Source organism: Sorangium sp. So ce367 (assembly GCF_051520455.1).
In the GTDB taxonomy this organism is placed as follows: Bacteria; Myxococcota_A; Polyangia; order Polyangiales; family Polyangiaceae; genus Sorangium; species Sorangium cellulosum_B.
Window position 1 is genome coordinate 2,302,355 of sequence record NZ_CP150334.1, and the last position, 229,197, is coordinate 2,531,551.

The 229,197-nt window shown below is 71.5% G+C and carries 195 protein-coding genes and 1 tRNA gene (1 of these 196 running past the window's edge); 134 read left to right on the forward strand and 62 right to left on the reverse strand.

Translation table 11 applies throughout. The features are described from left to right. Positions 1–5 precede the first annotated feature (5 nt). From WME97_RS08790 to WME97_RS08800, 3 genes are all read left to right on the forward strand, one after another. Positions 6–506, forward strand: coding sequence for a hypothetical protein (locus WME97_RS08790; RefSeq protein WP_437551106.1), 501 nt, complete (start codon positions 6–8; stop codon positions 504–506). Positions 507–571: 65 nt separating this feature from the next. Then, a complete protein-coding gene (locus WME97_RS08795) occupies positions 572–814 on the forward strand; it encodes a hypothetical protein (RefSeq protein WP_272101334.1) in 243 nt (80 codons plus the stop codon). Positions 815–816: 2 nt separating this feature from the next. Beyond that, positions 817–1,485: a sigma-70 family RNA polymerase sigma factor gene (locus WME97_RS08800; protein WP_437551108.1), complete on the forward strand. Its 669-nt coding sequence runs from the start codon at positions 817–819 to the stop codon at positions 1,483–1,485. A gap of 36 nt (positions 1,486–1,521) precedes the next feature. On the opposite strand, the gene WME97_RS08805 is transcribed toward WME97_RS08800, so the two are convergent. Further along, the gene (locus WME97_RS08805; protein ID WP_437551110.1) at positions 1,522–1,941 is read right to left on the reverse strand and encodes a hypothetical protein; all 420 of its coding nucleotides are present in this window, start codon (positions 1,939–1,941) and stop codon (positions 1,522–1,524) included. A 251-nt stretch (positions 1,942–2,192) separates the two neighbouring features. On the opposite strand from WME97_RS08805, the gene WME97_RS08810 reads away from it, so the two are divergent. The 24 genes from WME97_RS08810 (at position 2,193) to dnaJ (ending at position 31,204) form a co-directional block, all read left to right on the forward strand. Further along, complete coding sequence (locus WME97_RS08810; RefSeq protein WP_012234280.1) at positions 2,193–2,957, forward strand: SDR family oxidoreductase; 765 nt, start codon at positions 2,193–2,195, stop codon at positions 2,955–2,957. A gap of 342 nt (positions 2,958–3,299) precedes the next feature. Then, on the forward strand, positions 3,300–3,512 hold the full coding sequence (locus WME97_RS08815; RefSeq protein ID WP_437328430.1) for a (2Fe-2S)-binding protein: 213 nt from the start codon (positions 3,300–3,302) through the stop codon (positions 3,510–3,512). Between the two features lie 198 nt (positions 3,513–3,710). Beyond that, a complete protein-coding gene (gene bfr, locus WME97_RS08820) occupies positions 3,711–4,181 on the forward strand; it encodes a bacterioferritin (protein WP_437551111.1) in 471 nt (156 codons plus the stop codon). A 210-nt stretch (positions 4,182–4,391) separates the two neighbouring features. Next, positions 4,392–5,747, forward strand: coding sequence for a sigma-54-dependent transcriptional regulator (locus WME97_RS08825; protein ID WP_437551113.1), 1,356 nt, complete (start codon positions 4,392–4,394; stop codon positions 5,745–5,747). Positions 5,748–6,142: 395 nt separating this feature from the next. Further along, complete coding sequence (locus WME97_RS08830; protein WP_437551114.1) at positions 6,143–6,550, forward strand: response regulator; 408 nt, start codon at positions 6,143–6,145, stop codon at positions 6,548–6,550. Between the two features lie 9 nt (positions 6,551–6,559). After that, on the forward strand, positions 6,560–7,684 hold the full coding sequence (queA, locus tag WME97_RS08835; RefSeq protein WP_437551116.1) for a tRNA preQ1(34) S-adenosylmethionine ribosyltransferase-isomerase QueA: 1,125 nt from the start codon (positions 6,560–6,562) through the stop codon (positions 7,682–7,684). Then, on the forward strand, positions 7,681–8,856 hold the full coding sequence (gene tgt / locus WME97_RS08840) for a tRNA guanosine(34) transglycosylase Tgt (protein WP_437551118.1): 1,176 nt from the start codon (positions 7,681–7,683) through the stop codon (positions 8,854–8,856). Before queA ends, tgt begins: the two co-directional genes overlap by 4 nt. A gap of 325 nt (positions 8,857–9,181) precedes the next feature. Continuing rightward, the gene (locus tag WME97_RS08845; RefSeq protein WP_437551120.1) at positions 9,182–10,864 is read left to right on the forward strand and encodes a response regulator; all 1,683 of its coding nucleotides are present in this window, start codon (positions 9,182–9,184) and stop codon (positions 10,862–10,864) included. Positions 10,865–10,934: 70 nt separating this feature from the next. Next, on the forward strand, positions 10,935–13,076 hold the full coding sequence (locus tag WME97_RS08850; RefSeq protein WP_437551122.1) for a GYF domain-containing protein: 2,142 nt from the start codon (positions 10,935–10,937) through the stop codon (positions 13,074–13,076). Positions 13,077–13,174: 98 nt separating this feature from the next. Further along, positions 13,175–13,579: a cobalamin B12-binding domain-containing protein gene (locus WME97_RS08855; RefSeq protein WP_012234290.1), complete on the forward strand. Its 405-nt coding sequence runs from the start codon at positions 13,175–13,177 to the stop codon at positions 13,577–13,579. A 509-nt stretch (positions 13,580–14,088) separates the two neighbouring features. Further along, positions 14,089–14,547: a division/cell wall cluster transcriptional repressor MraZ gene (mraZ, locus tag WME97_RS08860; RefSeq protein ID WP_012234291.1), complete on the forward strand. Its 459-nt coding sequence runs from the start codon at positions 14,089–14,091 to the stop codon at positions 14,545–14,547. 20 nt (positions 14,548–14,567) lie between these two features. Further along, positions 14,568–15,491, forward strand: a complete 924-nt coding sequence (rsmH, locus tag WME97_RS08865; RefSeq protein WP_437555344.1) for a 16S rRNA (cytosine(1402)-N(4))-methyltransferase RsmH — start codon at positions 14,568–14,570, stop codon at positions 15,489–15,491. Next, a complete protein-coding gene (locus WME97_RS08870) occupies positions 15,488–15,841 on the forward strand; it encodes a hypothetical protein (RefSeq protein WP_437551124.1) in 354 nt (117 codons plus the stop codon). The genes rsmH and WME97_RS08870 overlap by 4 nt, the downstream gene beginning before the upstream one ends. After that, positions 15,838–17,925, forward strand: a complete 2,088-nt coding sequence (locus WME97_RS08875; RefSeq protein ID WP_437551126.1) for a penicillin-binding protein — start codon at positions 15,838–15,840, stop codon at positions 17,923–17,925. Before WME97_RS08870 ends, WME97_RS08875 begins: the two co-directional genes overlap by 4 nt. After that, a complete protein-coding gene (locus WME97_RS08880) occupies positions 17,922–19,526 on the forward strand; it encodes a UDP-N-acetylmuramoyl-L-alanyl-D-glutamate--2,6-diaminopimelate ligase (protein WP_437551128.1) in 1,605 nt (534 codons plus the stop codon). Before WME97_RS08875 ends, WME97_RS08880 begins: the two co-directional genes overlap by 4 nt. After that, a complete protein-coding gene (mraY, locus tag WME97_RS08885; protein WP_437551129.1) occupies positions 19,523–20,653 on the forward strand; it encodes a phospho-N-acetylmuramoyl-pentapeptide-transferase in 1,131 nt (376 codons plus the stop codon). The genes WME97_RS08880 and mraY overlap by 4 nt, the downstream gene beginning before the upstream one ends. 4 nt (positions 20,654–20,657) lie before the next feature. Beyond that, the gene (murD, locus tag WME97_RS08890; RefSeq protein ID WP_437551131.1) at positions 20,658–22,028 is read left to right on the forward strand and encodes a UDP-N-acetylmuramoyl-L-alanine--D-glutamate ligase; all 1,371 of its coding nucleotides are present in this window, start codon (positions 20,658–20,660) and stop codon (positions 22,026–22,028) included. Next, positions 22,025–23,350, forward strand: coding sequence for a putative lipid II flippase FtsW (gene ftsW / locus WME97_RS08895; RefSeq protein ID WP_437551133.1), 1,326 nt, complete (start codon positions 22,025–22,027; stop codon positions 23,348–23,350). The genes murD and ftsW overlap by 4 nt, the downstream gene beginning before the upstream one ends. After that, positions 23,344–24,561 carry an undecaprenyldiphospho-muramoylpentapeptide beta-N-acetylglucosaminyltransferase gene (gene murG / locus WME97_RS08900; RefSeq protein ID WP_437551135.1) on the forward strand — a complete coding sequence of 406 codons (1,218 nt, stop codon included), beginning with the start codon at positions 23,344–23,346 and terminating at the stop codon, positions 24,559–24,561. Before ftsW ends, murG begins: the two co-directional genes overlap by 7 nt. Continuing rightward, on the forward strand, positions 24,561–25,970 hold the full coding sequence (murC, locus tag WME97_RS08905) for a UDP-N-acetylmuramate--L-alanine ligase (RefSeq protein WP_437551137.1): 1,410 nt from the start codon (positions 24,561–24,563) through the stop codon (positions 25,968–25,970). The genes murG and murC overlap by 1 nt, the downstream gene beginning before the upstream one ends. Beyond that, on the forward strand, positions 25,967–27,001 hold the full coding sequence (locus tag WME97_RS08910; protein WP_437551139.1) for a cell division protein FtsQ/DivIB: 1,035 nt from the start codon (positions 25,967–25,969) through the stop codon (positions 26,999–27,001). The genes murC and WME97_RS08910 overlap by 4 nt, the downstream gene beginning before the upstream one ends. 129 nt (positions 27,002–27,130) lie before the next feature. Further along, on the forward strand, positions 27,131–28,453 hold the full coding sequence (gene ftsA, locus WME97_RS08915; protein ID WP_437298720.1) for a cell division protein FtsA: 1,323 nt from the start codon (positions 27,131–27,133) through the stop codon (positions 28,451–28,453). Positions 28,454–28,698: 245 nt separating this feature from the next. Further along, positions 28,699–29,967 carry a cell division protein FtsZ gene (gene ftsZ / locus WME97_RS08920; protein ID WP_437298721.1) on the forward strand — a complete coding sequence of 423 codons (1,269 nt, stop codon included), beginning with the start codon at positions 28,699–28,701 and terminating at the stop codon, positions 29,965–29,967. 151 nt (positions 29,968–30,118) lie between these two features. Then, a complete protein-coding gene (dnaJ, locus tag WME97_RS08925; RefSeq protein WP_437551142.1) occupies positions 30,119–31,204 on the forward strand; it encodes a molecular chaperone DnaJ in 1,086 nt (361 codons plus the stop codon). A 148-nt stretch (positions 31,205–31,352) separates the two neighbouring features. Here the strand turns inward: dnaJ and WME97_RS08930 are convergent, their stop codons facing one another. From WME97_RS08930 to WME97_RS08950, 5 genes are all read right to left on the reverse strand, one after another. Then, positions 31,353–32,519: a PrsW family intramembrane metalloprotease gene (locus WME97_RS08930; protein ID WP_437551144.1), complete on the reverse strand. Its 1,167-nt coding sequence runs from the start codon at positions 32,517–32,519 to the stop codon at positions 31,353–31,355. Between the two features lie 40 nt (positions 32,520–32,559). After that, positions 32,560–33,438 carry a hypothetical protein gene (locus WME97_RS08935; RefSeq protein WP_437551146.1) on the reverse strand — a complete coding sequence of 293 codons (879 nt, stop codon included), beginning with the start codon at positions 33,436–33,438 and terminating at the stop codon, positions 32,560–32,562. Continuing rightward, positions 33,435–33,674, reverse strand: coding sequence for a DNA gyrase inhibitor YacG (locus WME97_RS08940; RefSeq protein ID WP_437551148.1), 240 nt, complete (start codon positions 33,672–33,674; stop codon positions 33,435–33,437). Before WME97_RS08940 ends, WME97_RS08935 begins: the two co-directional genes overlap by 4 nt. Before the next feature lie 155 nt (positions 33,675–33,829). Then, positions 33,830–35,251: a trypsin-like peptidase domain-containing protein gene (locus tag WME97_RS08945; RefSeq protein WP_437551150.1), complete on the reverse strand. Its 1,422-nt coding sequence runs from the start codon at positions 35,249–35,251 to the stop codon at positions 33,830–33,832. A gap of 128 nt (positions 35,252–35,379) precedes the next feature. Next, positions 35,380–36,378 carry a hypothetical protein gene (locus WME97_RS08950; protein WP_437551152.1) on the reverse strand — a complete coding sequence of 333 codons (999 nt, stop codon included), beginning with the start codon at positions 36,376–36,378 and terminating at the stop codon, positions 35,380–35,382. Between the two features lie 125 nt (positions 36,379–36,503). On the opposite strand from WME97_RS08950, the gene tsaB reads away from it, so the two are divergent. The 5 genes from tsaB to recO all read left to right on the forward strand — a co-directional run bounded on the left by tsaB (position 36,504) and on the right by recO (position 40,587). After that, complete coding sequence (gene tsaB, locus WME97_RS08955) at positions 36,504–37,325, forward strand: tRNA (adenosine(37)-N6)-threonylcarbamoyltransferase complex dimerization subunit type 1 TsaB (protein ID WP_437551154.1); 822 nt, start codon at positions 36,504–36,506, stop codon at positions 37,323–37,325. Beyond that, on the forward strand, positions 37,322–38,170 hold the full coding sequence (locus WME97_RS08960; RefSeq protein ID WP_437551156.1) for a Crp/Fnr family transcriptional regulator: 849 nt from the start codon (positions 37,322–37,324) through the stop codon (positions 38,168–38,170). Before tsaB ends, WME97_RS08960 begins: the two co-directional genes overlap by 4 nt. A 216-nt stretch (positions 38,171–38,386) precedes the next feature. Continuing rightward, the gene (locus WME97_RS08965) at positions 38,387–39,265 is read left to right on the forward strand and encodes a tetratricopeptide repeat protein (RefSeq protein ID WP_437551158.1); all 879 of its coding nucleotides are present in this window, start codon (positions 38,387–38,389) and stop codon (positions 39,263–39,265) included. Positions 39,266–39,373: 108 nt separating this feature from the next. Beyond that, on the forward strand, positions 39,374–39,808 hold the full coding sequence (locus WME97_RS08970) for a helix-turn-helix domain-containing protein (RefSeq protein ID WP_044964367.1): 435 nt from the start codon (positions 39,374–39,376) through the stop codon (positions 39,806–39,808). A 59-nt stretch (positions 39,809–39,867) separates the two neighbouring features. After that, entirely contained in the window at positions 39,868–40,587 is a 720-nt protein-coding gene (gene recO, locus WME97_RS08975; RefSeq protein ID WP_437551160.1) for a DNA repair protein RecO, read from the forward strand. Positions 40,588–40,735: 148 nt separating this feature from the next. On the opposite strand, the gene WME97_RS08980 is transcribed toward recO, so the two are convergent. Then, complete coding sequence (locus WME97_RS08980) at positions 40,736–41,908, reverse strand: hypothetical protein (protein WP_437551162.1); 1,173 nt, start codon at positions 41,906–41,908, stop codon at positions 40,736–40,738. A 237-nt stretch (positions 41,909–42,145) separates the two neighbouring features. On the opposite strand from WME97_RS08980, the gene WME97_RS08985 reads away from it, so the two are divergent. Then, positions 42,146–42,577, forward strand: coding sequence for a hypothetical protein (locus WME97_RS08985; RefSeq protein ID WP_437551164.1), 432 nt, complete (start codon positions 42,146–42,148; stop codon positions 42,575–42,577). Positions 42,578–42,658: 81 nt separating this feature from the next. After that, positions 42,659–43,561, forward strand: a complete 903-nt coding sequence (gene hemH / locus WME97_RS08990; protein WP_437551165.1) for a ferrochelatase — start codon at positions 42,659–42,661, stop codon at positions 43,559–43,561. Between the two features lie 16 nt (positions 43,562–43,577). Here hemH and WME97_RS08995 read toward each other — a convergent pair whose 3' ends face one another. Next, complete coding sequence (locus tag WME97_RS08995) at positions 43,578–44,393, reverse strand: SDR family oxidoreductase (RefSeq protein ID WP_437551167.1); 816 nt, start codon at positions 44,391–44,393, stop codon at positions 43,578–43,580. A 249-nt stretch (positions 44,394–44,642) separates the two neighbouring features. Here WME97_RS08995 and WME97_RS09000 point away from each other — a divergent pair, with 249 nt between their 5' ends. Next, positions 44,643–47,456 (forward strand): tetratricopeptide repeat protein, encoded by a 2,814-nt coding sequence (locus tag WME97_RS09000; RefSeq protein ID WP_437551169.1) that lies wholly within the window; start codon positions 44,643–44,645, stop codon positions 47,454–47,456. Between the two features lie 612 nt (positions 47,457–48,068). Here WME97_RS09000 and WME97_RS09005 read toward each other — a convergent pair. From WME97_RS09005 to WME97_RS09015, 3 genes are all read right to left on the reverse strand, one after another. After that, positions 48,069–48,659 carry a hypothetical protein gene (locus tag WME97_RS09005; protein ID WP_437551170.1) on the reverse strand — a complete coding sequence of 197 codons (591 nt, stop codon included), beginning with the start codon at positions 48,657–48,659 and terminating at the stop codon, positions 48,069–48,071. Between the two features lie 44 nt (positions 48,660–48,703). After that, complete coding sequence (locus WME97_RS09010; protein WP_437551172.1) at positions 48,704–50,044, reverse strand: AAA family ATPase; 1,341 nt, start codon at positions 50,042–50,044, stop codon at positions 48,704–48,706. A gap of 353 nt (positions 50,045–50,397) precedes the next feature. Further along, positions 50,398–51,780 carry a sigma-54-dependent transcriptional regulator gene (locus WME97_RS09015; protein WP_437551174.1) on the reverse strand — a complete coding sequence of 461 codons (1,383 nt, stop codon included), beginning with the start codon at positions 51,778–51,780 and terminating at the stop codon, positions 50,398–50,400. 346 nt (positions 51,781–52,126) lie between these two features. Between WME97_RS09015 and WME97_RS09020 the strand changes: the two genes are divergently transcribed. The 4 genes from WME97_RS09020 (at position 52,127) to WME97_RS09035 (ending at position 56,437) form a co-directional block, all read left to right on the forward strand. After that, entirely contained in the window at positions 52,127–53,257 is a 1,131-nt protein-coding gene (locus WME97_RS09020) for a hypothetical protein (RefSeq protein ID WP_437551176.1), read from the forward strand. 30 nt (positions 53,258–53,287) lie between these two features. Then, positions 53,288–54,685 (forward strand): metallopeptidase family protein, encoded by a 1,398-nt coding sequence (locus WME97_RS09025; protein ID WP_437551178.1) that lies wholly within the window; start codon positions 53,288–53,290, stop codon positions 54,683–54,685. Between the two features lie 144 nt (positions 54,686–54,829). Continuing rightward, the gene (locus WME97_RS09030) at positions 54,830–55,375 is read left to right on the forward strand and encodes a hypothetical protein (RefSeq protein ID WP_437551180.1); all 546 of its coding nucleotides are present in this window, start codon (positions 54,830–54,832) and stop codon (positions 55,373–55,375) included. A gap of 33 nt (positions 55,376–55,408) precedes the next feature. Then, positions 55,409–56,437, forward strand: coding sequence for a peptidylprolyl isomerase (locus WME97_RS09035; RefSeq protein WP_437551182.1), 1,029 nt, complete (start codon positions 55,409–55,411; stop codon positions 56,435–56,437). Between the two features lie 86 nt (positions 56,438–56,523). Here the strand turns inward: WME97_RS09035 and WME97_RS09040 are convergent, their stop codons facing one another. Continuing rightward, on the reverse strand, positions 56,524–57,330 hold the full coding sequence (locus WME97_RS09040; RefSeq protein WP_437551184.1) for a hypothetical protein: 807 nt from the start codon (positions 57,328–57,330) through the stop codon (positions 56,524–56,526). A gap of 103 nt (positions 57,331–57,433) precedes the next feature. Further along, the gene (locus WME97_RS09045; RefSeq protein WP_437551186.1) at positions 57,434–58,063 is read right to left on the reverse strand and encodes a hypothetical protein; all 630 of its coding nucleotides are present in this window, start codon (positions 58,061–58,063) and stop codon (positions 57,434–57,436) included. Positions 58,064–58,174: 111 nt separating this feature from the next. Between WME97_RS09045 and WME97_RS09050 the strand changes: the two genes are divergently transcribed. From WME97_RS09050 to WME97_RS09060, 3 genes are read left to right on the forward strand one after another with little or no spacing between them, the layout of a single operon-like run. After that, a complete protein-coding gene (locus WME97_RS09050; RefSeq protein ID WP_437298751.1) occupies positions 58,175–58,468 on the forward strand; it encodes a 4a-hydroxytetrahydrobiopterin dehydratase in 294 nt (97 codons plus the stop codon). An 8-nt stretch (positions 58,469–58,476) separates the two neighbouring features. Continuing rightward, on the forward strand, positions 58,477–59,322 hold the full coding sequence (rnc, locus tag WME97_RS09055) for a ribonuclease III (protein WP_437551188.1): 846 nt from the start codon (positions 58,477–58,479) through the stop codon (positions 59,320–59,322). Then, positions 59,319–59,738, forward strand: a complete 420-nt coding sequence (locus tag WME97_RS09060) for a hypothetical protein (RefSeq protein WP_012234335.1) — start codon at positions 59,319–59,321, stop codon at positions 59,736–59,738. Before rnc ends, WME97_RS09060 begins: the two co-directional genes overlap by 4 nt. A gap of 77 nt (positions 59,739–59,815) precedes the next feature. On the opposite strand, the gene WME97_RS09065 is transcribed toward WME97_RS09060, so the two are convergent. Beyond that, positions 59,816–60,913 (reverse strand): hypothetical protein, encoded by a 1,098-nt coding sequence (locus tag WME97_RS09065; protein ID WP_437551189.1) that lies wholly within the window; start codon positions 60,911–60,913, stop codon positions 59,816–59,818. Between the two features lie 250 nt (positions 60,914–61,163). Between WME97_RS09065 and WME97_RS09070 the strand changes: the two genes are divergently transcribed. Together WME97_RS09070 and WME97_RS09075 are read left to right on the forward strand one after the other, a co-directional pair. Beyond that, complete coding sequence (locus WME97_RS09070) at positions 61,164–61,682, forward strand: tRNA (cytidine(34)-2'-O)-methyltransferase (protein WP_044968101.1); 519 nt, start codon at positions 61,164–61,166, stop codon at positions 61,680–61,682. 122 nt (positions 61,683–61,804) lie between these two features. Beyond that, positions 61,805–62,320: a hypothetical protein gene (locus WME97_RS09075; RefSeq protein ID WP_437551191.1), complete on the forward strand. Its 516-nt coding sequence runs from the start codon at positions 61,805–61,807 to the stop codon at positions 62,318–62,320. 111 nt (positions 62,321–62,431) lie between these two features. On the opposite strand, the gene WME97_RS09080 is transcribed toward WME97_RS09075, so the two are convergent. From WME97_RS09080 to WME97_RS09090, 3 genes are all read right to left on the reverse strand, one after another. Continuing rightward, positions 62,432–62,938, reverse strand: coding sequence for a CarD family transcriptional regulator (locus WME97_RS09080; RefSeq protein WP_012234339.1), 507 nt, complete (start codon positions 62,936–62,938; stop codon positions 62,432–62,434). Positions 62,939–63,569: 631 nt separating this feature from the next. After that, the gene (locus WME97_RS09085) at positions 63,570–64,505 is read right to left on the reverse strand and encodes a Ppx/GppA phosphatase family protein (protein ID WP_437551193.1); all 936 of its coding nucleotides are present in this window, start codon (positions 64,503–64,505) and stop codon (positions 63,570–63,572) included. A 10-nt stretch (positions 64,506–64,515) separates the two neighbouring features. Further along, the gene (locus WME97_RS09090; RefSeq protein ID WP_437298758.1) at positions 64,516–65,340 is read right to left on the reverse strand and encodes an OmpA family protein; all 825 of its coding nucleotides are present in this window, start codon (positions 65,338–65,340) and stop codon (positions 64,516–64,518) included. Positions 65,341–65,831: 491 nt separating this feature from the next. Between WME97_RS09090 and WME97_RS09095 the strand changes: the two genes are divergently transcribed. Continuing rightward, the gene (locus WME97_RS09095; RefSeq protein ID WP_012234342.1) at positions 65,832–66,209 is read left to right on the forward strand and encodes a hypothetical protein; all 378 of its coding nucleotides are present in this window, start codon (positions 65,832–65,834) and stop codon (positions 66,207–66,209) included. Positions 66,210–66,580: 371 nt separating this feature from the next. Here the strand turns inward: WME97_RS09095 and WME97_RS09100 are convergent, their stop codons facing one another. Together WME97_RS09100 and WME97_RS09105 are read right to left on the reverse strand one after the other, a co-directional pair. Continuing rightward, positions 66,581–68,191: a hypothetical protein gene (locus WME97_RS09100; RefSeq protein ID WP_437551195.1), complete on the reverse strand. Its 1,611-nt coding sequence runs from the start codon at positions 68,189–68,191 to the stop codon at positions 66,581–66,583. Positions 68,192–68,219: 28 nt separating this feature from the next. Further along, on the reverse strand, positions 68,220–68,885 hold the full coding sequence (locus WME97_RS09105; RefSeq protein ID WP_437551197.1) for an AgmX/PglI C-terminal domain-containing protein: 666 nt from the start codon (positions 68,883–68,885) through the stop codon (positions 68,220–68,222). Between the two features lie 96 nt (positions 68,886–68,981). Between WME97_RS09105 and WME97_RS09110 the strand changes: the two genes are divergently transcribed. Continuing rightward, on the forward strand, positions 68,982–69,452 hold the full coding sequence (locus WME97_RS09110; protein WP_437551199.1) for a hypothetical protein: 471 nt from the start codon (positions 68,982–68,984) through the stop codon (positions 69,450–69,452). A gap of 57 nt (positions 69,453–69,509) precedes the next feature. Here WME97_RS09110 and WME97_RS09115 read toward each other — a convergent pair whose 3' ends face one another. Continuing rightward, entirely contained in the window at positions 69,510–70,211 is a 702-nt protein-coding gene (locus WME97_RS09115) for an HNH endonuclease (protein ID WP_437551201.1), read from the reverse strand. 284 nt (positions 70,212–70,495) lie between these two features. On the opposite strand from WME97_RS09115, the gene WME97_RS09120 reads away from it, so the two are divergent. The 3 genes from WME97_RS09120 to coaD are packed head-to-tail and all read left to right on the forward strand — an operon-like array spanning position 70,496 to position 73,396. Further along, positions 70,496–71,392 carry a 3'-5' exonuclease gene (locus WME97_RS09120; protein WP_437551203.1) on the forward strand — a complete coding sequence of 299 codons (897 nt, stop codon included), beginning with the start codon at positions 70,496–70,498 and terminating at the stop codon, positions 71,390–71,392. A gap of 7 nt (positions 71,393–71,399) precedes the next feature. Continuing rightward, positions 71,400–72,893, forward strand: a complete 1,494-nt coding sequence (locus tag WME97_RS09125) for a tetratricopeptide repeat protein (protein WP_437551204.1) — start codon at positions 71,400–71,402, stop codon at positions 72,891–72,893. Between the two features lie 5 nt (positions 72,894–72,898). Continuing rightward, entirely contained in the window at positions 72,899–73,396 is a 498-nt protein-coding gene (gene coaD / locus WME97_RS09130) for a pantetheine-phosphate adenylyltransferase (RefSeq protein ID WP_012234349.1), read from the forward strand. Between the two features lie 12 nt (positions 73,397–73,408). Here the strand turns inward: coaD and WME97_RS09135 are convergent, their stop codons facing one another. Continuing rightward, complete coding sequence (locus WME97_RS09135; RefSeq protein ID WP_437551206.1) at positions 73,409–74,443, reverse strand: site-2 protease family protein; 1,035 nt, start codon at positions 74,441–74,443, stop codon at positions 73,409–73,411. A gap of 442 nt (positions 74,444–74,885) precedes the next feature. Here WME97_RS09135 and WME97_RS09140 point away from each other — a divergent pair, with 442 nt between their 5' ends. The 6 genes from WME97_RS09140 (at position 74,886) to WME97_RS09165 (ending at position 81,159) form a co-directional block, all read left to right on the forward strand. Continuing rightward, on the forward strand, positions 74,886–75,848 hold the full coding sequence (locus WME97_RS09140) for a serine/threonine-protein kinase (protein WP_437551208.1): 963 nt from the start codon (positions 74,886–74,888) through the stop codon (positions 75,846–75,848). A gap of 405 nt (positions 75,849–76,253) precedes the next feature. Then, the gene (gene pcnB / locus WME97_RS09145; RefSeq protein ID WP_437551210.1) at positions 76,254–77,504 is read left to right on the forward strand and encodes a polynucleotide adenylyltransferase PcnB; all 1,251 of its coding nucleotides are present in this window, start codon (positions 76,254–76,256) and stop codon (positions 77,502–77,504) included. Positions 77,505–77,634: 130 nt separating this feature from the next. Continuing rightward, complete coding sequence (locus WME97_RS09150) at positions 77,635–79,281, forward strand: transglutaminase-like domain-containing protein (RefSeq protein WP_437551212.1); 1,647 nt, start codon at positions 77,635–77,637, stop codon at positions 79,279–79,281. After that, positions 79,278–79,724, forward strand: coding sequence for an NUDIX hydrolase (locus tag WME97_RS09155; RefSeq protein WP_012234354.1), 447 nt, complete (start codon positions 79,278–79,280; stop codon positions 79,722–79,724). Before WME97_RS09150 ends, WME97_RS09155 begins: the two co-directional genes overlap by 4 nt. Before the next feature lie 176 nt (positions 79,725–79,900). Further along, positions 79,901–80,206 (forward strand): hypothetical protein, encoded by a 306-nt coding sequence (locus WME97_RS09160; RefSeq protein ID WP_437551214.1) that lies wholly within the window; start codon positions 79,901–79,903, stop codon positions 80,204–80,206. Positions 80,207–80,361: 155 nt separating this feature from the next. After that, the gene (locus tag WME97_RS09165; protein WP_437551216.1) at positions 80,362–81,159 is read left to right on the forward strand and encodes a TetR/AcrR family transcriptional regulator; all 798 of its coding nucleotides are present in this window, start codon (positions 80,362–80,364) and stop codon (positions 81,157–81,159) included. A gap of 11 nt (positions 81,160–81,170) precedes the next feature. Here the strand turns inward: WME97_RS09165 and WME97_RS09170 are convergent, their stop codons facing one another. Beyond that, on the reverse strand, positions 81,171–83,174 hold the full coding sequence (locus WME97_RS09170; RefSeq protein WP_437551218.1) for a C1 family peptidase: 2,004 nt from the start codon (positions 83,172–83,174) through the stop codon (positions 81,171–81,173). A 133-nt stretch (positions 83,175–83,307) separates the two neighbouring features. Here WME97_RS09170 and WME97_RS09175 point away from each other — a divergent pair, with 133 nt between their 5' ends. The 4 genes from WME97_RS09175 to WME97_RS09190 all read left to right on the forward strand — a co-directional run bounded on the left by WME97_RS09175 (position 83,308) and on the right by WME97_RS09190 (position 88,141). Further along, positions 83,308–84,387 carry a geranylgeranyl pyrophosphate synthase gene (locus WME97_RS09175; protein WP_437551220.1) on the forward strand — a complete coding sequence of 360 codons (1,080 nt, stop codon included), beginning with the start codon at positions 83,308–83,310 and terminating at the stop codon, positions 84,385–84,387. Positions 84,388–84,507: 120 nt separating this feature from the next. Then, positions 84,508–84,729: a Franean1_4349 family RiPP gene (locus WME97_RS09180; protein ID WP_437534351.1), complete on the forward strand. Its 222-nt coding sequence runs from the start codon at positions 84,508–84,510 to the stop codon at positions 84,727–84,729. Then, positions 84,726–86,735, forward strand: coding sequence for a hypothetical protein (locus WME97_RS09185; protein WP_437551222.1), 2,010 nt, complete (start codon positions 84,726–84,728; stop codon positions 86,733–86,735). The genes WME97_RS09180 and WME97_RS09185 overlap by 4 nt, the downstream gene beginning before the upstream one ends. Beyond that, positions 86,732–88,141 (forward strand): adenylate/guanylate cyclase domain-containing protein, encoded by a 1,410-nt coding sequence (locus WME97_RS09190; protein ID WP_437551224.1) that lies wholly within the window; start codon positions 86,732–86,734, stop codon positions 88,139–88,141. The genes WME97_RS09185 and WME97_RS09190 overlap by 4 nt, the downstream gene beginning before the upstream one ends. 42 nt (positions 88,142–88,183) lie before the next feature. On the opposite strand, the gene WME97_RS09195 is transcribed toward WME97_RS09190, so the two are convergent. After that, positions 88,184–89,935, reverse strand: coding sequence for an oxidoreductase (locus WME97_RS09195; RefSeq protein ID WP_437551226.1), 1,752 nt, complete (start codon positions 89,933–89,935; stop codon positions 88,184–88,186). 446 nt (positions 89,936–90,381) lie between these two features. Between WME97_RS09195 and WME97_RS09200 the strand changes: the two genes are divergently transcribed. From WME97_RS09200 to WME97_RS09210, 3 genes are all read left to right on the forward strand, one after another. After that, positions 90,382–90,777 (forward strand): response regulator, encoded by a 396-nt coding sequence (locus WME97_RS09200; protein WP_437551228.1) that lies wholly within the window; start codon positions 90,382–90,384, stop codon positions 90,775–90,777. Between the two features lie 507 nt (positions 90,778–91,284). Further along, positions 91,285–91,641 carry a response regulator gene (locus WME97_RS09205; protein WP_044964390.1) on the forward strand — a complete coding sequence of 119 codons (357 nt, stop codon included), beginning with the start codon at positions 91,285–91,287 and terminating at the stop codon, positions 91,639–91,641. Continuing rightward, positions 91,638–91,997 (forward strand): gamma-glutamylcyclotransferase family protein, encoded by a 360-nt coding sequence (locus WME97_RS09210; RefSeq protein ID WP_437551230.1) that lies wholly within the window; start codon positions 91,638–91,640, stop codon positions 91,995–91,997. The genes WME97_RS09205 and WME97_RS09210 overlap by 4 nt, the downstream gene beginning before the upstream one ends. Before the next feature lie 5 nt (positions 91,998–92,002). On the opposite strand, the gene WME97_RS09215 is transcribed toward WME97_RS09210, so the two are convergent. From WME97_RS09215 to WME97_RS09230, 4 genes are all read right to left on the reverse strand, one after another. Beyond that, the gene (locus WME97_RS09215) at positions 92,003–95,098 is read right to left on the reverse strand and encodes a CheR family methyltransferase (RefSeq protein ID WP_437551232.1); all 3,096 of its coding nucleotides are present in this window, start codon (positions 95,096–95,098) and stop codon (positions 92,003–92,005) included. Between the two features lie 155 nt (positions 95,099–95,253). Beyond that, on the reverse strand, positions 95,254–95,922 hold the full coding sequence (locus tag WME97_RS09220; protein WP_437551234.1) for a hypothetical protein: 669 nt from the start codon (positions 95,920–95,922) through the stop codon (positions 95,254–95,256). 181 nt (positions 95,923–96,103) lie between these two features. After that, the gene (locus WME97_RS09225) at positions 96,104–96,487 is read right to left on the reverse strand and encodes a hypothetical protein (RefSeq protein ID WP_437551236.1); all 384 of its coding nucleotides are present in this window, start codon (positions 96,485–96,487) and stop codon (positions 96,104–96,106) included. Positions 96,488–96,846: 359 nt separating this feature from the next. Beyond that, complete coding sequence (locus WME97_RS09230) at positions 96,847–97,578, reverse strand: TetR/AcrR family transcriptional regulator (RefSeq protein WP_437551238.1); 732 nt, start codon at positions 97,576–97,578, stop codon at positions 96,847–96,849. A 149-nt stretch (positions 97,579–97,727) separates the two neighbouring features. Between WME97_RS09230 and WME97_RS09235 the strand changes: the two genes are divergently transcribed. Both WME97_RS09235 and WME97_RS09240 read left to right on the forward strand, forming a co-directional pair. Further along, entirely contained in the window at positions 97,728–98,390 is a 663-nt protein-coding gene (locus WME97_RS09235; protein WP_437551240.1) for a UdgX family uracil-DNA binding protein, read from the forward strand. Positions 98,391–98,448: 58 nt separating this feature from the next. After that, the gene (locus tag WME97_RS09240; RefSeq protein WP_437551242.1) at positions 98,449–100,395 is read left to right on the forward strand and encodes a potassium transporter Kup; all 1,947 of its coding nucleotides are present in this window, start codon (positions 98,449–98,451) and stop codon (positions 100,393–100,395) included. 15 nt (positions 100,396–100,410) lie between these two features. Here WME97_RS09240 and WME97_RS09245 read toward each other — a convergent pair whose 3' ends face one another. Next, positions 100,411–101,700: a citrate synthase family protein gene (locus WME97_RS09245; RefSeq protein WP_437551244.1), complete on the reverse strand. Its 1,290-nt coding sequence runs from the start codon at positions 101,698–101,700 to the stop codon at positions 100,411–100,413. 142 nt (positions 101,701–101,842) lie between these two features. Here WME97_RS09245 and WME97_RS09250 point away from each other — a divergent pair, with 142 nt between their 5' ends. The 4 genes from WME97_RS09250 to dnaE all read left to right on the forward strand — a co-directional run bounded on the left by WME97_RS09250 (position 101,843) and on the right by dnaE (position 109,330). After that, positions 101,843–103,063 (forward strand): citrate synthase, encoded by a 1,221-nt coding sequence (locus WME97_RS09250; protein WP_437551246.1) that lies wholly within the window; start codon positions 101,843–101,845, stop codon positions 103,061–103,063. A 273-nt stretch (positions 103,064–103,336) separates the two neighbouring features. Further along, positions 103,337–104,137, forward strand: coding sequence for a recombinase A (locus tag WME97_RS09255; protein ID WP_231864756.1), 801 nt, complete (start codon positions 103,337–103,339; stop codon positions 104,135–104,137). Between the two features lie 13 nt (positions 104,138–104,150). Then, positions 104,151–106,016 (forward strand): DinB/UmuC family translesion DNA polymerase, encoded by a 1,866-nt coding sequence (locus tag WME97_RS09260; RefSeq protein ID WP_437551248.1) that lies wholly within the window; start codon positions 104,151–104,153, stop codon positions 106,014–106,016. Beyond that, positions 106,013–109,330: a DNA polymerase III subunit alpha gene (dnaE, locus tag WME97_RS09265; protein WP_437551250.1), complete on the forward strand. Its 3,318-nt coding sequence runs from the start codon at positions 106,013–106,015 to the stop codon at positions 109,328–109,330. Before WME97_RS09260 ends, dnaE begins: the two co-directional genes overlap by 4 nt. A gap of 108 nt (positions 109,331–109,438) precedes the next feature. Here dnaE and WME97_RS09270 read toward each other — a convergent pair whose 3' ends face one another. The 3 genes from WME97_RS09270 to smc all read right to left on the reverse strand — a co-directional run bounded on the left by WME97_RS09270 (position 109,439) and on the right by smc (position 115,446). Beyond that, complete coding sequence (locus WME97_RS09270) at positions 109,439–111,088, reverse strand: ATP-binding protein (protein WP_437551252.1); 1,650 nt, start codon at positions 111,086–111,088, stop codon at positions 109,439–109,441. A gap of 174 nt (positions 111,089–111,262) precedes the next feature. Then, complete coding sequence (locus WME97_RS09275; protein WP_437551254.1) at positions 111,263–111,844, reverse strand: hypothetical protein; 582 nt, start codon at positions 111,842–111,844, stop codon at positions 111,263–111,265. Next, the gene (gene smc, locus WME97_RS09280; protein WP_437551256.1) at positions 111,841–115,446 is read right to left on the reverse strand and encodes a chromosome segregation protein SMC; all 3,606 of its coding nucleotides are present in this window, start codon (positions 115,444–115,446) and stop codon (positions 111,841–111,843) included. The genes WME97_RS09275 and smc overlap by 4 nt, the downstream gene beginning before the upstream one ends. A 263-nt stretch (positions 115,447–115,709) precedes the next feature. Between smc and WME97_RS09285 the strand changes: the two genes are divergently transcribed. The 3 genes from WME97_RS09285 to WME97_RS09295 all read left to right on the forward strand — a co-directional run bounded on the left by WME97_RS09285 (position 115,710) and on the right by WME97_RS09295 (position 118,306). Then, on the forward strand, positions 115,710–116,051 hold the full coding sequence (locus WME97_RS09285) for an FmdB family zinc ribbon protein (RefSeq protein ID WP_437551258.1): 342 nt from the start codon (positions 115,710–115,712) through the stop codon (positions 116,049–116,051). A 123-nt stretch (positions 116,052–116,174) separates the two neighbouring features. Then, positions 116,175–117,269 (forward strand): bifunctional chorismate mutase/prephenate dehydratase, encoded by a 1,095-nt coding sequence (locus tag WME97_RS09290; RefSeq protein ID WP_437551260.1) that lies wholly within the window; start codon positions 116,175–116,177, stop codon positions 117,267–117,269. Next, complete coding sequence (locus tag WME97_RS09295) at positions 117,269–118,306, forward strand: hypothetical protein (protein WP_437551262.1); 1,038 nt, start codon at positions 117,269–117,271, stop codon at positions 118,304–118,306. Before WME97_RS09290 ends, WME97_RS09295 begins: the two co-directional genes overlap by 1 nt. A 1-nt stretch (position 118,307) precedes the next feature. Here the strand turns inward: WME97_RS09295 and WME97_RS09300 are convergent, their stop codons facing one another. Then, a complete protein-coding gene (locus WME97_RS09300; RefSeq protein WP_437551264.1) occupies positions 118,308–121,031 on the reverse strand; it encodes an ATP-dependent RNA helicase in 2,724 nt (907 codons plus the stop codon). 89 nt (positions 121,032–121,120) lie between these two features. On the opposite strand from WME97_RS09300, the gene WME97_RS09305 reads away from it, so the two are divergent. Continuing rightward, positions 121,121–122,725 (forward strand): amidase, encoded by a 1,605-nt coding sequence (locus tag WME97_RS09305; protein WP_437551266.1) that lies wholly within the window; start codon positions 121,121–121,123, stop codon positions 122,723–122,725. 156 nt (positions 122,726–122,881) lie between these two features. Here WME97_RS09305 and WME97_RS09310 read toward each other — a convergent pair. The 3 genes from WME97_RS09310 to rpsU form a co-directional block, all read right to left on the reverse strand. Next, a tRNA-Pro gene (locus tag WME97_RS09310) sits at positions 122,882–122,956 on the reverse strand. Positions 122,957–123,165: 209 nt separating this feature from the next. Then, a complete protein-coding gene (locus WME97_RS09315; protein WP_437551268.1) occupies positions 123,166–124,269 on the reverse strand; it encodes a glycosyltransferase in 1,104 nt (367 codons plus the stop codon). Between the two features lie 201 nt (positions 124,270–124,470). Further along, positions 124,471–124,695 (reverse strand): 30S ribosomal protein S21, encoded by a 225-nt coding sequence (gene rpsU, locus WME97_RS09320; RefSeq protein ID WP_012234386.1) that lies wholly within the window; start codon positions 124,693–124,695, stop codon positions 124,471–124,473. A 171-nt stretch (positions 124,696–124,866) separates the two neighbouring features. Between rpsU and WME97_RS09325 the strand changes: the two genes are divergently transcribed. From WME97_RS09325 to rpiA, 7 genes are all read left to right on the forward strand, one after another. Next, complete coding sequence (locus tag WME97_RS09325; protein ID WP_437551269.1) at positions 124,867–125,655, forward strand: Fur family transcriptional regulator; 789 nt, start codon at positions 124,867–124,869, stop codon at positions 125,653–125,655. Between the two features lie 87 nt (positions 125,656–125,742). Continuing rightward, on the forward strand, positions 125,743–126,171 hold the full coding sequence (locus WME97_RS09330) for a rubrerythrin family protein (RefSeq protein WP_012234388.1): 429 nt from the start codon (positions 125,743–125,745) through the stop codon (positions 126,169–126,171). A 168-nt stretch (positions 126,172–126,339) separates the two neighbouring features. Further along, a complete protein-coding gene (locus tag WME97_RS09335) occupies positions 126,340–127,698 on the forward strand; it encodes a heterodisulfide reductase-related iron-sulfur binding cluster (protein WP_437551271.1) in 1,359 nt (452 codons plus the stop codon). Between the two features lie 34 nt (positions 127,699–127,732). Then, positions 127,733–128,308, forward strand: a complete 576-nt coding sequence (locus tag WME97_RS09340) for a DUF3501 family protein (protein WP_437551273.1) — start codon at positions 127,733–127,735, stop codon at positions 128,306–128,308. A 5-nt stretch (positions 128,309–128,313) separates the two neighbouring features. Continuing rightward, the gene (locus WME97_RS09345; RefSeq protein ID WP_437551275.1) at positions 128,314–128,757 is read left to right on the forward strand and encodes an acyl-CoA thioesterase; all 444 of its coding nucleotides are present in this window, start codon (positions 128,314–128,316) and stop codon (positions 128,755–128,757) included. Beyond that, a complete protein-coding gene (locus WME97_RS09350) occupies positions 128,754–129,401 on the forward strand; it encodes a phospholipase D family protein (protein WP_437551277.1) in 648 nt (215 codons plus the stop codon). Before WME97_RS09345 ends, WME97_RS09350 begins: the two co-directional genes overlap by 4 nt. 26 nt (positions 129,402–129,427) lie before the next feature. Continuing rightward, positions 129,428–130,126 carry a ribose-5-phosphate isomerase RpiA gene (rpiA, locus tag WME97_RS09355; RefSeq protein ID WP_437551279.1) on the forward strand — a complete coding sequence of 233 codons (699 nt, stop codon included), beginning with the start codon at positions 129,428–129,430 and terminating at the stop codon, positions 130,124–130,126. A gap of 121 nt (positions 130,127–130,247) precedes the next feature. Here rpiA and argH read toward each other — a convergent pair whose 3' ends face one another. Continuing rightward, entirely contained in the window at positions 130,248–131,540 is a 1,293-nt protein-coding gene (gene argH, locus WME97_RS09360) for an argininosuccinate lyase (RefSeq protein ID WP_437551281.1), read from the reverse strand. Then, positions 131,541–132,506, reverse strand: coding sequence for a hypothetical protein (locus WME97_RS09365; RefSeq protein WP_437551282.1), 966 nt, complete (start codon positions 132,504–132,506; stop codon positions 131,541–131,543). Between the two features lie 172 nt (positions 132,507–132,678). Between WME97_RS09365 and fni the strand changes: the two genes are divergently transcribed. The 3 genes from fni to WME97_RS09380 all read left to right on the forward strand — a co-directional run bounded on the left by fni (position 132,679) and on the right by WME97_RS09380 (position 135,227). Then, on the forward strand, positions 132,679–133,776 hold the full coding sequence (gene fni / locus WME97_RS09370) for a type 2 isopentenyl-diphosphate Delta-isomerase (RefSeq protein WP_437551283.1): 1,098 nt from the start codon (positions 132,679–132,681) through the stop codon (positions 133,774–133,776). A gap of 225 nt (positions 133,777–134,001) precedes the next feature. Next, positions 134,002–134,847 (forward strand): GAF domain-containing protein, encoded by an 846-nt coding sequence (locus tag WME97_RS09375; RefSeq protein WP_437551285.1) that lies wholly within the window; start codon positions 134,002–134,004, stop codon positions 134,845–134,847. Between the two features lie 2 nt (positions 134,848–134,849). Continuing rightward, positions 134,850–135,227 carry a response regulator gene (locus WME97_RS09380; protein ID WP_012234398.1) on the forward strand — a complete coding sequence of 126 codons (378 nt, stop codon included), beginning with the start codon at positions 134,850–134,852 and terminating at the stop codon, positions 135,225–135,227. Positions 135,228–135,369: 142 nt separating this feature from the next. Here WME97_RS09380 and WME97_RS09385 read toward each other — a convergent pair whose 3' ends face one another. Together WME97_RS09385 and WME97_RS09390 are read right to left on the reverse strand one after the other, a co-directional pair. Continuing rightward, positions 135,370–136,302, reverse strand: coding sequence for a diguanylate cyclase (locus WME97_RS09385; RefSeq protein WP_437551287.1), 933 nt, complete (start codon positions 136,300–136,302; stop codon positions 135,370–135,372). Positions 136,303–136,485: 183 nt separating this feature from the next. Beyond that, complete coding sequence (locus WME97_RS09390; protein WP_437551289.1) at positions 136,486–137,247, reverse strand: metallophosphoesterase family protein; 762 nt, start codon at positions 137,245–137,247, stop codon at positions 136,486–136,488. A 125-nt stretch (positions 137,248–137,372) separates the two neighbouring features. On the opposite strand from WME97_RS09390, the gene glnE reads away from it, so the two are divergent. The 3 genes from glnE to WME97_RS09405 all read left to right on the forward strand — a co-directional run bounded on the left by glnE (position 137,373) and on the right by WME97_RS09405 (position 143,004). Continuing rightward, positions 137,373–140,561, forward strand: coding sequence for a bifunctional [glutamate--ammonia ligase]-adenylyl-L-tyrosine phosphorylase/[glutamate--ammonia-ligase] adenylyltransferase (gene glnE / locus WME97_RS09395; RefSeq protein ID WP_437551291.1), 3,189 nt, complete (start codon positions 137,373–137,375; stop codon positions 140,559–140,561). Positions 140,562–140,609: 48 nt separating this feature from the next. Further along, positions 140,610–141,152 (forward strand): hypothetical protein, encoded by a 543-nt coding sequence (locus tag WME97_RS09400; protein ID WP_437551292.1) that lies wholly within the window; start codon positions 140,610–140,612, stop codon positions 141,150–141,152. A gap of 448 nt (positions 141,153–141,600) precedes the next feature. Next, positions 141,601–143,004 (forward strand): carboxypeptidase-like regulatory domain-containing protein, encoded by a 1,404-nt coding sequence (locus tag WME97_RS09405; protein ID WP_437551294.1) that lies wholly within the window; start codon positions 141,601–141,603, stop codon positions 143,002–143,004. Between the two features lie 762 nt (positions 143,005–143,766). On the opposite strand, the gene WME97_RS09410 is transcribed toward WME97_RS09405, so the two are convergent. The 3 genes from WME97_RS09410 to WME97_RS09420 form a co-directional block, all read right to left on the reverse strand. Next, a complete protein-coding gene (locus WME97_RS09410) occupies positions 143,767–143,925 on the reverse strand; it encodes a hypothetical protein (RefSeq protein ID WP_437551296.1) in 159 nt (52 codons plus the stop codon). Positions 143,926–144,220: 295 nt separating this feature from the next. Continuing rightward, complete coding sequence (locus WME97_RS09415; RefSeq protein ID WP_437551298.1) at positions 144,221–144,721, reverse strand: hypothetical protein; 501 nt, start codon at positions 144,719–144,721, stop codon at positions 144,221–144,223. A 420-nt stretch (positions 144,722–145,141) separates the two neighbouring features. Next, on the reverse strand, positions 145,142–146,422 hold the full coding sequence (locus WME97_RS09420) for a hypothetical protein (RefSeq protein WP_437551300.1): 1,281 nt from the start codon (positions 146,420–146,422) through the stop codon (positions 145,142–145,144). A 188-nt stretch (positions 146,423–146,610) separates the two neighbouring features. Here WME97_RS09420 and WME97_RS09425 point away from each other — a divergent pair, with 188 nt between their 5' ends. The 15 genes from WME97_RS09425 (at position 146,611) to WME97_RS09495 (ending at position 164,232) form a co-directional block, all read left to right on the forward strand. Then, positions 146,611–147,720, forward strand: a complete 1,110-nt coding sequence (locus WME97_RS09425) for a DUF444 family protein (RefSeq protein ID WP_044964401.1) — start codon at positions 146,611–146,613, stop codon at positions 147,718–147,720. A gap of 6 nt (positions 147,721–147,726) precedes the next feature. Then, on the forward strand, positions 147,727–149,289 hold the full coding sequence (locus WME97_RS09430; RefSeq protein WP_437551302.1) for a SpoVR family protein: 1,563 nt from the start codon (positions 147,727–147,729) through the stop codon (positions 149,287–149,289). Next, positions 149,286–150,503, forward strand: a complete 1,218-nt coding sequence (locus WME97_RS09435) for a tetratricopeptide repeat protein (protein WP_437551304.1) — start codon at positions 149,286–149,288, stop codon at positions 150,501–150,503. The genes WME97_RS09430 and WME97_RS09435 overlap by 4 nt, the downstream gene beginning before the upstream one ends. 1,041 nt (positions 150,504–151,544) lie before the next feature. Next, positions 151,545–152,102, forward strand: coding sequence for a hypothetical protein (locus WME97_RS09440; RefSeq protein WP_437534412.1), 558 nt, complete (start codon positions 151,545–151,547; stop codon positions 152,100–152,102). A gap of 71 nt (positions 152,103–152,173) precedes the next feature. After that, positions 152,174–153,337 (forward strand): methyltransferase domain-containing protein, encoded by a 1,164-nt coding sequence (locus WME97_RS09445; protein ID WP_437298817.1) that lies wholly within the window; start codon positions 152,174–152,176, stop codon positions 153,335–153,337. A gap of 82 nt (positions 153,338–153,419) precedes the next feature. Then, complete coding sequence (locus tag WME97_RS09450; protein ID WP_437551306.1) at positions 153,420–155,804, forward strand: PP2C family protein-serine/threonine phosphatase; 2,385 nt, start codon at positions 153,420–153,422, stop codon at positions 155,802–155,804. Positions 155,805–155,828: 24 nt separating this feature from the next. Beyond that, positions 155,829–156,746 carry a slr1658 superfamily regulator gene (locus WME97_RS09455; protein WP_012234413.1) on the forward strand — a complete coding sequence of 306 codons (918 nt, stop codon included), beginning with the start codon at positions 155,829–155,831 and terminating at the stop codon, positions 156,744–156,746. 48 nt (positions 156,747–156,794) lie between these two features. Beyond that, positions 156,795–157,784 carry a PP2C family protein-serine/threonine phosphatase gene (locus WME97_RS09460; protein ID WP_044964406.1) on the forward strand — a complete coding sequence of 330 codons (990 nt, stop codon included), beginning with the start codon at positions 156,795–156,797 and terminating at the stop codon, positions 157,782–157,784. Next, positions 157,784–158,275 (forward strand): ATP-binding protein, encoded by a 492-nt coding sequence (locus WME97_RS09465; RefSeq protein ID WP_231864758.1) that lies wholly within the window; start codon positions 157,784–157,786, stop codon positions 158,273–158,275. Before WME97_RS09460 ends, WME97_RS09465 begins: the two co-directional genes overlap by 1 nt. A gap of 34 nt (positions 158,276–158,309) precedes the next feature. Then, positions 158,310–158,720, forward strand: coding sequence for a hypothetical protein (locus WME97_RS09470; RefSeq protein ID WP_437551308.1), 411 nt, complete (start codon positions 158,310–158,312; stop codon positions 158,718–158,720). 34 nt (positions 158,721–158,754) lie between these two features. Continuing rightward, positions 158,755–160,113: an STAS domain-containing protein gene (locus WME97_RS09475; RefSeq protein ID WP_437551310.1), complete on the forward strand. Its 1,359-nt coding sequence runs from the start codon at positions 158,755–158,757 to the stop codon at positions 160,111–160,113. 285 nt (positions 160,114–160,398) lie between these two features. Next, a complete protein-coding gene (locus WME97_RS09480; RefSeq protein WP_437551312.1) occupies positions 160,399–160,887 on the forward strand; it encodes a MarR family winged helix-turn-helix transcriptional regulator in 489 nt (162 codons plus the stop codon). A 24-nt stretch (positions 160,888–160,911) separates the two neighbouring features. Continuing rightward, a complete protein-coding gene (locus WME97_RS09485; RefSeq protein ID WP_437551313.1) occupies positions 160,912–161,850 on the forward strand; it encodes a 3-keto-5-aminohexanoate cleavage protein in 939 nt (312 codons plus the stop codon). After that, the gene (locus WME97_RS09490) at positions 161,847–162,632 is read left to right on the forward strand and encodes an enoyl-CoA hydratase/isomerase family protein (RefSeq protein ID WP_437551315.1); all 786 of its coding nucleotides are present in this window, start codon (positions 161,847–161,849) and stop codon (positions 162,630–162,632) included. Before WME97_RS09485 ends, WME97_RS09490 begins: the two co-directional genes overlap by 4 nt. 37 nt (positions 162,633–162,669) lie before the next feature. After that, complete coding sequence (locus WME97_RS09495; protein ID WP_437555346.1) at positions 162,670–164,232, forward strand: acyl-CoA carboxylase subunit beta; 1,563 nt, start codon at positions 162,670–162,672, stop codon at positions 164,230–164,232. Between the two features lie 55 nt (positions 164,233–164,287). Here WME97_RS09495 and WME97_RS09500 read toward each other — a convergent pair whose 3' ends face one another. Beyond that, complete coding sequence (locus WME97_RS09500) at positions 164,288–165,802, reverse strand: hypothetical protein (protein ID WP_437551317.1); 1,515 nt, start codon at positions 165,800–165,802, stop codon at positions 164,288–164,290. Positions 165,803–165,924: 122 nt separating this feature from the next. On the opposite strand from WME97_RS09500, the gene WME97_RS09505 reads away from it, so the two are divergent. Together WME97_RS09505 and WME97_RS09510 are read left to right on the forward strand one after the other, a co-directional pair. Further along, positions 165,925–166,677, forward strand: a complete 753-nt coding sequence (locus WME97_RS09505; protein ID WP_437551319.1) for a thiamine phosphate synthase — start codon at positions 165,925–165,927, stop codon at positions 166,675–166,677. Further along, positions 166,674–167,276 carry a hypothetical protein gene (locus WME97_RS09510; RefSeq protein WP_437551321.1) on the forward strand — a complete coding sequence of 201 codons (603 nt, stop codon included), beginning with the start codon at positions 166,674–166,676 and terminating at the stop codon, positions 167,274–167,276. Before WME97_RS09505 ends, WME97_RS09510 begins: the two co-directional genes overlap by 4 nt. Before the next feature lie 37 nt (positions 167,277–167,313). On the opposite strand, the gene WME97_RS09515 is transcribed toward WME97_RS09510, so the two are convergent. Then, positions 167,314–168,309: an ATP-binding protein gene (locus WME97_RS09515; protein WP_437551323.1), complete on the reverse strand. Its 996-nt coding sequence runs from the start codon at positions 168,307–168,309 to the stop codon at positions 167,314–167,316. 182 nt (positions 168,310–168,491) lie between these two features. On the opposite strand from WME97_RS09515, the gene WME97_RS09520 reads away from it, so the two are divergent. Further along, on the forward strand, positions 168,492–169,520 hold the full coding sequence (locus WME97_RS09520; protein ID WP_437551325.1) for an NAD-dependent epimerase/dehydratase family protein: 1,029 nt from the start codon (positions 168,492–168,494) through the stop codon (positions 169,518–169,520). Between the two features lie 104 nt (positions 169,521–169,624). Next, positions 169,625–171,130 (forward strand): phenylacetate--CoA ligase family protein, encoded by a 1,506-nt coding sequence (locus WME97_RS09525; RefSeq protein ID WP_437551326.1) that lies wholly within the window; start codon positions 169,625–169,627, stop codon positions 171,128–171,130. Positions 171,131–171,345: 215 nt separating this feature from the next. Here WME97_RS09525 and WME97_RS09530 read toward each other — a convergent pair whose 3' ends face one another. Together WME97_RS09530 and WME97_RS09535 are read right to left on the reverse strand one after the other, a co-directional pair. Continuing rightward, complete coding sequence (locus WME97_RS09530) at positions 171,346–172,836, reverse strand: protein kinase domain-containing protein (protein WP_437551328.1); 1,491 nt, start codon at positions 172,834–172,836, stop codon at positions 171,346–171,348. Positions 172,837–173,052: 216 nt separating this feature from the next. Continuing rightward, positions 173,053–173,721, reverse strand: a complete 669-nt coding sequence (locus WME97_RS09535) for a hypothetical protein (RefSeq protein ID WP_437551330.1) — start codon at positions 173,719–173,721, stop codon at positions 173,053–173,055. A gap of 232 nt (positions 173,722–173,953) precedes the next feature. On the opposite strand from WME97_RS09535, the gene WME97_RS09540 reads away from it, so the two are divergent. Beyond that, positions 173,954–174,844: an NAD-dependent epimerase/dehydratase family protein gene (locus WME97_RS09540; RefSeq protein WP_437551332.1), complete on the forward strand. Its 891-nt coding sequence runs from the start codon at positions 173,954–173,956 to the stop codon at positions 174,842–174,844. 58 nt (positions 174,845–174,902) lie between these two features. On the opposite strand, the gene WME97_RS09545 is transcribed toward WME97_RS09540, so the two are convergent. Continuing rightward, positions 174,903–175,541, reverse strand: a complete 639-nt coding sequence (locus WME97_RS09545) for a Uma2 family endonuclease (RefSeq protein WP_437551334.1) — start codon at positions 175,539–175,541, stop codon at positions 174,903–174,905. 173 nt (positions 175,542–175,714) lie between these two features. On the opposite strand from WME97_RS09545, the gene WME97_RS09550 reads away from it, so the two are divergent. Continuing rightward, positions 175,715–177,793 (forward strand): CotH kinase family protein, encoded by a 2,079-nt coding sequence (locus tag WME97_RS09550; RefSeq protein WP_437551335.1) that lies wholly within the window; start codon positions 175,715–175,717, stop codon positions 177,791–177,793. Here the strand turns inward: WME97_RS09550 and WME97_RS09555 are convergent. Together WME97_RS09555 and obgE are read right to left on the reverse strand one after the other, a co-directional pair. Next, positions 177,785–179,536 (reverse strand): hypothetical protein, encoded by a 1,752-nt coding sequence (locus WME97_RS09555; RefSeq protein WP_437551337.1) that lies wholly within the window; start codon positions 179,534–179,536, stop codon positions 177,785–177,787. The genes WME97_RS09550 and WME97_RS09555 overlap by 9 nt on opposite strands. 374 nt (positions 179,537–179,910) lie before the next feature. Beyond that, entirely contained in the window at positions 179,911–180,951 is a 1,041-nt protein-coding gene (gene obgE, locus WME97_RS09560; RefSeq protein ID WP_437551339.1) for a GTPase ObgE, read from the reverse strand. A 99-nt stretch (positions 180,952–181,050) separates the two neighbouring features. Here obgE and WME97_RS09565 point away from each other — a divergent pair, with 99 nt between their 5' ends. Next, positions 181,051–182,565, forward strand: coding sequence for an ATP-binding protein (locus WME97_RS09565; RefSeq protein ID WP_437551341.1), 1,515 nt, complete (start codon positions 181,051–181,053; stop codon positions 182,563–182,565). A gap of 28 nt (positions 182,566–182,593) precedes the next feature. Here the strand turns inward: WME97_RS09565 and WME97_RS09570 are convergent, their stop codons facing one another. Beyond that, positions 182,594–183,277 (reverse strand): hypothetical protein, encoded by a 684-nt coding sequence (locus WME97_RS09570; RefSeq protein WP_012234436.1) that lies wholly within the window; start codon positions 183,275–183,277, stop codon positions 182,594–182,596. A gap of 480 nt (positions 183,278–183,757) precedes the next feature. Between WME97_RS09570 and WME97_RS09575 the strand changes: the two genes are divergently transcribed. Together WME97_RS09575 and WME97_RS09580 are read left to right on the forward strand one after the other, a co-directional pair. Beyond that, positions 183,758–184,876, forward strand: a complete 1,119-nt coding sequence (locus WME97_RS09575; protein WP_437551343.1) for a diacylglycerol/lipid kinase family protein — start codon at positions 183,758–183,760, stop codon at positions 184,874–184,876. A gap of 187 nt (positions 184,877–185,063) precedes the next feature. Next, entirely contained in the window at positions 185,064–185,903 is an 840-nt protein-coding gene (locus WME97_RS09580; RefSeq protein WP_437551344.1) for a calcium-binding protein, read from the forward strand. A gap of 33 nt (positions 185,904–185,936) precedes the next feature. Here the strand turns inward: WME97_RS09580 and WME97_RS09585 are convergent, their stop codons facing one another. Then, positions 185,937–187,250, reverse strand: coding sequence for an inositol-3-phosphate synthase (locus tag WME97_RS09585; protein ID WP_437551346.1), 1,314 nt, complete (start codon positions 187,248–187,250; stop codon positions 185,937–185,939). Between the two features lie 300 nt (positions 187,251–187,550). Beyond that, positions 187,551–188,726, reverse strand: a complete 1,176-nt coding sequence (locus WME97_RS09590; protein WP_437551348.1) for a hypothetical protein — start codon at positions 188,724–188,726, stop codon at positions 187,551–187,553. Positions 188,727–188,777: 51 nt separating this feature from the next. Between WME97_RS09590 and WME97_RS09595 the strand changes: the two genes are divergently transcribed. After that, on the forward strand, positions 188,778–190,193 hold the full coding sequence (locus WME97_RS09595) for a PQQ-dependent sugar dehydrogenase (protein ID WP_437551350.1): 1,416 nt from the start codon (positions 188,778–188,780) through the stop codon (positions 190,191–190,193). Here WME97_RS09595 and WME97_RS09600 read toward each other — a convergent pair. After that, the gene (locus WME97_RS09600) at positions 190,172–191,125 is read right to left on the reverse strand and encodes an alpha/beta hydrolase family protein (protein ID WP_437551352.1); all 954 of its coding nucleotides are present in this window, start codon (positions 191,123–191,125) and stop codon (positions 190,172–190,174) included. The two genes, WME97_RS09595 and WME97_RS09600, sit on opposite strands and share 22 nt — an antisense overlap. 69 nt (positions 191,126–191,194) lie before the next feature. Next, on the reverse strand, positions 191,195–192,085 hold the full coding sequence (locus WME97_RS09605; RefSeq protein ID WP_437551354.1) for an AraC family transcriptional regulator: 891 nt from the start codon (positions 192,083–192,085) through the stop codon (positions 191,195–191,197). Between the two features lie 670 nt (positions 192,086–192,755). Between WME97_RS09605 and WME97_RS09610 the strand changes: the two genes are divergently transcribed. Genes WME97_RS09610 through WME97_RS09620 form a run of 3 tightly spaced genes read left to right on the forward strand, consistent with a single transcriptional unit; the run spans position 192,756 to position 195,787 of the window. Next, positions 192,756–192,926, forward strand: a complete 171-nt coding sequence (locus tag WME97_RS09610) for a hypothetical protein (protein WP_437551356.1) — start codon at positions 192,756–192,758, stop codon at positions 192,924–192,926. A gap of 51 nt (positions 192,927–192,977) precedes the next feature. Next, positions 192,978–194,387 (forward strand): LysM peptidoglycan-binding domain-containing protein, encoded by a 1,410-nt coding sequence (locus WME97_RS09615; RefSeq protein ID WP_437551358.1) that lies wholly within the window; start codon positions 192,978–192,980, stop codon positions 194,385–194,387. Then, a complete protein-coding gene (locus WME97_RS09620) occupies positions 194,384–195,787 on the forward strand; it encodes a hypothetical protein (protein WP_437551360.1) in 1,404 nt (467 codons plus the stop codon). The genes WME97_RS09615 and WME97_RS09620 overlap by 4 nt, the downstream gene beginning before the upstream one ends. Before the next feature lie 18 nt (positions 195,788–195,805). Here the strand turns inward: WME97_RS09620 and WME97_RS09625 are convergent, their stop codons facing one another. Together WME97_RS09625 and WME97_RS09630 are read right to left on the reverse strand one after the other, a co-directional pair. Then, positions 195,806–196,381 carry a hypothetical protein gene (locus WME97_RS09625; RefSeq protein WP_437298848.1) on the reverse strand — a complete coding sequence of 192 codons (576 nt, stop codon included), beginning with the start codon at positions 196,379–196,381 and terminating at the stop codon, positions 195,806–195,808. Between the two features lie 587 nt (positions 196,382–196,968). Continuing rightward, entirely contained in the window at positions 196,969–197,970 is a 1,002-nt protein-coding gene (locus tag WME97_RS09630; RefSeq protein ID WP_437551362.1) for an LLM class flavin-dependent oxidoreductase, read from the reverse strand. A gap of 217 nt (positions 197,971–198,187) precedes the next feature. On the opposite strand from WME97_RS09630, the gene WME97_RS09635 reads away from it, so the two are divergent. The 11 genes from WME97_RS09635 to WME97_RS09685 all read left to right on the forward strand — a co-directional run bounded on the left by WME97_RS09635 (position 198,188) and on the right by WME97_RS09685 (position 212,396). Then, complete coding sequence (locus WME97_RS09635; RefSeq protein WP_437551364.1) at positions 198,188–200,806, forward strand: HEAT repeat domain-containing protein; 2,619 nt, start codon at positions 198,188–198,190, stop codon at positions 200,804–200,806. A 30-nt stretch (positions 200,807–200,836) separates the two neighbouring features. Continuing rightward, positions 200,837–202,594 carry a hypothetical protein gene (locus tag WME97_RS09640; protein WP_437551366.1) on the forward strand — a complete coding sequence of 586 codons (1,758 nt, stop codon included), beginning with the start codon at positions 200,837–200,839 and terminating at the stop codon, positions 202,592–202,594. Positions 202,595–202,714: 120 nt separating this feature from the next. After that, positions 202,715–203,041 carry a TerB family tellurite resistance protein gene (locus WME97_RS09645; protein ID WP_437551368.1) on the forward strand — a complete coding sequence of 109 codons (327 nt, stop codon included), beginning with the start codon at positions 202,715–202,717 and terminating at the stop codon, positions 203,039–203,041. Positions 203,042–203,155: 114 nt separating this feature from the next. Beyond that, on the forward strand, positions 203,156–203,659 hold the full coding sequence (gene purE / locus WME97_RS09650; protein WP_173427451.1) for a 5-(carboxyamino)imidazole ribonucleotide mutase: 504 nt from the start codon (positions 203,156–203,158) through the stop codon (positions 203,657–203,659). Positions 203,660–203,713: 54 nt separating this feature from the next. Then, a complete protein-coding gene (purK, locus tag WME97_RS09655; RefSeq protein WP_437551369.1) occupies positions 203,714–204,916 on the forward strand; it encodes a 5-(carboxyamino)imidazole ribonucleotide synthase in 1,203 nt (400 codons plus the stop codon). Between the two features lie 564 nt (positions 204,917–205,480). Continuing rightward, positions 205,481–206,860 carry a DUF5050 domain-containing protein gene (locus tag WME97_RS09660; RefSeq protein WP_437551371.1) on the forward strand — a complete coding sequence of 460 codons (1,380 nt, stop codon included), beginning with the start codon at positions 205,481–205,483 and terminating at the stop codon, positions 206,858–206,860. 537 nt (positions 206,861–207,397) lie between these two features. Beyond that, complete coding sequence (locus WME97_RS09665; RefSeq protein WP_437551373.1) at positions 207,398–208,774, forward strand: DUF5050 domain-containing protein; 1,377 nt, start codon at positions 207,398–207,400, stop codon at positions 208,772–208,774. Positions 208,775–208,996: 222 nt separating this feature from the next. Continuing rightward, complete coding sequence (locus WME97_RS09670) at positions 208,997–209,710, forward strand: hypothetical protein (RefSeq protein ID WP_437551374.1); 714 nt, start codon at positions 208,997–208,999, stop codon at positions 209,708–209,710. Then, positions 209,707–210,771 carry a hypothetical protein gene (locus WME97_RS09675; protein WP_437551376.1) on the forward strand — a complete coding sequence of 355 codons (1,065 nt, stop codon included), beginning with the start codon at positions 209,707–209,709 and terminating at the stop codon, positions 210,769–210,771. The genes WME97_RS09670 and WME97_RS09675 overlap by 4 nt, the downstream gene beginning before the upstream one ends. 38 nt (positions 210,772–210,809) lie before the next feature. Beyond that, positions 210,810–211,796, forward strand: coding sequence for a hypothetical protein (locus WME97_RS09680; protein WP_437551378.1), 987 nt, complete (start codon positions 210,810–210,812; stop codon positions 211,794–211,796). 96 nt (positions 211,797–211,892) lie between these two features. Then, positions 211,893–212,396 (forward strand): hypothetical protein, encoded by a 504-nt coding sequence (locus WME97_RS09685; protein WP_437551380.1) that lies wholly within the window; start codon positions 211,893–211,895, stop codon positions 212,394–212,396. Positions 212,397–212,429: 33 nt separating this feature from the next. On the opposite strand, the gene WME97_RS09690 is transcribed toward WME97_RS09685, so the two are convergent. Further along, on the reverse strand, positions 212,430–212,999 hold the full coding sequence (locus WME97_RS09690) for a hypothetical protein (protein ID WP_437551381.1): 570 nt from the start codon (positions 212,997–212,999) through the stop codon (positions 212,430–212,432). 318 nt (positions 213,000–213,317) lie between these two features. Between WME97_RS09690 and WME97_RS09695 the strand changes: the two genes are divergently transcribed. After that, positions 213,318–213,722, forward strand: a complete 405-nt coding sequence (locus WME97_RS09695) for a GFA family protein (RefSeq protein WP_437551383.1) — start codon at positions 213,318–213,320, stop codon at positions 213,720–213,722. A 90-nt stretch (positions 213,723–213,812) separates the two neighbouring features. Here the strand turns inward: WME97_RS09695 and WME97_RS09700 are convergent, their stop codons facing one another. Together WME97_RS09700 and WME97_RS09705 are read right to left on the reverse strand one after the other, a co-directional pair. Beyond that, positions 213,813–215,435 carry a hypothetical protein gene (locus WME97_RS09700; protein WP_437551385.1) on the reverse strand — a complete coding sequence of 541 codons (1,623 nt, stop codon included), beginning with the start codon at positions 215,433–215,435 and terminating at the stop codon, positions 213,813–213,815. Positions 215,436–215,583: 148 nt separating this feature from the next. After that, a complete protein-coding gene (locus tag WME97_RS09705; protein ID WP_437551387.1) occupies positions 215,584–216,732 on the reverse strand; it encodes a multiheme c-type cytochrome in 1,149 nt (382 codons plus the stop codon). Positions 216,733–216,880: 148 nt separating this feature from the next. Here WME97_RS09705 and WME97_RS09710 point away from each other — a divergent pair, with 148 nt between their 5' ends. Continuing rightward, positions 216,881–217,537, forward strand: coding sequence for a hypothetical protein (locus tag WME97_RS09710; protein ID WP_437551389.1), 657 nt, complete (start codon positions 216,881–216,883; stop codon positions 217,535–217,537). A 12-nt stretch (positions 217,538–217,549) separates the two neighbouring features. On the opposite strand, the gene WME97_RS09715 is transcribed toward WME97_RS09710, so the two are convergent. Next, positions 217,550–218,530: a 2-dehydropantoate 2-reductase gene (locus WME97_RS09715; protein ID WP_437555348.1), complete on the reverse strand. Its 981-nt coding sequence runs from the start codon at positions 218,528–218,530 to the stop codon at positions 217,550–217,552. Between the two features lie 218 nt (positions 218,531–218,748). Here WME97_RS09715 and WME97_RS09720 point away from each other — a divergent pair, with 218 nt between their 5' ends. From WME97_RS09720 to WME97_RS09735, 4 genes are all read left to right on the forward strand, one after another. Next, a complete protein-coding gene (locus WME97_RS09720; RefSeq protein ID WP_437551390.1) occupies positions 218,749–219,945 on the forward strand; it encodes an SMP-30/gluconolactonase/LRE family protein in 1,197 nt (398 codons plus the stop codon). 329 nt (positions 219,946–220,274) lie between these two features. Continuing rightward, the gene (locus tag WME97_RS09725; protein ID WP_437551392.1) at positions 220,275–220,580 is read left to right on the forward strand and encodes a DUF6922 domain-containing protein; all 306 of its coding nucleotides are present in this window, start codon (positions 220,275–220,277) and stop codon (positions 220,578–220,580) included. Then, positions 220,526–221,173 carry a nucleotidyl transferase AbiEii/AbiGii toxin family protein gene (locus tag WME97_RS09730; protein ID WP_437551393.1) on the forward strand — a complete coding sequence of 216 codons (648 nt, stop codon included), beginning with the start codon at positions 220,526–220,528 and terminating at the stop codon, positions 221,171–221,173. Before WME97_RS09725 ends, WME97_RS09730 begins: the two co-directional genes overlap by 55 nt. A 21-nt stretch (positions 221,174–221,194) precedes the next feature. Beyond that, positions 221,195–222,757: a hypothetical protein gene (locus tag WME97_RS09735; protein ID WP_437551395.1), complete on the forward strand. Its 1,563-nt coding sequence runs from the start codon at positions 221,195–221,197 to the stop codon at positions 222,755–222,757. A gap of 76 nt (positions 222,758–222,833) precedes the next feature. On the opposite strand, the gene WME97_RS09740 is transcribed toward WME97_RS09735, so the two are convergent. Beyond that, the gene (locus tag WME97_RS09740; RefSeq protein ID WP_437551397.1) at positions 222,834–223,253 is read right to left on the reverse strand and encodes a putative metal-binding motif-containing protein; all 420 of its coding nucleotides are present in this window, start codon (positions 223,251–223,253) and stop codon (positions 222,834–222,836) included. A 237-nt stretch (positions 223,254–223,490) separates the two neighbouring features. On the opposite strand from WME97_RS09740, the gene WME97_RS09745 reads away from it, so the two are divergent. After that, on the forward strand, positions 223,491–224,732 hold the full coding sequence (locus WME97_RS09745; RefSeq protein WP_437551399.1) for a radical SAM protein: 1,242 nt from the start codon (positions 223,491–223,493) through the stop codon (positions 224,730–224,732). A gap of 18 nt (positions 224,733–224,750) precedes the next feature. Further along, entirely contained in the window at positions 224,751–225,572 is an 822-nt protein-coding gene (locus WME97_RS09750; protein WP_437551401.1) for a metallophosphoesterase, read from the forward strand. Between the two features lie 47 nt (positions 225,573–225,619). On the opposite strand, the gene WME97_RS09755 is transcribed toward WME97_RS09750, so the two are convergent. Beyond that, positions 225,620–226,405, reverse strand: a complete 786-nt coding sequence (locus WME97_RS09755; protein WP_437551403.1) for a hypothetical protein — start codon at positions 226,403–226,405, stop codon at positions 225,620–225,622. 304 nt (positions 226,406–226,709) lie between these two features. On the opposite strand from WME97_RS09755, the gene WME97_RS09760 reads away from it, so the two are divergent. Together WME97_RS09760 and WME97_RS09765 are read left to right on the forward strand one after the other, a co-directional pair. After that, positions 226,710–228,371 (forward strand): glycoside hydrolase family 30 protein, encoded by a 1,662-nt coding sequence (locus WME97_RS09760; RefSeq protein ID WP_437551405.1) that lies wholly within the window; start codon positions 226,710–226,712, stop codon positions 228,369–228,371. 158 nt (positions 228,372–228,529) lie between these two features. Beyond that, positions 228,530–229,197, forward strand: partial view of a HEAT repeat domain-containing protein gene (locus WME97_RS09765; protein WP_437551407.1) — the 5' end (the start) only. The gene runs 2,692 nt beyond the window's last position; only the first 668 of its 3,360 coding nucleotides appear in the window; it begins with the start codon at positions 228,530–228,532; its stop codon lies off the right edge, out of view.

Sequence of the window (229,197 nt, forward strand, 5' to 3'; positions counted from 1 at the left end):
TGATCATGGTCACGGGTCCGTTGTCGACGTTGCTGCTCGGGTGCGGAGGGGCCTCGCCGCCTCCGATCGAGCAGCCCGAGCCCGCGCGGTCGGAGGAGCCGTCGCTGCCGGCCGAGCCCACGAGCGATGCCGCCCAGGGCGCCGAGGCGCGGGAGGCAGACGCCGAGCCCGCCGCGGCGGCGCCGGCGCCGCCGCGTCGCGACGACTCGGTGCCCGACGACTACGCGCTCATGCATGGCGACTGCGTGGACCTGGGCAAGCGGCTCACAGTGCTCACGCGCTCGGAGCAGGTCGCGGCGCTCAGCGCCAAGCTCACGGCGGAGCAGCGGGGCGAGACCGAGAAGAAGATCGACGCCGTCGCGGCCACGCTGGGGGAGCAGTACGCGCAGTCGTGCGAGCAGAACGTCGGCAAGAGCGTGGATCCGAGGTCGCTCAAGTGCGCGTTCGACGCGCGGACCGTCAGGGCGTTCGAGGCCTGCCTCAACGAGCCGCCGCCGTCCAAATGACGCATCGGCGACGCGGCGGGCGGCGGATGACGGCGCGCTCGGTGGAGATATAATGGGCGTCGCCCATGGACGCTTCGCTCCTCGATGACCCCTGGATCGCCGCTCAGGTCGACGCCGCCGTGGCGCCTTACGTTGGGCGCCTGCCCGCGCACGAGATCGCGTGGATGCGCGAGCAGCTCGCGGAGGTCTTGCTGCACGACGAGGAGGCGAGCCGCCTCCTGCGGCGCGCGCATCCGCGCGAGGTCGACGAGAGCGGCGAGCGGGCGTTCGGGGTGCTCGGCGCAGCGGGGCGCGCCAAGGCGGGATAGCGGTGCGCACTCCGGAAGACCGGCTCCTCGCCGAGGGGCTCGACCTGCTTCAGCTGGTCGCGAAGCGCATCGCGCGCCGTCTGGGCCGCCGCATCCCGGTGGAGGACCTCGTCGCGCTGGGGCACCCGGCGCTGCTCGAGATCGTGCGGACGCACGATCCGAGCCGATCCACCTTCGAGGCCTTCGCCAAGCGGAAGCTCCGGTGGGCCATCTTCGACGGCGTCCGGAGGGAGACGCGCTGGCGTTCCGCGGCCGCGCGGGCCAGCGCGCTCGCTGCGTCGGCGCGCTTCGCCGAGGGACGCGGGGCGGACGACGACGCCGACGCGCCTGCCACGCAGGAGGCCTACGCCGCGCGGCTCGGTGATCTGCTCGCCGGGCACGCGGCCGCGATGGCGCTCGGCCTGCTCTCGGGTCACGGGGACGTCGCCGCCGTCCCCGACGCCGCGGACGACCCGGAGGAGCGCGCCTCTCGCGCCGAGCTCGCGCAGGCCGTGCGTCACGCCGTGCGCGAGCTCCCGGAGCGCGAGCGCGCCCTCGTGGAGCGCCACTACTTCGACGACGAGCGCTTCGATCAGATCGCGCAGGATCTCGGGATCAGCAAGAGCTGGGCGAGCCGGCTGCACAGCCAGGCGATCGAGCGGCTGGGCGAGCTGCTCCGCACGGCGCGCTGAGGCGCGGGCGCCTCGCCGTCCGCCGGCGGATGCCGGTCAGCGCTGCCGGCTCTGGAACGAGCGGAGGTACGGGGCCCGCTCGTCGTCGCTGACCGGCTCGTTGCTGATTACCCGGTGGTCGCGCGGCAGGAAGTACACGAGCCGGACCGTCATGTGGTCCTTCGCGACGGTCAGCTTCCCCTTGCGACGGAGCTCCGCGGCCTCCTCGAAGCTCTGCGCCTTCGGATCGTAGGCGATCATGTGCAGATCGGACCCGAACGGCTTGGGCAGCTCTTCCACCTCGACGATCTTGTAGATGCGGATCCCTCCGCTCTGCTCGGCGGCTGCGACCACGGCGCCGATCACCAGATCCTTGCCCGTCGGATCGGAGGTCTCGGGCACCGGGGGGGCGCGGTCACATGCAGGCGCGAGCGTCAGGATGCCGGCGCACACGGCGGCGAGCGCGATCGACCTCATGGGCGCTGAATAACATCGATGCCACCCGGCGCAAGCGGCGACCGCGCTGTTACGCGGGGTACGCGGGGTACGCGGGGTACGCGGGGTACGCGGGTTGCGCGGTTGCGCGGATTGCGCGGGGGCCTGCAGGCCGGGCGCGGGTTGCGGGCGTTGGCGGCGCGCTGCCACGTCGTCCGCCGCCTCGCGGTGGTGTCGTGGTAGACGGCGCGTTCGACACGGAGAGCGGGGGCGATCCCTGGAGGAGTGCGATCATGCGACTCGAGGACACGAAGTTCGTCGTCACAGGTGCTGCCCAGGGGCTGGGTCGCCACTATGCGCTGCGGCTCGCGGAGCTCGGGGGCCAGGTCGCCGCCGGCGACATGAACGAGGAGGGGCTCGCGTCGCTCGTCGAGGCGAGCAAGGGGCTCGCCGGCAAGGTCCACGCGCGGGCGGTCAACGTGGCGGTGGAGGCGGAGGTGGAGGCGTTCGTCCGCTTCGCGCACGAGGCGATGGGCGGCCTGAACGGCCTCGTGAACAACGCGGGCATCCTGCGGGACGGCCTGCTCGTCAAGAAGGACCGCCAGACGGGCGCCGTCGTCAAGCTGAGCGCGGCGCAGTGGCAGGCCGTCATCGACGTCAACCTGACGGGGGCCACGCTCATGGTCCGCGAGGTCGTCGCGAAGATGATCGAGACCGAGCAGAAGGGCGTCATCGTCAATATCAGCTCCATCGCGCGCCACGGCAACCGCGGCCAGTCGAGCTACACCGCTGCGAAGAGCGCGCTCGCGGCGAACACGAAGACCTGGGCGCTCGAGTTCGCGCCGTTCGGCATCCGCGTCGGCGCCGTTGCACCCGGCATGATCGAGACGCCCATGACGCAGGGCATGCACCAGAAGGCGCGCGACGCCTTGGTCGCCATGATCCCTGTGGGCCGCATCGGCGTGCCCGAGGACATCTGGCAGGCCGTGCGCTTCGTGATCGAGTGCGAGTACTTCAACGGTCGCTGCATCGACGTCGACGGCGGCCTCACGATGTGACGCCGTCACGCGGCCGACCGCTCCGCGGTGGGCGTGCGTTCGCGCCTCGCCGCTAGCCCGCGCTCGCGCGGCGTCGTCTTCCGCCGGTCTGACCGGCTGCATCCCTGCCCGATCCTCTTCCTTCGACGCTCCTGTGGCGCTCGACCGACCGAGCGCTGCTCGGCGCGTTCGATCGAGCGCTGCTCGGCGCGTTTGTTTGATCGAGCGCTGCTGGTTCGATCCAAGGGGATCTCGGACCACGAGCCAAGGCGGCGATCCGCCCAGGCGACATTCCCCTTGACGCTCCGATATTGAAAGCTATGTTCAATATCAATCCAACCCGTTACGTAGCCGGGGGTCTGCATGTACGTCTGCCTCTGCATGGGCGTCTGTGATCGAGAGATTCGTGAAGCGATGAGCGAGGGCGCCTGCTCTGTTTCGCAGGTCATGGAGTGCACGGGCGCCGGTACGCGCTGTGGCTCCTGTCGGTCGACGATCGCCGAGCTTGTTGGCGAGCGCGATGGCGCCTCGACGCCGCGTCGCCTGGTGATGGCGCCGGTCTCCAGCGCAGCTTGATCCTCCGGATTGACCGGCAACAGCCTCGATGCCCTGGTTTCCGTCGGAAGCGACGGCGGTGGCACTTATTTCCTTAGAAACTTCTTGCGCACCTCCACGGACCTCGCGCATTTGTGCGGGGCGCTGGCGTCCTAGCCAGCGTCCCCCGCCTGACAGGGGCGGGGTCCGCACGACAGGCATGAGCGCGAGAGGGGTCCGATGAAGGGTGCAAAAGACGTCGTTGATGCGTTGAACGAGGTGCTTGCGGGAGAGCTCGTTGCGATCAACCAGTATTTTCTGCACGCGAAGATGTGTTCGCACTGGGGCTTCGTCACGCTCGCTGCGCACGGGCGCGCCGAGTCGATCGACGAGATGAAGCACGCCGATGCGATCATCGATCGCATCCTCTTCCTCGATGGGCTGCCCAACCTGCAGCGCCTGGACACCCTGCACATCGGGCAGAGCGTGCCGGAGCAGCTCAAGAGCGACCTCGATCTCGAGTACCACGCGGTCAAGCGGCTCAACTCGGCGATCGCCCTCTGCCGCGACAAGGGGGATCGCACCAGCGAGGAGCTCCTGGCCAAGATCCTCGAGTCCGAGGAGGAGCACATCGACTGGCTCGAGACACAAATCGGGCTGATCGAGAAGCTCGGCGAGACCGCCTACCTCGCCCAGCAGATCCGCGAGTAGGGTAGGGTGAGGGCCGTCCCTCGCGCAGGGAGCGTCCCCCGTGCACCTTCTGGCGGCGGAGGTCGTGCTTGACGTACGATGCTCTGGACGCATGTCCAAGGCGCCGCGGACGACCGTGCTCGCGCGCTTACGCGCCAGCGCGGCACGTCGGTCGTGATCGTCGCGCCGCGCTCGTTTCCCGGAGGAGGATGAGCGCGGCGGGGGAAATCCATGTCGAAGATTCTTGTCGTCGATGACCAGCGGAACATGCGGACCACGCTCGCGATGATGCTGCGTGGCGCCGGGTACGAGGTCGATGAAGCCGCGGACGGCAGCCAGGGCGCCGATCTGGGCGCCAAGGGGGCGTACGACGTCGTGCTCACCGACCTCCGGATGGGCGGCTTCGACGGGATCGGCGTCCTGCGCGCGGTGAAGGAGTCGAACGCGAACACGGAGGTCATCGTGATGACCGCGTACGGCACCATCGAGAGCGCGGTGGAGGCCATGCGGCTCGGCGCGTTCGACTACATCCAGAAGCCGTTCTCGGAGCAGGAGCTCCTCGTGAAGGTCGAGCGCGCGATCCAGAACCGGAAGCTCACCGGCGAGGTGCAGCTGCTCGCCAGCGAGTTCAAGGAGCGCTACCGGTTCGAGAACATCGTCGGCCGCTCGCAGGCGGTCCGCGAGGTGCTCGGCCGGATCGTCAAGGTCGCGCCGACCGACGCGACGGTGCTCATCACCGGCGAGAGCGGCACCGGCAAGGAGCTCGTCGCCAAGGCCATCCACGCCAACAGCAAGCGCGCCGACCGCCCGTTCGTGCCGGTGAACTGCGCCGCCATCAGCGAGACGCTCCTCGAGAGCGAGCTGTTCGGCCACGCGCGAGGCTCGTTCACGGGCGCGATCTCGGCGAGGAAAGGGCTCTTCGAGGAGGCCGACGGGGGCACGTTCTTCTTCGACGAGATCGCCGAGACCCCGCTCACCTTCCAGGCGAAGCTGCTCCGCGCGATCCAGGAGAACGAGATCCGCAGGGTAGGCGAGAACAAACCCATCAACGTCGACGTGCGCATCATCGCCGCGACGAACCAGGAGCTCCTGACCGCGGTGTCGGAGAAGCGGTTCCGCCAGGACCTCTACTACCGGCTGAACGTCGCGCGCTTCGTGCTCCCGCCGCTCCGCTCGCGTCGTGAGGACATCCCGATCCTCTGGGAGTTCTTCCTGGAGAAGTACAACCGCAAGATGAGCTGCCGCGCCCGCGCCGCGGACGGCGTCGTCGAGGCGCTGACGCAGTACGACTTCCCCGGCAACATCCGCGAGCTCGAGAACATGGTCGAGCAAGCGGTGGCCCTCTCCGGCGGCGGCCTCATCAGCGTCGACGACGTGCTGCCCGCCGCGGTGCAGCCGAAGCGCGCGCCCGAGGCCGGCGGCAGGCTGCTCGCCGACGTCGTCGACTGCGCCGAGCGCCAGGCGATCGAGGCCGCGCTGCGGGAGTGCGACGGCAGCCGGGAGCGCGCCGCCGAGGTGCTCGGGATCAGCGCGACCACGCTGTGGCGCAAGATGACCCGCCTGGCGATCACGTATCCCCCGGGCTGACGCGGCGCCGGTCTGTCGAGCGCCTCCCATCGCCCACCGGCCGGGCTCAGCAACTCGCTCCCATGGCACACAGCGACCTCAGGCGGACCGCGCTCGACGGGCCATGCTCCCCCTGCACCTCGACCTGCTGCCCATCGAGCTCAGCCTGCATTCCTCCGTTCGGGTCGTATGGATGCGGCCGCTCGATCCAAGCAAACCACCTGACTCAGCCGTAAATCGAGGGAGCTAGCCTACGCGAGATTGCATCTTTGCAATGATGCAGCGTCGGGATTTGCCTTAGTGCAATGAGGCGCCTGATGTAGACTGTGCTCTTCTGTTTCACTTTAGCGTCGGCAACTGCAACGCGTCGATTCGGGAACTTGGCCCGGTGATTGCTAGACAGGTAGGCGTATTGGATGGCGGCGATCGCCGCAGGAGGACGCTTAATGGCCCGCATGCTGATCGTGGACGGTGAGAATTCCCAGCGTCGCGCTCTTTCGGCAGGGCTAAGCGTCGAGGGGTTCGAGGTCGTGTTCGCCGCCTCGTTCCAGGATGCGCTGCTCACCCTCGGCTCGTCCCCGGTCGATGTGGCGATGATCGATCTGATGATGCCGGACCTGAACGGCCTCGAGCTCGCGCGGCACATCCGGCATGCGTTCCCGAGGGTGCGGGTCGTGCTCTCCAGCGCGTATCACCTCTCCGCGCGCCAGGTCGAGCGCGCCGACTGCGGCGCGGTGGCCTTCGTCCCCAAGCCTTACCAGGTGAGCGAGATCTGTCGCTTCCTCCGCGCCAAGACGAACGTGCTCACGCCCGCGTCGTGCTAGTAGCGCGGCGTGCGCTGCGAGCTGCTCGACTACGAACTCCCTGAAGCGCTGATCGCTTCGCGGCCCCCCGAGGAGCGCGACGGAGCGAGGCTCCTCCTGGTCGATCGCGGCCGCAGGGCGGGCGAGGTGGAGCACGCGGCGATCCGCGATCTCGATCGGTACATCGAGCGCGGCGCGCTCGTCATCGTCAACGACACGAAGGTCGTCCCCGCTCGTCTGTTCGGGAGGAAGCGCGGCACAGGCGGGCAGGTCGAGCTCTTCCTGCTGCACCGGGTGGACGGGGCGCCGGCCGGCGTGGAGGACCTCGGCGGTGGGCCCCAGGAGAGCGCGCCGCGATCCGAGCGCTGGCGGGCGATGGGGCGCGCCTCCAAGCCGATACGCCCGGGATCGGTGCTCGATATCGAGCGCGACGGCGCGCTGGTCGCGGAGGTGCTGGAGCGCGCCGAGGACGGCGTGCTCACGGTGCAGCTCTCCTCACCCGCGGGGCTGTCTATCGCCGCTGCGATCGACGCGTACGGGCACGTCCCGCTCCCGCCCTACCTCGGCCGCGGCGACGACGCGTCCGATCGCGAGCGGTACCAGACCATCTTCGCCCGGGTCCCCGGAGCGGTCGCCGCGCCGACGGCGGGCCTCCACCTCTCGCCCGGCCTCGTCGAGCGGCTCCGCGCGAACGGGGTCGAGATCGCGAGCGTCACGCTGCACGTCGGCCTCGGCACCTTCCAGCCGGTCACGGTCGACGATCTCGACCTGCACCCGATGCACGCGGAGGTCTACTCGATCCCGGACGCGACCGCGGGCGCGATCGCGGGGGCGCGCGAGCGCGGCGCGCCGGTGATCGCGATCGGCACCACCGTGGTTCGCGCGCTCGAGTCGGCCGCCGATCCGGCCCGCGCAGGCCTCGTGCGGGCGCAGTCCGGGGAGACGCGCCTCCTCATCCAGCCGGGCTATCGGTTCCGCGTCGTCGACGCCCTGCTGACCAACTTCCACCTGCCGCGCTCGACGCTGCTCGCGCTGGTGTTCGCCTTCGCCGGCCGCGAGCGCACGCTCCTCGCGTACCGCGCGGCGATCGACGCCGGCTACCGCTTCTACTCGTATGGTGACGCCATGTTGATCCGTGGGGTGGACGCGCCATGAGCCGGACGCCTGGCTTCTCCTTCTCTGAGCTCGCGAGGGACGGGCATGCCCGGACGGGCGTGCTCTCCACGCCGCACGGCGACGTGCTGACCCCGACGTTCATGCCGGTCGGCACCCAGGGCAGCGTGAAGACGTTGACCCCAGCCGAGGTGGCCGCGACCGGCGCGAGGATCGTCCTCGGCAACACCTACCACCTGTGGCTCCGCCCTGGCCCCGAGCTCGTCGCGCAGCTCGGCGGCCTGCACGCGTTCACCCGCTGGCCGCACGCGATGCTCACGGACTCCGGGGGCTTCCAGGCCTTCTCGCTCGCCGAGCGGCGCACCCTCGTCGAGGACGGCTTCGTGTTCCGATCGCACCTCGACGGCGCCCGCAAGGCGCTCACGCCCGAGGTCGCGATGGAGGTGCAGGGGTTGCTCGGGGCCGACATCGCGATGCAGCTCGACGTGTGCCCGCCAGGCGGCGCGCCGCGCCCAGAGGTCGAGGAGGCGTGCCGCCTGACGACGCGCTGGGGGAAGCGCTGCCTCGCCGCGAAGCGCCCGAGCCAGGCGCTCTTCGGCATCGTGCAGGGCGGCACCTCGGTCGCGCTGCGTATGGCGCATGCCGATGAGCTCGGCGCCTTGCCGTTCGACGGGCTCGCCCTGGGCGGCTTCTCCGTGGGCGAGCCGATCGCGATGATGCACGAGGTCGTCGCCCAGATCGGGCCGCACCTCGACCCGACGCGCCCCCGCTACCTCATGGGCGTGGGGACGCCGATCGACCTCGTGCACGCCATCGGCGCCGGGGTCGACATGTTCGACTGCGTGCTCCCCACCCGGAACGCGCGGAACGGGCAGGCGCTCACGCAGCACGGCAAGATCGTCATCAAGCAGGCCCGCTACAAAGAAGATCGTTCGCCGCTCGATCCGACCTGCGCTTGCCCGACCTGCGCCGGCGGATACAGCCGCGCGTACCTGAGGCACCTCTTCATGGCCGGCGAGATCCTGGTGCTGCGCCTGCTGACGGAGCACAACCTCCACCTCTATGGCCGCCTGATGCGAGAAGCGCGCGCGGCGATCGCCGAGGGGAGGTACGCGGCGTTCGCTCGCGCGTGGCTCGGCGCGAGCGGCGCCGGTAATGCCAACGAGGCGAACGACGCGAACGAGACGGTGGGCGCGACCGAGTCGACCGAGTGACCCTACATCGTCGCCATGGCCTCTTCGATGCGTTCGCGGAGCGGGTGCAGCGGGCGCCGTCGCGCCGCCGGCGCATCGCCTGCGCTGCCCGGAGGGTTCCGGAGTAACATGGGCGGATGGTGAGCTCTCGCCTCTGGCGTCGGGACGCGCGCTCGGATCCGCGCGCCTCGGGCGGCGTCCTGGCCGCGCTCGACCCGGCCGTATGCCCGAGCCGCCGGCGCACGAGCCCGAGCCGGTCGTGTCGGTCGGATGGCGGCCTTCGCGCGCGGGTCGCGTGCTTGCCCGCGCATTCCTGGTCCATTAGCCTTCGAACTCGGCCCGCGGAATGACGCAAGACGCCAACAAGAAGCCGCTCGGACGCATCCTCCTGCAGCAACGGGCGGTCACCCAGCCCCAGCTCGAACAGGCGCTCCTCGAGGCGCGCGCGAAGGGGGTGCCCCTCGCCACGAACCTCATCGAGAGCGGCACCGTCTCCGAGGTCGCTGCGCTGAAGGCCCTCTCCGAGCAGAGCGGCGTTCCTGGCATCGATCTCAACCAGGTCTGCATCAAGCTGAGCGACCTCTCCATCCTCCCCCGCGAGATCGCCGCCAAACACAAGCTCCTTCCCGTGCTCGTGCGCGAGGATCGCATCCTCGTGGCCATGGCCGCGCCCGCCGACAAGAAGGTGATCGACGAGCTCGAGTTCGTGACCGGCAAGCGCGTCTTCCCGTACATCGCGCTCGCGGGTCCCCTCGTGCGGACCATCGCGGCCGCCTACGACATGAAGGAGCAGGGCGAGCCGTTCTACGTGGGCGCCAAGTGCCCGCCCGAGGTGCTGAAGCGGGCCGGGCTCGGCTCCACGGCGTCGTCCGCCTCCGAGGCGCCGCCCGCGCCCCCGCCAGCCCCTGCGCAGCCCGCGCCGCGCCGGCCCGCGTCCGCCGTGCCCCCGGCGACGGCGGCCCAGGCCCCGGTGGCCCAGGCCCCTGCGGCGCCCGCTCCCAGCGCCGCCCCGCCGCCGCCGCGGCCCGCGCCGGAGCGCCCGCGCGACGACGCGGAGATCTCGTTCGCCGATCTCACCGACGATCCGAGCCCGCCCGCTGCCGCGTCGCCGGCCCGCCTCTCCTCGGCGGGGCCGCCGCTCGTCGTCGACGACGCCATGCGGAGGGCGGCGGCGGCCGACGAGCTCACGGACACGGATTTCGGCACCGCAGACCGCGATCTCTCCGTCGTCGAGTCGCTCCCGGGCGCAGGCAAGGCGCCGCAGGGCGATCAGACGACGATCCTGGTCGTCGACGACGAGCCGGAGATCCGGAAGCTGCTCCGTCGCATCTTCGAGGAGCGCGGGTACCGCGTGGAGGAGGCCGATCGCGGGCTCCTCGCGCTGCGCATGGTCAAGGAGAATCCGCCCGACGTGATGATCCTCGACGCCATGCTGCCGGAGGTGCACGGCTTCGACATCGCCCGCCGCATGAAGGGCACCCAGCGCTACGGCCACATCCCGATCATCATGATCTCGGCCGTCTACCGCGGGTGGCGGTTCGCGGAGGACCTGAAGTCGAGCTACGGCGTGGAGGCCTACATCGAGAAGCCCTTCCGCGTCGCCGACGTCGTCGCCGCCGTGGAGAACGCGCTCCAGGCGCGCTCGATCCGCGGCGATCAGGACCGGATCTCGGCGGAGGCGGAGCGCCTCCTCGCCGCGGGGATCGCGGCGTACCGCGCGGGCGATTTCGACAAGGCCGTGCGGCACCTGCGCGAGGGCACGGCGATCGACCCGCTCGCGTACCGGCTGCACTTCCACCTCGGCCTGCTCTACGGCAAGCAGGGGCAGCTCTACGACGCCATCCAGGAGCTGGAGACGGCGCTGCACATCAACGGCAAGCACTTCCCCGCGCTGAAGAACCTCGCCGTGCTCTATCAGAAGGCCGGGTTTCGCAACAAAGCCATCGAGACCTGGGAGCGCGCGCTGGGCGTCGCCCCCGATGACCCGACGCGGCAATCGATCAAGGAGCACTTGCTCGGGCTGCTCTGACGCCTACCCCATGTCGTCTGGGGCCAAGCTGTCGTAGACTGCGCCATTCCACCGGCAGGCGCGTCCTTGGATGAAATTCATCTGCGATAACTGCAAGGCCAAGTACCAGATCGGTGACGAGAAGGTCGCCGGCAAGATGGTGCGGATGCAGTGCCGGCGATGCGGGCACCTCATCCAGGTCAGCGCGAGCGTCACCGAGAGCTCCGTGGCGCGTGCTCTCCCGGTCGAGCCGCCGCGCGAGGCGGGCGACGATGCTCACGTCGCCCCTCCGAGCGACGAGGCGCCGGCGGCGGACGGCGCGGCGAGCCCCTTGAAGCCGCCGCTGGCTTCGTCCCTGGGCCACGGCGCCGCGCCTGCGCCGCCCCGGCCCGCGTCCCAGGCCCTGCCGCGGCCGGCGGGCGCTCCTCGACCCCCGGTCGCGCCGCGCGCCGTCCCCGGACCGGCGTCGAGCCCGCGCCCGGCGACCGCACCGCAGGCCTCCCCGGCAGCCCGGGCTGTCCAGCCTGCGCCCGCGGCGCCGGCTCGTTCCCCTGCGCCTGCCGCCAGGGCGGCGGAGCCCGCGCCGCCGGCGGGGGCCGCCGGCGCGTTCACGCGCGCGATGTCCAATGACCGCCCGCTCGGGAAGGCGCCGGCCGTGCGCGCCACGGCGAGCGAGGACTGGTACGTCGGGGTCGGCGGCGTCCCGCTCGGCCCGGTGCGCCTCTCGGTCATTCGCGACAAGGCGCTTGCCGGCGCGGTGGACGGCGAGTCGCTCGTCTGGCGCGAGGGCTTCGACGAGTGGCTGCCCCTCAAGAACTTCCCGGAGCTGCTCGAGATCGTCACGCAGGCTCAGTCCACCCGCCTGTCCACGCCCGCGCGCCGCATCAGCACCACGGGCTCCTCTGTCGGTCAGGCGCACGCGTCTCCGTCGGCAAAGGCGCCCTCCTCGTCGAGGGGCCCTGCGCTCGCGGGGGCCTTACCCGCGCGCACGGCGACGCGCGAGCCGGACCCTCCTGGCCTGAACGAGCAGGCCCCGGCGGTCGCCGCCTTCACCGCAGCGGGGATGCCCGCTGTGTCGGCCCCGCTTCCCGTGCCGGTCGCGTCAGCTACGTCCGTTGCGTCCGTTGCGCGCGTCACCCCGGTTGCGCCAGCGGCGAGCGCGCCGGCCGCATGGCCAGGAGCGCCGGCAGGCGCCGGGCGGACCCTCGCCGCGGGCGCTGCGCCGGTGGAGATGCTCGCCGATCCCTTCGCGGCCGATCGGACGGTCCCCGTCGCGTTCGCGCCCGGACCCGAGCTGGCCGCGTCCGCCTCGACCGAGCTCGCCCGTGGGGCCGGCGGCCTGGCCGCGGGCGGGTCGCCCTCTGAGGCGGCGCCCGCGGGTGGCCTGGCCGCTGGGGTAGCCCGCTCTGCGACGGCGCCAGCAGGCGGAAGGCTGACCGCGGGGGGCTCACCCGCCGCGGCAGGGGCCATCTCCGCCGCGGAGCCCGCACCTCTGGTGGGCACGCCAGGCAGCCTGGTGGAGACGGTCGCGCCAAGACGGCGATCGGGCATGAGCCCGCTCGCATACGCCTTCATCGCCATGGCAGCGGCGTTCGGTGGCGTCTCCGCGTTCGTCCTGCTCTCCCCGAAGCCGCAGCAGCCCGTGCAGGTCGTGACGGCCCCCCTGCCGCAGAGCCAGCCGGCCGATCTGCCGACGGCGGCCCCGCCGCCGCCGCCGAGCGTCGAGCCGGACGCACCTGCGCCGGCCGAGACGGCTTCTGCCCGGCCAGAAGTCGCTTCGACGGGCAAGGCGGGCGGCGTCGCGAGCCAGCGCCCTCCGCCGGACAAACCGGTCGCTCCACCGGCCTCTGCTCAGCTCGACCGGTCAGGGTTCGGCGCCGGGGTCCCCGGCCCCTCGTCAGGGCCGGGCAGCCAGGGGGCCGGCGCCGGTTTGACCCCGCTTTCCCAAGGGGAGATCTCCGGCGTCGTCGAGTCGAACCGCCCCAGCGTCCGCCGCCACTGCTGGCAGCCCGCCCTCGACGCGCGCGCCAGCAACGCGGCCAGCACCGCCAGGGTCTCCGCTTCGGTGGTCATCGCCGCGTCGGGCGCCGTCCAGTCGGTCTCGGCCGGCGGGTCGGAGAAGGATTACCCCGGCCTGTCGAGCTGCATCGCCTCCCGGATCAAGTCCTGGCGGTTCCCTCCTTCCTCGGGTTCCACCCCCGTGACGATTCCGTTCGTCTTCGCCGCGCAGTAAGCCCCGCTGCTCAGCAAGGATGCACCCTGCGGAGCGAAGGCCGCTCGATCGGGCGCTTCGCTTTACGTCTGCCCAGGCAGGCGGTAATCGACGCGCTCATGGCAGAGCGCAAAGTCCGAATCCTCGTGGCGAAGCCCGGCCTGGACGGCCACGACCGCGGCGCCAAGGTGGTCGCCAGGGCACTCCGCGATGCGGGCTTCGAGGTGGTCTACACGGGCCTGCACCAGACCCCCGACATGATCGCCTCCGCCGCTGTGCAGGAGGACGTCGATGCCGTGGGGCTGTCGATCATGTCCGGAGCGCACAACACCCTCTTCCCCGCGGTTATCGAAGCGCTCCGGAGCCGCGGGGCCGAGGACATCGTGGTGTTCGGTGGGGGCATCATCCCGGACGAGGACATCGCGCGGCTCCAGAACGCCGGCGTGAAGGGCGTCTTCACCCCCGGGACCACCCTGAAGAGCATCGTGGAGTGGGTCCAGACCAACGTCACCCCCCACAGCTGACCGCCGCCGCGGGGCGCCTCCCCACTCTCCCCCACCGCGGGGCGCCTCCCCACTCTCCTCCACCGCGCGCCTCCCCCGCCCGGCTTCCCCTCGGCCACAGGCTCGCTGAGCCCGCCCGGTAACCCGGCTACGCACCCGTTCGCCCGGCCGCGAATCGATGTGCTCAGGGCGGCGATCCGTCTTGCTTGCTTTCTGTCTTGCCAGCGTCCGCCCGACGCGTTCCAGCCCACCTCCGAGCGGCTCCCCACTTCCTCCCACGGCCCTGCCCGAGGGCCATTTATCGATAAATCGCGCTGTTTTGTTGGGTGTGACCTTGAGGGTTTATGCCCTACATAGGTGGCGGATGAGGTCCAGAAATCTCCCAAACTGTTGACACTCGGCACCTCACTCCGTAGCGTGGCGGAGCTTCGTGGGAAGAAGTGGCAGAGAATGTCACGACGCGGCGTGCGCCCGTTGGAGCAACGCGTCGCCAACCCCTCGGCGGGACGGACCAGCCGGAGCTGGGGTCGATGAGCACGATGTTTCGCGGTCACTTCGAGCACGCGATCGACGCGAAGGGGCGCACGAGCCTTCCTTCGCGCTTTCGCGACGTGCTCGCGGCCGCGAACGACCTGCGGATGGTCATCACCCCGGCCCTCTTCGATCCCTGCCTGCACGCGTATCCGATGAAGGCCTGGGAAGAGCTGGAGGCGAAAATTGCAGCACTTCCGCAATTTGATTCGAACGTGGTCGCCTTCCGGCGCCGTTACCTGTCCGCGGCCGTCGAGTGTGACCTTGACAAACAGGGCCGGATCCTCATCCCGCCGTCCCTCCGCGAGCACGCGGATCTCACGAAGGACGTGCTGTGGGCGGGCATGGGCCAGACGATCGAGCTCTGGTCGCAGGAACGGTGGAAGGCCGCTCAGCAGATGAGCGAGGTCGAGCTTCAGAGCTTCAAGAACGCAATCGCGGAGCAGTTCCGCCTATGAACGTCGTCAATGTAGTCCCCATGCACCTGCCTCCTCCGCCGCCGCGCCCGCGCGGCGAGCAGCACGTCTCCGTCCTCGGCCGCGAGGTGCTCGCCGCGCTCTCGCCGGTCAGCGAGGGCGTCTACGTCGACGCCACGCTCGGCGCCGGCGGCCACACCGCGACGATCCTCGAGACGCCGGGCGCCCGGGTCATCGGGATCGATCGCGACGAGCGCGCCCTCGCCATCGCGCGCGCCCGGCTCGCCCGCGCAGGGGATCGGGTGACCTACGTTCACGGTGAGTTCTCCGAGATCGAGCGGCACCTCGCGGCCCTCGGCGTCCCGCAGGTGGACGGCCTCCTGGCCGACATCGGCGTGAGCTCCATGCAGCTCGACGACCCGGGCCGCGGCATGAGCTTCCGCGCGGAGGGGCCGCTCGACATGCGGATGGACCCGAGCCGCGGCGAGACGGCGCTCGAGCTCATCGAGCGGCTCAGCGACGAGGAGCTCGCGGATCTCATCTACCGCTACGGCGAGGAGCGCCGCAGCCGGAGGGTCGCGCGCTGCATCAAGCAGGCGGCCGACAGCGGCGAGCTCGTGACGACGCTCGACCTGCGGCGCGCCGTGGTGCGCGCCGTCGGGCCGGCGCGCATCGGCGGCGTCGATCCGGCGACGCGCACGTTCCAGGCGCTGCGCATCGCGGTGAACGGAGAGCTCGATCAGCTCGAGGCGCTGCTCGAGGCGGCGCCCAGGATCATCGCGCCGGGCGGCGTGCTCGCCGTGATCTCGTTCCACTCGCTCGAGGACCGCATCGTCAAGCGCGCGCTTCGCGAGCCGGAGGTCTGGGAGCCGCTGACGAAGAAGCCGGTGACCGCGGGCGACGACGAGGTCGAAGGCAACCCGAGGGCCCGCAGCGCAAAGCTCCGCGCCGCGCGGCGCGTGGGCGGTGCGGAGGCGCTCGCGTGACGCAGCAGCGTCCGTTCCTCATGCTGTGGACGCTCGCGGTGGCCGCGACGGTGGCGGCCTTCGTCGTGCACCTCGCGCTGCGCGGGCGCACGGTCGACCTGGGCTACAAGCTCGGGCGGGCGCGCGCCGAGCAGGCGCGGCTGCGTGAGGTCAAGCGGGTGCTCTCGCTCGAGGCGGCCAGCTACGAGACGCCGCAGCGCGTGGAGATGGTCGCCCGCTCGCTGCTCGGCATGACGCCGCCCCCGCCCGAGCGCGTGATCCCGGTGCGGGGCTACTCGGCGCCGCCCGGCGAGCGAGAGCCCGAAGGCGAGGAGTCCGGCAGCGCGCCGCCGAGCGGAGGGCGGCCGTGAAGAACCTCGAACCCCGGCGCGCGCGGTGGATCCGCATCCGCATGGGGCTGCTCTGCGGCCTCATGGCGCTCGGCCTGGGCGGCGTCGTGTCCGGCGCCTACCGCATCGAGGTCGAGGACGGGGACGCGTGGTACGACCTCGCCGAGCGGCAGCGCCAGCGGCGGCTCCACATCACGCCGAAGCGCGGCACCATCTACGACCGGAACGGCGCGCCGCTCGCGGAGAGCGTGGAGGTGCCCAGCGTCTCCGTGGACGCTGTCGAGATGCTCCGCGGCATCGAGGAGAAGTACGTCCCGATGCGGATCCAGCAGTACGCCGAGCGCATCGCGCAGGCGCTCTCGCTGCCGCTCGAGGAGGTCGTGGAGAAGCTCGGCCGTCGGCGCCGCTTCGCCTGGCTCAAGCGCCGTATCTCCGAGCAGGAGGTCGAGAACGTCCGCGCGCTCGGGGACAGGACGCAGCGCTACCCGGTGCGCGGGCTCGTGATCGAGGGCGAGGGACGCCGCTTCTACCCGAACCGCGAGCTCGCCGGCCCGCTGCTCGGCTTCGTCGCCACCGACGGCGAGGGTAAGGAGGGGATCGAGCTCAGCCTGGAGCACGAGCTCCGCGGCAACGCGTCCGAGGTGCGCGGGCTCCGCGATCGCTCGGGCCGGCTCATCTTCTCGGAGGGGATCGAGGACGAGCAGGCGCTCGCCGGGCACAACGTCCACCTGACGATCGACAAGGGCATCCAGTTCACCGCCGAGCGCGAGCTCGAGGCGGCGATGAAGACCTACGAGGCGCTCGGCGGATCGATCGTGGTCGTCGATCCGGAGAGCGGCGAGATCCTCGCCATGGCGAGCGCTCCGGGCTTCAACCCGAACGACTACTCGCAGAGCGATCCGGGGTCGCGGCGCAACCGCTGCGTCGTCGATCGCTTCGAGCCCGGCTCCACGATGAAGGTGTTCGCCATCGCGAGCGCGATCGCGGCGAAGAGCGTCTCCCCCAGCGCGACCATCTACTGCGAGGAGGGGAACATGGCGATCGACAACGTCGTGATCCACGACACGCACATTCACAAGTGGTTGACGGTGCCGCAGATCCTCGCCCAGTCGTCCAATATCGGCACGGCGAAGATCGCGCTCGGGCTCGGCGAGCAGCGGCTCTACGAGGGCTTCCGGCGGTTCGGCTTCGGGGACCTGACCGGCGTGCCGCTGCCGGGCGAGTCCGTGGGCGTGCTGCGGCCGCGCGGCCGCCCGTGGGTCCAGGTCGAGACGGCGGCGGCCTCGTTCGGGCAGGGGATCAGCGTGACCACGCTCCAGCTGGCGATGGCCACGGCGGCGGTCGCCAACCACGGGCGGCTGCTCGAGCCGATCTTGATCAAGCGGGTCACCGACGGCACGGGCGTCACGCTGTCGGAGCCGTCGCCGCGCGTGCGCCGCGACGCGGTGCCGGCGCCGATCGCGCGGATGATGTCGGAGATGCTCGTCGCGGTGACGGAGGGGGACGGGACCGGCGTCGAGGCCGCGATCCCGGGGTTCCGCGTCGCGGGGAAGACGGCCACCGCGCAGAAGATCGATCCCGCGACGGGCAAGTACACCGACACCCATTACGTGGCGTCGTTCGTCGGGTTCGTCCCGGCCGAGCGGCCTCGGATCGCCATCGCGGTGGTGCTCGATGAGCCGATGGGCGGCACGTACGCCGGCGGCTCGGTCGCGGCGCCCGTCTTCCGTCGGATCGGTGAGATGGCGCTGCGCTACCTGGGCGTTACCCCGCGCGGGAGCGTGCCGATGAAGCTGTCGGAGATCAGCGAGCAGGCCGGGGAGGACCTCGCGGCGAGCACCTACCAGGTGCTGAGCGAGGCGCGCGCCGCGGCCGCGCCGATCTCGACGGGGGTGGTCACGCCGTCCGCGCCGCTCAAGGCGGGGGAGCTGCGCGTCCCCGATCTGACGGGGCTGCCGCAGCGCGAGGCCGTGAAGAGCGCCGCCGCGCTCGGGCTCGATCCGAGCGTCGAGGGCACGGGGCGGCTCGCGCGCCAGGAGCCTCCGCCCGGGACCGTGCTGCCCAAGGGAGCGCCGCTGAAGCTCATCTTCGAGCCCCCCACATGACGGAGCACGATCACAAGGAAGCCAGCCTGGCCGAGGTCGAGCTCGCGCTCCGCCTCGGCGACGTGCTGCTCGAGATCCCGGGCGCCGCGCTCTCTCCGGCGGGCGCCGAGGAGATGGTCGTCACGGGCGTGCACCTCGACTCGCGCAAGGTGGGGCAGGGGGACATCTTCGTCGCGCGCGCGGGCGCGCGCGCTCACGGCGAGCGCTTCATCCCCGAGGCCGTGGCGCGCGGCGCGCGGGCGGTGATCGTCGCCCGCGGGAGCGCGGCCGACACGCTCGGCGCCGCGCGCGTCGAGGTCCCCGACGTGCCGCTCGCGCTCGCCCAGGCTGCCGCCGTGGTCTACGGACACCCGACCTTCACGCTCGAGGTCGTCGGCATCACCGGTACGAACGGCAAGACGACGACGGCCCACCTCGTCCAGGCCTGCATCGATCGGTGCGGAGGCCAGGCCGGGATCGTCGGGACGCTCGGCTACCGCTTCGGCGATCTCGACGTCCACGCCTCGCACACGAGCCCCGAGGCGGACGAGTTCGCCCGCGTCGCCGCCGCGATGGTCGCCCGCGGCGCGACGCACCTCGTGATGGAGGTGTCGTCGATCGCGCTCGCGGCGAAGCGCGTCGACGCGGTCCGGTTCCGGATCGCCGTCTTCACGAACCTCACGCAGGATCACCTCGACTACCACGGCACGATGGAGGCGTACGCGGCGGCGAAGGCGCGCCTGTTCGTGGATCTCGGCCCCGGCGCCGCGGTCATCAACGTCGACGATCCCTTCGGGCGGCAGCTCGTCGAGATGCTCGCCCCCGGCGGGCTCTCGCGCCCGACGGCGGCGACGCTCGCGCGCTACTCGGCGGAGGTGGGCGTGGGCCCGGACGCCGCGGAGATCGCCCCCGTCGAGCTCGCGCACAGCGCGAGCGGCACGTTCATCCGCGTCCGCACGCCCGTCGGCGAGGTCACCATCCGCTCCCACCTGCTCGGCGCGCACAACGCGTCGAACCTGCTCGCCGCCCTCGGCGTGGCCTACTTGCTCGGGTTCGACGTCGGCGACGCCGCCGCGGCGCTCTCGTCTCCGATCCAGGTCGCGGGCCGCCTGGAGCGCTGTGACACCCCCGGCGCCGACGATGTGATCGTGCTCGTCGACTACGCGCACACGCCGGACGCGCTGGCCCGCGTGCTCGCGAGCGTGCGTGCCCTCGGCGGCGGGCGCGTCCTCTGCGTCTTCGGGTGCGGCGGCGACCGCGATCCGCTGAAGCGGCCGCAGATGGGCGAGGCGGTCGGCCGCGCCGCCGACGTCGCCATCGTCACCAACGACAACCCGCGGAGCGAGGACCCGCGCGCGATCGCCGACGCCATCCTGCCGGGGCTCGCCGCCGGGCGCGCGCGCGTCGTCGTCGAGCTCGATCGGGCGCGCGCGATCGAGCGCGCGGTGCTCGACGCCGAGCCGGGGGACGTGGTCCTCATCGCCGGCAAGGGCCACGAGCCGTACCAGATCATCGGCGGCGTCACGCTGCCGTTCGACGATCGCGACGAGGCGCGACGCGCGCTCGCGGCGCGCCGCGCGCGCGCCCTCGGCGAGCGGCCGTCGCACGGAGGTGCGGGGTGATTTACGAGCTCTTCTACCCGCTCAAGTTCCACTACGGCTGGCTGAGCTGGCTCAACGTCCTCCGCTACATCCCGTTCCGCACGATCATGGCGACGATCACCGCCATGGTGCTGACGTTCGTGCTCGCGCCGTGGTTCATCCGCGAGCTCCGGCGCAAGCAGATCGGGCAGGTGGTCCGCGCCGAGGGGCCGGAGACGCACAAGATCAAGGCGGGCACGCCGACGATGGGCGGCGCGCTCATCCTGCTCTCCCTGCTGCTCCCCACCGTGCTGTGGGCCGACCTCAGGAACCCCTTCGTCCTCGCGACGACGGCCGTCACCGCGGGCTACGGCGTCATCGGCTACCTGGACGACTTCCTCAAGATCAAGCGGCGGAACAGCGGCGGCCTGCCCGGGCGCTACAAGCTCATCGGGCAGGTGCTGATCGGCGGCGCGGCCGTGGCCTACACGTTCCTGCTCGCGTCCAAGCTCCCGCCGGACTGGGCGGATATCAGGACGCGGCTCGCGATCCCGTTCGTCGCGTTCTCGAAGTACCCGATCGAGCTGCCGCTCTACGTCTACATCCCGTTCGCCGTCTTCGTCGTGGTCGCCACGTCGAACGCCGTGAACCTCACCGACGGCCTCGACGGCCTCGCGATCGGCCCGGTGATCATCAACGCGGGGACCTACCTCATCCTCGCGTACATCGTCGGCGCCTCCATCGCGAGCTTCTCGCTCGCGACCTACCTCGACATCCCGGCGATCGCGTCGGCCGGCGAGCTGTCGGTGTACTGCGGCTCGGTCATCGGCGCGGGGATCGGGTTCCTTTGGTACAACACGTACCCCGCCCAGGTCTTCATGGGGGACGTCGGGTCGCTCGCCCTCGGAGGCGGGCTCGGGATGCTCGCCGTCTTCACCAAGAACGAGCTCCTGTCGATCATCCTCGGGGGGATCTTCTTCATCGAGACGGTCAGCGTGATCACGCAGGTCCTCTCGTTCAAGCTCACCGGCAAGCGCGTCTTCTTGATGGCGCCGATCCACCACCACTACGAGAAGAAGGGGTGGGCGGAGCCCAAGATCATCGTCCGCTTCTGGATCATCTCCATCCTCCTGGCGCTGGTGTCCCTGGCGTCGATGAAGCTGCGGTGAGGGCATGATGGACGTCCGCGGGCGAACAGTGATCGTCGTGGGTCTCGGCCGGAGCGGCGTCGCGGCCGCGCGCCTCCTGAACACGCGCGGCGCGCGCGTGATCGCGAACGACGGCGCGCCGCGCGAGCGGCTCTCCGCCGCGGCCGTGGCCCTCGAGGGCGAGGGCGTCGTCCTCGCGCCGGGAGGGCACGATCCGGCGCTGTTCGACGGCGCCGATCTCGTGGTCGTGTCGCCGGGCGTGCCGTCGTTCGCCGCGCTCGACGCCGTCGCTCGCTCCGGGCGCGAGGTCATCGGCGAGCTCGAGCTCGCGTCGCGCTTCGTGTCGGCGCCCGTCGTGCTCATCGGCGGGACCAACGGCAAGAGCACGACGACGGCGCTCACGGGCGCGATGCTCGAGCGGGCCGGCCTCCGCACGTTCGTCGGCGGTAACTTCGGGACCCCCCTCGCCGAGGTCGTCGACCAGACGTGGGACGTGCTCGTCCTCGAGATCTCGAGCTTCCAGGCGGAGCGCGTGCCGACGCTGCACGCGCGCGCCCACGCGCTGCTGAACATCACGGACGATCACCTCGATCGCTACGCGAGCTTCGCGGCGTACGCCGACGCGAAGGGCAACCCGTTCGAGCGCATGACGCCCGACGACGTCGCGGTCGTCCCCTTCGGCGACGAGCTCGTCGCCCGACAGGCGGCGCGCGGGCGCGCCCGCGTCGTGACGTTCAGCGCGCGCGACGCCGGCGCGGACGTGAGCGCCGCGGGGGGCGCGATCGTCGATCGCGTCGCCGGCGCCCGCTACCCGCTGGATCGCGTGCGGCTCGCGGGCGCGCACAACCTCGCGAACGCCTGCGCCTCCGTCGCGCTCGCCGCCGCGCTCGGCGCCCCCGCGGCGGCGATCGGCGACGCGCTCTCGAGCTTCGAGGGGCTCGCGCACCGGACCGCGCTCGTCGCTGACGTCGACGGGGTCCGCTATTACGACGACTCGAAGGGGACCAACGTCGGCGCCTCCGTCGCCGCGCTCTCCGGCCTGATCGAGGCGAAGGCCGTCCTGATCGCGGGCGGGCGCGACAAGCTCGGCGACTACGCCCCGCTCGTGTCCGCGCTGCGCGAGCGGGGGCGCGCCCTCGTCGTCCTCGGCGAGGCCGCGGACCGCATCGCCGCAGCGGCCGCCGGCGTCCTGCCGATCGCGCGGGCGGGCTCGATGGCGGAGGCGGTCCTCGCCGCGCGCTCCCTCGCCCGGCCGGGCGACGCGGTGCTGCTCAGCCCCGCGTGCTCCAGCTTCGATATGTTCCGCGACTACAAGGACCGCGGCGACGCCTTCGTCCGCGCGGTCCGCGAGCTCCAGGGAGCTTCCGGCGGGGCCGCAGGGGAGGTGGCGTCGTGACGTCGTGGAGCAGCGCGTTCGGCGCGCGCGCCGACGCACCCAAGAACCGGCACGTCGGTCCCCCGGACCAGGAGAAGGCGGCGCCGGGCGGGATCGCGGCGGCCGCCGAGGCCTTCTGGAAGGTGCGATCGAGCCCGTCGGGGCCGGTCGACGCCCTCCTCGCGGCGGTCGTCACGGCGCTCATCGGCTTCGGCGTGGTGATGGTCTACAGCGCGAGCGCCGTCGAGGCGACGGTCCGCTACAAGGACGCGCAGTTCTTCCTCAAGCGTCAGGCGGTCTACGCGGTCCTCTCGATCGCCACGATGTGGATCACGAGCCGCATCGATCACCGCCGGCTCAAGGTCCTCACGTACCCGGTGCTCATCACCGTCACCGGGATGCTCGTCGCCTGCGTGGCGGGGCTCGGCCACAAGGCCGGCAACGCCTACCGCTGGATCTCGCTCGGCCCTGTCCACGTGCAGCCGGCCGAGGTGGCGAAGCTCGGGATCGTGCTCTGGCTCGCCTATTCGCTGTCGAAGAAGGCCGAGCGCATCAAGTCGTTCTCCGTCGGCTTCCTCCCGCACCTCCTCGTCGTCGGGCTCTTGATGCTCCTCTGCCTCAAGCAGCCCGACTTCGGCAGCGCGGTCGTGCTGCTCTTCCTGACCTTCACGCTGCTGTTCGTGGCGGGCGCGCGCGTCCCGTACATCGCCGCGTTCTCCATGCTGCTGGCGTTCGCCGGCGCCGCGCTCGTTCGCTTCAGCGGGTACCGCTACGCGCGCTACCTCGCGTGGATCGACATGGACAACAACCGCGCGGACCTCGCCTACCAGCCGTTCCAGTCGGTCATGAGCTTCGGCTCGGGCGGGCTCTTCGGCCTCGGCCTCGGGCGAGGGCTGCAGGTGCTCTACCTGCCGGAGGCGCACACCGATTTCGTGTCCGCGATCGTCGGCGAAGAGCTCGGCTTCGTCGGCATCCTCGGCCTGTGCGCGGCCTACCTCGTCATCGTCTCGCGGGGCGTGAAGATCGCCCTCGAGGCGGCCGACGACTACGGCAGCTTCATGGCGTTCGGCATCGCGACGCTCTTCGGGGTGCAGGCGATGACGAACCTCGCCGTCGCGATGGCGATCCTCCCCACGAAGGGGCTCACGCTGCCGTTCCTCAGCTATGGCGGCTCCTCGTTGCTCGTGAACGCCGCGGCCGCGGGCATCCTGCTCAGCATCAGCCGATCGCGGACCGTCGTGGCCCCCGAGAAGCGCGGCGAGGCGGGCGCTTCGCCCGTCCCGCACGCGCCGAGCGCGTCGGCCGTGGTCGCCGCGTCGGCCGAGGAGGGCGGCGCATGGTGACCGTGCTCATCGCCGGAGGCGGCACCGGCGGCCACGTCTTCCCGATGATCGCCGTGGGCGACGCCGTCCGCGCCGCGGCGCGCGACGAAGAAGCGCGCGTCGTCTACGTCGGCACCGCGCGCGGCATCGAGGTGCGCGTGATGGGCGAGCGCGGCGACGACCTCGAGCTGCTCAACGTCCTGCCGCTCCGCGGGGGCGGCCTCTCCGGCTTCGTGCGCGGCGCTGCCCGCGCGGGCAGCGTCCTCCCGGAGGCGAGGCGGCTCGTCGAGCGGCTCGACGCCCGCGTGGCGCTCTCGCTCGGCGGGTACGCCGGCGGACCGGTCTCGCTCGCGGCCCGCTCGCTCGGCGTCCCGGTCGCGATCCTGGAGCCGAACAGCGTCCTCGGGCTGTCGAACCGGCTGCTCGCGCCCATCGTCGATCGCGCGTACGTCGCCTTCCCGGAGACGGCGCGCGCGCTGCGCCCGAGCACCGTGCGCCTCTTCGGCGTCCCCCTCCGGCGCGCCTTCGCCCGCGCCCCGTACGCGCCGCGCGAAGGCGCGCTCCGCCTGCTGGTCCTCGGCGGCAGCCAGGGCGCGCTGGCGCTGAACGACGTCGTCCCCCGCGCGATCGCGCGAGGCCGCGAGCGCGGCGTCGACCTCGAGGTGGTGCACCAGACGGGCAGGGATCGCGAGGCCGCGGTCCGGTCGCTCTACGCCGAGCTCGGCCTGGCAGGGCGCGCGCGCGTCGTCCCCTTCATCGACGACGTGGCGGAGGCGCTCGCCGCGGCCGACGTCGTGATCGCCCGCGCGGGCGCGTCGACGCTCGCCGAGCTCTGCGCTGTCGGGCGCCCTTCAATCCTGATTCCGTACCCGTTCGCGGCCGACAACCACCAGCTCAGGAACGCGCAGTCCCTCGAGCGGGCCTCCGCCGCGGTCGCGATCGCCCAGGGCGACGCCACCGAGCTGCGCCTCGCCGACGAGATCGCCCGGCTCGCGGCCGCGCCAGCGCTCCGCGCCCGCATGGCGGACGCGGCGGCGGCCTTCGCCACGCGGGACGCCGCGGCGCGCGTCGCCGCCGATCTGCTCGAGCTCGCGCGGGCTCCGCGCCACCGCGCGCTGCGCTTTCCCACCCTCGGAGGGCGCGCGGCGCGCGCTGGCGAGGTGCAGCGTGGCGCCGTGACGAACCAGGCCACGCCGCTCGGCGCTGGCCTCGGCTGGGAGGAGGCAGGCTGATGTTCCGCGGTCGCGTTCGCCACGTCCATTTCGTCGGCATCGGGGGCGTCGGGATGAGCGGCCTCGCCGAGATCCTGCGCTCGCTCGAGTTCGAGGTCTCCGGCTCGGATCTCAAGGAGAGCTCGACGACGCGGCGGCTCACGTCGCTCGGCGTCCGGATCGACATCGGCCACCGCGCCGAGAACGTCCGCGGCGTCGATGTCGTCGTCTACTCGAGCGCCATCCGCCCCGAGAACCCCGAGCTCACCGAGGCGCGCGCGCTCGGCACCCCGGTGATCGGGCGCGCGGAGATGCTCGCCGAGCTGATGCGCGTGAAGTACGGCGTCGCGATCGCGGGCTCGCACGGCAAGACCACCACGACCTCCCTGGTCGCCACGGTCCTGCGCGCCGCCGGCCTCGATCCCACCGTCGTCGTCGGCGGCAAGATGGCGGCGCTCGGCACGAACGCGCGGCTCGGCGCCGGTGACCTGCTCGTCGCCGAGGCCGACGAGAGCGACGGATCGTTCCTGCGGCTCACCCCGACGATCGCGGTGGTCACCAACATCGATCCCGAGCACCTCGATCACTACGGCACGCACGAGCGCATCAAGGACGCCTTCGTCGAGTTCGCCGCGCGCGTCCCCTTCTACGGGCTCGCCGTGCTCTGCCTCGACCACCCGCACGTCCAGGATCTGCTCCCGCGCATCCCGCGCCGCCACGTCACGTACGGCGTCTCGCCGCAGTCGGACTACTCGGCGCGCGGCATCCAGTTCCGCGGCCTCGAGACGAGCTTCAACGCGTACCGCCGGGGGGAGCCGCTCGGCGGCTTCACGGTGAAGATGCCGGGCGCGCACAACGTCCTCAACTGCCTCGCGACGATCGCGGTCGCGGACGAGCTCGAGGTGCCGCTCGACGTCACCAAGCAGGCGCTGGCCACGTTCGGCGGCGTCGCTCGCCGCTTCACCGTCGTCGGGTCGGTCGGCGGCGTCACGATGATCGACGACTACGGCCACCACCCGGCCGAGATCCGCGCCACCATCGACGCGGCACGCCGGGCGTTCCCCGGCGAGGATCACCGCGTCGTCGTGGCCTTCCAGCCGCACCGGCACACCCGCACGCGCGATCTCTTCGACGAGTTCACGCGCGCCTTCAACCAGGCCGACGTCCTGCTCGTCACGGACATCTACGCCGCGGGCGAGCCGCCGATCCCCGGCGTCACCGCGGAGCGCCTCGTCCAGTCGATCCGGGAGCACGGCCACCACGACGCGCGCTTCATCGCCGACAAGGCCGACCTCCCGGAGGCCCTCGAGATGATCGCCCGGCCCGGCGACGTGGTCATCGCGCTCGGCGCGGGCGACGTGAACGCGTGCGTGCGGGGGCTCAAGGCGCGGCTCGAGGCGAAGTCGCCGCCGCAGGAGGGCAGCTCATGACCGAGCGTCCCAGCGCGCCCCCGCCGAACCGCCGCCGCTCGCTGCCGTCGGTGCCCGCGGCGCCGTCGGTGCCCGCGGCGCCGTCGGTCCGGGCGGCCTCGCGCGGCTCGAAGCCCGAGCCCGTGGCGGCGGTGCCGCCGAAGAACGAGCGCGTACGCGCGTCGACCCCGCCGTCGCACGAGTCGCCGGCCCCCCCCGCGACGAGCGTCTCCGTGCGCCCGCCGCGCCCGCCGGCGAAGGACGGCGCGCCCCCCGCGGCGCGCCCTCGGCGGCCGATCGCGCGCCACCTCCGCGCCCTGCAGCTGCTCGCGGGCGCCGCTGTCGTGCTCGTCGCCTCGACCGCCGTCGCGTGGGGCGCGCGCCGCTACATCGTGTCGAGCCCTCGCTTCGCCGTGCGCACGGTGCTCGTCGACGGCGTCCAGCGCCGGACCGCTGAGCAGGTGGCCAGCTCCGGCGGCATCGAGGTGGGCAAGAACATCTTCACGCTCGATCTCGAGCTCGCCGGCGCCTCGATCGCCACCGACCCCTGGATCGAGAAGGCGACGGTCACGCGCAGGCTCCCCTCGACGATCCACGTCGATGTCGTCGAGCGGGAGGCGCAGGCCCTCGTCGCCATCGGCGGCGATCTCTACCTCGCGACGCGCGACGGCGAGCTCTTCAAGGAGCTCGCCGGGGACGACCCCGTCGACCTCCCGATCGTCACGGGGATCACCGGCGAACAGGTGGCGCGGGATCGCCCCGGCGTCGTCATCGCGGTCCGGCGCCTGCTCGACGTGGTCGAGGACCTGGAGCGCGCCGGCGTCGAGCGCCGCTATCCGACCCAGGAGCTCCACGTCGAGCGGGACGGGTCGATCGTCGTCACCATCGGAAAGGAGGCGATCTCGCTCCACCTCGGGCAGCCGCCCTACCGGGACAAGGTCGCCCAGGCGTCGCGGGTGCTCACCGAGCTCGCCCAGCGAAAGGCGAACGCGTCGGTGATCTTCCTCGACAACGACGCGCACCCCGAGCGCGTCGTGGTGAGGATGAGATGAGCGCCGTCGGGCCCGCTCTCCGCGCCGGCGATCGCCGAGCAAAACTTGGCCGGTGCTGCTGGCTCATGGCAGCGTCGTGCCCGCCTTACACGCGCATGGGGCTCGTCCCCGCATGAGGTGGTGCACGCAATGAAGAGCCGGATGGAGACTACTGAGATCGTCGTCGGACTCGACATCGGGACGACCAAGGTCTCGGCGGTCGTTGGCGAGATCGACGCTGATGGGATCACCATCCTCGGGGTGGGCAACGTCCCGTGCCGCGGCCTGCGGAAGGGCGTGGTGAGCAACATCGACTGGACGGTGCGCTCGATCGCCGAGGCGATCGAGGCCGCCCAGACGATGGCGGGCGTCGAGATCCGCACCGTGTATGCCGGCGTCGCGGGCAGCCACATCCGCTGCCAGCAGTCCGACGGCGTCGCCGCGGTCTCCGGCGGCGAGGTCACGCGGCTGGACGTCGAGCGCGTCCTCGAGGGCGCGCGGGCCATCCCTGTCGACGCCGATCGTCAGATCCTGCACGTCCTGCCGCGCGAGTTCACGGTCGACAACCAGGACGGCATCCGCGACCCGGTCGGGATGAGCGGCGTCCGGCTCGGCGTGAAGGTGAACCTGATCACCGCCGCGACTTCGTGCGTGCAGAACGTCGTCCGCTGCGCGGAGCGCTGCGGCCTCACCGTCGCCGACGTGGTGCTCGAGCCGCTCGCCAGCGCCGAGGCGGTGCTCTCCGAGGACGAGAAGGAGATCGGCGTCGCCATCATCGACATCGGCGGCGGTACGACGGACCTGCTCCTCTACGTGGACGGCGGAATCGCGCATGCCAGCGTGATCCCGGCGGGCGGCAACAACGTGACGGCCGACATCGCCGCCGGGCTGCGCACGCCGATGGGCGAGGCCGAGCGCCTGAAGCGCAACGCCGGCTGCGCCCTGGGCCGGATGGTGGGCGACGAGGAGGAGATCGAGGTCCCCGGCGTCGGCGGGCACCTGCCGCGCAAGGCGGCGCGCCGCGTCCTGTCGGACATCATCGAGCCGCGCGTCGAGGAGATCTTCGCGGTCATCCGCAAGCGGATCGAGGACACCGGGATGCTCGAGCAGCTCTCGGCCGGCGCGGTGGTCACCGGCGGCGGCGTCCTCATGGAAGGGATGACAGAGTTCGCCGAGGAGATCCTCGGGATGCCCGTGCGCCTCGGCGTGCCGGTCGGCGTGCGAGGCATCACGCAGCTCGTGGCCGGCCCGCAGTACGCGACGGGCGTGGGCCTCGTTCAGTACGGCGCCAACGCACTCGCGCAGGCGCGCGCGCTCACGCCGGTGACGCTCGACGCCGGCCACGCCGGGCGCGCGGAGATCCGTCGCGAGAAGCTCCGCGAGCGCGAGTCGCGTCGTGATGTCGTCGAAGAAATGGCGATTGAAAAGAGGTCGAGCGGGAGGTTCTGGAACTGGCTTCGAGCAGCATTCTAGGCATGACGTGGCAAGAGAAAGTTGTTAGAGAATTGGGTTTGAGAGGGTCCGATAACGCACTGGCGATCCCTCTTGAATTTGAAGTCAAGAGGGTTTGAAGCGCGGTGTTCGAAGGGGAAGAGGCGCCCCTCCGAATGCCGTCCGGAGCGAGGACGTCCTCGCGCACTGAGGGTTCCGCGCCGCTCGACCTCCGTAGGGGTCGGCGCCGGGCCGAGCGGCTAGCTGTACTTCCCCGGGAGGAGTTCATGAGTTTCTCCATCGAGTTTGCCGACGAGCACACCGGGTACGACGCCCGGATCAAGGTCATCGGTTGTGGCGGTTCTGGCGGCAATGCAGTCAACACGATGATCAACTTCGGCCTCGAGGGCGTGGAGTTCATCGTCGTCAACACGGACGCCCAGGCGCTCGGATCGAGCCTCGCGCCGACCAAGCTCCACATCGGGGCGAGCGTCACGCGCGGTCTCGGCGCGGGCGCCGATCCCGAGAAGGGCCGCAAGGCGGCGCTCGAGGACGTGACGCGGGTGAAGGAGTGCCTCCAGGGCGCGGACATGGTCTTCGTCACCGCGGGGATGGGCGGCGGCACGGGCACGGGCGCCGCGCCGGTCATCGCGCAGCTCGCGCGCGAGGAGGGCTGCCTCACCGTCGGCGTCGTGACGAAGCCGTTCTTCTTCGAGGGCAAGCAGCGCTCGCGCCGCGCCGAGCTCGGCCTCGCGATGCTCGCGGAGCACGTCGACACGCTCATCACGATCCCGAACCAGAAGCTCCTCTCGCTGGGCGACGAGGACCTCTCGTTCGTCGAGGCGTTCCGCAAGGCGGACGAGGTGCTCTATCAGGCGATCAAGGGCATCAGCGATCTCATCACGCAGAACGGGATCGTGAACGTCGACTTCGCGGACGTGAAGACGGTGATGTCGAACATGGGCCGCGCGCTCATGGGCACCGGCTGCGCGAAGGGGCAGGGCCGCGCTCGCCTCGCCGCCGAGATGGCCGTCAGCTCGCCGCTGCTCGACGACATCTCGGTCGAGGGCGCGACCGGCGTGCTCATCAACATCGTCGGCGGCCCCGACATGCGGATGCGCGAGATCGAGGAGGCCGCGACGCTCGTGCAGGAGCAGGCGCACGAGGACGCGAACATCATCTTCGGCGCGACGATCGACGAGAACATGGGCGAGATGATCAAGGTCACGGTCATCGCGACCGGCTTCGACCACCTCGTCGCCGAGGTCCCGCAGCAGCTCGCGAGCGCCGCGCAGCCGCGCGCCACCGCGCACTCCATCGGAGCGTCGCTGGCCGCGGCGGCCGGGCCGATGTCGGGCCGCTCCGCCCCGAGCGCTCCTCCGATGCCCATGACGCAGCGCCAGCCGCACCGGCACGAGGAGGTCGCGTATCCGACCACCCGCCGGCCCGCGCCGCAGGTCCAGGCGGCAGGCGGCAGCCCGCGCGACCGCGCGAGCTTCGTCCCTCCGCTCGACTCCGACTGGGACACGCCCGCGTTCCAGCGCCGGGGCCAGTAGCAGCGCCGCAGCCCGCACGGAAGAAGTCCCGGTGCTCAGCCACTGCGGGCGTTCACGCTGTATTACGCGTTGACAGGCGCGCACGACGACTTATGGTCAGCCGGCGCCTGTGCCCGCTGTCGGGCAGGATCGACGCGGCGGTCCACGATTCATGAGTGAAAAGCGCGACTTCTACGAAGTTCTTGGCCTCGCGCGAGACGCGACGCCTGACGACATTCGCAAGGCCTATCGTCAGGCTGCGTTGAAGAACCACCCGGACCGGAACCCCGGCGATGCGTCGGCGGAGGCCCGCTTCAAAGAGGCCACCGAGGCGTACCAGGTCCTCTCCGATGAGGAGAAGCGCAGGCGGTACGACCAGTTCGGGCACGCCGGCCTCGAGGGGATCGGCGGCGCAGCCGACGGCGACATCTTCTCCCACTTCCAGGACATCTTCTCGGAGTTCTTCGGCGGCTTCGGCGGCGGGCAGCGCCGGCGGCGCGGGCCCGCGCGCGGCCAGGACATCCGGGTTCAGCAGCGGCTCTCGCTGCGGGACGCCTTGCTCGGCTGCAAGCGGGAGGTCGTCCTGCGGACGCCGGTGGCGTGCGACGACTGCTCCGGCTCGGGGGCGAAGCCAGGGACGAAACGCAAGCCGTGCGGTACGTGCGGCGGCGCCGGGCAGGTCTCGACCTCGCGCGGGTTCGTGATGTTCACCCAGACGTGCCCTGAATGCTCGGGCGAGGGGTCGGTCATCAAGACGCCGTGCGCCACCTGCAAGGGGTTCGGGGCGGTCGAGAAGACGCGGAAGGTCGTCGTCAATTTCCCGGCCGGCATCGACGGCGGCCAGCGACTCAGGGTTCCGGGTCAGGGCATGCCGGGCGCCCAGGGCGCGCCGCCCGGCGATCTGTACGTCGACGTCGATCTCGCCGCGGACGAGCGCTTCGAGCGCGACGGGCTCGACCTCATCACGCGGGCGCCCATCTCCTTCGCGGACGCGGCGCTCGGCAGCACGGTCAAGATCGACCTGCCGGACGACACGGTCGTCGACGTCGAGGTCCCGGCGGGCGTGCAGCCCGGCGAGGTGATCTCGGTCAAGGGCAAGGGCGCGCCCCGGATCGACGGTCGCGGCCGCGGAGCGCTCCAGGTGGTCATCCAGGTCGAGGTGCCGCGGAACCTGTCGCCCGCAGCGCAAGAGCTGCTCCGCAGGTTCCAGGACGAGGTAGCCAAGCACCCGCCGGCGGCGAAGGCGGCGACCGCGTAGGTCTGCTGGTCGCACGAGCTCCGGCCAGCGCTGCGGCGGCGCGGGGCGGCGCTGCGGAGACGAGGTCGGGATCGCGCAGGCTCGTCGCGGCGCCGACGCCCGGCGAACTGGCAGGATTTCTGGCGCCAGGCGCGAGCGTGCGCCGCGCTCAGCGCGTCGTGCCGATCCAGGCGCCCGCGCACGCGAGGCTGAAGGCGATGGGGGCGAGCGCGGCCGCGAACACGACGGCGACCGGGGCCGCGAGGCCGAGCAGCACCAGAGAGCCCAGGATGGCGAGCGCCGCCGAGGCGGCCGGCTCCAGGACGCTTCCCGTCGACGAGGCCCGGGCGACGAGATAACCAGCCAGCGGAAAGGCGGCGATCGCCGCTGCGACGAGCAAGAGGAGCGGCGCCGCCGCGGCGGTCGAGGCGTCGCCCCGGTCCACCGCCGCGAAGTCGACGCCGAAGCGATGGCCGAGCGCGATCGCGATCGCGAGCGCGGTCGTCATCACCCCGACCGTGACGAGCGCGCCGAAGGCGATCCACGTGAGCGTCACCGGTCGTTCGGTGCGCCTGAGCGCCTCCCGCAACGTTCCGAGCGACGGCGGAGCGATGCGCGGAAGGAAGCGGCGCTCCCTGCGCTGCGAGCTGTGCGGCGACGCGCCTCGGCGGAGCAGGTCGCGGGCGGCGAGGAAGGTCACGAGGCCGGTGCCGAGGAGCACCGGCGCCGCGATGACGAGCGCGACCGGGCGGCACGCAAAGACGATGTAGTCGTAGGCGCCGTTGAGCACCATCGCGCCGAGCCACGCGGCGTTGAAGCGACGGCCGCCCAGCGGCCGCGTGCGCTCGCGGCCCAGCGCGTAGCCCCAGAGCGAGGCGAAGAAGAGGTGCGCCGGCACGGCGAGGAGCGCCCGCGCGATGTCGAGCGGCTCCAGCGGCCGGCCCCACAGGTACACGGCGTTGTGGGCCGACACGAACCCGAGCGCCGCGGCGGCCGCGTACACGAGCCCATCGAACGGCTCCTCCACCGCGCGCAGCCGCGCGATCGGCGCGACGGCCGCCACCTTTAGGCCCTGCTCCAGCGGCGCCGTGACCACGAAGATGTAGACGAGCGTGACGGCGTCGAGCGCGCTGGCGACCTTGTCGACGCCTTGCCAGCGCTGGAGGAACGTCTCGATGAGCAGCGCCGGCACGAACGCGAGCGCGCCGAGCAGCGCGGTCGCCACCGCGAACCGGCGCCTGCCATAGAGGCGCTGCGACCAGATGAGGAGCGCGGCCATCCCTCCGAGCGGCGCTGCGACGGTGGCGAGCCAGAGGAGCGCGGCGGCGGCGTTCATGGGCGCGAGGGGCGGGGCGGCGGGGCTGGCTTCGCTGCGGCTAGAAGTGGAGCCCGGCGACCGCGGTCAGGGCGAGCGCCGAGCCCACGCTGGAGCCCTCGGCCGCGAGCAGATCGGCCTTGGCTTGCTGGGGCGCGGCGGCTCCGCCCTTGATCCCCTCGATCGCGGCCGCGGAGAGCCCCGGCCTGGTCAGCGCCAGGAGCTCCCAGCTCGCGTTCGCGCCGAGCGAGAAGACCGGCGACAGGTAGAGGTCGAGCCCACCGGAGACCCTTCCGTAGAAGCCGCGGATCGCGATGGCGTCGGCCGCGCCGCTCACCGCGCTCTTGACGCTGCCGAGGCCGGCGTAGCCGAAGCCCAGATCGACGTGCGGGTCGAGCTTCCCGAGCGGCAGGTGCATGCCGACCTCGCCGCCCAGCGTGAAGAGCTGCCAGTCGCTGAAGAACCCGACCCGTCCGCGGGCGCCCAGCGTGAAGTACAGGAGCCGGACGCCGGCCCCCGCGCCGATGACGCCCCCGTTGGCCGCGCTCGAAACGAACCCGGCCGTGAAGTCGTCCTCGTCGATGTTGAACGTCTGGAGACCGACGTTCTCGTAGCCTCCCTCGACGTTCAGCCAGACGATCTCGAGGCCGCGCCCCGAGTCCCGCTCCTTGGCCTCGTCGAGGCGCTGCTCTGTGCCGTCGGGGGCGGCGGGCTCCGGCTCGGGCGTGTTCATCGGAGGGGGCGGCGCCAGGCCTCCGGCCTGCATCGATGGATCGTACGGGTTCGGCTGCGCGGCCGCGGCGCCGGCGGGCGAGGCGGCGTTGGCGCCGACGCTCGGCGAGGTCCCCGGGAGCGGCTGCCCCTGCTGTGCCAGGGCCGCGGACGTCATGGAGGCCGACGTGAGAACGGTGAGCAGGCAAAGCGCGCGACGAGCGATCATTCGTCCTCTTCCTGGATGTTCCCGTCGAGCCCGTCGGTTCGTCCCTTCGATTCCAGGGTCTCGGCGTCCCCTGTGGATGAAACGGGCGGGCCAGGCACCCGGTAGCCACCGTCGAGCCAGCGGCCGAGGTCCACCAGCTTGCACTGGGGCGAGCAGAACGGAAAGACCGGGTTCTCGGGCCTGGGCCCCGCCGACTTGCGGCAAATCGGGCACCTCGCGCCTGCCAAAGCTCCCATGCGGCGTAACGTAGCAGCGTCCATTGCGGGCATGTAGCCCGCGCTCGGTGAGCCGTGGGCCCGCGCTCTCCGGCATGTGGCCCGCGCTCGGCGGGCGTGTGGCCAGCGCTCGGTGAGTGTGTCGCCCGCGCTCAGCGCGCTGGACCGACGCCCGCTCAGCGCGCCGGGACCGCGAGGTAGCGGGGCGCCCCGTGGCGCCGTACCCGCAACAGGAGATCCTGGTGTGCCGCCGCGCCGAGGCGCGCGGTCAGGTCGGCGCCGCCCCGCACCGGCGCGCCGTTCAGGTCGAGCACCACGTCGCCCACCTCGAGGCGGCCAGCCGCAGGGCTCCGAGGCGCGATCGACTCGATGCGCGCTCCTTCCAGGGCGTCGCTCGCCAGCACGCCGAACGGCTGCTCGGCGCCCCTCGGCGCGCGATCCTCCAGCGCGCGCCAGCTCGACGACGGCTCGTGGGAGGCCGAGGGATCGAGCTTCATCGTCGCGCGCCGGTCCGCGCCGTCGCGCTTGTAGATCAGCTCCACCTCGTCTCCTGGCTTGGCTCGCCGGAGCATGCGCGCGAGCTCGCGCGCGTGCTCGACGCGGCGCCCCTCGACCGACGTGATCACGTCGCCCGGCCTGAAGCCCAGCCGCGCTCCGGGGCCCTCCGGCTCGACCTCCGTGATCAGCGCGCCCATCCGCCCTGGCAGCCGGAGCACCCGCGCGAGCTGCGAGGTCACCTCCTGGAAGCTGATCCCGATGCGCCCTCGGTCCACGCGGCCCGTCTCCCGCAGCTCGGGCAGGATCTCGAGCACCTCGTCGATCGGCAGGGCGAAGCTGATGCCGCGGCCATCGGCGTGGATCGCCGTCGCGATGCCGATCACCTGCCCCGTGGCGTCGAAGAGCGGCCCGCCGCTGTTTCCCGGGTTGATGGCGGCGTCGGTCTGGAGGAAGCCGTCGAGGCTCCCCGTGCCCATGGGCCTCGACGTCGCGCTGATGATGCCCCGGGTCACGGTCGGTCCGAGCCCGAACGGGCTCCCGATCACGATGACGCCGTCGCCAGGCCGGACCGGCGCGCTCGATCCGAGGGAGGCGACCCGCAGCGACCCCGCTCCGAGCAGCTTCAACAGCGCCACGTCGAGCGTCGGATCCCGCCCGACCACGGTCGCCTCGAAGGCGCGCTCGTCCGAGAGCTGCACCTCGATGCCGAACGCGTCGCCGATCACGTGAGCGCTCGTCAGCACGAGCCCCTCTTCGGCGATCACGAACCCGGATCCGATCGCCCGCTCCACCCGCTGCACACGGCCCTCGAACGGGAGCGCCGGGCCCGCGCGCCCGTCTGGAAACGAGGGCGCGCGCAGGGTAGTGATGGTCACCACCACCGGCCGCACGTGCTCGATCAGCGCAGGCAGGGTCATCGCGCCGCGGGCCGCTGACGGCTCGGGCGGCGATTCCGCGCGCAGGACCGAGCACGGCGCGCTCGCCACGCCGCGGAGCGATGGAGGGGGCGAGAGCGCGGCTGCCCGGTCGTCGCAGGCAGCGAGCGGTGCGGTCCCGAGGAACCCGACACACGCCCATGCGGCAGCGCGGAGCCGTCCCACGGGCCGGACGTAGAGCCTCGAGGCGCGACCGCAAGCGCGCAAGGACCGGCCGCTGGAAAGCGCTCCGCGCCGCGGCCGAGCTGCTCCGTGGGCCGGACGAGGCGGCGCACGCGCGGCCCGCTGGCCGCTCAGCCAGGAGGCGCGCCTCGTGCGGCCTCCGTGCGCACCACCTGGACGACGACCTCCACCAGGCGACCGCCGGGCTGGACGAACGACGCCTTGCCGCGCCCCCCTTCGAAGCGCCACGCCAGATCGGCAGGGGCGCCTGTCTCTCCCGCGCCTTCGCCGACGCGGACGACGGCGCTCACCTCCAGCGTCTGCTTCCCCGCCGTCACGGCGCCCCGCGCCACTGCAAACGTCCCGCCGCCGAGCAGCGCGATCGTCCGCTTCGCCAGGTTGCTCAGGTGTCGCGCGGGCTCTTCCCCGCCGGGCTCCGGACGCCACGTCGCGATGTGCCCGGCGTCGTCGATGTCGATCACGAAGCGCGCCTTCCCCGCGCTTCCGGGCGGGAGCGTCGCCCAGATCGGATCCGCCTGGCACGCGGGCGGAATGGCCCTCGTGAAGGCGCGCCCGAGGTTGCGCACAGCGCTGACGCCGGCCGCCCCGAAGTCGCCCTCGCCGTCCTCTCCTGCGCCAGCGCTCGTCCGCGCGGCGGCGGAGCGCGCCGGTGCGCCGGCTTCCCCGTTCGCCGCGGGCTCCCGGCGTCGCTCTGCGGGCCGGGGCGTCGCTTTGGGCCGGGGCGTCGCATTCGGCCGCGGCGCTTCCTGGCCGCGCGGCGCGGCCGCCATGGGCGGCGCCGGCTCGCCGCCGGCCTCTGCAGGGCGTTCTGCAGGCGCCGTCGGCCGGCTGGCATCGGCCGGAGCGCGCGCCGTTGGCATGCTCGTCGGCTCGCCGCGCTCGCCGGTCTCGTCGCGCCCGCCGCGAGCGTCGCTCGGGCGCGCCGCGCCCCCGCTACCCGGCAGCGCGGCCGTGAGCCCGGTCCAGAGATCGATCGGCTCGCGCTCCGCCGCTGGCCCGGCGGGATCGCTGGCGGGCACCTCCGGTCCGAGCCGCGCCGAGCTCCACGCGCCCAGATGGACGAGCGCCGATACGAGGAGCGCCGGCAGCATCGCTCGTTGATCGCGCATCGGCTCGCACCCCGCTCTTCGGCCCCGTCGAACGGACAGCGGCCCCAGCGCCTCGCCGAAGCTCGTTGCCCTTGGCCCGAGGTTCTGCCAGACAGCATCGCGGCTGCAACGTTCCCGAGCGCGCCTTGAAGCTCCTCGCCCTCTCGACCTCGACCCCGCGCGGCAGCGCCGCCCTCTTCGAAGCAGCGGACGTGGTCCTGCACGCCGAGGCGGCGGCGTCGCGGGGCGGCGCGCTTTCCACCGCCGGCCTCGCCGCGGCGCCGGCGGCCGGCGCGCGGCTGCTCGCGGCGATGACCTACGCCGACCTGCACGGGCACGCAGAGCGCATCTTCGGAGCCATCGACGAGGTGCTCGCCGCGGCAGGCCTACCGGCCGCGGCGCTGCAGGCGCTCGGCTGCGACGTGGGGCCCGGCTCGTTCACCGGGGTCCGGGTGGCGGTCGCGGCGGCCAAGGGCGTCGCGCTGGCGCTGGACGTCCCGGTCGCCGGCGTCACCTCGCTCGAGGCGATGGCCGCCGCTGCCTTCGCTGCCGGCGCGGCGAGCCCCGGCGATCTCCTGGTCCCGCTGATCGACGCCAAGAAGGGGGAGGTCTTTCTGGCCGCCTTCGATGCGCCCGCGGCGGCGCCTTCGATCCCGCCGCGCCACCTGCCGCGCGACGCGGCGTTCGATGTCGTGGCCGAGCTCGCCGCGGGGCGCCGCATCGTCGTCGTCGGCGCCGTCGCCGAGGAGATCGAGGCGCTCCGGCCGCTCGCCGCGCGGGGCGACGCCCTGGATTTCCCCGACGCGACATGGATCGGACGCGTCGCGATCGACCGGCTCCGGGCGGCCGCCGCGGGCGGCGAGCGCGGGCCAGCGGCGTCCCCGCACGATCCGGCGCTCCTGGAGCCGCTCTATGTGCGCGCGCCGGACGCGAAGCCGGCCGAGCTGGGATACACTCCGCCCCGATGATCAGCTCGCCTGAAGGGGACGGCGTCGCACCGGACGCGGAGCGCGAGGCCTCGATCCCCAGCGACGCGGAGCGCGCTCCGCCGCCCGCCGAGGCTGCGGAGCCCGCTGGCTCTCCCTCCGCCCCCGCCGCGTCGCGCGACGAGCCCGTCGCCCTGTCCGCCCCCGTGGAGTCGGCCGAGCCGGGGCCCGATCCCGAGCGGCTCCGCGCCCGGTTTGGCCGCCCGTTCGAGGCCGGCGACGTCATCTTCCGCGAGGGCGAGCCCGGGACCGAGGCGTACCTCCTCGAGGAAGGGCGGGTCCGGCTCATCAAGAAGGTCCGCGGCGCCGAGCGCAGCCTGATGGTCCTGAAGCCCGGCGATCTGTTCGGCGAATCCGCGCTCCTCGGCGGCGCGGCGCGCTCGTCGACGGCGATCGCGCTCTCGCGCGGGGTCGCGCTCGCGCTCGATCAGGGCACGCTGCAGAACCTCGTCGAGCGCAACCCGGCCGTCGCGATGCGCATCATCAAGCAGCTCGTCGGTCGGCTCCGCGACGCGGAGGACCAGATCGAGATCATGATGCTCACCGACACGCAGTCGAAGGTCGTGAACGCGCTCCTCAAGCTCGCTCAGCAGTCGCGCGCCACCGGCGGCGCCGCCTCGAACGGCGCCTCGTTCGCGATCTCGCCGATGGAGCTGTCCACCCGCGTCGGCCTCGACGTCGACACGGTGAAGCGCGCCGTCCAGCAGCTCCGGGAGGGCCAGTACCTGCGCGTCGCTGACGAGCGCCTCGAGATCCCCGATATCGAAGCGCTGCGGAGGTTGTTCGGCCTGCTGGGTCTCAAGGACGAGATCCGTGGCGAACAGTGACGAGCAGGAACCGCCTGCGCCACCATCCTACGCCGACCTGACAACTGCTGGAAGCCGAATCGGGATCCCGAGAACGCGCCGCGTCTTCCAGGGAGATTCGCAGGTTGACGTGACAAGCGGCCTGGTTTACTCAGGGGTCCCCGCAGGGCAGGCGAAGTCCCGTCCTGACAATGTGCCGCGCCGCGGCATCGTTCGGCAGCGGATTCAAGATCGCACATGACCTCGCAGCGACACAGGACAGCAGCGACCCGCGCGGGGTGCATCCGCGGCGCGGCTGCTGTCGTGTCGATGGGGTCGCTGTTGTCGTTTGCGTCCCTCGCGTTCGTTGCGCCGCTCGCGCTCGTGTCGTGCGGCGGCGGCGCGCAGCCCTCGGCGCAGACGAGCGACGCGCGGTCGCTCGCGGAATATGATCTCGCGCGCGACTCGTTCCAGCGCGGCCGCCTGCGCGAGGCGCTGGCGCACGTCGAGCAGGCGCTCTCGCACGACGAGGACAACGCCGAGGCGTCCTATCTCGGCGCCTTGATCCTGCTCGGCTTCTGCGCGGGTGATGCTCACTCCAGCGACTGCCGCTTCGACAGCGCCGAGAAGATGGCGCGGCGGGCCCTCGAGGCGAACCCGGAGATGCGGGACGCGAAGAACGCGCTGGGCGTCATCCTCGTGCATCAGCGGCGCTACGACGAGGCGATCGCGGTGCTCAAGCCGCTGACCGAGGACATCCTTTACGCCTCGCCGGAGAAGTCGTGGGGCAACCTGGGCTGGGCGTACCTGCTCAAGGGCAGGAACGACGAGGCCATCGACGCGCTACGGCGCGCGATTGCCGCGCAGCCGCTCTTCTGCGTGGGGCAGTACCGGCTCGGCCTCGCCTACGAGAAGCGAGGCGAGCTCGATCTGGCGCGCGAGGCGCTGACGAGGGCGGTCGAGACCGACCAGCCGGAGTGCACGCGGCTGCAGGACGCGTTCGACGCGCGCGCCCGCATCGCCGAGAAGAGGGGGCTCGTGGACGACGCGCGCGCCGATCTCGAGCGGTGCCGGGAGATCAACGCGACGACGCCCGTGGGGCAGCGCTGCGCTGCACAGTTACAGACGTTGCAATAGGGCCTCGGCGCGCCGCTGTCCGAGAAGTACCGCGGGGTGCGCTAGGGGGTTGAGCAACGGTTCTCAGGGTGAGTAGAGTGACGACCGAATGACGATGGGTGGAATGGGATGGAGTCGATCGGACGCTACCTGAGACGCACGCGTGAGGCCCGAGCCATGAGCGTGGAGGAAGTCGCCCGCGCCACGCGCATCCCGGTGATCTCCATCGAACGAATCGAGGCAGATCATTTCGACGACCTGCCCGGCGAGGTGTTCGTTCGGGGGTTCTTGAAGGCGTACGCTCGCGCGGTCTCGCTCCCGATGGAGGAGGTGTTGGCCCGATACACGGCGAGCCGCCGGATCGCGCTGGTGACACCGCTGCCCATCGCGGCGCCTGCGCGCCGCACCCAGAGCAGGCGCTTCGGGGTCGCGATCGCGTTCGTGTTGCTGCTCATCCTCTTCACGCTGGCACTCAGCATCGTGCTCAGGCCCCGCGGCCACGACATGCCGCCGGAGCTGTCGGAGGGCACGCTCGCGAGGGCTCGTACCTCCCTCTCGGCCTGAGGGCCAAATTTTCGCCGGGCGCTCGCGCGCGGTTCGCGCCATAACCGCCGGTACCTGCCATGCCTCGATCGGTTCGCCTGCGGACGGAGCGCGTCCGGACCGGGGCGCTTCTGGTCCGGCGTGTACCTTTCGGTGAAGCCGACCTCCTGGTCGGGCTCTTCACCGAGCAGGGGGGGCTCATCTCTGCCACGGCGCGTGGCGCGCGCCGCTCGGCCAAGCGCTTCCCGGCGCTCGAGCCGATGCACCTGCTCCGCGTGACCCTGGAGATCCGTCCGGGCGCGGAGCTCGCCCAGCTCACGGAAGCGGCGATCGAGCGCCCGCGCCTGCGTCTCGCGGGGGATCTCGGGCGCCTCGAGGTGGCCGGGCGCGCGCTGCGCTGGGTGCGGGAGATCGCGCCGGCGCACACCGCCGAGCAGGCGGCGTGGAGCGAGTTGAACCAGCTGCTCGACCGCCTCGACGAGGTGTCCACGGCCCCTCCCCAGGCGCTGCTCGCGGAGACCGGCCTGCGCCTGCTCGTCGCCTTCGGCTGGGGCCTCGAGCTCATGCAGTGCGTCCGTTGCGGGCGCGCCTGCGACACGACGCAGTCGGCCTGTGCCGACCCGGCGCGCGGCGGCCTCGTCTGCCGGGCCTGTGGCGGCGGACCTGTCGTGCTGCGGCCGGAGCCGAGGGAGCGGCTGCTGGCGGCGATGCTCGGCGGCGCGCCGATCCCGGAAGAGGACGTCCCGCTCGCGCTCGACCTCGTCGAGGGCGCGCTCACCGCGCACGCGAGCGGAGGCTAGAGCGGCGGTCACCCGCTTCGGATACGGGCCCATCTCGACGTTTTCGGTGCTCAGCGCACTGGAGTGCGCTTGCGCGCCGAAAACGCCGATCTGGGCCCGTCTCCTGTGCGGGTGACCGCCGCTCGGCGGTGCTTCTAGCGGTTCGGAGTCACGCCACGGCTCGCCAGAAGCGGGTCATCGCGCGCGGTGCGTCGGGCGGCCCCTCGATCTCCACGTAGGGCCGGCCGGGCGCGGCGCGAGGGAACGAGAAGCTCCCGGTGTTCGCGTAGCCGTCGCCGAGCGCCTCGCGGTGCGTGTGGCCGAAGACGACCAGCTTCGCGCCGGTCGTCCTCGCGACGCGGCCGGCGCTCTCGGCCAGGCGCTCGGCGACCGTGCCGGCGTAGCGGTTGTGCCCGTTCGCCCAGCTCGCGCCCATCAGCAGCGCGCCGAGCCCGAGCGCCGCGGCGCCGGTCCCCCGCGCGCCGAGCCCGAGCGCCGCGATCCCGGCGCCCATCGACAGCGTCGCGATCACGCGATCGAAGTACAGGCGCGTGAACGTGCGCGCCGCGCTCTCCAGGGTCGGCGTGGCCCCGAGGCCGACGAGCGCGTCTGCCATCGCGCGCGGCACCCCGAGCTCGTGCGCGAAGCGCTCCATGGCCGCGGCGCCCACCGTGGCCTCGCCTCCCGCGCGGTAGAGCGGGCCGCTCTTCAACATCGCGCCGATCGCCGCGTGGAAGTAGCGGTAGATGACGTAGGGCGCGCGAGGGCCGTACCAGGTGAACGCCGAGAGGAACAAGCTGAGCGGCGTCTGATCGTTCGCCTGCAGATAGCGGTGCGCGCCGGTCGGCGCGATGAACTCCTCGACGAAGTGAACGCCGAGGCTGCGCTCGCCGACCACGAGCGGGTGAGCCGGGGCGTTGTCCGGATCATACAAGTGGCCGTGCTCGAGATGGATCGCCCCCTCGCGGAAGAACCAGGGCGTCGTGCGGATCCGCGACCGGGCCTCGCCGGTCACCTCGAGCGCCTCAGCCAGCGCCACGGGGAAGTCGGGCGCCCCGACCTCGGCGTCGTGATTGCCACCCGCCAGCCAGAGCTCGCCGCCGCGGTCGAGGTGCTCGGCGAGCGCCGCCCGCGCGGTCGGGTGCGCGAGGAGCGCCTCGCGCAGCGCACGCGGCCGGGGCATCCAGGGCGACTCGGAGGAGAGATCGAACAGATCACCCGCGACCACGATGCGTGCCCCCCGGTGGGCCTCCACGAACCGGGCAAGATCGGCGGTCACGTCGCGCGGCGTCTGGCGCACGAGGTGGAGATCGGCGAGCACGACCGTGCGGCGCTGCGTCATAACCTTCCTTATCCATCACGTCCGTCCGGGCGCTGCAACTCGCCGCCAGCCGCGCGATCCCGGCTTGTGGCCATGTGGAGGAGGGCTGCCCACCGAGCTCAGCGCTCGTCTATTGCATACGTGACGGTCGCGTCGCGGCCCGATGTCGCTGCCGGGATGCGGCGCTTCATCGCTTCATCACCGTCACCGTTGCCGCGCGGCCCTGGCACGGGCTCGACGCCTGCGCCGCTGCGTCCCATGCAAGCGGGCATGGAAGGCTCGGCGCGGACGCGACCCTCGGCCCAGCGGGTGAACGGTGGGCTACTCGCAGAGATCACCCGTGCCCTGAGGGGCAAGGACATCGAGGCCCTCTCCCGGATCTACGCGGAAGACGCCGTGATCGAGGAGGTGAGCAGCCGCGATCCGCCGGCCCACCCCAGCGTCACCAGCGGGAGGCACGCGATCCTGGAGCGGCTCAAGAGCGACCTCTTCCGCGATCCGGTCTCGGGCTGGGAGCGCCAGCTCGACTCGACGGAGATCCTGGACGGAATCGAGACCGACGAGGGGCTGGCGTACATGGAGGTGCGCGTCTATGCGGCCGGCGATCGGGTCGTCGCGCAGCACCTGGCCCGCAAGAAGAACGGCCTCATCGGCCATGATCGCGTCGTCGTCGCCTGGGACGCGGACTGAGCCAGCGCCAGCGAGCGGCGGCGCCCTCACGCCCCGGCGAGGGCTGCGCTGCTCGCGCGGGCGCCGATGTAGAGTAGCGCCGTGACCACCGCCGTCCTCCTCAGCTGCCACGGTACCGTCGAGCGGCTCGACGATCTGCCCGCATTCGTCACCAATATCCGCCGCGGCAGGCCGGCCCCGCCGGAGGTGATCGACGAGGTGCGCCGCCGCTTCCAGGCGATCGGCGGCTCGCCGCTCATGCGCATCACGCAGGCCCAGGCGGACGCGCTCGCCGCGAGGCTCGGTCTCCCGGTCGCCACCGCGGGGCGCCTCTGGAACCCGTATCCGGCCGAGGTGCTCGGCGCGCTCCACCGCAGCGGCGTGAGGCGCGTCGTCTCGCTGCCGCTCGCGCCACAGTCCGTCGACGTCTACCACGCCGTCGTCCGCGACGCGGCCGCCGCGCTCGACGGCATGGAGGTCCGGTGCGTGCCCGCGTGGGGCCTCGAGCCGGCGCTGATCGACGCTTTCGTCGAGGTGATCGACGAGGCGCTCGCGCGCATCCCCGAGGAGGGCCGGGCGAAGGCGGCGGTGATCCTCTCGGCCCACAGCCTCCCGCAGCGGATCATCGCCGCCGGAGATCCGTACGAGCGCCAGTTCCGCGCGATGGCCGCCGAGGTGGAGCGCCGCATCGCCGCCCGCGGGAACCCGGTGCTCGTCGCCTTCCAGAGCCAGGGCATGACCGGCGACGCCTGGCTCGGTCCGGATCTGCGGTCGACGTTCGACGGCCTCGCCGCGCGTGGCGTGCGGGAGGCGCTGATCGCGCCGATCGGCTTCGTCGCCGATCACGTCGAGACCCTCTACGATCTCGACGTGGAGGCGCAGGTCTTCGCCCGTGAGGCGGGCCTCGCGCGGCTCTCCCGGGCGCCGGCCGTGAACACGCGGCCGCGCTTCATCGACGCCCTGGAGGCGCTCGTCCGGCGCGAGCTCGCGCAGGCCGCGCCGTAGGCGGCGCCTCGTCGGCTCAGCGCTTGCTGACGCGGCGCTTGCGCGGAAGCCTCGACACGGTCGCGCGGAGCAGCCCCGGGGCGTGCCTCGAGAGCGACACCCCGAGCTTGCCGTGGGCGGTGACGATCACCTCGGCGCGCCGCGCGGCGATGCCGTCCATGATCTGTCGGGCCGCCGTCTGCGCCGGCATAACGAGCCAGCGGGGCACGGGATCCGGGGCGCCCTCGTGCAGGTTGCCCGCGTTGTCGATCTGGCGGATCTCGCTCGCCACGTACCCCGGCGCGACGTGCGTGACCGCGACGCCCTCGGCGTGGAGCTCCGCGCGCAGCGTCTCGGCGAGGGCGCGCACCGCGAACTTGCTCATCGTGTAGGCGCCCACCGCGGGGACCGCGAGGTAGCCGAGGACGCTGCCGACGAGCGCGACGCCGCCGCGCGATCGCTTGAGCTCCGGCAACGCGGCCTTCACGGTGCGCAGCGCGCCGAACAGGTTGGTCTCGAACTGCCGGCGGAAATCGTCGAGCGCGAGCTCCTCGACGCGCCCCGCCACGCTGAACCCGGCGTTCGCGATGGCGATGTCGAGCCGCCCGAACGCCTCGCTCGCCTGTGCGACGGCGCGCTCCACGTCGCCGTCGCGCGTGACGTCGCACGGGGTCGCGAGCGCCTCGCCGCCGGACCGTCGGATCTCCGTCGCGAGCGCCTCGATCCGCGCGGCCCGCCGCGCCGCGAGGACGACCCGGCCGCCGCGCCGCGCGACCTCCCGGGCGAGGGCCTCGCCGATCCCCGACGACGCGCCCGTGATGAGAACGACCCGCCCGGCGAGCTTGCTTGCCATGGACGCCCGCATACCACGATCGCGGGAGCGCGCGCCCTGGCGCGCCCTCGCGCGCTCGCTCATGCTCGGCCTTTCGCCGTTCGGTCGCGCCGGTGGCGTCGGTTACGATGGCCTCACCCGGCTCGACCGGGCGCCGCGTCTCAGCGTAGGTTTGCGTTCGTTTTGCGTAAGTTTGCGTAGGTTTGCGTTCGTTTGCGTGCGGTCGTGCACGATTGACGAACGGTCGCGCACGGTTGCGCACGGGGTGACATGCGAAACCACTCGATCCGCCGCTCTCTTGCCGCTCTCCTCGTCGCCGCCGCCTGCGCGGCCCCCGCTCCCGCCTCCGGCGAGCCGTCCCCCTCGCTTTCGCGCGCGGAGGCGCTCCTCGCGCAGGGCGACTACGCCGAGGCCGAGAAGGTCATCCTCGGCCTCCAGGGCGGGAAAGAGCGCGCCGCGGCGCTGCTCGCGAAGGCGCGGATCGAGCTGCTCACGGGCCGCTACGACGACGCGGCGAAGACGGCGAAGGCCGCCGCCGCGCTCGGCAAGGAGGCGCGGATCGCCGCCGCGCCGCTCCGGGCCCAGGCGCTCGCGCGCCGCGGGAAGATGGCCGAGGCGATCGCGGCGGTGCGCGAGGTGGAGCGGGAGGACGAGGCCCGCCGCGCGCGGCTCGTGCTAGGCGAGCTCCTGATCGAGTCGGGCAAGCGGGGCGAGGCGCGCGCGCCGCTGATGACGATCATCGACGACTACAACGACGACAAGATCACCGCGAGCGACGCGGAGGGGCTGTCGCTCGTCGGGCGCGCGGCGCACCTGCTCCGGAGCGCGCGCGACGCGAACGACGCGTTCAACGCGGCCGAGAAGGTCGGCGGCAAGCAGCGGGTCGAGACGTTGCTCTGGCGGGCCGAGCTGTTCCTCGACAAATACGACCCCGGCCACGCCGGTCAGGTCGTGAAGGAGGCGCTCAAGCTCGCCCCGAAGGATCCGCTTTGCCGCGTCGCCATGGCGCGCGTCAAGCTCGAGAGCGCGATGGACTTCGGCGGCGCCGACAGCGAGGTCGCGCAGGCGCTCTCCGTGAATCCGAACCTCGCCGAGGCGTATTTCGTCCGCGCCGGGCTTGCGCTCCGCGACATGGACATCGACGCCGCGGACGCCGCGGCCGACCGCGGGCTCAAGGTGAACCCGAACGACCTCGCGCTGCTCTCGATCAAGGCGGCGGGTCGCTTCCTCGCCGACGACGCGGCCGGCTTCGAGGCCATCAAGGCGAAGGTGCTCGGCCTGAACCCGGAGTTCTCGCGGTTCTTCCAGATCGTCGGCGAGTTTGCGGAGTGGGAGCATCGCTACGACGACATCGTCAAGATGATGGGGGAGGCGACGCAGGTCGATCCGAACGACGCGAAGGCGCACGCCACGCTCGGCCTGAACCTGATCCGCGCCGGCGACGAGAAGAGCGGCGTGCTCTCGCTCCAGAAGGCGTGGGACAAGGACCGCTTCAACGTGCGGGTCTTCAACACGCTGAACCTCTACGAGAAGGACATCGCGGCGCAGTACGTGACGGTGGAGGGGCAGACGTTCCGCGTCCGCTACCACAAGCAGGAGCGCGCGATCCTCGAGCGGTACGTGCCGCGCATGCTCGAGGAGGCCTGGGGCTCGATGGTGAAGCGCTACGGCTTCACGCCGAAGGTCCCGGTCTCGATCGAGCTCTACGCGTCGACGGAGAACTTCAGCGTCAGGACGAGCGGCCTGCCCAACGTGGGCATCCAGGGCGTCTGCTTCGGCCAGACGCTCGCGGCGTTGAGCCCGGCGGCGGGGGAGTTCAACTGGGGGAACGTGCTGTGGCACGAGCTCGGGCACGTCTTCGCGATCCAGATGTCGAAGAACCACGTCCCGCGCTGGTTCACCGAGGGGCTCAGCGAGTACGAGACGATCGTGCGGCGGCCCGAGTGGCACCGCGAGGAAGATCCGGCGCTGTTCGCCGCCCTGAAGGGCGGGAGGATCCCGGCGGTCGACGGGTTCAACCGGGCGTTCACGCACGTCGACGACATCGAGGACGTGACGATGGCTTACTTCGCGGCGAGCCAGATCGTTGTCTTCATGGCGGGCGAGTTCGGCTTCCCGAAGGTGGTCTCGATGCTGCCCCGGTGGGCCGCGGGCAAGCGGACGCAGGAGGTGGTGAAGGAGTCGCTCGGGATCAGCGCGGAGGAGCTCGACCGGCGCTTCCGCGCGTGGCTGAAGCCCCGCCTCGAGCGCTACGAGAAGCAGTACGTCCCGGATCTGCACGCGCCGCCGCTCGACGAGGCGCGCAAGGCGGCGGCGCGCGCTCCGAAGGACGCGAAGCGGCTCGTCGAGCTCGCGCTCGCGCTGTTCGAGGACGGGCAGCGCCAGGAGGGCGAGGCGGTGCTCGCCGAGGCGCTCCGGGTCGACCCGAAGCAGCCCGACGCGACCTACCTCAAGGTGCGGGCGGCCTTCGCCGAGAAGAAGCCCGACGAGGCGGCGAGGCTCTTGAGCAAGATGATCGCCGACGGGAACGACGGCTACGTCGTGCGGATGAAGCTCGCCGATCTCGCCGAGCTGAAGAAGGACGCGGCGAAGATGAAGGCGAACCTCGAGGCGGCGTCGCGCCAGGATCCCACGCAGGCCGAGCCGCTCCAGGGGCTCTACGACCTCGCGCGCCGGCAGAAGGACGCGGCGGGCGAGCTCTCGGCGCTGCGCCGACTCGCGCTCCTCGACCAGCACGATCGTCGGGTCTGGCGTCGGCTGCTCCGGCTGCTCGTGGAGCGCGGCGCGTGGGAGGAGGCGCGCAAGGTCGGCGAGGGAGCGATCTTCGTCGACGTGGCGAACCCGGAGATCCACCGGCTCTATGCGCGGGCGCTGGCGCGCACGGGGCGGCACGTGTCGGCGATCTACGAGCTGAACAGCGCGCTCCTGTCCGGGCCGAAGCCGGGGGACGCGGCGGAGATCTACGGGGAGCTCGCCAAGGCGTACGCGAAGATGAAGCGGGACGACTACGCGAAGCAGGCGCTCGAGTACCAGAAAGCGATGAAGGGCGCGTCGCCGCCTGCGCCGCGGGCGATGCCGGATTGAGGCTCGGGCTCGGGGCGAGAGGCGAGGGGAGGGCGGGGATCCCGGCTGCACGCGCCGGAGGGGGTCTCCGCGCGGCAGGGTGCGGGTGGGCGCTCGGCCATCCGCCGAGGCGGGAGCGCGGAGCTTGCGCATGGACCACCGCCCGGCATGTCTCCCTTCGGGCCTAGCCACCTGGGACGTTTCGTCGCGCGCCACACAAGGCGCGCCTGAGACGTAGAGCCATCCGGGACCTTATGGCACCTCGGTCGGTGCTCGCCGCGCCCACCCGCACCCTGCCGCGCGGAGACCCCCTCCGGCGCTCGCGTGGTGCCAGAGCAAATCGCCGCGCGCTGGGTCAAGATGCGCGGGGTTCGGCCCCGCAGGCGGACCGGAAACGGTTACGGGGAGGCAGCTGGGAGCCTTCGGTGAACCGGAAACGGTTAGGAGGAGGCAGCTGGGAGCCTTCGGCGAACCGGAAACGGTCGCCAGTACCGCCTTACTTGATGGCACAGCGCCTTCTGAAGCCTGGCTAGCGATTTATGCGACAGGCTCTGGTGTGTCGTCTGCCGCTCCGGGGCAGACGCTGCTGGGCGAACATTTCTCCACGGCCGATTCTCACCGCGCGGCAAGCAGTCATGCGCTCGACGCTTCCTCTTGCGCGGAGCGCGGGGCACCGTCGCTTGCCGCCGGCTCGGCGGTTGCTTGCTCCCGCTGCTTCCGCACCGCGCGCGCGATGAGGGGCGCCCAGTGCGCGAGGCCCTCCAGGCTGAGCTCTCCCTCGCAGTACATCCGGTACCACTCCTGCCGGACGGAGACGATCTCCTCGCCATGGCCGAGCTTGAGCCGCTTCAGCATGGTCTGCGCGCGATCACGGAGCTCGGGCGGGCAGCGATCGGTCAGCACCATCTGGCACGAGGGGAGGATCACCTCGAACCAGCCGTCTCCGACCTCGAATGGATCCAGTACCTGGTCGGAGCGGAGCGCGCTCTTGCTGCTGTTGATCCACGCCGCCGCGTAGCGGAAGTTGGCCCATTCGTACGCGAGGCTGGGATCTTCATCGCGCGAGATGAAGTGGTCAACGGTCCCCGGGGTCGAGAGCCACATCGCGGTGTAGCCGCACAAGCCCTTGAAAGCTGCCCGGAGGTCGCGCGCAGCGCGCCGCCAGTAGTCCGGCATCCGCTTGGCGCCGCCCTCGGCGAGCCACCGCTGGCCGGGCTGTCGCACTCTGACATTGAAGTCCGCGGGCTCAGGCGTGCGCTCGAACGGGATCATGCGCCCGCCCGCTCCCGGCGCACGATCCAGCGCGGCCAGAAGCGATCCTGATCCGGCAAGAGGCGCATGAGCTCCCGATGGATCTCCTCCTCGGTCCTGAGCCCGTCCGGCAGAGCGCTGGTCTCGCCGCGCATGAGCGCCTCTGCAGCCTCGATGGCCCGCTCCGCCTCGATCGAGCGCGCCTGCTCCAGGCCGAACACCGGGGACGTGAGCCACCCGATCGCGTCGCCGCGCTTCGCCCAGGGGAGCTCGCGCACGGTCACGTCAGTGCCGTTGAGCTCGAACACGAACAGCTTGTCCCTGGCCGGCTTGAAGTGCGGCTCCATCGACGCGAGCACGAGGGGCGAATGCGTCGTCAGCAGCACCTGCGGGCGCATCGACGGGGAGAGCCCGCTCAGGGCACCGAGGAGCGCAGGGACGATGTGGCGTTGCCACCTGGGGTGCAGGTGCGTCTCGGGCTCCTCTATCAGCACGACGATGCGCTCCGAGGGCTGCCAGCCGATCAGGCGTGACGCCTGCACGTGCTCCGACCAGGACCACGCGATGAGGTAGGAGAGCGCGAGGATCCGCTTCATCCCGGCCGACGCGTGGATGATGGGGATCGTGCCGTACGGCAGCTCGACGGTCGGGAACTTGCGCACGTCGTCAAGGTAGAGCCGCACCGGCTTGCCGGGCTTCATCGTCTCCTCGGGATGAGAAAGCTGATCGAGCACGCGGCAGAGGAGCTCGAACGGGTGAGCCCCGTCGTTGTCCGCCGCCTCGAGCTGCCACGTCACCCAGTCCTGGACGAGCCCGTTGCAGACGGGTTTTCCCTCGTGAACGAGCCCGTCCCAGAGCTGTCTTTCCTCGAAGAGATAGGGCTGCGGATCGGGCGAAGGCGACGACGAGAGCCGGTACAGAGCGCTGCCCATCGAGGGAATATTTCGACAGGGATCCCAGACGGAGCACGCGCCATTCGTACGGACGTGGAGTACCGGGACCAGGCCGCGCACCCACGAAGATATGACCACCCCGGAAGGAGTATTGGTCCAGCTGCGGCCCATGTCGCGACCGAACCTGTCACGCCACTGCTGAGCAACACGATCGTACTTGCTTTCGAACTGCTCGAACTCGGTGCCCGGCTTGGCTTCCCCGGAGATGCGTGCGCTCGCCTCCTTACCCGGCTGTGGCAGCACGGGCCGCTCCGTCCACGTTCCGGTGAGCGCCCACCAGGCGACCTCCAGCACGAAGCTCTTGCCGAGCCCGTTGTCTCCTGTAAGTACGTTCAGCCGCTCGCCGAGCCCCAAGTCGAGCTGGTCGGCCGGCCCCACGCCTTCCAAGTGCAGCGATCGCAGCATCTTGGTTCCGCGTACCACACCCGTCGCGGTCCAGGCCATGCGTCGTCCGTCCCGTCCCGCGTCTCCGCTCTCGTAGCGCCGAGGGGAGGGTCTGCGCGGCGGCCGGGGGTGGGCGCGATCGAGCACCGACCGAGGTGCCATAAGGTCCCGGAGGGCTCCACGTCTCAGGCGCGCCTTGTGTGGCGCGCGACGAAACGTCCCAGGAGGCAAGGCCCGAAGGGAGACATGCCGGGTGGTGGTCCATGCGCAAGCTCCGCGCCCCAGCCTCGGCGGATGGTGAGCGCCCACCCCCGGCCGCCGCGCAGACCCTCCCCTCGGCGCGGCCCCCCGGGAGGGCCGCCTCCCGTGGTGCCCTACTCGTCCTCCGCCTCGCCCTTGTCCCCCCGCAGCCCGAGCGCCTTGAACTTCTTGTACAGGTGGCTCCGCTCGAGCCCGAGCCCCCGAGCCGTTGCGGCCATCTGCCCTCCATGATGGCCGAGCGCCTCCTCCAGGATCGCCCTCTCCGCCTCCTCCGCGAGCACCCGGAACGGCACCCCCGGCCGGAAGAGCCCGCCCTTCATCGCTGCCTGCTGCCCTCCGAGGCAGACCTTCACGTCGCCCTCGTCGATCGTCTCGTCGGGCGTCAGGATCACGAGCCGCTCGATGATGTTGCGCAGCTCCCGCACGTTTCCCGGAAAGCTGTAGGCGACCAGCATGCTCATCCCGCCGTCCGTGAACGCCATCCCGGGCCGATCGTTCGCCTGCGTCGCGAGCGCGAGGAAATGCCGCGCGAGCAGCGGCACGTCCTCGCGCCGCGCGCGGAGCGGCGGCAGCGACAGCGGCAGCACGTTCAGCCGATCATAGAGATCCGGCCGGAACTGCCCCTCCCGGCACGCCGCCTCGATGTCGCGGTTCGTCGCCGCCACCACGCGCACGTCGACCTTGATCGTCTCGTGCCCGCCCACGCGCTCGATCTCCCGCTCCTGAAGCACCCTGAGCAGCTTCGCCTGCATCGCGAGCGGCATGTCCCCGACCTCGTCGAGGAACAGCGTCCCGCCGCTCGCGCGCTCGAACTTGCCTCGCCGTTGCTTCGTGGCGCCCGTGAACGCGCCGGCCTCATGCCCGAACATCTCGCTCTCGATGAGCTCGCTCGGGACCGCGGCGCAGTTCATCTTCTCGAGCGGCCCGCGCGCCCGCTTCGACGCGCCGTGGATCGCGCGCGCGACGAGCTCCTTGCCGGTGCCGCGCTCGCCCGTCACGAAGACCGTCGCTGTCGCCTTCGCCGCGCGTGCGATCTGCTGGCGCAGGTCGAGCATCGCCCGGCTCTCTCCGATGAGCTCGCCGACCTGGCCGGTCTGGGTCCGCAGCGCCTTCGCCTCGGCCTCGGCGCGGACGAGGCGCAGGGTGTTCTCGAGCACGAGCAGCAGCCGATCGGTCGAGAGCGGCTTCTCCAGGAAGTCGATCGCCCCGAGCCGCGTCGCGCGGACGGCGGCGTCGACCGTCGCGTGGCCGCTCATCATCACGACAGGCAGCTCCGAGCCGGCAACGCGTATCCGCTGGAGCAGCTCCACGCCGTCTCCGTCGGGCAGCGAGACGTCGAAGAGCGCGATGTCGTAGCTCCGCTTCGCGAGCTTCTCCTCTGCAACCCCGACGCCGCCGGCGACGTCGACCGTGTAGCCCTCGAGCGACAGGGCCTTCTGGAGGGTCGTCAAGATCGCCCGCTCGTCGTCGAGCACCAGCACATGTCCGCGCGGCATGTCTGCCACCGTAGCGCGGAACCGCCGCGGCCGATGCCCGCCGGCTGCGCGCTGACGCTGGAGCGCGGCGCACCCGGCCCGAGCGCAGGCGCACTCCGCCGGAAGCCGTGCGTGAACGAGCTTGAACGAGCGTGAACGTGCGTGGAACGGCCGTGGAGTGCGTCGAGCGTGCGTCGGCGGCGGCAAGAATCCATGGCCGCGACCCGACGCGCGAGGCGGCGTGCGGCGGCGTGTGCACCGCGCGCTCCGGGACCAGCGACGCCAGCGCCACCAGACCAGGTTCCGCGCCGCCGCGCGTGGAGAAAGGGGGATCCGGCTTGCGCGCGCTATGGTAGCTTGGCCCAGGATGTCTCCCGACGGTCTCGCGACGGCGGAAGGAGATCTGGAGCGGACGCCGTTCGCTCATCTTTTCGTCTATGCCGTCGAGCATCGGCTGACCGGCGCGCTCATCCTGGTGGAGCCCACGGGCGCCGAGCACACGCTGCGGATCGTCCGGGGGAACCCCGTGAAGATCCGTCCGAGCGACGGGTACGCACGGTTCGGGGAGATCCTGCTCGAGGAGGGGGTGATCACCGCCGAGATCCTGGCGGAGGCGCTCGCGACAAGGGGCCTCCTGGGGGACGTGCTGCTGCTGTCGGGGTGCGTCGACGCCACGACCATCGACTGGCTTGCCCAGGTCCAGTTCGTGCGGCGGATGATGCGCCTGTTCGATCTGCCTCCGGCGACGAAGTACCGCTACTTCGACGGCCTCGACGCGCTGGCCGAGTGGGGGGGAGATCCCGCGAAGGTCGATCCCCTCGCGCTCCTCTGGGCGGGGCTGCGCGAGCACGGCGAGCGCTCGACGCGCCTCCAGCGGACCCTGGAGCGGATCGGGGCCGTGCCCCTCCGCCTGCACCCCGCCATCGAGCCCGGCCGCTTCGGCTTCCGCGAGGGCGAGCTCGCGGTGATCGAGGCGCTGGAGAGCTCCACGCCCACGCTCGCCGCGCTCCTCCGATCCGGGGTCGCGCCGGAGCCGACCGTGCGCAAGCTCATCTACGCCCTGGCGATCACCCGCTACCTTGATTTCGGGACAGGCGTGCCCGTGGGCGCGGAGCTCTCGTCGAGCGTGCCGCCCGCCAGCGCGGCGAGCCTGTCGCTCGGGCGTGTGCAGCTGCGCGCGACCGTCCATCGCGTGGGCGCGGCCGCGCCCGATCCGGCCGGCGACGGGGAGCGCGCGCCGGTGCTCGCTCGCGGTCGCCGCCGAGATCGCCCATCCTCGGAGCCGTCGCCCATCTCGACCGTCGCCGGCGCGTCACCGCTCAGCGGAGGCTCGCTCTCCGCGGCGGTGGCCGCCGAGCTCGCCAGCGCCGCCGGGCTCGACGTCGGCCGCGCGGCGAGCGAGCCGTCCGAGACCGACAGGGATCGCGAACCGTGGGGATCGCTCGCTCCGACCGACGAGGGTGCCGTCGGCGGTCCGCCGCGTCCCGAGGACCCCTGAGGCGAGCGACCCGCTATATAGGCCGCCGCGATGCCTGCGCCCGCGCGACGCCTGCTCCCCGCTCAGGTCCACCTCCCCTCCGGCGGCGTGGCGCGCCTGTCGGACGCCGCCGCGCGCGCTCGCGCTTCGTCCGTCTTCGGCGCTCCCGCAGGCCGCGGCGGCGGCGAGCGCGCATCCATCGGCAGGTGCGCGCTCGACGTCCAGGTCCTCGCGGGCCCGTCGGTCCTGGCCGACGCGCGCGGCGCGCCGCTGGATCCTCTCGGCCTCCCGCTCACCGACGCCCATGTCCTGCGCGCGCTCCTCGCGTCTGCCGGCATCGTGCCCGAGGACCCAGGCGCCTACACCTGCGAGAACTGCAGCGCTCCGTTCGAGGTCGCTCCGTCGGGCCTGCTGGAGATCGGGCCGTTCACCGATGGCGAGCTCCACGATCCCGAGCTCGATCGCCCGTTCGACTTCCGCGTGTCGCACCCGATCCCGGCGCTGCGCGTGGGTCGCGCCGTCTGCCGCGCCGTGCGGCTCGTGGAGCGCACCGTCGAGGAGGCGATGCCGCTCCTCCGCCTGCCCGACGACGGCGTCCTGCGCGTCACGCCGTCGCTGGTGGTGGCCATGGGGATCGCGGCGCTCGGCCGCGAGCGCCGCGCGCCGGTGATCGCCGACGCGCTCGCCAGCGCTCCCGACGAGGCGTGGGCGGCGATCGTCGACCTCTACCACGAGGCGCGCTACCCCGCGCGGCTCCTCGCCGTTTACCGCTGCCAGGGCTGCGGCGCCCGCAACGATCTCGACGTGCCGCTCGAGCGGGAGCTCGCGCGCGCCCCGCTGCGCGCTGCTGGAGTGGACGGAGCGGACACGGACGAGCTCGGGGAGCCCCGCTCGACGAGGGCAGGGACGAGGGCTCGCGCGAGCGCCTCGAGCGCCTTTCCGGATCTCGATGGCTTCGAGGCGCGCGTCCGCGCCGCGGCCGGGCGCATCTACGAGGCACGCGGCGTGCGGAACATCGATCTCTTCATCGACGCAGGCGTGCCGGCCTGCGACGACGGAGGCGAGCCGCTGCTCGGCTGCTACACGCCCGGGACACCCGCGGATGCGCTCGGGATCGCCCATCCTCCGGAGATCCGGATCTTCTACCGGACGTTCCGGTCGGAAGCCCGCGAGGATCCTGGCTTCGACATCGACGCGGAGATCGAGGAGACGATCGACCACGAGGTGACACATCACCTGCACCATCTGGCTGGCAGCGATCCGCTCGACGACGAGGAGCACGAGCAGATCGCGCGCGAGGAGCTGCGCCGGGTGGGCCACGCCGAGGCGGTGCGGCGCGCCCGGCGCGGCGCCCTGTCGGACGTCGCCGGCTTCGTACGCGCGACGTGGCCGGCCTGGCTGATCGCGGCCGTCGGAACGGCCCTCGCGTGGTGCGCGGGCGGACGCTGACGTCCGGCGCCGCGCGGGACGAGCACGCCGTGTGCCCGCCGCTTTCTTCGAAGCGGGAGGATGAGCTGTCATACTGCCGGGACAGCAAGAAGACGTGCCGGGGAATACCGGCTCCTCGAGCGCGCTGTGCTCTTGCCGAGGATCGTGAAGACGAAGAGCTCGCCGGCCCGCACGGCCGGATCCACCAAAGCGCCACGACCAGCCAAGCGGGGTGGCGGTGCGCAGAACCGCCGGGGAAGTCCGGATGCAGTCGAGAAGCGCCGGGCCGCGCGCCGGTTCAACGAGCTGCTCCTGGGCGGCGGGGGCCGCGCCGGAGACGGCCGTACAGAGCGCCGGCGCCGGCGCCTGCTCGCCGAGCTGGCCGAGGGTGTCGCGCGGCGAGGCAAGCGTACGCTCAAGCCGATCGACGTGCTGTCGCGCGTCGAGGAGCTCCTTGAGCTGGGCGAGCCGCTCGCCTCGATCCGCAAGGCGTACCCGCCCCCGCCTCCGGTCGAGGTGACCGCCGAGCTCGTGGAGGGCCTGAGGCACCTCCATCGCGCCTACGGTTTCTCTGCGGACGTGTACCGGTTCGTCGGGCTCGACGCGCACGCGCTGCGGAAGGCCGGGGTGCTGCGGGGCGGCGAGCGCGGAGGTGAACGCGGGGACGAGCGCGGCGTGTCCACCGAGGCAGCGCGCCGCGGGGCAGCTTGACCTTGCCTGCCGGCGCGGGGATAACCCGCTCCGATGCGCGCGAGAACGCTGAAGCTCCCCCTCGGCGCGGCCGCCATGGCGGTCGTGTGCGCTGCGTCGACCGGCCTGTCGCTTCGCGCTGAAGCCCAGCCAGCGGCCGCCGCTGATGCCCCGGTGGCGCGCGTCGGCGACGCGGCGATCACGGCGTCGGAGGTCGAGCGCAGGCTCGCGCAGGTCCCGCCGTTTCAGCTCCAGACCTTCGGGCGTACCCCGGAAGAGATCCGGAAGAACTTCGTCAACCAGGTCCTCGTGCGTGAGCTGCTCCTCGCCCAGGGGGCCGCCGCGCAGAAGCTCACGGAGCGCGCCGACGTGCAGGATCGCGTGCGCGGCGTCCTGCGCTCCGCGCTGCTGCAGCGGATCCAGGCGGAGGCGGCGGCGAGCTCCCCGGTGACGGACGAGGAGGTCCGCGCCTACTACGAGGCCCACCGTGACAGGTTCAGCTCCCCGGCGATGGTGGCGCTCTGGCGCATCCTCGTCGCGACGCGCGCGGAGGCCGAGGCGATCCTGGCCGAGCTGAAGAAGGACCCGTCACCCCAGCGTTTCAAGGAGATCGCGCGCGAGAAATCGCTCGACAAGGCGACGGGCATGCGCGGCGGCGATCTCGGCTTCGTGGCGTCCGATGGCGCGACGTCCGAGCCGGGGCTGAAGGTCGACCCGGGGCTCGTCTCGGCTGCCGCCGGGGTGAAAGACGCGGAGCTCGTGCCCGAGCCCGTGCCCGAGGGCGATGGCTTCGCTGTGCTGTGGCGGCGCCAGAGCAGGAAACCCGTGAGCCGCTCGCTCGAGCAGGAGGCGCCGTCCATCCGTCAGATCCTCGCGCACGGCAAGGCGGAGGCGCAGGTGAAGCAGCTCCTCGAGCGCCTGCGAGCGCAGGACGTCTCCGGTCACGCCCCCGAGCTCGTGGACCTCATCGACATCACCTCGACGGGCGATCTGCAGCCGAAGAGGCGCCCGGGCACCCTCGCGAGCGGTCGGCGTCCGGGCGCGCCTCCGCCCTCGCCCATGCCGCGCCACGACATGCGCTGAGGCTGCTGGCGCGCACGGATGGGCGCTCGACACCCGCGGGGGCAGCGCCGCCGAGGGCGACACCCCCGAGGGCGCTGAACGGCGTGTCAGCTGAAGGCGACGGCGAGCGCGATGGCGGCGAAGCCGGAGGCGATGGTGAGCGCGAGCGCGGCGATGCTCCCGGCGCGTCGAGCGCGCTCCGCCGCGTCGGGGTGGAGCGCGTAGACGCCCAGGAGCAGCGCCATGGACGCCTTGCCCGGTACCCGGAGCGAGGCGGAGAGGACCTGCTCGGCTCCCTTGGTGCCGCCCGTGATGAGCATGGCCAGCGCGCCGAGCGGGCCGGCCATGAGATCCCAGCCGCACGCGTAGAGCCCGAAGCGGAGCGCGCGCCGGCGCTCTGGCCGCGCGCCCTGGCGCCGTGCCCCGAGGTCGAGCGCGGCGCCGTGCAAGGTGTGCGCGAGCACCATCCACACGGTGACCGCCGGAACGCCGATCGCGAGCCACTGGAGGGCGCTCGCGCGTGCGGCCGGGTTGCGAGCCAGCTCCAGCGTAAGGCTCGGCAGCGCCAGCGCGACGAGGGGCAGGAGCGCGGCGATCATCGACAGGATCGCGAGCGTCTCCGCCAGCAGGGCGAAGCGCATGGCCGCGGGGAGCGCGCCGTCGGGGATCGTCGCGAAGAACGTCTCGGCTCCCAGCGTGGTCGCCCTCGAGGTGGCCCAGAGCCGCGACCAGACCCCGCCGCTCGGGCGCTCCCACGGGACGATCGCGACGACCCCCGAGCCCTCGTCGCTCGCCGCGGAGCACCCGGCGCAGTCGGGCTGTCCGCAGCACGCGCAGAGCACCGCCGCGGGGACATCGAACGTCTCGTCGTCCCGCGAGGGCTCACGGCGTACGCTGGCAGATCGCTTGGCCATTGCGCACCTTCGAGCAGCGGACAAAGGCCACTCCCATCAAGGTTACGTCGCACGGGCGAGCCTGTCGACCCGAGATGCCACCGGCCACGCGCTCCTCAGTGCCTCAGTGCAGCACCTCGTTGCCCCGCCGCCGCTGCCCCGTGGGGAGGTCGTCGATCCTTCCTCCGAAGAACGCGGCGGTGAACAGCGCGAGCAGCGCGATCGCCCCGGTCGCGTACAGCCCGTAGCCCCACGTGAAGCGGACGGGACGGAGCAGCGTGCTGCCCGGCGTGAACATCAGGCGCATCGCGACGGTGACGAGGGCGATCGCGGCGAGGAAAGCGACGGCCACGCGGGCGCCGCGCATCTTGTGGATCGATCTCCGGGTCAGCGCGAGCGGGATCATCACGAAGAACGCGACCGCCGGGGCCCACATCCAGCCGAGCCGTCGCGCGAGCCCGAAGCCGCTGAGGTCGCGGAGCTCGGGGGCCGTCTCGTGGATCCACGGCGCGAAGAACGCCGCGAGCCCGAGGAGCGCGAGCGCGAGCAGGGCGCCCCGGCCGCGCCCGGCGTAGGTCCACGGGAGCGGTTCCATGTGCGGCGGGAGCGGCTCGTCAGGCTCTTCTTGGAGCGCGTCGTACGAGGGGGGAAGCTTCGCGAGCGCCTCCAGCCGGAGGCCGCAGGCGGGGCAAGTGGACGCCTCTTTCGCCTCGAACATCTCCCGGCAGAAGGGGCAGGCGTGAAGCCCGGTCATCGAGGCGGGAGGATAGCGCACGGCGAACGGCGCGCGCGGCGGACGCTGCGCGGGGCGGGGGCTGCATTCCGGGGTTCCACCAGGGCGGGGCTTAGCCCATAGTTGCGTCCCATGGGCAAGCGTGATCGGCTCTCGGACGATGAGATCGCCGGGTTCGTCGCTGCTCACCCGGGTTGGGTGCGAGCGGGCGAGCAGATCGAGCGGAGCTACTCGTTTCCGGATTACGGGACCGGCGTGGGCTTCGTGATGCAGATCGCCCTCCTGGCCGAGCGGCGCGATCATCACCCGGAGATCGCGCTGTCGTGGGGCAAGGTGCGGGTCGCGTGGTCCACGCATGACGCTGGCGGTCTGACCGCGCTCGACCTGGAGCTGGCCGAGCTGACCGACCGCTTGAGCGCGGGCTGACGCTGCGCGTGGGCAAGGTGCTGGGGATGCTCCCGAGCGAGCTGCTGCAACGTCTGGATCTGGGGCTGGAGGGGGACCTGCCGCACCTCGAGGAGGCGCTGACGCATCCGAGCTTCTCGAACGAGCAGCGAGGCGGCCGGCGCGTGGACAACCAGCGCCTCGAGTTCCTGGGGGACGCCGTGCTCGGCCTGTGCGTGACGGAGCTCCTCATGGAGCGCTTTCCGGGGGCGAGGGAGGGGGAGCTCTCGATGATGCGCTCGGCCCTGGTCAACACGGACGCGCTGGCGGCGTGGGCGCGAGGGATCGAGCTCGGCGCTGCGCTTCGGGTCGGGCGCGGCGCGGAGGTCGCCGGGGAGCGCGACCAGACGAACGTGCTCGCCGACGCCACCGAGGCGCTCGTCGCGGCCCTGTACCTCGATCGCGGCTTCGAGAGCGCGCGGGCGCTGAGCCGGAAGATCGCCGCGAGCCCGCTCGCGCAGCTCGCGAGCGGCAGCCTGCTCGGGCGTGACGCGAAGAGCGAGCTGCAGGAGCGCGTGCAGGCGCGCGGCGCTGCGTCGCCGCGCTACCGTCTGATGGGCACGGAGGGGCCCGACCACGACCGCGCGTTCCTCGTCGCCGTCGAGGTCGACGGCCAGGTCATCGGCACCGGCCGGGGCCGGTCGAAGAAGCTTGCGGAGCAGGCGGCCGCGCGCGCCGCGCTCCTCTCCTGCGCCGCGCCGGAGCCTGCGGCCGCCGCATGCGATGGACGGGCAGTCGCCGAGGCCCTGCAAGGTGCGCCCGAGGGCAGGGGGGGCCCGCCATCGGGCGAGGCGTCCTCCGAGCAAACCGTGAACGACCGAGGACCCAGTCGATGATCCGTCACCTGATGCTTGCTTTCACCTTCGCGCTCTGCTCGCTCTTCGTCGCGCTGCCGGCCTGGGCCGGGAGCTACCTGGACAGGGCGAGCCTGCTGCTCGACGAGGCGCGCAGGGAGGGCGACATGCTCCTGCCGCGGACCCATGACAAGGAGCTCGTCATGGTGGTGCATGCGCTCGCGGAAGCGCGCGCCCTGGTGGCGCGCAAGATGGAGTGCCCTAGCTCCGTCTCCAAGGCGCACCCGCACCTCCTGCTCGTGCTCGAGAACAGCGAGCGCGCCGCCGACGCGGCGGCTCAGGGCAACTTCAAGAAGTTCATGGAGCACCTCACCGTGGCGCGGAACGAGGACCGCGCATTCCGTGCGCTCCTCGCCGAGCTCGGCTACGCGCTGCCCGATCTGAGCTCGAAGCGCTGAGGAGCGCAGCGAGCCGCGTCCGCTCGAAGCGGGTCTGCGCCGGGGGCCCGCGGCGAGCGTCCCCGGCGAAGCGGGTCTCAGAACATCGCGCCGAGATCGATCCCGAGGGTCCACTGCGACCCGAGCCCGGCGAACTTGTTCTCGCCGTCGATCTCGTTCGCCGCGCCCTGGTTCGCGTCCTCGGGGCTCACGATGTCGGTGATGAAGTGCGCGCCGAGCTTGACCATCTGGAACCGCAGCTGCGCGCCGAAATGGAGCCGGTGGCGGTTCATGCGCACGGCGTCGAACACCACGGTGTTGTTGAAGTCGGCCTGGGAGCCGCCCTCGCACACCGGCTGGCCGTCGTGGGGGAGCGGGTTGCCGTCCTGACCCTGCACCGGGTTGACAGGCGAGTTCGCTCCGCGGAAGTTGCAGAAGTTCACGGCGTCGGTGTTCGGGGTGAGATCGATGAGCCCCGAGTCTCCGAAGATCCGGAGCCACTGGTAGCCGGCGTAGGGGGTGATCACGACCGTGCCGGCGATCGGCAGGGGCTTCGAGATCACTGCGTCGGCGCCGGCCACGGTCAGCTGGAACTCCTCGGTCCCGGTGACGCTCCGGACGCTGCCGCCGACGGCGAGCTCCGGGAGGATCGCGGGGAGCCCTCGGCGGAACCCCTCGAACAGCGACCAGCGCACGTCGGCGCCCGCGCTGACGAGGCTTGTGTTGGCGAGGAACCCGACGGCGCCGGTGAGCTCGAACCCGAACGGAAAACCCTTGCGGACCTTGAGGGAGTAGTGCTGCAGGAAGGAGTCCGGGCTCCGGTTCTCGATGGAGAAGTTCTTGCTGGTCGGATCCTGCGGCCCCTGCGTGCCCTGCTTCCAATAATCGGCGTCGCTGTCAATCTTCGTGTAGTTGGCCTCGATGCCGATCTCGAACCCGCCGTAGCCCGTGGTCCGCGCCGAGTGCATCGCCGAGGGCGCCACCGCGAAGCCGTACTGCGCGATGAGCTTGGCGAACGCAGCGTCGTCGGTCAGGCAGCGTTGATAACGGGAAGCGGGGTTGTAGTAGAGGCCACCCTCCGGCCCTGTGATGCGGCAGGGCACGGCGGCGCCGCCGAGGCTCGGCTCCGGGTCGCGCACGAGCCGCGCGAGCGCCGGATCCATGGCGTCGGCGGCCGCGAGCGAGGACGACGCCACTCCTGCGAGGGCAATAGCCGAAGCGATCCAGCACGATGCGCGCATTCCGTGTCTCCGAGGCGGGAGGCTACGTGTCCGCTCGTACAGCCGTCAAGCGAACAGAGGGGCCTCCGTCCGTTCGGTTCGCGTTTTCCGCGCGACCGCGTGGGCCGGCTATCTGTCGAGGCGGCGCTGGCGAGCCAGGCAGGCCGCGCGCGCGATCCCTCGCTCGGGGGTTGCGGCGCGCGGTCGCGTCGCGGAAAGAGAGGGCGTGCTCAACGATGGTCGCCCCCGGCTCCGTGCGGCGCCGCTCGATCCGCCGTTCCGGATCGTGCTGGTGGAGCCGGAGATCCCGCAGAACACAGGCAACATCGCGCGGCTCGCCGCTGCGACGCAGAGCCCCTTGCATCTGCTCGGGAGGCTGGGGTTCCGCATCGACGAGCGGAGTGTCCGCCGCGCGGGGCTTGACTACTGGCACCTGGTCACGCTCGAGCAGCAGCTCGACATCGCCCACTTTCGCCACCATCACCCGAACGCTCGGCTCCGCCTCTTCAGCGCGGTGGCTCCGCGGAGCTACCTCGACGCGGACTTCCGGCCAGGCGACGCGCTGGTGTTCGGCAAGGAGAGCGTGGGCCTCGACCCCGAGCTCCTCGCACGGATGCCGGACGACGTCTTCGGCATTCCCACGCTGGGTCCCGTGCGCTCCCTCAACCTGGCCAACGCGGTCTCCATCGTCCTGTACGAGGCGCTCCGCCAGGTGGGCGCGCTCGCCAGCGCCGCTCCGGGGTGACGGCGCGTGCGCGCAGGCGCGCGCAACCTCCGGCAAGAGCGCGCTCCGCCGCGGCGTCACCCAGGGGCCGGCGGCCGCGCGCCGTGGACGTCGGCGACGCGTCGTTCTAAGGAGAGGGCCGCATGGTCATGCACCGGCAACCCGCGCGACAGGACGCCCGACGGCCGGCCGCGCGCCTCGTCCGGGCCGGCGTGGCGGTCGCGCTCTCGGTCGTGGCGCTCGCCTCCGCCGGATGCAGCAGGCGGCCTCCGAGCGGCACGCCCGACGGCGCCGTCCGGGAGCTGGTCGCTCGCCTGCGCCAGCTGCACGGCGACCCGGCTGACGCCAAGGCCGCCTTCGAGCTCCTGTCGCGCCGCGCTCGAGACAACCTCGCGTCGCGCGCGCAGCGCTACAGCGCCGCGACCGGCAAGGCGATCGCGCCCGAGGCGATGATCACGCCGTCCCGCTTCCTCTTGCGCTTCGAGCCGCAGCGCTACACCGCCCAGATCGCCGGCGCCCACGCCCTCGTGGACATCGCCGGCCTGCTCCCGGGAGAGCGCGTCCAGGTGCCCTGCGTCTACGAGGACGCGGGGTGGCGCGTCGATGTGGCGCTGCCCCCGCTCCCGCCCGTGCAAAAGCGACCGGGCAGCGATCTCTGAACGCGCCCGGACCGATGGCGCACGGAATTTCCGGCCCACAAAAGCCCGGAGGCCGGCAGTGCCGGCCTCCATCGGCAGCGGCCGCAAGACCGCTAACCATCAGGTAACGCCTTAGTTGGCGAGAAAGATCGCCTCGATCTCGGTCTTCACCTGCTCTTCCGTCTGACCTCGGGCGATCGCGATCTCCTTCACGATCAGCGTCCGGGCGGTGTCGAGCATGCGGCGCTCACCGAACGAGAGCTGTTTGTCCGTCTTCAAGCGATAGAGGTCGCGTAGCACCTCGGCGACATCGTAAATAGAACCCGTCTTGATCTTGTCCATGAAGCCGCGGTACCGACGGTTCCAGGTCTGGTTGTCGAACGCGATGGTACGCTCGCGGAGGATGTCGAAAATTTCCCGGATTTCCTGTTCAGAAATGACCTGGCGAAGGCCGACCGCGCTCGCGTTGCTGACTGGAACCATGATCTTTCGATCCGTGTCCAAGATGCGGAGAACATAGAATCGCTGACGGTTGCCAGCGATGTCCTTCTCCTCGATGTTGACCACCTCGGCCACGCCTTGGGCCGGGTAGACGGCTTTGTCGCCCACCTTGAACTGGATCTCCGAACGAGCCTGCATATCGTCTCCTTTGCCTTCCACCCCGCCGTCCTTTTAGTTTTTCGTCTGCCTCCCGAAATCCCTTCGAGGGGCGTACGCTGCACATGCGGTTGAACCTGGACCCGCAGAACCGACACACACCGTCGCGCATTCCGAGAAAAATTCCGAGAAAAGAGCCATGAGCCGCCGCTCGAGACCGCTGCGCGAGAAGCAGCAACGCGAGCACCATCCATGACCCGCGAGAGGTCGGTGCTCTGGCGTGCACGGCGGAATCTTGACAAGCGGCGGTGGAAGCGGACGGTTGCGGGCGGAAGGGATTGAGGTTGGGGGAACGGCCCTCTTGAAAAAGGGCCGGTTTGCGCCAGGCGCGCGCACTCTAGTGAGCCGGCCGAGATAGGTCAACGAAAATCCCCGTGGGTGCGCCATCGTGGCGTGATCACTCTGGTTTTCCCTCGGGGTCGGGCGGGGTGACAGTGTATGCCGATGGATGCATCGGCGTGGGGGCGCGCCAGCTCACCCGCCTAGTTTAGGGCAGAGCAGGCCTCTCCGGGAGAGGTGGTGGACCTGACGTGGGTGAGATGACTCGAAAATGTGACGGACGCGACGGACCTCGGGCATTGCGTCCGTCCGGCCTTCAAACGAGCCGGAGTGCTCAGGCGGCGCTGAGGCGTTCGGCGAGCCCCCAGCGTACGCCGCGATCCGAAGCGACGAGATCGACAGGAGCTCCGGCGAGCCGCGAGGCCCACGCGAGGATCTCCTCGATGAGCACGCTGCCCGCCACGATGACGTCCGCGCGCGCTGGATCCAGCGCGCGCAGCTGCCTGCGCGCGGCGAGCGGCAGGGAAGCGAGGCGGGACGTGACGTCCACGATCTCTGCCCCGGATACCCGCGCGCCATGCACGCGGGCGCCGTCGTAGGGGGACACGTCGCGCACGAGCGCGGCGAGGGTCGTCACCGTGCCCGCGACGCCGACCAGGGTGGGCGCCGCGAGCTGGGGCACGGCTGGAAGCGTCGCCAGCGCCGCCCGGACGTCGGCGCGGACAGCCTCGAGGTCCGCGGCGGCCGGCGGATCCGTGCGCACGTGACGCTCGGTCAGGCGGACGCTCCCCACGTCGAGGCTCACCGCCTGCTCCACCGCGCCGTCGGCGCTGCCGACGATGATCTCCGTGCTGCCGCCGCCCACGTCGACAACGATCGTGGGACCGCGGGCCGGCAGGTCGAGCCCCGTCAGCGCGCCGGCGTACGTGAGCTCCGCCTCCTCCGGCCCGGAGATCACGCGCGGCGCGACGCCGATGAGCTCGCGGGCGCGGGCGATGAACGCCTCGCCGCCGGCGGCGTCGCGCATCGCGCTGGTGCCGACGGCGTCCACGCGCTCGACCCCCCGGGACCGGAGCTCCTCCCCGTAGCTGGCGAGGCAGGCGAGCGTGCGCTCCACGGCCTCGGGCGCGAGCGCGCGCGCCGCGTCGACCCCCTGGCCGAGCCGGGTGATGGTCGCGCGCTCGACGAGCGCGACGAGCTCACCCCCGCGGCGCTCGGCGACGAGCAGGAGGACCGAGTTCGTGCCGATGTCGATGGCCGCGACGCTCATGCCCCGAGCCTTACTGGGTGAGCGTCTTCAGGTCGAGCATCTCCTCGACGTTCGGCAGCACCACGAGCTCGCAGCGCCGGTTGGCCTGCTTGTTCTCCGGGGTGTCGTTGGGCTTCACCGGGTCGGTGTCACCGTAGCCGGATGCGCTCCACCGCTCGGGCTTGAGGCCGCCGCCGGCCTTGTCCTCGGGCTGGAGCAGGAACGCCAGCACCTCGCGGGCGCGCATCACGCTGAGCCCCCAGTTGTCCTTGAAGCGGCCGCCGGCGAGCGGCGCGTTGTCCGTATGCCCGGCGACCTGGAAGGAGCGCGCCGACAGGCCGGAGTCGTTGCGGATGACCTCGGCCACCTTGAGCAGGATCTCCTGACCCTCCTTCTTGAGCGTCTCCCGTCCCGAGTCGAAGAGGACGTCGCCGGGCAGCTGGATGACCATCCGGTTGTTGCGGACGGTCACGCTGAGCCCGAGCTTGGTGAGGGCCTGGAGCTTGTCCCGCAGGACCTCGAAGCGCTTCTTGATGTCCTCGAGCTGCTGGGCACGGCGGCGGAAGTCCTCGAGCGCGCGCGCCTGCTGCTCGAGGTTCGCGTTCAGGTTGGAGATGTCCACGCCTGCTGCCTTGAGCTGGGACTTGAGCTGCTCGATCCGGGCCGCCGCCTCGTCGAGCTCGCTCTTGGCCTTCTTGTTCTGCGCCTGCTCGGCGCTCAGCTGGGTCTTCAGGCCCTCGATCTCGCGGATCTTCGCCTGCATCTCCTCCTCCGAGTAGCCGCACCCGAGCGCCCCCGAGCCCGCAAGGAGCGTTGCGCCAAGCAACAACCACGACGTCGAGCGACGAACCAACATACCTTTCCTCCTAGAGCAGCCTAGAGCAGCGCGGCGCTCGGCCATGAGGGGCGCCGCGCAGGCGGCGCGACCGTAGCGAGGCGAATGGCGCCGCACAAGGCTCTCTAGAGCCTGCGCAACGCTGGAGCTCCGTGCGACCATGAGCGCTCCGGCGCCATTTGCGGCGCCGTGCAGGCGCGCGATCGCCAGGAAGGAGCGCAACGGGCCAAGACAGACATTCCGCCAACTGTCAACAAAAATCAGTCGTACGGTTCGGTCTGGTTGCTTCACCACGGCCTGCTCCGACGTTTACCCTCGCAACGCTTGCGGACCAGTTTGCCTGGAACACACGGGATACATCGGTTTAGGGCCCGCAAGATTTTCCTTGACCATCACCATGCGTGGCAATATACGTCGTGCAACATCTGTTGCCTCGGTAAGGAAACTGTAGCGGAGAGGACGTTCTGCGATGTCCGCCGTGCCGTGCCGGGGCGAATGCAGGAGGATTTCCAATGGCTGCTAAGAAGACCGCGAAGAAGCCTGCGAAGAAGGTGACGAAGTCGGCCAAGAAGCCGGCCGCCGCGAAGGCCGGTAAGGTCGCGAAGAAGCCGGCGCGGAAGGCAGCGAAGAAGGCCGCCCCGAAGCGCGCCGCCGCCAAGAAGACCCCGAAGCGCGCCGCCGCCAAGAAGCCGGCCGCGAAGAAGGCCGCTCCGAAGCGCAAGGCGAAGGCCGCCGGCAAGCGGGCGGCTGCGCCGAAGAAGGCGGCCGCTCCTCGAGGACGCGCCGCAGCCAAGCGCGCGCCGGCCAAGGGCGCGAGCACCCGCGGCGCGCGCAAGAGCACGCCGGCTCCTGCTCCTGCGAGCACCGGCCCGTCCGACGAGTCGGAATAAGGCGACACGGGAGCGCCTCGGTTCTTCCAACAGAACGAGGCGCAGCGAGCCGACCCGCCGGTTGCGACCAGATAATCCGCCTTACAAGACCATCGGGGGGTGAGGACGCCGCGGATCCGGACGCGTGGGTCCAGGCCGGAGGCGCGCGCGGGTGGACGATGTCCCCGCGGCGGCGCCGCCGCCTGCGGCCGAGGTGGCCGGCATCGACGTGCGGCGCTCTGCGCCCGTTTACCGGGGTGCCTGAGCGGCGGGTGGGGCGCGTGCGCCCCGCTCAGCGACGGCGGACTGGGAGGGGGCTTCCAGGATCTGCGAGCGGCGCTCGTGCCCCCGTCGCGCTCTGAGGATGCGGCGGCGCGGCCCGCGAGGGGCGCTCAGGTGCGCTCGCCGAGGTAGAGCCGGAGAGCGCGCGCGGCGCCCTTGCGATCGAACGGGACGCCAGCGAGGTCCTCGCGCTTCGAGATCTGCTCGAACAGCTTCATCAGGAACTCGAAGAACGCCTCGCACTCGCGGATGGCGGCGTCGAGCCGCTGCGGATCGAGGAGGTCGCTCTCCTCGAGCGCCGTCATCGCGGAGACGAACGCGTCGACGTGGGGGTAGTCGCCCACCCGGAGCAGCGGGTAGCCCATCGCCCGGAAATACGAGAGAAACTCGCGCACGAACGCGAAGCTCGCGATGCCGGTCCATCGATCGGGCGCCGGGCCGGTGTGGCGCGCCTTGCTCGCGAACGCCCGCGCGATCTGGGCGAACATCCACACGTCGCGTCGGAGGCGATCGCTCGTCGCGCGCCGCGCAGCCTGATCGTCGAAGACGCGGCCCTCCTCGAGCTTCGCGCCGAGCGACCTGCCGAGGAACAGGATCGCGTTCTGCAGCGCGGGGCGGAGGCCGTGCGAGACGGCGCGGAGGCGGACCCGATACTCGGACTCGCTCACCAGCGCGTCGGCGGGCGGGAGGTCGTGCTCGAAGGCGCGGCGCATCTCGAGCCGCAGGTTCGCGGCGAGCCCGGTCAGCGCGGCCTTCGTGGAGAGGAGGCGGTGCCCCTCGGCGGCGAGCTCGTCGTGGCGCGCGACGATGTCGCTCGCGGGCACGCGCAGCAGATCGCGCTCGAAGCTGTCCGCGAGCAGCGCGCCCGCCCGGCGCCGGAGGTAGTTCGAGAGCGCGCGGGCGTCGCTGCGCAGGACCGCGAGCACGAGGTACCCGCGCCCCGCCACGCGGTGATCCGAGTGATCGAGCGCGATGGCGTCGAGCAGGCGGAGGTACCTGAGCATCCTGAACAGCGCGAGGAACGTGAGCGCCACGAGCCGGTGCGCCTGCTCGCCGGGCACGCGGTGGATGAGCTCGAGCACCTGCGTCGACGGGATGCGATCGAACTCCGGGCGAAACTCGAGCGCGTGGAGCGGGTTGAAGAACGTGCTCTGGGCGATCTCGCGCATCGCCGTCGCGAGGTGGGCGTAGAAGAGCCTGAAGCTGACCCTCGGCAGCCGGAGCAGCCCGCCCGCGACCTCAATGAGGTTCGTGAAGCCGTGCCGAAGCACGAAGAGGCTCGACTCCGGCGACTCCTGCGCCATCGTCGCGTGGAGGAGGCGCGTGCGCGCCGTGTCCTCCGGGAGCACCGTCTCCAGGTAGCGCTGGAAGACGAAGGCGCGATCGCGATCGCCGAGCATGGTGCGCGTCAGCTGGACCACGCGCGCCATGCCGTCGCGGGCGTGCTGGAGGTGCTCGCGGAAATCGTGGCTGACGATCGTCTGGCGCCGCCCGGCGCCCGGGTGGTTCCGCGGGTTCGCGAAGCAGGCGACGCCCTTCAGGAGGATCTCGAGCTCGAAGAGCGTCTCGTCCTTCTTGTCGGCCGCGAGGCGCGCGAACCACGCCTCGCGCGCTTGCTGCTGCTCCCGCCTCAGGCCGCGCGTGTCGCGGAGCAGCTCGGCGTAGGCGTTGCGGCCGGGGTGGCCCGAGCCGCGCAGGATCCCCGAAGCGTCGCTCGACACTGACGTGCTCCTCGCAGGCGGCGCGCTGCTAGTAGTTGCGTCGCTTGAAGTCGAAGGGGTAGGTCAGCACGGTCTCCTTGCCGCTCGGCGAGCGCGCCCAGGTGATCGACTTCGCGAGCTCCTCCATGCAGGACTCGACCTGCGGCGCGGTCACGTCGCTCTTGTCGCGCACGATGCTCGCCTCCTCGAACGTCCCGTCGGGTTTCAGCTTGAGCTGCCACGTGATCCTGCCCTGCGCGCCCGGGTGCTTGCGGGCGTAGAGATCGAAGCAGCAGCGGAAGCCGTCGCGCCTCGCCTTGATCGCGTCGACGAGCGGCTGCAGGCGATCGCTCGATCCGGCGTCGGCGGAGGTCGTCGCGTTGTTCATCACGACCCCGCCGTCCGGCGGATCGTTCGTGATCTCGGAGGCGATGACCTTGCAGTCCTCGACGGTCTCGGGGGCCTTCTTGCGGCTGGCAGGCCGGTCCGGCTGCGCGGGCGCGGCGGCGCCCGGGTCCGCGGCGCCAGCGGCCGTGGCGCCCGGGTCCGCGACGCCAGGGGACGTCGGCTGCGAGGCAGGCGGCGGTGAAGCGCCGAGCGGCGCGCTGTCAGGCGGCGAAGGCGGCGGCGCGGCGCCGCTCGAGCAGGCCGCGAACAGGGCCGCGGCGAGGAGGACTCCGGTGAACACGGCGCTGGCGGTGGCGCAGGGACGCATGGCGCGCATACTAAACGGTTCGGCTGAGCGGAGGCGAGGCGCCTTGCGTTTTTCTCCCCTCGCGCCGGCAATCCGAGCTCTCCTCAGACGGCCGTCTTGAAGATCCCGCTGTGCTTCATCGCGGCTGCCGCCGTCGCCGCCCTCGCGCCGGCAGGCTGCGATCCCATCGCGGAGCCGCAGCTGTGCGGCCAGATCCCCCACGGAGGGTGCCCGGTCGGCCGGGGGGGCACCTGCGACGACGCCGCGTGTCGTGCGCTCTACGACTGCCTCGAGGGGGCCTGGACGGAGGCCGCGCGCTGCGATTCCGCCGGTGAGCCTGCCGGGGACAGGGATGCGGGCGCGGGTGGCGGCCCCGGCGCGTGCGAGGTCGTGACGCTCGATCGCAGCGGCGAGGCCGCGGGCTGCTCGCCCGCCCTGCAGCAGCCGGACTGCCCGGCGGATGCCGCGGAGACCTGCGTGGATACCGCGTGCTGGACCGGCTGCATCGACTTCTTCCTCTGCGCCGAGGAGGGGTGGAGAGCGATCGCCTACTGCGACGAGCAAGGGCGAGTGACCGTGGCGCCGTGAACGATCGGCTCGTCGGCGCCTGCCTTCGGCGCCGAGGAGAGACTTACGGGTAGCCCGTCAGCCGGCCCTGAGGAAGGGGCTCCACTCGTCGAACGAATGCGGCAAGCCGATCAGGATCTGCATCGTCGCTGACCACCGCGGCGGCAGAGGCTGGCGGATGAGCCGCATGCTGGCCTCGTCCGGCGTGCGCCAGCCCTTGCGGAGGTTGCACGTGCGGCACGCGGTCACGAGGTTCTCCCAGGTGTCCTCGCCGCCGCGCGACCGGGGGAGCACGTGGTCGATGTTGAGATCACGGACGGGCGGGCGGCGCGCACAGTATTGGCACTGGTGCGTGTCGCGGAGCATCACGTTCTTCCGCGTCAGCCGGATCGTCGGGCGCCGCATGCGGTCGTACCGGCGGAGGTGGAGGACGCGCGGCACGCGGAGCGAGCCGCCGACCACGGGGAGGCCGTCGTCCTTCTCGCGCACCGGCAAGCTCCGCCACGCCGAGAAATCGTGGAGATCGCCGACCTCGTCGACGGCGAGGGCGGCCCCGCCGAAGAGCAGCAGGAAAGCGCGACGCGCGGTCGTGATCTGCACAGGTTGGAAGAAGCGGTTCACCACGAGGACCGGGAGATCGAGCGGCTCGGTCCTACGCTCGCAGCGGAACCCCGAGAAACCGTCGCCGAGATCGAGCTCTTCGTGAGGAGAGCCCCCCGGGACTGTAGCTACCCCGTCCGGCACGCTGGGCAGTGTAGCAACGAAAGCTCGGGTGAACATCCGGCGCTGCACGGCGGCGTTTCTGCTGGATCTCTGCCATTGCCGTGCGGCGGATCCGGCGCGACGCCGCGCCCTGCGCCGTCAGGGCATCGCCTCGGACCCCCCGCGCCCGCCCTGTCGAAGCTCGGGCTGCGCGCCGGAGCCCGGACATCACGGGCCGGGCGCGCCGCGCTCGACGCTCCGCGCGGAGCGCTTTCGATCGGGCGCCGTATTCGCTAAGACGCGTCCATGTCGAGGGACGGTCGTCTCCTGGGTCGAGCCGCCGTGGTGGGGAAGCAGGTCGGATGACGGAGCAGCGCGAAGGGGTGGGGCCCGAGCGGGCGACCGGCGCGGAGCCCCTTGCCGGCTCGCCCTGGGATGATCCGATCGAGAGCGCGCCGCTCGTGTTCCTCGATCTCGAGATGACGGGCCTCCGCCCCGAGAGCGATCGCGTGATCGAGGTCTGCGCCGAGCGGACGCGGGGGGATGCGTGCGAGGACGCGATCACGTCGCTCGTGCGGCCCGAGCCTGGCGTGTTCGGCAACGCGCACGTGCACGGCATCGATCCGCGGGAGCTCGCGGGCGCGCCCACGTTCGCCGAGCTCTGCGATCGCATCGACCAGGTCACGGAGGGCGCGGTGCTCGTCGCGCACGCGGCCGCATGGGACGTGGCGTTCCTCGAGGCCGAGTTTGCGCGAGCGGGCAGGGCGAGGCGCCTCCCGTACTACCTCGACACGCTCGTCCTCTCCCGCCGGGCCTTCGCCCTGCCGAGCCACAGCCTCGCCTCCCTCTGCAGGGAGCTCGGCGTGCACCGCGAGCGCGCTCACCGCGCCGAAGACGACGTCCATGCCCTGCGCGCCGTGTTCCGCAAGATCGTGGAGGTCCTCGCGCCGCGGACGCCGCGCGATCTGTGGCACGTCCGGATCGGCGAGCGCCACGCCCGCCCGGCGCTGGTGGCAGCGGCGGTGCGCGCGGCCGAGCATGCCGCCATCGTGCGCGTGAGGTACCGTCCGGCGCGCCGGGGGCCGGAGGAGCTCGTCGTGTGCGTAACGGGGGTGCGAACGGACCTCGACCCACCCCGGGTTCTCGGCTATCTGCTCCCGTCGCGCAGCCGTCGCGAGCTACGGGCCGATCGCATCCTGGCGATCGAGCCGATTTCGCCGGGAGAGCTCGGGCCGGACGGTGTGCCGCAAAGGGCCTGAGATCCACGTGCGAATCCACTCGAACCGAACCTCGCCGACGAGAAGCTCCCTCGCCGTCCGCCTCGGCGGCCTCCTGACCGCGACCTTCCTCGCCTCGTGCTCGAGCATGATCGGCCCGGAGTCCGCCCGCCCGCCGGCGGCCGAGAAATGGCTCGCCCGCGCTCGACAGGAGTTCCAGTCCGCGGACGTCGAGAACGCGCGCGATGCGGTCTCGAGGGCGCTGACGATCGTCCCGACCGACACCGAGGCCCGGCTGCTCGCGGGGCGCATCGCGCTGGCCCGGCTCGATTACGCCGAGGCGCTGCGCCTCCTCAAGGGCGTCGCCGGCTCCGAGGCCGCAGGGCTCCGCGGGCGCGCGCTCTGGTACAAGGGCGATCTCGACGCCGCCGCCGACGAGCTCGAGGCGATGCTCGACGATCCCGATGTCGTCGACGAGTGGGCGAAGTCGATCGCCAAGCTGGCGAGGCGCGGCGCGGGGCGCGCGCCGTTCACGGTCTCGGGCGCGCTCCTCGCGGCGATCGAGATGCAGCACGTCAGCCCCGCGGCCCCGTTCTTCGTCGTCCCGCTCGAGATCGACGGCGAGTCGGCGCTCGCGATGGTGTCGACCGGCACGGGCGAGGTGGTCCTCGACAGCAGCACGCGCAAGGAGCCGAGCTGGGTCTCCCTCCGCTTCGGCAAGAAGCTCGAGATCAACGACGTGCCCGCCCTCACGCAGGACCTGTCGGGCGTCTCGAAGCAGATCGGCGCGCCGGTCAAGGCGCTGCTCGGGGTGAACCTGCTCCGCCGCCTCAACGCGACCATCGACTACAGCGGCTGGCAGTTCGTCGTGCGCAGCTTCTCCCCGCCGGCGCCGCCCGACGCGACGCGCGTCGACGTCGCCTTCATCAAGGGCGGCGGCATGGTGCTGCGGAGCAGCCTCGGCCCCGACAAGTCGGTGCAGGGGCCGCTGCTCATCGACACGTCGATGACGTTCCCGATCGCGCTCGACAAGGAAGGCTGGAAGAAGGCCGGCTTCGAGGCCGATGGGTTGAAGGGGGTCGAGCAGGATCCAGAGCAGAAGCTGAAGCAGGGCGTCGTGCCGATGCTGCGGCTGGGCGCGCTGGAGATCCCCAAGGTCCCGGGCGTGTACGGGGCGCCGCTCCAGGCGGTCGAGAAGCAGCTCCAGCTCGATCTGGACGGCGTGATCGGGGCGGGGCTGCTCGCCTACTTCCGTGTCACCTTCGGCGACGGCGGTCGGCTCATGTGGATCGAGGACGACACCGCGGTGAACAAGGTGCTCCGGGGCAGCGCGCCGGCGCCCGTCAACGAAGGGCAGGCTCCCGCCGCGCCGCCAGCAGAGGGCGCCGGTCCAGCAGGCGCGCCCGGCTCACCTGCGCCCCAGGGGCCCGCACTCCAGCCGCCGCTGACCCCCCCCGCGGCCGCTCCGAAGTCGGCTCCGCCTGCGGCCGCTCCGAAGTCGGCGCCGCCCGCGGGCGCTCCCAAGCGGACGCCGGACCAGTGAGCGTGATGTCCAAGGATCTGTTGGCAGTTTACGCGGGGAGCTTCGATCCGATCACGTTCGGTCACCTCGACCTGATCCAGCGGGCGTCCAAGCTGTTCGGTGAGGTGATCATCGCCGTCGGCCGGCATCCGACGAAGCACCCGCTGTTCACGTACTCGGAGCGGCTGGAGCTGCTGCGCCAGACCACGAGCGAGGTGACGAACGCGCGGATCGACTCGTTCGAGGGGCTCCTCATCCAGTACTGCCAGCGCGTCGGCGCGCGGGTGATCGTCCGCGGCCTGCGCGCGGCGACCGACTTCGAGTACGAGCTGCAGATCGCCCACGCGAACGCGGACATGCTCCCCGGCGTCGATACGGTCTTCTTGCCGACGCGCACCCACTACGGCTTCGTCTCCGCGTCGCTCGTGCGCGAGATCGCGAGCCACGGCGGCGATGTCAGCCACTACGCGCCCGCCGCCGTCTGCGACGCGCTCCGGGCGAAGTTCGGCGCCGCGAAACCCTGAGCGCCCGCGCGCTCAGTAGGTGCCGAACGGGGTCGGCATCAGCAGCAACACGAACAGGAGCAGCGTCACCACCGCGATCACCTTGCGCGCCGGCGACAGCTCGCCGGCCTCCGTGGGAGGGTGCTCCCGCCCACCCACGTGCAACATCAGGTGGACCAGGCCGAACCAGGTGAGCCACGGCATCCCGTTCGCGACCGCGGAGATGAGCGCGTCGGACAGCCCCTCCGCGATGAAGTGCCGCGTGAAATAGGCGACGTTGCCTACGAAGAGCGCGAGCATCAGCCAGTGCGCGGCGCGGCTGTAGCGGTCCTGATCTTTGCCGAACAACGCGTACGCGACGTGCCCTCCGTCGAGCTGGCCGACGGGAAAGAGGTTGAACGCCGTGATGAGCAGCCCGGCCCACCCCGCCATCGCCGTGGGGCCGAGGAAGACGTCATGGGTCTCGGGGATCGGGCCGACCGCGAGCCGCCTCAGCAGGAGATACAGGAGGCTGCGCCCCTCCTGCAGCGCAGGTCCGGAGCTCGCGTGCACGTCCGAGTGCATGAGGCCCACGAAGAGGACGGGGAGCGCCACCGCGAGGCCGGCCAGCGGGCCGGAGGCGCCGATGTCGAGCAGCGCGTTCCGCGACTTGATCCTGCCCTTCATCGAGATCACCGCGCCCATCGTGCCGAGCGGGCTGACCACAGGGAGCGGGATGAAGTAGGGGAGCGACGCCTCCACCCCATGCGCGCGCGCCGCGAAGTAGTGCCCGAACTCGTGCGCCAGCAGGATCGACAGGAACGGCACCGCGAACGGCCACGTCTGCGGCAGCGCCTTCACGAACGAGAGCGCGCTGTCGTCGTCCGGCGTGATCGGGGTCCAGAGGGTGCCGGCGACGAACACCGAGACGACCGTCAGGCAGAAGAGCGCGAGGTTCTTCTGCCATCGCAGCGGGGGCGGGTGCGAAGCGGCTGCTGCGCTCGGCTCTGCGGAGCTCGTCGCCGCAGGCGCCAGTTCGGCGTCGAGGTCGAGCGTGCTCGGGGTGGAGGATCGACGGTCGTCGGTCATGCGGCGCCTAGCGTGGCCGCCTCCTCGTCGCGGCTCAAGCGATCCACGCGCGCCTGCGTTCAGGGCGGGCAGCGAGCCGCGCTCTGGAAGCGCACACCGCGCTGCTGGGCGGCGCGCGACCCTGCGGTGGCGGTGTGCTGCTCGTCTGGCCCCGGGACCCTCGACCACGTCCGCAGCAGGCTCGACAAGGTCTGCGCGCACACCGATGACTTTGCGCGTCATCTGGCTGCGCCACGGTCCTCCTGTGGCGTCGGCCCGGTCGGTGGAAACGGTCGCGCCGGAGCGCTGCGCTGCAGCGGGGTGCGCGATGTGGCCGCCCGATGGTACGGGCGCGAACCTCTCCTGGCTGCGCGCAGCTGGCCAGCGCGCTCTTCTGCGCCGCCGTCGCGTCCGTGTGCCCTCCGTGCCCTTCGGCAGGCGCGACTGCGCTACGATCGATCCCATGCCTCCCGCTCGCGTCGCCGCTGAAGCGCTCGTGGGCAAGCTCCTCTGCGACAAGTACCGTGTCGTGCAGCTGCTCGGCAGCGGCGGGGTCGGGCACGTCTACCTCGCGGATCGCGTCGGCAGGCCGCGTGAGGCCGCGACGTCGCGCGTCGCGGTCAAGGTCCTCCGGGCAGAGCTCCGCGACGATCCGCTGCTCGTCGCGCGGTTCGAGCGAGAGGCCGGCGCTGCGTCGCGCGTCCGTCATCCCAACGTCCTCTGCGTCGATGCGCTCGAGCGCGCCGGCGACGCGCCGTGCTTCGCGATGGAGCTGCTCGTCGGGCTCGATCTCGCCGACACGCTGACGTTCACCCGCGCGCTCGTCCCGTCTCGCGCGGTCCGGATCGCCGCCGACCTCGCCTCGGGCGTCGACGCCGCCCACCGCGCCGGGGTGATCCACCGCGACGTGAAGCCGGAGAACGTGTTCCTCGTGCACGCGGCCGACGGGCGCGAGATCGTCAAGCTGCTCGACTTCGGCTTCTCGTTCATCCAGGGCCAGGGCGCCGAAGGCGCGCTGCTCCCCCGGGTCGTGGGGACGCCGGAGTACATGGCGCCCGAGCAGGCGCAGGGCGCGCCGGCGGCGCCCGCCGCCGACGTCTACTCCCTGGGCATCGTGCTCTACGAGATGCTCGCGGGCCGTGTCCCCTTTCAAGGCCCGTACCCGGCCATCGCAGAGAAGCACGGGCGCGAGCCGCCGCCGCCGCTGCACCGGGTACACCCGGGGCTGCTCATCTCGCGCGAGCTCGACGCCGTCGTGCGCAAGGCGCTCGTGAAGGACCCCCGCGGCCGGTTCGCCTCGATGGCGGAGCTGCGGCAGGCGCTGCTCGCGACGCCCGAGGCCCGCGCCGGGACGTCGTCCGCCGTTCCGCCCGACGCCGGCGCGCCGCCGCCCCCCGGCGTCGGGCACTGGGGCACCAAACCGTGAAGCCCGCTCGCTCCGGAGGCTTCCGTCGGCCCCCCTGCGCCTCGGCTTTGCTCTCACGGCGAAGCCCTGCTAGACGGCCGTTACCATCTCTTGTTCCGGGCGACAGCCGGATCCGCTCGTCAGGCCGACACTGGCCGCGGCGAGCGAGCCGGCGTGGTTCGGAGGTCCGCGGGCGCGGGCCTCATCTGCGCGGGTCGGTTCTCCAGCGAGTACTGGAATCCCAGAATCGCGCGCCAGTCGTCCTCCACTCCCTCCAGGCTTTGCCTGGCGCTTTTTCGGTTGCTGACTATGGGTCGCGCGACCCCATCACCTGATAACGGCACAGCGGCGTTTCACGACGCCGAACTCCCGATGTACGAGAGCCGCAGCGCCTTCGGGCCACGCGCTGGGCCCGAGGGCGAGCTCATGCCGACGGACACAGGCGCCCTCGACGAAGATCCGTTCCGCGTCGAGCTCGTCGACGAAGACATCCCCACCCCGCGGCGCTACCAGGTCGTCTTCGACGAGGCGCGGATCGATCCGGACGTCCAGAAAGTCGTGCGACGCCTCGTACGCCACGGCTTTCAGGCCTACCTGGTAGGCGGATGTGTGCGGGATCTGCTGCTGGATCGGCGCCCGAAGGATTTCGACGTCGCCACCAGCGCGCGGCCGGAGGAGGTCCGCGAGCTGTTCCGCAACTCGCGCATCATCGGCCGGCGGTTTCGCCTGGTGCACGTCCTCTTCCAGGGCGGCAAGGTCATCGAGGTGGCGACCTTCCGCCGCAACCCGAAGGAGGACTCCGACGACGGGAGCGAGCTGCTCATCCGCAGCGACAACGCGTTCGGCGTCGCGCACGAGGACGCGCTCCGCCGCGACTTCCGGATCAACGCGCTCTTCTACGACGTGGAGGCGCGGCAGATCCTCGACTGGGTCGGCGGCATGGAGGACGTGCGCCGCCAGGTGGTCCACACGATCGGCGATCCGGAGACGCGCTTCCGCGAGGATCCGATCCGCATCCTGCGCGCGCTCAAGTTCGCCGGTCGGCTGGGCTTCGCGATCACCCCCGACGTCTACGATGCGGTCGTCTACTGCCGGGAGGCGCTCGCGCTCGCGGCGCGCCCGCGCCTCTCGGAGGAGATCCTGCGCCTGCTGCGCGGCGGCCAGGCGCGCCGCACCATCTACCTCGCGTGGGAGACCGGGGTGCTCGACGTCCTCCTGCCGGAGGTCTCGGCGCTGCTCTACGACGATCGCGGCGATGACGGCCCCGGCCAGCGCCTCTGGCGCGTGCTCGACTACGTCGACCGGCGCACCGCGGCGGATCGCCCGCTCGACGACACGGTCCTCTGGACGCTCTTGCTCCTCGAGCCGATGAAGGAGGCCTGCGACGGCGTCCGCGACCGCGCGGCGGCGGTCGCCGATTTCCTCGAGCCTCTCATCGACCGGCTGGCCATCTCCCGCCGCTACGCCGACGGCATGCGGCGCATCGTCGCCGTCCTGCCGAGGCTCGCGGGGGGTCGCGCTGGCCGCTTCGCGCGGACGGACATCTTCCAGCCCGCCCTCGACGTGCTCGCCGCCGAGCTCACCGCGCGCGGAGAGTCGACGGAAGCGATCGACCGGCTGCGCTCCGCCCCGCACCCGCGGCGCCAGCACGCCGACGCCGCGCAGTTCCGGCGCTAACCGGTGATCGACGTGGGCGACCTGGGCGCCGCCGGCGCGATCGAAGATGGCCGCCGGGCAGGTAGCTGACCGCAACCGACCAGCCGCCGTGGAACATCACCGGGGTTTCTGGTTTCATAAGAGGCCCCTGATGTCCTCTCCGGTCGCGCGCCTGCGCCCTGCTGCTTCGCCGGATGTCCCCGTGTCCAGGCGCCGGTTCGGCGGCTCGGCGCGCAGCCTGCTCGTGTTCGCGCTCGCCTGCGCCGTGTCGCGGCTCGCCGATGCGCAGGCGTCGCTCCTGCACGAGTTCATCGCGCCGGATCCCGCGGAGGACGTGTCGCTCGCCACGACGACGCTCGACGGCGGGCTCCCCGCGGCGATCCAGACGCCGAGCGGCCTGGCCACGGCGCCCGACCCGCAGCGCCCGCCGTCGAACCAGCAGCAGGTCTACAGCAACGTCGGATCCGACGCCGGCCCCGACGCGTCCTACGAGCCGGATCGCGACACCCGCCGGCCGAACGTCGAGCGCTACGACGATCCGTTCTCCCCCGCGACCGCGCCGTTCAAGCGGCTGCAAGCGTACGACGCCGTGAGGGCGGACTACTCGCTCGTCGTCCGAGATCGGATCTTGAAGACCGTCAAGGCGGACAGCGCCGTCTCGGCGGGCGACGAGGCGTTCTACGGGGACATCGCGGTCGATCTCGTGCCCAACGAGCCCGTCCGGATCCCGACGGTCGGGCCGGACACGCGGCTCGTGCGGATGCACGTGAACCCCGATACCCCGGTCGTCGTCCTGCGTGACGGCGCCGACAACTGGTTCGTGCGCGGCACGAAGAGCGCGCGCGTCCGGCTCATCGTGCAGCTCGCCATCCCCCGCGCGACCTTCGGCAGCGACTTCGCCGACGTCGGCTGGAGCAAGCTCGAGCCCTTCCGCGGGCCGCAGGAGGCCTCCCACGAGGCGGCGTTCAGGCAGGTCGCCCAGGCGATCGGCATCTCGTCCGCGATGCGGCCGCGCGACGTCGTTCAGAAGATGGTCGAGTACTTCCGGTCGTTCGCCCCGTCGGACGACCCGCCCAAGGGGAACGGCGACATCTACCTGGATCTCGCGCTCTCGCGGAAAGGCGTCTGCCGCCACCGCGCCTTCGCGTTCCTCGTCACGGCCTTGCACATCGGGATCCCCGCGCGGATGGTCGTCAACGAGGCGCACGCCTGGGTGGAGGTCTTCGATGGCTCGCTCTGGCACCGCATCGACCTCGGGGGGGCCGCCCTCAACATGGACCAGGAGGTCGATCCGAGCCGCCCGCCGCATGTGCCGCCGCCGGATCCCTACAGCTGGCCGGAGCAGCGTGACTCGGGCCAGGATCTCGCCGACCGCACGCGCGCCGAGCAGGCGCAGCCGGGGCCCGCTGGCCCAGGGGCCGGGAGCAGCGGCGCCGCCGTGCCGCCGCCCCCTGCGCCCACGCCCACGAGCGATGCGGCCGGGCGCGCGGCGGAGAGCACCGACGTCGTCGTGACCGCGCTGGACAAGGACATCCGCCGCGGCTTTCCCCTCCACCTCCAGGGACAGGTCAGCAGCGCGGGGGCGCCGTGCGGGCACGTCCGCGTCGACGTGATCCTGACGGGGACCGCGGCGCCGCAGGGCGTGACGGTCGGCTCGCTGTCGACCGACGACCGCGGCCGGTACGACGGGGCCGTCGTGATCCCCGGCGATTTCGCGCTGGGCGAGTACGATCTCGCGGTCGCGACGCCGGGCGACGTCCGCTGCAAGGCCGGCCGCACGGAAGCTGCCGCCCCGTGAGCGACGCGCCGGCATGCGCCCTCTCGCCCCCGCGCGTCGCGGTGGGCGCCGTCGTCATCGATCGCCGGCCGGATGCGCCTGACGCGCCGCGCGTGCTCGTCGTCAAGCGCGCTCGTCCTCCCCTCGAGGGCTCCTGGTCGCTTCCGGGTGGCCGCGTGGAGCCCGGAGAGCGGCTCGCGGACGCCGTTGCCCGCGAGATCCGCGAAGAGACGGGCCTCGACGTCCGCGTCGGCCCCCTCGTGGAGGTCGTGGAGATCGTGGCGACTCCCTATCACTATGTGATCCTCGATTATCTGTGCGAGTCGATCGGAGGCGCCCTCTCTCCAGGAGACGACGCCTCCGAGGTGGCCCTCGTGCCCGTCCCCGAGCTGCCGGCCTATGGCCTCACCGACGTCGCGCTCCGCGTGATCCATAAAGCCCTGGCGATGGCGGCCGCCGGCTGAAAGAGCGCGATCCAGGGAGCGCCCGACTTGGCGCGGCCGTGGCCTAGGTGGGATGTCGCAGAAAGGGCGACTCTCCATGTCGAACTTCCATTGTTGGACAGCGACAGCGTTATTTTGCTGCCCTGCCGCTCACGACAATCGCCGGTGGCAGCGCTAGGTTAGATGTGGGTGCAGGGGTGAGCGCTGGTTCGACGATCATGAGGGGATTGGCGGTCGTCGTGGTGGCGACCGTGGTCTCTTCTCCTCTCTGCTTTGCGCTACCCTGCAACGACGGCGCTGGCCTGTTCGCGCTGCCCGCGCCGCGCGTCGCGCGCGTCTCGCGCGCCGCCGCGCCTCCCGGTGTGCCTGAGGGGTCGGGCTGGCTCCCGGCGCGGGTCGCGCGCGCCCTCTCAAGGACCGTCGAACGGGTGGCGCGTTCGGGCGTTGCCCCGATGTTCCTTGGTCTGCACGGGTTCGGTGTGACCGTGTCCGGCGAAATGTGATGAACGCGGTTACCGCGGCTGCAACATGCGTTTCGCTGCTCTGCTGAGCGATCGCGGCGAGCGCTGGTCGTGCCCGTCGGCTCGAATTCGCGCTGTGTGGTGACCGCTGAGTCTGGATTGCGGCGCTTCTGGAGACATCGTAGACCGGGGAGTCTATGAGCTCGACGCGGAGAGCGAGGAAGGAGGAGCAGAAGGAGGAGCGGCGGCGGTTCATCATCGACGCAGCCTGGCAGCTGTTCCAGGAGACCCCCTATTCCGAGGTCACCATGGCTCAGGTCGCCGAGCGCACCAGGCTCGCCAAGGGCACGCTCTACCTCTACTTCACCACGAAAGAGGAGCTCTTTCTCGCGGTCGTCGATCAAGAGCTCGCGAAGTGGTTCCACGATGTGGATATCCATCTGACGCATTTCTGCGCCTCCCGCGGCGACGCGAGCGCGGCGCGCCCCCGGCCCTCACGGGCCCGCCGCGGCGCGCCCGGGGCGTCTGCCGAGGACGCCTCGGCGAGCGTCGCCTCGATCCTGTCGACGACCCTCGCCGCGCGCGACGCGATGACACGCTTGCTCGGCATCCTCCACAGCGTGCTCGAGCAGAACGTCAGCTACGAGGCCGCGCTCCGCTTCAAGCTCTCTCTGCTGGGTCACGTCGAGCGCACCGGGGTGCTGCTCGAGCGGTGCCTGCCGTCGCTCGCTCCCGGCCACGGCGGCCCGACCCTCATCCGGATGTACGCCCTGCTCATCGGGATGCGCCAGGTCTGCGATCCCAGCGACGTGATCCGCGATATCCGCAGCCGCCCCGATATGGGCCTCTTCCGGATCAACTTCGGCGAGGAGATCCGCGCATCGTTCGCGCTCCTCCTGAGCGGCGCGAGCGCGCCGCCGCTCGCGTCCGGGCGGCTCGGCGCCCCGGCCCTCCGCGGGCTGAGCTCAGCGGAGCGGCGCCGCCCGGAGGGGTGAGGGGCGCGCGTTCACCACGGATCCCGCGCCGACATGGGCGGCAGGTGATCGGCGAACGGCTGGTTGAGGATGCGGGCGATGACGGACTTCCACGTGGTCATGTCGTTCTCGAAGTCCTCATGCCGCCGCGCCTCGGAGCCGTGAGGAGGCAACCTTGTGTTGGGCCCCTTGATCCACTCCGCCGTCGGAAACACGACGGGCCGGTCGTCCTTGGTCTCCGTGAGCAGCGAAAGGACGTCGGCGTTCTCGGGATCGAGGAGCCCCGCCTCCATGCCGAGCAGCGGGACGCCGCTCGTGCCGGGCACCCGCGGGCGCCGCTCGAGGGCGTTCGACACCAGGTAGAGGAGCGACCTGCCGTACACCTCGCAGTGGTCCTGGAGCTCCGCTTCGTCCGTGAGCGTGAACAGGGCGAACCGGCGCACCATGCCGCTCTTGATAGGCGGCATGTACGTGTCGCGGAACGCGTCGATGGCGCTCGCCGGCGCGAGCAGGGAGAGCGACTCGATGGGGAGCCCGAGCCCGAGCTGACCTCGCATCGGGCCGCCCTCGATCTTTTTGCCCTTCTCCGAGGTGACCAGCTGGACGAGCGGCGCGAGCAGGAACGTGCCGCTCGAATGGGCGACCAGGTGAAGCTCGATCTTCGGATCGCCGTCCATCAGCGACGCGAGGCGGCCGATCATCTCGCGGACGCCGCCGTGGTCGGCGTCCATCGTCGCGTCGCCCGCGGCCAGCTTCATGCGGTCCCACTCGGCCTTGCCGCCCATGCGGCGGACGAGCGGCTCGAGGGCGTCGTCGCGCCGATCGATCATGAACCCGAACGCCCTGGGATCGTAGCCGTCGTGGCGGCGCCCCTCCGTGGCGCGATGGAGGATCTCGAGGAGGCGCGGGTAATGGTCGGTCTCCCAGAGGAGCTCGATCGGGTAGATCTCGTGCCCGAGCAGCTTCGGCCGGAGGCGCGACATCCGGTTGATCGCGTCGATCTGCCGGCGCAGCCCGCCGCTCGCGATCAGGACGAGCCGGCGGCGCTTCCACGTCGCGGTCGCGCTCAGGAAATCCTCTTCCATAATGATACGGACGTCCTCCGACGACGTGCCGTAGGCTCCGCGCTGCTGGAGCTGGCCGTGCATGTCGACGCTGATGAGGTGCGGCCGCAGGCTGGCGAACGTCCGGCTGGTGGACGTGAGCGGGCGGAGCGAGCGCGCCTGGTTCAGGCGGATCGGGACGCCGAGCCGCCCGACCCACGCGTCGAAGCCGTATTGAAGCCAGTCGTCGTAACAGAGTCGACCGAAGCCGCCCTTGCCCCAGCCGACACCCCACGAGTTCTGGAGCCAGAAGCCCTCCGCGTCATACCCGATGATCGCGAACGCGTGACCTCCCCAGGGGGCGATGAAGGGGTTCGTCTTGTCGACCGTCGGGATGATGCCGTTCCTCTGGGTCCCATAATACCAGCCGTTGAACGGGATCAGCGCCGAGGCCGCGATGATCCCGACCTCCGCGAGGGCGCTGTGCATCGCCGGGAGGTCCCTGTGGTTCACCCGTTGATACAGGCCGAGCGGCCGGAGCATCCCGTCCACTGCGCGCTCCGGCGTGAGCGTGCCGTGGAGATCGTTCGCGTCCCACGGCCAGTGCTCATAGGAGCAGATACCGTGTTTGTGCCAGCCCTTCATGGCGCCCCTCAGGCTGGATCCCCTCGCGTCGTCCTCGCCGGGGTACTCGTCGTAGCGGCGCGCCATCGTGTACACCATGTTCTGGCTGACGAGGCTGCGATCCGGCGAGACCCGGCGCCCGCGCAGCAGGTAGTGCGCCACGGTGGCGACCGTGAAGCCGGTGCAGCCGTTGTTCTTGCCCTGGTCGAGCACCGGCACGCCGTACTCCACGAAGCGCTCCGGGGGCATGATCGGAGGCACTTCCACCATCGTGGGGCGATAGAGGGTGTCGCGAAAATCGAGGACGTCAGCGCGCGCGTCGGTCGTGATGTCCGCGTGACGCCCAGCGAAACGCTCGGAATCGATCATGGTTTCTGATCTCGTGAAGTCGCTGAGTGTCGCACGGGCGGCGCGCGGGGCAAAGTCGGCGGCGCCCCCTCGGACGAGGCTGCTCGTGCTAGCGTCGCCCGAGCCGGCGCCGCCAGCGCCGTCCGGAGGTGGGATGAGCGAAGACTGCCGCGCAAGGGGAGGCGAGGGCGCGCGAGGCGCCATCGAGGCGGCGCTCGAGGCCGAGGTGCTGCGGCGGCTCGCGTCGTTCCGGGCTCGGCTGGGGAGCGAGCTCGGCGCGCTGTTCGATGAGCTCGCCGCGCGCCTCAGGCTGTTCGAGGGGGAGCCAGGCGAGGGCTACTTCTCGCACCCGACGGCGCTCCCCGTGCTCGAGCTGCCGCTCTGGGTCGCGACGCGTCCCGGCGGGCCAGCGCTTGCGCTGGACGCTGGATCGCCGGCGCTTCCGCCGCTCGCCGTCGACCTCGCCGAGGCGGCAGCGGTCGGGTACCTGCACGTCCGGATCGAGGACGATCTGCTGGACGAAGGGGTCGGTGAGCCTGGAGCGACGGTGCTCCTGTCCGGGGCGTTGTTCGCTCGCCATCAGGCGTTGCTCGCCCGTTCGCTGCCCGGCGGGAGCGCGTTCTGGGGCCTCTTCGAAGAGGTCTGGCTCGGGTATGGCGAGGCGATGCTCCTCGAGCGACGGCTCCACCGCAGCGCAGGCCCGCGGGACGGCGCCACGTTCCGGCGGGTGCTCGCCCGCTCGCGCCCGCTCGTGCTCCCGGCGGCGGCGGCCCTGTTCGCGCTGTCGCAGGCCGAGCATCTGGCTGCCCTCGAGGAGTTCGTTTCCGCCCTTGTCGCAGCGCATCAGCTGTTCGCGGACCTGCTGCACGCAGAGAAGGATCGTGCGTTCGGCAACACAACGTATGTGCTCTCCCGGCTCTGGGCGCTTGCTGAAGCGGATGCGGCGTCGCCGAGCGGGGCCGACGTCTCCGGCAGGGGGCCTTCTAGCGCTCAGGAGATGCGCAGCGCGGCGGCCCTGCGCGCGCGGCTGTTTGCGCGCGGCGGCTTCGACGCCATCCTGGAGGAGGCGCGTTGTGAGCTGGCTCGCGCCGAGGTCGCCGCGGGGGCCCTCGGGCTACCGGAGGCTGCGCGGTTCTGCAGGGAGCGCGAGCAGTACATGGTCGCGATCCAGCGGCGGGTATTCCTCGCGTTCTTCGGCGCGCTCGCCGGCGAGCCCGCCGTCGCGCCGCGGTGAACCGGTGTGTCGTGCGCGGACGCGACACCCCGCGAGGACGCGAGCACGCGCGGACGCACCTGCTTGTACTTGCTCGCCGTTTGGAGGTCTCCTAGCCTCCGAGCGAGAAAGCGAGGAGTCGTGACGTCGAAGAAATCAGAGGCAGAGCTCATCGGTCGTGCCGTCGTGGATTCGAGCTTCCGCCAGCAGCTCCTTGCCGATCCCGAGCGCACCATCCAGGCGGAGGGGTACGACGTCGGCGCGGAGACGCTCCAGCGCATCCGGGATGCCGCGACCTCGACGCCCGAAGCGGTCGATGCGGCCATCTCGGCCGCGGCGCGTGAGGGCGGAGTCGGTATGTGACGCTGTCCCCGGCTGGAGGGGTGACCGCCGCCTGGCCATGGCTCGACCCGGGTGACCGGGCTGTGTGCGGGCGCGCCTGGTCGGCGCATCTGTCATCCGAGGGGGCGCTCCAGCGCGGTGAAGCGGCGTGGGGAGCGCTCGCGCTCGAGCGCAGCGTGGGCACACCGCCCGGGTACAGCGTCCCGTGGGCCAGCTGGGCGCTGCGGCTCTGCGGGCGGGTGTCCGCGCACGACGCAGCCGCGGACGCCGCCGTGGCGGTCGCCGCGGTGGCCGCCGGGGGCATCGAAGGCGCTCCTGACGCGCTCGCGCGGGGCGCGATCGCCGCGCGTCTCCTCGCGCAGCACGCGGACGACGCGCGCGCGCACGGATGGCTCCTGGGCCTGGCCGACCTGGCGGAGGCTTCGTGGCGCGAGAACCCGGTGATCGAGATCGACGGTTCCGGCGCCATGGCGGCGCCCACCGCCGCCGGCGCGCGCGAGGCCGTGGCCCTCTGGACGGCGCCCGCGCTCCTCGCAGGCGACGATCTCGCGCCCGCCCGTCGCTTCGGAGAGGCCGTGGCCGAGCCGATCTGGCTGCTGGATGGGCTCGTGCGCCTCTGGATCGATCCGATCGCGCGTGACCTCGCAGCGCCGACGCTCACGCCGCTCTTCGCGCTCTGGCTGCGCGGCGCGGGGCTCGCTCCTCCGCTGCTCCGCGCGCTCTCGGGCGAGCGCGCGTCCCGCGTGCGCCGCGGCGAGATCCACAGCCTGCTCGCGACCCGCCCGTACCGCGCCGCGCTCGCCGCGCGCATGCAGGAGACGCTCGCGTCCGCCCGTGAGGTCGTGGCCACCTCTCCTCGAACGAGCCCGAGCGCGCGCGGCCTCGCCGAGGCGCAGCGCGAATTCCTCGAGGCGCTCGGCGAGCGTCTGCGCTTCTTCGAGGGGCTGATGTCTTTCCGCGATCTCCTCGGTCCCGGCGCGGCGCTCGGGCCGCCGCGCGCGCAGGGCGAGCCGGCGCCGCCCGACGAGGCACGCGCGGATCTGCAGGCGGCGGCCGCGTTCCTCCTGGACGCCGCGCCGTGGCGCGAGTCCTGGGAAGTGCAGCGCTTCGGCGTGCTCGGGTCGAGCGAGCAGCCGGTCGGGCATTGGTTCGTCCGGGCGACGATCCTGAGAGCGCTGATCGAGATCGGGGAGGTCGGGCACGACGTCCGCGCCGACGCCGCGGCGTTGCTCGATGAGATCCCGGCGGGAGAGCTCCGCTACTTCGGCGCGTTCCGTGACGTCCCGCCGGACGCCGACCTCCTCGGCGTCGTGCTCGAGCTGGTCGCCGAGACGGGCGCCGCGAAGGAGCGGGCAGAGTCGTGGATCGAGGTCATGCTGGCCAACGTGGGTGAGGACGGCGTCGTTCCGACCTGGTTCTACCGCGGGCCCGCGGGGCCGACCACGCCGGGCGTGGCGTGGGCCGGCGACGACTGCGCGACGGTCCGGCTGAACCTGCTCGTGGGCCTGCTCTCGTTCGACGCGGAGCGGTTCGCGCGGCTCATCGACGCGAACGCGCGGCGCGTGCTCGACGCCGCCTCGGAGGGTGGCTTCGAGGGCGCCTGCTTCTACGATGCCTCGTACACGGACCTCGCGTTCCTCCGCTTCGCGCGGCTTTACCGGGGGAGGGCGGGGGACGCGCGGTGGGCCGGCGAGGTCGCGGCGGTCGAGGCCGCGACGCTGTCGCGGATGATCCGATCGCAGCGGCTCGACGGCGGCTCCGGGACGCCGCTCCGCACGGCCGCGTGCCTCGAGGGGGCCGCGATGAGGGAGCGGCCCGATCCGCTGCTCCTTGAGCGAGGGATGCGTTACCTCGGCGAGCGCCAGCTCGTGGACGGCTCCTGGCCAGCGGAGCCGCTCTACCGGGTGCCCATGAAGCGCGGTCGCGAGGGGCACCACCAGGGCGGAGCGCTGACGACCGCGCTCTGCGCGCGTGGGCTCGCCGCGGCGCGGTCTCGGCTGCGACGCGGAGGGGAGCGGCGCACATGAGCATCGAGAAGTCGCCCGAGATCGTGCGGATCATGGAGGCGCAGGAGATGCGCGGCGAGCAGATCGTGAACCACATCCGGTTCGCGTTCGCACTGCTCAGCGCCGCCACGCTCATGCACGTGTGGACGATCAACACGCCGGCCGCCAACCAGATCTTCGCGATCCTGACCGGCGGGTACCTCGCCTACTCGCTCGTGCTCTACGCGTTCTTCCGGCTGCGCCCCGGCGTCTACGCGGGCTGGCTCAAGTACGTGAGCATCTTCGTCGACCTCGCGCTCCTGACGCTCACGGCCCTGGGGAACGCGAGGAATCACTCCGGGATCATCGAGTACTTCACGAGCTACCTCGCGACCGTCTACGTGCTCTGGAACCTGATGTCGGGCTTCCGCTACAGCCTCGCGGCGTGCCTGTACTCGGCGGGGCTGTCGGCCCTCTTCAACTCCGTCGTGCTCGCCGTCACGGTCGGCTCCGGCGCGATCCCGATCAGCCCGGTGTCCGTCTACGGAGAGAACGCCATCAACATCGCGGACCAGTGCCAGCAGATCCTCTTCATCGCGCTCCCCGGCGTCGTCGCCGGCATCATCGCGCGGATGTCGCGCAACCTGGTCGTGCGGGCCGAGGTGGAGTCCATGGCCCGCCTCCGGCTCGAGCGCGAGAAGCAGGAGCTCGGCCGGTACCTGTCGAAGGATCTCGTCGACTTTGTCCTGTCCGATCCGAGGCGGCTCAAGCTGGGAGGCACGCGGCGGCACGTCTCGGTGATGTTCACCGACATCCGCAACTTCACCCCGCTCACCGAGTCGGTCGAGCCGGAGGCCGTGGTCTCGTTCCTGAACGAGTACTTCACGGAGATGGTCGAGATCGTGTTCCGCTACGGGGGCACCCTCGACAAGTACATCGGCGACGGGCTGATGGCGGTGTTCGGCGCGCCGCTCTCCGTCGAGGACGCGCCGAAGCGCGCCGTGATCGCGGCGATCGAGATGGTGCAGGCGCTCGAGCGCATGAACCAGCGGAAGCTCCTCGGCTGCGGCGAGATCCAGATGGGCGTCGGGATCGCGACCGGCACCGTCATCTCCGGCAACATCGGCTCGCTCCAGCGCATGGAGTACACCTGCATCGGAGATACAGTAAACACGGCCGCGCGCCTCGAGCAGTTCAACAAGGAGCTCGGCTCCAAGATCATCATCTGCCAGACGACGTACGCGACCCTCGACGACTGCGTCCCGGCGCAGCCGACCGGCGCGCTGAGCATCCGGGGCAAGAGCCGCCAGGTCCACCCCTACATCGTGGACCACATGGAGCTCTCTCCGGCGCGCCTGAGCGAGCTCCGGAGAGAGCTCCTCTCGAGGGCCCGGCCCATGGAATCGATGCCGCCGCGGGCGCCGGCGGCCCTGCGCGGCAAGGAGTAGCCGGAGGCTCGCGGCGCGCGCTGTGCTATCGGGGCGAGGGGGTCACGAGGGCGTGGCGCGGAAGCGCCGGACGCGCGCCGAGCCGGGGCCGCCGTCCTGCGTCGACAGGCCGAGCGCCGTGCGCGCCGGCGCGTGGAGGCGCTGGAGGACGCGATCGAGCAGGCGGAGCGCGCCGTCGCTCATCTTCACGCCGCGCGGCGAGCGGTAGCCGAACGCGACGCCGTCCACGACCTTGTAGGCGTTCTCCGTGGGGGAGGCGGGGCGCATCTCGACGACCAGCGCGCCGTCGCGCGTCTTCATGATGACGACGATCTCGCCCGGGCGCGCCGAGGCCTCCACGAACGTCCACCCGCCGGAGGTCGCCTCCTTGATCCCGAGCTCGAGCACGCGCTGCAAGTCCTGGCCCGCCGGCGCCAGCGTCGTCGCGCCTTCGACCCGGATCTCGGCGCCCGGCGGGACCACGCCGCTGCCGAGCGGCATCGCGGGCCGCCGCATCTCCCGAGGCCCGGGGAACGACCACATGTCCGGCGTGATCTCGCCGCCTTCGCGGTAGGCCATCTCGATGAGGCGGCTGCGCTCGCGAGAGAGCGCGTCCTCGGACCAGCCGAGGCAGGAGCGCATCATCAGCGTGAAGGGGTCGAAGCGGAGCTCGAACGAGGCGGGCGCGCGGACCATGAGGTCGTCCGGAAGGACGAGGCTGTGGAAGATGCGGACCTTGCACGGGAGCTCGCGCGCGCGCTCGAGCGTGCGCCGGAACGTGATCGGACCGTCTCCCGGGAGGCCGAGGAGGATGTCCACCTCGATGTCCGTGAACGTCGAGAGCTCCTCGATCACCTTCGCGAACTTCGACTCCCTGAAGGGGCGCTGCGTGCCGTCGCCCGTCTCCTTGTTGAGCGGCGGCAGCCGCGCGTCGAGCGACACGCGCGCGACGCCGCGGAGGAACTCGAGGTGCTCGTCGTGCACGTGCTCGGGATCGATCGATGCCGTCAGCGTCGCCTGCTTGAAGAAGCCGACCTGCTTCTCCGCGGCCACCAGGTTCCGGAACGCCTCCGCGCTCAGGTTGAGCGGGGCGTCGACGATCTGCGCGCCCGGCGCGCCGGCGGCGCGGAGCGCGCTCAGCTCTTCGACGAGGTAGGCCTCGGAGAAGACGCTGCCAGCGTCGCCCGCGGAGACGCCGCACGTCGCGCAGCTCATGGCGCCCCCGCGGCAGATCTCGAGCGGGACGACGCGATCGGTCGGGAGCAGCTTCATCCGGATCGGCGAGGGGAGCGCGTCGGGCGCCACGTGGAGGGGGTCGCCCGTCGAGACCCAGCCGCCGGCGGTGGACACGTGCAGCCCCGGCACGGCGCGCAGCGCATCGGGAGAGCGCTCGCTCAGCCGGACGATGTCCCGGAACGTGAGCTCGTTGCCGTGCACGAGCGCGTCGATGCAAGCGGTGGCGTCGCGCCAGGGCGCGAGCGCGAACATCGCGGGGCGCGCGAGGGGCCCCCAGAGGGCGATCGTGCGCCCCGGCCGGTTGCGCTGCAGGTGGCGCGCGACCTCGATGAACGTGGGGAACGACCAGACGTGCGCGGCGAGGCCGACCACGTCCGCGTCCACGGTCTCGACCTCCGCGACCCACGCGTCGAGATCCCTCGTCTGCGCGTCGATCACGTGGATCGGCACGCCGGCGAGGTCCGGATCGGCGAGCAAGGAGGCCTCGACACGACGGACTCCATGGCTGGACGGCGCTCCCCCACCGTCCGGCATGGTTGGCTCCATCGCGAGCAGCGCGACGCGGCGTTCGCCAGGCATCCATGAGAGTCTACCAGGGTGTCTCCCCTGTCGGGGAGTCCGTTCGCGCTCTCTGTCTGCTCTCGCTCCCCGCCCCCCGGTCGGTTCCTTGCGCCCGGAGTTGCTCCTTCTGCCCGGAGTTGCATCCGGCGCGCAGTCGGGCTTTCATATTGCCCTGGGCGGGAGAGGGGGAACGGAACGTACCGGATCGGCAGACAGCGGCGGACTGTCGGGCTGCGCACTTCGTGGCGTGGTCGCACGTGTGGCGCACCGCGGCGAGCGCCCCGGTGTGTTTGGGCGATCCGTCACACCGGGGCATCACCGAGGTTGCTCGCGCTGCGCTGGCTGCTGGCCAGCGGAGGCTCGGGCAGCGTCGAGCGCCCATCCCGTCCTCCCCCAGCACGGGGAAGAGAGGGCGCGCTGCCCTGGCGAGCGACCCCCGCTACTGAAGAAAGCCGAGGGGAGCCATGTGTGGCAAGCACGTGATCCTGGTTGCGGAGGACGACGTTGACACCGCGACGATGCTGGAAGAGCTCCTGACCCTGGAAGGGTACGAGGTCGAGCTGACCGCCACCGCGCGCGCGGTGCTCGATGCGCTCGCGGAGCGGCGCTTCCACGCGGTCCTCCTCGATCTGACGATGCCAGGCATGACGACGGACCGGTTTGTCTCCGAGATCGAGGGGCTCGGCACGCCCTCGCCCCTCATGATCTTCTCCGCCCGCCTCCCCCACGAGATGCAGGCGATCGCCGAGCGGCTGCATGCGGCCGCGCTCATCCCGAAGCCGGTGGACATCGACGTCCTGCTGGGCACCCTTTCGAAGGTGGTGCTCGGCTCGCTCGGCTCCACAGATATGGACCGTTGACGCTGCCCGTTCGGACCACGTCGCGAGCGCCTCGGGCCGTCGTTCCGGCGGACGCCGGGCTGCTGCGCCCCCCGGCGCCGGTGGTAGGATCGCCGCTCATGACGTGGTGGATGGCGACCAAGCCGCGCTGCGCTCACCCTGGCTGGCCGCAGATCGGGCACAGAGCGGCTTCGCCGGAGCGCCACCGTGCTGTAACATCGGGCTCGACCGCCGACGATCGATCGCCGTAATGCGTACGCCCGACCCCGCCTGCCAGAGCTGCCGGCTCACCCAATGTCGACCCCGCGCGGCTGCGTGGCCGCACGGGCGACGCGGGAGCGGGCTCCGCTCCGAGGCGCCTTTGCGGCGCTGATTGCCGGAGAGAGACGTAGAGAGACCTTCATGAGCCCCCTTCCTCGCAGAAAGAGCCTCATCAAGCGGAACCCGAGCAGGGATTCAGGGCTTTCCCTGTTTCGCCGTGACGTCAGGCTTTCGCATAGTGGTTGATGCACCGTGCCTGCCACTCCCTTGAAGAGGATCCTCGTTGTCGATGACGATCCGGATATTCGAGAGACCCTCGCCGAGCTCCTGCAGGAGGAGGGGTACGCCGTCGCGTCGGCGGCGCACGGCGGCGAGGCGCTCAGCGCGCTGAGAACGGATCCGAGACCCGGGCTCATCCTGCTCGATCTCATGATGCCGATCATGGATGGCTGGCAGTTCAGGGCGGAGCAGAAGAAGGATCCGGAGCTCGCCGCGATCCCGGTGGTGATCATCTCGGCGACGGGCCGCGACGAGTTCGTGTCCTCGCTCGGCGCGGCGCAGTTCCTCAAGAAGCCGATCAACCTCGAGCAGCTGCTCGCCGCGGTCGAACAGCACTGCCGGTGACGGCGCGCCTGTTCGTCTACGGCACGCTGATGCGCGGCGAGCGCGCGCACGCGCTGCTCGGGCGCGCGCGGTGCCTCGGGCCCGCCCGCACGGCCCCGTCGTTCGAGCTCGCCGATCTCGGCGCCTACCCGGCGCTCGTGCGCGGTGGCTCGGTCGCGGTCCTCGGGGAGCTGTACGAGCTGGACCCGGAGGCGCTGCCCTCGCTCGACCTCTACGAGGACTGCCCCGACCTCTTCAGGCGTGAGCCGATCGAGCTTCATGGAGGCGCGCTCTGCGAGGCCTACCTGATGCCCGCAGCGCAGGCGCTGGGGTGGCCTCGGATCGCCTCGGGGGACTGGCGGACACAGCGGCGATGAGCGCGTCAGCCGGGGCCGGCGCGGCGCGCTGGCCGCAGCCCGGGTGGAGCGGTCGGATCGATCTCGGGCGCCGTCCTGTCCTCGACGACGAGTAGCAGGGCAGGGAGCTCGCCCTCGTCGGCCTGGAGCCGGAAGGCTGAGAACGAGAGCGTCCTGCGGCCGGCGTGCGCGAGCACGGCCTCGAGGCGGAAGTCGACGAGCGCGGCGCGGCGGTGGAGCACGTCCCGGAGCTGCTGCTCCAGCTGCGGGGTGTTCCATCCGGCATCGATGGCCGAGAGCGATCGTCCCTCGATGTCCCCGAGCGGGACCATGAACTGCTCGCAGTAGCGCCGGGTGACCGCCCGGATCCGGAGCTCCCCGTCGAGCAGGAGGAACGGATGGCGCAGCACCTCGAAGACGGCGGAGAGGCGGTCGCGCCCGCCCGCGAGCTCGCGCGCCGCGCGCCTCGGCGCCTCGCTCTCCAGCCAGCAGATCACCGCGCCGTCGACCTCGTCGTCGGTGGTCCGGGAAGGGCGTGCCCGCATGAGATAGCAGCGCCCGTCGCGGTCCTCGACGTGCCGCTCGACGGTGCTCATCTTGCCGAGCACCTCGGCGACGACCGGCGCGATGTCGGCCACGCTCCTCGACTTCACCTCGAGGATGGACCTGCCCACGTCGCTCGCGGCGAGGCCGAGCAGCTTGTCGGCGGCGCCGGCGACCCGGCGGATCCGCAGGTCCGCGTCGACCATCAGCATCGGGATGTTCATGCCGCCGAGGAGCTTGCGCAGCTCGTCGTTGGCGAGGCCGAGCGCGACGTTGCTGCTGCGGAGCTCCTCGTTGATGGTCGTCAGCTCCTGGTTCGCCGACTCGAGCTCGTCGTGGGCGCCCTCGAGCGCGTCGTTCACCCTGTGCAGCTCGTCGTTGCTCGCGAGGATCTCGTCGTTCGTGCACAGGAGCTCTTCGTTCGTCGCCTCGAGCTCATCGATGAGCGACTGAAGGTACTCCCTCGTGGTCACGAGCTCCCTGCGGAGCTGCACGATCTCCAGATCCTTCTGGGCGTCGCTCGGGGCCGGGTCGCTGCCCGGCCGGTCCAGCCGCGCGGCGCCCGACTCGGAGAAGGTGACGAGGAAGCAGCGCCCTTGCGGGAGCCGCACCTTCAGCGGCCAGACCTCGACGTCGACGTACCGGATCTTCTCGTCCTGCCTGACCTTGAGCTGCTCCTTGCGGGCCATCACCCCCGAGGTCATCGACGCGTCGACGGCGGCCCGGATGCCGAGGACGAGCCCCTCTCGGGCCATCTTGAAGAGGTGGAGGCTCGCGTCGCCCGGTGACGGCTCGAGGTAGGGCCCCGTCTTGCCCCGGAACTGGACGATCTGCATCTCCTCGTCCACGACCACGCCGGCGGGGGCATAGCGCGCCATGACGATGGCGTCGGCCTCCTTGCGCACCGCATCCATGCCGAGCCCCTCGGGCTCCCGCGGCCTCTCCGACGCCAGCGCGACCACCGGCGCGCCGGGCAGAGCGGGCGCGGTGAGGGCGAGCGAGTGGGCCGCCTCCGACGCGGCGCGCTTGCAGAAGATCCTGTGGGTCCTGTCCACGACCCCGAACAGATCGGGCGCCGTGGTGAGGCTCTCGGACGAGCCGAGGAGCAGGAAACCCGTGGGCTTGAGGGCCTGGTGGAACGTCTGCAGCAGCCGGCGCTGCAGGCTCGGCTCCAGGTAGATCATCAGGTTGCGGCAGCTTATGAGATCGAGCTTCAGCAGGGGCGGGTCGGCCGCGGCGTTGTGGCGCGAGAAGATGCACAGATCGCGGACCGATTTGTTGACCTGAAAGCCGCCTTGTACCCTGACGAAGAAGCGGCGCAGCCGGCTGGGAGAGACGTCCATCGAGATGCTCTCGATGTAGATCCCGGACCGCGCCTGCTGGATGGCGGCCTCGCTCAGGTCGGTGCCGAAGATCTGAATGGCATGATCGGTCGCGTCGGCTTCGAGGAACTCGAGCAACGAGATCGCGAGAGAGTAGACCTCCTCGCCCGTCGAGCAGCCCGGCACCCAGATGCGAACAGGGGAGTCCTGCGGCCTGCTGTGCATGAGCACCGGGAACACGTGGGTCTTCAGCGCGGCGAAGGCGCCCGGATCGCGGAAGAACGTGGTGACCTTGATGAGGAGGTCCTGGTAGAGATCCTCGATCTCGCCGGGGTGCGCTCTCAAATGATCCAGGTAATCCTGGAGGGTGGCGAGCCGATGGAGCGTCATTCGCCGCTGGATGCGCCGCCTCAGGGTGCTCTTCTTGTACTGGCTGAAGTCGACGCCCACCGCGGCGTGAAGCAGCCGAAGGAGCTTGCTGAGATCGGGGTCCATGCCGAGGGGCGCACCCTGCCTGAGCCATGGAGCGAGCACGTGCCCGGGGCGACCCATCCGCACGAGCTCCGCCGCGATCTCCTCGACGCTGAGGACGAAGTCGACGCCTCCCGCCGCGATGGCGCTCCGCGGGAGCGCCGGCCGCTCCGCGCCGCGCGGGTTCTCCGCGAAGGTGACCCCGCCCTCGGCCTTCACGTCCTTCAGCCCCAGCGCGCCGTCGCTCCCGGCGCCGGACAGCACGACGGCCACCGCGCCCGACCCCAGCTCGCCCGCGAGCGAGCGCAGGAAGAGATCGCCAGGGCCCGGGCCGCCCTCGCCCCGCGGCGCGAGCTCGACGCGGAGCCCCGCCAGCGTCGCCTGCGCCTCCGGGGGCAGGACCTGGACGCGACCCGGCGCGAGCTTCATCCCCGATCGGAGCTCGGCCACAGGGAGAGAGCTGCTCTGCGCCACGAGCTCGAGGAGGGGGAGCTCCCCTGGATCTGCGCTGTAGATCAGGACGAGAGAGAGGCTGGTATCTCTGCTGGGCAACCGCCGGAGGAGCTCCGCGATCGCGCCGCGTCCGCCGGCCGAAGCGACGACACAGACGACGGGAAAGCGCAGCTCACCCTCGGGGCGCGGCTCGCCCGCCGCGGCGCTCTCGCCGGCGTCCTCGGGCGCGACCGGCGCGCGCCCCGGCGCGGATGCCCTGCCGGCCTGGGGCGCGGCGTCGCTCGGGCCCGGTGCCCCGAGTTGCGTCCGGCGTGACTTCTTCTGTTCGGGCATTGTTGGCTTGAACGGTTGGGCGCGCTCTCACGCGTCTCGCGACGGCGGGAGCCTGACAGGGACTAAGCCAGGGTTCCGGTGGGCGGTCCGTCAACGATGGCTGTCGTCGTCCATGTCGCGCATGGGACACGGCGCCTCACGGTCATCTCACCCTATCAGCGCGCGCCTTCCAGGCGCTTCAGGAGTTGATCGAGCTGCTCGATGATGTGTGCGGATCGGTCGGATACCATTCGGGCAGAATCGTTGAGCCTCATCCGTGTCATTTCATCCATCCTCCCGCCGTGCTGGAGCCTTGTCATGGCCTCCAGCGCGGCGTCATGGCGCGCTCGGGCGGCCTGGGCTGCCGCCATCGCGCGGCGCAGGCGTACGCGCGGCGGCTCCAGGTTCTCGACCCCGGACCACCTCCTCTCCGGTGAGGCGGGCCGCGCCTCGCCCTCGGCTCGCGCCATGGGTTCGGCGGGCGCCGCGAGCGCCTCGGACGCCGCGAGCAGCGCGGGAGCCTGCGCCCCTTGCAGCGATCGATCCACCTCGTCGTTTCCAGCGTCCTGCGTGCGCTCCGCGCGCTTGCCATCGGTCGGAAGGCGGAGATTGACGCTGATCTGCTGCTCCTCCGCGTGCCCCCCGGCGTCCCCCCACCCCCGTTCGTCGACGATCTGCTTCGTCGCGTCGTTGACGAGGAAGACCTGATCGGCGTCGTGGAACCGCTCTGCCCGCAAGGCCTGCAGCGCAGACCGGGCCGTCTCGAGCGAGCGGATGTGCTTCGTGAGCGCGAGCCGCCTGCCCCGGAAGCGAACGTAAATGCTGTAGCTGGTCTGGGGCGCCATCTCTATCGCCTCGTGGGCCCGGTCGCGTCATGCGGTGTCTGCGCTCTCGACAGCAGCTTCCGGAGTGCAGCTCGCCATGGCGCCGGGCCGAGCGGGCGAGCCCCCCGCTCCATGAGATTCTCACGGATCTCTCGCCGTGAGCCCAGGGCGCGAGTCCTCGGCGCTCGTCCTGCTTGCGGTCTCACGCCTCCGGTACCGCCGTCAGCAGCACCAGCCTCCCGGCGGTCTGCTCGGCTGTTCTGCAGGCGGTGCGCACGAGCTGCCACTCTGCCTTCACGAGCTCCGCCATGAGCGACCTGTCCTGACACAGGGCTTTGCTCAGCGACTCCTCGGCGTCTTCGCCGAAGGACAGCACGCGTATCGCGATGGCGAGCGCAAAGTCCTTGGTCAACCGGACGCGCAGGTCGACGTCCGGCGTGGACACGTGGAGCGCGTGCTCGGCGAGGGCGACCTCGATCCTGTCCGCAATCGACCTTGCGGTGTCCGCACGCCACTGGATCGAGCGGCAGGTCTGCCGGAGCAGCTCCTGGATTAACCGTCCATCACGACCCGTCTGTATGCCCATTCCGCCCCCTCGACAGTTCCGTTCTTCTGCGGAGAGCCGTCCAGAGAGTGCCTGCGACCGGCCAGAGCGCGCGACGGCCAGCCTGGCGCGATTGAACGAGCAGGACCGCTCCCCAAGGCTGCGCTCCTCCCGAGTTGCCCTAGCGGTTTCCCCGCCGGCTCCCCGCTTCACCCCCTCACTGTCCCGCCGAAAATCCCGTTGACTGTTAGCTGTAGCTCAGCTGCTGCCCGACCGACCGCTAGGGCGATATGGAATCGCTCGTCAGGGATTCCCTGTAAGCCGTCCTGGCACCGCTGAGCGTCCGGCAGTTCTATTCAGGCAAAGCCCTACACCTAGGTCGCCTAGGTCGCCTAGGTCGCCTAGGTCGCCTTGGCCTTGGAGCGCCGGCGCTCGCTGTTTGACGCTGAGGCAGGCGGCGGGGCGGCGGTCTGCCGCGCGCTGCGCGGGGGGGCTTCCATGACCGACAGGTCAGCGACGGCGCGCACCTCCGGGGCGAGCAGGCCGTGCGTGAAGAGCTGGAGCACCTGCGCGGCCCAGGCGGCGATGTCTGGCCTGGACGGCGCGTCGATGAGCTTGCGCACCAGGCGATCGAAGGCGCCGGAGATGAGCGCGGCGATGACGCTGGGCTCCAGATCGCGCCGGTAGAGGCCGATGTCGATCGCGTACCGGACGCGGCCCTCCACCTGCCGCGCGACGCGCTGGGCGAACTCGTCGATCAGGTAGGCGTACGGGGTCCCACCGCCTCCCGCCAGCATCATCCTGAGGAGCGCCCGGTTCTGCCAGCAGAACTCGAGCACCTCGAGGTCGTGGGCGAGGACCCGCTTGAAGTACTCGTTCACCGACGCTCGCTCGGCCTCGAAGACGATGGGCGGCGGCTCCACGCAGTCGGCGAGGCGCGCGATGAAGGTCTCGACGATCTGCTTGAAGCAGTCGTCCTTGCTCTGGAAGTGCAGGTAGAACGCGCCCTTCGAGACGCCTGCGCGCTCGGTGATGTCCTCGACCCTCGCGGCGGCCAGGCCGCGCTCGGTGAAGGCAGCCTCGGCGGCGCGGAGCAGCTCGATCCGGGCGCGGCGATCGGCAAGGCGGGGCATTCTGACTGGTCGGTCAACGTCGGAGGACCGGGGCACTATGGGAAGGCTGCCGGAAGCCGTCAAGACGCTCGTCGGCCGCGCTCCTCGCGACGCGGCGCGTTCGACCGCGCCGCGTCGCCCATGGCACGAGCGATGCTGCGGAGGCGGTCATGGCGACCGTGGCGAGACGAAATGCAGCAGGGCGCGGGGTCGGCGAGGCGACGGCGTCGGCTCTCGTCCCCAGCCCTCCTTCGTTGCCGAGCCTGCGCGAGGCCGCCGCGCGGTGCCGGGCGTGTCCGCTCTGGGAGCGCGGGACGCAGACGGTGTTCGGCGAGGGCGCGGCGCGATCGGACGTGCTCCTCGTCGGCGAACAGCCGGGCGACAAGGAGGACCTGGCCGGCAAGCCATTCGTGGGCCCGGCGGGGCAGTTGCTCGATCGCGCGCTCGAGGCGGCGGGGATCGAGCGGCGCCGGGCGTACATGACCAACGTGGTGAAGCACTTCAAGTGGGAGCCGCGCGGCAAGCGCCGCATCCACATGAAGCCGGACGCGCGCGAGATCCGCGCGTGCCTACCGTGGCTCGCCGCGGAGATCGCGGTGGTGCAGCCGGCGATCGTGGTATGCCTCGGCGCGACGGCGGCGCAGGCGCTGCTCGGCGGCTCGTTCCGGGTCACGCGCGAGCGCGGCAGGATCGTCGCCTCGCCGCTCGCGCCGCGCGTGCTGGCGACCGTGCACCCCGCGTCGATCCTCCGCATGCCAGACGAAGCGACGAGGCGAGCCGAGCTCTCCCGCTTCATCGAGGATCTCACCGTGGCGGCGCGCGCGCTCGGCTGAGCCGGCGCGCGCCGCCTCCTCGCGAGGCGCGCTCTCGATGGAGTAGGATTCGCCCGCGATGACGATGAGCCCACGACCGGTCCCTGCCGCAGGGCGCCCCGCGTCCTCTCCGATGGCCGAGCGCGCCCACCTGGGGAGCTCGAAGAAGATGTGGCCGCTGATGCTGGCGGCGCTCGGGGTCGTCTACGGCGACATCGGGACGAGCCCGCTCTACGCGATGAAGGAGTGCTTCAGCCCCAGCAGTCCGCACCACGTCGCTCCGACGCCCGAGAACGTGCTCGGGGTGCTCTCGCTGATGTTCTGGTCGTTGATGATGGTGGTGACCGTCAAGTACGTGACGTTCATCACGCGGGCCGACAACGAGGGCGCGGGCGGCATCCTCGCGCTGCTCGCGCTCGTCCCGAGCGGCGATCGCAAGGGCGAGGGCCGCGGCCTCCTCGTGCTCCTCGTCCTCGTCGGCGCGGCGCTCCTCTATGGCGACGGCGTGATCACGCCTGCGATCTCGGTGCTCTCGGCCGTGGAGGGCCTCGAGGTCGCGATCCCGAAGCTGGACCCTGCCGTCGTGCCGATCCTCACCTGCGGCGTGCTGCTCGCCGTGTTCCTCGTGCAGAAGCGCGGCACGGCCGGGGTCGGGTCGATCTTCGGGCCGGTGACGCTCGTGTGGTTTGTCACGCTCGTGCTGCTCGGGGCCAAGGAGCTCATCCGCAGCCCCGGAGTGCTCCGGGCCGTCTCACCGACCTACGCGGTGAGCTTCTTTGTCGAGAACCAACTGCATGGCTTCCTGATCCTCGGCGCGGTCGTCCTCTGCATCACGGGCGGCGAGGCGCTGTACGCCGACATGGGGCATTTCGGCCGCGTGCCGATCAAATACACCTGGTACACGATCGTCTGGCCCGGGCTGCTCATCAATTACTTCGGCCAGGGCGCCAAGCTCCTCGCGGACCCCACCGCGGCGGCGAACCCGTTCTATGCGCTCGTCCCGTCGTGGGCGCTCTACCCCACGGTGGCGATCGCCACCGCGGCGACGGTCGTCGCGTCCCAGGCGCTCATCTCCGGGGCCTTCTCGTTGACCCAGCAGGCGGTGCAGCTCGGGTATTTCCCGCGTGTCACGGTGGTCCACACGTCGAAGGACGAGGCGGGGCAGATCTACATCCCCGAGGTGAACAGCGGGCTCCTGATCTCGTGCATCGTGCTGGTCCTCACCTTCAAGAACTCGAGCGCGCTCGCGGCTGCCTACGGCATCGCCGTCACGGGGACGATGGGGATCACCACGGTGGTCTATTACGTGGTCACCCGGAAGACGTGGGGTTGGCCGGTCTGGAAATCGCTCCCGCTGGCCGGGCTCTTCCTGGTGATCGATCTCGCGTTCTTCGCGGCGAACAGCGCCAAGTTCTTCCACGGGGGCTGGGTGCCCATCGTGATGGGCGCGGCGATCTTCACGGTGATGACGACCTGGAAGACGGGGCGCAAGCACCTCGCCGAGGCGATCAAGTCGGCGATCTTGCCGCTCGACATGTTCCTCGAGGACGTGAAGCGCGTGAAGCCGCACCGGGTGCGCGGGACGGCGGTCTTCATGGCGTCGAGCCCGGAGGGCACGCCGCCGATCCTGCTGCACCACGTGAAGCACAACCAGGTGCTGCACGAGCAGGTGGTGCTCCTCTCGATCCAGGTGACGAACGTGCCGGAGGTGCCGGCGGAGCGGCGCACGACGGTGATCCCGCGGGGGGAGGGGATCTACCAGGTCACCGCGTGTTACGGCTTCATGCAGACGCCGAACGCGCCGTCGGTGCTCGAGGGGTGCAAGCGGCACGGGCTCGACATCGATCTCGGGAGGACGAGCTATTACCTCGGCAGGGAGACGCTGCTGACGACCGGGCGCTCGAAGATGTCCCGGTGGCGCAAGGGGCTGTTCGCCTTCATCTCGCGGAACGCGCGGCCGGCGACGGCGTACTTCGGTCTGCCGCCGAACCGCGTGGTCGAGCTCGGAATGCAGGTCGATTTTTAGGGGCGGGCGCGGGGCTCAGGGCCCCGTGTACCGGGCGCGCGGCCGGAGCATGTACCCCGCCTCCCGCTGCTCGAACGCGTGGGCGATCCACCCGGCGGCGCGCCCCACCGCGAAGAGCGCCGCCGCCGTGCCGGCCGGCAGGCCGAGCGCGGCCGCGATCGCGACGAGGCCCAGGTCGAGCGACGGAGGATCGAGGCCGGCGTCGCGCAGCGCGTCGACGAGCGCGAGCACCGTGCGCAAGGCCGCGCTCTGCGGGGCGAGCGCGCGGGCCGTGTCGAGCAGCAGCTGGGCGCGGGGGTCGCCCTCGGGGTAGAGCCTGTGCCCGACGCCGGCGATGGGCTCGCCGCGGCGCAGCCGCTCGTGGACCGCGGCGGCGGCGCGCTCGGGCCGGCCTGCCTCGGCGACAAGGGCCTCCACCCGGTCGGTCATGCCGCCGTGCCTCGGGCCGGAGAGCGCGGCGAGCCCCGCGCTGACGCAGGCGTAGAGGTCGGCGCCGGTGGAGGCGGCCACCCGGACCGCGAACGTCGAGGCGTTCAGCTCGTGATCGGCCGAGACCAGGAGCGCGCGGTTCACGGCGCGCTCGGCCTTCTTCGAGGGGTTCGCGCCGAGGGCGAGGAGCAGCCGCCGCGCCGCCCCGTCGGCCTCGAGGGCGTCGGTCGCCCTGCGCGCGTCCCGCCCGAGGCCCACGAGCGCCGCGAGCGATCGCACGAGGGCCCGCGCCCGCGCGCGCTCCGCGTCGCCCGTGGGGATGCGCCCGTCGCCCGAGGGCGCGCCCACGTGGCGGGTCGCGTCGTGCGCGCCGAGCGCGGGCACCACGAGCGCGAGCGCGACGAACGGCGGCGCGCCCTCCGGCAGGAGCGCCGCGAGCTTGGCCGGGCGGACGCTCAGCCGGCCTGGCCGCGCCGTCGGCGCGCCCTCCGCCGGCAGCTCGCCGGTCCAGAGCAGCTCGGCGACCGCCTCGAAGGGCACGTCGTCGAGCGCCAGCGCGACCGCCTCCTTGCCCCGGTAGACGGGCCCGCGCGGGCCGATCGCCGTGAGCGCCGACTCGAGCACCGGCTCGCCCCACCGGAGCGCCTCGGCGGCGACCGGGCCGTGGCCGGCGCGCGCGTCGTGCCGCGCCTTGAGCCGCTCGATGTCCGCCCGGAGGTAGAGCCGCGCGCGCCCTCGCCCGCCGGGCACCCCCCGGAGCACGCCCCGGCTCGCGTACGCGTAGAGCGTCTCCCGCTTCACGCCGAGCAGCTCCGCCGCCTCGGCGCCGGTCACGTACGCCGAGGGCCGCTGACCCGAGTCAGGTAGATCCACCATGAGCGCCCATCCACGTTGCATCCATGCTGTCTTCCGATGCACGAGGCGCCAGCGTCGCGCGCGCCGACGACACCCGTCCCTCCTAGCACCGCCCTCCTCGGCTTCCTCCGGGATTCTTCCTCGACGCGCTTCGAGGCCGTGCATGGTTGATTGTACAATCAAGGTTGATCAACCTCGTGCGGTGCCCAAGATGTCGTCAGCGGAGGTGATCGGAATGAGGGATGTGGCGGCGCCGCTCGCGAGCGGCCTGGAGGGCGTGGTGGTGGCGGAGACGCGGCTCTCGGAGGTGGACGGAGAGCGGGGGAGGCTCACCCTCGCGGGCCACGACGTCGAGGAGCTCGCCGGCGGCGGCGGGGTGACCTTCGAGGACGCGTGCGGGCTGCTCTGGGGCGGCGCGCTGCCCGGGGCGGCGGAGCGGGAGTCGCTCCGGCGAGCGATCGCCGAGGGGCGGACGAGGGCCTTCGCGCTGCTCGGGCGGCTCGGGGACGCGCTCCAGGCGGGCGACGGGATGGATGCGATCCGCGCGGCGGTCGCGCACCTCTCGGGCGACGTCCCGCCCGCGGCGATCGCCGGGGCGGTGGCGACGTTCGCGGCGGCGTGGGCGCGGCGCTGCGCGGGGGAGGCGCCGGTCGCGCCCGATCCGGCGCTCCGGCTCTCGGCCGACTACCTGCGCATGGCGCGGGGGGCTGCGGCGAGCGAGGCCGAGGCGCGCGAGCTCGACACGTACCTCGTGACGGTCTCGGATCACGGCATGAACGCGTCCACCTTCACCGCGCGCGTGGTCACCTCGACGGGGTCGGACGCGATCTCGGCGGTGGTCGCGGCGATCGGCGCGCTGAAGGGGCCGCTCCACGGCGGCGCGCCCGGGCCGGTCCTCGACATGCTGGACGCGGTCGCGGCGAAGGCGGGCGAGGGCGGCGCGCCGGCCCCGGGCTGCGCCGAGCGCTGGATCCAGGCCGAGCTCGCGGCGGGCCGGCGGATCATGGGCATGGGCCACCGGATCTACCGGGTGAGGGATCCGCGGGCGGCGGTGCTGGAGCGGGCGATCGAGCGGCTCGAGCGGACGGCAGGCGGCGCGCGGAGCGCACGGCTCGCGCTGGCGCGCGAGGTCGAGCGGGCGGCCGAGGCCGCGCTCAGCGCGCGGCACCCGGATCGCCCGCTGCGCGCGAACGTCGAGTTCTACACGGCGGTGCTGCTCGACGCGCTCGGGCTGCCGCGCGCGCTCTTCGCGCCGACCTTCGCGGTGGGCAGGGTCGCGGGCTGGTGCGCGCACATCGACGAGCAACGGCGCGCGGGGCGGCTCATTCGCCCGAGCTCACGCTACATCGGGGGCGTCCCTAGAGCGGCAGCTCCGCCGCATTGAGGCGTCGGGCCTGCCGCGTGCGCGGCGAGGCCGCTGGCAGGAGCGCTCGTCGTCGCCGGCCATGAGGTCGACCTGCCCAGGTCGGACTTATTGAAGAGTCCGTGACGGCATTCGCTTCCTCCCCCTCGTCCTGCCATCCGATCCGCACAGAAATTGCCGGAGAGGCCGTTCCACAGGCCTGGAAGGACAAAAGGAGAACGCGCCGGGCGCGGGTAGGACGTTGTTCGTCCTGCAAAGTTGGCAGCCTCGCGGGGCACTGTTATCGTGTTCAGTATGTCGTCCGCCGCTCTTGCCGCTCCGCTTGCCCGGGACCTCCTGCGCCATACCCTCCCCGAGTTCGAAGCGCGCGCCAAGACGCTCCCGCTCGGCCTGCGGGAAATCAACGACGCGCTCCCGGAAGGGGGGCTGCCGCGCGGGGGGGTGGTGGAGCTCGCCGCGCCGCGGGGGCTGGGGCGCTCCACCTCGCTCGCCCTCTCCGCGTGCGCGTCGGCGCAAGCGGAGGCGCGGCTGCGCGGGACGAGCGCGACGGCGGGGGCGTGGTGCGCGTGGATCGATCCGAGCGGCTCGCTCTACGCGCCGGCGGTCGCGCGCGCGCAGGTCGATCTGAGCCGGCTGCTCGTGGTGCGGCCCCCGCCGGAGGTGCTCGCGAAGGTCGCGGTCCGGATGGCGATGAGCCGGGCGTTCGCGGTGCTCGTGATCGACGTGGCCGGGGTCCCGGGGGCCTTCGGCCAGGGCGCGGGGAAGGGGGAGCGGAGCGCGCCCGGGGCGGGGCGCCGCGAGGAGGACCTCGCGCGCTGGGTCAACGTGGTGCGCAAGCTCGCCCTGGCGATCGAGGGGAGCGACGGGACGATCCTGCTCCTCACCGATCGCCAGGCGGCGCGGCCGATGCCCTTGCCGGTCGCGATGCGGCTGGAGCTAGAGCAGGTCGCCGAGAACCGGTTGATGGTCCGCGTCGCCAAGGACCGCCGAGGGCGCGTGACCTCGCCGACCCCGGTGGTGCTCGGGGAGCGGCCCGGGGACAGGGCAGAGCGGACGGCGGGCGGCGAGCCGCGGCCCGCGCTGTCGCGGGCGTGAGGGAGGAGAGGCGATGGCGGTGAGGCGCATTGTGGCGATCGTGCTCCCGCAGCTCGCGTGCGAGCTGGTGAAGCAGCGCGGGCCGGTCTCGCCGAGCGGGAAGGCGCCGCTCGCGGTGATCCTCGGGGGCGAGGAGGACCGCCGCGCGGCGCTCGCCCCGCAGCCCGAGCGCGAGGCGCAGGCGCCGGCGGCGGTGATCGACGTGGTCGACGACGAGGCGAGGCGGTACGGGGTGAGGCCGGGGCAGAAGGTCGTCGAGGCGGCGGCGCTGGTCGCCCACCTCGCGATCCACCGGGTGACGTTCGCCGAGATCGACGCGGCGCTCGGCCGGGTCGCCGAGGTGGCGCTCGGGCTCGGGGCGACGGCGTCGATCCAGCTCGGCGAGCAGGGGGCCCCGCGCGCCGGCGCGGGGCGGGCGAGCCGCGCTCCCGAGCGCGCCGCGAGCGAGGCGCGGAGCCCCTGGGGCGACGGCCCGTACGACACGGTGTGGCTCGACATCACCGGGGCGTCGCACCTCGTCGGCGGCGAGGAGGCGCTGCTCGGCGAGCTCGGCGAGCGCGTCGCGGCGCTCGGCCACCGGGCGCGGCTCGCGATCGCCGACGGGCCGCGGCTCGCGCAGGCGCTCGCGCGCTTCGGCGCGCACGCGGACGGCGGGGGAGGGGCGGAGGCCCCGATCGCGCCGCCGGGCAAGGGGGCGCAGGCGATCGGGCCCTTGCCGGTGCAGGCGCTCCCGGTCGAGCGCGAGGTGGCGAGCTTCCTCGTCCGGCTCGGCGTGCTCCGCGTCGAGGATCTCGCGCGCCTTCCGCGGGCGCAGGTGGCGGCGCGGCTGGGGCCGCGGACGGCCGACGTGATGGAGCTCCTCGCCGGCCGCGATCCCGTTCCGCTCCTGCCGTTCGAGGTGCCCCGGCTGCTCGAGGAGGAGGTGCTCTTCGACGAGCCGATCGAGAGCGCCGAGTCGCTCCTGTTCGTGCTGCGCGGCATGACGTCGCGGATCGCGTCGCGGCTCGCCGCGCGCGGGGAGGCGTGCGGGCGGCTCAACGTGGCGATCGCCTACGATCGCTCGATCGCGCGGCTCCGCCTCGGCGAGCGCGAGGACGACGGCGCCGCCGCGCTCCTGGAAGACGACGGGCGCGGCCCTTCGCTGCGCTTCCACGTCGACATGCCGGTGCCCCTCTCGGACGCGGGCGATCTGCTCCGCCCGCTGAAGGCGAGGCTCGAGCGGATCGAGCTCGCGGCGCCCGCGGTGGGGGTCCACGTCATCGCCTCGCGCATCGCGCGGGCCCGCCGGGTGCAGCTCGATCTGTCACGCGACCGGTCGGTCGATCCCGACAGCCTGCCGGCGCTCCTGGCCGAGCTCTCGGCGGAGATCGGCCAGGAGCGGGTGGGCATCCTGGAGATCGCCGACGCGCACCGCCCCGAGGCGCGCTCGCGGCTCGTGCCGGCCTCTGGCGAGGCGGCCATGACGCGCGCGTCCGCCGCGGCCCGCGCGCGCGCCGCGGCGGATCGAGGCGCGGCGGAGCAGGCGGGGGGCGCCGACGCGCCGGCGCTGGAGCCCGCGCGGCTCCTCGCGCAGCCGATCCCGCTCGGTCGGGTGGGGCGCGGGGCGATCGTGGCCGTCGATCGGCACCTCTACGCGATCGAGCGGCTCTCCTTCGTGATGCGGATCGACGCGGTGGAGTGGTGGACGCCCACGCCGGCGTCGCGCGACTACGCGCGCGCCTGGCTCGTCTCGGGCTCTCCGTCCGGCAAGGCCGCCCCGGCGCGCCTCGGCGAGCTGCGCCCTCCTCGAGACGGCGCGAGCGCGAGCTCCTGCGGCGAAGCGTGGATCTACGTCGACCGCGCGACGGGCGAGGCCTTCCTGCAGGGGTGGTGCGAGTGAGCGCCGGCGCGTCGGTCCCGTTCGTGGAGCTCTGCGGCCGCTCCTGCTTCTCTTTCCTGGAGGGCGCCTCGCACCCCGAGGAGCTCGTGCACCGCGCCAAGGAGCTCGGCCTCGAGGGGCTCGCGCTCTGCGATCGCGACGGGATCTACGGCAGCGTGCGCGCGCACACGGCGGCGAAGAAGGTCGAGCAGCGGGTGATCGTCGGGGCCGAGCTGACGCTGGGCGCGCCGCGCGGGGGCGCCGAGCGCGCGCCGGAGGTCCGGCCGTCGGTGGTCCTCCTGGTCGAGGACAGCGAGGGTTACGCGAACCTCTGCCGCCTGCTCACGATCGCGCACGCCGAGTGCGAGAAGGGGATGGCGAGCATCTCGGCGGAGGCGATCGCGGCGGCGCAGCGGGGCCTCTCCGCGATCGTGCCGCTCGACCCTCTCGTGCCCGCGGGCGTCTCCGGCGCGCTCCTCGGCACGCTGCGCGACGCGTTCGGCGAGCGCGCGCTCGTCGCGACCTGGAAGCACCTCGACCGCCGCGACGGCGAGCGCGTCGCGGCGGCCCTCGCGGCGGAGCGCCGCTACGGCCACTGCGTGGTGGCGACGGCGCGGCCGCTCTATCATCACCCGTCGCGCAAGCCGCTGGCGGACGTGCTCGCGTGCATCCGGACCAAGACCACGCTCGATCAAGCTGGGACGCGGATCGCGCCGAACGCGGAGGCGTACGTGCGGTCCGGCGCGCAGATGGCGGCGCTGTTCCGCGATCATCCGGCCTGGGTCGCGCGCACGGTGGAGGTCGCGTCCCGCTGCCGCTTCTCGCTGTCCGAGCTCCGCTACAGCTTCCCGAGCGACGCCCTCTGCATGCCGGGGGAGACGTCGGATCAGGCGCTGCGCCGCCTCACCGAGGAGGGCTGCCGCGACCGTTACCCGGAGGGGACGCCGTCTCCCGTGCGCGCGCAGATCGAGAAGGAGCTCGCCTTGATCGCGAAGCTCGGCGTGGCGCCCTATTTCCTCAGCGTGCAGCAGGTCGTGAAGATCGCGCGCGCGCGGCAGATCCTCTGCCAGGGCCGCGGGAGCGCGGCCAACAGCGCGGTGTGCTTCGTGCTCGGCGTGACGGCGGTGGACCCGGCCCGGTCGAGCCTGCTCTTCGAGCGCTTCCTGTCGGAGGAGCGCCACGAGCCCCCGGACATCGACGTCGATTTCGAGCACGAGCGCCGGGAGGAGGTGATCCAGGCGATCTACGAGATGTACGGGCGCGACCGGGCGGCGATGGTCTCGGAGGTGATCGCCTACCGCGGCAAGAGCGCGCTCCGCGAGGTGGGCAAGGCGTTCGGCTTCTCAACGGATCAGGTCGATCGGCTGAGCGGCCTCGTGCTCCACCACGAGGCGGACATCACCGAGCAGCGGGTCAGCGAGGCGGGCCTCGATCCGGATGACGTGCGCGTCCGGCAGGCCGTCATGATGGCGAGCGCGCTCGAGGGCTTCCCGCGCCACCTCTCGATCCACGTGGGCGGCTTCGTGCTGTCGTCGGAGCCGCTGCACAAGGTGGCCCCGGTCGAGCCTGCGCGGATGGAGGGCCGCACGGTGATCCCGTGGGACAAGGACGATCTCGACGATCTCGGCTTCTTCAAGATCGACGTTCTGGCGCTCGGCATGCTGACGGCGATCCGCAAGGCGCTCGGTTTGATCCACTCGGACCGGTACGCCGCGCTCGCGGGTCGCACGGCACGGGACCCCGCGTCCGCGGGTCCCTTGGTCCACACGGCACGGGACCCCGCGTCCGCGGGTCCCTTGGTCGACGCGGCAGGGGACCCTGCGCCCGCAGGGGTCTTGCTCCACGCGGGCCGAGGCGCCGCGTTCGATCCGATCGCGGCGCTCGCGCAGATCCCGCCGGAGGACCCGGCTGTCTACGAGGCGATCGGCCGGGCCGACACGGTGGGGGTGTTCCAGATCGAGAGCCGCGCGCAGATGGCGATGCTCCCGCGGCTGAAGCCGAACAAGTTCTACGACCTGGTGATCGAGGTGGCGATCGTGCGTCCCGGACCCATCCAGGGCGGGATGGTGCACCCCTACCTGCGCCGGCGGACGGGGCAAGAGCCGCCGGTGTCCCCGCACCCGTGCCTGGATCCCATCCTGGAGCGCACGCTCGGCGTTCCGCTCTTCCAGGAGCAGGTGATGCAGATCGCGATGGTCGGCGCGGGTTACACGCCGGGCGAGGCCGACCAGCTGCGCCGCGACATGGCGGCATGGAAGAAGCACGGGCGCCTGGAGCGGCACCGCGGGCGGCTCATCCAGGGCTTCGCCGAGCAGGGGATCTCGGCGAGGTTCGGGGAGATGCTCTACCAGCAGATCCAGGGCTTCGGGGAGTACGGCTTCCCGGAGTCGCACGCGGCGAGCTTCGCGCTTCTCGTGTACGCGTCGGCCTGGCTCAAGGTCCATCACCAGGCGGCGTTCACCTGCGCGCTGCTCAACGCGCAGCCGATGGGGTTCTACAGCCCGTCGGCGCTGGTGCAGGACGCGCAGCGGCACGGCGTGGAAGTGCGGCCGGTGTGCGTGGTGCAGAGCGCGTGGGACGCGACCCTGGAGCCTTCCGCCGAGCCCTCGGCGGGCCCGGCGCTGCGGCTCGGCATGCGGCTCGTGAAGGGGCTCGGCGAGGCGGCCGCGGCGGCGATCGTCGCGGCGCGCGAGGAGGCGCCGTTCACGAGCCTCCCGGATCTCGTGAGGCGCACGGAGCTGAAGAAGAACGAGGTGGAGGCGCTCGCAGAAGCGGGCGCGCTCGCCGCGCTGGTGCCCGCCCGGAGAGAGGCGCTCTGGCGCGCGCGCGCCCCCCGCGTGGAGGGGTTGTTCGAGGGCGTCCCGATCGAGCAGGACCGGGACGTCGGGCTCCCTCCGCTCAGGCCGCTGGAGCAGCTCGCGCTGGACTACGGGCGCGTGGGTCTGTCGCTGCACGACCACCCGATGCGGCACGTGCGGCGGGCGCTCAAGCGGCGGCGCGGGGCCGGGCGCGTGCGGACCGCCGAGGAGATCAAGGCCGCGCGCGACGGGGAGAGCGTGCGGGTCGCCGGGATGGTGGTCGGACGCCAGCGGCCGGCGACCGCGAGCGGCGTGACGTTCATGACGCTCGAGGACGAGACCGGCGTGGTCAACGTCATCGTCCAGCGGCAGGTCTTCGCGGAGTACGAGCACGTGGCGAGGAACGCGGCGCTCTTGCTCGTTGCCGGGCGGATCGAGCGGCAGGGCGAGGTCGTCCACGTGCTCGCGCGCGAGCTCGATCGGCTGGAGCTGCCCAGCGGCGAGGAGATCGCGCTCAAATCGCGCGACTACCGGTGAGGGCGCGCCGACGCCGCGCTCCCGGAGCGCGGGGCGATCGGCGGCGCGTCAGGAGAGCTCGCGCGCTCGTCAGGGCGGCGGCGATGACCTCGTCGACCAGCGCGCTCGTCAGCGGGCGGCGACGACCTCGTCGACCAGCGAGAGCAGCGTCGCCGCGTCGAACGGCTTCAGGAGCAGCCGGGCGTTGACCTGCTGCAGGAACGCCTTGCTGCGCTCCGTGAAGGCGCCGCCGGTCAGGAACACGACACGGCGCTGCTGCTCGGGCGCGTGCTCGGCAAGCGAGGTGTAGAAATCCATTCCCGTCATGTCGGGCATCATGAGGTCGCACAGGATGGCGTCGTAGCGCTCTCCGGCGCGGATCCGGCTGAGCGCGTCGCGCGCGCTCGCGGTCGCGGTCGTCTCGTGACGTGGCTCGAGCGTCCCCGCGATCGCCCGCGTGAGCAGCGGCTCATCGTCGATGATGAGGACCCGCTGCCGCTGCGCCGCCTCCGGCGCGAGCGCGTCGAGGCTGCCGTTCTCGCGCGGCCACCTCGACGCGCGCGAGCCGGGCGCAGCGGAGGCGTGCGCCTCGCTGGCCGCGGCGGCGGGGAGGACGAGGCGGAACGTGCTCCCCTTGCCGGGGCGGCTGTCCACCTCGATCCGACCCCCCAGCGCGGTGACGATGGAGTGGCAGATCGCGAGCCCCAACCCGAGCCCTTCGCCAGCTTCCTTGCTCGTGTAGAACGGCTCGAAGATCCGCTCGAGCGACTCGGGCGCGATCCCGGCGCCCGTGTCGCGCACCTCGACGACGACCGACCCCTCGGCGTCACAGCGCGTCGAGAGCTCGATCTCGTTCTGCTCGGCGAGCCCCTCGGGGATGGCCTGCGCGGCGTTCACGATGAGGTTCAGGAAGACCTGCGCGAGCCGCGGCTCGTTCGCCTGGACGGGCGGCACCTCCCGGAAGCTCCGGACGACGCGCGCGCGGTGCCGGATCTCGTTCATCGCCATGTGGACGCAGGAGTCGAGCACCCGCCGGGGGTCGACCGGCCCGCGTCGGTCCTCCTCGGCGCGCGAGAAGCTGTGGAGATCGCGCACGATGAGCCGCACCCGCTCGGCGCCCTCGCGCGCGTCCTCCAGCAGGCTCAGCACGTCGGAGAGCTCGCTCGATGGAGCGCGGCCGTCGCCGTGAGAGCGCGCCCAGGGGCCGCCGCGCGCAGCGCTGTTCCGGCGATCGAGCGAGCCGATGCGCCGGATGGCCGCGTCGACGTTCGTGATGACGAAGGCGAGGGGGTTGTTGATCTCGTGGGCGACGCCGGCGGCCAGCGTGCCGACGCTCGCCATGCGGCCGGCGCCGACGAGGCGGGCCTGCGTCTGCGCGAGCGCCTGGCGCGAGGCGGCGTCGCGCGCGGCGCGCTCACAGATGACGGAGAGCCGCGCCCGGGGGCCCGCGCCGTCGCCGCCCGCGAGCAGGAAATCGGTCGCGCCGGCCGCGAGGATGCCGTCGATGTCCCCGTCGCGCTCGGTGATCGCGAGGACGAACACCGCGTCGCCGCCGGGCTGCGCCCGCACGCGGCCGCAGAGCGCGGCGGCGCTGGCGGGCTCGCTCCAGTCGACGGCGAGCACCGGCGGCGCGTCGCTCAGGCACCTCTCGAGGGCGTGCGCGGGATCGGAGGTGACGCCGACGTCCGGCACATGGCGTCGGATCAGCGCTTCGAATCGCTCGCTCGCCGCGGCGCGCCCGCGGAGGAGCAGGATGGCGGCCGGCTCCGCGCAGCCCATCGACGTCCTCTCAGCTGTCCTTCGAAGACCCGTTTCAGGAGTCCTTCGAAGATCCTTTACCGCATCTCCATCCCGGCGTGCAGGCATGGTGATCCGTTCCGCTGCGCCTGCCAGGCGCCTCGCCGGTCTCCTTCGAGCCGCGCGCCAGCCGGTCGGCTCGCCCGCTTCGCGCGGCTATCGAAGGCTGGACGTCGCGTCGTCGTCCGGATCGCCGTCGTCGGCGATCCTCGTCGCGCCGTCCGTGAGCGGCGGGTACAGGCTCTCGACGAACTTCCCGGAGAGCCGCCCCGCGAGGTGTGCATCCATCCGCGCCAGCGCCTCGCGCAGCCGATCGATCTCGTCCGAGAGCGCTGCCTTGAGCGGCTGGCGCTGCGCCTGTTCCATCCAGGCGAGCTCCACGAGCGCCTCCTCAAGGTGCGCGCGCGCCGCACCAAGGTGCGCGCGCGCCGCGCCGCCCGCCTCGCCCGCGTTGGATTCTCGGACCAGGTACTCCGCGACGCGCACGCGCCCGCGGTAGCGGACCCGCGTCCGCTCGAGGAAATCCCGGTACGGCTTCACCGCCCCGCTGAGCGCCTGCACCGCCGCTGCGAGCGCGCTCGCCTCGCCCTGGAGCGCCTCGCGATCGGCGCCGGAGAGAGCCGTATTGTGCTCGACGTGGGCCTCGAGCGTCGCCAGCACCTCGCGGGCCCAGCGGAGGTGCCGGAGCCCCGAGGCGCCGCGCGACAGGCGCTGCGCGGCCGCCCCCTCCGCGCTCACGCCACCGCCGCCGCCGGCGCCGCCTCGCGCTCCGGGCGCTTCGCCGTCTCGTTGATCTTCACGCTGACGAGCTTCGAGACGCCGGGCTCCTGCATCGTCACGCCGTAGAGCACGTCGACCGACTGCATCGTGCGCTTGATGTGCGTGATGAGGATGAACTGCGAGTGGCTCGTCATGCTCCGGATCGCCTCGTTGTAGCGGGCCACGTTCGCCTCATCGAGCGGCGCGTCGACCTCGTCGAGGATGCAGAACGGCGACGGCTTGAACTGGAAGATCGCGAAGATGAGCGACACCGCGGTGAGCGCCTTCTCGCCGCCGCTCATGAGCTCGATGTTCCCGAGCTTCTTGCCCGGCGGCTGCGCGAGGATCTCGATCCCCGTCTCCAGCATGTCGTCGGGGTTCGTCAGCCGGAGCTCCGCCTGGCCGCCGCGGAACATCTTGGGGAACAGCGTCTTGAAGCGCGCGTTGATGCCGTCGTACGTCGTCTTGAAGAGCCGCTTCGACTCGCGGTTCATCTGGGCGATCGCCTTCTCGAGGTCGTCGAGCGCCTTCTCGAGATCGGCCTTCTGGCCCGAGTAGTACGTGTACCGCTCCTCGGCCTCGGCGTGCTCGCGCACGGCGTCGAGGTTGACGGGGCCCATGCGGTCGAGCAGCTCCGTCAGCTCCTGGATGCGCGCGCGGTGCGAGGCGTCGGCGGGCGGCCGCTTGTGGTAGTCGCCGACCACGCGGGCGAGCTCCAGCCCGCGGAAGCGCTCGCGCACCCCCTCGATGAGGTGGTCGTGCTCGACCCGCAGCCGCTCCAGCGCGAGCTCGTGCTTGCGGAGCCGCTCCGATACCTCGGCCAGCTCCTGCCGCAGCCCGCGCAGATCGGCCTCGCGCACCCCGTGCGCCTGCCGCGCCTCGTCCAGCGAGCGCCGCGCCTCGGTCAGCGCGGCCTGCGCCGCGTGCGCCTCCGCGACGGCGCGGACCAGCGCCTCCCGCGCGATCATGATCGTCGCCGCGGCCTTCCCCGCGCCCACGGCGCTCTCGGTCCGCTCCTGGTCGAGCCGGGCGATCCGGCCCCGGAGCTCGTTGCACGACCGCGTGAGCCGCTCGACCGTGCCCCGCGCCGCCGCGGCGCGCTCGCGCACGCGGGCGAGCTTCACCTTGCGCTCGGTCACGACCGACTGCTGCCCGAGCACCCGCTCGCGCCACTCGGCCGCGACCTGCTCGGCGTGCTCGAGGCCGGCCGTCGCCGCCTCGCGCGCCGCTCGCCCCGCCTCGAGCTTGTCGCGCGCCGCTTGCTGCTCGCTCCCGCCGGCGTCGAGGTTGTCGGCGAGGTCCTCGAGCTCGGAGCGCACCACGCCCTCGCGCTTCTGCGCCGCGGCGAGCTGCTCCTCCGCCCGGCGGAGATCCTTCTCGGCCGTCACCAGGGCGAGCTCTCCCTCGTGCGCCTCGCTCCGCGCCCGCTCCAGCGCCGTCCCCACCTCGGTGATGCGCAGGCGGAGCTTCTGCTGCGCGTCGAGCAGCGCCGTCACCTCCTCCGATTTCGTCGCGACGAACTCGTGCAGCGCGCGCATCTCCCGCTTCTGCTCGATCATGCCGGCCGCGACCGCGTCGCCCGAGCCGCCGCTCACCACGCCGTCCTCACGGAGGACGGTGCCGTCGAGCGTCACGAGCGTGCACCCGGCGCCCTCCGCCGCGAGCCGCGCCGCGACCTCGGCGGAGGCGACGACCACCGCGTCCCCCACGAGCGCGCGCGCCAGCGCCTCGTCCTCGGGGGCGAAGACGAGCCGGTCCACGAGCGGCCCGAGCACGCCCTCCCCGCGCGGCGGCCGCCGCGTCGCGCCGGCCACGAACGAGGGCCGCGCCGCGATGACGCTCGCCCGCCCGCGGTTGTTCTTCGACAGATCCGCGAGCAGCGCGATCCCGCGCTCGACGTCGCTCACGACCGCGCACTGCAGCCGGTCCCCGAGCAGCCCCGCGAAGGCCGCGGTCAGCTCGGCCGGCGCCTCGATCCGGTCGGCCACGAGCCCGAGCAGCGCCGGGTCCTTGGTCTTGAGGAGGTTCTTCACCCCGGCGCCGACGCCCTCCAGCCGCGCGTGCAGCTCCTCGAGCGCGCGGAGCCGGTTGCGCCGCTGCCCGAGCTCGTTCTTGGCGTGCTCCACGGCGCGATCGCTCGAGACCGCCTGCTCGCGCAGCGCCTTCATCTCGACATCGAGCCGCGACCGGTCCTCCGCCGAGATCCGCTTCCCCTCGGCGAGCTCCGTCACGTTGCGCGTCAGCGACGAGCGCCGCCGCTCGAGCTCCTCCGACTCGTACATCAGCCGCCCGAGCTCGTCCTCGAGCTTCGCACGCCGCTGGCTCATCTCCGCCATGCGCCGATCGAAGCCGGTGAGCGACGCCTCGGCGGCCGCGACCGCCGCGGTGGCCTCGGCGGCCCGCCGGCGCAGGGCGGCGACCTCGTGCTCGGCGGTCCGCTCTCCGTGGCGCAGCTCCTCGAGCCGCTCGTGCTGCTCGAGCGCGAGCTCGCTCTCCCGCGCCTCCTCCTCGTCGACGCCGGCGAGCTGCGCCTCGAGCTGCGCCTTCTCTGCGCTGAGCTCCTCGACCGTCTTCTCGAGCTCTCCCTGCTCCTTGGCCGCGGTGACGAGCCGCTCCTCGAGGTGCCGCAGGCGGTCGCGCGCCCGCGCGATCTCCGCCTCGTGGGTGCGCACCTGGTTGTCGGCCGCGAACGCCTCGTTCTGCGCGCGCTCGGCCCGCTCCTCGCAGGCGAGGGCCTCGAGCCGGGTGACCTCGATCTCGGCCTCGCGCGCCGAGAGCGCCGTGCGCGACGCCTGCTCGCGCTCCGCGTGCGCGGCCCTGCCGAGCGACTCGTGCTGCGTGAGCACCGTGATCTCGAGGAGCTTGTGCGACGCCTCGTGGAGCACGAGGTCCTCCAGCTCCTTGCGGTAGTTGACGTACCGCTCGGCCTTGGCCGCCTGGCGCTTCAAGGACGCGAGGTTCCGCTGGATCTCGGAGACGATGTCCCCCACGCGGAGCAGGTTCTGCCGCGTCTGGTCCATCTTCTGCTCGGCCTGCTTCTTCCTGGCCTTGTATTTCGTGATGCCGGCGGCCTCCTCGATGAGCATCCGCCGGTCCTCGGGGCGCGCCGAGACGATGAGCCCGATCTTTCCCTGCTCGACGATGGAGTAGGCCTTCGTGCCGACGCCGGTGCCGAGGAAGAGGTCGGTCACGTCCTTGAGCCGGACCTGGGTCTTGTTGATGAGGTACTCGCTCGTCCCGTCGCGGAAGAGCCGGCGCGTCACCGCGATCTCCGCGTAGTCGCGGTACTCCAGCGGCAGCTGCGACGCCGCCGTCGGCTCGCTGTTGTCGAAGGTGAGCGTCACCTCGGCCATCCCGTGCTGGGCGCGGGTCTCGGAGCCGTTGAAGATGACGTCCGACATCGACTTGCCGCGCAGGTGCTTCGCGCTCTGCTCCCCGATCGCCCACCGGATGGCGTCGACGATGTTCGACTTGCCGCAGCCGTTGGGACCGACGATGCCCACCACGTCCGTGTCGAAATGGACCACCGTCCGGTCGACGAACGATTTGAACCCGCTGATCTCGAGCTTGCGAATGCGCATGACGTCCCCGGGACCGGCCGGGCGGGCTTAAACGTATCGTCACAGCACGCCACGTACCGTCACAACTGGCGTCTCGGGGTCTACGTGGGCTGGCGCCGCGCGGCAAGAGCGGAATCCTGGCTCCTCACGCGCACCGAGGACCAGGTCTTGCGCATCCCGCTGGTGCAGCGATGTCCGAAGCGCAAGGTGTGCTTTTGGCAGCCGCCTTGACAGGTGGCTAACGTGGCCATACTCCTCGGGTTGTTCCGAGGAGTAGAAACGTCATGCCCACTTACGAGTACGCCTGCACATCTTGCGCGCATGAATGGGAGGCCGAGCAGTCCATCAAGGAGGCCGCGCTCTCGGAGTGCCCGTCGTGCCTCAACGCGACAGCCCGGCGGCAGATCTCGCGCGGCACGGGCTTCATCCTCAAGGGCAGTGGCTGGTACTCCGACCTCTACGCTTCGGGGTCGAACAAGCCGCCCGCGAAGTCGGACGGCGGGTCGGGCAGCTCCTCAGGGTCGGAGGGGGCGAGCTCGGACTCCGGGTCGAGCAGCGCCTCGCCGGCGAGCGGCAGCACCAAGAGCGACTCCAGCGCGTCGTCCGCCTCCTCCGCGGCGGCCTGACGCCAACTCGGCGAGCAGCGACGGGGGTGTGGCCAGCGCGGCGCAGCGCGCGGTGGTGCCGTCGTGGTGCGCCGGCAGTGCTGCGTGCCCACCGGCGCCGGGCGTGGTGCTAGGGTGCCCTGGATGGATGAGAGAAAGCGACTTGAGGAGCTCCGCCGGCAGCTCACGGAGCTGGATCAAGAAATCCTTCGCAGCATCGAGCGGCGGGCTCGCATCGCGCACGAGCTTGCCAAGCTGAGGACAGGCACGGCCCGGTTCGCCCCCACGGCCGACGCAGCCCACATGCAGGCGCTCGAGCGCGCCGTGACGCCGCCGTTCCCGCAGCGCGCGGTGCGGCCGATCTTCGTCGCCATCGACGCGGCCTCGCGCGCGTTCGAGCTCGCGCCCCGGGTGGCGTACCTGGGGGCCGAGGGCGACTATGGCTGGACCGCGGCGCACGATCACTTCGGGATCGGAGGCGAGTTCGTCCGCGCGGACAGCCCCCTCGCCGCCATCGAGGAGGTCGCGCGCTCGCGCGCTGACTTCGCGGTGGTCCCGTACGAGTCGCTCAAGGAAGGGCCGATTTTCCCGACGATCCAGGCGATCGGCGGCGCCGACCTCAAGGTGGTCGGCGAGCGCCAGCTGGTGCAGGCGCTCGACCTCGTGAACCGGACGGGCAGCCTCGCCGACGTCGAGCGGGTGTACTCCTCGCCCCAGGACCACGTGGCCTGCGTGAACTACCTCGAGCTCCAGCACCCGCGCGCGCTGGTGCTCGACGTGCGGGGCCCGCAGGCCGCCTGGGATCTCGCGGCGGAGAACGAGGGCAGCGCCGCCATCGTCCCCCGCGGCTTCGCGGGCGGGCAGGAGCTCAGGGTCGCCCGCGAGAACGTCGGCGACGAGGGGGAGCTCCGGATCCGCTACGCGGTGCTGTCCCGGCTCCCCTCGCCGCGCTCGGGCCACGACGCCACGGCGGTCCTCTTCAGCGTCCACGATCGGCCCGGCGCGCTCCACGACATCCTCCAGCACTTCAAGGAGCGCAGCTGCAACCTCCGGCGGGTCAACTCCCGCCCCGTCCCCGGCGAGGGCTGGGACTACGTGTTCTACGTGGAGGTCAGCGGACACACGACCGATCGGGCGCTCGTCGCGGCGCTCGAGGGCGTGAAGCGCGAGACGAAGATGCTGAAGATCATCGGCTCCTTCCCGCTGGAGCGCCCCGACCCGCCGCACGAGCGAGCTTGATGGCGAGCGCGATGGTGCGGACGCTGTTCCATTCCCGAGGCGCTGCCGCCCTGCGCCGCGCGGCGGGCGCGATCGCGATCGCGGCGCTCGCCCTCCAGGCGCTCGGCGGCTGCGGCGGCGCCGACGACAGCCTCGCGCTGGTCGGCGGAGAGAAGATCGACGCGACGGCGATCGATCGCGACCCCCTGGCCGTCCTTCCGAGCGGCGCGGTGATGCTCGGATACCTCGACGCGGCGGCCATGTTCACGTCCGGCCTGGGAGGCGAGGTCAACCAGATCGTCACGAGCCTGCTCCCGCTGGGCCCCGAGTCGAACTTCGTCCCGTCGCGCGACATCGTGAAGGTCTACGGCGGCCTCTATGCCATGCAGGGCGCGGACTTCTGCGCCGTGATGCAGGGCAACTTCGACGTCGACGCGATCCGCCGCTCCGCCGACGCCAGGTCGGTCACCGTGATCGGCGCGCCGCTCGTGAAGACGCGCTACGCGGACAACGATCTCTTCACGGCCGGCAACGTCGGCTTCGTCGTGCTCACGCCGCACACGATCCTCACCGGCAACGAGACCGGGATGCGGCGGGCCCTCGATCGGCTCCGCTCCGGCAAGCTGACGCGCTCCGTGCCTTCGTGGATGGTCGAGCTGCTCGGGACGAAGGGCGCGTCGTTCGCCGTGGCCGGCGATCTCTCGAGCCAGGCGGCGGTCGCGTCTGCGGCGGGGCAGTTCCCCTTCCTCGCGGGGCTCCAGTACGTGCGCGTCATCGGCAACTTCCAGCCGCCCGGGGTCAACTTCGCCGGCGCCCTCACGTACACGGACCCGCAGAGCGCGGCGAACGGCGCCGTCGCGCTCCGCAACCTCGAGCAGATCGCCAGGATCGCGACCCTGCTCTCCTCGTGGGGCTTCGGCTACGGCTCGGTCCCTCCGATGCAGGTCGCGCAGCGCGAGAGCGACGTCGCGTTCACGCTGCCCCTCGGCGAGGGGATCGTGCGCATGCTCCTCCGCACGGTCGCCGACACGGCGCGGAGCGTGGCGCTCGTGCGCTGACTCAAGCCTTGCGGAGCGGCGCGCGCGAGAGCGGCGCGGCGTGAGCGGGGTCGTCCGGCCACGCGTGCTTCGGGTAGCGGCGGCGGAGCTCCTTCGCGATGGCGGGATAGTGGCGCGCCCAGAACCCCGACAGATCGGTCGTGACCTGCACGGGGCGCTGGTTCGGCGCGCACAGGTGCAGCACGACAGGCACCCGCCCACCGGCGACGCGCGGCCCCTCCGCCATGCCGAAGAAGTCCTGCAGACGGGACGCGAGCGACGGCGGCGCGCCCGCCGTGTACTCGAGGCGCGCCCGCCGGCCGCCGGGCAGGACGATCGACTCGGGGGCGAGCTCGGCGAGCGCTCGCGCCTTCGCGGGGCCCAGCGAGGCCTGCACGGCGCTCGAGAGATCGGCGTCGCGGAGCTCGGCGAAGCTCCTGCGCCCGTCGCAGAGCGCCTCGAGCGTGGCGAGCACCGCGTCCTCGTCCACGTCCGGTAACGCTGCGTCGGGGCAGTTCGCGCGCACGAACGCGACCCGCAACAGCCAGCCCTCGAGGGCGTCGCCCTTCACGAACGCTCGCCACCCCTTCGCCCTCGCCTGCGCCGCGAGCTCCCGCGCCGCCGCTTCCGCCAGCGGACCGCCGGCGCCGGCGGCCGGCCGCGCCTCGTCGAGCACGAGGGCGTCGTACGACAGCCGGCGAACGACCTCGACGCGCTCCGCGGCGGCGTTCCACGTCGCCTCTGTCGTGTCCCGGATCGCGTCCGTGAAGAGGTCGAGCAGCCAGTCGGCCTCGATCGCGCTCGCCGCCCGGACGACCGTGCGCGCCGAGCGCCCCTCGCTGCGCTCCTCGATGTCGACAGCGACCACGAGATCGACCTCGTCGATGACGCTCGCCTCGGAGAGCGCGGCCGTCCCGCCGGCGGCGAGCACGACCTCCCGTCCGGTCCGACCCGTCGCGCTGGTCGGCCGGCGGAGGCGCCCGACCCGGTCGGGGTATCCGGAGAGGATCGCGATGCGCTGGGCGATCTCGCGCGCCTCGACGGTCTCCGGCGGCGCGGCGCTCCGGTGATCGGCGAGCCGCGAGAGCTGCTTGCGCGTCCGCTCCACGGTGAGCGCGCGCGCCGGGTCCACGCCCAGCCACCGCAGGCGGTCCACCGCGAACCGCGCGCGATCCGCCTCCTCGAAGGCCTGGAGCGCCGCGAGCAGGTCGGAGCTGTGCCGCGCGTCGCTCCTCCGACCGTGGGGCTCCCGCGCGCCCGACGGCGCCCCGAGATCGCGCTCCGCCACGAGCGCCGCGAGGGTGCACCCGTCGCCGGCGACGCCGCGCCGCTCGGCCTCGACGATCATCCGCGCCTGGCGCGGGTGCGCCGGGAAGCGAAGCATCCGCCGTCCGGTCGGTGTCACGCGCCGCCCCTCGTCGAGCGCGCCGAGCCGCACGAGCAGCGCCTCGGCCGCGGCGAGCCCGGCGGCGGGCGGCGCCTCCAGCCACCCGAACGCCTCGAGATCCGTGACCCCCGCGGCGCAGAGCTCGAGCACCGTCTCCGCGAGGTCGAGCCGGCGGATCTCGGGCGCCTCGTGCTCCGGCCGCGAGGCGAGATCCCCGCGTGTGTAGAGCCGGAGGCAGCGGCCGGGCCGCGTCCGCCCGGCGCGCCCCGCGCGCTGCGCCGCGGAGGCGCGGGCGATGGGCGCGACGCGCAGCGTCGGCAACCCCGACCACGGCGCGTGCGCGGCCACGCGCGCGAGGCCGCTGTCGACGACCGCGACGACGCCGTCGATGGTCACAGAGGTCTCGGCCACGTTGGTCGAGAGGATGATCTTTCGCCGATCCGCGGGGCGCACCGCGCGGTCCTGCTCCGCCGCGGACAGCGAGCCGTGGAGCGGCAGGAGCAGCAGGTCCTCGCTCTTCGCGATGGGGGAGCACGCGTCCATCGCTCGCCTGATCTCCGCGGAGCCGGGCAGGAACACCAGCACGTCACCGTCGAGCCCCTCCTCGATGAGCTGCCGCACCGACGACGCGACAAGGCTCTCGAGCGTCCTGTCGCCCCAGTGCGCCGGGGCGCGGCGGTCGCCCGCGGCGTGGGTCGACGGGCTCACCCGGGCGCTCGGCAGGTACTCGATCGCGACGTCGAACATCCGCCCCTCGGCGCGCAGGGTCGGCGCCACCGAGGCTCCCGCCGCTGTGGCGTCGTGGCCGCGCTCGGCCTTGGCCGCCGGGGCGAGATGCGCCTCCGGCTCGCCGAGGAACGCCGCGATCGGCCCGGCGTCGAGCGTCGCGGACATCACCACGAGGCGGAGATCGGGCCGTGCGCCGCGCTGCAGGCGCCGGAGCAGCGCGAGCGCGACGTCGCCGGCGAGGTGCCGCTCGTGGAACTCGTCGAGCACCACGGCGCTCACGCCCCGGAGCTCGCGATCGACGAGGAGCCGCCGCGTCAGCACGCCCTCGGTCACGAAGCGGACGCGCGTGGCCGGGCTGGACGCCTCCTCGAAGCGCATCGTGTAGCCCACGGTCTCGCCCACGCGCTCGCCGAGCTCTTCGGCCACGCGCCGCGCGGACAGGCGCGCCGCGAGCCGCCGCGGCTCGAGCACCAGGATCTCGCCGCGCTCCGCGAAGCCCGCGTCGAGCAGCGCGCGTGGCACGCGCGTCGTCTTGCCCGCTCCGGGCGGGGCCTCGAGCACCACGCTCGGGCGCGCCCCCAGGGTGGCGCAGAGATCGGGGAGGATCGGATCGATCGGCAGCGGCTGCATGGCTTCGGCGTTCTCCGCGCGACGGGCGCGCGGCAGCGGAGCCTAGCAATCCTTGGCGCGCGCGGACCTGTGATACTCGTCGAATTGCCGTGAGCGCATCGACCGATCCGACCCATCTTTCAGCGACCGCGCTCGCCACGCTCCTTTCGGCGCGCGAGATCAGCTCCGAGGAGCTCACGCGGGCGCACCTGGCGCGCATCGAGGCGCTCGAGCCGCGGCTCCGCGCCTTCACCCAGGTGCTCCGCGACGAGGCGCTCGCGGCCGCCCGCGGCCTCGACGAGGAGCGCCGTCGCGGGGACGTCCGCGGCCCGCTCCACGGGCTCCCGATCACCGTGAAGGAGTCGCTCGACATGGCCGGCATGGCCTCGACGCTCGGCGTCGCCTCCCGCAGGGGGCATCGGGCGACCAGCGACGCGACGGTGACCGCGCTGCTCCGACGCGCGGGGGCCGTGATCCTCGGGCGCACGAACGTCTCGCAGCTGCTCCTGTACAACGAGGCGCGCAACCCGCTCTTCGGGCAGACGGCGAACCCGTGGAGCCTCGATCACAGCCCGGGCGGCTCGTCCGGCGGCGAGGCGGCCGCCATCGCGGCGGGGATGTCGCCGCTCGGCATCGGCACGGACATCGGCGGCAGCATCCGCGTCCCTGCGCACTGCTGCGGCATCGTCGGCCTCAAGCCGACGCTCGATCGCTGGACCAACAAGGGGAGCAACACGGCGCTCCTCGGACAGGAGGCGATCCGCGCGCAGATCGGACCGATGGCCAGGAGCGCCCGCGACCTCGCGCTCGTCATGTCCGAGCTCGATCCCGCGTCGATGGCGGAGCTCGACGTGCGCGTGCCGCCGCTCCCGATCATCGAGCCGGCGAGCGTCGAGGTGGCGCGCCTGCGCGTCGGGTTCTACTGCGACGACGGGCTGGTGCCTCCGTCGACCGCCGTCGCCCGCGCCGTCGCGAAGGCGGCGTCGGCCCTGCGCGCGCGGGGCGCGACGGTCGTGCCGTTCACGCCGCCCGGGATCCCCGACGCGGTCTACGCATATTTCGCGGCGCTCTCGGCGGACGGCGGCGCGACGGCGCTGTCGCTCCTCGACGCCGGCGAGGACGGCAGCGAGGGGACGGACATCGACGTCTCGCTCCGCTCGCTCCGCACGATGGCCTCGCTCCCGCCGTTCGCGCGCCGCGCCGCCGCGCGCGTCGCTGGTCTCGCGGGCGAGCGGCGGCTCCAGCGTCTCCTCGAGGTTACAGGGCCGAAGTCGGTCTCGGAGTTCTGGCGCACCACGCACGCCCTGCGCGAGGCGCGCGCCGCGATCGCGGCGGCGATGCGCGCCGAAGCGCTCGACCTGCTGCTCTGCCCGCCGTACGCCACGCCGGCCCTGCCGCACGCCGCGTCGCGCGACTTCGTCCTCGCGGGCAGCGCCGCGATGCTGTGGAACCTCACGCAGTTCCCGGCCGGCGTCGTCCCCGTGACCCGCGTGCGGCCCGAGGAGGCGCGCCGCGAGCGGCCGCGCGACCGGCTGGAGAAGCGGGCCGCCGAGGTCGATGCGAAGAGCGTGGGCCTGCCCGTCGGGGTGCAGGTGGTCGGCTTCCCCTTCACCGAACACGTGGTGATGGCCGCCATGATCGCCATCGAGGACGAGCTCGCCGGCGAGGCCGATCGGCCCGTCACGCCTGTCTCACCGCCCTCGCTCGCCGGATGACGCGGCCAGCGCCGGGAGCCGGCTGACCAGGACGACACCGGAGCTCGATGACGCCGCCGCGCGGTCGCTGGTCGCTGTCCGGCGGGTCCACAGTCGACAGAAGCTGAAGCCCTACAAAGCCGAAAGGTCCGCCGGAGAACCTCTCCGCCGGACCAGTCGGGGCGAGTGGATTCGAACCACCGACCCCTTGACCCCCAGTCAAGTGCGCTAACCAGGCTGCGCTACGCCCCGAGCCACTCCGCCGCCACGTTTCGGTGCGGAGCGAGGGCGCACCGTAGTCGAAGCCTTGGGAATTGCAAGGGCATCGCATCGAGGATCGCAGACTCGCTCCGGACGGGGCGTTTGGCGCTGGATGCAGCCGGGCGCCGGGCGCGGATCCTCCGACGAAAACGCCGGGGCGCTCGGCGCGACGTCGCGGGCGCGCGATCCGAGCGGCGCGGTCAGATGCCGCGGAGCGCGGCAGCGAGGCCCTGCGCCGTGCTGTCCGCGACGAGGATCCCGTCGTCGCTCCTGGCCCATGCGACCACGTCGCCCGCGTCGCAGGCGATGACCGGCACGCCGAGCGCGCGCGCCTCGCGGACCACCGTGGGGGCGGCCTCGTGCGATGAAGGGTGCAGCAGCACGTCTGCTGCGCCGATCCATGCGAGCGCTTCGCTCCGCGGGAGCGTGCCCGTGAAGCGCACCGCCGCGCTGCCCTCGCTCGTCGCCGTGATGCCCGCGCCGCGCGAGCTCCCTGCATCGAGGTCGCCGCGGCTCGCGAGGCGCTCGAGCGCGCCGCGCTCTGGACCGTCTCCGACGACGACGAGGCGCAACCCGGGTCCCGCGGCGCGCACCGCCTCGATCGCGAGCTCGACCCGCTTCGTCGGGATCAGCCGGCACGCGACGACGGCGAGGCGCTCGCCGGGGCCCTTCACGATCTCGCGACGGAGCGCGGCTGCGCGCCCGGCCACCGGCGGCAGATCGAACACGGGGGGCTCGACGCGCGAGGCGAAATCCAGCGCCCGAGCCTGCTCCGGAGCGAGCGAGCCTGCGAGCGCGTCGCGCAGCGCGCGCGCCGCGAAGACGAAGCGCGCGTCGCGCCGGAGGAGCGCGCTCACCACCGCGGCGCGAGCCGCGCGCGGCGCGCGGAGCAGGAGCCGGACGTCGGCGCCGTGCGCGTGCACCTCGAGCGGCGTGCGCGGAAGCGCGAGCAGGAGCGGCCACGCGCACGGGATGATCCAGTGCGCCACCGCGCGATCGACCGGCCCGATCTCACGGAGCCGCTCGAGCACGCCGGCCGCGAACGGCGCCACGGAGAGCAGCCGGAGCGGCGACTCGCGCGCGCGCGCCACGGCGCCGGGCCACGCGAACAGCGCGCCCCCGCCTGCCCGATGGACGACGAGCCGGCCGTCCCGCGAAGGTGGATCGAGGATCGAGCCCCCGGCGGCGATCACGTGGACCTCGGCGCCGCTGCGCGCGAGCGCCTCCGCCGACGACCGCACGAAATGGCCGGAGGGATCCTCGTCGCTGACCGGATAGGACGTCGTGACCACCACGGCGCGCATCGGGACCTCCCCAAGCTGGACGCGGCGCGGGCACCGCCTCCGCGTCGCTCAGGCGCGCAGCCGCGGTTGCATCACGCTGCCGGGGTAACTGCTGGACGAACAAAATGACAAGACGCAGAGCACGCCGCGGACGCTCGAATCAAGCGTCCGTGTGCGTCTTCTGCGTCTTGGCCGGCTGCTCTTGCGTGAGGGGTGGTCGCTCTATGCGACCATGTCCATCTTCGACCGCTTCCGGCGACGACGAGCGGCCTCCGAGGCCTTCTTCCGTCGCTTCACGGACGGCTTCATGTAGTGCCGACGGCGCTTCAGCTCGCGGAGGATCCCCTCGGCGGCCATCTTCCTCTTGAGATGTTTGATGGCGCGCTCGATACCCTTGTCGCCCACGGCGACCTCGAGCGGTTTGCACTGAATGGCGTCTGTCGGCATGTCTCGAAGCGTCCTCTGCTGGGAAAAAACTGGCCCACTCGGCGGGCGAAATGCAAGCCGGCGGGGGCCGGCAGCGCGGGGCGCGCACTATGGCAGAGGCCTTCTAGCCTCGCAAGACCTCCCGGTAGTCGCGCAGCACGACGTCACAGCGCGCCGTCCGGGCTGTTTCGCTTGTTCCGAAAGGCCCGCCTGACCCGTCTTGCTCTTCAGGTTTCGCCGGAATCCGCAATTTGCCCCGGATTTCTCTGGCTGTCCGTCGGTAATTATTGGGACTTGCACCTGAGAAACTTTCTAAGTACACATCTGGCTGTGGCCACCTCGCGGACAGGTGCTGCAAAGGGGGCCGCGTCCCGCGATGTCCGGGTGCGCGCGGTCGGCTTCGAGCGCAGCGTGGTCGAGGAGGACACCCGGATCGCCTCCATGCTGGCGTGCGTGCGAGCGTCGGGGCTCAAGCTGACGCCGCAGCGCCTGGCGATCGTGCGCGAGCTCGCGGCGGATCCGACACATCCGACGGCGCAGGAGCTGTTCGAGCGGCTCCGGCCGGCGCTGCCGACCATGAGCTTCGCCACCGTCTACAACACGCTCGACGCGCTGGCGTCCGCGGGGCTGTGCGCCGCGCTGTCGCTGTCGCCGGGCGCATCGCGCTTCGACCCGAACATGGCGGCGCATCATCACGCGGTCTGCGATCGCTGCGGGCTCGTCCGCGATGTGCCGTGCGAGCCGCCCGATCCATCCGCCGAGCGCTTGGACGAGATCGCCCCCGCGCCTCTCACTGCCGCGCCCGGCTTCGAGGTCCGTGCCGTCGAGCGGATCTACCGCGGGCTCTGCGCTGCCTGCGCGAAGGGCACCCGGGGTGGCGAAGGCGCGCGGGGCAAGGCGCAAGACGCCCGGCGCAGCGCGGCGAACAGTCGACTCCGCCCTGCAGGGGCTCGAGGCGCGCGGCGCCCTGGACGTGTCTAGCGGATCCACCGCGCCGCCGAGCCGACCCGCGCGGGCACCAGGGACTCATCACCCCAGCCGTTCAACCGAAGGAAGGAGAGCGAACCCATGACAACCAAGCAGCTTACGGGCACGAAGACGCACCAGAACCTGAAGGACGCGTTCGCCGGGGAGTCGCAGGCCAACCGCCGCTACCTGTACTTCGCAAAGGTCGCCGACGTCGAAGGTCGCCCCGATGTCGCCGGTCTCTTCAAGGACACGGCGGACGGCGAGACCGGCCACGCGCACGGCCACCTCGATTACCTCAAGCAGGCGGGCGACCCGGCGACCGGCTTGCCGATCGGCAGCACGGAGAAGAACCTGAAGGCCGCCGTCGCCGGCGAGACCCACGAGTACGAGACGATGTACCCGGGCTTCGCGAAGGAGGCCCGCGACGAGGGCTTCGAGGACATCGCGGAGTGGTTCGAGACGCTCGCGAAGGCCGAGAAGTCTCACGCCGGGCGCTTCACGAAGGCGCTGCAGTCGCTCGACTTCTGAGATCGGCCGACGCGAGAGCGCGAGCGCTCCGGGCGCGCCGGACCGACGGCGACTCGACCCGGGGCGCGCGCGCCATCGCGGCCCCGACGACCGTCCGGCGCCGGACCGCGCGGCGAGCCGTCCCTTCGCGCCGTACCCCACGTTGACGATGTTGAGAGGAGCCGACCAGTGAGCGTCATCCGGCGTGCACCAGACCGTCCACCGGCGACATCGCCGAACGACGAGCGATATCTCGAGCCCCGCGATCTCGAGGCCGAGCTGCGGCGGACGTTCCAGATCTGTCACGAGTGCCGCATGTGCGTCGGGTACTGCGGCTCGTTCCCCGAGCTCTTCGCGCGCGTCGACAGGGACATCGAGGCCGGCGTCGCCGAAGGCGCCGAGGCCCTCACCTACGATGACTTCAAGGCCGTCGGCGACGAGTGCTGGCAATGCAAGCTCTGCTACATCAAGTGCCCGTACACGGCCGACGAGCACGCGTACGAGCTCCTGGATTTCCCGCGCGTGCTCGCGCGAGAGCGCGCGGTGCGCGCCCAGCGGGAGGGCATCCCGCTGGTGGACAGGATCCTCGGCGAGCCGCAGCTGATCGGCGAGCTGGGCTCCGGCGCCGTCGCGCCGCTCGCCAACCTCGTGCAGGCGAGCCGCCTGCTGCGCAAGGTGCAGGAGAAGGTGACCGGGATCTCGTCGGAGTTCCCGCTCCCGGAGATGGCGCGCAGGCCGTTCTCGTCCTGGTTCGCGGAGCACGGCGCCGCGGCCGGCGCCGGCAAGCAAGGCGACGTGGTGCTCTTCGCGACTTGCTACGGCGAGTACAACACGCCCGCGGTCCCCGAGGCCGCGGTTCGCGTCCTCGAGCACAACGGCTACGCGGTGCACGTCCCGGGCTGCTCCTCGGCGGCAGATCTGCGAGACACCCCGGGGGGAGCGCTGACGTGCTGCGGGATGCCGAACCTCGACGGCGGCGATCTCGCGGCCTTCACCGCGAAGGTGAAGCACAACGTCGCGCTCCTGCTCCCGCACGTGCGCCGGGGGAGGAAGATCGTCGTGATCGGCCCGACGTGCGGCTACACGATGAAGAAGGAGTGGCCGGAGTACCTGCAGGCGGCAGAGGCGCGCGAGGTCGCGGCCGCGACGGTCGACATGATGGAGTTCCTCGTCCAGCTCGGCCGCGAGAAGAAGCTCAACCGCGAGTTCAAGAAGGGGCTCGGCACGATCGCGTACCACGCCGCGTGCCACCTGCGCGCGCAGAAGATCGGCTTCCCGGGCGCCAGGGTGCTCGGCGTCGTCCCCGACACGGACGTGCGCGTCATCGAGCAGTGCTCGGCGGTCGACGGCACGTGGGGGATGAAGGCGGCCCACTACGAGACCGGGCGCAAGTACGCGTCGAAGCTCGTTCGCGGCGTCGCCGGCGCGGACGTCATCGTCAGCGACTGCACGCTCGCCGGTCTCAGGATGGTCAAGGAGAACGGCGCGAAGGTGCTGCACCCGGTCGAGGCGCTCGCCCACGCGTACGGGCTCGGCCCGACGCCGTGAGTCTCGGTCCGATGTCGTCAAGGAGAGGAGCGTCATGCGTCCCATCGATCGCAACGAGGTGCTCGGGATCGGCGAATACGAGGCGATCCGCGAGCGATTCCGCGGCCGCATCATCGAGGAGAAGCGGCCCCGCCGCGTGCGGATCGGAGACCACCTGACCGCGGTGTTCGAGAACCGCGACTCGGTGCTCTTCCAGATCCAGGAGATGCTCCGCACCGAGCGCATCACGAGCGAGAGCGGCATCCTCCACGAGATCGAGACGTACAACGATCTCATCCCGGGCGCGGGGCAGCTCAGCCTGACGCTCTTCGTCGAGATCCCCGATCGAGCGCTGCGCGACCGGATGCTCATCGATCTGGTGGGCCTCGAGGACACCGTGTCGATCGAGGTCGACGGCGTCGCCGCGCGGGCGCTCGGCAAGCGCGAAGGATCGATGGAAGACCGCACGACGGCCGTGCATTACCTCAAGGCGGATCTCCCGGCCGAGGCGCAGGCGGCGATCAAGGCGAGGAAGGCGACGGTATCGCTCATCGTCGGGCACCCGCGCTACGCGGTGAGGGCGCCGCTCGGGAGAGCGACCCTGGAGAAGCTCGCCGAGGACCTGTCCTAGCCGCGATGGTCTCCCTCGATCGCCCGATCAAGTTCGAAGACGTCGACGCCGCGAACATCGTCTTCTTCGCGCGGTTCCTCAGCTACGCGCACGAGGCGATGGAGCGGTTCTTCGCGCCGCTCGACGGAGGTTACGCCGGGCTCATCCTCGAGCGGCGGATCGGGCTGCCGGCGGTGCGGGTCGAGGCCGACTACGCGGCGCCGGTGCGTTACGGCCAGGCGCTCCGGATCGAGACGTCGGTCGCCCGTATCGGCCGACGGAGCGCCACGCTCCGGTACCGCATGCACCGCGCGCACGACGGCGTGCTGTCGGCGGAGCTGCGGCACACGGTGGTGACCACCGACCTCGTGCATCTGGTGTCGGTCCCGATGCCGGAGGACGTCCGGGCCCTGCTCAGCGCTCACCTCGATCTCGATCACGCGCCCTCCAGCGCCGGTCAACGGGCGTGAGCGCTCGGCCGGCGCGCCCGCGGGCGCGGGCACACGCGAGGACCGAACCCGAGGCGAAGGCGCGATCGCTGCTGAAGCGGCGCGTCGAGCTGACGCTCCTCCGCGACAGGGCGCACTACGACACGCTCGTGATGGGCGCCGTGGCGAACGCGCGCGTCTCCGTGTGGATCGCGACGGCGAACGTGAAGGAGCTGCGCGTGGAGGCGCCCATCGGATCGAGGGCGCGGGCGCGCGGCCGGTACATGTCGTTCCTCGACCTGCTCGACGCGCTCGCCGCCCGGGGGGTCGAGCTGCGCCTGCTGCACGCCGGCGTCCCGTCGCGCGCCTTCCGCGCCGAGCTCCGCCGGCGGCCCCGGCCGCCGATCGAGATGCGGCGCTGCCCGCGGGTCCACCTGAAGATGATCGCCGTCGACGGCGCGCTCCTCTACCTCGGCTCCGCGAACCTCACCGGCGCCGGCCTCGGGGCGAAGGGCGAGGGGCGGCGGAACTTCGAGGCGGGCGTGCTCACCGACGACGACCTCCTGCTCGACGAGATGCAGGCGACGTTCGAGGCGATCTGGACCGGCGCCGAGTGCAAGGGCTGCAGGCTCCGGCCGCTCTGCCCGGGGCCGCTCGACCAGCTCGACAAAATCCCGTTGCGCTGACGGTCCCGATGGCCGATGAGCAGCGCATGAGCACCGCGGGACCGGACCCCTCCGACCTCGATCGAATCGCCAACGCCGCGCTCGCGCGCGTGGACAGCGGGATGCTGCTCGGGCTCGGCACCGGGCGGGCGTCCGAGGCCTTCATCCGCCGCCTCGGGGAGCGCGTCCGCCGAGGGCTCCAGATCAAGGGCGTCGCCACGTCGGAGCGCTCGGAGGCGCTTTGCCGCCGCGAGAACATCCCGATGGTGTCGCTCGAGGAGGTCGAGCGCCTCGACGTCGCCGTCGACGGCGCGGACGAGGTGGCGCCCGACCTTGGCCTCATCAAGGGCCTCGGCGGCGCGCTCCTCCGCGAGCGCGTGGTCGCCTACGAGGCCGCGCAGTTCATCATCCTCGTCACCCCCGAGAAGCTCGTCGAGAAGCTCGGCTCGCGCGTGCCCATCCCCGTCGAGGTGGTGCCCTTCGCGAGCACGACGGCCGCGCGGCACCTGATCGCGCTCGGAGGCAAGCCGGCGATCCGCAAGAACGCGGACGGGTATCCCTTCCAGACCGACAACCACAACTGGATCCTCGACACCGCGTTCGGCCCGATGGACGCGCCCGCAGCGGTCGACGCGCGCATCCGCAGCATCCCGGGCGTCGTCGACACGGGGCTGTTCCTCGACATGGCGACCCTCGTGCTGGTGGCGGACCCGGGCTCCGTCCGCGAGCTGACGCGGCAGCGCTAGCTCCGCGTGTGACGAATCCCGTCAGGGATCGCTGACACGCGGAGCCAGGGAGCACGGCCTTCGGGCGGGCGGCGCCTGCGCGGCGCGCGCCCGCCCATGGCGGGACCTCTGACAGGCGGAGCTAGCGCGCGTGGCGATCGAGCCTGCGGGCCAGGTCGTCCAGCGCGAGGTTGCCCGGAGCCCCGAGCGACACGCGCGCGCGGAGGCTCGCCGCGGCGTCGCCGGCCGGCAGCGCCGCGATCTCGGCCGCGACCTTGCGGTAAGCCTCGCGGAAGGGGACGCCCTCCACGGCGAGCTCGACGGCGCGATCCGTGGCGAAGCACTCCGGCGTGATCGCGCGGGCCATGCGCTCCCGGTCGAACGCGAGCCCCTCGACGAGCCGCGGCAAGAGGCGCGACGTCGCGAGCGCCTCGTCGAGCCCGCGCATCGTGGGGCCCTTCGTGAGCTGGAGATCGCGGTGGTAGCCCGACGGGAGCGCGACGATGGACTGCACCTCGGCGAGCGCGCCCTGGACGACGGAGCACGCCGCGCGCATGAGCTCGACGACGTCGGGGTTGCGCTTCTGGGGCATGATCGACGAGCCGGTCGTGAACGCCTCCGGGAGGCGGATGAACGCGAGCTCGCTCATCGCGAACAGGCTGAGATCCCACGCGAGCCGGCGGCTCACGGCCATCACCTGCCACGCGGCGGCGAGGATCTGCGCCTCGATGATGCCGCGCGACGTCTGGGACGCGAGCGGGTTCAGCGCCACGCCGGCGAACCCGAGCTCGCGCGCGACGCCGACGCGATCGAGCGGGAGGTTCACGCCGAAGCCCGCGGCGCCCCCGAGCGGGCAGCGATCGACGAGCGCCCGCGTCGCGCGCACCACGTCGATCGCGTCGGTGAGCCCCTCGACGAACGAGGCGGCCCAGTAGCCGACGGACGACGGCACCGCCCGCTGCAGGTGCGTGTAGCCCGGCATCGGCGTCTCCGCCTCGCGCCTGGCGAGATCGAGCAGCGCGCGGGCGCCGGCCGTCGCGTTCTCGGCGAGCTCGTCCAGCGCGTCGCGCTCGTACAGGCGCGTGGCGACGAGCACCTGATCGTTGCGGCTCCGGCCGGTGTGCACCTTCTTGCCCGCGTCGCCGATGCGGGCGACCAGCGCGGCCTCGATCGCGCTGTGGCCGTCCTCGTCGTCCTCGGTGAGCCGCAGCTCGCCGGCCTCGTTCTGCGCCGAGAGCACCTCGAGCTCGCGGACGAGCGCGTCCCGCTCCGCCTCGCTGAGCACGCCGATCCGCGCGAGCCCGCGGACGTGCGCGATCGTGGCCCGCAGGTCGTACGCGAGCAGGCGCTGATCGAGCTGCCAGTCGTCGCGCGAGGTGTAACGCAGCATCTGGGCGTCGGTCGCGCCCCCTTTGTCCCACAGTCGTACGCTCATTCAGCTCCCCAGGCTCTCGTCCACGAGAGCACGGATCTCGGCAAGCTTCTTGGCCTTGCCCTCGTCCAGCGGTCGCGGCTTCGCCGCGCCGGCCGCGGGCGCGAGCTCTCGCTCGAGCTCGCGCAGCTCGTCGTCCGCCGTCCGCGCCGGCCGGCGCTTGCCGAGGCCGAGCGCGCGGGCCAGCCAGCTCCTCGACTCGCCGATCGCGTAGTCGTCCGCGGCGATCCGGTCGGGCGCGGCGCGCAGCATGCGGACGAGCGCGGCGTTGGAGCTGGCCCAGACGGCGGACTCGTCGAAGTGGGCGCGCGGCGTCACGTCGAGGTGCCGCGCGGCGGTCCGATCGGGCACGTCGTGCAGCCGGCAGTAGACGGCGAGCGCGAGCGCGAGCTCGTCGACCGGCATCTTGGTCGCCGAGTGCACCTGCACGCCGCCGCAGCCCTTCGCGTACAGGTAGGAGCCGTTCGTCGCGAGGACGCCGAAGCCGAGCAGCACGGCGGCGAGATCCACAGCGGGCTCGCGGTCCGACGGCGCGAGCGCGTCGAAGGCGCCGGCCTCGCTCAGGAACATGTACGCCACGGCGCGCACGAACGCCGTCGTGAGCACCGTGGGGTTGCGGAGCTCGCCCGCGGAGAGCGCGACCCGGTACCCGCCGTCGCCGCGCGGGGCGACGCGCTCCAGCTTCGACTCCAGCGCCATCCCGCCGCATGCGCCGCTCGAGCAGTTCACCGTGCTGGCCTGCCCCTCGGGGGTGACCACCGCGAGCTCCACCGGGACATCCTGGAGCCCGGCGTGCTCCTGGACCCGCAGCATCAGGGCGGCCACCGTCTTCGGCGAGCCGTCGAACGGGTCCGGGAAGAACTCGGCCGTCGGCTGCACCAGCCCGCGCACCGGCTCCGCGCCGTGCTGGAGGAGCGTCGCGGTCGTACGAAGGATCCAGCGGATCTGCGGTTCGTCCGGGAGGTCCATACAGCTACTGTATGCCACCGCTGCGCGGCGGTCGCGCGGTAGTTCCCAGGTCGCGGCAGCGGAAGGCGGGCCGGGCGGCAGCGCCTGGCTCGGGGACGCGAATTTTGGCGTTTTTTTGTCCATGCCACTTCCTTTTCGACGGCGGTCGGCGACCGCGTAAAGTTGTGCCCCCATGACGGAAGAGGCGAAGGGCATCTCCGAGAGGAAAGCGGATCACATCGAGCTCTGCGCGACCGGCGATGTCGGGTTCCGCGCCAAGACCACGCTGCTGGAGCAGGTCGAGCTGATCCACGACGCGCTGCCGGAGCTCTCCCTCGACGCGATCGACACCTCGGTGCTGCTGCTCGGGAAGCGGCTCCGCGTCCCGCTCCTGATCGCGGCCATGACCGGCGGGACGGAGCGCGCGCGTGCGATCAACCGGGAGCTCTCGCAGATCGCCGAGGAGCGCGGGTACGGCTTCGGGCTCGGGAGCCAGCGGGCGATGCTGAACGGCGACGCCTCCGCCTCCTACGAGGTCCGCGCGCACGCTCCGACCACCCTCCTCCTCGGGAACATCGGCGCCGTGCAGGCGCGATCGCTGTCGACGGAGGCGGTCGCCGAGCTCGTGGCCCAGGTCGGCGCCGACGCGCTCTGCGTCCACATGAACCCCGCGATGGAGCTGGTCCAGCCGGGCGGCGACCGGGACTTCGCCGGCGCGCTGGATGCGATGGGCCGGCTCGCGAGCGGCCTCAGCGTGCCGGTCGTCGCGAAGGAGACCGGCTGCGGGATCGGCCCCGGGACGGCGTACCGCCTGGTCCGGGCGGGCGTCCGCGACCTGGACGTCTCCGGCGCTGGAGGCACCTCCTGGGTCGCCGTCGAGGCGGCCCGCGCCGCGGGGGCGGCCCGCTCCCTCGGCGAGGCGCTGCGCGAGTGGGGGGTACCCACGGCCGCCTCGGTGCTCATCGCCCGCGCTATCCGTCCTCGCTTCAAGACGATCATCGCGACCGGAGGCATCACGAGCGGCCTCGACGTCGCTCGAGCGCTCGCGCTCGGCGCGCATGCGGCCGGGATCGCGCGTCCGGTCCTCCAGGCGTTCGTCGCGGGGGGACGGGACGCAGCGGTGCGGTACCTCGAGAGCGTCGAGGCCGAGCTCCGGGCGGTCATGCTGCTCGTCGGGGCGCGCGACATCGCGTCACTCCAGAAGGCACCCGTGCTGCTCGGACGGGAGCTGCGCAGGTGGACCCGGTTGCTGAAGCAGATGAAGCAGATGAAGCAGATGGAGAGGGCGTAGTCGTGGCGGTGGCGGTAACGGGGGTAGGGGGGCCGAGACGGCGGGGTCCGGTCCCCAGGGTAGGGCCGGCGGGGCCGAACCGACGTTGTCGGCGGGGACGGCAAGGCGCCCAGCGGTCGCTGTCCTTGGCGGGGGCGCCGGGCACGCCTCCGGCCCGCGCTCGACGCTTCCGTCCGGTCAGCCCCGCATGATACGGTCCGAAGCTCTGGAGAACCCCGGGATAAAATGACGGAGAAAAAAGGGCGTCCGAGCGATCGTCCCCCCGAGGACCTGAAGAAGGAGCGCGATGCCTTCATTCAGCAGTTCTTCCGCAAGGGGGCGCAGCTGACCGAGGAGCTCCTCCGCGAGAACGAGCGCCTTCGTGACAAGATCTCCGAGCTCGAGTCGGAGAACGGCAAGCTCCGCGCGCACCTCGCGAGCGACTCGGCCATCCGCGATCTGCTCCGCAAGATCGAGGAGCTCGAGCAGGAGAAACGCGACCTGGTGACGCAGTCGGTGCGGATGGTGGCGGCCTCGGACCGCTTCAACAGCCGCTACTCGGAGGCGGAGGGAGAGCTGGCGAACCTCGCGAACCTGTACGTCGCGCTGTCGCAGCTGCACGCGGCGCGCAACGTGCGCCATGTCCTCCGCAACCTCAAGGAGCTCCTGGCGCAGTTCCTCGGGGCGGGCGCCTTCTCCGTGTACCTGGCGTCTCCCGATGGTAAAGAGCTCGTCTCGATCGCGAGCGAAGGCGTCGCGGTCGAGGAGATCGCGCGCATGCCGGTGACCGAAGGCATCGTCGGCCAGGCATTCTCGAAGGGGGAAATCTTCTTCGACGAGACCAAGGACGTCTCCAAGGGGAGCATCGAAGATCCCGCTGCAGTGATCCCGCTCGATTTCAACGGGCGCACCGTGGGTGTCATCGCGATCTTCAGCACGCTCCCGCAGAAGACGGAGTTCGTGAACGTGGACACCGAGCTCTTCAAGCTCCTCGGGGCCCAGGCCGCCCCCGCCCTCATCAACGCGCGGCTCTTCACCGACGCCGGCCGGAAGGTGCCTGGCGTCCAGGCATTCCTGGACCTGGAGGACTGATCATGGCCGAGTACTCGTGTCTGATCGTTGAAGACTCGCCCATGATGCGGCAGCTCTTGGTCTTCGCGCTGGCGCGCGTGAAGAACCTCCGCGTCACCGAGGCAGACGATGGCGTCGACGGTCTCCGCAAGCTCGCCTCGACCAAGTACGACGTCATCATCACCGACATCAACATGCCGATCATGGACGGGCTCAAGCTCGTCAAGCGCGTGCGCACGGATCCGGTCCACAAGGACACCCCGATCATCATCATCACCACCGAGGGGTCTCAGGAGGATCGTCAGCGCGCGTTGCAGCTCGGCGCGAACGCGTACATCACGAAGCCGATCCAGGCCCCGCAGGTCATCGCCAAGGTCAAGGAGCTCCTCAAGATCGACTGAGGCGCCGCGCCCGCCAGCGGGCGCGCCCCACCGCCCGCGTTCTGCGGGCGCACGGTTCCATGCGCCGGAAGCTCGGGCGGCGCGGCGCCCTACCGCGGCCGCGGTAGGGCGGGTCGGCGCTGCGATGAACCCGCGCCCCGCTCTACGGCTTCGGGCCGAACTTCAGGAGCACGCGGTTGCGCCCGGTGCGCTTCGCCTCGTAGAGCGCCTCATCGGCCGCCGCGATGAGCTCCATGCCGGTCTGCACCGCGAGCTCGGGGTGCGCCGCGACGCCGACGCTGATCGTCGTCGGCATGCGAACGCCCTCGTGCTCGAAGACCGACCCCTCGATGAGGAGGCGCAGCCGCTCGCCGAGGATGCCCGCGTTCTCGAGCCCCACGCCGCGGCACAGGATGCCGAACTCTTCTCCACCGTAGCGCGCGAACACGTCCTCGGTCCGCACCGTGTGGCTAGCGATCTTGGCGATCCTCGCAAGCACGTAGTCGCCGGCGAGGTGCCCGAAGGTGTCGTTGATCCTCTTGAAATGATCGACGTCGAACATGAGCAGCGACAGGTGCGCGCCGTGCCGCCGCGCATAGGAGACCTCGGTCTCGAGCCGATCCAGGAAGTACTTCTTGTTGAAGGCCTTGGTGAGGGCGTCGCGCAGCGCGGCGTCGTACATCTGCTGCTGAAACGACTCATCCAAATGGTCGTGGTAGGTGAACTTGAGGATGGTCGTCGAGCCCAGGCGGATCTTGTCGCCGTCGTGCAGGGCGACGCGCGTGATGTGCTCGCCGTTCACCATCGTCCCGTTCGAGCTGTTGAGATCCTCGATCAGCACCTGGCTGTCCATCTGGAGGAGGCGCGCGTGGCGCCGCGAGATGCCGTCGTCGTTCAGCCGGATGGTCGCCCCGGATGCCCGGCCGATCACGATCTCGGCGCCCTCGACCCGGTACATCTCGCCGACGTTCGAGCCAGCGAGCACGATGAGGTAGGCGCGGTCCTTCGGCGAGCGCGCCGGGAGCTCCTTGTGGAGTTCCCCAACGTTGGCCACCCGCGTGGCCTCGAAGTCATCGTCGGGGAGGTAGCTGCCCATGCTCCCTGAGGATGATCCTAAATCCTTGAAATAGGTTCAAGCGGGAGGGCATGGCACAGGCGATGTTCCCTGTCGGGTAGGGTGCGTGACGGAGCGTCGCGCGTTTCGCGCGTTTCGCGCGGCTCGAGCGTCTCCCACCCCTTGCGCCCGCTCCCGACGGAGCGCTCCCGCGCACCTGCGCGCTCACGCAGCCCTGCCGAGCGGCACCACGAGCTGCTCGACCCAGAGCTCGCCCGCTCGGAGCTCGACGAACGTCGCGTCGGCGTGCCCCGCGCCATACCCCGAGACGGCGCCGCTCCGCACAAGCTCGCCAAGCTCGCCACGCTCGCCAGGCGCGCGCGCACCGACGCGCACGTGATCGACGGTGCTCCGCACGTCGCCCCGCAGCGAGCACGGCGCTTCGCCCACCGAGCCGACGTTGATGATGCGCACGCCGCCCACCATCCGATCGAACGGGACGTGGGAGCCACCACAGATCACGACATCCGCCGGATCGTCGCCGAGCAGGGAGAGCACCTCCTCATCGGTCATGTCGTGAGAGATCGGCTCGAGCGGATCCGCCGGGGAGCCGTGGACCAGGACGAGCTCGCCGCCGTCCTCGAGCGGCAGGCGGTACGTCGGGGCGAGCCGCGCCAGCCGCGCAAGGATCAGCTCGCCGAGCTCGGTGCGCGTCTGGGACAGGCGATCGAGCCGCGCTCGCTCGTGCTCGCTCCGCGCCCTGACCTTGTCGAGGTCCAGCGTCGCCAGGGCGCGATCCGATACGCCCTGTACGCAAACCGCCTTGGCCTGGGTGAGCCGGCGCCACGTCTCGAGCGGCTTCGGGCCGGGAAAGCAGAGATCTCCGGCGACCAGGAGCTGGGTATACCCTCGGCGCTCGGCCGTGGCCAGGACCGCCGCGAGCGCGTCGGCGTGGCCGTGAATATCCGAGACGCAGAGCAATCGCACCCGGCGAGCATAGGATCTGAGAGCGACGCCGCCAAGGCGCGAGGTGGGGCCAGGTCGCGATAAACCGGCGGTCGGGCCCTGCGGAACCGCCGTTCACGCCCCCACGGTCTTGCTAGCCTCCCGCCATGCAACAGGTCTCGAGGCTCCTGGAGATCGCGAGCGCGATCGATGAGCAACGCGTGAAGGACCGCGCGGAGCGGCTGTCGTCTCGGCTTCGTCCCGGGACGATGGCCTTCGCGATCGCGGCGCTCCTGACGGCCGCCTACCCCGCGATCGGCGCGATCATCGAGGCGAATCCGGACATCGTGGAGCGGCTCGCGGCGGAAGGCCACCAGACGGCGCGCGATCGCGCCACGTACCTGGCGCGGATCCGGAGCCGCGTCGGCGACGTCTCGGACACGGACCGCGTCCGGCGGGAGCTCCGGCGCGTGGCGCGCGAGGAGCGGATCCGCGTCGCGCTGCGCGAGCTGCTCCCGCCGTCGGCGGGCGGCGCGGACATCGACGTCACCGCGCGCGAGCTCACCGCGCTCGCCGAGGCCACGATCGAGGTCGCGCTCGCCGAGGCCGTCTCCGCCGTGACCGCGCGGTTCGGAGAGCCGCGCACCGCGACGGGCGCGCGCTCGAAGTTCGTCGTGCTCGGGATGGGGAAGCTCGGCGGCGACGAGCTCAACGCGGGCTCCGACGTGGATCTGATCTACCTCTACGACACGGACGACGGGCACGTGGGCTTGCCCGGCGATCGCGCCGTCTCGGTCACCCTGCACGACTTCTGGGCCCGCGTCGCGCGCCGCCTCACGTCGACGCTCGAGGAGGTCACGGAGGACGGCTTCGTCTGGCGCGTGGATCTCCGGCTCCGCCCGGAGGGCCGGAGCGGTCCGCTCGTCAACTCCCTGGCCGCGGCCGAGCGCTACTACGAGTCGTTTGGCCGCCTCTGGGAGCGCGCCGCGCTGCTCCGCGCCCGCGAGATCGCCGGCGATCTCGACTTTGGCGCCGAGGCGCTCGGGGTGCTCGGCCCGTTCGTGTGGCGGCGCCAGGTCGATCCGCAGCTCGCCGTCGACATGATCGAGCTCGTCGATCGCGCTCGCGCGGAGCTCCCGCACGACGCGTCGCGCGACCTGAAGCTCGGCCCGGGCGGGATCCGCGAGGCGGAGTTCTTCGTGCAAGCCCTGCAGCTCATCTGGGGCGGGCGCGAGCCCCGCGCGCGCGCGCAGGGCATGCTCGACGGCCTGCGGCGCCTGCGCACCCTGGGGTACGTGACCGACCGGGAGGGGCGGGAGCTCGTGGAGGGCTACCTCGCGCTCCGGCGCGCGGAGCACGCGGTGCAGTCCGCGACCGGCGTGCAGACGCACCTCCTCCCCGACAGCGAGGCGGAGATCGCGCGCCTCGCGCGGGCGCTGCGCTTCGAGGACGCCGCGGCGTTCCTGGCCGACACCGCGCAGCGCCGGGGGCGCATCAAGGCCCGGCTCCTGTCGCTCCTGCCGAAGGGGAGCGCCCGGCCGTCGCGGTGGATCGACGCGATGGCCGCGCTCGACCACGGCGATCGCGACGCGTTCGCCGAGGCGCTGGCGAAGCACGCCGTGCTCGTCCTCGGCGGCGAGCCGGCGGCCGCCGCCGACGGCGCCGCGCCCGAGCTCGCCGCGCCGCCGGAGCCGCACGCCTCGCTGACGGCGCGCTTCCGCGACGTCGCCGACGATCTCTTCGAGCTGTCCCGCCACCCGGACGGCCTGCTCGGGGCGCGCAGCCGCGAGGCGTCCTCGTCCCTCGCGGAGACGCTGCTCGCCGCGGTGGTCGACGCCGCCGATCCGGAGCAGGCCGCGCGCTTCCTCCGGCTGTGCTTCTCCCGCATCAGGCACTCCTCCGTCTACGCGCGCATGCTCGGCGACGAGCCGCGCGCGCTCCGCAGGCTCGTCGAGGCGCTCGGCTCGAGCGCGTTCATCGGCGACGCCATGGTGAGGTACCCCGAGCTCGTCGACGCCGTCCTGTTCGCGCGCGGCGCGCCGAGCGCCGAGCTGATCCGACACACGATCGAGGCCAGCCTCAGCGAGGCGTCGCCGGACGAGGATCCGGAGGAGGCGCTCATCGGGGCGCTCCGGCGCGCCAAGGCGCGCGTCACCATCGAGGTCGGCCTCGCCGACCTGAGCGGCGAGGTCGGTACGCGCGAGGCGACCCTCGCGCTCTCGGATCTGGCCGACGCGTCGCTCGAGGCCGCGACGCGCTTCGCGCTGGGGACACCGCCGGGCGAGCCCGTGCGAGGGCTCGCCGTGATCGCGATGGGCAAGCTCGGCGGCCGCGAGATCGGCTACGGCTCGGATCTGGACGTCTTCTTCCTGTTCGACCCGGCGTGCGCGCCGCCCGGCGAGCAAGGGGCCGCGTCCGACCCCGGCACGTACTACGCGCGGCGCGCGCGGCAGATCATCCGGCTCATCTCCATGTCGCACGCGGCGGGCCCAGGCTATGAGCTCGACACGCGCCTGCGCCCGTCGGGCAGCCAGGGGCTGCTCGTCACGTCCATCGACTCGTTCGCTCGCTACCACGGTATCCGCCGCGCCGACGCGGCCTCCCCGGCGCCCGCGGAGCCGGAGTCGTCGCCCGGCGCGCGGCACATGCGCGCGGCGATCTGGGAGCGGCTCGCGCTCATCCGGGCGCGCGCCTCGGCCGGCGATCCCGAGCTCGGGGCGGAGGCGATCGCCATCGTGCACGAGGCCGCGTACCTCCAGGCGGACGACTTCGATCGGATCGCCGAGGAGATCCACCGGCTCCGGCTGCGCATGGAGAGCGAGCTCTCGCACGAGCGCCGCGGCCGCCGCGACTTCAAGCTCGGGCGGGGCGGCCTCGCGGACATCGAGTTCGCGGTGCAGCTCCTGCAGATCCGGCACGGCGCCGATCCGCGCGTCAGGACCACCGAGACGCTCGCGGCGATCGACGCGCTCGCCGCGGCCGGACACCTCTCGGCCGAGCACGCCGAGACGTTCCGGGACGGCCACGCGTTCCTGCGCAAGCTGGAGCAGCGGATCCGCATCGTGCACGCGGACGCGTCGCAGCTCCTCGAGGAAGACGCGCCCGGGGTCCCGACCCTCGCGCGTCGGACGGGCATCCGGGGCCGCACCGCGGCCGAGGCCGCGCGCGAGCTGCTCGCGCGCTACGGCGCGATCACCGAGCGCGTGCGCCGGGCGTACGAGGCCATCGTCGCGGGCGGCGCGGCGTCTCTCGGTGAGGCGAGCGAGGCGCGAGCGGCGAGCACGGCGAGCGCGGGGGAACCGGCGGAACCTGCGGAACCGGGGGAACCGGCGGAACCGCGCGAAGACGAGCGCTGACGGTTGCCGTTGACCCTAGTCGGACGCGGTGGAATGCCAGGCGTTCCGATGACCACCCAGAGCGAGCAGAGCGCACGCCCGTCCGTCGGGCACCGTCATGTCACCGGGATGACCTCCCTCGATAGCCTCGTCGGCGCGCACCCGGGTACGCTGAGGCAGTTCTACGAGGCAGGGAAGCCGGCGGATCCTGCGGAGCTCGGCGATCTGCCGCGAGGGCGCCTGCTCGCCCTGCAGCCGACGGCCGGGATCCACCTGGCGACGCGCCCGCTGATCACAGCGCTCGCGTCGCGCTGGATGCCCTGGAAAGGGAACGAGTTCGACCATGGCGGCAACTCCGGCACGAACGTGGTCTTCGGGAGCCGGATCTGTCGCTTCAAGGCGCAGCTGATCGCTTCGGAGCTCGACGGCAAGCCGACGCTCGCGCTGACGTATGGCGAGAAGGCGTTCGGCAATCCCTGGCCGGTGAGCGCGGTCAAGGACGAGCTGCGGACCGTGGAGGCCGGGCTCGCGATCGGACCGATGCTGCTGAAGTGGCACGAGCGGTGGCACGCCGTGCTCTGGTTCGGGCTGACCCGCGTCGATCCGCAGTAATCCGCCGGACGGGCCCGAAGCGGGCTCAGGCGAGCCGGAGGCGCGAGCGGCGCTCGTCGCGGGACCTCGCTCGCGGAGCAATTGCACGGGGCGCGCGGTGCGAAAGAACAACGCGCTCGTCACGAATCATCGATCCGTCAATCCTTCTTGTCATTGCGTCACGCACCATGTCGGACGCACGAATATTCACTGTCCAGGCCGTCCGACCGCGCGACACGCATGTCCTTCGCGGACGCGGTAGTCAGAGGTATCAGGGCTCGCCCTAATAACCCATCGCTCCATTCCTGCTCTTTGCTGGACATACTTCCCGATTTCTACAGTCTGGCATACGATAGAGACTGGGCGGCAGCAGAGCACCTTTGCTCGCGTCGCCGGGAGGCTCGAAATGGTGACTTGGTCGGGCAAGGCGGGAGTCTTGATGGCTGCGATCGCTGTAGCACCGGGCGTCATGGCTGGCTGCTCCTGCGGAGATACCGGGGGCACGGCGCCTGTAGCATCCGGCGGCGCGGGGCCTGGCGGTGGGGGTGGAATTGGCGGTGGAATTGGCGGTGGTTTCGGCGGCTTCCCGGCGATCGCCAGCGGGGGCGGCGTCGGAGGCGAAGGCGACTGCGAGGGCCTCGAATGCCAGCAGGTCGAATGCGAGAACGGGGCGAAGACCACGGTGAGCGGCACCGTGTACGACCCCTCGGGCAAACTGCCGCTCTACAACGTGATCGTCTACGTCCCCAATGCGCCGCTTGAACCCATCCCCGACGGCGCGACCTGCGATCAGTGCAGCGCGACGCTCTCCGGCTCACCGCTCGTGACGGCGCTGACCGATACGGAAGGAAAGTTCGTCCTGGAGGACGTGCCGGTCGGCGAGAACATCCCGCTCGTCGTGCAGGTGGGCAAATGGCGCCGCGAGATGACGCTCCCCGTGGTCGACCGATGCAAGGACACCGCGACGGACGCCGGGATCATCCGGTTGCCGCGCAATCAATCGGAGGGGCACATCCCGAAGATCGCCCTCACGACGGGCGGCGCCGATCCGCTCGAGTGCTTGCTGCACAAACTCGGGATTGATGAGAGCGAGTTCACGCCGGAGACCGGGACCGGGCGGATCAACCTGTTCGCCGGCCGCGGAGACGTCGATCACGAGGTGACGACGCGCTATGCGGATCGCCTGAATCAAGGCGCGGAGTTCACGCCGGCCACGAGCCTCTGGGGGACCGTCGACGCCCTGAGCCAGTACGACATGGTGATCCTCGCCTGCGAGGGCGACCCGCACGTGGAAGACAAACCCGGGCCCGCGCGCCAGGCCATGTTCGACTATACCTCGCTCGGCGGGCGCGTGTTCGCGTCCCACTGGCACAACGTCTGGCTGAAGCGGGGGCCGGCGCCGTTCCCGGACACGGCGGTCTGGGACAACGACGTCACGGACCCGGAGAGCCCTCTCACGGCGCTCGTGGACACCACGCTCCCGAAGGGGCAAGCCCTCGCGGAGTGGCTCGTCAATGTCGGCGCGTCGGACGTGCCCGGCGAGATCGTGATCAACGGCGCGCAGCATACGGTGAGCGACGTGACCGAGGACGTCTCGACCCGGTGGATCTATTACAACGAGCCCGAGCCGGCCGGGGTCCAGTACTTCACATTCAACACGCCCGTCGACGCCCCAGAAGATCAGCAGTGCGGGCGTCTCGTGTTCACGGACATCCATGTCTCTGCGGCGGACCTCACGGGCCCGCCCTTCCCGGAGGGGTGCTCCGCGGAGGAGCTGAGCGCGCAGGAGAAGGCGCTGCTCTTCATGCTGTTCGACCTGTCGTCCTGCATCGTGCCCGACGACGAGCCGCCGCCGATCCCCATCCCGCAGTGACCTGCCTCTCCCGCGTCCCTGGCGTCCGCCGCGCCGCCGGCGCCCGTGCGCCGGCCCCGGAGCGCCGCCGGGGCTGAAGGACCCATGTCGGTATTCTCCTGAACTACGTCGTCTCCATCCCGAGCTGCCCCGCAAACGATCCTTGATGATGGGCGGAGAGCGTCCTCTCCGCTCGATCCGGCGAGCGCCGCGCGCCATCGGGGGTCGCCTTCGTTCCTCTCCGGGATATCCTGTTGCTATCCGCCTCGCCTGAGCGCGGGAGACCACGAGCCGCGGAGCATCTGTGCTCCATTGCGCGCGGCGGCGGGACACGCTGCCGCGCTGCGCAGCCATTTCGCCGCGCCGCGCTCCGCGTGCGCCTCGGAGATATCGATTGAGCAGACGGAGGCGTACGAAGACGTACGAAGACGACAATCATGACGATAGCCGAGACAAGAGGCTGTCGCGGTGGGAGGCACCACGCAGATACGGAATGTCATCCATGCATGGTCCGGGGATCCTGCTAGGATGAATCTCGCCCGCAGTGCGGGGTTACATCCGGAGCCTGGTCGCTGGTCTTGGGCTCGGCAGAAGGGACATTCCTACGATGGTCCAGCATCGCCCTAAGCCAGCGGCTGCATATCGGGCCATCGAGCGTTGGCTTCGCGAGGGCGGTCGTGCTCCGCGGTTGCGCGGGGCGTCGCAGGAGACCGGGCGCACGGAGGCGCTTCCGCTGCAGGGCGAGATGGGGGGGATGCGCGGAGTGATGGAGGGCGATGAAGTTCAGGTCTGTCCTGCGCCGCCGCCGTCCTCGCGCCGGTACCTGTTCAGCCGGCGCGGCGACGCGGGCTGCCCGCTCTGCGCGCGGCGCGCGCGGTCGACGATGCCAGGCCTCGGCGGGGCGCCGTATCCCTTCCTGGCCGCCACCTGGGTGGTCCTCATGGTCGGCGAGCCCTTGCCGTCACCGCCCTGATCGCGCCCGGGCGCGGCGTCGTGCGCGTCAGCCGCGCTGCCGCGCCCAGGCGCGTTCGTCGCCGGCGCGGCGGAGCGGGCGCGCGCCAACCCCTCACGCTGGCCGCGAAGGTGGCTGGCGTGCCGCTGCGCCCGGAGGTGGGGGCCTCGCGCGGAGGCCTGACGGCCGAGATCTGCCGGCGCCTCTTGGGATGCTTGGGATGGGATGTGACGGGAAAGGTGCGGTTGGGCGCTCCGCGGCGAGCGGCGCGCCCGACGCTGCAGCTCAGCTGGCCGCCGACCGCTTGCCGGCGGTCGCGCGCTTCTGCCCCGCCCTCTGCGCGCCCGACTGCGCCGCCTTCGTTCGCCGCGCGGCTCCGCGCCCGACGCGGGCGCTGGCCGACGGCTTCCTCATCGCTGCTGCGCGCTGCGGCGCCGCGCGCTTCGCGCCCGCCGCGCGCGTCGTCTTGCGCCCGCCAGCCGGCGTCGTGCCCGCCGCGCGCGTCGTCTTGCGCCCGCCGGCCGGCGTCGCGCCCGCCGCGCTCCGGCCGCGCCCCGCCGCGCTACCGGTGGCGGTCCGCTTCCTCGTCGTGGCCGCCCTCTTGGCCGCGCCGCTCTGCTGCCGGCTCGTCTGTCCGGCGGTCGCCTTCCTCGGCGCGCTGCTGGTCTTCTTCTTCTCCGCCGCCGCGGTGCTCCGCGCCGTGCCCGGCCGCGCCGCGGCGCTCGCTCCTGCCTTGCTCGCTCCCTTCTTCGCCCGGGTCACCCGCCGGGTCGACACAGCGGTCATCCGTGCGCCGGCAGCAGACTTCGTCCGCCTGCGCGGAGCCTTCCGACCCGCCTCGCCCTGGGATATCGCGGGCGCAGCTTGCTCGCGCTCGCCGCTCTGGACCCGCTTCCTCTGCTTGGACGTATCCTTCGATGTCTCGCCTCTCGGCATTGAGCCCTCCCCCCGAGCTCTCTCGACATGAGCTCGCTCGTGGACTCATGGTGCCACAGCCTTCCCTCTTTCCCGGTCGGAAAGTCGGCGGGAAGCACCGGAATCGAAATCAGGATCCGCTGTAGCCAACCCCGGCGGAAGCGCCTATTGCGCGTCAGGCGCTCGGCAAATCCGCGCCCGAGACCCGCGCGGTGGAGCCGCGGGCGCGGCGAGCCCCACGCCCGCGCGAGACCCGCTCCCCTCGCGCGCCATCGCGCCCCGCGCCGCGCGTCAGAAGCAGGTGCCGCCGCCGCAGCTCCTGCCCACGCAGCGCAGCAGCTGCAACGTCTCCGGACTGTGGATGCACTGGAACCCGCAGACGGCGGGGCCGCTCCCCTCGTCGAGGCAGCCGAAGAAGCACGCGACGTCGTCCGCACAGGTGGGGCTGAGCAGGCACTGGCTCAGCTGCGCGCAGCAGCGCTCGGCCACGCATCCTCCGCAGCCCGTCCCGTCCGACGGGCAAGCGGGGCCGCCGCAGAGGCCGTCCTGGCAGCTGCCGTTGCAGCACTCGCCGGAGTCCGCGCACGGCTGGCCGTCGCGCGCGCACGGGGGCCGGCAGACGCCGTCCTCGCACGCGCCGCTGCAGCACGCCTCGCCGGACGCGCAGCGGCTGCCGTCTGCGGCGCACTCGACGCAGACCAGCCCGCAGAGCCTGGGGACCTCGCCGACGCAGATCTCGTCCCAGCTGGTGGTGCAGCAGAACGGGTCGAACCGGCAGAGCTCGGCCGCGCACCCGCCGCAGTCCGCGGCGAGCGGCGCGCCGATCTCGCACGGCGCGTGCGAGCACGCCGCGCCCCCGCACACGCCCTGCGCGCAGACGCCGGAGCAGCACGCATCGGCCGAGCCGCACGCGACCCCGTCCGAGCTGCACCCGCCGCAGATGCCCGCGTTGCAGCGCCCGGTGCAGCAGTCCGCGCTCTGGCCGCACACGGAGCCGTCGGGCGCGCACGCCTCGGCGCAGGCGCCCGCGACGCAGGCGCCGCTGCAGCACGCGTCGCCCGCGCTGCAGCGCGCGCCGTTCGGGATGCACGGCGCGCGGCATGCGCCCTCCACGCAGCTCAGCGAGCAGCACTGTCCCGCGGACCCGCACGCGCTCCCGTCCCGGAAGCAGCCCCGCCCGCAGGCTCCGCCCATGCAGACCCCGGCGCAGCACGCCGCCGCGCTCTGGCACGGCGCCCCGTCGGCCGAGCAGCCCTGCCCGCAGAGCCCGCCGGCGCACAGGCCGGCGCAGCAGTCGCCCGGGGCGGCGCACGGCGCGCCGTCCCGCGCGCAGCTGTCGCCGCCGCAGATCCCCTGCGCGCACGCGGCGCTGCAACAGTCCGCCGCGCCCTGGCAGGGGAGCCCGTCCTCCCGGCACACCGGCGGGTCCGGGGGCGGCGCGTCGGGGGCGCCCCCTGCGCCCGCGAGATCGGGCAGCCCGACGAGCTGCTCTCGGGAGCCGCACCCGAGGGCCAGCGCCGCGAGGACCACGAGCACGAGGAACACGAGGAGGCAGCGCGCTCGGAAAAGCACAGCCCGGAGGCTAACACGGGGGCAGTTCACGACGGGCGGGCGTGGCGGTGGGGCAACGGCGGGGACGTGGGGAAGTGGAGATGGAGATGTCGAACGGAAGCGGGGAGGCGGCGCCGCCGGGGCGGGAGACCTCGGCGGCCCGCCGAACGTGCGGACCCGAGGCGGCTTCCGATGCTACACTCGCGAGCGTGTCGTTGAAGATCGACCAGGATCACGGGCGCTTCCGTCAGATCGTTCGCGGCCGCATCCGCGAGAACCTGCGCAAGTACATCTCGCAGGGCGAGCTCATCGGACGAAAGGGGAAGGACCTCGTCTCGATTCCCATCCCTCAGATCGACATCCCGCGCTTCCGCTTCGGCGACAAGCAACGCGGCGGCGTGGGGCAGGGCGACGGCAACCCCGGCGATCCCGTGGGGGGCTCGGACGACAAGCAGCCCGGCCAGGGGCAGGCGGGCAGCGGCGAGGGGGACCACCTCCTCGAGGTCGACGTCACGCTCGAGGAGCTCGCCGGCATCCTCGGCGAGGAGCTCGAGCTGCCCGACATCCAGGACAAGGGCAAGAGCAAGATCTCGAACGCCCACGATCGCTACTCCGGCATCCGCAGGGTGGGCCCCGAGTCGCTGCGCCACTTCAAGCGGACGTACCGCGAGGCGCTGAAGCGGATGATCTCGAGCGGGACGTTCCGCCCGTCGGCGCCCGTCGTCGTCCCCGTCCCGGACGACAAGCGGTACCGCTCGTGGAAGACGATCACCGAGCCCGTCGCGAACGCGGTCATCATCTACATGATGGACGTCTCCGGGTCGATGGGCGACGAGCAGAAGGAGATCGTGCGCATCGAGTCGTTCTGGATCGATGCGTGGCTGACCCGCCAGTACAAGGGCCTCGAGTCGCGCTTCATCATCCACGACGCGATCGCCCGCGAGGTCGACCGGGACACGTTCTTCCACACGCGCGAGTCCGGCGGCACGATGATCTCGAGCGCCTACAAGCTGTGCTCGCAGATCATCGACAACGACTACCCGCCGGACGAGTGGAACATCTATCCGTTCCACTTCTCCGACGGCGACAACTGGTCGATGGACGACACGCTCTCCTGCGTGGATGTGCTCAAGACCCAGATCCTGCCGCGGGTCAACATGTTCGCCTACGGTCAGGTCGAGAGCCCGTACGGCTCGGGCCAGTTCATCAAGGATCTGAAAGAACACTTCTCGCAGGACGATCGGGTGGTGGTGAGCGAGATCAGGGACAAGGACGCCATCGTGGGCAGCATCAAGGATTTCCTGGGGAAGGGGAAGTAGAGCGGTATGAGCAAGTTCGCCCTGAACACCGCGCTTCCCCGCTACCTGCGCACCGAGAAGGAGCGCATCGAGAAGATCGCCCGGGACTACGGGCTCGACTTCTTCCCCGTCATCTTCGAGATGCTGACGTACGACCAGATGAACGAGATCGCCGCGTACGGCGGCTTCCCGAGCCGCTACCCGCACTGGCGGTTCGGCATGGAGTACGAGCAGCTCTCGAAGAGCTACGAGTATGGCCTCTCGAAGATCTACGAGATGGTCATCAACAACAACCCTTCGTACGCCTACCTCCTCGAGGGCAACTCGCTCACCGACCAGAAGCTCGTCATGGCGCACGTGTACGCGCACGTCGACTTCTTCAAGAACAACTTCTGCTTCCGGTCCACCGATCTCGACCATCGCGGCCCGATCCTCGACCCGGTGCGGAAGAGCGAGACCTACGATCCGGACCGCAAGTGGATCGACAAGATGGCGAACCACGGCGCGCGCGTGTCGCGCCACATCGAGCGCTACGGCATCAACAAGGTCGAGGCGTTCGTCGACCACTGCCTCTCGCTCGAGAACCTGATCGACCCGTGGGCCCCCTTCTCCGGCCGTCCCGTGGCCAGGGAGGACGAGGAGCCCACGGAGGAGCCGATGGACACCTACAAGCTCCGGGCCAAGGAGTACATGGACTCCTTCATCAACCCGGAGGAGATCCTCGCGGCGCAGCGGAAGAAGCGGCAGGACCAGAAGAAGCCGGAGCGCAAGGTGCCGGAGCGCCCGGAGCGCGACGTGCTCAAGTTCCTGCTGGACCACGCGCCGCTCGATCGGTGGGAGCGCGACGTGCTCGAGATCATCCGCGAGGAGACCTACTACTTCGTCCCGCAGCGCCAGACGAAGATCATGAACGAGGGGTGGGCCTCGTACTGGCACTCGAAGATGATGACCGAGAAGGTCCTCGATGCGTCGGAGATCATCGACTACGCCGAGAACAACGCCGGTGTCATGGCGACGGCGCCGGGGCGCTTCAACCCCTACAAGGTCGGCGTGGAGCTCTATCGCTACATCGAGGAGCGATGGAACAAGGGCCGCTTCGGCCGCGAGTGGGAGGAGTGCGCGGACCTCGACGCGAAGCGCACGTGGGACATGCGGCTCGGCCTCGGCCGCGAGAAGATCTTCCAGGTGCGCGCGCTCTACAACGACGTGACCTTCATCGACGAGTTCCTGACGCCGGAGTTCGTGATCGAGCAGAAGATGTACACGTTCGGCTTCTCGGGGCGGAACGACAGGTTCGAGATCGAGAGCCGCGAGTTCAAGGAGGTGAAGGAGAAGCTCCTCTTCCAGCTGACGAACTTCGGCGACCCGTACATCCGTGTCGTCGACGCCAACTACGGCAACCGGGGAGAGCTCCTGCTCGAGCACGTGCACGGCGGCTTCGACCTCCGGGCCGACTACGCGCGCGAGACGCTCGTGGCGCTCGTCCGGTGCTGGAAGCGGCCGGTCGGCGTGGCGACGAAGATGGATAACAAGCCTGTGCTGCTCCGGTACGACGGCAAGGAGCACGCGATGACCCCGTACAAGCTGTGAGCGCCTGCGGAGCGATCCGCCGGCTCGGCGTCCTGATCGCGCTCGCCGGCTGCGCCCCGGCGGCGCCAGCGTCGCGCTCGCCGGCGCCGCGACCCTCGGCGGAGGCCCCGGCGCCGTCTGCCCGGCTCGATCCGACGGCGAACGCCGCGCCCGCGCCGCCTCCGGGGAGCGGCGCTGCCCCGGGCGCGGCGGGCCCGCCGGTCGGCTCGGGCGTCCCGCTCGACGCGCCGTCCACCAGCGAGGCAGCGGCGGCGAGCCCTCCTCCGCGCGTCGCGCGCGGCACCGGCACGCCGGCGGACAGGAAGCTCGAAGAGGGCGACGCCGCCTATGCGAGCGGCGATTTCGCCGCTGCCGAGAGGGCCTATCGCGCGGCCGCGCAGCTCGACAAGAAGGACGCGGCGGCGATCGTCGGCGCCCAGCGCGCGGCGATCGCCAGGGCAGGCGTGTCCACCGACTACAACGGGGCGCCGGGGGACAGGACGCTGCTCGCCGCGCTCCCGGAGCTGAAGCGCGCGGTGACGCTCGAGCCTGACCACGCGCTCGCGCACCTCGAGCTCGGCCGCACACTCCTCGTCCTCGGCCGGGCCGACGCCGCGCTCGGTGAGCTGACACGTGCCGCGGAGCTCGCCCCGAGCGACGCCGAGGCGCACTCCGCGCTCGGCGTCGCTCACCTCGCGCTCGGCAACCTGCAAGACGCTGTCCGCGAGCTGACGCGTGCCGCAGAGCTCGCACCCGGGGACGCGGAGCGGCAGGCGAACCTCGGGACAGCGCTCCTGGCCGCGGGGAGGACGGCCGACGCGATCCGCGCTTACGAGCGCGCCGCGAGGCTCTCGCCGGCGGACGCGCGCCTGCAGAACGACCTCGGGACGGCGCTCCTCGCCGCGAACGATCCCGCGCGCGCCGTTCCGCACCTCGAGGCGGCTGTGGCGCGCAACCCGGCGCGCGCCACCTACCGATCGAACCTCGGGTATGCGTACCACCTCCGCGGCGACCTGCAGAAGGCGACCGCGCTCTACCGCGAGGCGCTCAGGCTCGACGACAAGCTCGGGAGCGCCTGGATCAACCTGGGCAACGCCCTTGCGCAGTCGGGCCAGCTGAAGGACGCGCGCGCAGCGTACGAGAAGGCGCGCGCCGTCGATCCCACGGATCCGCGCGTGAAGGCGGTGATGGACGAGCTCGACGCCATCGAGCGGCGCGGCGCTCCGCCGCGGTGACGCCGAGGCGCCGGTCGCGTGCGCCACAGCGGCGCTGCGCGGCGCGAGCCCGCGGTCAGGCGCGCGCTGCGCGCTGCGCTCGGGAGGCTGCGCGCTGCCGCGCCGGACAGCGCGACGGTGAACACACGCGGCCTGCATGGATGATTGTCAAGCTCAATCGTTTCCATGTCCGACCTCGCGCGTCTTTTGGCCGCTCGCGCCGCTCGCGCCGCTCGCGGCGAAGGTGAGGGCGCTCGTCGAGCGGCGCCCGGCAGCAGGACGACGGCTGCGGGACCATCGATGTTGTGAAGCGCTCCGGACGCCTGACGATACCCGGCGCCAGCCGCGAGCGCTCGCCCGGCGCGGGACTCGTCGCGGCGCTGCCGCGAGACGCCGACTCCCGCGCGGGAGGGCCGCATACCGAATCCGCGCCGGAGAGACGCACTCGGCTCCGGCGCGCGATGGGCTGCGTGGTAGGTGGGCGCACGGATCTCCTCGCACTCCCGCGGCGACTCGCGGGACCACACGATGTCTGAGCGCACCTCGGCCGCGCGCAGGAAGGGGTTGACAGCAGCGACGCACTTTCGATTACCTCTCTTCTGCTGCTCCAAATGGTCTGATGGTCAACGACTGTGCGCCCCGCCGAGGCGAGCGGGAGCGCATGTGTAGAGAACTACAAATGGCGCCGCCGGCGCGGGTGCTCTGTGGACAAAATGTCTGCCTGTCGTGGTGACCCACGAACATCGCCTGCTGAGGCAAGCGGAGCCCGTTTCACCCGGAACTGCGCGAAACGACCGAACGGAGCCGTCGGCCAGCAGGCGGCACCCTACATCGGTTCACCTGGTCATGAGACCAGTGGTCTTCGGTAAATGCGAGCTGTATTACAGAAATTTTACGGCGCGGTGGCATGCCTGGTGCAACCGGCCGGGCGGTCGCTGACGTTTCTGCCGCGTGAAGGCCCGGATGGCGCTCGCTGGAAACCTCGCGATGCACTCGACGGGGCACCCCGAACCCGGGTAACCTCGTTCGTGCCTCACTTGTCAACCAACCCCCGAGGCTTTGATGTCCGTTTCCAAGCAGGCCGACATAGCTCCGACCTTGCGACCGCCGCCCGCGTTACCGGCGGACGGCATGGTCATTTCCGCGAACTTCTCGGTCGGTGGCTTCAGTAAACGGTGGAACCACTGTCATCAGCTAGCCAATTTCCTCGCGAGGTACGCGAGCGCCAATGAGGATGACCCCGAGCGCCACGCGACCTTGCTCTCGACGTTCTTCAACGAATTGCTGGAAGCGATATACCGGAATCACGGCTCCACCGGCGAGATCAAGATGCGGTTCCGCAAGAAGCAGAACCATATCCTCGTCGAGGCGGAGGTCCCGATCAACGAGCAGAGCGCCAAGTTCTATAACCACGCCGTCCAGCTGGCCAATCAGCCGGACCCGATGGCCTGGTATCGAGAGCAGCTCGAGCACGACGTTCCGGATGATGACGCTCAGGCGCTCGGGCTGCTCGAACTCGCGGTCGTCTACGGCTCGAAGCTCAGTATCTCCGAACCCACGAGCGGGGACTGGCTCCTTCTGGCGATTCAGTTCCCGTTCACTGAGGTAGAAGAACTATGACAGCTCCGATCGGTCGCGAATCCGCCGTACCGCCCTCGTCTGCGAGCGGCCTCCCTTCGTGGCGCTCGCAGGTGACCTTCAGCATGCGCGTCGACCAGACCGACCAGGAGGTTGCGCTCTCGGGCATGCTGCGGCCGTTCGGTGCCGATCAGATGAGGGCCATCCGCGGCACGCTGGAGACCGCGGCCAAGAACGCGAGCGGCGAGCTCTGCCTGGACTTCAAGCGGCTCAAGTACATGAACAACGTGGCATTCCTGGAGATCAACAGGTTTGTCCGTTGGGCCGTCGAGGCTCGTCCCAACCTCAAGATCAGGCTGATCATCTCCAGCGTCATCCCCTGGGCGATCCGCAAGTTTCAGGTCATCGCGGAGATCTACTCGAGCGTCTCCGTCGAGATCTACGACGTCGCGTTCTACCCGAGCCAGGGAATGCTCGAAGATGCCGAGTTCATCGACGTCCTCCGCCTCCAGGAGCGCATCATCTGGGAGCACGAGAAGACGGGGCTGACGAACCACGGCCTCTACCCGGGGATGAAGATCGCCGACATCGCGTGCGGCTTCGGCGACTTCGCGATCTTGCTCCAGAAGGAGTTCAAGCCAGAGCACGTCGTCGGGGTCGATCACTCCCGGCCCGCGCTCCGCTACGCGCAGGACCACGTGCGGCGGCTCGGGCTGGAGAACGTCGAGTATCAGTACGGCGACGCCGCGGCGCTGCTCCTGCCGGACAACTCGTTCGACTTCGTGTCTTGCCGTCTGTCTCTCCAGGTCTTTCCGCAGCCCGAGCGCATCATGCAGGAGCTCTATCGCATCTGCAAGCCGGGCGGCCGGATCTACATCACGAACGAGCTCCTGTCGTGCGCGTACGGCTATCCGGAGCAGGACCTCATCCGCGCGACCTACAAGCGCTTCGTCGAGCTCGGCAGGTCGATCGGGATGGATCTCGATACGGGGATAAAGACGCGGCAGATCATGGGGGAGGCAGGCCTCGAGGACATCCGCGTGAACCTGATCGACATCAACAACATGAACACGGACTGCTTCGACTTCGCGCGCGTCGTCGAGTGCTGGATCTCGGTGACCGCCAACATGGCCCGGACCGCCGGCGCCCCGCCGGACTACCATGCCGAGCTGAGCACCGGGCTGCGCGCTCACATGGCGGCCATCACGCACCCGCACGGCCTCGCCTCGTGGCCGATCTACGCCGGCTCGGGCCGCAAGCCGATGCGGGTCATGTGAGGGGAGGCCGGGTCGTCATGCTCCGCCGCGTCGTGATGCCGATCGAGTGGCCCAGGGCCGTGCCGTTAGGAGATTGCCAGCCGTGAGCGTTCAACCTCGGAACTCTGGCGAACAGCGGCCTCAAAGCCTGCTCTTCAGGTTCAGGAAGTTCAGCACCAAGATCATCTTCGTGACGGGCGTGAGCGTCCTGCTCGGCGCCGTGTGGAACGTCGTCGTCGGGCGGCAAGGCATCCACCGGCTGAGCAGCGAGGCCGCCGCGGAGATCGAGGCCGGCCTCAACTCGGCGAACCGCGAGTACCTCACCAATCACCTGGAGGACAAGGCCACTCACGTCAACCTCAGGCTCGGCGAGGCGTACAGGGATCTCCAGACCCTCGCCGGCGTCTTGCAGACCGTGATCGATCGCGAGGAGGACGTCGCCCCGTTCCTGCAGACGGCCGCCGACTTCCCGTATTTCCGCGATCAGATGAAGTACAACCCGAAAGGGAACTGGTACCAGAACGATCCCAGCGAGCCGAGCGTCGTCAGCGTCTGGGGCTACCTGGGGAAGGACGGGACGATCCTGCCCGAGGTCCAGCGGGCCGTCAACGAGACCGCGTTTCTGGATCTGATCCTGCCCTCGTTCGGCAAGTACGGCGCCGACAAGCTTCAGATCTATTACATCGGTCCGGAGGACAAGCCGTATGTGCGGCTGACGCCGTACACGGACATGGCGTCGACCTTCGACAAGCTGTATCCGGGGCACAACGACCAGGGGTGGTACAAGTTCTTCTTCCCCGGCATCGCCGAGAGCTGGAACGAGTGGGCGAAGGACCCCGCCGGGCTGGGCGCGCACCCGGATCAGACCACGGTCACGGCGCCGTACGACGACGCGGCGGGCGGCGGCATCGTGATGACGGCGTTCCACCCGCTCTGGGCGAAGGACCGCAAGACGTTCGTGGGCTCCGTCGGGCTCGATCTCACGCTCGCGCAGCTCATCGCGTCGATCAAGGACGTCAAGCTGGCCACGGCGGGCTTCGCCTTCCTGGCGCAGGCGGACGGGAACGTCTTCGCGGTCAACGAGCTCGGCGCAAAGACGCTGCGGCTGCGCACGGACGCGGGCGCCGGCCAGAACTCCGGCGTCGGCATGCTGCAGCGCTTCTTCAAGGACAGCGAGGACGCGGGGGTGTCTGGCATCGTCCTTCCGAACGATGATAAAGTCGACTACCGGGAGATGGTGATATCGGGCGAGACGTACATCATCGCCCTCCAGCGGCTCGCGCCGGTGAACGGCTGGGCCGGGCCGGACGCGCGCGTGGCCAAGGAGCGGTGGACGATGGGCTTCGTCGTCCCGAAGAAGGAGATGTACGCCTCGCTCCTCGCGGCGCAGAAGAGCATCGAGAAGAGCAGGACGGTGATCGTCGGGACCCAGGTCCTCATCACGATCGCCTCGTTCCTCGTGCTCATGCTGGGCGTCTACCTGATCTCCCGCAAGATGACGGGCGCCCTGGTCGCGCTCTCGACCGGCGCGACGCGGATGCGCGAGGGCGATTACGGCGTTCGCATCGACGTGAACTCCGCGGACGAGATCGGGCAGCTCGGCGTCGCGTTCAACGAGATGGCGAGCGAGATCGAGGCCTACACGAACAACCTCGAAGAGCTCGTCGGCGAGCGGACGAGGGCCCTCGAGAAGGCGAACGAGGAGATCAGCGAGCTGAACGCGAAGCTCGCCCAGGAGAACATCCGGCTCGGCGCCGAGCTGAACGTCGCGCGGCAGCTCCAGCTCATGGTGCTCCCCGCGCCGAGCGAGCTCCAGGAGATCCCGGGCCTCGACATCGCGGGCTACATGGCCCCTGCCGACGAGGTCGGCGGGGACTACTACGACGTGCTCCGGAGCGACGGGCTCGTCAAGATCGGCATCGGCGACGTCACCGGGCACGGGCTGGAGAGCGGCGTGCTGATGCTCATGGTCCAGACGGCCGTCCGGACGCTGCTCGCGGCCAACGAGCGGGATCCGAAGAAGTTCCTGAGCATCGTCAACAAGGTCATCTACCAGAACATCCAGCGCATCCGGTCGGACAAGAACCTGTCCTTGACCCTGCTCGACTACAGCGACGGCGAGCTCCAGCTCACCGGCCAGCACGAGGATCTGATCATCGTCCGGAAGGACGGGACCCTCGATCGTGTCGAGACCATGGGGCTCGGGTTGCCGATAGGCATCGACCTGGATATCAGCGATTTCATCGGTAGCATCGAGGTGAAGCTGGCGCCCGGGGACGTCGTGACGCTCTTCAGCGACGGCATCACCGAGGCGGAGGACTCTTCAGAGGAACAGTACGGAATCGACCGTCTGTGTCAGGTGATCTCGCGAAACCACGAAAGAACCTCGCGGGAGATCAAGGACGCTATCATCGAGGACGTCTTGGCGCACGTAGGCTACAACAAAATCCATGATGACATCACTGTACTTGTCATTAAGAGGGTATGAGCAAGGGGGAGACTGGGCATTACCATGAGCGAAATCATCGGCGTCTACTCTTTAGACGATTCGTTCAGCGAACACATGTCGCTGACGTTGTACCCCGACTCGTTCGCGGTGAGATGGAGCCTTTGTAACCTGACGGCCAATTTCATGGCCGAGTACTTCGGCGAGCTCTTTCCGGAGATAGACGGCGAGGACAGGCTCATCAGCCGAGACGAGGTCTCAGGCGCCATCGGGTACGTTCTGAACGAACTGGTTGAGAACGCCGTCAAGTTCAATCAGCACGGTGACATCACCGTGACCGTGGGTATCGGGCGTGAGGACCTGGTGTGCCTCGTCAGCAACCAGATCACGAACGCCGCCGTCCCCTCGCTTCGTGAGAAGCTCCTAGAGCTCACACAGGAGGACCCTGGGGAGCTCCTGCGTCGACAGGCGGAGGCGAACGCCGAAGACGCGGAGAACGCCGGGTCGGGGCTCGGGTATCTCATCATCATGAATGATTACGGTGTCAGTCTTGGGTGGAAGCTGGACCCGATCTCGGTCAACAGCTTCAGCATCAAGACGATGGCCAGGATTCCTATTTTGAATGAAAGGTCGAGAATGGAAATCAAGGGTGGCAACTATCGGGTTTGGTACGATCCCTCTGAGGTGGTGGTGTACCTGGAAGGAATCCTTCGCCTTGGCGGCACCACCGAGTACGCCCCTATCGAGGAGCTGCTCGACAAGGTCCTCGCCACGAACCCTCCCACCATCACACTCGACGTCAGGGCGCTGAACTTCCTGAACAGCTCAGGGATCAACGTCCTCTACAAGTTCGCCATCGCCACCAGGAAGAAGGGCGAGCTCCAGCTCATCGTCCGCGGGTCGAAGTCCATCCCGTGGCAGGGGAAGTCGCTGCCCAACCTCAAGAAGTTCAATCAGAACTTCGAGATGATACTCTGTGATTGAGATCGGATGGGTTCTTCCGTCCAACCCGAATCGCGTCCAGGTCGAGCCATGACTGCACCCAAGGACATCAGCTCGATGCACTCCAGAGGCTTCCTGCAGAAGCAGAGCAATCTGGATGCCATCAGGGCGATCGTGAAGGAGCGGCAAGCGTGGAACACCTTGCTCCGCGAGGAGGGGAACTTCACCGATTTCATGGAGCGCTGCAGCGCGCTGCTGGAGTACGTCGACAAGCTGAAGCTCGACTTCGACGACCTCTCCCTGGTGCACGAGGCGATCCTGGAACACGCGACCAGCATCGAGAACGAGCTCGAGGGGTACAACCGGGCCATCGACGACGACCTCGCGGTGGCGCGGCAGGTCCAGCGCGCCCTGCTTCCGGAGGCGAGCGGGGCCATCGCCTCGTCGTTCGACATGGCCATCTTCCACAAGCAGCTCGCCCAGGTCGGAGGAGACTACTACGACTTCTTCTACCTCCCCGGCGAGCGCCACGCGATAGGTGTTTACGATATCTCAGGTCACGGAGTATCGTCGGCGCTCATCATGGCGTTTCTGAAGGCGCAGTTCGCCCACGCTACCAAGCGGCTGGATAGCCCGGGGGCGATCGTGGACTGGGTGAACCGGAGCGCTTACTCGTTCCTCCGGGAGGTTCGCCGTTACGCGACGGTGAACTTCGTCATGTTTACTGACCGATTCCTCCGCTACGTCTCGGGCGGAGGGTACGGGCTCCTGGTCCGTCGCGGTACGCCTCGCTCGTTCAACCGGGTGAGCAACTTCATCGGTCTGCGCATCAAGCCATTTCACGAGTTCGAGCTGCCGTTCGAGGAGGATGACGTCCTCGCCTTGTACACAGACGGGATGTTCGAGGCGCAGGACGCGAGCGGGGAGATATATTCCGTGCAACGTCTCAACGAAATCGTCGTCAAGCACAGCGAGGAACCCGTGCAGGTGATCCTCGACCGGTGCATCGAGGACTACACGCGGTTCCGGGTGGCGGACGCCGACGACATCACACTGATCATCCTGCGAAGGTGCGCCTGATGAAGCCCGAGAAGAATCATTCGCAGACGTCGGTCGGTGCATCGATATATATATCTCCGATCGATCACATCACGGGCGACGTGGCCGGCCTGCTTGCGAACTTTTTGGACGCGCTGCTGGTGAGGTTCTACCCCAGACGGATCTGCCAGAAGGTCAACGTGGTGGTCACGGAGCTGGTCACCAACGTGCTCCAGCACGGGACCGAGCGTGAGAGCGAGGTGCGGCTCGATCTGAGCATCGATCCGGATCGATTGCTCATCAAGGTATCCAACCGCGTTACGCCGGAAGAGTACCGGACCGTCAAGGCGGTATTCGACGAGATCTTCGCCGCGGAGGACCCGAGAGAGCTCTTTGCCAGGACGGTGCGCGAGCGGCGCAACGATCGACGCAGGGGCGGTCTAGGGCTCATTCGGTTGACCGCCGAGAACAAGTTCCATCTCTCGACGCAGTACGTCGATGGAATCCTCGTCGTCCAGGCTACTTTCCCTTGAAAAGGCTGCGTATGTTTTCCACGAAAGGTCGCGTATGAAGGCTCTCAGCTATGGAGAAATCACGGATGGCGGGCTGAGCGTCTTTCAGTCGGTCGCCCGGCTCGATGACGACAACCGCCTCGTCTTGACCTCCGAGGGCGCTATCCGGATCGACAACCCGTACCGGTACCTGTCGAGCTACCTGGACGAGCTCGCCCGAGTCCTCCCGCAGCACCCGATCACGTCCACGGTGATGGATTTCGTGAAGATGCGGTTCTGCAACTCGAACGGCTTCTACGTCATCATGGATATCGTGGACGCCGTGTACAACCTGGTGCCCGGCCGGGTGACCGTGCGGCGGATCCTCGACGATGACTGGCAGCACGAGACGCTGCCCATCCTGCTCAACCTGAACGAGGAGCACGTGGCCGCGCGGACGACGTTCGAGGACGTCAAGGAGACCTAAGCGTGGGGGTGTGGGCTGGGTAAGGCGACCGGCGATGGGCACACCTGCGAACGAAGCGGACGTAGAGAGGTTCTTCGCTGTCTGTCCCGATCCGCTGTGTGTTCTGCGGAGCGATGGATCGTTCCTTCGCGTGAGCGGCGCCTGGGAGCGGACGCTCGGCCTGGGGACCGAGGATCTCGTCGGCCGGAGCCTCCTCGATCTCGTGCACCAGGACGACGTCGTCGCGACCCGGGAGCAGATGGATCGGCTCCGCCAGGGGCCCGTCACGCTCGGGCTGGAGAACCGGTGCAGGAGCAGGAGCGGCCTCTACGTCTGGCTGTCGTGGTCGATGCTCTCGGTACCGAGCGAGGGGCTCGTGTACGGGTGGGCGCGCAACGTGGGCAAGCAGAAGCGCCTCGAGCGGGCGCTGATGCAGCGGATCGAGACGAAGATGCTTGTCGCGTCGATCTCGGCCCATTTCATCAACGTGAAGCTTTCGGACGTCGACCGCGGCTTCCACTCGGCGCTCGCGGAGCTCGGCAAGGCGCTGCGCGCCGACAGGACGAGCCTGTTCCTCCTCGCGGAGGACGGGCGGCGGTTCCTGAACACGCACGAGTGGTGCGCCGACGGGGTGCCGTCGCTGCGCGCGGAGCGGGGAGTCGTGTCCAGGGACGTGTATCCGTGGCTCGTCGAGCGGCTGTTCCGCCTCGAGGTGTGCGACGTGCCGCGCGTGGCCGACCTGCCGGATGAGGCAGCGAGCGAGCGGCGGGCCTTCACGGAGCTCGGGATCGCCTCGCTCGTCCGGATGCCTGCAGCGTACGCGGGGCGGCTCGTGGGCGTCGTGGGGCTCGACGCGGTGCGATCGACCCGCGCGTGGGACAAGAGCGTCCGGGCGCTGCTCCAGGTCATCGGCGAGATGTTCGCGATCACGCTGGAGCGCATGCGCGCCGAGGAGTCGCTGCGCGAGGTGGTCGAGCAGCAGGAGTCGATGCGCGCGGTGATCTCGCGGCAGGAGTCCGCGATCGAGACGCTGTCGACGCCGATCATCCAGGTCTGGGACAGCGTGCTCGTGCTGCCGCTTGTAGGCAGCATCGATCGCCACCGGGCGACAGAGATCACGGAGAAGCTGCTGCGCACGATCGTCGAGACGAAGTCGCGCTACGCGATCGTCGAGGTGACGGGGGTCGAGGAGGTCGACTCCACGACGGCGCAGCACCTGATCAACATGCTCCAGACGATCGAGCTGCTCGGCGCGCAAGGGGTGGTGGCCGGAGTCCAGCCGCAGGTGGCGCAGACGGCCTCGTCGCTCGGCGTCGAGCTCTCGTCCGTCCAGGTGCATCGGGACCTCCAGGAGGCGCTGAGGTGGTGCATCCGGGAGCTCCGGGCAGACCGGGCGACAGGGAAGCGGCGGTAGATCCGACTTGGCGCCGCGTTCTCCTACATACGAACGTTGACGTGGACGTTTACGTGGTCGTGGTCGTGGCCGTTCACGGCCTATCGTTGACGACCACGACCACGTAAACGTTCACGACCACGTAAACGTCCACGTTGGTGACCGATGGTGGGGGCGGGCTTCGGTGACCGGACGAGCTTGGTGAACGCCGATGTCTCGGAGGGTGGGACAGCGCCCGCTCGGTTGGAGGGGGGCGCGGGAGCTTGACGCACCCCCGGGGAGCGAATATTTCGTACACGAAGCATCGTGACAGCGACCCTGCCGCCGCCCGAGAGGCCGGAGATCGACGCCATCGTGGAGATGATCATCTATCTCTACACGGAGTCGCGCAGGCTCACGAAGGGCATGGCGAGCGGATTCGGCCTCACCGGGCCACAGCTCACCATCCTCAAGCTGCTCGAGTCGTTCCAGGATCTCTCGCTGTCCACGCTGTCGGAGCGCATCCGGGCGCAGAACAGCACGGTGACCGGGATCGTCGATCGCATGGAGCGAGAGGGGCTCGTCCGCCGCGAACGCTCGAAGGCCGACCGGCGCGTCGTCCACATCCGGCTCAGCGAGAAGGGGGCGCGGCTCGCCCGCGAGATCCAGGTCGAACCGATGGAGATCTTCCGGAGCGCGCTGCTCAGCTTGAGCTCGACCGATCTGCGCGATCTGCTCCGGATCCTGACGAAGCTGCAGAAACAGGTGGTCTCGCGGGTCGGACAGAGCCGGACAGAAGAAGAGCGACGGCGCTGAGGACGCGAAAGGGAGGCAGGGGGCATGAGAGAGAAGCCGACGTTCACCGGGGAACCGAGGGATCCGAACGGACGAGATCCCGATATCTGCGTGGTGACCTGCGCGCTGTCAGGGGTGCTCGCCGGCCGCAAGCAATGCCCCGCCATCCCCTATACGCCGGTCGAGATCGCCGAGGAGGCGAAGCGGGCCTACGACGCAGGGGCGGCGGCGGTGCACATCCACGCGCGCAACGACGACGGATCACCGACGTTCTCTCCGGCCGTGTTCGCGCGGATCAAGGACGAGGTGCGCAAGCGCTGCCCGGTGATCCTGAACTTCTCGACGGGCACCCTCCTCGACGACGTGAGCGAGCAGTGCGCGACCGTCCGGGAGAGCCGCCCCGAGATCGCGGCGCTCAACATGGGCACCATGAACTACTCGAAGTACTCGCGCGCGCGGAAGACCTTCGATTTCGATATGGTCTTTCCCAACACGTACGCGAAGATCTGCAAGCTCCTTGACGCAATGAACGAGGCCGGGACGAAGCCAGAGCTCGAGTGCTTCGATACGGGGCACACCCAGGGCACCTGGCCGCTCGTCGACATGGGGCTGCTCAAACCCCCGCTCCAGTTCTCGTTCATCGTCAACGTGCTGGGCGGCATCCCCGCGCACGTGGAGTCGCTCCAGCTCCAGACCAGGATCATGCCGCCCGGCTCGGAGTGGGAGGTGATCGGGATCAGCCACGGGCAGTGGAGGATGCTGGCGGCGGCGCTCGTGCTCGGCGGCAACGTGCGGTGCGGGCTCGAGGACCACTTCTACCTGCCGAGCGGCGAGATGGCGCGCAGCAACGGAGAGCTCTGCGAGGTGGCCGTGCGCATGGTGCGCGACGTCGGCCGCAGGCCGGCGACCGTCGAGGAGGCCCGTCAGATCCTGGGCCTTCACGACGGCGGCGCGGCAGGAGCGGCAGGAGGGGCGGCCTCGTGACGGAGCGCGCGTATACGGTCATCCAGGCCTTCTCCGCGGGGGGCGTCCTCCGGCTCACGCTGAACAACCCGTGGCGCAAGAACGCGATCGGGCCGGCGATGGTGAGCGAGCTCCTCGACGCCCTCGCGGCGGGCGCGGCGGACGAGGCGGTGCGCTGCGTGGTCCTGACCGGCGCGGGCGACGCGTTCTGCGCGGGCGGGGACTTCGCGCAGATCGCGGGCGCCGAGGGGGCGCCGCCGCCCGAGATGAAGGGCGATTACGCGGACCTCCTGCTCGCCTTCGCGAACTCGAGCAAGCCGATCGTGGCGCGGGTGAACGGGCACGCGCTCGGCGGCGGGCTCGGGCTCGTCGCGGCGTCGCACTTCGCGATCGGCGCCCGCGGCGCCAAGCTCGGGACGCCGGAGATCAACGTCGGACTGTTCCCGATGATGATCATGGCGGTGCTCCAGCGGCACGTGAGCCGGCGCAAGCTGCTGGAGATGATGCTCCTCGGGCAGCGCCTCGACGCCGACGAGGCCGCGCAGTGCGGCCTGCTCAACAAGGTGGTCGAGCCGGGAGCGCTCGACGCCGCGGTCGACGAGGTGACCTCCGCCATCGCCTCGAAGAGCCCGATCGCGGTGCGGCTCGGCCTCGAGGCGTTCGCGGCGCAGGACGATCTCGACCTCGAGTCGGCGCTGCCGCTCCTGCGCGATCGGCTCGCCGGCTGCCTCGCGACGGACGACGCGCGGGAAGGGCTCCTGGCCTTTCTGGAGAAGCGAAAGCCCCGCTGGTCGGGCAGGTAGGCGCGCCGGGGCGCGCAGGGAGAGGTGGCCCGTGAACATGCGAGAGCTCGTGAAGGACCTCGAGGCCCGCCGGGAGCTGGTGCGGCGGATGGGCGGCGAGGAGCGCGTGGCAAAGCAGCACGCGCGCGGGAAGATGACGGCGCGGGAGCGGCTCGCGGCGTTCTTCGACGACGGCGTGCACTTCGAGGTGGGGATGCACGGCACGCAGATGGGGCTCGCGGCCGGGCCGGAGGGGAGCGACCGGCCGCCGGCGGACGCGGTGGTCTGCGGGTTCGGCAAGGTCGACGGGCGGATGGTCTGCGCCGCGGCGTACGACTTCACCGTGAAGGGCGGCAGCATCGGGCAGACGGGCGAGGAGAAGGTGACCCGCCTGCGGCAGATGGCGCTCCGCGGCCGCTGGCCGATCGTGTGGTTCATCGACTCGGGCGGGGCGCGCATCGATCCCGGCTCGATGCACCCGGACAGCATCTCGCTGTTCGCCGGCTCTGGGCACCTGTTCCGCGAGCAGGTGCACATGAGCGGCGTCGTGCCGCAGGTCGCGGCCATGGTGGGGCCCGGCGCCGCGGGCACGGCGTACATCCCGGGGCTCGCGGACTTCGTGCCGATGGTCAAGGACGTCGGCTCGATGGCGCTCGGCGGCCCCGCGCTCGTGCGCGCGATGACGGGCGAGGACATCTCCGAGCAGGAGCTCGGCGGCAGCAAGGTGCACGCGACGAAGAGCGGCGTCGGGGACGCGGAGTACCCGAGCGACGCCGCGTGCGTCGCCGCGGTGAAGCGGTACCTGTCGTTCTTCCCCTCGAGCTGCGACGAGGAGCCGCCGCGCCTGCCGGTCACGGATCCGATCGACCGGCGGGAGGAGTCGCTGCTCGACCTCCTGCCGGAGAGCCCGCGGCGCGCCTACGACATGCTGAAGCTGATCGACGCCATCGTCGATCACGGCGAGCGGTTCGACCTGAAGCCGCGGTGGGCGCGGTCGATCATCACCTGCCTCGCGCGCATCGGCGGCCAGCCGGTCGGCGTCGTGGCCAACCAGCCGACCCAGATGGGCGGCATCCTCGACGTGGACGCGTCGGACAAGGCCGCGCGCTTCATGCAGATCTGCGACGCGTTCAACATCCCGCTCGTGTTCCTGCAGGACGTGCCGGGGTTCATGATCGGCTCGAAGGTCGAGCACGAGGGGATCATCCGCCACGGGGCGAAGATGCTGCACGTCATGGCGGCGGCCACCGTGCCCAAGATCACGGTGGTCGTGCGCAAGGCGTACGGCGCGGGCTACTACGTGATGTGCGGGCGCGCGTACGAGCCGGACCTCATCGTCGGCTGGCCGACCGGGGAGATCAGCGTGATGGGGCCGGAGGGGATGCTCGGGATCGCGGCGAGGAAGATGTTCGGCGACGCGCCGCCGCCGCCGGAGGTGAAGCAGGGGATGGTCGACGCGATCCAGAAGAACATCGACGTGATGAAGGTCGCCGGCTGGGGCCTCATCGACGACGTGATCGATCCGCGGGACACCCGGAGGGCGATCGCGTGGGGGCTGGAGCTCGCACGGAAGAAGCGGGTGGAGCGGCCGGAGAAGAAGCGGGGGATCCTTCCGGTGTAAGTCGCGCGAGGGACGGGGGGCCCAGCCGCACTGACGCGCGGTCCTGTTCCTCGCGCTACGGGTCGTGCTCCTCGTGCTCCGGCGCCTGGCTGGCCTCGGGCTTCGGCTTGGGCGTCGGCACGGCGCGCGGCGCGGCTGCGTAGAACGGCTCGGGAGCGCTCTTCACGCGAAGGAGCGTCGTGTTCTTGGCGGGGACGACGGCGGTGTACGCGTCCAGGCCGAGCTCGCTGCCCGGCTCGTTCGCGTGCAGCGTGGCCATGACCTCGTAGAGGCCCTCGCGGTTGAACGTGTCGGCGGGGCAGACCTCCCGGAGGAGGAGCGAGACGTCGGCCGATGCGCCGGGCTTCAGCGTCCTGAAGAGATCGCGCGGGATCGCCCCCGTCGGCGGGGCCGCCGTGCATACCGTCTCGCCGTTCGGGCCGGCGACGTGGAACTCGAGCATCCGAGACCGGATGGCGACGGTCATGGGGCGCCTGCCAGCGTTCTTGGCGCTCACCCGGACGACGATCGAGCGAGGGCTCGCCGCGTCGGACCAGGGTTCGCTCGTGAGCTCCAGGCGAGGCGCGTTGGCGTCCACGATCGGCTTGCCGGGCGGACCGGCGCTGTGGCCTTTGTCCGACGGAACGCGCTTTTCCGGGGACTCGCCAGCTGGCCTGTTCGCGGACGTCTGGGCCGCTTTGTCGTCCGCGGGGTGAGCCGCCTTGTCGTCCGTCGGCTGAGCGGCCTTGTCGCCCGAGGATTGAGCCGCCTTGTCGCCCGGAGGCTGAGCCGTCTCGCCCACCGGAGAGGCTGGCTCGGCGCCGCCCGCATCGTCCGCGGCGGCCTCCTTGGGGGGCAGGCCGTAGCTCAGCACGACGGTGGGCGCCGCGAGGCCGGGCGCAGGGGCGAACGCCGGCGGATCGTCCGTCGACTCCGCAGCGAACGGCGCCGCCGGCGGCTTCTTCGACCACTTGGGCGGCGGACCCCAGCCGTACCAGGTCCTCACCACCGAGCCGCCGGCGAGCGCCGCCTCGTCCTTGCCGAAGCAGAGCAGGCGCGGGTCGAAATGCTCCATGTACGACTGGCCGGGCGCCAGCAGCAGCGCGCGCCGCTCCGGGAAGCCGCTCGGCTTGAGCCCCGCGGGCGCGGCGCAGCGGACCGTCTTCTTCGTGCGCTTGTTCAGCGTGTCGACCTCGAGGCGCAGCAGCCGCACGTCCGCCGGGATGCGCATCGGCCGCTCGCCTTCGTTGTCGATCCGCAACGTCCAGGGCCCGTGAGGCGACGGCGCGATGAGCCACAGGCGCGCCGGTGAAGGCGGCAGCGGCGGGGACTCGGGCGCCTTCTTCTTCGCGCTCGTCTTGGGCGCGCCGACGCTCGCCTTGGGCGCGGCGACCTTGCTCCCTGCGGGCGGCGGGGCGGCGGCAGCCTTCGGCCCCTCCGCGGGCACGGCGGAGCCCGGCCCTTTGGTCTGCTGCGCGGGGCTCGACTTCTCCTCCGCGAGCGCAGGGCTCGACGCGAGCCCCATCACGGCCGCTGCAGCAGGAGCGATCGAGGTGAACAGACAGGCGATCCGGACGAGACGTGTGCGCATGGAGGATCCGTTCGGGAGCGAACGCTTCCGCTTTCTTTCCGGGGGCGTCAACCTTAGCGTAGCCAGCGAGCCTGGCCTCCTCCGGAGCGCCCGGGCGCTCTCCCACCGCTCGAAGCGTGGTCATGCGCGGCCTGTACGCCATCGTCGACACCGACTCGCTCGCGCGCCGCGGGCTCGATCCTGCGGCGTTCGCCGAGGCCGTCCTCGACGCGCGCCCCGCGGCCATCCAGCTGCGCGACAAGCGGGGCGGGGCGGCCCAGACGCTCTCGCTCCTCCGCGCGATCCAGCCCCTGGCCGCGCGCGCGGGGGTGCCGCTGTTCGCGAACGACAGGGCGGATCTCGCGATCCTCGCCCGCTGCGACGGCGTGCACGTCGGCCAGGACGACCTCCCGGTGGCCGCGGTTCGCAGGCTGGCGCAGCGCGCTTCCGTCCCGCTGCGCGTCGGGCTCTCGACCCACACGTCCGCGCAGATCGAGGCCGCGTTGCGGGCGTCGAGCGAGCTCCGCGATGCCGGTGATTCCGGCGAGTCCCTCGAGCGCCTCGACTACGTCGCCATCGGGCCGATCTTCGCGACCTCGAGCAAGGAGCGCCCCGACGCCGTGGTCGGCCTCGAGGGGCTCGCGTCGCTGTGCGCCCTGGTCGAGCGGGTGTGTCCCGGGCTCCCGGTCGTTGCGATCGGCGGCATCTCCCTGGAGAGGGCGGCCGAGGTCGGCGCGCGCTGCTCCGCGGCCGCGATCATCGCCGCGCTGCTGCCGGATCACGACACGCCCGCGCCGCGCGCCCTCGAGGAGGTGAGCGCGCGGGCGCGGGCGCTCCAGGAAGCGCTCGCGCTGGCGGGCGCGCGCGCGGCGCCGGTGGACAGGGGCGCGCGATGAGCCTCACGCTGCTCGCGGCGGCCGCCGCGGTGGCCGCGACCGTGGGCTACATGGCGTCGCGCCGCGAGCGGGAGGCGCCGGGAGGAAACGGCGGCGAGCGCGCGCGAGGCGCGCCGGCGGCGCCCCCGGGGGACGCGCCGTGGCACGAGCTGCCGCTCGCGCTCGGCGACGTGGTCCTCGCCGGGAGCGAGGAGCGCTGGCTCTCGGGCGCGATCGTCGCGCGCGAGCGGGGCGAGATCGTCGCCGCGGTGTTCCTCGCGCCCGAGGGCGGCGCGCATGTGGCGGTCGTGGCCTTCCCCGCGCCGCGGCGCGAGATCCTGTGGCTCACGCCCGCGGCGGCCGATTCGCCGGACGAGCCGCCGGCGACGCTCGAGATCGCGGGCGCGACCATGCGGCGGCGGGCGCGGCTGCCGGCGGCGCTCGAGCGGTGCGGGCAGGGCGCGCCCCCCGTGGGCGACGCAGGGATCATCGCCCTCTACGACGGCGCCGGGCGCGACGCGGCCGTGGTGCTCGCCAGCGAGGGGCGGATCCACGCGTGGGCCGGGCGGCGCATCGAGGACGGCGGATACGAGCGGCTGGGCGGAGGCGGCGAGGGCTGACGCCGGCCCGCGCGGCCACGTGGGCGCGCGGCGCCTGTCAGCCGACGACGCTGCGCAGCTCCGCGATCAGCGACGCCATCGCGAGGCTCGGCGAGGCGTTGCGCTCGAGCTGCGCCACGGCGCGGGAGACCGCCGCGTAACGACGGGCCGACAGGCCTGCGTGGCGCGGATCGGACGTGACAGCGGCGCGGGCCTCGCGGGCGAGCGCGGCGCTCAGCGCGCGGAGGTCGTCCTTGAGGGCGCCCTTGTCGCGGTCCACCGACTCGGCGAACGCGACGGCGGGCCCGAGGTCCCGGGCGGCCGCGGCATCGAGGACACCCTTTACAAAGGCGTCGCGCGAGGCGGTCTGCTCCTCGTCCGCGAGATCGAGCGCCGTGGACGCGCTGCCGGCGGCGAGCTCGACGGCGAGGTCGTGCCGCCCCTCGGGCACGCCGCGATCGCGGAGGATGCGGCGAATGAGGGCCTCGGAGAGCGGGGCGAAGCGCACGGGCAGGGTGCGCGAGCGGATCGTGTTGAGCAGGCGATCGCCGCGCGAGGTCAAGAGGATGAAGTGGGTGCCGGGCCGCGGCTCCTCGAGCGTCTTGAGGAACGCGTTCGCGGCGCCGACGCTGAGGTCCTCGGCGTCGCGGACGATGAACACCCGAGCGCGCCCCTCGTGGGGCGGGTAGGCGGCGCGGGCGAGCACGATGGCGCGGACCTGGTCGACCGAGATCTCGGTCAGCTCGTCGCGGCTCCGGCCGATGACGGCGGCGGGGTAGAAGTTCTTCGCGACGATCTGCACGTCGGGGTGGAGCGGCGCCGCGGGGCGCCCGTCGGAGCGCGCGGCCGCGCGCCGGCACGCGTCGCAGCGCCCGCAGCCGAGCGGGTCGCCCCCGGTGCAGACGAGCGCCTGGGAGAGGGCGACGGCCGCGAGCTCCTTGCCGACGCCCGGCGGGCCCTCGAAGCGGTAGGCGTGGTGCACGCGGCCCGCCTCGAGCGCGCGCACGAGCGTGCCGACCGCGGTGTCCTGGCCGAGGATGTGGGAGAACGGCACGGCCCGCTATCTAGCACGACCGGGGGTCGACCTGGTCCCGGTCCGCGCCGCGCGCGAGCCCGCCCGGCGGCGGCTTCCTTCCCGCGCGCCGTCCCGCGCGCCGTCCCGCGCGCCGTCCCGCGCGTGATGGCGTCCTCGTCCTCGTTATCGTCATTGCGCGCGGCGGTGATAGGTTGCCGCGCATGCGCGTCCTCGTGCTCGGCGGCACTCGATTCATGGGTCATTTCCTGGTCTATCGCCTGCTCGCGGCGGGCCACCAGGTCACGCTCCTGAACCGCGGCGCGACGCCCGACGCCTTCGGCGATCGCGTCGCGCGGGTCCGCTGCGATCGCGCGGCCGGCGATCTCGCGCAGGCGCTCGGAGGTCGCGAGTTCGACGCCGCGGTGGACTTCACCGCGTACACGGCCGCGGACGGCCGCGCGGCGGTCCAGGCGCTCGGGGGCGGGCGCATCGGCCACTACGTGATGATCAGCACCGGCTCGGTGTACCTGGTCCGGGAGGGGTGCCCGCGGCCGTCGCGCGAGCGCGACTACCACGGCCCGCTCCTCCCTGAGCCCGCGGGCGAAGAGGACCGCGAGGCGTGGTCTTACGGCGTGAACAAGCGCGGCTGCGAGGAGGAGATCGCCGCCGCCTGGCAGAGGGACCGCTTCCCCGCGACCGTCCTGCGCATCCCGATGGTGAACGGGGAGCGCGATCCCTACCGCCGCCTCGATCGGTACATCGTCCGCATGCTCGACGGCGGTCCGCTGCTCGTCCCGGACGGCGGCGGACACGCGGTGCGGCACGTCTACAGCGGTGACGTCGTCAGGGCGATCGTGAAGCTGCTCCTCGTGCCGTCGACCTTCGGCGAGGCGTACAACCTCTGCATGGACGAGACGCCGACGCTCACCGAGCTGCTCGAGCTCATCGCCTCGCTGCTCGGCGCGCCGGCGCGGCTCGCGCCGATCCCGTCGGCGGCGATCAGGGCCCGCGGCATCGATCCGGTCGCGATGTCGCCGTTCAGCGACCGCTGGATGTCGATGCTGGATCCGGCGAAGGCGAGGGCCGAGCTCGGCTTCCAGCACACGCCGCTCCGGCGCTGGCTGGAGACGGTGATCACGTCGCGGCTCGCGAACCCGCCTCCCGAGCCGCCGGACGGCTACGAGAAGCGCGCCGAGGAGATCGCGCTCGCGGCGGAGCTCGCCGGCGCGGCGGGGGGTGGAGGGCGCTGACGCTGCGCGGGCGCTTTCGCCCGCGAGGCGAGGGGGAGGAAGGCAGGCGGGCGTTGGACCGGCTCCTGCGTTCCTGCGAACATCGAACGGAGGGAGATCTCGCGATGCAGGATGTGCAACCCAAGCGGGTCCTGGCGGCCATCGACGCCTTCCTGAGCACGCCGCTCGACGCGGCGCTGTCGCGGCACCGTGAGACCGATCCGGCCGACCGCGCGCTCGCGCTGTTCCACGAGGTCGCCGCCGCTGTCCCTGCTTACCGCCGCTTCCTCGCGGAGCACGGCGTGGACCCGGCGGCGATCCGGACGTCCGCGGATTTCGCGGCGCTGCCGGTGATCACGAAGCAGAACTACGTGCTCCGGCACCCCATCGCGGATCTCTGCCGGGGCGGGCGCGTCGAGCCGTGCGACATGATCGCGGTCTCCTCGGGCTCGACCGGAAAGCCGACGTTCTGGCCGCGCTCCGTCACGGACGAGCTGCCGGTCGCCCGGCGCTTCGAGCAGGTGTTCCACGACGGCTTCCGGGCCGACACGCGCCGCACGCTCGCGGTCGTGTGCTTCGCGCTCGGCTCGTGGGTCGGCGGGATGTACACCGCCGCGTGCTGCCGCCACCTCGCGGCGAAGGGATATCCGATCACGGTCGTCACGCCGGGCAACAACAAGGAAGAGATCTTCCGCGTCGTGCAGGATCTGGGGCCGGCGTTCGAGCAGGTCGTCCTGCTCGGCTATCCGCCGTTCCTGAAGGACGTCATCGACACAGGGCGGGCCCGGGGCGTCGACTGGGCGCCTTTCCGGATCAAGCTCGTGATGGCCGGGGAGGTGTTCAGCGAGGAGTGGCGGACCCTGGTCGGCGAGCGCGTCGGGTCGACGTCGCCCTGCTACGACTCTGCTTCCCTGTACGGGACGGCGGACGCCGGCGTGCTGGGCAACGAGACGCCGCTCAGCATCGCGATCCGCCGGTTCCTCGCGGGGAGGCCGGACGCCGCGCGCGCCGTGTTCGGGCAGGACCGGCTCCCCACGCTGGTGCAGTACGACCCTGCGGAGCGGTTCTTCGAGCAGCGCGACGGGATGCTCCTCTTCTCGGGCGACAACGGCGTCCCGCTCGTCCGTTATGCGATCCTCGACAGCGGGGGCGTTTATTCGCACGCGGACATGATGGCGGCCCTGACTGGCTTCGGCTTCGACCCGCGGCGGGAGATCGACGGGGAGCGCGGGGCCCGGGAGCTCCCGTTCGTCTACGTGTTCGGGCGCTCGGATTTCACGGTGTCGTACTTCGGGGCGAACATCTATCCGGAGAACGTGGTCGTGGGCATCGAGCAGCCCGGCGTGAAGGAGTGGGTGACCGGGAAGTTCGTGCTGGAGGTCCGCGAGGGCGCGGACAGGGATGTGGTCCTCTCGGTGGTGGTCGAGCTCGCGCCGGGGGAGGCGGAGAGCGACGCGCGGCGCGAGGCGGCGGCGCGGTCGATCGAGGAGCACCTCGTCCGGCTGAACAGCGAGTTCAGGAGCTACGTGCCGGCCGGGAAGCGGGCGCCGCGGGTGACGCTGAGGGCGGCGGGGGATCCGGAGTATTTCCCGCTCGGGGTGAAGCACCGGTATACGCGCAAGCCGGGGTGAGGGCATAAGCCGTACAGGCACCTCGCGTCGTTCTCTGTAGAATTCCTGTACTGTGCCTGGATCACCTCGGCCGACGGCCGGGCCGGGCGGTGTTCATGTTTCGTTGCAAGGCCATAGGGCCGAGCGTGGATGTCGGCAGCCCTCACGCGTTCCTGTCCACGTGGACGACATGGGGCGAATCCCGGTGACGCCTATGGGAGAGAAGGAGGCCGATGTCAGGGATCGATCTCGACCTCGACCTCGAGCGGGGACAGGGCGACGGAAACCGCGTCCAGGAGCGCCCAGCAGAACGCCGCGACGTCGGGAAATCGCTCCGATGCTTCGAACTCGATTGCTCGCTCCAGCACCTTCCTCACCGCATCGCTGCACGGAAGCTGCTCCAGCACCCGCCCCGGATAGCGCATCATGATCGGTGGCAGCTCCGCTCCGTGCAGACAGAACACCGCCGTCATGCCGAGCCCGTACACGTCCGCGCGCGCGTCCGCGTCCTGCGGGCGGTGCATGAGCTCCGGCGCCGCATAGAGGAACGTCCCCAGCGCGCCGCTCCTCGTGCCGCCCGTCGTGTCGCGCGCCCAGACCAGATCGAAGTCCGTGAGCCGTGGCGTGCCTTCCGCGTCCAAGAGGATGTTCGCGGGCTTCACATCCCGGTGCACGAGGCCTTGCCTGTGCGCGAATGAGAGCGCCTCTCCTGCACGCAGGATCATGAGGATCACCCACTCGATTGGTAGCCGGTTCCCGATGACCGCGCTGTGCACGTCCTCGCCGTGGACAAGCTCCATCACGAAGTAGTGCCAGCCGCTATCCTCGCATTTGGGTTCAAGGATGCGAACCACGCCGGGGTGAACGAGCGCCGCCATCGCGCGCGCTCCTCGGAAGAACCGTTCCCGCCGCCCCTCATCGCCCGCCAGGTTCGGGTGGAGCACCTTGATGGCCACTGCCTGGTCTCCCCGTGTCGCGTCGAGCGCTCGCCACACGGTCGCGAACCCCCCTCGACCGATCCGCTCGAGCAGCAGATAGCGGCCTTCGCCGAGCTCCTCGCCCACGTGCAGCTGGCCGCCTTCCCGGCGTTTGCGCCGGAGGTCGAGGATCTCCCCGTCCACTTCCGCGGTGCTCGCACCGACGGCCTGCAGCTTCACCCTGCGCTGCTGCGCCGCCGCAAGCTTCTTGTCGATCGCGCGGATCGCCTCCTCGGCCTCGCGCAGGGTCGCGGCGAACGTGCTGGGCAGCTCTGGCTTTTTGACCGGTGCCTCCGGCTGCGCGCTCGCAGCGGCTTCTTCCACCGTCGCGCGGATGCCTCGGACGACGTCCCTCCACGCTTCATCCGGGTTGGCCCAGCTCGTCACCGCCACGCCGTCCCGCGGCAGCGCTTGGAGCTCCGAAAGGGCGGTGCCCTCCCGGTCGCACGCGCGCACCAGGATGGGCACCACGCGCGCCGCCCCGCTGCGATGCCGCTCCAGCGCTCGCCCGAGCTCCCGCTCGTAGCAGCTGTCCGAGGCGAGGAACGCCTCGCTCACCAGCAGCAGCACCACCTCGGCGGAAGAGAGCTCCGCCGCGATCGACTCGTCGCGCATCGCGCCTGGGCCGATCCGGCCGCGGTGCCAGGTGCTCACCAGGCCCTGCCGCTTGAGGGAGGCGAGGTGCGCCTCGAGCGCTTCGAGGTGCGACCGATCCGCGGGGGCGTAGGAGATGAAGACGTGGACCGCCATGCGCAGAGGAGCGTCGCTGCGGCGAGCACGCTGCGTCCCGGCCGCCCGCTCCCCGTCGACCAGGCTACCAGACGTGGCGCGGGCCCTCGACCATCCGTTGGATCCGCGTCGTCCGGGCCGTGGGAGCGGCCGGCGCGGGTCCCCGGGGCGCGGGCCGTCGACCCGTGAGGTCGAGATGCCACGACGCCGGCGCGGGGCTGCGCTCGCCGCGCTCGCTCAGCCTCTTCGCCTGGTCGTTGCCCGGCCCCTCCGGCCAGCGTCGCCGCGCGCCACGTCGGCCGTCGCCTCGGTGGTGCCAGCGGCCTTCGTCCGTGGGACGCGCTCGTCGTCGTCGCCGCCCGGCGCGCGCAGCCCGACGTCGCCGCCGTCGCATCGCATCACGTCGAACGAGGCGTGCCTGCGCGGCTCGAGCGAGGCGTGCCTGTGCGGCAGGAACGGGAGCGCGTCGTGCCTCGTGATCTCGATCCTGTGCGCTTCGTCGAGCGTCACGGTGAACGTGCGGTCCACGTCGCACGTCGTCTCGCTGTCAGCGAGCTGGCCGCGCACATGGAAACTGGCGATTGTGGCGCCGTCGTCCATGCGGGCAACGATGGTCCTCGACTCGTTGAAGGCGCGGATGGTCATTCCGGACAAGGCCGTCACGACGGGGGGCTCGGTCCACTCGCCGTCATGGTTCAGCTCAATGAGGAGGGGAGCCGAGGGATCATCCTCGGGATTCCTGTTGAACCACCCCGTCGCCCACAGCCCTTGCCAGGAGCTGCGGGCGACGTTGTCGCACTCGAGCGGTGGAGACGGGGGGTTGGTCGAGCCGTCCTCCTCACACGCGGTGAGCCCCGCCGTTGCGACCACGAGCAGCAGCGTCTTCGCTCTCTCCCGATTACCCATCTCCCTGTCCTTCCTGCCTTCGGCGCGCCGCTCCCCCGCCATGCCCGCGGTCGCAGCGTGGCCGCCAGTCCTACCATGACCATCCTAGGCGGCGGCGCGCAGACCCGGCGACCCACCCGCACGAAGGCGACGACGTCGCGACCCCCTCCGTGCACCTCGGGCGCGGCCGGCAGCGCTCTCGCGCCGCGGAGGCGTCCTCTCGCGCTTGCTGGTAGAAGCGTCGCCAGCACCCATGCTCAACACCTCCCCCCCGCTCATCGTCCTCGGCTGCGGCTTCACCGGCGCGGTGGTCGCCGGCCTGCGGAGGGCGTCCGGCGGCCGCGTCGTCGCGACGACGCGCTCGCCGGAGCGCGCCGCGGAGCTCGCGCAGGCGGGCATCGAGGTGAGCGTCCTCCCGGCGCTCACCGCCGAGGCCGTCGACCGGCTCGTGACGGACGGCGCGGACGTGCTCGTCGCCTTCCCGCCCGACGGCGTGACCGACGCCGCGATCGCGCCTTCGCTCGGCCGCGCGCGCGCGATCGCCTACGTCTCGTCGACCGCCGTGTACGGCGACGCGACGGGGCGCATCGACGAGGCGACGCCCACGTCGGCCGACGGCCCCCGCGCGGCGGCGCGCCTCGCGGCCGAGGACGTGTACCGCGCGCGGGGCGCCGTGGTGCTGCGCGCCGCGGGCATCTACGGCCCGGGCCGCGGCCTGCACCAGCGGCTCTTGCGCGGCGACTTCCGCATGACCGGCGAGGGCGATCGGCAGGGCAGGAACGTCGTCTCGCGCATCCACGTCGAGGACCTCGCGCGCCTCGCGCTCGCGGCGCTGGAGCGCGCCGGTCGCGCCGCCCCCGGCGAGGCCTTCCTGGTCGCGGACGACGCGCCCGTGCCGCAGATCGAGGTCGTCCGCTGGCTCTGCGCGCGGCTCGGCCTCGCGCTGCCGGCCGGGGCGCCGCGGGAGGATCTGCACGAGACGCTCCGCCACGATCGCGCCGTGGACAACGCGAAGATCAAGCGCGCCCTCGGGATGGCGCTGCTCTACCCGAGCTACATCGAGGGGTTCGAGGCGTGCCTGGCCGTCGAGGCCGAGGCGCAGGCCCCCGCCGCGAGGGAGCGCGCCCCACGGCACCGCGGGTGAGCCGCGCTGGCATCGCGGGTGAACCGCCGCGCGGCCGCGCCGTTCGCCGCCTGCGCTGCTACGCCTCGTCGTCCGCGCTGCCTTGCGGCGGCTCCTGCGGATCCGTCGCGTCGAGCCGGTCGAGCTCGCGGAAGAGCGCGTCCAGATCGAGCGTCAGCCCCTCGCAGCCCGGAACCTCCCGGAGCACCCCTCCGGGCGCGGTGAGGCGGCGCTGGTAGAGCCCGCCGCGCGCGAGCTCGTGGATCTCCAGCGTGCGGAGCTGCGGATCGAGCAGCCAGTACCAGCGCACCCCGAACGCGGCGTACTCCTCGAGCTTCTCGACGCGATCGCGCCGGCTGTCCCGCGGTGAGGGGGAGACGATCTCGACCATGATGTCCGGCGGGATGCCGACGGCGCCACGGGCCGGGGGCCTCCGCGAGGTCGGGAGGAACGCAGACACGTCGGATTTGCGCCCGCGCCGCGGCTTGAGCGCGTACTTCACCTCGGAGCCGAAGACGAAGCCGCCGCGCGGGATGAGCCAGGCCCGCAGGGTGTGGATGAGCCAGGCGACGGCCAGCTCGTGGACGCAATCGGGCATCTCTTCCTCGACCAGGCGGCCATCGATGAGCTCACCGGCTTCGTCTTCCGGCAGCGCTGCCCACTCCGCGACGGACAAGAGGCGGGCTGCCTGGGGCTCAGGATACGGGCGCTGGCTCACGCCTGGAAAAGTACCATCACCGCGCGCCTCGTGCCGGGTCATGAGCGGGGTCGCGGGGTCACGCGGCGCGGCGACGCACGATGTCCAGCGAGTAGTCCATGCCTGCCGTGAAAATCAGGCATCGACGGACGGGATGGCCACGACTAGGGTCGAGGCTCTTGGAGGATCGTTGGATGAAGCTTGGGTATTGGATGGTGCTTGCACTTGCGGCTGCCTCGGTGGGCGCAGGTTGCGGTGATGACGAAGGCGCGAGCAGCGGCGTCGGGCCAGGCGGCTCGGGCGGGGCTGGCGCTGGAGGCGCTGGAGGCGGAGGCGCTGGAGGCGGAGGCGCTGGAGGCGGAGGCGCCGGCGGAGAGGGTGGCACGAGCGACGGCGGGAGCGGCGGGCAGCCCCCGACGCCGCGGTGCGAGCCGTCCGACCCCGCGCTGGCCGACCGCGACGCGGACGAGCTGTACGCGGCGGAGGAGGTCCCGCGCTTCGACTTCTACCTTCCGGAAGAGCGCTGGGCGGAGCTCAAGGAGAACGCGCGCGACGAGCAGTATGTCGAGGCCGAGGCCTGCTACAAGGGCAAGAGCCTGGGCGTGGTCGGCCTGCGGTTCAAGGGCGGTTACGGCACCCTCGCCATGTGCTTCGACGGGGAGGGGAACCTCACCTGTCCGAAGCTCAGCATGAAGGTGAAGTTCGACGAGTACGTCGACGGACAGCGCTTTTACGCGCAGAAGCGCCTGAACTTCCACTCCATGATCTGGGACCCCACCCGGCTCCACGAGCGGATCGCCTATGGCCTGTTCCGGGAGATGGGCGTCGCCGCCCCGCGGAGCGCGTGGGCGACGCTGCGCGTGAACGGCGAGTCCCAAGGGCTCTTCTCGATGGTCGAGGACGTGGACGGTCGCTTCCTGGAACACCACTTCTCCGAGGCTCCGGACGGCGATCTCTACAAGGAAGCGTGGCCGGTCGCGGACGACGCCGGCTACTACGCGGAGCGGATCGAGACGAACGAAGACGTGGCCACGCACGAGCGATTCATCGCGTTCTCGACCGCCCTCGCGTCCGCCGAGGGCGAGCAGAGGCTCGCCGCGCTGTCGGAGTGGACGGACATCGAGCAGCTGCAGCGGTACATGGCCGTCGACGAGACGATCGTGAACTGGGACGGCGTCACGACCTACTACGCCAACGAGGCGGGCGCCGCGTTCAACCACAACTTCTACTTCTACGACGAGCCGTCCTCGGGCAAGTTCCACCTCATCCCGTGGGATCTCGATCAGACCCTCGGCCCCAGCACCTACTTCGGCCACGTGCCGCGATGGACGGACACGCCGGCGGACTGCAGCGCCGTGGTCCCGGTGTTCATGGGCTCCGAGCACGTGCGCCCGCCGGGCTGCGATGCGCTGTTCGCCGCCTTGAACCAGGACGCAGCGGGCTACAAGGCCGCGCTGCAGGCGCTCCACGAGGGCCCGTTCAGCGAGGGGCGGCTCGAGGAGCAGGTCGACAAGTACGCGGCGCTGATCCGCACCGCCGTCGAGGAGGACCCGCTCGGGCCCGGGCTCGCCGGGTGGGAGCCCGCGGTCGAGCGCCTCAGGAACGAGCTGCCGATCCTGCGAGAGCGCCTGGGCCGCTTCGCCGGCGGCACGCCCCTCGCGCCGTTCTCGTTCACCGCGACGGGGATCAACGACTTCGAGGCCGCGGACACGCTCGGGCTGTACGTCGGGACGGTGCTGTCCACCAACAACGCGTCGAGCGCCGTGCAGGGCCTCTCGCAGGAAGATCCGCTGAACGGCGCGCAGAGCATGCTCCTCCGCTTCGACTTCCGCGACGAGGCGTCTCCCTGGGGGCAGTACGTGTACTTCGGGGTGCCTCTCGCCGAGGGCACGATCGACGCGACGGCGCTCGAGGGGGTCCGCTTCTGGGCGCGGGCGGAGGCGGCGCGCGGGATGCGCTTCGACGTCGAGAGCCCGGCGCAGAGCGAAGGGCTCACGGGCGTTCGCCACGGATGGGACGTGCGGCTCACCGCGGAGCCGACGCTGATCGAGCTCAGGTTCGCCGACATGGCGCTCCCGGGCTGGGCCATCGATCAGGGGCGCGACCCGGGCGACGACGTGAACGACGTGCTCCGGTCGATCGTCGGCCTCTCCTTCAGCGCGGAGATGAACGGCGTCCGCGCGAACGGCTTCCTCGGCAAGGACAAGGCCGACTCGGGCACCATCGAGATCGATGATGTCGAGTTCTTCGGGCCGACGTCCGGATCACCCTGAACGACGGATACGGAGGCCCGGGGCCGAGCGCTCCGGGTCTCCGCCCCTCCTGCGGCGGAGCCCGAGGCTCACGGCGAGGAGCAACGCGGCGACGCCGCCGGCGGACGGCGCGTCGCCGCCGAGGCTGCAGCTGCAGCCCGCCGACTCCCCGCTCCCGCTCGCGTCCCCGCCCGCGCCGGTGGAGGGAGCCCCACCCGAGCCTGAAGCGGCGTCCCCGCCCGCGCCCGAGCCGGCGTCGCCCGCGCCGACCGAGGCGGCCACGTCGAGCGTCGGACCCGCCGCCGTCGTGCTGGCAGGAGCCGGCGGCTCCTCGGCGCACATGCCGGTCACGCACCGCTCGCCCGCGGGGCACACGACGCCGTCGCAGAGGTCGACGCACGCCCCGCCACGGCACGTGGTGCCCGCGCCGCACGCGACGTCGGCGCACGCGGCCTCGACGCACCGCCCGGTGTCCGCGGCGCAGCGGTCGTCCGAGGGACAGCCCCGGCAGCCGCACTGGACCACGCAGACGCCGCTCTCGCACACCTCGCCCGCGCCGCACGTCACGCCGTCGCACGGATCCAGGCAGCGGTCGCCGCGACAGGTCTGGCCGTGCGGGCACACAACGCCGTCGCACGGGGCGCGGCACACGCCGTCATGGCACACCTCGCCGACATCGCAGTTCGCGTCGACGCACGCCTGCTCGACGCACAGGCCCTCCAGGCACACGAGCCCCGGCTCGCACGGGAACTCGGCCGAGCCGCAGCGGTTCACGCAGCGGCCGCGGCTGCACACCTGGTCCTCCGGACAGGGCGCCTCCTCGTCGACGATGTCGTCGCAGTCGTTGTCGATGCCGTCGCACTGCTCGGCCTGGCTGCCAGGCTCGACGATCGGCGTGCAGATCGCCTGTCCCTGCGCGTCGCAGTCGGAGATGCCCGCGCGGCACGCGCCCATGTTCTCCTCGATCTCGCACGGCTGGCCGGCCGCGGAGCACGTGATGCCGGAGAAGCGGAACAGGAAGTCCTCGTAATCGAGATCATTGCCGTTGACGCCCGCGCTGCCGGCGGCGTTCCGGAAATCGAGATCCTCGAACCCCAGGTAGAACGTGTTGGCGAGCTGGTTCGACCTGTAGATGAGATCGGAGTACCAGGGCCCCGGGGTCTCGCACACCGTACACTCCACGTTGAACCGGTGCTCGGTGTAATGGTACTGCGTGGCGTTGCCGTTGCCGGTGCCGTTCGGGTTGGGGATCAGCACGAAGCCGATGAGGCCGCCCGCGTAGGCGGGGTTCTCCCGGATCGAGACGGCCGTCAGCTCGCGCTGCGCGGCGGGCGGTAGGGAGCCAGAGAACGGAAAGAGGATCTGGATATCGCTCTCCGGCGCCGGCGTGCTGAGGTTGGCTCCGGTGTCGACGGGGACGTACCGCGGCGGGTCACCGCTGTCGCGGCCATCGTCGACGTTGTACCAGCCGACCGCGAAGTTGGCGCCGCCCCCCTTCTCGATGTACTTGCCGCTGAACTCGCAGAGCGGCGAGAACACCTGGGGCTCCACCGCGGCGTCGGCCACGACGTCGATCATCTCGTCGAGCATGTCGTTCTTCGTCGAGCCGTTCAGCAGATCGCTCAATCGGCTCGTGACCACGGGGACGACTGTGCCGTTCGGCTGCACCACATCCGCGCGCGCCGTCCCGCCCGTGCCGAGCGCCACGACGAGGGCGACACGCCACGCGAGAGAAGACGGTTTGTTGGGGGTCGACCAGCGCATAGGGCTTCTCCTTCCGACAGGACACGTGAGTCGGGATCGTAAATTGGACTCGAGTTTCGCTCTCCTGTCCAGGTGCGGCGCGCCCGCTCGAACCCGAGAACGACGGATGTGGAGGACCAGCCCACGTGAGAGCACTTCGTGCCTGTGCGCACGAGGGCGGGTGAACCCCTTTTTCCAGTGCGCCGGATGACGGGTGATGTGATGACGAGGGGGCGCACGGCGCCGGCTCTGCGCCGCCGTCAGCGTTCTTCCGCGTTCCGTGAGCCAGTGTCCGTTCGAGCCAGCGGGCCCAGCCGTCTCACGATGCGCCGACGGCGGCGGCGCTCACGCCGCGCCGTCGGTGCGCGCCGCGCCCGCCGTCCGGGCCGAGGCGCTCAGCCTTCCTGCTCTGCCGGCTCTTCCCGCCTGCGCGCGAGCGCCGCGAGCTCGCGGACGAGCTCCGGCACCCCCTCGCCCGTCGCGGCGCTGATGAGGTGGAGCTTCACCTTCGCCTTCGCGAACCGCGCCTTGAGCTTCGGGTAGGCCTCGCGCACCTCGGTCAGATCGGCCTTCGTCAGGACGACGATCTCCGGGCGCTCCGCGATCTCCGGGCTGAACTTCTTGAGCTCCTTGCGGAGCGCCCGGTAGTCGGCGAGCGGCTCGCGGCCCTCGCCCGCGTCGAGCGTCACGAGGTGGAGGAGCGCCCGCGTCCGCTCCACGTGCTTCAGGAACTGGATGCCGAGCCCGACCCCCTCGCTCGCGCCCGGGACCAGCCCGGGGATGTCCGCGATGACGAAGCTCGACCCGCCCGCCCGGACGCCGCCCCCGATCTCGACCATGCCCAGGATCGGGGTGAGCGTCGTGAACGGGTAGTCGCCGATCTTGGGCCGGGCCGCCGAGACGGCCGCGACGAAGGTGCTCTTGCCGGCGTTGGGGAAGCCGAGCAGGCCGATGTCGGCGAGCACCTTCAGCTCGAGGCGGAGCTCGCGGGCCTCGCCCGGCTCGCCCGGCTCGGCGCGCCGCGGGGCCCTGTCGTGCGGCGACTTGAAGTGCAGGTTGCCGCGGCCCCCCTTGCCGCCGCGGGCGACGATGACCCGCTGGCCTTGCTCGGTCACGTCGGCGATCAGCTCGCCGCTCTCCGCGTCGAAGATCTGCGTCCCCACGGGGAGCTTCTCGACCCGGTCGGCGCCGGCGCGCCCGTGGCAGTCGCTCCCCATCCCGTGCTCGCCCCGGTCGGCCTCGATCGTGCGCGCGTAGGTGAAGTCGAGTAGCGTGGACAGGCCTCCGTCGCCCACGAAGACGACGTCCCCGCCGCGGCCGCCGTCTCCACCCGCGGGGCCCCCGAACGGGATGTACTTCTCACGACGGAATGCGATCGCTCCATTGCCGCCATCCCCGGCGATCACCTTCAGACGGCACCGATCGACGAACCGCATGACGGCGGCTCATAGCATACAATTTAGGAAAGACCCCAAAGCGGAAGGGCGCCCCGCGCATCGGGCCGCCCGCCGGACCGCTCGCCCAGGAGACCCCAGGTGCCCGCTCGAATCCTGATCGTGGACGACAACACGAGCCTCGCCGGAAACCTCCGCGAGGTCCTCGAGGGCGCGCGCGAGCTCGACGTGGAGGTCGCCCTCGCGCCCAACGGCAAGCAGGGGCTCGCGGCCGCCCGGCGCGACGGGTTCGACGTCGCGGTCGTCGACGTCAAGCTGCCGGACGCGAGCGGCCTCGAGCTCATCGCCCCGCTCCGCGCCGCCGCCCCCCACGGCGAGATCGTCCTCGTGACCGGCTTCGCGACCGTCGACGCCGCCATGGCCGCGCTCCGCGCCGGCGCCTTCGCCTTCATCCTCAAGTCGTTCCGCCCCGAGGAGCTCATCTCCACCGTGGCCCAGGCGATCGAGAAGATCTCGCTGAAGCGGGAGCGGGAAGAGCTCGAGCGCCGGTACCGGGCGATCATCGACGCGGCGGACGTGCTCATCCTCGGCCTGAACGCCGGCGGCAGCGTCGCGCTCTTCAACCCGCGCCTGTCCGCGCTGACCGGCGTGTCCTGCGACGCCGCGCTCGGCATGGCGTTCTGCGAGGCGCTCGTCGACGAGCCCGATCAGCGCCGGTTCAACCAGTCGTTCCTGAGCGTTGTCGAGGGCGACGCCGCCGCCGAGGTCGAGGTCGGCGTCCGGGACGCGGTGGGCGCCGTCCGCCGCGTGCGCTGGCACCTCTCCGGCGTCCGCGGCGGCGGGCGCGGCGGCAGGACCGACCTCGTCTACGGCATCGGCATCGACGTGACCGAGCGGCGCGCCCTGGAGCGGCGGGCCGCCGACGCCGAGGCCCTGAACGCCATGGCCCCGCTCGCCCTCGGGCTCGCCCACGAGATCAGGAACCCGCTGAACGCCGCGGTCCTGGAGCTCCACCTGCTCAGCCGCGGCATCGACCGCCTCTCCGACGAGGCGATCCGCGAGCCCATGAAGCGGCGCGTCGGCATCGTCGAGGCGGAGATCGCCCGCCTGGGCCGGCTCCTCGGCGAGTTCCTCGAGCTCGCCCGGCCGCGCGCCCCCCACCGGGAGCCCGTCGATCTGGCCCGCGTCGTGCGCGACGTGCTCGACCTCGAGGAGGAGGCGTTCGCGAGCCACCACGTCGAGGTCGTCCGCGATCTGGCGGACGACTGCTTCGCGCTGGGCGACGTCGAGAAGCTCAAGCAGGTGGTCTTGAACCTCGTCGTCAACGCGCTCGACGTGATGCCCGACGGCGGGGTCTTGCGGGCGTGCGCGTCGGGGGACGCGCACGAGGTGTGGCTGTCGATCGGGGACACGGGGCCAGGGATCGCGCCGACGATCCTCGCCGAGATCTTCGATCCGTTCTTCACCACGAAGGCGGCGGGCACGGGGCTCGGGCTCGCGATCGTCCGGAAGATCGTCGACCAGCACGCGGGCCGCGTGGACGTCGACGCGCACGCCGCCGACGGCACGACGGTCCGGGTGAGGCTCCCCCGCTTCGTCCCCGAGCCCGTCGAGCGCCCGATCGGCTCGTCACCCCCCCGCGGCGCTGGCAGCTGATGGGGCCGCCGCGGCGGCCCCACGTCGCTCAGCCGACGATGCGCATCGGGGGCTTCAGGGGAAGGGGAGGCTTGGAGCCGGGGGCGGAGGGGATCGCGGAGGGGGCGGGCTTGGGCACCTCGCCCTCGAGGGCGGCGAGCGCGACGAACAGCCGGTCCATGCCGTAGTCGAGGGCCACCTCGCGCTGGAAGACGTGGGCGACCTTGATGAGGCGCAACGACGTCTGCTTGCCGAGGTCGATCTCGCGCTCGAGGAACGCCTCGAACGAGCCGTAGCCCTTCGCCTGATACAGCTCCTGCTGCTGGATCTCGGCGAGCACCACCCCGATATCGAAGAACCCCTTGTCGAGCCGCTTGCGGAGCGTGCGGATCTTCTGGGTCTGGTTGTGGAGCTCGGCGATCTTCGCCTTGATCTCCTCGGCGCCGCTCGGCACGCGGATGGTCGCCCGGGCGCTGCCAGGGGGCGCCGGCTCCGCGGCCCGGGCCCGCGCCTCGGCGGCGTGCTTCGCGGCGTGCCGCGCAGCCCAGGGCGCAGCGCCACGGAGGCCGAGCTTACGCTTCGACGCGCTCGACGCCGATTTCGAATCTTCCTTGATTACCGGATTCACGGGCTTGGCAAGCTGAGCTTCTGCGCCCCCCTTGCTGCTCGAAGAGGCCTTCTTCTTCATACCCGTCGCCTTCTCGGAGCTGCCCTGCTTTGTGATCTTCGGCATGTCGCTGCGTCCCCCGCTGGGTACGAGATCGTCGCGGCCCTTCGCCTCAAGCGCGCGCCGCCCGCGCGGCGGTAAAGACCCGCACGGCTGTCAAGCCCAATTGGCTCACCAGGTCGTCGCCTTACCAAAAAATCGACCACCCCGTCCACTAAGTTTCGGGGAGGCTTTTCGCTTTCCCGAAGGGCAGCATGACCCAAGATCGGTCCGGGAGCCAAAACCAGCGAGCATCGCACGCTATCGGGCCTCGCGGAAAGCCGGTCGTCGGGCGGGCCGCTGGGTCGCGCCGGCCACATCGGTCCACGATCGCCGGCCCCGGCGGGCTCGGCGCTGCGGTCCGGCGAAGGCCACGCCCGCCGCGCCTGTTGCGCGCCGGCCGCCGGCCGGGCGGTTGGTCATCCAGCAGCCATCCAGCGCATCCCGCGCGATCCCGCGTCATCCCGCGCTCCAAGCGAAGGGGTGGGTCGTGGTAGATCGCGGTGTATGACCTCTCCGCCCGCCGGTCGCGGCCCCGCCGATGACGTCCCCAAGGCCGCGGTCGCTGATGCGCCGCGTCGTGCGAGCGAGATACCGCGAGGCGCGGCGAGCAGCCGGATTGCCGTGGTGGTGAACGGCAACGCCAAGAGCGTGACGGCGGAGGTGATCGAGACGCTCGATCAGATCCTTGACACGGGGGATCTGTTCGTCTCGCGGCGGGTGGAGGAGAGCGAGGGCATCGCGCGGATCCTGGTCGACCGGGGTTACGGCACGATCCTCACGGGCGGCGGCGACGGGACGTTCACGGTGGTGGTGACGGCCGTGGTGAACGAGGCGAAGCGGCGCGGGCTGCCGCTGCCGCGGTTCGGGCTGCTCCGCCTGGGGACGGGCAACTCGCTGGCGTGGGTGCTCGGCGCGTCCGGCGGCGCGGGCGCGAAGCCCGGGCTCGCGGTCGATCTCCAGCGGCTCCGCGCCGAGGCCGGGAGCCGGAACCTGCGGCTGGTGGAGGCCGAGGACATCCTGTCGCCGTTCTGCGGCTTCGGGATCGATGCGGTGATGCTCCGCGACTACAACGCGGTGAAGTCGGCGCTCGCGCGGGGCCCGCTGAAGCGGCTCGCGCCGGGGCCGGTGGCGTACGCCGTCGCCGCGACGACGCGGACGATCCCGAGCTACCTCGTGCGGCGAACACCGCACTGCCGCATCATCAACGAGGGCAACGACGCGATCCGCGTCGGCGAGAAGGGGGCGATGCTGGGGGCGCCCATCAAGAAGGGCGGCGTCATCTACGAGGGGCCGGCGAAGATCGCGGCGCTGTCGACGATCCCCTATTACGGCTTCGGCTTCCGGATGTTCCCCTATGCGGACGATCGCCAGGACCGGATGCAGCTGCGCGTGTCGGTCGTCTCGCCGTTCACGTTCGTGCGCAACTTCTCGAGCATCTGGAGCGGCGAGTACGACGACCTGGAGACGGTGTTCGATTACTTCGTGGACGAGGTCACGATCGAGATGGACCCGGTGACGAGCTTCCAGATCGGCGGCGACGTCCGCGGTGAGCGATCGCGGGTGCGCGTACGCCTGACCGAGCCGATCCGGATCGTCGATTTCTACGCGCCGCCGCGCGGATAAGGCTCACCCGTCCGGCAGGGCGTGAGACGACACGGATTGGACCAGAGTGGCACGACTCGCGTCGTGCTCCTGGCGCAGGGTGGCACTTCAGGGCGCTTCAGGGGCTCCTGGTGCCATGATCCCCGGGGATTTCGCGGGATGAGCGGGCGGCGAGGGGCTGGCGCAACGCTTGCTCCGGGTCTGTGCCATGAACATCAAGCTGACCATTCTTTGCTCCGGTTCGATGGGAATTGCCTCGCTTGCGCTCCTCCTCGGCGTGGCGTCGATCGGCGCTGGATGCGCCGCGCAGGTGACGGAAGGGGAAAGCGGTGAGGGCACCGACGAGGGCGCGCTCGAAGGCGAGGAGCTCGAAGGTGAGGAGCTCGAAGGGGAGGAGGCCGAGGCGGCGTGTGAGATCGGCGAGTCCCGGAGCTGCACCGCCAACGGGACGGAGGGCTTCGAGCAGTGCGAGAACATCGACGGGGTGGCGACCTGGACCGGGTGCCAGGCGGGCGGCGGCGCCGCCAGCACGCCGCTCGTGCTCTCGTTCGAGCAACGGCCGGTCGAGTACGTGACCGCGATGAGCGGCGCCTTCGATCTGAGCGGGCTCGGGGCGACGATCGCCACCGACTGGCCGACCGCGGCGACGCCGTGGCTCGCGCTCGATCGGGACGGCAACGGGGCGATCGACGGCGGCGAGGAGCTGTTCGGCTCGGCGACGGTGCTCTCGAGCGGCGCCCGCGCGGACAACGGGTTCACCGCGCTCCGCGAGCTCGACACCGACGGAGACGGCCGGATCACGGCGCGGGACGAGGCGTGGTCGCGGCTCGTGCTCTGGAGCGACCGCGACGCGAACCGCGCGTCGAGCGCCGGCGAGCTCGAGCCGATCGCGTCGCGCGGGCTCGTCGCGATCGAGCTCTCGTACGGGCGCGAGCGGCGCTGTGACGCGCGCGGCAACTGCGAGATCGAGCGGGCCTCGTTCACGTTCTCGGAGGGCGCCTCGACGCGGACGGGCGCGGTCGTCGACGTGCACCTGCGCTGGCAGTGACGCCGCCGCGGGGCGGCGCGGAGCTGCGGGCGATCAGTCGTAGTACTCGTTGCCCAGGTGGGTGATGAGGTCCTCCCCCATGAGCCAGCGCATCGTGTTCTTGAGCTTCATCGACTGGATGAAGAGATCGTGCTCCGGGTACAGGGCCGGCGCGGTCATGGGGCTCTTGAAGTAGAAGCTGAGCCACTCCTGCGTGCCGCGCAGCCCGGCGCGCTGCGCGAGATCGAGGAGGAGCGCCAGGTCGAGCACGAGGGGCGCGGCGAGGATCGAGTCGCGGCAGAGGAAGTTCAACTTCACCTGCATCGGGTAGCCGAGCCAGCCGACGAGATCGATGTTGTCCCACCCCTCCTTGGCGTCGCCCCGAGGGGGGTAGTACTCGATTCGCACCTTGTGGAAGAGCTTGCCATAGAGCTCGCCGTGGACGTGCGGCTGGAGGATGTGCTCGAGCACCCCGAGCTTCGAGACCTCCTTCGATCGGAACGAGTCCGGGTCGTCGAGCACCTCGCCGTCGCGGTTGCCGAGGATGTTCGTCGAGAACCACCCCGCGACGCCGAGCATCCTCGCCTTGAGCCCCGGGGCGATCACCGTCTTCATCAGCGTCTGGCCGGTCTTGAAGTCCTTGCCGGCGATGGGGACCTCCTGCTTGCTCGCGAGCTCCCACGCGGCCGGGAAATCGACCGTCAGGTTCGGGGCGCCGTTCGCGAACGGGACGCGCTCCTTCAGGCAGGCCCACGCGTAGATCTGGGAGCTCGAGATCGCCGGGTGGTCCTCGGCGAGGCCCGCCTCGAAGCGCGCGACGGAGGAGTGGACCTCCGCGGGCGCGATATAGACCTCGGTCGATCCGCACCAGACGGCGACGGCGCGCGCAGCGCCGCTGTCGCGCAGGAAGGCGCGGATATCCTCCCGGACCTGCTCGACCATCGCGGCCTTGCTCGCGCCCTTCTTCACGTGGTTGCCGTGGAGCCGCCGGACGTACTGCGGGTAGAACACCGCGGGCATCGGGCGGATCCGCTCGAGCTCCTCGCGGACGGCGTCGAGGTGGCGGTGCTCGAGCACGTCCGCGTGCCGCGCCGACTCGTAGGCGTTGTCGGGGAAGATGTCCCACGCGCCGAACACCAGCTGATCGAGCGCCGCGAGCGGCAGGAAATCCTTGATCCTTGGCGCGCGTTCGTCGGTGCGCCGGCCGAGCCGGATCGTGCCCATCTGGGTGAGCGACCCGATGGGCGCCGCGAGCCCGCGCCGCGCGAGCAGGGCGCCCGCGATGGTCGTCGTGGAGACGGCGCCCAGCCCCGGCAGCAGGACCCCGAGCTTGCCCTCCGCGGTCTTGATCTCTTTCGGCTGCTTCACGTGACGTGTTCCCCCCGTGGTCGTGGGCGCTCGCCGGGCGAGGGCGGGCATCCGCCGGCGCCGTGGGCACGGCGAGCGCGAGGTCGGTCGAGGCCGCGCGGCGCTGCGACCCGCCGGGAGCATGAAGCTCGAGGACCGCGATCACCACGGGCCCGGCGCGCGCGCGATGGCGTTTCCCGCGGGCGCCCTTCGCGCGTTTCCGGCGCTCCCTTCCTCCCGGCGCCTCGGACGGCGGCATGAGGTGCTGCCAGGAGATGGCATGTTCGCGACGCGCCGGGCAACCCCGGCGGGCGATCGCGATCAAGGGGAGGGGCGCGGGTAGCCGGCGGCGGGGGTCATCGCCTCGATCCAGGCGCGGATCGCGGCGACGGCCTCCTCGTCGACGCGCCGGGTCGCGAGTGGCGGCATCTGCTCGGGCGGCGCGCCGGGCACGTCGCGCCGCGACATGCTGCGGAGCACGGCGCTGCGATCCGGATCGAGGGGCCTCAGCCGGTCATAGCGGGCTCCCGGCGGTGCTCCGGGCGGGCGGACCTTCGCGGGCTGGTTGATCGCCGTCTGGTAGACGCGCGTGCCGGGCACGTTGCCCACCCGGCCGGCGGCGTCGATGTCGAGGCGCATCTCGAAGTGCGTTGCGACGCCGCGCGGGTGGTGGCACGAGACGCCGCAGTTGACGTGCAGCAGGCCGAGGGCGCGCCGCTCCGTCGCGTTCCCGGGCACCTCGAGCGCGGCCGCGTCGGGGAGCGGGCCGCCGGAGGTCGTCGACAGGAGGCCGCGCTCGACGAGCTCGGCATACGTCAGGCCGTCGGCGCCCCGCGCGGCGAGCTGGATCGCCTCGAATCCAAGCGGGTTGTCGGTCTTGCCAGCGTGGCAACGGATGCAGTCGACCTGCGCCGGGATCGCATAGTCGGGGGCGCCGGGGACGTGGGGGACGCCGGCCTTCACCTGCGTCGCGCTCGCTCCGTCCTCCGACCAGGCGTAGGTGGCGCGCGTCCAGCGATCCTCCGCGGTCTTCCACAGGAACCTCGTCTCGATACGGCGGCTCGCGCCGGCGACGGGCAGACGGAACTCCTTCCACAGCCTGGTGCCGACAGGAAAGATCCAGTCGTTCATCCGGGAGACATCGATGGTCGCGCCCAGAGGGAGGTAGATCCACCGCGTCTTCTCGGCGCCGTCGCTCCAGAGCTCGAAGGCGGGCTTGAACTCGCGGACACCCGCCGCGATCGTGCGCGCGCCGGGGTCGCTGTAAAGCCCGGTGCAGCGGAGATCGTGAGGATCGGTGTCGCCGTCCTTGCACGGCGGCAGGCCTCCGGGCGCCTGGGCCGCGCCTTGGCCGGGGCGATCGCCTGTGCCGGCCGCGCGCGTGGTGGGCGCGGCCGCCGGGACGGTCTGGCCCGGTGCGGTGGGGAGAGGTTCGGGCCGGGGCGCCTCCTGCGCGCCGCAGCCGCCGCAGCCGGCCAGCAGCAGCGACGCGGCCACGGCTTGCCAGGCGCGGCCTCTCGTGGTGAAGGTGGAAAGGGAGGTACCCGCTTGCCCGAGAGACCGAGCCACCGGCGCGTCGTGGGGCGCGCTGCCTATGTGACGAGAGCGTGCCATCGGACCGCCTGGTGCCTCCTGCTGGCTGGCAGTGTAGCCGCCTGCGACAGGCGCGTGCAGGTCGCGGGGCCGCCCGAGGAGCCTCGTGAGGGCGGCCCTCCCGGCCAGGCCGCGGCGGGGAACCCCGTCCAGGCGGCTCAGGGGGGCACGGGGGCGCCTGGCGCGGCGCTCGCCGCGCAAGACACGCCGGCCGCGCAGGGGGCGCAGGGGGCGCCCGCCACGCAAGGCGCCCCCGCGGCGCAGGGGGCGCCCGCGAGCGCCTCGGATCTCGCTCGCCCGGCGAAGTGCGGGGGCGTCCCGCAGCTGAAGCTCACCCTGGTGGCGAGCGGGCTCGAGCAGCCGACGTATGTCGCCGGGCCGCCCGGCGATCCGTCGCGCCTCCTCGTGCTCGAAAAGACGGGGGTCGTCCGGCTCATCAAGGGCGGCGCCGTCCAGCAGGCGCCGTTCCTCGACGTGCGCTCGCGCGTGTTCTTCCCGGCGCCGAACGCGGAGGGCGGCCTGCTCGGGCTCGCGTTCCACCCGGACTACGCGAACAACGGGCGCTTCTGGCTCCACTATTCGTCGGCCCCGCGCGGCAACGTGGTGATCGAGGAGTGGAAGCGCGCGGCGCAGGGCGGCGACTCCGCCCATCCCGAGCCGGTCAGGTCGCTGGTCGACGTGAAGCACGGCGCCTGGAACCACGTCGGCGGGATGCTCGCCTTCGGCAAGGACGGCCATCTCTACGCCGCGATCGGCGACTCCGCGCGATCGCCGAGCCCCGCGGCCGATCTCACCTCGAAGCTCGGCAAGATCCTCCGCATCGACGTCGATCAGCCGGGCAAGGCGCCGGCGGGCAACATGACGAGCGGCGACCCGATGATCTGGGACTACGGGCTCCGGAACCCGTGGCGGTTCAGCTTCGACCGGCTCACCGGGGACCTGTACATCGGCGATGTCGGCCAGAAGAGCTGGGAGGAGATCCTGGTGGAGCGCCCTGGCCAGGGCAGGAACGATTACGGCTGGGAAGCGATGGAGGGCGCCCATTGCTACCCTCCTGGCGCGACGTGCAAGCCGCGCGGCCTCCCGCCCGCGGTCGAGCACCCGCGGAGCGAGGCGGGCTCCATCGTCGGCGGCTATGTCTACCGCGGGGCGAAGATCCCGTGCCTGCGCGGCCGTTACCTGTACGCCGACTACGTGACGGGCCGCTTCTTCTCCTTCGTGTGGGACGGCAAGGCAGCGACCGATCCCGTCGAGCTGACCTCGGCGTTGAACCCGAACGGACTCCCGTCCTCGTTCGGCGAGGACGCGGCCGGGGAGGTCTACGTGGTGATGTTCAACACGGGGCGCGTCTACCGGCTCGATCCTGGCTGAGGTGGCTCCGCGGCCGCCGGCGCGTCGCCCGCTCTCTCCGGGACGGGCTGTCGACGTGGCGGCGACGAAGGGCTCTGCCGCAGCGCTGTGTCGAGGAACTCGCGCACGTCGCGCTCGAGCTGGCGGTGGAACGCCTCGCGATCGAACCCGGCGCGATCGATCGCGGGCAGGAAGTCCGGGCGCCGCATCTGGGGAGGAAACGGGCTCAGGAACGAGTGATGGTTCGCGTTCTCGACGACCTGGAACGTGACCCGGGCCGGGTCGGGGACGAGGTCGAGGACGAGCTGCCCCTGCCATCTCGGCGCGATGCGGTCGTGCTCCGCCACGAGCAGGAGGATGGGCACATCGACGTCCTTCAAGGCGTCGTTGGGCACGAACCAGCACGCCGCGGGGGCCATCAAGACCAGCGCCTTGACGCGCGGGTCCTTCGTGACCGCGACCCTCTGCCCCGGCCCCGTCCAGGGCTGCCCGCCCGCGAGGGCGAGCGCGGTGTAGCCACCCATCGAGTGCCCGATGACGGCGATGTCGTCGCCCAGCAGGCGAGGCCCGAGCTCGGCGTCGGTGCAGACAGCGTCCACCGCCAGCCGAGCGTGCCGGGGCCGGCGCTCCAGGTTCTCGATCGCCTCGGTCAGGGACCGATCGTTGCGATTGTCGCCGGGGTGCTCGGGCATCGCGACGACATAGCCGCTCTGTGCGAGGTGGGACGCGAGCGTCCGATACCCGAGGGGCGTCCCGCCGCCGCCATGCGAGATGACCACGAAGGGGAGAGAGCCGCCGTGCACGGGCGCATTCCAGGCCGCCTCGATCGAGTAAGGCCCCATGGCGACGACCCCGGCAGGGACGTGCGTCGGGTACATCACGAGGACCGGGAACGAGAGGTCGTTCATCGGGTCTCGAACGGTCAGGCTGCGGCAGCCCACGGATCGATTCATGCTCGTTTCTCCGGACGGTGTCGGGGGGATGGGAAGACCAGGGACGATGCCTGTCTGTTCACGGGAAGCTCACTGGAGCGGGAGGAAGACGTCCGTGACGGCCTCGTGATCGGGCACCTCCGGGAAGAAGCGCACCCGCTGCAGGAAGAGCGGGAAATCCCGCAGATCCTCTCCGCTCATGGGGAGCCACGTCGCATAGAGGTACCTCACTGCCACGTAGAGCGTGTCGTCGCATCCGACGTGCCGCAGGACGGCGCAGCGGCCGCCGGGGATCGCCTTCTCGACGACGCCGTGCTGGTTCTCTGAAATGGGGCGGTGGATGCTGGCGCAGAGGTCCGCGCGGTAGGCCTCCGGCGGGGTCTCGGCCGGGTCGTCGTACAGGACGTTGAAGGTCGCGCTGACTCCCGGCGGGAGCTTGTTCTCCCTGCGCCACGCGATGAACCGGCGCACCGATTCCAGGATCCGCTTCGGGTCGCCCCGGTGCTCGAAGGCGGCGACGCGCGTCTCCTCGAACCGCACGATCGCCACGTCCTCGGCGCGGTGAGCGGCCTTCATGGGGAGGGCCCTTGTCTCTCGCAGGCGCTCATGGGTCGCGTGCCAGGGATCCCACCGGGGCTGCTCCCGGAACTCGGAGGGGGACTGCCCGAAGGCCCTCTTGAAGGCGCGCGAGAAGGCCTCGGGGCTCTCGTAGCCGCTCGCCATCGCGATATCGATGATCCGGGCGTGCTCCCGGTCCGGGAGCGCGAGCCGGTAGGACGCGCTCCGCAGGCGGACGAGCTTCACGTACTCGTGGACTCCCATCCCGAACAGCTCGGAGAACTGCCGGTGAAAATGGTACTTCGAGAACGCGGCGACGCCGCTCAGCCGCTCGAGCGTCAGCTCCTCGTCCAGGTGCGCGTCGATGTGCTCGAGCACCCTGCGGAACCTGGCGATGTACGCGTTCTCGGCGGCTTCGGTCAACGCGGCGTCCTCCTCGGCGAGAGGCAAGGTAACGAGGCGCGGCGCGCCGTGCCTGACCGAAATTGCTGAATTTCGGGGCGACCGGGCCCCGGGGGGGCGCCCGAGCCGCCGGCCAGGCGCTTCACCCGGCGCGGGCGAGCTCGTCGCGCACCGCCGCCGTGAGCTCGATCGAGCGCACGCGCGCGGCGTGATCGCGGATCGGCGAGCTCACGATGAGCTCGTCGGCGCGGGTGCGAGTGATGAAGGCGTCCAGCCACCGCCGCACGGTCTCGGGCGAGCCGGCGACCGAGCGGCCAGCGCCTGCTCCAGTCAGGCTCCGCCGGGCGGAAGTAGCCCATCAGCTCCAGGACGTCCTGCGGGAAGCCGTCGGCGTCGCCGGCCAGGTTGCGGCGGGCGGCGCAGGATCCTGGCCGACATCTCGGAACGCGATGGGATCGTCGCGATCCTGGCGCATCTCGGCTTGCCCACGGAGGCGCCGAGGATCGCCCGGGCGCGGAGCCCGAGCTTCGACGCCGCGTGACCCGACGTGCTTGGAGCGCCGGTCTAGGCGGCGTCGGGGCGAACGTGTGCCCGTGGCGCGCCGCCGTGCGTGACAGGCGCGCCGAGAGGGGGCGACCGACTCGTCACGGAAGCTCGACCAGGGGTCATCGCGGCGGGTCGACACGCAGCGATGCGCGCCGGTGCGCACCATGCCGCGGCGAGCGAGGCGCTGCTGCGTTACGTGCTGCGACCCATGATCGCAAAGGAGCGCGTCGAGCCGCAGCAGGACGGCCTGCCGCGGCTCTCGCTCAAGCGCGCCATTGCGGACGGGACTGTCGCGGTGGATATGGATCCGGCTTGATTTGCCTGCGCGCTTGCGCTTCCTACGCCCTGGTGGTAGTGCCTCCTCGAGGTGAGGGATTACTGGTTATTTAGAGCGTGGAGGCTCTACGGCTTCGGTGGTGAGAGGACCTATGTGCTGCGAGCGCGTGATGCACCGGCCGAGCCGGCTGCGGCCCACCTCGAGCCTATTCCTGCCGTGTTCGCTTCGTTAGCCGTCGATGACTGGCGGGACGATAATGTTCGCGTCCTGCAGGACATGTTCTGCGAGCTCACGCTCAGCAGCTTGTCGAGCTTGCACGCCTATGACCAGAGAGTGGCCCGCGAGCTGATCGGCGTTCGCCTGCGGCAAGCCCTGCAGAGGGGAGAGCTCGTCGCCTTTCGCGAGGCTCGCACGCCGGCATCGTTCGTGCCGCGAGGCGTGGGTGCGAAAACACCGGAGCCGCGACAGCCGCCTCTGGAGGCGCCGGCCACGCTTTCGTTCTACGAGATCATCCTGCTCGATGAACTCGATGCTCCCATTGCGGGCGTGCGCTTCTCCATGCGCACGCCGGCCGGCACGTTCACGAGGACGACCGATGCTGGCGGCGTCGCCCGCGTCGATGACCTACCGCCTGGCATCGGTAACGCGTCCGTGGTCGACTTGGCCGAGCTGCGGGAGAGCTTGAAGGAGCGCGAGCGCAAGCCACGCCGCACGGCTCCACCACCCGACGGGGACGCGTGGCACATTCGCACGCTCGCGCGAGCGCTTGATCCGATTACGGTGCCCAGCGGCGAGCGACAGCACCTCATGCTGGTGACACGAACCGACGTGTTTGCGCTTGTCGCAGGTTGGGAAAGGCTATCACTTGCCGATGCGGCAGGCCCCTGGACCTTCCACGGGGGCACCGAGACGGTGCTGCGCCTGCATGCCGATTCGGCGGAGCGAAAGGTTCAAGTCCTTGGCCAACCGTTCTCCCTGCCCGAGTTCCTGCCCCCGAAGAACGATCCTCTACCAGGCGAAGCGGAGCGCTGGGAACCACCAAATATCTATATCGTCCAGCCGGGAGATACACTGAGTCTCATCGCCGCGCGCCATCTTGGCGCCGTGGATCGCTGGGGTGAAATCTGGGCACGGAATCGAGCATCGTACGAGGGTCGAACCCCCGACATCATCTATCCGGGCGACCGCTTCGTCATGCCTGATGATGCCCTTCCCCCCTGGTTGCGCGCTGCCTCAATCGATGCGCCCCCACAGCCCGCCGGCGACCTGACGGCGCCGGAATGGCTCAGCGTCGCCGTGGACTGGATTCATGAAGCGCTGTTTGACAAGGACTTCGACACGGTCATCTCCCTCCTGGAGAGCCTGCCCATCGAGCCCTCGCCGCCCCCAGCGCAGGCACCAGCGCCCATCCTCGAAGAGCTCATTTTTCGAGCTCACTTGACCCACCTGGCCTTCGAGGGGCAGGTCGATCCGCCCTACTCGGCGTCGGAGGAGGGATGACCCTGCACATCGCGGTCACCTGGCCAAACGCAAACAGCCCGCTTCTCCCGGACAACCTCGCTGACGTGAGATTGGAAGCCGGAGGCACGCCGCTCACGCCAAAGCAGACTGCGCCGGGGCGGCGGGAGTACGAGATCCCGGACGGTGCGGCGAAGCTCTCGCTGAAGGCGAGTTTTTCGGTTGCGTTCGGCCCGGTCAAGGGTACGGCCAAGAACCCGGATGTGCTGATCGACGTCGGAGCGATGACCCATGTCGTGCTCCGAGCCGAGCAGGAGTTCGATGTAGTCGACGGCGGAACGCGGCTACGACCGGTGGATCAACCGGCGTACGCAGGCCCGCATCCGCTCGTTCACATGGTCGGAGCGGCTAATCTTCATGCCGCTGTCTCCATCAAGCTTCGCACGGAGTTCGTCGACATCACGCCGTTCTGGAAAGTCTACGCGGCGGTCTGGAGCTATTACGAGGCCGAGCATAAGCCGGGTACCAGGCTCCTGGTGCTCGGCGCGACGGGCGCGACACCGATCATCTGGTTCGCGAGCATCCCGGACGCCTGTCTTCATTGCACCAACGGCTTCGCCTCGTGCCTCGTATTCTTCCGCCCGGAAAACTATATCTATACCCAGGTGAACCAGCCACACCAGATGGCCGCACTGGCCCGGTATCTCCTTAAACCCAAGGAGGCGGACGATGCAACGGCCCAGTCGTGGGAACGCGACTACATCGCCGGCGACGGATACAACCTCATCCGCTGCGGGTTCGAGGATGCGCTCGCACGGAGCCAGCGCGCTGTGGTGATGCTTCACCCCTGGCCGAGCGGCACGGCTTTCGGCGGCGCAGCGGGCAGCGAGCTGCCAGCTCTCTGCTCTGGCGCGCTTCGCCTGCTCTGGGCCGATCAGCACATCTTCCGGGGGACAGCCAATGTTCGACTCGGCCGTCTCGGTATCTCCGGCTTCAGCCGGGGTGGCGGTAGCCTGTGGCCCGCGCTGACCTCTAACATTGGTCGGGTCGATGAGGTGTACGCCTTCGATTGCGTCGGCACGGACACGAGCGCCGGAACGATCGTGCAATGGTACAATAGTCGTCCCGAAGCGCGGCTCCGGATGGTGGGTGGCGCGTACAACGTCGCGAAGCACCAAGCCATCTACCGAACGATTCAAACTACGAACGGGGTGACGGGGCCGCTCACGCACGTGACAGCGATCCCCGAGAGCAACGAGGGGTATGCGCCCAGGGGCAACCCGCTCTGGGATCACGTCCTCAAGGAGCGGGAGGACCTGCGAAGCCATCCCGATACACGGCATCAATTTGCGATTTTCGGCGGCTACATAGCCCTGCCCGGACCGTTCGCGCTGACGTTCCTGCTACGGTTCCTCAAGGAATCGCTGTTCATGGTCCCTTGAGTGCGCTGAATGCGCCTCTCAGGGGGCGCGCCGGAGGGCACGGCCTTGCCAGGTATAACGACCGCGGCCGCTGCAGACGCGCCGGTACACGTCGCGCGCCGATTGCCATGCCGCACGGCTTTCAGGCGCGGCGCCGCGGTGGGCCGCGTCGACGGCGTTGAGGGCATCATCGCAGGACGAGCCGGCGGCAGCGGCGGCCGAGTCCGAGAACCGGAGCACGCCCTCCTCGACCCGCGGCACGATCGCGACCCTGCAGATGGCCGGGTTCTGGGGAGCGCAATCATCAAGTGCCGCCGAGGAGGGCACGTCGAGTACTGGCCGGAGGGCGCTGCCCTCCGCGACGTAGAGCACCGTGTGTGCGACAAAGGGGACGAGCGCGGCCTTCTGCTCGCGCCCGCGCCAGCAGACAAGCAGCTCGGCATCGGGCAGAACGAGCGTCCCGCTGCAACTGCAGTCGTTGACCGGCTGAGGTGGGCTGACGGCGAGCGTCGACCAGCAGGCAGCGTCGGGCCGCCACCGCACGCCGCGGGCCGTGAGCCAGTCATCAACGTCGAACGGCGTGGCTGCATCGACCTTTGGACGCCCACCCGTCATCGCGGGGATCGGCGCGACAGCGGACGGCGGAGCGAGAACGCCGGCAGATGTCGCGGCGCCACCGGATGCGGTTGGAGTGACGCTGGACGAGGAAAGCGGAGACGTTCCAGACGGCGGTGGGCCGGTGGTGGATACGTTCAGTGGCACCGGCGACGATAGGTCGCACGCGATTAGGCTCGACGCGGCGAACAGGCGGGTGGTGAACGCGAGGAGGAAGCAAGCGGCTCGGTGCATGTCGGACGCAGGGTATAGCGCGGGGGCGGGTCAGGTCCTGCATACAAAGGAGGTCTTACGGTGAGCAGCGTGGGTGCGCGCGTGGTCCACGTGATCGGCCTCGGCGCTCAGACGTCGGTCGGCCTCACGTGCCCTCCACGATCGCGCCGGTCCGCGGCGCAATTTGCCGGTTTCGCACTTGGGACCACCTGCGCAACTGCCGCACCGACGACGCGTACGCCCGCCTCGGTCCGGTCCGAGCGTGAGCGTGCTCGAGCACCGTCGCGGGAGCCCGGTGGGCTTGGCCGGAGGTGGTCGAGCACCGCCCCGTGAACGAGCCGGGCTGCGCGCCGAGGCGCCTTCGGCAAGGCGCTTCACCCGGCGCGGGCGAGCTCGTCGCGCACCGCTGCCGTGAGCTCGAGCGAGCGCACGCGGGCGGCGTGATCGAAGAGCGGCGAGCTCACGATGAGCTCGTCGGCGCGGGTGCGGGTGATGAAGGCGTCCAGCCACCGCCGCACGGTCTCGGGCGAGCCGGCGACCGAGCAGGCCAGCGCCTGCTCCAGGCCGGCGCGGTCGAGGGGGCTCAGGTCGCGCTCGAAATCATCGACCGGAGGCGGAAAGGGTCCCGGCCGGCCACGGCGCAGGTTGACGAAGGCCTGCTGGAGCGAGGTCCACAGCCGGCGCGCCTCCTCGTCGGTGCCGGCGGCGACCACGTTGATCCCCAACATGACGCGGGGCTCTGCGAGCTCGTCCGAGGGGCGGAACTCCCTGCGGTACAGCGCGATCGCCTGCATCATCTGGCCCGGCGCGAAGTGCGAGGCGAAGGCGTAGGGGAGGCCGAGCGCCGCGGCGAGCTGCGCGCCGAAGAGGCTGGAGCCGAGGATCCAGATCGGCACGCGGAGCCCGGCGCCGGGCACGGCCTGAACCGGCTGGCCGGGCTCCGCCGGGCGGAAGTAGCCCATCAGCTCCAGGACGTCCTGAGGGAAACCGTCCGCGTCGCCGGCCAGGTTGCGCCTCAGCGCGCGGGCGGTGAGCGGGTCGGAGCCCGGAGCGCGCCCGAGCCCCAGATCGATGCGCCCTGGAAAGAGCGACGCCAGCGTGCCGAACTGCTCGGCGATCACGAGCGGCGCGTGGTTCGGCAGCATGATCCCGCCCGCGCCGACGCGGATCGTCGAGGTGCCGGCGGCCACGTGCGCGATCACGATCGACGTCGCGGCGCTGGCGACGCCGCCCATGTTGTGGTGCTCGGCCAGCCAGTAGCGGTGATAGCCGAGCCGCTCGGCGTGGCGCGCGAGATCGAGCGAGTTGCGGAGCGCCTGGGCGGCGTCTCCGCCCTGGACGATCGGGGCAAGGTCGAGAACGGAGAACGGAATCATGTTGGACACCTCGCCAGACTGTTGCACGCCACGGACGGTTGCGGCAGCGCTCGGGGACCGGCGCGGCTCGTGCGCGGTCTCCGCGCGCGATCGCGGCGAAGAGGCGCCCCCGCCAGCGCGCACCCCCGCCAGCGCGCCCCGCGGCGCGTCGCCCCGCGGCGCTCCAGCCGTCTGGAACGCCATGACGCGGCCGCGCCCGCTGTATTACGCTCGGCTCGTGCGCCGTTCGTCCTCGCCGCTGCGCCGCCTACCGCAGGTCCTGCTCGTCGTCGCCGCCTCGGCCGCCGCGGTCGCGTCGCCCGGGGGAGCGGCCGCGACCCTCTGGCCCAACGTGCCCGAGCAGATCGCGCGTGCGCTCACGTCGGGCGACGCCCTGGAGCGGCGCCTGGCCGCGACCCGCGTGGGCGAGCTCGCCCCGGAGACGGCGATCAGGCTGATCCAGCGGGGCATGAGCGATCCGGACGTCGAGGTGCGGCTGCACCTCGCCGGGGCGGCCGTGCGCCTCCGGATGCCGCGCGCGGGGGACCTCGTGATCGAGTGGCTCGGCGAGGGCGACGCGCGCCTGCGGCTCGCGGCCTGCGACGTGATCCGCGCGGCGCCCACGGACCGCTCCGTCGTCGCGCTCGGGCGGGTGCTCGGCGATCCCGACCCGCACGTCCGCCTCGCCGCCGCGACCGCGATGGGCGCGGCGGGGCTCCCGGACGCGGTCTCGCCGCTGCTCGGCCACCTCGACGACACCGCGCCGGAGGTGCGCGCGGAGGTCGCGCGCGCGCTCGGCAGGATCGGCGACGCGCGCGCCGTCGTGCCGCTGATCGGCAAGGTGCAGGACTCGGTGCCGGAGGTCCGCAAGGCCACGGCGCGCGCGCTCGGAGAGCTCGGAGACCCGCGCGCGGTCAGCGCGCTGCTGCTCGCGCTCCAGGACGCATCCCAGGACGTGCGCGTCGAGGCGGTGACCGCCCTCGGCCGGCTGCGCTCGGACGACGCGACGTCGGCGATCGCCGATCTCGTCACGGCGTCGCCGGGGGCCGCGGGCGCGTTCCCGGGGGCGCGGCCGTCCGACAGCGCCACCTCGAGCAACGACGTGCGGGAGGCGGCGCTCCGGGCGCTCGGCCGCATCGGCTCCGACGCGGCCGTGAAGGCGCTGCTCGCGGCGCTCGCGAAGGACAACCCCGCGGCGCCGCGCTCCGCGGTGCGCGACGCCCTCGTCAGCGCCGGCGCCGCGGCCGTCCCCGCGCTCGTCGCGGCGCTCGCGGCCGCGCCGTCGGCCAACACCGCCGCGGGCGCCGCCCTCGTGCTCGGCGAGCTCAAGGCCAGGGAAGCGCTGCCCGCGATCGAGCGGGGGATGCAGCGGGGCGTCGTCCCGCTCCGGCACGGGCTGCGCGCCCTCGGCGCGCTCGGCGATCCCGCGGCGCTGCCCGGCGTGCTGGAGCTGCTCGGCGACGCCGACCCCGCGGTCCGCGCGGAGGCCATCCGCGCCGCGGCCGCGCTGCTCGATCCAGCGCGGCCCGACGGGCGCGCGGTGGACCCGGCGCGCGCCCTGCTGGTCGACCCGGCGACCGCGCCCGACGAGAAGCTCGCCCTCGTCCAGCTGCTCGGGCGCACCGGCTCGCCGCGCGCGCAGGCGGCGCTGCTGCCGCTCGCCAAGGCGCGCTCCACGCCGCTCCGCCTCGCCGTGATCGAGGCGCTCGGGGCCGCGCGCGCGGCCGGGACGCTCGGCGCGGCTGTCGACGCCGCCCTGCTCGCGGCGCTCGACGACGAGTCGGCCGACGTGCGGCTCCGGGCGGCGATCGCGCTCTCCCGCGTCGCCGGCCCAGGCAGCGCCCGGCCGCTGCTCCAGCGCCTCACGGTCGCGGCGGAGCAGGACCGCGGCGCGCTCGGCATCGCCCTCTCGGGCGCCCTGTCGCGCGCGGACGACGCCAGCGGCGCGAAGGCCGCGAACGACGCGAGCGGCAAGGGCCTCGTCCACGACGTCGCGGCCGCGATCGCGAGCGCGCCGGACGCCGCGCGCGACGCGCTGATCGAGGGGCTCGGCCGCATGCCGGGGCAGGCCGCGGGCGCCGCGCTCGCGCGGATGGCCTCGGCGGCGCCCATCGACGATCGCCGCAAGATCGCCGAGGCGCTCGCGGGGCACCCGGAGGCCGCCGCCGCGCTCCGCAAGCTCGCGGGCGACCCGGATCCCGGCGTCCGCGCCAACGCGGTCTGGTCGCTGGGCGCGGCGGGGGACAAGGACGCGCTGCCGCTGCTCCTGCCGCTCCTCAAGGACCCCGACGCCGCCGTGGCGGGCAACGCGGCGGGCGCGATCGGGCGCGCCGCCGGCCGCGCCGGGCAGCCGGCCCGCGCGGCCGCGGCGCTCTGCGCGGCGCTCCCCGACGCGCGCCCCTACGTGCGGGCCAACGCGCTCGCGGCCCTCACCGTCGCCGGCGCCCGCTGCGACGGCGACGCGGCCCGGGACCTGCTCGCGCGCGACCCCGCGGAGGCGGTCCGCCTCGCGGCCGCCGACCACCTCGCGCGGAGCGGCGCCGACGACGATCGCCGCGCGCTCGCCCGCTGCGCCGCCGAGGACAGGAACGCCACGGTCGCCGGGCGCTGCGCCCGCGCCGCGCCGCCCCGCGCGCCGGCCGCCGGCGCCGAGGACGTCGCGGTCTTCATCGTCCCGTTCGACGCGGGCCGGGGCGGCTCGGTCCGCGACGCGCCGGCCCCGCGCGCGCCCTTCGCGCTCGTGCGCGCGGACGGGCTCATGCGCCTCGGCGTCGCGGACCGGCGCGGAGAGATCTTCGAGCGCGGCGCTCCCCGAGGGCCGATCCGCCTGACCGTCCCGGCCCCGCTCGTGAAGTGAGCCCGCGCCCGCCGCGCTGAGCCGGACACCATGCGAACCCGACCCGACGTCGAGCTCCGGATGTCCAGGACCGTCCACCCGGGCGACGTCGTCCTTGTCGAGCTGGTGCTCCGCTGCCGCGGGAGGACGCCGGTCGACGCGATCGAGCTCCACCTGGAGGGCATGCAGGTCGCCCGCGTCGAGGAGCGCGTCCTCGTGCCGCCCCATTTCCTCTCGCTCGTCGCCCGCGTCTCGGGGGCGACGACGCTCCCGGAGGGCGAGCAGCGCTACCGCGCGAGCTTCCCGCTCCCGGACGACGCGCCCTGCTCCTACCTCGGCACGCGCGCCGAGATCCGCTACGGCATCACGCTCTCCATCGCGATCCCGTGGTGGCTCGACGTCCAGGAGTCCTACGAGGTGCTCGTCACGCCCCGCCCCGTCACGCGCCCGGGCCGGTCGCCGGCCGCGGGGACCACGGCGCGCGGCGACAGCCCCTTCGTCGAGGTCTCGCTCGACGATCGCGTCTTCGCGCCGGGCGACGAGATCTCGGGGGCGGTGGCCCTCGGCAACGTGCAGGGCCGCGGCGTGCGCGGGATCGAGATCTCGCTGGTCGGCGTCGAGCGCCTCCTCAGCGCCGACCGCTCCGCGCCGAACCGCGCGACCGAGGCGCACCGCTTCACCGCCTTCCGCCGCGCGGACAGCCGCGACGAGGGGCGGGAGCTGCCCTTCCGGTTCCGGATCCCCCGCTCGGTCGCGCCGTCGTTCGACGCCGGCTGGGTCGCCCTCGTCTGGGGGCTCGAGGTGCGCGTCGATCTCGCGCGCGCGGACGGCGTCGTCCACACGACGCCGCTCGTGCTCGGCGTCTTCGACAGCCCGCCCGGCCTCGGCGCGATGCGGCGGCAGATCGGCTCCGGGAGGTGGCGCGCCGTCTGGGAAGCGGTCGGCGCGCGCCACGGCCTGTCCCTCGACGCGCTGGAGCTCCGCCTCTCGGGTACGCTCTCCGGCGCCGCGGCGTCGGTGTGGATCGACGCGGGCTCCTCGTCGAGCGGCGCGCTCGTGGGCGAGCTGCGCTGGCCGTCGTGGGGGCTCGACCTGGAGGTCGGCGTGAAGCGCTTCCTGCTCGCGCTGTCGTCCGAGGACGACGAGGGCTTCGGCCGCCGTTACCGCGTGCGCGGGCGCGATCCCGGCCAGGTGCGCGCCGTGATCGCGGGGCCGCTGCGCCGGGCCCTGCTCGCCTTCGACGACGTCCGGCTGGACGACGAGCACGTGTCGGTCCGGTCGCGGACGCCGGGCCACGATCAGCCCTGGCTCGGCGCGTTCCTGGAGCACCTCGCCGCGCTGGCGGCCGAGATCGGCGCCGCGAAGAAGCGCATCCCGCCGCCCACGCCGATGGCGGGGATGCGCGCGGCCTGGGAGCGGTTCGCGGCCGAGGTCCACGGCCGCTTCGAGGTGGGCCGCATGCGCATCCGGGACGCGCAGGTCGACGGCGCGACGTTCCACCTCGACACCTGCTTCGAGCGAGGCCCGCACCCCGAGCGCTCCGAGATCACGCTGGTGGTGGATCCGCCCCTCGACGCGGGGCTCGATCCCGACGATCCCGAGCAGCTGCGCGCCGCCTCGCCGAGGGCGCGCGAGGCGGTCAAGGGCCTGCAGGCCCGCACGCGCGCGCTCCGGATCGCCCCGCACGCCATCGTGATCACGCTGCCGGCCCCGCTCGAGGACCCCGCCACCCTGCGCGATCTGCTCGGCGAGCAGCTGCACGTGGCGGCGCTCCTGCGCGGCCCGCGCGCCGCCCGCCCGTACCGCTGAGCGGCGAGGAGCGGGCGCCCGGGCGGGGGGCAGCACTCCGGAACCGGGAATCCCCCTAGGGCGCGCGGCTCGCTGATTTCCACACAAAACGCTGGCGGATCCGGGCTAGAGTCCCCGCCCATGCTCGACAAGCTTTCTCGCGAAGAACGCCTCCAGCTGATGCGGTTCATCTGTTCGTTCGCCTGGGCTGACCTCCAGGTGCGCGACCAGGAGCGCGAGTTCGTGCGCAAGATGATCCTGCGGCTCCACCTGGACGCGGAGGAAGCCAAGCAGGTGCGCGGCTGGCTCGAGGTGCCGCCCGCGGCCGACGACGTGGATCCGATGAAGATCCCGCGCGCGCACCGGCAGCTCTTCCTGAACGCCGCGCGCGAGATGATCTCGTCCGACGGCGAGATCGGCGAGGAAGAGCGCGAGAGCCTGAGCCTCCTGGATCAGCTCACGCGCTGACGCGGGCGGGGGGCGACGGATGACGGACGACGGACGGCGGATGAGCCGGTGAGCGGTGGAACGATGAGCACGATGGCGCAGGGAGGGGCCGGCGAGGGCCGGACCCCAGCGGAAATGGGAGCGAGCTCGGCCGAGAAGCCCTGGGTCGGCGTGATCATGGGCGGCAAGAGCGACTACGAGCACCTCGCCGTCACGAGCGAGCTGCTCACGCAGCTCGGCATCCCGCACGAGGTGCGCGTCGTCTCGGCGCACCGCACGCCGGACCGGATGTTCGAGTACGCGAGCACGGCCGCGGAGCGCGGGATCGAGGTGATCATCGCCGCCGCCGGCGGCGCCGCCCACCTGCCCGGGATGGTCGCGGCGAAGACGGTGCTGCCCGTCATCGGCGTGCCCATCCCCGCCACGGCGCTGAACGGGATGGACGCGCTGCTCTCGATCGTCCAGATGCCGAAGGGCGTCCCCGTCGCCACGATGGCGATCGGCAAGCCCGGGGCGGCCAACGCGGCCCTGTTCGCGGCGGCGGTCCTGTCGGGCAAGCACCCGGAGCTCCGCGAGCGCCTCGCCGCCTTCCGCGGCGCCCAGGAGGCGGCGGTGCTACGCGACTCGGTCATCGTCTAGCTCGTCAGGCCTCGTCAGGCCTCGTTTCGGTCCCCCTCTACAGGTCCTCCGGAAATGCCCATCGCTCCCGGCTCCACGCTCGGTATCCTCGGTGGCGGCCAGCTCGGCCGCATGACGGCGCTGGCCGCCCGCACGCTCGGGTACAAGGTCCACGCCCTCGACCCTGACCCGGACTGCCCGGCTCGTTCGGTGCTCGATCACTGCATCGTCGCCTCGTTCGACGACGTGGCGCAGGCGGCCGAGCTCGCGTCGCAGTGCGACGTGGTGACGCTCGAGATCGAGAAGGTCGCAACGGACGGCCTCGTGGCCGCCGCCCGGTTCGCGCCGGTGCGCCCGTCGGCCGACGTGCTGGCCATGGTGCAGGATCGCGGCGTCCAGAAGGGATGGCTCTCGCGCAACGGCTTCCCGGTGGGGCCCTTCCGCGAGGTCGCGACGAGCGAGCAGCTCCTCGAGGCGACGCGCGCCATGGGCGGGGCGTGCTTCGTGAAGTCGTGCGTCGGCGGGTACGACGGGCGCGGCCAGCTGCGGCTCTCGGGGGACGCGTGCGTGGACGATGGCGGCGCCGGCGCCGGCGGTCTCGAGGGCGAGGCCGCAGCGCTCTTCGCGTCGCTCGGCGGGCAGCGCTGCGTCGTCGAGCAGGCGCTCGACCTCGAGGCCGAGCTCTCGGTGCTCGTCGCGCGGAGCCCGAGCGGCAAGCTCGCGGTCTACCCGCCGGCGCTGAACCACCACGTCGACCAGATCCTCGACTGGTCGCTGCTGCCGGGCCCGCTCTCGGCCGCGGTGACGGGGCAGGCGGTCCAGATCGCGCTCGACCTCGCGGTCGGCCTGCGCGTCGAGGGGCTGCTCGTCGTCGAGCTCTTCCTGCTCAAGGACGGCCGCCTGCTCATCAACGAGCTCGCCCCGCGGCCCCACAACAGCTACCACGCCTCCGAGGTCGCCTGCGCGACGAGCCAGTTCGAGCAGGCGGTCCGCGCCGTGTGCGACCTGCCGCTCGGCTCGGTCGAGATCGTCCGCCCCGCGGCGATCCTCAACCTGCTCGGCGACGTGTGGCTCGGCGGCGCGCCGCCGCCGTTCGAGGCCGCGCTGGAGATCCCGGGCGTCCGGCTCCACCTCTATGGCAAGCGGGTCGCCCGCCCCGGCCGCAAGATGGGCCACCTCTCCGCCACGGGCCGCACGCCGGAGGAGGCGCTCGTCGCCGCGAAGCTCGCCATGGCCCGGCTCTCGGCGCAGGCCGGGCTGCCGCTCCCCGGGCGCTGACGCGCCGCCGGCGGGCCTCCGCCGGCGCACGACGCTCTCCACGGCTGCCCAGGGTGGCGCGGCGCGCGCCGCGCCATCACGTCGACGGCCGACGGACTCGTCCCGTTCGCGTCGATTCATGAGCCGCCGGTGAGCCGCGGCGCAACTGCATGTTCGGGACGGCCCTGGAGAGTAGGGAGGTGTGTTCTCACGCGCGCAGGTTCGACGTCGCCTGCGGCGTGGCCGGCGTCCGGGCGCGACGGCGACGCCGCGGCCGCGCGGCGATCTCGGCGGATTCAATGGTCTTGAGCGCTCGTGCGGAGACATCTCACTGTGTCTTCGTCCACAGGGGCAACGCACGCTGGCCGGGGCAGAATCACGCGCACTGGCTATCAGGACGAAACATCGATATAGGATGCATTTGATCTGAACACACGCCCTGGACTTCGACGAATATCTCGCACAGAGGCGCCGTTGTGGCATGTTCGATTCTTAACAGGTCACGACCGTGGAGACTCCGGCCGTGCCCCTGCTTGCAACCCTGTCCATCTCGGGCGGCGTGACCGCCCGAGGAGGAGCAAGTCGATGAAAAGAACCTCATTCATGGTGTTGGCGTGCGTGGCGGGCGGGCTGGGCAGCGTGTCGTGCGGGGGGGCGGACGCGGGCGACGACGCCACGCACGAGACTGAGCCCCAGTTCTCTGTCGACGCTCAGGGCGGGGTCTTCACCGGGGATGATGGATTCAAGATCGAAGTGCCGCCGGGGGCCGTCAGCGCGGCGACGGAGCTCACCATCGAGAACATCGCGGACGACCGCGAGGGCGCGGTAGGTCCCACGTACCGCCTCGGTCCGGAGGGGCAGACGTTCGCCAAGCCGATCAAGCTCACGCTGCCGATCACCGTGGAGCTCGAGGCGGAGCTCGGGGAGAATACCGTCCTCGATGCCTACGGCTTCTCCGCGCCGACGGGCTCCGACGCCTTCACACCGCTCGAGCGTCACGACGCCTCTGCCGCGGAGCTGATCACGGAGACCACCTCCGTGGGCACCTTCTACGCCGGGATGATCCCGGCGGGGGTGATGGCGAGCCAGCACGCCTACCCGATGGCGCTCGCGGCCGACGACACCTACCTCTACTTTGCGAGCGGCGGCACCGAGGCCACCGCGCCCGCGGACTCGAACGACGGCTACATCTATCGCGTCAAGCCGGGCACGACCGAGGTGGAGGCGATGACCCCCGCGGATCCGGACCCCAAGGCGCTGTGGGTCAATGCCTCCCACGTGTACTGGGCGAGCGGCGGAGACAACGATCCGGTCATCCCTTCGGCGCTCAAGCGCGTCGACAAATCGACCCTGGAGATGGAGACGCTGGTCGAGATCGGCTACGTGCTGAGCGTCACCGGAGACGAGTCGTCCGTCTATTTCGGCGATGGTGACGGACACAACATCTACAAGATGCCGCTCGACGGCGGCGAGCCCGTCGTCCTCGCGGCCGACGCCGGCGCGCCGGAGTACCTGGCGCAGGACGCAGAGAACATCTACTGGACCGGCGGCTCCAGGACGAACAAGGTCTACAAGGTGGCGAAGTCGGGCGGGGACGTGACCGTCATCGCCGAGAACGAGGGCGAGCCGGCCGGGATCGCGGTGGACGCGGAGTTCGTCTACTGGGCCAACGCCGGCGACGGCGGCGTGTTCAAGGCGCCGATCGCCGGAGGGGCGAAGACGCTGATCTACCAGGGGGGCTCGATGGGGGGGCTGGCCCTCAGGGGCTCGACGCTCTTCTCGACGGACATGAGCCGGAACCGCAGCGTCCAGGCCCACGATCTCGCGAGCAATACGACCGTCGTGCTCGCGCTCGGCCAGCACTTCGCCTGGCGCATCATCGCCCCGGAAGGTCAGGACGTGTTCTGGACCAACGGCGGCGATTATCGCTTCGAAGGACAGATCGTGTCCTACCGCGCTCCTTGAGCGCGCGCCTCCGGCGGCGATGCCGGGCAGCATGACAGCAGGGGCGAACCCCAGGTCGCGCGATTCGTGGGCCGCCGATTTGTGAGCCGCCCATGAGCCGCGGCGCGACTGCTCACCCGGGACCAGCGTGACGGGCAGGGGGGTCCCACACGCTCATGCCTGGCTTGGCTTCCAGCGACTCTGGGGCTCCGCTGTCGCGTGAAAGCGACGGCGGCGCCGGGGCCGCGCGCGGCGAGCTCGGCAGAGTCAATCGTCTTCACTCCCAGCGCGGAGAGCGCTCACGGTGTCTTTGTCTTCATGGCGAGCGCATGTTGGCCGGGGCGGAACCACGCGCGTTGGCCGCCGGGACGGACCATCGACCCAGGAAGCCGTTGATCCGAAAGCACCCGATCCCAGCTCCAACGATCCTCTCGTGAGAGGCGCCGCTGCGGCATGTTCGCACCTCATCGGCTCGCGACCGTGGAGACTCCGGCCGTGCCCCTGCTTGCAACCCTGTCCATCATGGGCGGCGGCGACCGCCCGCGGAGAAGCAAGTCGATGAAAAGAATCTCATTCATGGTGTTGGCGTGTGCGGCGGGCGGGCTGGGCGGCGTGTCGTGCGGGGGGGCGGAGGCGGACGATGTCACGCAGGGGACCAAGCCGCAGTTCTCCGTCGACGCGCAGGGCGGCGTGTTCACCGCGAGGGACGGGTTCACGATCGAGGTGCCGCCAGGCGCGGTCAGCGCGGCGACGGACATCACCATCGAGCGCGTCGAGGACGCGCGCGAGGGCGGGGTGGGGCCCATGTACCTCCTCGGCCCGGAGGGGCAGACGTTCGACAAGCCGATCTCGCTCACGTTGCCGATCACCGTCGAGCTCGAGGCGGAGCTCGGCGAAAACACCTTCCTCGACGTTTATGCCTTCACCGCGCCGGCCGACTCCGACGACTTCACGCGGCTCGAGCGTCATGACGCTTTCGCTGCCGGCGTCGTCACGGAGACGCCGCATTTCTCCCGCTTCCAGGCCGGGATGGTCCCGCCGGCGGCGATGGCGAGCCAGCACGCCTACCCGATGGCGCTCGCGGCCGACGACACCTACCTCTACTTTGCGAGCGGCGGCACCGAGGCCACCGCGCCCGCGGACTCGAACGACGGCTACATCTATCGCGTCAAGCCGGGCACGACCGAGGTGGAGGCGATGACCCCCGCGGATCCAGACCCCAAGGCGCTGTGGGTCAATGCCTCCCACGTGTACTGGGCGAGCGGCGGAGACAACGATCCGGTCATCCCTTCGGCGCTCAAGCGCGTCGACAAATCGACCCTGGAGATGGAGACGCTGATCGAGATCGGCTACGTGCTGAGCGTCACCGGAGACGAGTCGTCCGTCTATTTCGGCGATGGCGACGGACACAACATCTACAAGATGCCGCTCGACGGCGGCGAGCCCGTCGTGCTCGCCCAAGGCGCCGGCGCGCCGGAGCATCTGGCGCAGGACGCCGCGAATATCTACTGGACCGGCGGCGCCACGACGAACAAGGTCTACAAGGTGGCGAAGTCGGGCGGGGACGTGACCGTCATCGCCGAGAACGAGGGGGAGCCGGCCGGGATCGCGGTGGACGCGGAGTTCGTCTACTGGGCCAACGCCGGCGACGGCGGCGTGTTCAAGGCGCCGATCGCCGGAGGGGCGAAGACGCTGATCTACCAGGGGGGCTCGATGGGAGGGCTGGCCCTCAGGGGTTCGACGCTCTTCTCGACGGACATGAGCCGGAACCGCAGCGTCCAGGCCCATGATCTCGTGAAGAACAAGACCACCGTGCTCGCGCTCGGCCAGCACTTCGCCTGGCGCATCATCGCCCCCGAAGGTCAGGACGTGTTCTGGACCAACGGCGGTGACTACCGCTTCGAAGGCGAGATCGTGTCCTACAGCGCTCCTTGAGCGCGCGTCCGGCGGCGATGCCGGGCAGCAGGACAGCAGGGGCGAACGCAGCGGGGGAGCCTGTTCGCGCTCACCGCATTGCACCGAAGTGGCTCGAGAGCGCGCCCTGTCGAGCGCTCCCGAGCCCGCTCGCCAGGGCGCGCCGCGCCGCCCCGCTGCGCCGGTGTCGGCTGCTTTACGCGTTGACCGTGTCCGGCGTCCTGGCGTAGTTCTTCTCATTCGATGCAGATCACCCTGTCGCGGGCCCGGCTCCAGGTCGCGCTGCTCGCCGTGATGGCGGTGATCGCGGGCGCCGGGCTCGCCGTCGAGGTGCTCAAGCCGCTCCTCCACCTGAGGAGTCAAAGCGGCGTCGTCCCGTTGTTCTCGCTGAGCTACGAGCAGAACGTGCCCACGTGGTACACCTCGTCACTGCTGTTCGTGTGCTCACTCACGCTCGCTGTCGTCGCCGTCGGCGCCCGGCGCACGGGCACGTTCGTGAAGCACTGGTGGGGGCTCTCCGCGGCGTTCCTCTACATCTCGCTCGACGAGGTGGTCGAGATCCATGAAGCGGCGAGCTCCTGGCTCGATCTGGGCGGGGTCCTGTACTTCAGCTGGGTGATCCCGGCGGCCGCCGCGGTGGCGGCGTTCGTGGTCGCATACCTCCGGTTCCTCTCGCACCTCCCGCGAGATACGCGGAATCGATTCCTCCTCTCGGGCGGGATCTATGTCACCGGGGCCCTCGTCCTGGAGCTGCCGCTCGGGTACTGGACCGAGCGGGCCGGGAGCGACAACCTGATCTACGCGCTCATCGACTTCGTGGAGGAGTCGATGGAGATGCTCGGCGTGAATCTCTTCCTGCTCTCGCTCGTCGATCACCTCGCCGTGCAGGGATGGACGATCGGCTTCTCGCCAGCAGCACCGGAGCCGCGGCCCGCGGCGGCACCTCGTCCCGCATGAGCGCACGGGCCGAGCCCGCGTCCGCCGCGCTGCTCGGTGTGGGCCGGGCCGCGTACATCGTCGGCCCCTTGTATGACTGGGCCTTCTTCCTGCTCCCGCCGCTCGTCGCGCTCGCCGCGGGCGCCCTGATCGCGGGGACGCCGTTCGCCGACGCGAGGTTCAGGCTTCACGGGGAGAAGGTCACGTGGGCGGGGCTCTTCATCGGCACGCTCATCCATGGCCACCTCGCCGCGGTGCTCCTCCGGAGCCACGGCAACGCGGACATCTTCCGGCGGCACCGGCTCCGCTTCCTCGTGGCGCCGGTCGCCCTGTTCGCCGCGATGATGCTGTCCATGTGGGCCGTCGCCTGCGTGTCGGTCCTCGTGGTGTTCTGGGACGTCTACCACTCGGCGCTCCAGACGTTCGGCCTCGGGCGCATCTACGACGCGCGCGCGGGGAACGCGCCGGCGCTCGGCCGCCGGCTGGATCTGTGGCTCAACCTCGTCCTCTATGCCGGCCCCATCCTGGGCGGCGCGACGATGCTCCTCCACTTCCAGAGCTTCGACGCCTTCGAGGGCGTGGGCCCCGCCTTCTTCACCGCCGTCCCTGCGCTGATGACGTCGAGCCACCGCGTCCTCAGCTGGGCCGTCATCGCCGCGGGCACGTCGTACCTGCTCTATTACGCGCTCGCTTACCGAGGGATGGTCCGGCGGGGTTATCGGGTGTCGTTCCCCAAGGTGTGGCTGCTCGTCAGCACGGGGCTCTGCTCGATCTACACGTGGGGTTTCAACCCCTGGGGACAGGCCTTCTTCATCATGAACCTGTTCCACGCCGTGCAGTACCTGGCGCTCGTCTGGTGGTCGGAGGGCGGCCGCCTCCGCCGCCGGCTGCGCCTCGACGCGCTCCGGGCCGGAACGCCGATCGCGGCGGCGGTCTTCCTCGGGGGCGTCCTTGTGTACGGGGTCTGGGCCGAGCTCGCGCCGGCGGACGACCGCGCGCTGTGGTCGATCACGCAGACCGTCGCGCTGATGCACTTCTGGTACGACGGCTTCATCTGGTCCGTGACGCGCAAGCAGGTATGAGGCGATCGCGCCTTCGAGAGGTCACCAGAGAGGGGTGTATGCGAATCCAACGTTGTCTCCGGTCCATGGTCGTCGCGCTCGGGGTCGCCTCCGCGGCGCTCGTCTCGTCCGCTTGCAGCAAATCGCCGCAGATCACGGCGGAGAGCATCGAGGACAACTGGGCGCTGACGGAGCAGCACGAGCCCGGGTCCGTCGTCATGACGGTGGCCCAGGACGGGCAGGTGACGGCGCTGGTGAAGGATCGCGACGGCAAGCCCATCGCGGCGGATGTGTCGGGCAGCGTCTCGGTCAAGGTGCCTGGCAAGGACGGAGCGCCCATGAGCGCGGCGCTCGTGCCAGAGCCCAGGTCGGGGGGCGTGCTGCTCGCCAAGCTCCCGCCGCTCGAGGACGACCTGACCGAGGTCAGCTACGAGCTGAAGGTGAAGGGCGAGCCGTTCAAGGGGGTGCTGCACGTGCCGCGCGGCGGGACCCGGGAGCTCCAGGAGAGCGCCAGGGAGCACCAGACCACCCAGCTCGACGGGACCAAGGGGCCGAACGGGGGCGTGCTCCAGCCGGTCGGAGACGACATCGTGGAGATCGTCGCCGACAAGGAGAGCGGCGATCTGCGCGTGTACGTGCTGGATCTCAACCTCAAGCCGGTGCCGATCGGCGAGCGCGAGATCAAGCTAGCGGTCCAGACGGCGTCGGGGCCGGACGTCATCGTGCTCGCGCCCGGGCCCGATCGGCTCTACTTCACCGGCAAGCTCAACGTGAAGGTCAATCCGACCAAGGTCACGGTGGTGCTCAAGGAAGGCGGGCACACGCACGTGGTCCTCTGCGGTTACCGTCCAGGCGCTGTGATCGTGGTCGGCCCGAGCGCGCCCGTGATCGGCATCCTGGTGGCGACCACGTGGGCCGTGAAGGTCGACGTCAGGCCGACGGTGGTGGTGCACGACGACGATGACGACGACGGCCGCGTCCTCGTCATCCACAAGCACAAGCACAAGCACAAGGGCAAAGGGAAGGGCAAGTGGCACTGGAAATGACGGGGGAAGACGGCGCCGCGCTCGGACGGGGCGCGCCGACGCGGTAAGGTGGCGGCGCGGCGCGCCCGCGCCTCAGCCGACGGAAAGCCCTCTCCCATGACCGAAGCGCCCGAGATCCCCGACCTCTCCCCCGACGACTGCCACCCCAGGGCAGCCGCTGCCCTCGCCGACCCGTTCTTCTGGTCGCTTACCGACGAGACCGCTCCGTTCGGCAACGAGACCGCGCACGAGACCCTCACCGCCTTCCGCGACTTCCGCGACGAGCACCCGAAGAAGAGCCCGATCGAGCTCCTCGACGAGCTCCTCGAGCGCTGGGAGGTCGGCAATGCCGGCTGGGACGCCGTGGACGCGGCCGAGGTCGAGGCGCTCGGCGAGGAGGACGAGTACGGCCTGCTCACCCGCGACGAGGCGATCCTCGCCCTGGCCTTCAGCCAGATCGTCGTCGAGGGCAGGCTCGATCCGGAGGTCCGCCGCCGCGCGCTGCTGGCGCTGGCCCGGCAGGCGCTCCCCGCGCTCCTGAGCGCCTACGAGGGGCGCGCCCTGGAGAGGGCGCTGCGGATCGACCGGATGAGGGCGGTCCTCTCCGCTCGCTGGAATTAGGTAAGCGCCTCGGCGCCCCTCCGGCGCCGACGGCTACGGGAGCGTCCAGTCCTGCGTGTCCTGTCGGCACCCAGGCCCGCAGTCTTCGCCGTTCGGGTACCATGTCCGGTACGCGGGGGTGAAGCTCCGCTCTCCGAGGAGCGCGCCGTCCCGCCGCACGACGACGTCGACGCGCGCCGGCGTGCCACGAATCGCGAGCTGCTGCGTGAACTGCCCGGGGGCCGGGACGCAGCTCTGGGAGACGCCGCCGCCGCGCCTCGTCTCCGTGCAGATTTCCACCGCATTGACCGAGACGCTGACGGTCGGGCTGCACTGGACGAACACGCCGCTGCCGCCGACGTTCGGCGTGTTCGTCCAGCTGTAGGCGCACGACACGGCGCTGCCGTCCACCGCGAGCTCCAGCGTGTACTCTCCCGCCGCCCAGCTCTTGTTCGCCGTCGCGGCGGTGATGGTGAAGGTGTCGCTACAGGCCATCTCGGTGCATTGCTTCTGGTTCATGATGCAGCCGGGCATGGCGGAGGCCATGGCGAATCCGGCGGCGAGCGCGGCGGTCGTGCGCACGCAGGCGCCGAGCGGAACGAGGGAAAAAAGAGATAAGGTCATGGAGCCATCCTCTCTCCGGCGGGACCGCCGTGGATGGAGGCGCTGGCGAAGCAACGGGTAGACCACCTGCGCGGGCGCAAGAAACCGGCGCTCCTGACGCCTTGTGCCAGGCGCCCGCCGAGCGGCATGACAGGTGTGTCAGGGCAACGAACCCGCGGCTCGGCTGAAGGATGCCCCGGCGCCGCCGGCGCGGCGCGCCTCCAGACCGCGCGGCGGCGCTTCGAAGGGGGCTCCCGCCGGCGCGGATTCGGGTACCGTCAGGCCTTCAGGTGGTCGCGCGTTCGAACGCGAACGCCCGTCCTGCCAGGAGGTTTGCACATGAAGAAGACGTATTCAGGGAGCTGCCACTGCGGCGCGGTCCGCTTCGAGGCCGACATCGACCTGAGCGCTGGAACCAACAAGTGCAACTGCTCAATCTGCACCAAGACGAGAAACTGGAACGTGATCCTCAAGCCGGACGCGTTCCGGCTGCTCGCGGGTGAGGACGCGCTGAGCGACTACCAGTTCGGCATGAAGGCCGGGCACCACCTGTTCTGTCGACGCTGCGGCGTGCGGTCGTTCGGGCGCGGATATGTCGAGGCGATCGGCGGCGACTATGTGGCGGTCCAGCTCGCTTCCCTGGACGACGTGGATCTCGCGGAGCTCGTCTCCGCGCCGATCCGGTACGCCGACGGACGCAACAACGACTGGGGCACGCCGCCGGGAGAGACCCGGCACCTGTGAACGGCGCCGCCGCTGGCTGCGGTGGATGGCGGCCCCTCGACGGAGCCGCCGCCGCACGCCGGCGCCCCGGCCGCGCCGTCTTCGCCCGTCTTACTTCGCGACCTCTCCCGTCTTCAGATCCAGCTTGAGCTCCCGCACCACCTCCGGCGTGGCGCACACGATCTGCGGCGTCGAGCCCTGCACATCGGTCTTGATCCGCTCCTCCAATTTCTTGGCGAGATCCCAGGTCGGTACGAACGCGGCGAAGAAGCGCTGCCCCATGTCGCGCGTCACAACGAAGCGCGCCGGCGAGAACTCCGTGCGTCCCTTGAGCGCCTTGCGCGTCAGCGGGAAGTCGTAGTCGTCCGGCGCCGTCTTGCTGAACGTGTAGAGCACCACGAGGTTCTGCGGGCACTTCGGCCCGCCGGGCCTGGGCAAGGTCCGGTTCTCCCTGGGCTTCGGCGGCGGCCCCTTCTGGAGCTGGATGGTCCCCGGCGCCGCGCCCGCGGCCTCGCCGGCGCCGCCGTGCTTCAGGATCGCCCCGCCGGCCGCGACCCACACGGCCCCGTCGCTCCCCACGGCCACGTCGCGGGCCTTCACCCCGTCGGGCAGCGGCGCCTGCTCCCAGGCATCGCCCTTGCGCGCGAACAGCGCGTCGTCCGTGAGCGCCCACAGCGTCCCGTCCGGCGCCGCCGACGCCGTGAGCACGCGCGCGCCCTTCGCCGGCGGGTCGATCTTCTTCGCCTCCCCGCCCTGGTAGCGGAGCACGCCCCCGTCCACGATCCACGCCTCGCCGTCGCCGGGGCCGGGCAGGATCAGCGTGCGCACATCGTCGGCCTTCTGTTCATCGAACGGCGCCGGGATGGGCAGGATGGTCGAGCGTTTCTCGCCCGGCTTCCAGACCTCCAGGGCGCTCTCCGCTTTGCAATTGAGCCCGTAGCTCAGCGCGGTCCCATCGCGCGTCGCCCCGAATGCCTCCGGGCGGACCTCGGTCTCCGAGTAACGCGATGCCCCTTCGAAGTCGAACCCGCGGCACTCCCCTTTCCTGGGCGCCGGCGTGATCGTCAGTCCCACCCTGGGCCCGCGCAGCGTGACGAACCTCGAGGGCCCGATCATCGTCGGCCCCACCAGCCCCACGAGCGAGCTGCCCATGCTCGCCACCCCGGTGAACCACTGCCCCGCGTCGCTCACCCGCTGCACCCAGCCCTTCGCCCCCAGCGCGTAGTGCTCGGCCACGCCGGTGCGGCCCGTCGTGCCCGTCGCGATCAGGTCGAGCTGGTCGGGATAGCGCCCGTGGACGCCGATCACCGACACCCACCACCCCGGCAAGTGCAGCCGCTTCGGGAACTCGATCTTCCCGTCCTTCAGCACGCCGACGGCGGCGGCCACGGCCTCCTGCTCCCCCTCGAGCACCGTCAGGTTGGAGGTCGACACGAGCAGCGCCCCCTCCACCGGGTGAAGCCGCAGCTCGACCTCCTCCGGGATCTGCGCCACCGGCGCGAACGCCGACTTCGGCGGCGGCGCCGGCTTCGCCGCCTCGTCCACCTTCACCCCGCCCGGCGCGCCCGGCGAGCCCGCGGTGCTCGATGTGCCCGGCGCGCCCGGCGCGCCCGGCCCCTGCGTCGCGACCTCCGCGCGCGGCCCGTCTGCGGCCTGCGGCGCAGGCGCAGGTCCGCACCCTGCCATCGCCATCACGAGCCCGCCCAGCCCCCACCACGTCCTTCGCCCGATCATCGCTCGTCCTCCTCCAGGCACGACCGCGCCGGACCGCCGCGCCGCGCTCCCGTGCTCTCATCCTCGACCCGCCGGCTGCCCGGCCGCTCACCACCCCGGACCGCGCGCCACGCCGGCCTGCTCCCCCTCGCGCCGATCCCTCGTCCGCTCATGGCGCGAGCCTCCCCGACGCGACCCGGATCTCGCCCTCGATCTCCGCGTCGCGCAGGTCCACCCCGTTCGGGTGCGCCACCCGCTGGTAGGCCACCTGCCACGCGATCGTCCGCGCCTCGCCGGCGGCCCCGACGTCGAGCTCCACCGTCACGGGCTGCGCGTGCACCCGGTCGTCGGCCACGAGCTTCCGCCCGATCGCGCCGGGCCGCAGCGCGAAGTGCCGCGTCAGGTAGCGCGCCTCCTGCCCCAGCACCAGCTCGTCGGGCCCGAGCGCCTCGGCCGACACCTCGAGCCTCCGGAATAGATCCCCCGTCGGGAACGCGTGCCCCGCGTTCGCGGGCGCGAGCGTCACCGCCACGCGCGTCGCCGAGAGCCGCCGCGCCGTCACCGCGACGGCGCTCCGCACGAGCGCCTCGTCCCGCGATCCCGCGAACCCGTGGCCGCGCCGCCCCCCCGGCCCGCGGGGCATGTGGCACGCCGCGCAGGGCTGGTCCGCGGCCGGCGACGCGCGGTGCTCGATGACGGTCGACTGCATCAGCTCCGCGGCCGACCGCCCTCGCGCCGTGGGGAACGCGAACTCGTGGCAGGCCGCGCACGCGTCCGCGCCCCCGAACCGCGCGTCCCGGATCACCGCGTGCGGCGCCGCCGGCGGCGCCCCGGGCCCCGCCCACGGCGCCGCGAGCACCGGCGCCACCGCCTGCCTTGCGAGCTCACCCTCGGCGTCGCCCGTCACGTGGCACGTCACGCACCCCACGCCGAGCGCCCCGAGCGCCTCGGGCTCTGGCTCCTCCGGCCTCGCCTCGGGCGCGTGGCAGGCCCGGCAGAACGGCATCGGCTCGATCGCGAACGCCCGCCGGTAGGCCGGCTCTGAGTTCGCCCGGTGGTGGAGCGACGCGCGCCACTCCCGCGCCACCTCCTCGTGGCACCCCTCGCAGGCCTGGTTCGCGCTCACCGCCGCCTCGAGCCGCGCCCGCGCCGGCCTCGGCATGGGCACCCGCGCCGCTTCTGAGGCTCCGGGCAGCGCGCTGCCGGCGGGCGCCTCGACGTCACCTGTCGGCCGCGCGGGCGCCTCCGGCGCGGCAGCGCACGCGCCCGCGAGGGCGCCCGCGATCAGCAAGCCGAGGCCAGGTACACAGCGCTGCACAGCGAAGATTGCAGCTACAACACCCCCGACGCTGCGTCATCTCCGAGGCCTCCGCGCGACGCCGGCCGCTCTGCCTCCTTTCGGGCCGTTCCGCCGCCGCAGGCGGCGTGGCGCCGTAAGATCCCGCGGGCTCCCGTGTTTCCTGCCCATGCACGCGCTTGCTCTGCTCCTGTGCCCCCTGCTGCTCCTCGCCGCGGCCTGCGCCGCCAGGGGGCCCGACCCGGCGGATCCCCCTCACCCGGGCGCTGACAACCCCTGCGCGCCGGGGGGAACGGCGCGGCCTCCCCGCGAGCACGTCGTGGCCACCACGGTCACGCCGGACGGCCAGATCGTCGACTGGATCCCGATCGAGTCCCAGACGCCGGACGGCAAGATCGCCACGCCTCCCGCGGGGCCGGAGGGAGCCAGCCCCCCGCCGCCGGCGAGCCCGGGCGGCGCTGCGCCGGCGCAGTCTCCGGCCGCGGCTACCGTTCAGCTGGGGCCGAGAGGCCCGGCCGGCACGGTGCCGGTGCTGCGCCCCCGGCGGCCGCAGTGCGACTGCTTGCCCGGGTATGTCCAGCAAGCCGACGGCTCGTGCGCAGCGCTCGCGTCGCGCTGCTCGGGCGAGGGAGGGATGGCGTCGAGCAAGTCGTTCACGACGTGCTGCCAGGGTCTCACGCCCATCGCGAGCATGGCGCGGGTCGACGGCGCGTGCGTGACCACGGCGCCCGACGCGCACCTCTGCGCGCAATGCGGCGACGGCGCCTGCGGCGCGGGTGAGAACGACTGCAATTGCCCGGGCGACTGCGGTGGAGCCCGGCCCTGAGCGACGATTGGATCATCCGGCATACAGGCCGCGCGTGCGGCCGCACAGGCGCACGAGGCCGAGCAAGCTGTCGATGGTCGGCGTCGGTACGCCGGTCAGCTTGCCGATCTCGTGGACCACGGTCACCAGCGCGTCGATCTCCAGCGACTTGCCGGCTTCCGCGTCCTGCAGCATCGATGTCTTGAACGCGCCGAGCCTGCGCGTGACCTCCATCCGGTCTTCTCCGCTCTGCGCGATCGGACAACCGATCCTCTCGCCGATCGCCGCCGCTTCCTGCATCGCCTGAAGACAGAAGCCGCGCACCAGCGGATCATCCAGTATCCGATCGCACGTCGCCCCGGTGAGCACCGACACCGGGTTCATCGTCATGTTGCCCCACAGCTTGTACCAGATGTCGGTCCGGAGTTCGGCGCTGGCCTCGGCCTCGAAGCCGGCGCGCCGCAGCAGCTCGACCAGCGCGCCCACCCGGTCCGAAGGTCCGCCGGCCGGCTCGCCGAGAAGCAGGCGGTTGCCAAGGCCGACGCGCACCATCCCCGGTTCCGGGCTGGAACCCGACAGATGCACGACGCAGCCGACCACCTGGCGGAGCCGGATGGCGCGCGGCACGACGTCGCCCGGGTCGAGCGACTGGAGCCGGGCGCCGGCATACGGCACGTTCTCGGGGGCGAAGAACCACCACGGCACGCCGTTCATCGCGGGGACGACGATCGTGTCCTCGCGGAGCAGCGGAGCGATGCGCGCCGCGACGTCGGCCAGCGCGGTGGCCTTGACCGCGATGAACACGACGTCCTGCGCGCCGAGCGCGGCCGGATCCTCTGCGGCGCGGATCGGCACGCGGGTGATCTCTCCCTTGCCTTGCAGCAGCAGGCCGCGCTTCTGCAAGGCGGCGAGGTTCTCTCCGCGCGCGACGGCGCTGACGTCGCAGCCGGCCCTGGCCAGCCGGGCGCCGAGCAAACCGCCGATGGATCCGAAGCCGTAAACCGCAATTTTCATGGTGTCTCTGCATCCTATCGTCGCAGACCGCCGGTTGCCTCCTCGCCCGCCGCCGCCGTTCACGGCGCACCGCGTCGTGCCGGTCCTTGGCCTGCGCGGAGCGCGCGTTCGAGGCGCCGTGCCGCTCGGTCACCTGGCGCTTGCGGCGCGAGGCGAGCTGACGAAGATGAGCGTGCCCGATCGGCACACCATCCGGGGGCGCTTGGAGGCACTTGCTTATGAAGGTCAGGTACTCGCTGGTCGTTTCTTGGATCTTGTTCGCTGCGGCGAATGGCTGTGGCGGCGGCGACGACCCGCTCGAGTCGGAGGGCGGGGGCGGATCCTCCAGCGGCGCTGGGGCTGGCGGGTCGAGCGGCTCCACGGGCAGCGTGGGCGCCACGAGCTCCAGCGGCACCAGCGCGGGCAGCGTGGGGGCGAGCAGCGCTGCGGCGACGAGCGGCAGCGGGGGCGACGAGACGGGGAGCGGCAGCGGCAGCGGCAGCGGCGGGGCCGGGGCGGGCGGCGCCGGGGCGGGCGGCGGTGATGACGTGTCGGTCGTCTGCCCGGGCGGCCCGTACGCGGCCGATCCGGTGCCGGCGAACGGCAGGGCGCAGCTGGTGAGAGGGGGGTTCACGTACGTCGAGGGCCCTGTCTGGGTCGCCGAGCTCGGGGCGCTGTTCTTCTCGGAGATCAACCTGCAGGCGCAGAACTCTCCGCCCCTCAACGGTCCAAAGGCGAAGATCCAGAGGCTCACGCCGCCGGGCGCGTTCGAGGTGTTCGTCGAGAACAGCGGGACGAACGGGCTGGGCCTCCACAGCGACGGGAACCTCATCGCATGTACCCACGACACGCGCAGCATCTCCGTGTTCGATCTCGGCACGAAGGCGCGGCGCGAGGTCGCCGGGTCGTACATGGGCAAGCGGTTCAGCTCGCCGAACGATGTCGTCGTGCGGAGCGACGGCAACGTCTACTTCACCGATCCCGATTTTCAGCTCAGCAGCGGCAGGCCGGAGCTGCCGACAGCAGCTTACCGCGTGTCCCCGTCCGGCGCGGTGAGCCTCATCGGCACGCTGGAGACCCCCAACGGCGTCGCGCTCTCGCCGGACGAGAGCGTGCTGTACGTGACCGAGTTCACCCCCGGCCGGATCCGTCGCTATACGCTGAGCGCCGACGGAGCGCCCGGCGCCTCGTCCGATTTCGCCTCGAACCTGCCGAAGGCCGACGGCATGGGCGTCGACTGCGCGGGCAATGTCTACATCGCGTGGCGTGAGGGCATCGAGATCGTCGCGCCGAGCGGCGCGAGGCTCGGCAAGATCACGGGGTTGGGCGAGGTGTCGAACGTCGCGTTCGGCGGGGCCGATCGAAAGACCCTTTACATCACGGCGGGCGCGTCGCTCTATGCGATGGAGATGAACATCCCCGGATACCCCTACTGAACCTCGCTCTCGCTGGACGCAGACCGCCGGTGCTCGGCCGCGCCGGCGCTTCAGCCGCGAGCGTCCGGCGGCTTGTTCCCGCGCGCGAGCATGTACTCCTGGAAACCCATGATGGCTTCACCGACGCGGACCACCCCGCGGGCGATCGCGCTTGACCGGTCTGGCGGGCCGGCTCAGGTCGATGTCGGGCAGATTCGTCCGTATGGGGAGCCACGACTGACCGGCGTTCGAGTTTCCACGCGGACAGAGGCGGGCGGATTCCGGCAGCCCGCGCGAAAGCCGAGCGGCAGCGGCTTCCTGGCGGGGCTCCAGGTGCGGTAAACTGGGGCATGGCGAAGGTGCCGGAGAGATTCCGCTGGGTGTTCTGGGACGTCGACGCGAAGGCGCTCGATACAGTGACGGGCCAGGACTACATCATCCCGCGAGTTCTCGAGTTCGGTCGGCTGGAGGAGGTGCGCTGGCTCATCCGGACGTACGGAATGAACGGAATACACCGGTTTTTGCGGGAGCTCGGGCACCCCGAATTGAGCGGGCGGACGCTCGCGTTCTGGCGGGCAGTACTAAAAGCGGAGGGTGAAGTGTGGGCAAGTCCACCGGATTGGCGAAGGAGCAGAGCCGCGCCCTGGGTCGACTGAAGATCATCCCTGGGATCGAGCGGTTCTATCTGGCCGGGGGGACGGCCGTCGCAGTGCATCTACGCCACCGTCGGTCGCTGGACCTCGACTTGTTCAGCAATTCCGCGGACGTCGATCTGACGATGCTCGCCCAGGCGGTTCGGGTTGTGGTGCCCGATCTGCAGGTGATAAGCATGACCGATGCGGCGTTGCGGGTAATGGTGAGTGGCATCCCAGTGGATATCGTAAGGTATCCTTATGGGCTGCTCGATGCGCCAACGCCCGGACCGGAAGCGTTTCCCATGGCAGGGGTGCGGGACCTTGCTGCGATGAAGCTTGCCGCGATCGCGCGACGTGGGCTGCGTCGCGATTTCTGGGACCTCTGCGCGCTCGCCGAGGGGGGGCTGCCGTTGCGGGACGCTGCGGCGGCGTACGTGGCAAAGTTCGGGGTGTCGGAAGCGGATCTGTACCATGTGCTGCGATCGCTGACGTACTTCGAGGACGCGGAGAAAGATCCCGTGTATCCGCGGGGCTTGACCGCGACAAGTTGGGAGCGGATGAAGAGATTCTTTCTGACAGAAGTGCCCAAGTTGCTGATAGATGAGAAGGAATAACAATGGTGATCAGCGATTTGGTTGAATGTCTCTGGTACTACTGGAACCACCGCCGTGATACGAGGTGCCTGCGCTGAAGTGAAGGCAGGGAACTCCCCGACAAGCCGCTGCTGCTGGCGGCGCTGCGCGCCGCGGGTGACCGACAGGACGATGATCGAGGGACTCGAGCCGGTGTGCATGGGAGTGGTTGTCGCCGAGACGCTCGCCGCGCAGCACATCGAGCGCGACGCCGAAAGCAGCCTCGGCGCCGCGCTCGCCCTGGCGACCACGCTGCACGCGCCGGGGCAGCGCGAGCGCTATCGGCGTCTGCTCGATTGCGCGATCGAGCAGGCGGATCGCGCGCTGGCCGCCGCCGAGCAGGAGCGCGCTGCCCTCCAGGAACATGAGGTCGCCGCGGGAAGAGAGCGAATCCTCGCGACGGCGATGCGCGCCCATTCGACGCTGGCGAGGGCCCATGCGGCGCGGGCGGCAGACGCGCTCCACGGCGCGGGCCAGCTCTCGTTGAGCGCGCAGCGCGCGCCGACGCGCGACGCCTGCGACGACGGCTGGCGGCGCGTGGCGGCGATCGTGGTCGGCGCAGAGGCCTCGGCCCGCGCGGCCGCGATCAGCGCCTCGGAGCTCGAGGGCGGCTCTCCGCGGTCAAAGGTCGCCCGCGCGGCGCGCGCGGCGGCTCACGAGGCCGAGATCGCCGCCCGCGCGGCGCGCAGGATCATCGAGGAGCGAAACCACGCGTATACATTCCACACCGACGGCGGCTTCTCGTTCGGCGAGGGGTGGTACGTCGCCGCGGCCGCCGTCCTCGCGGGCGCGGCGATCCAGGTCGAGCCAGGCAAAGCGGGAACGGCGCAAGCCGAGGCGTTTCTCCGCGATGCAGGCCTGAGCGATCACCTTCAGGCGTACCGCTCGCGCCCGCGCGCGATGAAGCAGACAACGGAGATCGTCGCGCGCGCCTTCAAGGCCGATCCGTCGTCCGCCCAGGGGAGACTCCGCGCGGCGTTTCTGGCGGACGCGCCGATTCCGGGATCGGTGATCGCCTGGGTCGATCGCAGGCTCGCGGAAGCGCGGGCGGGAGAGTCACGCCGGAAGAAGGTGCTGCTCTGGATCCGCGAGGGGGTCCACCACCCGCACCGCAACACGACGCTCGCCGAGCTCCTGGAGCTGACGGACCTCGTTCAACGTGCGGGGCTCGTGCCTGTGTTGACCGGCGACGCTCTTCGAGACGCACAGGTCCCCGACGGCGCGGTCGACATGACGCTCTTCTGGAAGGACCCCACTTTTCGGCAGCTCGACATGCGCCGGGCGCAGCTGCAGTTCTTCGAGCACTTGAAGCGAACGCACGGCCTGGTCGGCCAGCTCGGCGTCACGACCGCAGGCATGGATGGGCCCGCGCTCATGGGGCTCCCCACGATGTACCTCACCGAGGCGTCGAACGTGCGTATGCGGGAGTGGGTCGGCGCAGTGCCGGGATACCAGGAGATCGTGCGCGAGGAGGGATATCTCGAGCGCGTCCGCCGTGTGTTGTCCGAATGGGCGGCGGCTCCGTTTTCGGGAAAGTTCACAGGGAAGCGGGGAGGCGGGGAGTGAAATCCCATCAATCTCCCCGTCTCCCCGTCTCCCTGTTTAATTTCTCGTTAAAATGCCAACAAAGTGAGGGGATTTGTCAGGAGGCGCCGCCAGCGCCGCCTCCGCCGCCTCCCGCGCCGCCGGTGCCGAGCGGGGTATCGTCGCCGCTGCAGTCCTGATCGATGCTGTCACCTGCCACGTCCGTCGCGCCGGGGTGGATGTCCGGATTGCCGTCGTCGCAGTCTTCCTCGGGCCCGTAGCCCTCGCATGTCGCCTGGTAGCCGTCGCCGTCGCTGTCGGTCGCGGGCTCGTCGCACGGGGGCATGCCGTAGCAGGCCATCAGCGTGACAGCCATCATGCCGCCCGACGCCGCCGCGAGCAGCCGGCCCGCGATCCCGTGGCGCGCCTGCGCGCAGCCGGCGCGCTCGGCCGTGGGCGTCGCGCCGCAATGCGGGCAGGCGGAAGCGCCGGGAGGCAGGAAACCATCGCAGCAAGGACAAGCGCCGAGGGTGAGCATGAGGATCTCCGCCTTTGGGCCATGGGGCCGAGCCCTGGCGCGCCCCGGAAGGCCGAGCCAGGGAGGTCAAACCGTCCCATTCTATGTCAAGGCGCCTCGGCGACGCGCAAGGAAAATGAAGGGGAATGGCGCAGCGGCCCGGCGTGCGCGTGCGCAGGTCGCCATCATCCATCCCCCGCGCGTCGAAAGGGCGCCGGAGAGCAGGAGCCGGCGGCGGAGTTCGCGGTAGGCTCCGGCATGGCGCTGCGCCGTCTCGATGTGGTCCCCGGCGAGTACTTCCCGGCGTACGTCGTCTGGGAGCTGACGCTCCGCTGCGATCAGCCCTGCCGGCACTGCGGATCCAGGGCAGGGGCCGCGCGGCCCTCGGAGCTCGGCACCGAGGAGGCGCTTGGCGTGGTGCAGCAGCTCGCGGCGATGGGCGCGCGCGAGGTGGTGCTCATCGGCGGCGAGGCCTACCTGCACGACGGCTTTCTGGAGATCATCGCGGCGCTCAAGGCCGCGGGCGTCCGGCCGACCATGACGACCGGAGGGCGGGGGATCACCGCGGAGATCGCGGCGCAGATGAAGGAGGCCGGCCTGCACAGCGTCTCGGTCAGCGTCGACGGGCTGGAGCGCGCCCACGACCTCATCCGCAAGGCCCCGGGCAGCCACCGGAGCGCGCTATCGGCGCTCGGGCACCTCCGGGGCGCGGGGCTGCTCACCGCGGCCAACACCAACCTCAACCGGGTGAACCAGGGCGATCTGGAGGCGCTCTACGACCTGCTCCGGGAGCAGGGGATCAAGGCGTGGCAGGTGCAGATCACCGCGGCGCTCGGCCGCGCGGCCGACCGGCCGGCGATGCTGCTCCAGCCCTACGACCTGCTCGACGTGCTCCCGCGCATCGCCGAGCTGAAGCGGCGGGCCTTCCGGGACGGGATAACGGTGATGCCCGGCAACAACCTGGGCTACTTCGGCCCGGAGGAGGCGCTCCTGCGCTCGCTGCGCGAGGGCGGCCGCGACCACTTTCGCGGCTGTCAGGCCGGGAAGCTGGTGCTGGGGATCGAGTCCGACGGCGCGGTGAAGGGCTGCCCGTCGCTCCAGAGCGACGCCTACGTGGGCGGCGACCTGCGCGCGCGCGCGCTCCAGGAGATCTGGGACGAGGCGCCGCGGCTCGCGTTCGCGCGGGCGCGCACGGCCGACGATCTCTGGGGCTTCTGCCGGAGCTGCGCTTTCGCGGAGGTGTGCATGGGCGGGTGCACCTTCACGGCGCACGCGCTCTTCGGGCGGCCGGGGAACAACCCGTACTGCCACTTCCGCGCGCGCACACTGGCCGCGCAGGGCAAGCGCGAGCGGCTCGTGCCCGCCGCGCCGGCCGCGGGGAGGCCGTTCGACAACGGGCTGTTCGAGCTCGTGCTGGAGGATCTCGACGGCCCCGATCCCGGGCGCGATTCCCCGGAGCGGATGGTCCAGCTCACGCGCAAGCCGCGGCCCTCCAGCTGAGTTTGCTAAGGTTCCGAAATGGTCCGACCGGTCACCCGCCGAGCCTTCCTCCACGCCGGCTGCTGCGCTGCAGGGATTGCCGCCTTCGATGGGATCGCCATCGAACCTTCCTGGCTCGATGTCGCCGAGCACGATGTCCCCATCCCCCGGCTCCCGGCCGCGCTCCAGGGGTTTCGGATCGCTCACCTCTCCGACATCCACCTGCGCGCGCTGGGCAGTGTCCACGAGAAAGCCATCGACGCCATCCGCGGGCTAGCGCCTGATCTCGTCGTGCTGACCGGCGACGCGATCGAGGGCGAGGGCTCGCTCGGCGTGCTGGAGGAGCTCTGCCGCAGCCTCGCCGCGCCGGGGCGTGAGGTCCTCGCCACCGTCGGCAACTGGGAACACTGGGGGCACGTGCCCTTGCAAAGGCTGAGCGAGGCGTACGCGCGCGCCGGGGCCAGGCTCCTCGGGAACGAGTCGGTGCTGCTGAAGCGCGGCGTCTCCATCGTCGCGACGGACGATTTCTGCAGCGGGAACGCCGACCTGCGAGCCGCCCTGGCGAACGTGCCGTCCGCTCCGGTTCGGCTCTTTCTCACGCACGCGCCCGGCGTCTTCGAGACGCTCCCTCCCGGCGCGCCGCGCTTCGATCTGGGCCTCGCGGGGCATACACATGGAGGGCAGATCCGAGCGCTCGGAACAGCGGTGTGGGTTCCGCCTGGATCGGGCCGATTTCGCTCGGGTATGTACGACACGGCCCATGGCAGGGTGTACGTGAGCCGCGGTGTCGGCACAAGCGTCCTTCCTGTGCGGTTCACATGCCGGCCAGAGCTCCCCGTGTTCCGGTTGATCGCCGGGTAACGTCCTGCCCGACGACGGATAGCCGGGGGTGAACCGCGCGGGGGCCGTCAGTCGCGCTTCGGTTCTGCGGAGAGCGCGTTGAGGCGGCACGCGACCGACAGAGAGAGCCCTACCTCCAGCAGCGAGATGGGTCGCTGCTCGATGGCCCCCGGCGGCGCGCAGTCCACCAGCAGGAGCGGCGCCGACGCCGCCTGCGCCGCCTCCGCGAACGATCGCGCCCTCCGGAGCCATTGCTCGGTCAGCTGCGCGCGGTGCCCCTCCGGCTCCTTCACCTCGGCCCGAGGCTGCCCGAAGGTCGCCCCGCGCCGACCGTCCTTCGCAGCCTGCACCGCGGCGCTCACCTCGCGTCTGACCTGCGCCATGGCTGCGGCCAGCCGGCTCCTCGCCCAGAAGTCGAGCTCTGGGGCGAGGCGCACCTCGATCACGCCGTCGACAGCGGCCGATACGGCGTCGCCCTCGCTCTCCGCCTTCTCGGTGAAGACCGTGGTGAACGACGCGCCCAGCATCCTCACCGTGGATGCGCCGCCGGTCGCCTCCTTGAACTGCCGCTCCAGGTTCTCCACCGCGGCCTGCGCCGCGGCGAGGGCGCGCTGCGGATCGGCGTCGGTCTCCTGGAGCGCGAAGCCAAGGACGAGCACGTCGGGGCGGACGACCAGATCGGCCTGGACCGAAGCCCGACTGGGCAACGCGGGCGCGGACGGCATGCTGGGCATGCTCGCCGACGTGGAGCCCAGGCTCGTCGCGTAGGAGGGGGAGAGGGCCGCGCCGGGCGCCGCCCCGGATGCGCCCCCGCAGCCGGCCAGGAGGGCGAGGGCGAAAACCGCGGTTCGCATCGGGGGCCGACGCTAACACGCGCATCGAAACCCAGCAATCGTACGGCCGGGTTGGATCCGCTGTGCACGATCTGGAAGGCGTGCCGCCGTGTCATCCGCGACGTCGACGCGGACCTTCGGCACGGGAGGCGTGACGCGAGCGCATGGCGCGTGCGTGCGCCGGGTCATCGACGTGGAGCTTGCCGCCTTTTATTCCACCTGCCCGATCACCGTGGGGCCTTCTGGGCATATAGGACGGCCACTTTCTGACGCCTGCTGCAGGCACCGCCAAGGGGTTGCACCCCTGGGATGGAGGATTTTTGTGATGAACAGGGCACGCGCTTCGACCGCCGGCATATTGCTCGCGTTTCTCCTGGTGGGTTGTGGTTCTTCGAGCGGCCCGGAAGAACCCGAGAGCTCGGGCGGCCCGGGTACGGGTGCGGGCAGCAGCGGGAGCGGGAGCGGAGACGCGAGCAGCAGCGGAGACGCGAGCGGCAGTGGAGACGCGAGCGGGAGCGGAGACGCGAGCGGGAGCGGGACGACAGGCAGCGGCGCGGGGACGGGCGGTTCGGACGGTGCGGGCGGCGATCCGGGCGGAGACGGGGGCGGCGGCTCGTCTTCCGGTACCGGCGGCGGTGAGCCCGACGTTGTCGAGCCCACGTTGATCACCTCGGGCGCGAACGAGTACTGGAAGATCGGGACGCCCGCGGAAGTGACGAGCGGCAATGCCGACGTGACCGTCGACGACGCGGCAACGCAGCAGCGATGGGATGGCTTCGGCGGCTCCTTCAACGAGATGGGCTGGAACATGCTCTCGATGCTCAGCGAGGCTGAGCGGCAGCGAGCCATCAAGCTTCTCTTCGACAAGAACGAGGGCGCAGGGTTCGCCTACGGGCGCATCCCCATGGGGGCGAGCGACTATGCGATGGATCGCTATAGCCTCAACGAGAAGAAAGATGATTTCACGATGGAGAGCTTCTCCATCGCGCGGGACAAGGAGAAATTGATCCCGTACATCAAGGCGGCGCTCGCCGTGAGGCCCGGCCTCCACCTCTGGGCCAGCCCCTGGACACCCCCCACCTGGATGAAGAGCAACGGCGCCTTCGATGGTGGCAAGATGAAGGACGACGCGAACACCCTGAAGGCACATGCCCTGTACTTCGCGAAGTTCGTTGAGGCGTACGCCGCGGAGGGCATGACCATCGAGGCGGTCCACCCCCAGAACGAGCCGACCTACGAGACGAGGTATCCGAGCTGCGCGTGGACGGGGCAGCTCATGGCCAAGTTCATCGGCACCCACCTGGGGCCGCTGTTCGAAGAGCGCGGGATCAAGGCTCAGATCTTCCTTGGCACGATGTCGAACGAAGCGGCAGACCCAGGGATCCTCAGCGCTGTGACGGGCGATGCCACCGCGATGAAGTACGTCAAGGGCTTCGGGCTGCAGTGGAACATGCGGGGCAGCGTGAACGGCTTGAAATCGCGGAATATGCCGATCGTGCAAACGGAGCACCAGTGCGGCAACTACAACTGGAACCCTCCGGGCGTGCCGACGTTCAACCCGAACACGGCAGCGAACGACCACGCCTACGGGCAGGAGAGCTGGGGGCTCATCCGCGACTGGATCAAGGCGGGGGTGAACTCGTACAACGCCTGGAACATGGTGCTGGACCCGGTGGGGAAGAACATCGACTCGCAGCGGCCGTGGCCGCAGAACGCGCTCCTCAACGTGAAAGCCGACACGAAGGAGCTGGTGCTGACCCCTGCCTACTACGTCTTCCGCCACGTCTCGCAGTACGTCGATCCTGGAACGATGCGCGTCAACACGACCGGCGGTGACGCGCTGGCGTTCAAGAACCCTGACGGCAGCATCGTCACGGTCGTCTACAACTCCGGCAGCTCCGCGAAGACGACCACCCTCAGCGTGGCCTCCAAGAAGCTCCAGTTCAGCGTTCCTGCCCGCGGCTGGGCCACCGTCAACTGGAAGTGAGGCGCGCGCGACCCGACCCGGGTCGACCCATCGCGGCCTGAACCTGTCGATGGCCTCCCGGGAGAGATGAAACTCAAACCGGAGGGTGTCGACGCTCCAGAGCGTCGCCGCGCTCGGCCTTGCGAGCCTCCGGCCCCGGGGCGCTATGATCGCCCTCCATGGATGCCGCTTCCTTCCTCGCCGACATCGAGCCGCTGGCCCACTACGACCGCGTCCGCCGCGTGGTGGAGGTGGGCCGCGCCGCCGCGCGCGGCGACGCTGGCGCAAGCGCGCTCCTCGGCGCGCTCTGGAGCAGCGCTCAGCCCTACGAACGCCTCCTCGCGCTCATGAGCGTCTACGGCTCGGGCGACGGCGCGCTCGTCGTCGCGGCCATCTCCGACCCGTCCCGCTCCGTGCGGCGGCGCGCGGGCCGCATGGTCGCCCGCTTCTGCGACGACGCGCAGGCGCTCGCGGCGCTCGGCGCCCTCCTCGAGCGGCGCACCCTCCGGCGCACCGTCGCCCAGCTCGCGCGGCGGAAGCGCCAGGCCGCCGTGGACGCCTTCCTCGGCGCGCGCATGCAGGCGGGGCGCGACCCCCTGATCGTGGATCTGCTCCCGTTCGGCTCCGAGGCGCTCGTGTCGGCGCACCGGCGCGCCATCGACGAGGCGGGCGGCCCGAGCTGCCTCGATCGGCTCGGCGTGAGGCACCCGGCGGCCGCGGCGCGCTGGTTCGGGGAGGCGCTCGCCCGCTCCCAGTCCCTCGACGCTCGCCTGCGCTACCGCCTCGCGCCGCTGCTCGTCCCGCTCGCCCGGCGCGCGCCCGACGCGGCGCTGCCGCTGATCCAGGC

Excerpts from the sequence above, each read along its gene's own strand:
- WME97_RS09750 (WP_437551401.1), top strand. The coding sequence starts at position 224,751 with ATGGTCCGACCGGTCACCCGCCGAGCCTTCCTCCACGCCGGCTGCTGC.
- WME97_RS09220 (WP_437551234.1), bottom strand. The coding sequence starts at position 95,922 with ATGGCGCCCCAGACCAGCTACAGCATTTACGTTCGCTTCCGGGGCAGG.
- WME97_RS09015 (WP_437551174.1), bottom strand. The coding sequence starts at position 51,780 with ATGCCGCGCGGACATGTGCTGGTGCTCGACGACGAGCGGGCGATCTTG.
- WME97_RS09710 (WP_437551389.1), top strand. The coding sequence starts at position 216,881 with ATGCACGCGCTTGCTCTGCTCCTGTGCCCCCTGCTGCTCCTCGCCGCG.
- WME97_RS09575 (WP_437551343.1), top strand. The coding sequence starts at position 183,758 with ATGACCTCTCCGCCCGCCGGTCGCGGCCCCGCCGATGACGTCCCCAAG.
- WME97_RS09170 (WP_437551218.1), bottom strand. The coding sequence starts at position 83,174 with ATGATCGATTCCGAGCGTTTCGCTGGGCGTCACGCGGACATCACGACC.
- WME97_RS09725 (WP_437551392.1), top strand. The coding sequence starts at position 220,275 with ATGGCGAAGGTGCCGGAGAGATTCCGCTGGGTGTTCTGGGACGTCGAC.
- WME97_RS09630 (WP_437551362.1), bottom strand. The coding sequence starts at position 197,970 with ATGATTCCGTTCTCCGTTCTCGACCTTGCCCCGATCGTCCAGGGCGGA.
- murC (WP_437551137.1), top strand. The coding sequence starts at position 24,561 with ATGTTCCGCGGTCGCGTTCGCCACGTCCATTTCGTCGGCATCGGGGGC.
- WME97_RS09215 (WP_437551232.1), bottom strand. The coding sequence starts at position 95,098 with ATGCCCGAACAGAAGAAGTCACGCCGGACGCAACTCGGGGCACCGGGC.
- WME97_RS08985 (WP_437551164.1), top strand. The coding sequence starts at position 42,146 with ATGCAAGCGGGCATGGAAGGCTCGGCGCGGACGCGACCCTCGGCCCAG.
- pcnB (WP_437551210.1), top strand. The coding sequence starts at position 76,254 with ATGCCGACGGACACAGGCGCCCTCGACGAAGATCCGTTCCGCGTCGAG.
- WME97_RS09300 (WP_437551264.1), bottom strand. The coding sequence starts at position 121,031 with ATGCAGCCGCTGCCGATCGATCCGATCCTCCCCGATCTCTGCGCCACC.
- WME97_RS09150 (WP_437551212.1), top strand. The coding sequence starts at position 77,635 with ATGTCCTCTCCGGTCGCGCGCCTGCGCCCTGCTGCTTCGCCGGATGTC.
- WME97_RS09105 (WP_437551197.1), bottom strand. The coding sequence starts at position 68,885 with ATGCGTCCCTGCGCCACCGCCAGCGCCGTGTTCACCGGAGTCCTCCTC.
- WME97_RS09345 (WP_437551275.1), top strand. The coding sequence starts at position 128,314 with ATGGTCTCCCTCGATCGCCCGATCAAGTTCGAAGACGTCGACGCCGCG.
- WME97_RS09470 (WP_437551308.1), top strand. The coding sequence starts at position 158,310 with ATGAAGGCTCTCAGCTATGGAGAAATCACGGATGGCGGGCTGAGCGTC.
- WME97_RS08960 (WP_437551156.1), top strand. The coding sequence starts at position 37,322 with ATGATCAGCTCGCCTGAAGGGGACGGCGTCGCACCGGACGCGGAGCGC.
- WME97_RS09410 (WP_437551296.1), bottom strand. The coding sequence starts at position 143,925 with ATGAGGACCACCCAGGTGGCGGCCAGGAAGGGATACGGCGCCCCGCCG.
- WME97_RS09740 (WP_437551397.1), bottom strand. The coding sequence starts at position 223,253 with ATGCTCACCCTCGGCGCTTGTCCTTGCTGCGATGGTTTCCTGCCTCCC.
- WME97_RS09460 (WP_044964406.1), top strand. The coding sequence starts at position 156,795 with ATGACTGCACCCAAGGACATCAGCTCGATGCACTCCAGAGGCTTCCTG.
- rsmH (WP_437555344.1), top strand. The coding sequence starts at position 14,568 with ATGCACCTGCCTCCTCCGCCGCCGCGCCCGCGCGGCGAGCAGCACGTC.
- rpsU (WP_012234386.1), bottom strand. The coding sequence starts at position 124,695 with ATGCCGACAGACGCCATTCAGTGCAAACCGCTCGAGGTCGCCGTGGGC.
- WME97_RS09675 (WP_437551376.1), top strand. The coding sequence starts at position 209,707 with ATGAGCGCACGGGCCGAGCCCGCGTCCGCCGCGCTGCTCGGTGTGGGC.
- ftsZ (WP_437298721.1), top strand. The coding sequence starts at position 28,699 with ATGAGTTTCTCCATCGAGTTTGCCGACGAGCACACCGGGTACGACGCC.
- WME97_RS09240 (WP_437551242.1), top strand. The coding sequence starts at position 98,449 with ATGACGATGAGCCCACGACCGGTCCCTGCCGCAGGGCGCCCCGCGTCC.
- purE (WP_173427451.1), top strand. The coding sequence starts at position 203,156 with ATGGGAGCGAGCTCGGCCGAGAAGCCCTGGGTCGGCGTGATCATGGGC.
- WME97_RS08935 (WP_437551146.1), bottom strand. The coding sequence starts at position 33,438 with ATGATCGCTCGTCGCGCGCTTTGCCTGCTCACCGTTCTCACGTCGGCC.
- WME97_RS08845 (WP_437551120.1), top strand. The coding sequence starts at position 9,182 with ATGACGCAAGACGCCAACAAGAAGCCGCTCGGACGCATCCTCCTGCAG.
- obgE (WP_437551339.1), bottom strand. The coding sequence starts at position 180,951 with ATGCGGTTCGTCGATCGGTGCCGTCTGAAGGTGATCGCCGGGGATGGC.
- WME97_RS09080 (WP_012234339.1), bottom strand. The coding sequence starts at position 62,938 with ATGCAGGCTCGTTCGGAGATCCAGTTCAAGGTGGGCGACAAAGCCGTC.
- WME97_RS09285 (WP_437551258.1), top strand. The coding sequence starts at position 115,710 with ATGCCCACTTACGAGTACGCCTGCACATCTTGCGCGCATGAATGGGAG.
- WME97_RS09415 (WP_437551298.1), bottom strand. The coding sequence starts at position 144,721 with ATGACCGCTGTGTCGACCCGGCGGGTGACCCGGGCGAAGAAGGGAGCG.
- WME97_RS09025 (WP_437551178.1), top strand. The coding sequence starts at position 53,288 with ATGCCTGCGCCCGCGCGACGCCTGCTCCCCGCTCAGGTCCACCTCCCC.
- WME97_RS09550 (WP_437551335.1), top strand. The coding sequence starts at position 175,715 with ATGAAGCTTGGGTATTGGATGGTGCTTGCACTTGCGGCTGCCTCGGTG.
- WME97_RS08970 (WP_044964367.1), top strand. The coding sequence starts at position 39,374 with ATGGAGTCGATCGGACGCTACCTGAGACGCACGCGTGAGGCCCGAGCC.
- WME97_RS09225 (WP_437551236.1), bottom strand. The coding sequence starts at position 96,487 with ATGGGCATACAGACGGGTCGTGATGGACGGTTAATCCAGGAGCTGCTC.
- WME97_RS09680 (WP_437551378.1), top strand. The coding sequence starts at position 210,810 with ATGCGAATCCAACGTTGTCTCCGGTCCATGGTCGTCGCGCTCGGGGTC.
- bfr (WP_437551111.1), top strand. The coding sequence starts at position 3,711 with ATGAAGGGTGCAAAAGACGTCGTTGATGCGTTGAACGAGGTGCTTGCG.
- WME97_RS09530 (WP_437551328.1), bottom strand. The coding sequence starts at position 172,836 with ATGGCGGTCCACGTCTTCATCTCCTACGCCCCCGCGGATCGGTCGCAC.
- tgt (WP_437551118.1), top strand. The coding sequence starts at position 7,681 with ATGAGCCGGACGCCTGGCTTCTCCTTCTCTGAGCTCGCGAGGGACGGG.
- WME97_RS09610 (WP_437551356.1), top strand. The coding sequence starts at position 192,756 with ATGCGCGCCGGTGCGCACCATGCCGCGGCGAGCGAGGCGCTGCTGCGT.
- WME97_RS08940 (WP_437551148.1), bottom strand. The coding sequence starts at position 33,674 with ATGGGAGCTTTGGCAGGCGCGAGGTGCCCGATTTGCCGCAAGTCGGCG.
- WME97_RS09440 (WP_437534412.1), top strand. The coding sequence starts at position 151,545 with ATGTCCGTTTCCAAGCAGGCCGACATAGCTCCGACCTTGCGACCGCCG.
- WME97_RS09405 (WP_437551294.1), top strand. The coding sequence starts at position 141,601 with ATGGCTGGCTGCTCCTGCGGAGATACCGGGGGCACGGCGCCTGTAGCA.
- WME97_RS09465 (WP_231864758.1), top strand. The coding sequence starts at position 157,784 with ATGAAGCCCGAGAAGAATCATTCGCAGACGTCGGTCGGTGCATCGATA.
- WME97_RS09485 (WP_437551313.1), top strand. The coding sequence starts at position 160,912 with ATGAGAGAGAAGCCGACGTTCACCGGGGAACCGAGGGATCCGAACGGA.
- WME97_RS09670 (WP_437551374.1), top strand. The coding sequence starts at position 208,997 with ATGCAGATCACCCTGTCGCGGGCCCGGCTCCAGGTCGCGCTGCTCGCC.
- dnaJ (WP_437551142.1), top strand. The coding sequence starts at position 30,119 with ATGAGTGAAAAGCGCGACTTCTACGAAGTTCTTGGCCTCGCGCGAGAC.
- WME97_RS08825 (WP_437551113.1), top strand. The coding sequence starts at position 4,392 with ATGTCGAAGATTCTTGTCGTCGATGACCAGCGGAACATGCGGACCACG.
- WME97_RS09535 (WP_437551330.1), bottom strand. The coding sequence starts at position 173,721 with ATGGGTAATCGGGAGAGAGCGAAGACGCTGCTGCTCGTGGTCGCAACG.
- WME97_RS09235 (WP_437551240.1), top strand. The coding sequence starts at position 97,728 with ATGGCGACCGTGGCGAGACGAAATGCAGCAGGGCGCGGGGTCGGCGAG.
- WME97_RS09455 (WP_012234413.1), top strand. The coding sequence starts at position 155,829 with ATGAGCGAAATCATCGGCGTCTACTCTTTAGACGATTCGTTCAGCGAA.
- WME97_RS08805 (WP_437551110.1), bottom strand. The coding sequence starts at position 1,941 with ATGAGGTCGATCGCGCTCGCCGCCGTGTGCGCCGGCATCCTGACGCTC.
- WME97_RS09505 (WP_437551319.1), top strand. The coding sequence starts at position 165,925 with ATGCGCGGCCTGTACGCCATCGTCGACACCGACTCGCTCGCGCGCCGC.
- glnE (WP_437551291.1), top strand. The coding sequence starts at position 137,373 with ATGCAACAGGTCTCGAGGCTCCTGGAGATCGCGAGCGCGATCGATGAG.
- murD (WP_437551131.1), top strand. The coding sequence starts at position 20,658 with ATGATGGACGTCCGCGGGCGAACAGTGATCGTCGTGGGTCTCGGCCGG.
- WME97_RS09020 (WP_437551176.1), top strand. The coding sequence starts at position 52,127 with ATGTCTCCCGACGGTCTCGCGACGGCGGAAGGAGATCTGGAGCGGACG.
- WME97_RS08880 (WP_437551128.1), top strand. The coding sequence starts at position 17,922 with ATGACGGAGCACGATCACAAGGAAGCCAGCCTGGCCGAGGTCGAGCTC.
- WME97_RS09035 (WP_437551182.1), top strand. The coding sequence starts at position 55,409 with ATGCGCGCGAGAACGCTGAAGCTCCCCCTCGGCGCGGCCGCCATGGCG.
- WME97_RS09140 (WP_437551208.1), top strand. The coding sequence starts at position 74,886 with ATGCCTCCCGCTCGCGTCGCCGCTGAAGCGCTCGTGGGCAAGCTCCTC.
- ftsA (WP_437298720.1), top strand. The coding sequence starts at position 27,131 with ATGAAGAGCCGGATGGAGACTACTGAGATCGTCGTCGGACTCGACATC.
- mraZ (WP_012234291.1), top strand. The coding sequence starts at position 14,089 with ATGAGCACGATGTTTCGCGGTCACTTCGAGCACGCGATCGACGCGAAG.
- WME97_RS09000 (WP_437551169.1), top strand. The coding sequence starts at position 44,643 with ATGCGAAACCACTCGATCCGCCGCTCTCTTGCCGCTCTCCTCGTCGCC.
- WME97_RS08910 (WP_437551139.1), top strand. The coding sequence starts at position 25,967 with ATGACCGAGCGTCCCAGCGCGCCCCCGCCGAACCGCCGCCGCTCGCTG.
- rpiA (WP_437551279.1), top strand. The coding sequence starts at position 129,428 with ATGAGCACCGCGGGACCGGACCCCTCCGACCTCGATCGAATCGCCAAC.
- WME97_RS09290 (WP_437551260.1), top strand. The coding sequence starts at position 116,175 with ATGGATGAGAGAAAGCGACTTGAGGAGCTCCGCCGGCAGCTCACGGAG.
- WME97_RS09270 (WP_437551252.1), bottom strand. The coding sequence starts at position 111,088 with ATGGGCTGCGCGGAGCCGGCCGCCATCCTGCTCCTCCGCGGGCGCGCC.
- WME97_RS09365 (WP_437551282.1), bottom strand. The coding sequence starts at position 132,506 with ATGGACCTCCCGGACGAACCGCAGATCCGCTGGATCCTTCGTACGACC.
- WME97_RS09745 (WP_437551399.1), top strand. The coding sequence starts at position 223,491 with ATGGCGCTGCGCCGTCTCGATGTGGTCCCCGGCGAGTACTTCCCGGCG.
- WME97_RS09500 (WP_437551317.1), bottom strand. The coding sequence starts at position 165,802 with ATGCGCACACGTCTCGTCCGGATCGCCTGTCTGTTCACCTCGATCGCT.
- recO (WP_437551160.1), top strand. The coding sequence starts at position 39,868 with ATGCCTCGATCGGTTCGCCTGCGGACGGAGCGCGTCCGGACCGGGGCG.
- WME97_RS08810 (WP_012234280.1), top strand. The coding sequence starts at position 2,193 with ATGCGACTCGAGGACACGAAGTTCGTCGTCACAGGTGCTGCCCAGGGG.
- WME97_RS09525 (WP_437551326.1), top strand. The coding sequence starts at position 169,625 with ATGCAGGATGTGCAACCCAAGCGGGTCCTGGCGGCCATCGACGCCTTC.
- WME97_RS09085 (WP_437551193.1), bottom strand. The coding sequence starts at position 64,505 with ATGAGCGTCGCGGCCATCGACATCGGCACGAACTCGGTCCTCCTGCTC.
- WME97_RS09190 (WP_437551224.1), top strand. The coding sequence starts at position 86,732 with ATGAGCATCGAGAAGTCGCCCGAGATCGTGCGGATCATGGAGGCGCAG.
- WME97_RS09760 (WP_437551405.1), top strand. The coding sequence starts at position 226,710 with ATGAACAGGGCACGCGCTTCGACCGCCGGCATATTGCTCGCGTTTCTC.
- WME97_RS08965 (WP_437551158.1), top strand. The coding sequence starts at position 38,387 with ATGACCTCGCAGCGACACAGGACAGCAGCGACCCGCGCGGGGTGCATC.
- WME97_RS09400 (WP_437551292.1), top strand. The coding sequence starts at position 140,610 with ATGACCACCCAGAGCGAGCAGAGCGCACGCCCGTCCGTCGGGCACCGT.
- WME97_RS09720 (WP_437551390.1), top strand. The coding sequence starts at position 218,749 with ATGAAGGTCAGGTACTCGCTGGTCGTTTCTTGGATCTTGTTCGCTGCG.
- WME97_RS09245 (WP_437551244.1), bottom strand. The coding sequence starts at position 101,700 with ATGGTGGATCTACCTGACTCGGGTCAGCGGCCCTCGGCGTACGTGACC.
- WME97_RS09200 (WP_437551228.1), top strand. The coding sequence starts at position 90,382 with ATGTGTGGCAAGCACGTGATCCTGGTTGCGGAGGACGACGTTGACACC.
- smc (WP_437551256.1), bottom strand. The coding sequence starts at position 115,446 with ATGCGCATTCGCAAGCTCGAGATCAGCGGGTTCAAATCGTTCGTCGAC.
- WME97_RS09255 (WP_231864756.1), top strand. The coding sequence starts at position 103,337 with ATGTCGTCCGCCGCTCTTGCCGCTCCGCTTGCCCGGGACCTCCTGCGC.
- WME97_RS09010 (WP_437551172.1), bottom strand. The coding sequence starts at position 50,044 with ATGCTGCGATCGCTGCACTTGGAAGGCGTGGGGCCGGCCGACCAGCTC.
- WME97_RS09330 (WP_012234388.1), top strand. The coding sequence starts at position 125,743 with ATGACAACCAAGCAGCTTACGGGCACGAAGACGCACCAGAACCTGAAG.
- WME97_RS09645 (WP_437551368.1), top strand. The coding sequence starts at position 202,715 with ATGCTCGACAAGCTTTCTCGCGAAGAACGCCTCCAGCTGATGCGGTTC.
- WME97_RS09045 (WP_437551186.1), bottom strand. The coding sequence starts at position 58,063 with ATGACCGGGCTTCACGCCTGCCCCTTCTGCCGGGAGATGTTCGAGGCG.
- WME97_RS08980 (WP_437551162.1), bottom strand. The coding sequence starts at position 41,908 with ATGACGCAGCGCCGCACGGTCGTGCTCGCCGATCTCCACCTCGTGCGC.
- WME97_RS09695 (WP_437551383.1), top strand. The coding sequence starts at position 213,318 with ATGAAGAAGACGTATTCAGGGAGCTGCCACTGCGGCGCGGTCCGCTTC.
- WME97_RS09095 (WP_012234342.1), top strand. The coding sequence starts at position 65,832 with ATGGCTGCTAAGAAGACCGCGAAGAAGCCTGCGAAGAAGGTGACGAAG.
- WME97_RS09060 (WP_012234335.1), top strand. The coding sequence starts at position 59,319 with ATGATCCGTCACCTGATGCTTGCTTTCACCTTCGCGCTCTGCTCGCTC.
- WME97_RS09665 (WP_437551373.1), top strand. The coding sequence starts at position 207,398 with ATGAAAAGAATCTCATTCATGGTGTTGGCGTGTGCGGCGGGCGGGCTG.
- WME97_RS09260 (WP_437551248.1), top strand. The coding sequence starts at position 104,151 with ATGGCGGTGAGGCGCATTGTGGCGATCGTGCTCCCGCAGCTCGCGTGC.
- WME97_RS08930 (WP_437551144.1), bottom strand. The coding sequence starts at position 32,519 with ATGAACGCCGCCGCCGCGCTCCTCTGGCTCGCCACCGTCGCAGCGCCG.
- WME97_RS09175 (WP_437551220.1), top strand. The coding sequence starts at position 83,308 with ATGAGCGAAGACTGCCGCGCAAGGGGAGGCGAGGGCGCGCGAGGCGCC.
- coaD (WP_012234349.1), top strand. The coding sequence starts at position 72,899 with ATGTCCAAGGATCTGTTGGCAGTTTACGCGGGGAGCTTCGATCCGATC.
- WME97_RS09050 (WP_437298751.1), top strand. The coding sequence starts at position 58,175 with ATGGGCAAGCGTGATCGGCTCTCGGACGATGAGATCGCCGGGTTCGTC.
- WME97_RS09115 (WP_437551201.1), bottom strand. The coding sequence starts at position 70,211 with ATGTTCACCCGAGCTTTCGTTGCTACACTGCCCAGCGTGCCGGACGGG.
- WME97_RS09600 (WP_437551352.1), bottom strand. The coding sequence starts at position 191,125 with ATGAATCGATCCGTGGGCTGCCGCAGCCTGACCGTTCGAGACCCGATG.
- WME97_RS08950 (WP_437551152.1), bottom strand. The coding sequence starts at position 36,378 with ATGCGCGATCAACGAGCGATGCTGCCGGCGCTCCTCGTATCGGCGCTC.
- WME97_RS09755 (WP_437551403.1), bottom strand. The coding sequence starts at position 226,405 with ATGCGAACCGCGGTTTTCGCCCTCGCCCTCCTGGCCGGCTGCGGGGGC.
- WME97_RS09520 (WP_437551325.1), top strand. The coding sequence starts at position 168,492 with ATGCGCGTCCTCGTGCTCGGCGGCACTCGATTCATGGGTCATTTCCTG.
- WME97_RS09510 (WP_437551321.1), top strand. The coding sequence starts at position 166,674 with ATGAGCCTCACGCTGCTCGCGGCGGCCGCCGCGGTGGCCGCGACCGTG.
- argH (WP_437551281.1), bottom strand. The coding sequence starts at position 131,540 with ATGAGCGTACGACTGTGGGACAAAGGGGGCGCGACCGACGCCCAGATG.
- WME97_RS09685 (WP_437551380.1), top strand. The coding sequence starts at position 211,893 with ATGACCGAAGCGCCCGAGATCCCCGACCTCTCCCCCGACGACTGCCAC.
- WME97_RS09250 (WP_437551246.1), top strand. The coding sequence starts at position 101,843 with ATGGTTGATTGTACAATCAAGGTTGATCAACCTCGTGCGGTGCCCAAG.
- WME97_RS09195 (WP_437551226.1), bottom strand. The coding sequence starts at position 89,935 with ATGCCTGGCGAACGCCGCGTCGCGCTGCTCGCGATGGAGCCAACCATG.
- WME97_RS09625 (WP_437298848.1), bottom strand. The coding sequence starts at position 196,381 with ATGACGGGTGGGCGTCCAAAGGTCGATGCAGCCACGCCGTTCGACGTT.
- WME97_RS09700 (WP_437551385.1), bottom strand. The coding sequence starts at position 215,435 with ATGATCGGGCGAAGGACGTGGTGGGGGCTGGGCGGGCTCGTGATGGCG.
- WME97_RS09165 (WP_437551216.1), top strand. The coding sequence starts at position 80,362 with ATGAGCTCGACGCGGAGAGCGAGGAAGGAGGAGCAGAAGGAGGAGCGG.
- WME97_RS09660 (WP_437551371.1), top strand. The coding sequence starts at position 205,481 with ATGAAAAGAACCTCATTCATGGTGTTGGCGTGCGTGGCGGGCGGGCTG.
- WME97_RS08995 (WP_437551167.1), bottom strand. The coding sequence starts at position 44,393 with ATGGCAAGCAAGCTCGCCGGGCGGGTCGTTCTCATCACGGGCGCGTCG.
- WME97_RS09340 (WP_437551273.1), top strand. The coding sequence starts at position 127,733 with ATGCGTCCCATCGATCGCAACGAGGTGCTCGGGATCGGCGAATACGAG.
- murG (WP_437551135.1), top strand. The coding sequence starts at position 23,344 with ATGGTGACCGTGCTCATCGCCGGAGGCGGCACCGGCGGCCACGTCTTC.
- WME97_RS09385 (WP_437551287.1), bottom strand. The coding sequence starts at position 136,302 with ATGGGCAGCTACCTCCCCGACGATGACTTCGAGGCCACGCGGGTGGCC.
- WME97_RS09375 (WP_437551285.1), top strand. The coding sequence starts at position 134,002 with ATGACGGAGAAAAAAGGGCGTCCGAGCGATCGTCCCCCCGAGGACCTG.
- WME97_RS09135 (WP_437551206.1), bottom strand. The coding sequence starts at position 74,443 with ATGACCGACGACCGTCGATCCTCCACCCCGAGCACGCTCGACCTCGAC.
- WME97_RS09230 (WP_437551238.1), bottom strand. The coding sequence starts at position 97,578 with ATGCCCCGCCTTGCCGATCGCCGCGCCCGGATCGAGCTGCTCCGCGCC.
- WME97_RS09555 (WP_437551337.1), bottom strand. The coding sequence starts at position 179,536 with ATGCGCTGGTCGACCCCCAACAAACCGTCTTCTCTCGCGTGGCGTGTC.
- purK (WP_437551369.1), top strand. The coding sequence starts at position 203,714 with ATGCCCATCGCTCCCGGCTCCACGCTCGGTATCCTCGGTGGCGGCCAG.
- WME97_RS09120 (WP_437551203.1), top strand. The coding sequence starts at position 70,496 with ATGACGGAGCAGCGCGAAGGGGTGGGGCCCGAGCGGGCGACCGGCGCG.
- WME97_RS09580 (WP_437551344.1), top strand. The coding sequence starts at position 185,064 with ATGAACATCAAGCTGACCATTCTTTGCTCCGGTTCGATGGGAATTGCC.
- WME97_RS09570 (WP_012234436.1), bottom strand. The coding sequence starts at position 183,277 with ATGCCGAAGATCACAAAGCAGGGCAGCTCCGAGAAGGCGACGGGTATG.
- WME97_RS08790 (WP_437551106.1), top strand. The coding sequence starts at position 6 with ATGGTCACGGGTCCGTTGTCGACGTTGCTGCTCGGGTGCGGAGGGGCC.
- WME97_RS08855 (WP_012234290.1), top strand. The coding sequence starts at position 13,175 with ATGGCAGAGCGCAAAGTCCGAATCCTCGTGGCGAAGCCCGGCCTGGAC.
- WME97_RS08830 (WP_437551114.1), top strand. The coding sequence starts at position 6,143 with ATGGCGGCGATCGCCGCAGGAGGACGCTTAATGGCCCGCATGCTGATC.
- WME97_RS09495 (WP_437555346.1), top strand. The coding sequence starts at position 162,670 with ATGCGAGAGCTCGTGAAGGACCTCGAGGCCCGCCGGGAGCTGGTGCGG.
- WME97_RS09315 (WP_437551268.1), bottom strand. The coding sequence starts at position 124,269 with ATGCGCGCCGTGGTGGTCACGACGTCCTATCCGGTCAGCGACGAGGAT.
- fni (WP_437551283.1), top strand. The coding sequence starts at position 132,679 with ATGACGGAAGAGGCGAAGGGCATCTCCGAGAGGAAAGCGGATCACATC.
- WME97_RS09690 (WP_437551381.1), bottom strand. The coding sequence starts at position 212,999 with ATGACCTTATCTCTTTTTTCCCTCGTTCCGCTCGGCGCCTGCGTGCGC.
- WME97_RS09295 (WP_437551262.1), top strand. The coding sequence starts at position 117,269 with ATGGCGAGCGCGATGGTGCGGACGCTGTTCCATTCCCGAGGCGCTGCC.
- WME97_RS09380 (WP_012234398.1), top strand. The coding sequence starts at position 134,850 with ATGGCCGAGTACTCGTGTCTGATCGTTGAAGACTCGCCCATGATGCGG.
- WME97_RS09090 (WP_437298758.1), bottom strand. The coding sequence starts at position 65,340 with ATGTTGGTTCGTCGCTCGACGTCGTGGTTGTTGCTTGGCGCAACGCTC.
- WME97_RS09640 (WP_437551366.1), top strand. The coding sequence starts at position 200,837 with ATGCGAACCCGACCCGACGTCGAGCTCCGGATGTCCAGGACCGTCCAC.
- WME97_RS09430 (WP_437551302.1), top strand. The coding sequence starts at position 147,727 with ATGAGCAAGTTCGCCCTGAACACCGCGCTTCCCCGCTACCTGCGCACC.
- WME97_RS09475 (WP_437551310.1), top strand. The coding sequence starts at position 158,755 with ATGGGCACACCTGCGAACGAAGCGGACGTAGAGAGGTTCTTCGCTGTC.
- WME97_RS09040 (WP_437551184.1), bottom strand. The coding sequence starts at position 57,330 with ATGGCCAAGCGATCTGCCAGCGTACGCCGTGAGCCCTCGCGGGACGAC.
- WME97_RS08815 (WP_437328430.1), top strand. The coding sequence starts at position 3,300 with ATGTACGTCTGCCTCTGCATGGGCGTCTGTGATCGAGAGATTCGTGAA.
- WME97_RS09620 (WP_437551360.1), top strand. The coding sequence starts at position 194,384 with ATGACCCTGCACATCGCGGTCACCTGGCCAAACGCAAACAGCCCGCTT.
- WME97_RS08795 (WP_272101334.1), top strand. The coding sequence starts at position 572 with ATGGACGCTTCGCTCCTCGATGACCCCTGGATCGCCGCTCAGGTCGAC.
- WME97_RS09075 (WP_437551191.1), top strand. The coding sequence starts at position 61,805 with ATGGTCATGCACCGGCAACCCGCGCGACAGGACGCCCGACGGCCGGCC.
- WME97_RS09540 (WP_437551332.1), top strand. The coding sequence starts at position 173,954 with ATGCTCAACACCTCCCCCCCGCTCATCGTCCTCGGCTGCGGCTTCACC.
- WME97_RS08850 (WP_437551122.1), top strand. The coding sequence starts at position 10,935 with ATGAAATTCATCTGCGATAACTGCAAGGCCAAGTACCAGATCGGTGAC.
- WME97_RS09715 (WP_437555348.1), bottom strand. The coding sequence starts at position 218,530 with ATGAAAATTGCGGTTTACGGCTTCGGATCCATCGGCGGTTTGCTCGGC.